At 52.5% G+C, this 230,686-nt stretch carries 215 protein-coding genes, 4 tRNA genes and 3 pseudogenes (2 of these 222 cut by a window edge); 119 read left to right on the top strand and 103 right to left on the bottom strand.

The features are described 5' to 3' along the window. Positions 1-1,306 carry the 5' portion of a RimK family protein gene (locus tag CRO05_RS11410; RefSeq protein WP_097067293.1) on the bottom strand. The gene continues 206 nt to the left of window position 1, outside the view, so 1,306 of the gene's 1,512 nt are visible here — the first part of the coding sequence; it begins with the start codon at positions 1,304-1,306; its stop codon lies off the left edge, out of view. Between the two features lie 99 nt (positions 1,307-1,405). After that, a complete protein-coding gene (locus CRO05_RS11405) occupies positions 1,406-2,881 on the bottom strand; it encodes a hypothetical protein (protein ID WP_097067292.1) in 1,476 nt (491 codons plus the stop codon). A gap of 321 nt (positions 2,882-3,202) precedes the next feature. Between CRO05_RS11405 and CRO05_RS11400 the strand changes: the two genes are divergently transcribed. Next, positions 3,203-3,943 carry a cytochrome c4 gene (locus CRO05_RS11400; RefSeq protein ID WP_235001413.1) on the top strand — a complete coding sequence of 247 codons (741 nt, stop codon included), beginning with the start codon at positions 3,203-3,205 and terminating at the stop codon, positions 3,941-3,943. Then, positions 3,940-5,256, top strand: a complete 1,317-nt coding sequence (locus CRO05_RS11395; protein WP_235001412.1) for a cytochrome c — start codon at positions 3,940-3,942, stop codon at positions 5,254-5,256. The genes CRO05_RS11400 and CRO05_RS11395 overlap by 4 nt, the downstream gene beginning before the upstream one ends. Positions 5,257-5,626: 370 nt before the next feature. Here the strand turns inward: CRO05_RS11395 and CRO05_RS11390 are convergent, their stop codons facing one another. Then, positions 5,627-6,079: a CHRD domain-containing protein gene (locus tag CRO05_RS11390; protein ID WP_097067291.1), complete on the bottom strand. Its 453-nt coding sequence runs from the start codon at positions 6,077-6,079 to the stop codon at positions 5,627-5,629. 617 nt (positions 6,080-6,696) lie between these two features. Continuing rightward, a complete protein-coding gene (locus CRO05_RS11385; protein WP_369831634.1) occupies positions 6,697-7,167 on the bottom strand; it encodes a CreA family protein in 471 nt (156 codons plus the stop codon). A 346-nt stretch (positions 7,168-7,513) separates the two neighbouring features. Here CRO05_RS11385 and CRO05_RS11375 point away from each other — a divergent pair, with 346 nt between their 5' ends. Beyond that, a complete protein-coding gene (locus tag CRO05_RS11375) occupies positions 7,514-7,858 on the top strand; it encodes a DUF488 domain-containing protein (protein WP_097067288.1) in 345 nt (114 codons plus the stop codon). 517 nt (positions 7,859-8,375) lie between these two features. Beyond that, complete coding sequence (locus tag CRO05_RS11370) at positions 8,376-9,014, top strand: SRPBCC family protein (RefSeq protein WP_097067287.1); 639 nt, start codon at positions 8,376-8,378, stop codon at positions 9,012-9,014. Between the two features lie 181 nt (positions 9,015-9,195). Here CRO05_RS11370 and CRO05_RS11365 read toward each other — a convergent pair whose 3' ends face one another. Together CRO05_RS11365 and CRO05_RS11360 are read right to left on the bottom strand one after the other, a co-directional pair. After that, a complete protein-coding gene (locus CRO05_RS11365; RefSeq protein WP_097067286.1) occupies positions 9,196-10,794 on the bottom strand; it encodes a phosphatidylserine/phosphatidylglycerophosphate/cardiolipin synthase family protein in 1,599 nt (532 codons plus the stop codon). Between the two features lie 84 nt (positions 10,795-10,878). Continuing rightward, complete coding sequence (locus tag CRO05_RS11360) at positions 10,879-11,193, bottom strand: phage protein NinX family protein (protein ID WP_097067285.1); 315 nt, start codon at positions 11,191-11,193, stop codon at positions 10,879-10,881. Between the two features lie 369 nt (positions 11,194-11,562). Between CRO05_RS11360 and CRO05_RS11355 the strand changes: the two genes are divergently transcribed. Then, positions 11,563-11,748, top strand: a complete 186-nt coding sequence (locus CRO05_RS11355; protein WP_097067946.1) for a hypothetical protein — start codon at positions 11,563-11,565, stop codon at positions 11,746-11,748. Positions 11,749-11,773: 25 nt separating this feature from the next. Here CRO05_RS11355 and CRO05_RS11350 read toward each other — a convergent pair whose 3' ends face one another. Further along, on the bottom strand, positions 11,774-15,076 hold the full coding sequence (locus CRO05_RS11350) for an EAL domain-containing protein (protein ID WP_235001410.1): 3,303 nt from the start codon (positions 15,074-15,076) through the stop codon (positions 11,774-11,776). 376 nt (positions 15,077-15,452) lie between these two features. Here CRO05_RS11350 and CRO05_RS11345 point away from each other — a divergent pair, with 376 nt between their 5' ends. Then, positions 15,453-16,364: a hypothetical protein gene (locus CRO05_RS11345; protein WP_097067283.1), complete on the top strand. Its 912-nt coding sequence runs from the start codon at positions 15,453-15,455 to the stop codon at positions 16,362-16,364. A gap of 169 nt (positions 16,365-16,533) precedes the next feature. On the opposite strand, the gene CRO05_RS11340 is transcribed toward CRO05_RS11345, so the two are convergent. The 3 genes from CRO05_RS11340 to CRO05_RS11330 form a co-directional block, all read right to left on the bottom strand. Continuing rightward, positions 16,534-17,256: an HAD family hydrolase gene (locus CRO05_RS11340; RefSeq protein ID WP_097067282.1), complete on the bottom strand. Its 723-nt coding sequence runs from the start codon at positions 17,254-17,256 to the stop codon at positions 16,534-16,536. Positions 17,257-17,262: 6 nt separating this feature from the next. Next, positions 17,263-18,261, bottom strand: a complete 999-nt coding sequence (locus CRO05_RS11335) for an aminoglycoside phosphotransferase family protein (RefSeq protein ID WP_097067281.1) — start codon at positions 18,259-18,261, stop codon at positions 17,263-17,265. 137 nt (positions 18,262-18,398) lie between these two features. Beyond that, the gene (locus tag CRO05_RS11330; protein WP_097067280.1) at positions 18,399-19,079 is read right to left on the bottom strand and encodes a protocatechuate 3,4-dioxygenase; all 681 of its coding nucleotides are present in this window, start codon (positions 19,077-19,079) and stop codon (positions 18,399-18,401) included. Between the two features lie 318 nt (positions 19,080-19,397). On the opposite strand from CRO05_RS11330, the gene CRO05_RS11325 reads away from it, so the two are divergent. Further along, on the top strand, positions 19,398-20,522 hold the full coding sequence (locus CRO05_RS11325) for an NAD(P)/FAD-dependent oxidoreductase (protein WP_097067279.1): 1,125 nt from the start codon (positions 19,398-19,400) through the stop codon (positions 20,520-20,522). Positions 20,523-20,687: 165 nt separating this feature from the next. Here CRO05_RS11325 and CRO05_RS11320 read toward each other — a convergent pair whose 3' ends face one another. From CRO05_RS11320 to CRO05_RS11300, 5 genes are all read right to left on the bottom strand, one after another. Then, the gene (locus tag CRO05_RS11320; protein WP_097067278.1) at positions 20,688-22,448 is read right to left on the bottom strand and encodes a hypothetical protein; all 1,761 of its coding nucleotides are present in this window, start codon (positions 22,446-22,448) and stop codon (positions 20,688-20,690) included. A 94-nt stretch (positions 22,449-22,542) separates the two neighbouring features. Then, a complete protein-coding gene (locus tag CRO05_RS11315) occupies positions 22,543-22,785 on the bottom strand; it encodes a DUF4242 domain-containing protein (RefSeq protein ID WP_235001409.1) in 243 nt (80 codons plus the stop codon). Positions 22,786-22,840: 55 nt separating this feature from the next. Beyond that, positions 22,841-23,437 carry a TetR family transcriptional regulator C-terminal domain-containing protein gene (locus CRO05_RS11310; protein WP_097067277.1) on the bottom strand — a complete coding sequence of 199 codons (597 nt, stop codon included), beginning with the start codon at positions 23,435-23,437 and terminating at the stop codon, positions 22,841-22,843. A 103-nt stretch (positions 23,438-23,540) separates the two neighbouring features. Next, positions 23,541-24,197, bottom strand: a complete 657-nt coding sequence (locus CRO05_RS11305; protein WP_097067276.1) for a hypothetical protein — start codon at positions 24,195-24,197, stop codon at positions 23,541-23,543. Between the two features lie 821 nt (positions 24,198-25,018). Then, positions 25,019-25,207 (bottom strand): hypothetical protein, encoded by a 189-nt coding sequence (locus CRO05_RS11300; RefSeq protein ID WP_097067275.1) that lies wholly within the window; start codon positions 25,205-25,207, stop codon positions 25,019-25,021. Between the two features lie 691 nt (positions 25,208-25,898). On the opposite strand from CRO05_RS11300, the gene CRO05_RS11295 reads away from it, so the two are divergent. The 3 genes from CRO05_RS11295 to CRO05_RS11285 all read left to right on the top strand — a co-directional run bounded on the left by CRO05_RS11295 (position 25,899) and on the right by CRO05_RS11285 (position 30,088). Beyond that, positions 25,899-27,782 carry an integrase gene (locus CRO05_RS11295; RefSeq protein ID WP_235001408.1) on the top strand — a complete coding sequence of 628 codons (1,884 nt, stop codon included), beginning with the start codon at positions 25,899-25,901 and terminating at the stop codon, positions 27,780-27,782. A 178-nt stretch (positions 27,783-27,960) separates the two neighbouring features. Next, entirely contained in the window at positions 27,961-28,314 is a 354-nt protein-coding gene (locus CRO05_RS15565; protein WP_159462732.1) for a hypothetical protein, read from the top strand. Positions 28,315-28,651: 337 nt separating this feature from the next. Further along, positions 28,652-30,088 carry a homospermidine synthase gene (locus CRO05_RS11285; RefSeq protein ID WP_097067945.1) on the top strand — a complete coding sequence of 479 codons (1,437 nt, stop codon included), beginning with the start codon at positions 28,652-28,654 and terminating at the stop codon, positions 30,086-30,088. Between the two features lie 212 nt (positions 30,089-30,300). Here CRO05_RS11285 and CRO05_RS11280 read toward each other — a convergent pair whose 3' ends face one another. Both CRO05_RS11280 and CRO05_RS11275 read right to left on the bottom strand, forming a co-directional pair. Further along, a complete protein-coding gene (locus tag CRO05_RS11280) occupies positions 30,301-30,501 on the bottom strand; it encodes a hypothetical protein (protein ID WP_143860924.1) in 201 nt (66 codons plus the stop codon). Positions 30,502-31,082: 581 nt separating this feature from the next. Continuing rightward, positions 31,083-32,348, bottom strand: coding sequence for a vanadium-dependent haloperoxidase (locus CRO05_RS11275; RefSeq protein WP_097067271.1), 1,266 nt, complete (start codon positions 32,346-32,348; stop codon positions 31,083-31,085). A 221-nt stretch (positions 32,349-32,569) separates the two neighbouring features. On the opposite strand from CRO05_RS11275, the gene CRO05_RS11270 reads away from it, so the two are divergent. Together CRO05_RS11270 and CRO05_RS11265 are read left to right on the top strand one after the other, a co-directional pair. Further along, complete coding sequence (locus tag CRO05_RS11270) at positions 32,570-32,797, top strand: hypothetical protein (RefSeq protein WP_097067270.1); 228 nt, start codon at positions 32,570-32,572, stop codon at positions 32,795-32,797. A gap of 1,312 nt (positions 32,798-34,109) precedes the next feature. Next, positions 34,110-34,185, top strand: a tRNA-Asn gene (locus tag CRO05_RS11265). A gap of 120 nt (positions 34,186-34,305) precedes the next feature. On the opposite strand, the gene CRO05_RS11260 is transcribed toward CRO05_RS11265, so the two are convergent. Continuing rightward, the gene (locus CRO05_RS11260; protein WP_255405937.1) at positions 34,306-34,581 is read right to left on the bottom strand and encodes a replication endonuclease; all 276 of its coding nucleotides are present in this window, start codon (positions 34,579-34,581) and stop codon (positions 34,306-34,308) included. 250 nt (positions 34,582-34,831) lie between these two features. Here CRO05_RS11260 and CRO05_RS11255 point away from each other — a divergent pair, with 250 nt between their 5' ends. Then, positions 34,832-36,346, top strand: a complete 1,515-nt coding sequence (locus CRO05_RS11255) for a tyrosinase family protein (RefSeq protein WP_097067268.1) — start codon at positions 34,832-34,834, stop codon at positions 36,344-36,346. A gap of 89 nt (positions 36,347-36,435) precedes the next feature. On the opposite strand, the gene CRO05_RS11250 is transcribed toward CRO05_RS11255, so the two are convergent. From CRO05_RS11250 to CRO05_RS11245, 3 genes are read right to left on the bottom strand one after another with little or no spacing between them, the layout of a single operon-like run. Beyond that, on the bottom strand, positions 36,436-36,654 hold the full coding sequence (locus CRO05_RS11250) for a hypothetical protein (RefSeq protein WP_143860923.1): 219 nt from the start codon (positions 36,652-36,654) through the stop codon (positions 36,436-36,438). Positions 36,655-36,678: 24 nt separating this feature from the next. Continuing rightward, positions 36,679-36,846, bottom strand: a complete 168-nt coding sequence (locus CRO05_RS15560) for a hypothetical protein (protein ID WP_159462731.1) — start codon at positions 36,844-36,846, stop codon at positions 36,679-36,681. Positions 36,847-36,870: 24 nt separating this feature from the next. Beyond that, positions 36,871-37,521, bottom strand: a complete 651-nt coding sequence (locus CRO05_RS11245; RefSeq protein WP_097067266.1) for a glutathione S-transferase family protein — start codon at positions 37,519-37,521, stop codon at positions 36,871-36,873. 365 nt (positions 37,522-37,886) lie between these two features. On the opposite strand from CRO05_RS11245, the gene CRO05_RS11240 reads away from it, so the two are divergent. Further along, a complete protein-coding gene (locus CRO05_RS11240; RefSeq protein ID WP_235001406.1) occupies positions 37,887-38,459 on the top strand; it encodes an SRPBCC family protein in 573 nt (190 codons plus the stop codon). Between the two features lie 399 nt (positions 38,460-38,858). Here CRO05_RS11240 and CRO05_RS11235 read toward each other — a convergent pair whose 3' ends face one another. After that, on the bottom strand, positions 38,859-39,962 hold the full coding sequence (locus CRO05_RS11235; protein WP_235001405.1) for a sensor histidine kinase: 1,104 nt from the start codon (positions 39,960-39,962) through the stop codon (positions 38,859-38,861). Between the two features lie 290 nt (positions 39,963-40,252). On the opposite strand from CRO05_RS11235, the gene CRO05_RS11230 reads away from it, so the two are divergent. Together CRO05_RS11230 and CRO05_RS11225 are read left to right on the top strand one after the other, a co-directional pair. After that, the gene (locus tag CRO05_RS11230) at positions 40,253-41,647 is read left to right on the top strand and encodes a 3'-5' exonuclease family protein (RefSeq protein WP_097067264.1); all 1,395 of its coding nucleotides are present in this window, start codon (positions 40,253-40,255) and stop codon (positions 41,645-41,647) included. A gap of 137 nt (positions 41,648-41,784) precedes the next feature. Next, positions 41,785-42,195, top strand: a complete 411-nt coding sequence (locus tag CRO05_RS11225) for a nitrosocyanin (RefSeq protein ID WP_097067263.1) — start codon at positions 41,785-41,787, stop codon at positions 42,193-42,195. 185 nt (positions 42,196-42,380) lie between these two features. Here the strand turns inward: CRO05_RS11225 and CRO05_RS11220 are convergent, their stop codons facing one another. Then, positions 42,381-42,878 (bottom strand): VOC family protein, encoded by a 498-nt coding sequence (locus CRO05_RS11220; RefSeq protein ID WP_097067262.1) that lies wholly within the window; start codon positions 42,876-42,878, stop codon positions 42,381-42,383. Positions 42,879-43,334: 456 nt separating this feature from the next. Here CRO05_RS11220 and CRO05_RS15555 point away from each other — a divergent pair, with 456 nt between their 5' ends. Both CRO05_RS15555 and CRO05_RS11210 read left to right on the top strand, forming a co-directional pair. Further along, on the top strand, positions 43,335-43,511 hold the full coding sequence (locus CRO05_RS15555; protein ID WP_159462730.1) for a hypothetical protein: 177 nt from the start codon (positions 43,335-43,337) through the stop codon (positions 43,509-43,511). A gap of 84 nt (positions 43,512-43,595) precedes the next feature. Further along, positions 43,596-44,378: an N-acyl homoserine lactonase family protein gene (locus CRO05_RS11210; protein ID WP_097067260.1), complete on the top strand. Its 783-nt coding sequence runs from the start codon at positions 43,596-43,598 to the stop codon at positions 44,376-44,378. Between the two features lie 67 nt (positions 44,379-44,445). Here the strand turns inward: CRO05_RS11210 and CRO05_RS11205 are convergent, their stop codons facing one another. Further along, complete coding sequence (locus tag CRO05_RS11205) at positions 44,446-44,874, bottom strand: hypothetical protein (protein WP_097067259.1); 429 nt, start codon at positions 44,872-44,874, stop codon at positions 44,446-44,448. 274 nt (positions 44,875-45,148) lie between these two features. On the opposite strand from CRO05_RS11205, the gene CRO05_RS11200 reads away from it, so the two are divergent. Continuing rightward, positions 45,149-45,790 (top strand): metalloregulator ArsR/SmtB family transcription factor, encoded by a 642-nt coding sequence (locus CRO05_RS11200; RefSeq protein ID WP_097067943.1) that lies wholly within the window; start codon positions 45,149-45,151, stop codon positions 45,788-45,790. 84 nt (positions 45,791-45,874) lie between these two features. Here the strand turns inward: CRO05_RS11200 and pgl are convergent, their stop codons facing one another. From pgl to gloB, 8 genes are all read right to left on the bottom strand, one after another. Then, a complete protein-coding gene (pgl, locus tag CRO05_RS11195) occupies positions 45,875-46,576 on the bottom strand; it encodes a 6-phosphogluconolactonase (protein ID WP_097067258.1) in 702 nt (233 codons plus the stop codon). Positions 46,577-46,686: 110 nt separating this feature from the next. Continuing rightward, the gene (locus tag CRO05_RS11190) at positions 46,687-47,091 is read right to left on the bottom strand and encodes a DoxX family protein (RefSeq protein WP_097067257.1); all 405 of its coding nucleotides are present in this window, start codon (positions 47,089-47,091) and stop codon (positions 46,687-46,689) included. Between the two features lie 369 nt (positions 47,092-47,460). Further along, positions 47,461-47,982: a hypothetical protein gene (locus tag CRO05_RS11185; protein ID WP_235001404.1), complete on the bottom strand. Its 522-nt coding sequence runs from the start codon at positions 47,980-47,982 to the stop codon at positions 47,461-47,463. A gap of 323 nt (positions 47,983-48,305) precedes the next feature. Continuing rightward, positions 48,306-48,440 carry a hypothetical protein gene (locus tag CRO05_RS16040; RefSeq protein ID WP_255405890.1) on the bottom strand — a complete coding sequence of 45 codons (135 nt, stop codon included), beginning with the start codon at positions 48,438-48,440 and terminating at the stop codon, positions 48,306-48,308. Between the two features lie 573 nt (positions 48,441-49,013). Further along, entirely contained in the window at positions 49,014-49,445 is a 432-nt protein-coding gene (locus tag CRO05_RS11175; RefSeq protein ID WP_339389652.1) for a hypothetical protein, read from the bottom strand. A gap of 552 nt (positions 49,446-49,997) precedes the next feature. Beyond that, on the bottom strand, positions 49,998-50,903 hold the full coding sequence (gene gnd, locus CRO05_RS11170; RefSeq protein WP_097067255.1) for a phosphogluconate dehydrogenase (NAD(+)-dependent, decarboxylating): 906 nt from the start codon (positions 50,901-50,903) through the stop codon (positions 49,998-50,000). 48 nt (positions 50,904-50,951) lie between these two features. Beyond that, a complete protein-coding gene (gene tal, locus CRO05_RS11165; RefSeq protein WP_097067254.1) occupies positions 50,952-52,085 on the bottom strand; it encodes a transaldolase in 1,134 nt (377 codons plus the stop codon). 406 nt (positions 52,086-52,491) lie between these two features. Further along, positions 52,492-53,280 carry a hydroxyacylglutathione hydrolase gene (gloB, locus tag CRO05_RS11160; protein WP_097067253.1) on the bottom strand — a complete coding sequence of 263 codons (789 nt, stop codon included), beginning with the start codon at positions 53,278-53,280 and terminating at the stop codon, positions 52,492-52,494. 163 nt (positions 53,281-53,443) lie between these two features. Here gloB and CRO05_RS11155 point away from each other — a divergent pair, with 163 nt between their 5' ends. The 4 genes and pseudogenes from CRO05_RS11155 to CRO05_RS11140 all read left to right on the top strand — a co-directional run bounded on the left by CRO05_RS11155 (position 53,444) and on the right by CRO05_RS11140 (position 57,317). Next, the gene (locus CRO05_RS11155; protein WP_097067252.1) at positions 53,444-54,220 is read left to right on the top strand and encodes a class I SAM-dependent methyltransferase; all 777 of its coding nucleotides are present in this window, start codon (positions 53,444-53,446) and stop codon (positions 54,218-54,220) included. A gap of 20 nt (positions 54,221-54,240) precedes the next feature. Further along, a pseudogene (rnhA, locus tag CRO05_RS11150) lies at positions 54,241-54,666 on the top strand (ribonuclease HI); the annotation flags it as partial. A gap of 156 nt (positions 54,667-54,822) precedes the next feature. Continuing rightward, positions 54,823-55,572 (top strand): DNA polymerase III subunit epsilon, encoded by a 750-nt coding sequence (gene dnaQ / locus CRO05_RS11145; protein WP_097067251.1) that lies wholly within the window; start codon positions 54,823-54,825, stop codon positions 55,570-55,572. After that, positions 55,569-57,317, top strand: coding sequence for a tetratricopeptide repeat protein (locus CRO05_RS11140; protein ID WP_107758433.1), 1,749 nt, complete (start codon positions 55,569-55,571; stop codon positions 57,315-57,317). The genes dnaQ and CRO05_RS11140 overlap by 4 nt, the downstream gene beginning before the upstream one ends. 230 nt (positions 57,318-57,547) lie before the next feature. Here the strand turns inward: CRO05_RS11140 and CRO05_RS11135 are convergent, their stop codons facing one another. Next, positions 57,548-58,798 carry a PA0069 family radical SAM protein gene (locus tag CRO05_RS11135; protein WP_097067249.1) on the bottom strand — a complete coding sequence of 417 codons (1,251 nt, stop codon included), beginning with the start codon at positions 58,796-58,798 and terminating at the stop codon, positions 57,548-57,550. A 319-nt stretch (positions 58,799-59,117) separates the two neighbouring features. Between CRO05_RS11135 and CRO05_RS11130 the strand changes: the two genes are divergently transcribed. From CRO05_RS11130 to CRO05_RS11115, 4 genes are all read left to right on the top strand, one after another. Continuing rightward, on the top strand, positions 59,118-59,549 hold the full coding sequence (locus tag CRO05_RS11130; RefSeq protein WP_097067248.1) for a hypothetical protein: 432 nt from the start codon (positions 59,118-59,120) through the stop codon (positions 59,547-59,549). A gap of 465 nt (positions 59,550-60,014) precedes the next feature. Further along, positions 60,015-60,836, top strand: a complete 822-nt coding sequence (locus CRO05_RS11125; RefSeq protein ID WP_097067247.1) for a uracil-DNA glycosylase family protein — start codon at positions 60,015-60,017, stop codon at positions 60,834-60,836. 78 nt (positions 60,837-60,914) lie between these two features. Continuing rightward, entirely contained in the window at positions 60,915-62,489 is a 1,575-nt protein-coding gene (locus tag CRO05_RS11120; protein ID WP_097067246.1) for a hypothetical protein, read from the top strand. Next, the gene (locus CRO05_RS11115) at positions 62,482-64,401 is read left to right on the top strand and encodes a S41 family peptidase (protein ID WP_235001403.1); all 1,920 of its coding nucleotides are present in this window, start codon (positions 62,482-62,484) and stop codon (positions 64,399-64,401) included. The genes CRO05_RS11120 and CRO05_RS11115 overlap by 8 nt, the downstream gene beginning before the upstream one ends. A gap of 84 nt (positions 64,402-64,485) precedes the next feature. Here CRO05_RS11115 and CRO05_RS11110 read toward each other — a convergent pair whose 3' ends face one another. Together CRO05_RS11110 and CRO05_RS11105 are read right to left on the bottom strand one after the other, a co-directional pair. Beyond that, positions 64,486-65,400, bottom strand: coding sequence for a cytochrome c (locus CRO05_RS11110; RefSeq protein ID WP_097067245.1), 915 nt, complete (start codon positions 65,398-65,400; stop codon positions 64,486-64,488). 122 nt (positions 65,401-65,522) lie between these two features. Beyond that, positions 65,523-65,882 carry a PEP-CTERM sorting domain-containing protein gene (locus CRO05_RS11105; protein WP_159462729.1) on the bottom strand — a complete coding sequence of 120 codons (360 nt, stop codon included), beginning with the start codon at positions 65,880-65,882 and terminating at the stop codon, positions 65,523-65,525. 217 nt (positions 65,883-66,099) lie between these two features. Here CRO05_RS11105 and CRO05_RS11100 point away from each other — a divergent pair, with 217 nt between their 5' ends. After that, positions 66,100-66,582, top strand: a complete 483-nt coding sequence (locus CRO05_RS11100; protein ID WP_097067243.1) for a hypothetical protein — start codon at positions 66,100-66,102, stop codon at positions 66,580-66,582. Positions 66,583-66,634: 52 nt separating this feature from the next. On the opposite strand, the gene CRO05_RS11095 is transcribed toward CRO05_RS11100, so the two are convergent. Then, positions 66,635-66,709, bottom strand: a tRNA-Val gene (locus CRO05_RS11095). 192 nt (positions 66,710-66,901) lie between these two features. Between CRO05_RS11095 and gltX the strand changes: the two genes are divergently transcribed. The 3 genes from gltX to CRO05_RS11080 all read left to right on the top strand — a co-directional run bounded on the left by gltX (position 66,902) and on the right by CRO05_RS11080 (position 68,626). Continuing rightward, positions 66,902-68,299 (top strand): glutamate--tRNA ligase, encoded by a 1,398-nt coding sequence (gltX, locus tag CRO05_RS11090; RefSeq protein WP_097067939.1) that lies wholly within the window; start codon positions 66,902-66,904, stop codon positions 68,297-68,299. A gap of 125 nt (positions 68,300-68,424) precedes the next feature. Next, positions 68,425-68,500: transfer RNA gene (locus CRO05_RS11085), tRNA-Ala, on the top strand. Between the two features lie 50 nt (positions 68,501-68,550). Next, positions 68,551-68,626: transfer RNA gene (locus CRO05_RS11080), tRNA-Glu, on the top strand. On the opposite strand, the gene CRO05_RS16165 is transcribed toward CRO05_RS11080, so the two are convergent. Further along, positions 68,586-69,974 (bottom strand): recombinase family protein, encoded by a 1,389-nt coding sequence (locus tag CRO05_RS16165; protein ID WP_369831633.1) that lies wholly within the window; start codon positions 69,972-69,974, stop codon positions 68,586-68,588. The genes CRO05_RS11080 and CRO05_RS16165 overlap by 41 nt on opposite strands. 26 nt (positions 69,975-70,000) lie before the next feature. On the opposite strand from CRO05_RS16165, the gene CRO05_RS11070 reads away from it, so the two are divergent. Then, positions 70,001-70,276, top strand: a complete 276-nt coding sequence (locus tag CRO05_RS11070; RefSeq protein WP_097067242.1) for a hypothetical protein — start codon at positions 70,001-70,003, stop codon at positions 70,274-70,276. A gap of 4 nt (positions 70,277-70,280) precedes the next feature. Here the strand turns inward: CRO05_RS11070 and CRO05_RS11065 are convergent, their stop codons facing one another. Beyond that, positions 70,281-70,439, bottom strand: a complete 159-nt coding sequence (locus CRO05_RS11065) for a DUF3309 family protein (protein WP_097067241.1) — start codon at positions 70,437-70,439, stop codon at positions 70,281-70,283. Between the two features lie 340 nt (positions 70,440-70,779). Beyond that, positions 70,780-71,637: a DUF4393 domain-containing protein gene (locus tag CRO05_RS11060; RefSeq protein WP_097067240.1), complete on the bottom strand. Its 858-nt coding sequence runs from the start codon at positions 71,635-71,637 to the stop codon at positions 70,780-70,782. Between the two features lie 256 nt (positions 71,638-71,893). Here CRO05_RS11060 and CRO05_RS11055 point away from each other — a divergent pair, with 256 nt between their 5' ends. The 4 genes from CRO05_RS11055 to CRO05_RS11040 all read left to right on the top strand — a co-directional run bounded on the left by CRO05_RS11055 (position 71,894) and on the right by CRO05_RS11040 (position 74,438). Beyond that, a complete protein-coding gene (locus CRO05_RS11055) occupies positions 71,894-73,132 on the top strand; it encodes a hypothetical protein (protein WP_143860922.1) in 1,239 nt (412 codons plus the stop codon). Between the two features lie 538 nt (positions 73,133-73,670). After that, a complete protein-coding gene (locus tag CRO05_RS16160; RefSeq protein WP_097067238.1) occupies positions 73,671-73,937 on the top strand; it encodes a DUF1902 domain-containing protein in 267 nt (88 codons plus the stop codon). Then, on the top strand, positions 73,934-74,122 hold the full coding sequence (locus tag CRO05_RS16155) for a type II toxin-antitoxin system HicA family toxin (protein WP_097067237.1): 189 nt from the start codon (positions 73,934-73,936) through the stop codon (positions 74,120-74,122). The genes CRO05_RS16160 and CRO05_RS16155 overlap by 4 nt, the downstream gene beginning before the upstream one ends. 94 nt (positions 74,123-74,216) lie before the next feature. Beyond that, positions 74,217-74,438 (top strand): hypothetical protein, encoded by a 222-nt coding sequence (locus CRO05_RS11040; protein WP_097067236.1) that lies wholly within the window; start codon positions 74,217-74,219, stop codon positions 74,436-74,438. Here CRO05_RS11040 and CRO05_RS16035 read toward each other — a convergent pair. After that, complete coding sequence (locus tag CRO05_RS16035) at positions 74,432-74,557, bottom strand: hypothetical protein (protein ID WP_255405943.1); 126 nt, start codon at positions 74,555-74,557, stop codon at positions 74,432-74,434. The two genes, CRO05_RS11040 and CRO05_RS16035, sit on opposite strands and share 7 nt — an antisense overlap. Here CRO05_RS16035 and CRO05_RS11035 point away from each other — a divergent pair. From CRO05_RS11035 to CRO05_RS11010, 4 genes are all read left to right on the top strand, one after another. Beyond that, on the top strand, positions 74,501-75,202 hold the full coding sequence (locus CRO05_RS11035) for an LPD38 domain-containing protein (RefSeq protein ID WP_235001473.1): 702 nt from the start codon (positions 74,501-74,503) through the stop codon (positions 75,200-75,202). The two genes, CRO05_RS16035 and CRO05_RS11035, sit on opposite strands and share 57 nt — an antisense overlap. 1,554 nt (positions 75,203-76,756) lie before the next feature. Next, the gene (locus CRO05_RS11020) at positions 76,757-77,434 is read left to right on the top strand and encodes an HNH endonuclease (protein ID WP_097067232.1); all 678 of its coding nucleotides are present in this window, start codon (positions 76,757-76,759) and stop codon (positions 77,432-77,434) included. A 296-nt stretch (positions 77,435-77,730) separates the two neighbouring features. Then, positions 77,731-79,515 carry an AarF/ABC1/UbiB kinase family protein gene (locus CRO05_RS11015; protein WP_097067231.1) on the top strand — a complete coding sequence of 595 codons (1,785 nt, stop codon included), beginning with the start codon at positions 77,731-77,733 and terminating at the stop codon, positions 79,513-79,515. Between the two features lie 238 nt (positions 79,516-79,753). Next, the gene (locus CRO05_RS11010) at positions 79,754-80,371 is read left to right on the top strand and encodes a PEP-CTERM sorting domain-containing protein (protein WP_097067230.1); all 618 of its coding nucleotides are present in this window, start codon (positions 79,754-79,756) and stop codon (positions 80,369-80,371) included. 216 nt (positions 80,372-80,587) lie between these two features. Here the strand turns inward: CRO05_RS11010 and CRO05_RS11005 are convergent, their stop codons facing one another. Then, entirely contained in the window at positions 80,588-81,316 is a 729-nt protein-coding gene (locus CRO05_RS11005; RefSeq protein WP_097067229.1) for a hypothetical protein, read from the bottom strand. A 388-nt stretch (positions 81,317-81,704) separates the two neighbouring features. Here CRO05_RS11005 and CRO05_RS11000 point away from each other — a divergent pair, with 388 nt between their 5' ends. The 7 genes from CRO05_RS11000 (at position 81,705) to CRO05_RS10965 (ending at position 87,475) form a co-directional block, all read left to right on the top strand. Further along, positions 81,705-82,013 carry a hypothetical protein gene (locus CRO05_RS11000; protein WP_097067228.1) on the top strand — a complete coding sequence of 103 codons (309 nt, stop codon included), beginning with the start codon at positions 81,705-81,707 and terminating at the stop codon, positions 82,011-82,013. Positions 82,014-82,063: 50 nt separating this feature from the next. After that, on the top strand, positions 82,064-83,410 hold the full coding sequence (astB, locus tag CRO05_RS10995; protein ID WP_097067227.1) for an N-succinylarginine dihydrolase: 1,347 nt from the start codon (positions 82,064-82,066) through the stop codon (positions 83,408-83,410). Positions 83,411-83,513: 103 nt separating this feature from the next. Then, positions 83,514-83,891 (top strand): VOC family protein, encoded by a 378-nt coding sequence (locus CRO05_RS10990; protein ID WP_097067937.1) that lies wholly within the window; start codon positions 83,514-83,516, stop codon positions 83,889-83,891. Positions 83,892-84,081: 190 nt separating this feature from the next. Next, positions 84,082-84,582 carry an NlpC/P60 family protein gene (locus CRO05_RS10985; RefSeq protein WP_097067226.1) on the top strand — a complete coding sequence of 167 codons (501 nt, stop codon included), beginning with the start codon at positions 84,082-84,084 and terminating at the stop codon, positions 84,580-84,582. 195 nt (positions 84,583-84,777) lie between these two features. Further along, on the top strand, positions 84,778-85,092 hold the full coding sequence (locus CRO05_RS10980; protein WP_097067225.1) for a hypothetical protein: 315 nt from the start codon (positions 84,778-84,780) through the stop codon (positions 85,090-85,092). Positions 85,093-85,431: 339 nt separating this feature from the next. After that, positions 85,432-86,184 carry a non-homologous end-joining DNA ligase gene (ligD, locus tag CRO05_RS10970; RefSeq protein ID WP_097067224.1) on the top strand — a complete coding sequence of 251 codons (753 nt, stop codon included), beginning with the start codon at positions 85,432-85,434 and terminating at the stop codon, positions 86,182-86,184. A 181-nt stretch (positions 86,185-86,365) separates the two neighbouring features. Beyond that, the gene (locus CRO05_RS10965; protein WP_097067223.1) at positions 86,366-87,475 is read left to right on the top strand and encodes an HAF repeat-containing PEP-CTERM protein; all 1,110 of its coding nucleotides are present in this window, start codon (positions 86,366-86,368) and stop codon (positions 87,473-87,475) included. 259 nt (positions 87,476-87,734) lie between these two features. Here the strand turns inward: CRO05_RS10965 and CRO05_RS10960 are convergent, their stop codons facing one another. Beyond that, positions 87,735-88,367, bottom strand: a complete 633-nt coding sequence (locus CRO05_RS10960; RefSeq protein WP_097067222.1) for an SOS response-associated peptidase family protein — start codon at positions 88,365-88,367, stop codon at positions 87,735-87,737. A gap of 91 nt (positions 88,368-88,458) precedes the next feature. On the opposite strand from CRO05_RS10960, the gene CRO05_RS10955 reads away from it, so the two are divergent. Continuing rightward, entirely contained in the window at positions 88,459-89,595 is a 1,137-nt protein-coding gene (locus CRO05_RS10955) for an HAF repeat-containing PEP-CTERM protein (RefSeq protein WP_097067221.1), read from the top strand. A gap of 67 nt (positions 89,596-89,662) precedes the next feature. Here the strand turns inward: CRO05_RS10955 and CRO05_RS16150 are convergent. Together CRO05_RS16150 and CRO05_RS10950 are read right to left on the bottom strand one after the other, a co-directional pair. Continuing rightward, positions 89,663-89,903: pseudogene (locus tag CRO05_RS16150) on the bottom strand (zincin-like metallopeptidase domain-containing protein). Then, entirely contained in the window at positions 89,854-90,534 is a 681-nt protein-coding gene (locus CRO05_RS10950) for an ArdC family protein (protein WP_200814376.1), read from the bottom strand. The pseudogene CRO05_RS16150 and the gene CRO05_RS10950 overlap by 50 nt, the downstream one beginning before the upstream one ends. Before the next feature lie 314 nt (positions 90,535-90,848). Here CRO05_RS10950 and CRO05_RS16030 point away from each other — a divergent pair, with 314 nt between their 5' ends. The 3 genes from CRO05_RS16030 (at position 90,849) to CRO05_RS15890 (ending at position 92,352) form a co-directional block, all read left to right on the top strand. After that, positions 90,849-90,980: a hypothetical protein gene (locus CRO05_RS16030; RefSeq protein ID WP_255405889.1), complete on the top strand. Its 132-nt coding sequence runs from the start codon at positions 90,849-90,851 to the stop codon at positions 90,978-90,980. Between the two features lie 224 nt (positions 90,981-91,204). Next, on the top strand, positions 91,205-92,167 hold the full coding sequence (locus CRO05_RS10945; protein WP_159462728.1) for an HAF repeat-containing protein: 963 nt from the start codon (positions 91,205-91,207) through the stop codon (positions 92,165-92,167). Further along, the gene (locus tag CRO05_RS15890; RefSeq protein ID WP_235001402.1) at positions 92,164-92,352 is read left to right on the top strand and encodes an FxDxF family PEP-CTERM protein; all 189 of its coding nucleotides are present in this window, start codon (positions 92,164-92,166) and stop codon (positions 92,350-92,352) included. The genes CRO05_RS10945 and CRO05_RS15890 overlap by 4 nt, the downstream gene beginning before the upstream one ends. 211 nt (positions 92,353-92,563) lie before the next feature. Here the strand turns inward: CRO05_RS15890 and CRO05_RS10940 are convergent, their stop codons facing one another. Then, on the bottom strand, positions 92,564-92,743 hold the full coding sequence (locus CRO05_RS10940) for a hypothetical protein (protein ID WP_143860920.1): 180 nt from the start codon (positions 92,741-92,743) through the stop codon (positions 92,564-92,566). Positions 92,744-93,172: 429 nt separating this feature from the next. On the opposite strand from CRO05_RS10940, the gene CRO05_RS10935 reads away from it, so the two are divergent. After that, a complete protein-coding gene (locus tag CRO05_RS10935; RefSeq protein WP_200814375.1) occupies positions 93,173-93,526 on the top strand; it encodes a hypothetical protein in 354 nt (117 codons plus the stop codon). A gap of 15 nt (positions 93,527-93,541) precedes the next feature. Here CRO05_RS10935 and CRO05_RS10930 read toward each other — a convergent pair whose 3' ends face one another. Then, positions 93,542-93,856 (bottom strand): thermonuclease family protein, encoded by a 315-nt coding sequence (locus CRO05_RS10930; protein WP_097067219.1) that lies wholly within the window; start codon positions 93,854-93,856, stop codon positions 93,542-93,544. A 520-nt stretch (positions 93,857-94,376) separates the two neighbouring features. Between CRO05_RS10930 and CRO05_RS10925 the strand changes: the two genes are divergently transcribed. After that, the gene (locus CRO05_RS10925; protein ID WP_097067218.1) at positions 94,377-95,510 is read left to right on the top strand and encodes an HAF repeat-containing PEP-CTERM protein; all 1,134 of its coding nucleotides are present in this window, start codon (positions 94,377-94,379) and stop codon (positions 95,508-95,510) included. A 136-nt stretch (positions 95,511-95,646) separates the two neighbouring features. On the opposite strand, the gene CRO05_RS10920 is transcribed toward CRO05_RS10925, so the two are convergent. Continuing rightward, a complete protein-coding gene (locus CRO05_RS10920; RefSeq protein WP_097067217.1) occupies positions 95,647-96,063 on the bottom strand; it encodes a conjugal transfer protein TraM in 417 nt (138 codons plus the stop codon). Further along, positions 96,060-96,341 carry a hypothetical protein gene (locus CRO05_RS10915; RefSeq protein WP_235001401.1) on the bottom strand — a complete coding sequence of 94 codons (282 nt, stop codon included), beginning with the start codon at positions 96,339-96,341 and terminating at the stop codon, positions 96,060-96,062. The genes CRO05_RS10920 and CRO05_RS10915 overlap by 4 nt, the downstream gene beginning before the upstream one ends. 476 nt (positions 96,342-96,817) lie before the next feature. Between CRO05_RS10915 and CRO05_RS10910 the strand changes: the two genes are divergently transcribed. From CRO05_RS10910 to CRO05_RS10880, 7 genes are all read left to right on the top strand, one after another. Next, on the top strand, positions 96,818-99,847 hold the full coding sequence (locus tag CRO05_RS10910) for a monovalent cation/H+ antiporter subunit A (protein ID WP_097067216.1): 3,030 nt from the start codon (positions 96,818-96,820) through the stop codon (positions 99,845-99,847). Continuing rightward, positions 99,847-100,203 (top strand): Na+/H+ antiporter subunit C, encoded by a 357-nt coding sequence (locus CRO05_RS10905; protein WP_097067215.1) that lies wholly within the window; start codon positions 99,847-99,849, stop codon positions 100,201-100,203. The genes CRO05_RS10910 and CRO05_RS10905 overlap by 1 nt, the downstream gene beginning before the upstream one ends. After that, positions 100,200-101,855, top strand: a complete 1,656-nt coding sequence (locus CRO05_RS10900) for a monovalent cation/H+ antiporter subunit D (RefSeq protein ID WP_097067214.1) — start codon at positions 100,200-100,202, stop codon at positions 101,853-101,855. The genes CRO05_RS10905 and CRO05_RS10900 overlap by 4 nt, the downstream gene beginning before the upstream one ends. Continuing rightward, complete coding sequence (locus CRO05_RS10895; RefSeq protein ID WP_097067213.1) at positions 101,852-102,340, top strand: Na+/H+ antiporter subunit E; 489 nt, start codon at positions 101,852-101,854, stop codon at positions 102,338-102,340. The genes CRO05_RS10900 and CRO05_RS10895 overlap by 4 nt, the downstream gene beginning before the upstream one ends. Beyond that, positions 102,337-102,618 carry a K+/H+ antiporter subunit F gene (locus CRO05_RS10890; RefSeq protein WP_090878187.1) on the top strand — a complete coding sequence of 94 codons (282 nt, stop codon included), beginning with the start codon at positions 102,337-102,339 and terminating at the stop codon, positions 102,616-102,618. Before CRO05_RS10895 ends, CRO05_RS10890 begins: the two co-directional genes overlap by 4 nt. After that, on the top strand, positions 102,615-102,968 hold the full coding sequence (mnhG, locus tag CRO05_RS10885; RefSeq protein WP_097067212.1) for a monovalent cation/H(+) antiporter subunit G: 354 nt from the start codon (positions 102,615-102,617) through the stop codon (positions 102,966-102,968). The genes CRO05_RS10890 and mnhG overlap by 4 nt, the downstream gene beginning before the upstream one ends. Before the next feature lie 70 nt (positions 102,969-103,038). Beyond that, positions 103,039-105,396, top strand: coding sequence for a Tex family protein (locus CRO05_RS10880; RefSeq protein ID WP_097067211.1), 2,358 nt, complete (start codon positions 103,039-103,041; stop codon positions 105,394-105,396). 203 nt (positions 105,397-105,599) lie between these two features. On the opposite strand, the gene CRO05_RS10875 is transcribed toward CRO05_RS10880, so the two are convergent. The 8 genes from CRO05_RS10875 to CRO05_RS10840 form a co-directional block, all read right to left on the bottom strand. Further along, complete coding sequence (locus tag CRO05_RS10875) at positions 105,600-106,217, bottom strand: hypothetical protein (protein WP_097067210.1); 618 nt, start codon at positions 106,215-106,217, stop codon at positions 105,600-105,602. A 475-nt stretch (positions 106,218-106,692) separates the two neighbouring features. After that, positions 106,693-106,950, bottom strand: coding sequence for a hypothetical protein (locus CRO05_RS10870; RefSeq protein WP_097067209.1), 258 nt, complete (start codon positions 106,948-106,950; stop codon positions 106,693-106,695). A gap of 476 nt (positions 106,951-107,426) precedes the next feature. Continuing rightward, complete coding sequence (locus CRO05_RS10865) at positions 107,427-108,533, bottom strand: tetratricopeptide repeat protein (RefSeq protein ID WP_097067208.1); 1,107 nt, start codon at positions 108,531-108,533, stop codon at positions 107,427-107,429. A 365-nt stretch (positions 108,534-108,898) separates the two neighbouring features. Next, complete coding sequence (locus CRO05_RS10860) at positions 108,899-110,548, bottom strand: hypothetical protein (protein WP_097067207.1); 1,650 nt, start codon at positions 110,546-110,548, stop codon at positions 108,899-108,901. 145 nt (positions 110,549-110,693) lie between these two features. Continuing rightward, the gene (locus CRO05_RS15885) at positions 110,694-111,626 is read right to left on the bottom strand and encodes a DNRLRE domain-containing protein (protein ID WP_097067206.1); all 933 of its coding nucleotides are present in this window, start codon (positions 111,624-111,626) and stop codon (positions 110,694-110,696) included. Between the two features lie 279 nt (positions 111,627-111,905). Then, entirely contained in the window at positions 111,906-113,162 is a 1,257-nt protein-coding gene (locus tag CRO05_RS10850; protein WP_181319867.1) for an NADH:flavin oxidoreductase/NADH oxidase, read from the bottom strand. A gap of 291 nt (positions 113,163-113,453) precedes the next feature. Further along, on the bottom strand, positions 113,454-113,864 hold the full coding sequence (locus CRO05_RS10845; RefSeq protein WP_097067205.1) for a hypothetical protein: 411 nt from the start codon (positions 113,862-113,864) through the stop codon (positions 113,454-113,456). Between the two features lie 11 nt (positions 113,865-113,875). Further along, positions 113,876-114,217: a hypothetical protein gene (locus CRO05_RS10840; RefSeq protein WP_097067204.1), complete on the bottom strand. Its 342-nt coding sequence runs from the start codon at positions 114,215-114,217 to the stop codon at positions 113,876-113,878. 670 nt (positions 114,218-114,887) lie between these two features. Here CRO05_RS10840 and CRO05_RS10830 point away from each other — a divergent pair. The 3 genes from CRO05_RS10830 to CRO05_RS10820 all read left to right on the top strand — a co-directional run bounded on the left by CRO05_RS10830 (position 114,888) and on the right by CRO05_RS10820 (position 118,910). Further along, a complete protein-coding gene (locus tag CRO05_RS10830; RefSeq protein WP_097067202.1) occupies positions 114,888-115,325 on the top strand; it encodes an SRPBCC family protein in 438 nt (145 codons plus the stop codon). A 417-nt stretch (positions 115,326-115,742) separates the two neighbouring features. Beyond that, positions 115,743-117,143: an adhesin gene (locus CRO05_RS10825; protein WP_097067201.1), complete on the top strand. Its 1,401-nt coding sequence runs from the start codon at positions 115,743-115,745 to the stop codon at positions 117,141-117,143. 681 nt (positions 117,144-117,824) lie between these two features. Further along, positions 117,825-118,910, top strand: coding sequence for a DegT/DnrJ/EryC1/StrS aminotransferase family protein (locus CRO05_RS10820; protein WP_097067200.1), 1,086 nt, complete (start codon positions 117,825-117,827; stop codon positions 118,908-118,910). A gap of 9 nt (positions 118,911-118,919) precedes the next feature. On the opposite strand, the gene CRO05_RS10815 is transcribed toward CRO05_RS10820, so the two are convergent. The 5 genes from CRO05_RS10815 to CRO05_RS10795 form a co-directional block, all read right to left on the bottom strand. Beyond that, complete coding sequence (locus CRO05_RS10815) at positions 118,920-120,137, bottom strand: ATP-grasp domain-containing protein (protein ID WP_097067199.1); 1,218 nt, start codon at positions 120,135-120,137, stop codon at positions 118,920-118,922. 310 nt (positions 120,138-120,447) lie between these two features. Further along, the gene (locus tag CRO05_RS10810) at positions 120,448-121,137 is read right to left on the bottom strand and encodes a sugar transferase (protein ID WP_097067198.1); all 690 of its coding nucleotides are present in this window, start codon (positions 121,135-121,137) and stop codon (positions 120,448-120,450) included. A gap of 256 nt (positions 121,138-121,393) precedes the next feature. Then, on the bottom strand, positions 121,394-122,497 hold the full coding sequence (locus CRO05_RS10805; RefSeq protein ID WP_339389758.1) for a glycosyltransferase family 4 protein: 1,104 nt from the start codon (positions 122,495-122,497) through the stop codon (positions 121,394-121,396). A gap of 412 nt (positions 122,498-122,909) precedes the next feature. Continuing rightward, positions 122,910-123,326, bottom strand: coding sequence for a PA2169 family four-helix-bundle protein (locus CRO05_RS10800; protein WP_255405936.1), 417 nt, complete (start codon positions 123,324-123,326; stop codon positions 122,910-122,912). 505 nt (positions 123,327-123,831) lie between these two features. Then, positions 123,832-124,140, bottom strand: coding sequence for a hypothetical protein (locus tag CRO05_RS10795; RefSeq protein ID WP_097067196.1), 309 nt, complete (start codon positions 124,138-124,140; stop codon positions 123,832-123,834). Between the two features lie 219 nt (positions 124,141-124,359). Here CRO05_RS10795 and CRO05_RS10790 point away from each other — a divergent pair, with 219 nt between their 5' ends. After that, positions 124,360-125,370 (top strand): NAD(P)-dependent alcohol dehydrogenase, encoded by a 1,011-nt coding sequence (locus CRO05_RS10790; protein ID WP_097067195.1) that lies wholly within the window; start codon positions 124,360-124,362, stop codon positions 125,368-125,370. 252 nt (positions 125,371-125,622) lie between these two features. Here the strand turns inward: CRO05_RS10790 and CRO05_RS10780 are convergent, their stop codons facing one another. From CRO05_RS10780 to CRO05_RS10775, 3 genes are all read right to left on the bottom strand, one after another. Continuing rightward, positions 125,623-126,069: a DUF2267 domain-containing protein gene (locus tag CRO05_RS10780; protein ID WP_097067194.1), complete on the bottom strand. Its 447-nt coding sequence runs from the start codon at positions 126,067-126,069 to the stop codon at positions 125,623-125,625. Positions 126,070-126,304: 235 nt separating this feature from the next. Further along, on the bottom strand, positions 126,305-126,508 hold the full coding sequence (locus CRO05_RS15340) for a hypothetical protein (protein ID WP_143860919.1): 204 nt from the start codon (positions 126,506-126,508) through the stop codon (positions 126,305-126,307). A gap of 100 nt (positions 126,509-126,608) precedes the next feature. Further along, entirely contained in the window at positions 126,609-127,163 is a 555-nt protein-coding gene (locus CRO05_RS10775) for an NADPH-dependent FMN reductase (RefSeq protein ID WP_097067193.1), read from the bottom strand. Between the two features lie 241 nt (positions 127,164-127,404). Here CRO05_RS10775 and CRO05_RS10770 point away from each other — a divergent pair, with 241 nt between their 5' ends. The 8 genes from CRO05_RS10770 (at position 127,405) to CRO05_RS10735 (ending at position 134,635) form a co-directional block, all read left to right on the top strand. After that, a complete protein-coding gene (locus tag CRO05_RS10770) occupies positions 127,405-128,001 on the top strand; it encodes a polysaccharide deacetylase family protein (protein ID WP_097067192.1) in 597 nt (198 codons plus the stop codon). Between the two features lie 6 nt (positions 128,002-128,007). Next, complete coding sequence (locus CRO05_RS10765) at positions 128,008-128,478, top strand: hypothetical protein (RefSeq protein ID WP_107758443.1); 471 nt, start codon at positions 128,008-128,010, stop codon at positions 128,476-128,478. A 316-nt stretch (positions 128,479-128,794) separates the two neighbouring features. Further along, positions 128,795-129,397 (top strand): tetratricopeptide repeat protein, encoded by a 603-nt coding sequence (locus tag CRO05_RS10760; RefSeq protein ID WP_097067190.1) that lies wholly within the window; start codon positions 128,795-128,797, stop codon positions 129,395-129,397. A gap of 875 nt (positions 129,398-130,272) precedes the next feature. Continuing rightward, the gene (locus tag CRO05_RS10755; RefSeq protein ID WP_097067189.1) at positions 130,273-130,875 is read left to right on the top strand and encodes a DUF6338 family protein; all 603 of its coding nucleotides are present in this window, start codon (positions 130,273-130,275) and stop codon (positions 130,873-130,875) included. Positions 130,876-130,896: 21 nt separating this feature from the next. Continuing rightward, entirely contained in the window at positions 130,897-131,274 is a 378-nt protein-coding gene (locus CRO05_RS10750; protein WP_097067188.1) for a hypothetical protein, read from the top strand. 597 nt (positions 131,275-131,871) lie between these two features. After that, the gene (locus tag CRO05_RS15550) at positions 131,872-132,558 is read left to right on the top strand and encodes a hypothetical protein (protein ID WP_097067187.1); all 687 of its coding nucleotides are present in this window, start codon (positions 131,872-131,874) and stop codon (positions 132,556-132,558) included. Positions 132,559-132,861: 303 nt separating this feature from the next. Next, on the top strand, positions 132,862-133,674 hold the full coding sequence (locus CRO05_RS10740; protein WP_143860917.1) for a hypothetical protein: 813 nt from the start codon (positions 132,862-132,864) through the stop codon (positions 133,672-133,674). After that, the gene (locus CRO05_RS10735; RefSeq protein ID WP_097067185.1) at positions 133,658-134,635 is read left to right on the top strand and encodes a pentapeptide repeat-containing protein; all 978 of its coding nucleotides are present in this window, start codon (positions 133,658-133,660) and stop codon (positions 134,633-134,635) included. Before CRO05_RS10740 ends, CRO05_RS10735 begins: the two co-directional genes overlap by 17 nt. 75 nt (positions 134,636-134,710) lie before the next feature. Here the strand turns inward: CRO05_RS10735 and CRO05_RS10730 are convergent, their stop codons facing one another. Next, a complete protein-coding gene (locus tag CRO05_RS10730) occupies positions 134,711-135,712 on the bottom strand; it encodes a tyrosine-type recombinase/integrase (protein WP_235001399.1) in 1,002 nt (333 codons plus the stop codon). Between the two features lie 189 nt (positions 135,713-135,901). Here CRO05_RS10730 and CRO05_RS10725 point away from each other — a divergent pair, with 189 nt between their 5' ends. Next, positions 135,902-137,335, top strand: coding sequence for a hypothetical protein (locus tag CRO05_RS10725; protein ID WP_235001398.1), 1,434 nt, complete (start codon positions 135,902-135,904; stop codon positions 137,333-137,335). A gap of 528 nt (positions 137,336-137,863) precedes the next feature. Here CRO05_RS10725 and CRO05_RS10720 read toward each other — a convergent pair. Beyond that, positions 137,864-139,171: an OmpP1/FadL family transporter gene (locus tag CRO05_RS10720; RefSeq protein WP_235001397.1), complete on the bottom strand. Its 1,308-nt coding sequence runs from the start codon at positions 139,169-139,171 to the stop codon at positions 137,864-137,866. A 170-nt stretch (positions 139,172-139,341) separates the two neighbouring features. Then, positions 139,342-142,518, bottom strand: coding sequence for a hypothetical protein (locus CRO05_RS10715; RefSeq protein ID WP_097067184.1), 3,177 nt, complete (start codon positions 142,516-142,518; stop codon positions 139,342-139,344). A gap of 373 nt (positions 142,519-142,891) precedes the next feature. On the opposite strand from CRO05_RS10715, the gene CRO05_RS16025 reads away from it, so the two are divergent. Together CRO05_RS16025 and CRO05_RS10705 are read left to right on the top strand one after the other, a co-directional pair. Next, on the top strand, positions 142,892-143,023 hold the full coding sequence (locus CRO05_RS16025; protein WP_255405888.1) for a hypothetical protein: 132 nt from the start codon (positions 142,892-142,894) through the stop codon (positions 143,021-143,023). A 278-nt stretch (positions 143,024-143,301) separates the two neighbouring features. Continuing rightward, positions 143,302-143,685 (top strand): VOC family protein, encoded by a 384-nt coding sequence (locus CRO05_RS10705; protein ID WP_097067182.1) that lies wholly within the window; start codon positions 143,302-143,304, stop codon positions 143,683-143,685. Between the two features lie 39 nt (positions 143,686-143,724). Here the strand turns inward: CRO05_RS10705 and CRO05_RS10700 are convergent, their stop codons facing one another. The 5 genes from CRO05_RS10700 to CRO05_RS10680 all read right to left on the bottom strand — a co-directional run bounded on the left by CRO05_RS10700 (position 143,725) and on the right by CRO05_RS10680 (position 150,166). Further along, the gene (locus tag CRO05_RS10700) at positions 143,725-144,096 is read right to left on the bottom strand and encodes a DUF190 domain-containing protein (protein WP_235001396.1); all 372 of its coding nucleotides are present in this window, start codon (positions 144,094-144,096) and stop codon (positions 143,725-143,727) included. Between the two features lie 9 nt (positions 144,097-144,105). Further along, positions 144,106-144,492, bottom strand: coding sequence for a fluoride efflux transporter CrcB (gene crcB / locus CRO05_RS10695; RefSeq protein WP_097067180.1), 387 nt, complete (start codon positions 144,490-144,492; stop codon positions 144,106-144,108). Positions 144,493-144,513: 21 nt separating this feature from the next. Then, complete coding sequence (locus CRO05_RS10690; protein ID WP_097067179.1) at positions 144,514-145,536, bottom strand: class I fructose-bisphosphate aldolase; 1,023 nt, start codon at positions 145,534-145,536, stop codon at positions 144,514-144,516. A gap of 105 nt (positions 145,537-145,641) precedes the next feature. Further along, positions 145,642-147,789, bottom strand: coding sequence for a hypothetical protein (locus tag CRO05_RS10685; RefSeq protein WP_097067178.1), 2,148 nt, complete (start codon positions 147,787-147,789; stop codon positions 145,642-145,644). A 115-nt stretch (positions 147,790-147,904) separates the two neighbouring features. Further along, positions 147,905-150,166, bottom strand: coding sequence for an EAL domain-containing protein (locus CRO05_RS10680; RefSeq protein ID WP_097067177.1), 2,262 nt, complete (start codon positions 150,164-150,166; stop codon positions 147,905-147,907). 31 nt (positions 150,167-150,197) lie between these two features. Here CRO05_RS10680 and CRO05_RS15545 point away from each other — a divergent pair, with 31 nt between their 5' ends. The 5 genes from CRO05_RS15545 (at position 150,198) to CRO05_RS10660 (ending at position 158,441) form a co-directional block, all read left to right on the top strand. Beyond that, complete coding sequence (locus CRO05_RS15545; RefSeq protein ID WP_159462725.1) at positions 150,198-150,371, top strand: hypothetical protein; 174 nt, start codon at positions 150,198-150,200, stop codon at positions 150,369-150,371. A gap of 183 nt (positions 150,372-150,554) precedes the next feature. Beyond that, positions 150,555-151,487, top strand: coding sequence for a histone deacetylase family protein (locus tag CRO05_RS10675; RefSeq protein WP_097067176.1), 933 nt, complete (start codon positions 150,555-150,557; stop codon positions 151,485-151,487). A 76-nt stretch (positions 151,488-151,563) separates the two neighbouring features. Beyond that, a complete protein-coding gene (locus CRO05_RS10670; protein WP_097067175.1) occupies positions 151,564-152,883 on the top strand; it encodes an ABC transporter substrate-binding protein in 1,320 nt (439 codons plus the stop codon). After that, on the top strand, positions 152,883-157,124 hold the full coding sequence (locus CRO05_RS10665; protein WP_097067174.1) for a PAS domain S-box protein: 4,242 nt from the start codon (positions 152,883-152,885) through the stop codon (positions 157,122-157,124). Before CRO05_RS10670 ends, CRO05_RS10665 begins: the two co-directional genes overlap by 1 nt. 90 nt (positions 157,125-157,214) lie before the next feature. Beyond that, a complete protein-coding gene (locus tag CRO05_RS10660) occupies positions 157,215-158,441 on the top strand; it encodes an EAL domain-containing protein (RefSeq protein ID WP_097067173.1) in 1,227 nt (408 codons plus the stop codon). 76 nt (positions 158,442-158,517) lie between these two features. On the opposite strand, the gene CRO05_RS10655 is transcribed toward CRO05_RS10660, so the two are convergent. Together CRO05_RS10655 and CRO05_RS10650 are read right to left on the bottom strand one after the other, a co-directional pair. Beyond that, positions 158,518-158,991, bottom strand: a complete 474-nt coding sequence (locus tag CRO05_RS10655) for an RES family NAD+ phosphorylase (RefSeq protein WP_097067172.1) — start codon at positions 158,989-158,991, stop codon at positions 158,518-158,520. Beyond that, the gene (locus tag CRO05_RS10650) at positions 158,988-159,521 is read right to left on the bottom strand and encodes an antitoxin Xre-like helix-turn-helix domain-containing protein (protein ID WP_181319869.1); all 534 of its coding nucleotides are present in this window, start codon (positions 159,519-159,521) and stop codon (positions 158,988-158,990) included. Before CRO05_RS10650 ends, CRO05_RS10655 begins: the two co-directional genes overlap by 4 nt. A 220-nt stretch (positions 159,522-159,741) precedes the next feature. Between CRO05_RS10650 and chrA the strand changes: the two genes are divergently transcribed. Further along, positions 159,742-160,956 (top strand): chromate efflux transporter, encoded by a 1,215-nt coding sequence (gene chrA, locus CRO05_RS10645; protein ID WP_097067171.1) that lies wholly within the window; start codon positions 159,742-159,744, stop codon positions 160,954-160,956. Between the two features lie 51 nt (positions 160,957-161,007). Here the strand turns inward: chrA and CRO05_RS10640 are convergent, their stop codons facing one another. Both CRO05_RS10640 and CRO05_RS10635 read right to left on the bottom strand, forming a co-directional pair. Further along, a complete protein-coding gene (locus tag CRO05_RS10640; RefSeq protein WP_097067170.1) occupies positions 161,008-161,223 on the bottom strand; it encodes a hypothetical protein in 216 nt (71 codons plus the stop codon). 634 nt (positions 161,224-161,857) lie between these two features. Then, entirely contained in the window at positions 161,858-163,417 is a 1,560-nt protein-coding gene (locus CRO05_RS10635; protein ID WP_097067169.1) for a sigma 54-interacting transcriptional regulator, read from the bottom strand. A gap of 253 nt (positions 163,418-163,670) precedes the next feature. Between CRO05_RS10635 and CRO05_RS10630 the strand changes: the two genes are divergently transcribed. The 17 genes from CRO05_RS10630 (at position 163,671) to CRO05_RS10550 (ending at position 179,794) form a co-directional block, all read left to right on the top strand. Beyond that, positions 163,671-164,324 (top strand): carbonic anhydrase, encoded by a 654-nt coding sequence (locus tag CRO05_RS10630; protein WP_097067168.1) that lies wholly within the window; start codon positions 163,671-163,673, stop codon positions 164,322-164,324. An 87-nt stretch (positions 164,325-164,411) separates the two neighbouring features. Then, entirely contained in the window at positions 164,412-164,654 is a 243-nt protein-coding gene (locus CRO05_RS10625) for an FmdB family zinc ribbon protein (RefSeq protein ID WP_097067167.1), read from the top strand. Between the two features lie 29 nt (positions 164,655-164,683). Continuing rightward, the gene (locus CRO05_RS10620; RefSeq protein ID WP_097067166.1) at positions 164,684-165,544 is read left to right on the top strand and encodes an MBL fold metallo-hydrolase; all 861 of its coding nucleotides are present in this window, start codon (positions 164,684-164,686) and stop codon (positions 165,542-165,544) included. 72 nt (positions 165,545-165,616) lie between these two features. After that, a complete protein-coding gene (locus CRO05_RS10615; protein WP_181319871.1) occupies positions 165,617-166,909 on the top strand; it encodes an FAD/NAD(P)-binding oxidoreductase in 1,293 nt (430 codons plus the stop codon). Further along, positions 166,906-167,736, top strand: coding sequence for a sulfite exporter TauE/SafE family protein (locus tag CRO05_RS10610; protein ID WP_097067165.1), 831 nt, complete (start codon positions 166,906-166,908; stop codon positions 167,734-167,736). The genes CRO05_RS10615 and CRO05_RS10610 overlap by 4 nt, the downstream gene beginning before the upstream one ends. Positions 167,737-167,948: 212 nt before the next feature. Beyond that, positions 167,949-168,500, top strand: coding sequence for an OsmC family protein (locus tag CRO05_RS10605; protein ID WP_235001395.1), 552 nt, complete (start codon positions 167,949-167,951; stop codon positions 168,498-168,500). Positions 168,501-168,522: 22 nt separating this feature from the next. Then, positions 168,523-169,752 carry an NAD(P)/FAD-dependent oxidoreductase gene (locus tag CRO05_RS10600; RefSeq protein WP_235001394.1) on the top strand — a complete coding sequence of 410 codons (1,230 nt, stop codon included), beginning with the start codon at positions 168,523-168,525 and terminating at the stop codon, positions 169,750-169,752. Between the two features lie 4 nt (positions 169,753-169,756). Then, complete coding sequence (locus CRO05_RS10595; RefSeq protein WP_097067162.1) at positions 169,757-170,389, top strand: TetR/AcrR family transcriptional regulator; 633 nt, start codon at positions 169,757-169,759, stop codon at positions 170,387-170,389. Between the two features lie 24 nt (positions 170,390-170,413). Continuing rightward, on the top strand, positions 170,414-171,040 hold the full coding sequence (locus tag CRO05_RS10590; RefSeq protein ID WP_097067161.1) for a hypothetical protein: 627 nt from the start codon (positions 170,414-170,416) through the stop codon (positions 171,038-171,040). A gap of 34 nt (positions 171,041-171,074) precedes the next feature. Beyond that, positions 171,075-171,845, top strand: a complete 771-nt coding sequence (locus CRO05_RS10585) for an MBL fold metallo-hydrolase (RefSeq protein WP_097067160.1) — start codon at positions 171,075-171,077, stop codon at positions 171,843-171,845. A gap of 162 nt (positions 171,846-172,007) precedes the next feature. Beyond that, on the top strand, positions 172,008-172,802 hold the full coding sequence (locus CRO05_RS10580; protein WP_097067159.1) for a class I SAM-dependent methyltransferase: 795 nt from the start codon (positions 172,008-172,010) through the stop codon (positions 172,800-172,802). Positions 172,803-173,724: 922 nt separating this feature from the next. Continuing rightward, entirely contained in the window at positions 173,725-174,279 is a 555-nt protein-coding gene (locus tag CRO05_RS10575; protein ID WP_097067158.1) for a cytochrome c oxidase assembly protein, read from the top strand. Further along, the gene (locus CRO05_RS10570) at positions 174,272-175,408 is read left to right on the top strand and encodes a c-type cytochrome (protein WP_097067157.1); all 1,137 of its coding nucleotides are present in this window, start codon (positions 174,272-174,274) and stop codon (positions 175,406-175,408) included. The genes CRO05_RS10575 and CRO05_RS10570 overlap by 8 nt, the downstream gene beginning before the upstream one ends. Further along, complete coding sequence (gene coxB / locus CRO05_RS10565; RefSeq protein ID WP_097067156.1) at positions 175,405-176,400, top strand: cytochrome c oxidase subunit II; 996 nt, start codon at positions 175,405-175,407, stop codon at positions 176,398-176,400. Before CRO05_RS10570 ends, coxB begins: the two co-directional genes overlap by 4 nt. 2 nt (positions 176,401-176,402) lie before the next feature. After that, positions 176,403-176,846 carry a hypothetical protein gene (locus CRO05_RS10560; protein WP_097067155.1) on the top strand — a complete coding sequence of 148 codons (444 nt, stop codon included), beginning with the start codon at positions 176,403-176,405 and terminating at the stop codon, positions 176,844-176,846. Positions 176,847-176,855: 9 nt separating this feature from the next. After that, on the top strand, positions 176,856-179,405 hold the full coding sequence (ctaD, locus tag CRO05_RS10555) for a cytochrome c oxidase subunit I (protein ID WP_097067154.1): 2,550 nt from the start codon (positions 176,856-176,858) through the stop codon (positions 179,403-179,405). After that, the gene (locus CRO05_RS10550) at positions 179,402-179,794 is read left to right on the top strand and encodes a hypothetical protein (protein WP_143860915.1); all 393 of its coding nucleotides are present in this window, start codon (positions 179,402-179,404) and stop codon (positions 179,792-179,794) included. Before ctaD ends, CRO05_RS10550 begins: the two co-directional genes overlap by 4 nt. A 383-nt stretch (positions 179,795-180,177) precedes the next feature. On the opposite strand, the gene CRO05_RS10545 is transcribed toward CRO05_RS10550, so the two are convergent. The 3 genes from CRO05_RS10545 to CRO05_RS10535 all read right to left on the bottom strand — a co-directional run bounded on the left by CRO05_RS10545 (position 180,178) and on the right by CRO05_RS10535 (position 182,200). After that, positions 180,178-180,507, bottom strand: a complete 330-nt coding sequence (locus CRO05_RS10545; RefSeq protein ID WP_235001393.1) for a hypothetical protein — start codon at positions 180,505-180,507, stop codon at positions 180,178-180,180. Between the two features lie 288 nt (positions 180,508-180,795). Then, positions 180,796-181,671, bottom strand: coding sequence for a TlpA disulfide reductase family protein (locus tag CRO05_RS10540; protein ID WP_097067151.1), 876 nt, complete (start codon positions 181,669-181,671; stop codon positions 180,796-180,798). Between the two features lie 154 nt (positions 181,672-181,825). Beyond that, entirely contained in the window at positions 181,826-182,200 is a 375-nt protein-coding gene (locus CRO05_RS10535) for an Mth938-like domain-containing protein (protein WP_200814372.1), read from the bottom strand. A gap of 230 nt (positions 182,201-182,430) precedes the next feature. Between CRO05_RS10535 and CRO05_RS10530 the strand changes: the two genes are divergently transcribed. The 3 genes from CRO05_RS10530 (at position 182,431) to thrC (ending at position 186,721) form a co-directional block, all read left to right on the top strand. Next, positions 182,431-183,657, top strand: coding sequence for a pyridoxal phosphate-dependent aminotransferase (locus CRO05_RS10530; protein ID WP_097067150.1), 1,227 nt, complete (start codon positions 182,431-182,433; stop codon positions 183,655-183,657). Positions 183,658-183,802: 145 nt separating this feature from the next. Next, positions 183,803-185,119 (top strand): homoserine dehydrogenase, encoded by a 1,317-nt coding sequence (locus CRO05_RS10525; protein WP_097067928.1) that lies wholly within the window; start codon positions 183,803-183,805, stop codon positions 185,117-185,119. Between the two features lie 156 nt (positions 185,120-185,275). Next, on the top strand, positions 185,276-186,721 hold the full coding sequence (gene thrC / locus CRO05_RS10520; protein WP_181319873.1) for a threonine synthase: 1,446 nt from the start codon (positions 185,276-185,278) through the stop codon (positions 186,719-186,721). A 204-nt stretch (positions 186,722-186,925) separates the two neighbouring features. On the opposite strand, the gene CRO05_RS10515 is transcribed toward thrC, so the two are convergent. From CRO05_RS10515 to CRO05_RS15540, 5 genes are all read right to left on the bottom strand, one after another. Then, entirely contained in the window at positions 186,926-187,702 is a 777-nt protein-coding gene (locus CRO05_RS10515) for a gamma-glutamyl-gamma-aminobutyrate hydrolase family protein (protein ID WP_097067148.1), read from the bottom strand. A 40-nt stretch (positions 187,703-187,742) separates the two neighbouring features. Next, positions 187,743-188,102 (bottom strand): recombinase family protein, encoded by a 360-nt coding sequence (locus tag CRO05_RS16145; protein ID WP_369831632.1) that lies wholly within the window; start codon positions 188,100-188,102, stop codon positions 187,743-187,745. Between the two features lie 97 nt (positions 188,103-188,199). Then, entirely contained in the window at positions 188,200-188,478 is a 279-nt protein-coding gene (locus CRO05_RS16140; protein ID WP_369831619.1) for a recombinase family protein, read from the bottom strand. A gap of 220 nt (positions 188,479-188,698) precedes the next feature. Beyond that, positions 188,699-189,514: a methane monooxygenase/ammonia monooxygenase subunit C gene (locus CRO05_RS10505; RefSeq protein WP_097066321.1), complete on the bottom strand. Its 816-nt coding sequence runs from the start codon at positions 189,512-189,514 to the stop codon at positions 188,699-188,701. Positions 189,515-189,637: 123 nt separating this feature from the next. Next, entirely contained in the window at positions 189,638-189,793 is a 156-nt protein-coding gene (locus tag CRO05_RS15540) for a hypothetical protein (protein ID WP_159462702.1), read from the bottom strand. A gap of 185 nt (positions 189,794-189,978) precedes the next feature. Here CRO05_RS15540 and CRO05_RS10500 point away from each other — a divergent pair, with 185 nt between their 5' ends. The 4 genes from CRO05_RS10500 (at position 189,979) to CRO05_RS10485 (ending at position 194,441) form a co-directional block, all read left to right on the top strand. Beyond that, complete coding sequence (locus CRO05_RS10500) at positions 189,979-190,845, top strand: LysR family transcriptional regulator (RefSeq protein WP_235001391.1); 867 nt, start codon at positions 189,979-189,981, stop codon at positions 190,843-190,845. Between the two features lie 210 nt (positions 190,846-191,055). Further along, positions 191,056-192,702 (top strand): glutamate--cysteine ligase, encoded by a 1,647-nt coding sequence (gshA, locus tag CRO05_RS10495; RefSeq protein ID WP_097067147.1) that lies wholly within the window; start codon positions 191,056-191,058, stop codon positions 192,700-192,702. A 63-nt stretch (positions 192,703-192,765) separates the two neighbouring features. Continuing rightward, positions 192,766-193,689, top strand: coding sequence for an ABC transporter ATP-binding protein (locus tag CRO05_RS10490; RefSeq protein WP_097067146.1), 924 nt, complete (start codon positions 192,766-192,768; stop codon positions 193,687-193,689). Continuing rightward, on the top strand, positions 193,686-194,441 hold the full coding sequence (locus tag CRO05_RS10485; protein ID WP_097067145.1) for an ABC transporter permease: 756 nt from the start codon (positions 193,686-193,688) through the stop codon (positions 194,439-194,441). The genes CRO05_RS10490 and CRO05_RS10485 overlap by 4 nt, the downstream gene beginning before the upstream one ends. A gap of 208 nt (positions 194,442-194,649) precedes the next feature. Here CRO05_RS10485 and CRO05_RS10480 read toward each other — a convergent pair whose 3' ends face one another. Further along, positions 194,650-195,765 carry a YbdK family carboxylate-amine ligase gene (locus tag CRO05_RS10480; protein ID WP_097067144.1) on the bottom strand — a complete coding sequence of 372 codons (1,116 nt, stop codon included), beginning with the start codon at positions 195,763-195,765 and terminating at the stop codon, positions 194,650-194,652. Then, positions 195,762-196,970, bottom strand: coding sequence for a cation:proton antiporter (locus CRO05_RS10475; protein ID WP_097067143.1), 1,209 nt, complete (start codon positions 196,968-196,970; stop codon positions 195,762-195,764). Before CRO05_RS10475 ends, CRO05_RS10480 begins: the two co-directional genes overlap by 4 nt. Positions 196,971-197,418: 448 nt before the next feature. Here CRO05_RS10475 and CRO05_RS10465 point away from each other — a divergent pair. Next, positions 197,419-197,861 (top strand): annotated as a pseudogene (locus CRO05_RS10465) (DUF1810 domain-containing protein). A gap of 142 nt (positions 197,862-198,003) precedes the next feature. After that, positions 198,004-198,909: a hypothetical protein gene (locus CRO05_RS10460; RefSeq protein ID WP_097067141.1), complete on the top strand. Its 906-nt coding sequence runs from the start codon at positions 198,004-198,006 to the stop codon at positions 198,907-198,909. A gap of 181 nt (positions 198,910-199,090) precedes the next feature. Here CRO05_RS10460 and nadC read toward each other — a convergent pair whose 3' ends face one another. Continuing rightward, positions 199,091-199,957 (bottom strand): carboxylating nicotinate-nucleotide diphosphorylase, encoded by an 867-nt coding sequence (nadC, locus tag CRO05_RS10455; RefSeq protein ID WP_097067927.1) that lies wholly within the window; start codon positions 199,955-199,957, stop codon positions 199,091-199,093. 78 nt (positions 199,958-200,035) lie between these two features. On the opposite strand from nadC, the gene CRO05_RS10450 reads away from it, so the two are divergent. The 5 genes from CRO05_RS10450 (at position 200,036) to CRO05_RS10430 (ending at position 207,602) form a co-directional block, all read left to right on the top strand. Beyond that, positions 200,036-201,511, top strand: a complete 1,476-nt coding sequence (locus CRO05_RS10450) for an FMN-binding glutamate synthase family protein (protein WP_097067140.1) — start codon at positions 200,036-200,038, stop codon at positions 201,509-201,511. A gap of 220 nt (positions 201,512-201,731) precedes the next feature. Beyond that, positions 201,732-204,341 carry an ATP-dependent chaperone ClpB gene (gene clpB / locus CRO05_RS10445; RefSeq protein ID WP_097067139.1) on the top strand — a complete coding sequence of 870 codons (2,610 nt, stop codon included), beginning with the start codon at positions 201,732-201,734 and terminating at the stop codon, positions 204,339-204,341. A 166-nt stretch (positions 204,342-204,507) separates the two neighbouring features. After that, entirely contained in the window at positions 204,508-205,404 is an 897-nt protein-coding gene (dapA, locus tag CRO05_RS10440; protein WP_097067138.1) for a 4-hydroxy-tetrahydrodipicolinate synthase, read from the top strand. Positions 205,405-205,442: 38 nt separating this feature from the next. Then, positions 205,443-206,564 carry an outer membrane protein assembly factor BamC gene (bamC, locus tag CRO05_RS10435; protein WP_097067926.1) on the top strand — a complete coding sequence of 374 codons (1,122 nt, stop codon included), beginning with the start codon at positions 205,443-205,445 and terminating at the stop codon, positions 206,562-206,564. A gap of 54 nt (positions 206,565-206,618) precedes the next feature. Further along, complete coding sequence (locus tag CRO05_RS10430) at positions 206,619-207,602, top strand: F0F1 ATP synthase subunit gamma (protein WP_097067137.1); 984 nt, start codon at positions 206,619-206,621, stop codon at positions 207,600-207,602. A gap of 137 nt (positions 207,603-207,739) precedes the next feature. Here CRO05_RS10430 and CRO05_RS10425 read toward each other — a convergent pair whose 3' ends face one another. From CRO05_RS10425 to CRO05_RS10405, 5 genes are all read right to left on the bottom strand, one after another. After that, positions 207,740-209,257 carry a CotH kinase family protein gene (locus CRO05_RS10425; protein ID WP_097067136.1) on the bottom strand — a complete coding sequence of 506 codons (1,518 nt, stop codon included), beginning with the start codon at positions 209,255-209,257 and terminating at the stop codon, positions 207,740-207,742. A 355-nt stretch (positions 209,258-209,612) separates the two neighbouring features. Beyond that, complete coding sequence (locus CRO05_RS10420; RefSeq protein ID WP_369831631.1) at positions 209,613-210,041, bottom strand: OsmC family protein; 429 nt, start codon at positions 210,039-210,041, stop codon at positions 209,613-209,615. A gap of 170 nt (positions 210,042-210,211) precedes the next feature. Then, positions 210,212-212,086, bottom strand: a complete 1,875-nt coding sequence (gene nhaA / locus CRO05_RS10415) for a Na+/H+ antiporter NhaA (protein WP_097067134.1) — start codon at positions 212,084-212,086, stop codon at positions 210,212-210,214. A gap of 136 nt (positions 212,087-212,222) precedes the next feature. Further along, positions 212,223-212,489, bottom strand: coding sequence for a hypothetical protein (locus CRO05_RS10410; RefSeq protein WP_097067133.1), 267 nt, complete (start codon positions 212,487-212,489; stop codon positions 212,223-212,225). A gap of 273 nt (positions 212,490-212,762) precedes the next feature. Further along, positions 212,763-213,953, bottom strand: a complete 1,191-nt coding sequence (locus tag CRO05_RS10405; protein ID WP_200814371.1) for a DUF1624 domain-containing protein — start codon at positions 213,951-213,953, stop codon at positions 212,763-212,765. 242 nt (positions 213,954-214,195) lie between these two features. Here CRO05_RS10405 and CRO05_RS10400 point away from each other — a divergent pair, with 242 nt between their 5' ends. Both CRO05_RS10400 and CRO05_RS10395 read left to right on the top strand, forming a co-directional pair. Next, positions 214,196-214,642 carry a VOC family protein gene (locus tag CRO05_RS10400; protein ID WP_097067132.1) on the top strand — a complete coding sequence of 149 codons (447 nt, stop codon included), beginning with the start codon at positions 214,196-214,198 and terminating at the stop codon, positions 214,640-214,642. A gap of 523 nt (positions 214,643-215,165) precedes the next feature. Beyond that, positions 215,166-215,780 carry a recombinase family protein gene (locus CRO05_RS10395; protein WP_097067131.1) on the top strand — a complete coding sequence of 205 codons (615 nt, stop codon included), beginning with the start codon at positions 215,166-215,168 and terminating at the stop codon, positions 215,778-215,780. On the opposite strand, the gene CRO05_RS10390 is transcribed toward CRO05_RS10395, so the two are convergent. From CRO05_RS10390 to CRO05_RS10370, 5 genes are all read right to left on the bottom strand, one after another. Beyond that, positions 215,689-216,279: a peroxiredoxin gene (locus CRO05_RS10390; RefSeq protein ID WP_200814369.1), complete on the bottom strand. Its 591-nt coding sequence runs from the start codon at positions 216,277-216,279 to the stop codon at positions 215,689-215,691. The genes CRO05_RS10395 and CRO05_RS10390 overlap by 92 nt on opposite strands. Positions 216,280-216,477: 198 nt before the next feature. Next, positions 216,478-216,807 (bottom strand): DUF2442 domain-containing protein, encoded by a 330-nt coding sequence (locus CRO05_RS10385; RefSeq protein WP_097067130.1) that lies wholly within the window; start codon positions 216,805-216,807, stop codon positions 216,478-216,480. Further along, entirely contained in the window at positions 216,762-217,022 is a 261-nt protein-coding gene (locus CRO05_RS10380) for a DUF4160 domain-containing protein (protein ID WP_097067129.1), read from the bottom strand. The genes CRO05_RS10385 and CRO05_RS10380 overlap by 46 nt, the downstream gene beginning before the upstream one ends. Positions 217,023-217,038: 16 nt before the next feature. Beyond that, positions 217,039-217,491 (bottom strand): zincin-like metallopeptidase domain-containing protein, encoded by a 453-nt coding sequence (locus tag CRO05_RS10375; RefSeq protein WP_255405935.1) that lies wholly within the window; start codon positions 217,489-217,491, stop codon positions 217,039-217,041. A gap of 83 nt (positions 217,492-217,574) precedes the next feature. Beyond that, complete coding sequence (locus tag CRO05_RS10370) at positions 217,575-217,937, bottom strand: ArdC-like ssDNA-binding domain-containing protein (RefSeq protein ID WP_097067127.1); 363 nt, start codon at positions 217,935-217,937, stop codon at positions 217,575-217,577. Positions 217,938-218,634: 697 nt separating this feature from the next. Between CRO05_RS10370 and CRO05_RS10360 the strand changes: the two genes are divergently transcribed. Further along, a complete protein-coding gene (locus tag CRO05_RS10360; protein WP_097067125.1) occupies positions 218,635-219,564 on the top strand; it encodes a hypothetical protein in 930 nt (309 codons plus the stop codon). A 74-nt stretch (positions 219,565-219,638) separates the two neighbouring features. On the opposite strand, the gene CRO05_RS10355 is transcribed toward CRO05_RS10360, so the two are convergent. Next, positions 219,639-220,334, bottom strand: coding sequence for a hypothetical protein (locus CRO05_RS10355; protein ID WP_097067124.1), 696 nt, complete (start codon positions 220,332-220,334; stop codon positions 219,639-219,641). A 512-nt stretch (positions 220,335-220,846) separates the two neighbouring features. On the opposite strand from CRO05_RS10355, the gene CRO05_RS10350 reads away from it, so the two are divergent. Further along, positions 220,847-222,325: an MBOAT family protein gene (locus CRO05_RS10350; protein WP_097067123.1), complete on the top strand. Its 1,479-nt coding sequence runs from the start codon at positions 220,847-220,849 to the stop codon at positions 222,323-222,325. Between the two features lie 9 nt (positions 222,326-222,334). Then, the gene (locus tag CRO05_RS10345; protein WP_097067122.1) at positions 222,335-223,495 is read left to right on the top strand and encodes a hypothetical protein; all 1,161 of its coding nucleotides are present in this window, start codon (positions 222,335-222,337) and stop codon (positions 223,493-223,495) included. 634 nt (positions 223,496-224,129) lie between these two features. Here the strand turns inward: CRO05_RS10345 and CRO05_RS10340 are convergent. From CRO05_RS10340 to CRO05_RS15330, 4 genes are all read right to left on the bottom strand, one after another. Next, positions 224,130-224,405, bottom strand: coding sequence for a hypothetical protein (locus CRO05_RS10340; RefSeq protein ID WP_097067121.1), 276 nt, complete (start codon positions 224,403-224,405; stop codon positions 224,130-224,132). 373 nt (positions 224,406-224,778) lie between these two features. Then, on the bottom strand, positions 224,779-225,237 hold the full coding sequence (locus CRO05_RS10335) for a polymer-forming cytoskeletal protein (RefSeq protein WP_097067120.1): 459 nt from the start codon (positions 225,235-225,237) through the stop codon (positions 224,779-224,781). An 85-nt stretch (positions 225,238-225,322) separates the two neighbouring features. Next, complete coding sequence (locus CRO05_RS16135) at positions 225,323-225,607, bottom strand: helix-turn-helix domain-containing protein (protein ID WP_097067119.1); 285 nt, start codon at positions 225,605-225,607, stop codon at positions 225,323-225,325. 318 nt (positions 225,608-225,925) lie between these two features. Next, positions 225,926-226,189, bottom strand: a complete 264-nt coding sequence (locus CRO05_RS15330) for a hypothetical protein (RefSeq protein ID WP_143860914.1) — start codon at positions 226,187-226,189, stop codon at positions 225,926-225,928. Between the two features lie 575 nt (positions 226,190-226,764). Here CRO05_RS15330 and CRO05_RS16130 point away from each other — a divergent pair. Beyond that, entirely contained in the window at positions 226,765-226,995 is a 231-nt protein-coding gene (locus CRO05_RS16130; protein ID WP_097067116.1) for a helix-turn-helix transcriptional regulator, read from the top strand. 272 nt (positions 226,996-227,267) lie between these two features. Here CRO05_RS16130 and CRO05_RS15725 read toward each other — a convergent pair whose 3' ends face one another. Beyond that, a complete protein-coding gene (locus tag CRO05_RS15725) occupies positions 227,268-227,489 on the bottom strand; it encodes a type II toxin-antitoxin system RelE/ParE family toxin (RefSeq protein ID WP_200814366.1) in 222 nt (73 codons plus the stop codon). 452 nt (positions 227,490-227,941) lie between these two features. Here CRO05_RS15725 and CRO05_RS10305 point away from each other — a divergent pair, with 452 nt between their 5' ends. Beyond that, on the top strand, positions 227,942-230,686 hold the 5' portion of the coding sequence (locus CRO05_RS10305; RefSeq protein WP_097067115.1) for an EAL domain-containing protein. It continues 405 nt past the right edge of the window; only the first 2,745 of its 3,150 coding nucleotides appear in the window; its start codon is at positions 227,942-227,944; the stop codon falls past the right edge of the window.

Below are 230,686 nucleotides of genomic sequence, written 5' to 3'. Positions count from 1 at the left end.
GGGCAATCCTGATTACTTCTTCAGGCGTCGCATCCACCGGGATAGCCTCTGTGGGGCCTTCACTCAGCTTGCGCCGGCGCTCGTCGCGCTTGATGACCTGCCAGTGCCCTGTGGGAAAGTAATATTTGGCGACGAATAACACTTTCCGATCGAGTATGCCGACCCGCCAGTCGAATTGGGTAGGCAGCCATTCCTGGGCAATAATCAGCACAGAGTTGGCCAGCAGTTCGGTTACCCTGGGTATCAGCTCGGCTTCTGTTTCGACCTTTACCACCCCGCGCGAGAACGAGCTGTCCGGCTGTTTCAGGATGCAGGGAAGACCCAGTTCCGGGACGATTCGGGAAATGTTGTCCCGGTGCACCAATAGCGTTTTTGGGGTCGGTAAATTATGTTGAGCGAGGAGTTCGGCCAGATAGACTTTGTTGTTGCACTTGAGGATGGAGTCCGGGTCATCGATTACCACCAGTCTTTCTGCGGATGCCAATCGCGAGAAACGATATGTATAGTGGTTGACAAAGGTTGTGTCGCGAACGAATAAGGCGTCGAACTGAGGTAGGCGGCGGATGTCGGCGTGTGTGACGAATTCCACACGCATGCTCAGTTCTTCGGCGGCTTTTTTGAACTTTTGCAAGGCTTTTGCGTTGGAAGGGGGCTCGGGATTGTCTGGATCGTGAAGGATGGCAAGGTCGAAGCGCGGCGGATGCTTCTTCGACCATTTCCTGCGTCCCATGAAATATTCGGTAGCCGCAAGCACTGCAAACTCCTGGTGATCAGAAGGTATATCGCCTGCGCCAATGGCTCGTACACCGCGCAGACTCCATTGGTTGCGATGGCGTTCAAAACGAGCCGACAGGAGCGGCACCTGCAATAAGTTGAAAAGTTGATGGCTGAGCGAATCGTAGCCGGCTGTACTGCGGCCAAAGTAGACGCCGAGTTCGAGATCATCCATCTGCCGCGGCGCCAGCTGCCGCTGAATCAGATCTTTCATATCCTCGGTAAGATGGCGCACCAGATTCCAGGACTGTAAATCTTCGATGGCGCCGACCTTTGGCAGCGGTTTATGTCCGCGTGCCTCGGCAAGCAACGAAACGTAATAGCCCGAGCCCTGGTAGCGGTAGGATTTGCAAAGATTGAACAACTTGACAGAGCGGCTCATGACACCCGTGCCACGGTTGGAGTCATGGCCGGTGGCATGGCCAACAGCGAAAGCGGGATCGGTCAGATAAGTTTGTGCTGCGACAATCGTTACATCGGGAACCTGCAGAGGCCAATCTTCGGGCTCATCGACAATAATGAGTATATTCATGAAAGCTCGACTCTCGAATGCGGCAAGTTCGTTATCTGTTTCTCTAAGGTTATGCTACGGATCGGGCCCGGTTTCTTCGCCGGTGCGTTCGAAGATGAGCTATCGGGAATTCCGACCGGCGTTTCGACCGGCACTCTTGCTCGTCTCGCCGGGCCGGGTGCCGGTGCCGCGCAGATTGATGAACTTGCTTAAGGTATCAAACCAGAAGGACGCTCCCATCGAGACGGCGAGTACGGAAATCAGCAGACCGAACGTTTTGTAAAAGGCCCAGCCCGCGAATCCCCACGACAGCTCTGGACTTCGAAAATAGCGGGGGTCATCAGGATTTTTGGAGTCAAACGACCAACCGACCGGCAATTTAAGGTTTTCCGCCGTTTTAAGGACCATCTGCAAATCGGGACTGGTACTCGCTTCCCCGCCTGAGCCAGACTGCGATGGAGAGGATGCAGCTGCCGTTTCTCCGGATGCTGGTTCGGTCGATTTCAAGACAGGCTGGACCTTTACTGCGTTCTGTGCCGCGGCAACGAGGGACGCGCGCAGCGCATTATCCTTTGAAAGCCGCTGGATAAGCATTACTGTATCCGCATTGGAAACGACAACGACCAGCGCCGCCAGGCAAAACAGCACCCTTTGCGTCCAGCGCTTGTACCAGCCGCCAACCCTTTCCATGGCGTTGTTGAACCAGTCCTCAAGGTTTTCCCGAAAGGCTTCCGCCTGGCGGTCCATTGTGGTCACTTCACGGCGGGTTTTATCCACAAGAACGAGAAGCGTTTCTTTAGTGTGTCCTTCGGGAAGGCTGTTCAGCCCTTCCTGAATGTTGCCCAGCGGGTCTGGATGCTGGGCGGCGAGCTCGCGAGCATAGGCAAGCGCCTCTTTCAAGGTGGCCCCTGCCGTCGTGAGCAGCTTGACCTCCTTGGGATTTTTCGCGGAAGCAATCGCGGCGCGGCGCGCATCCAGCATTTTCACCGCAGCGTTTATACTGTCGATGCTATTCCTGGCCTGTGCTGTCTCCCTGGCGAGATCGGCGTCACCAGGCGCTGCGCTCGAAGCTTGCAGGGCATGCTCATATGCCTCCTTTGCCTCGTCAGCGATAGTTTCCAGTGCTGTGCGGGTCTGGTCTCGAGCGGTTTTCGCCTGATTGGCCGCGTTGGCAATCTTGGGATCGTTAGGGGCCGCTGCCGCTGCTTCCCGAGCTTCTTCATATGCGTCTTCCGCCCTTTCGGCATTATCCAGCAGTTCGCCGTATTTCCCTGCAATAGCGCCGCGGGCAGCAAGAATATCCAGCAAAGCGAGCGAAAAATTAGAAGAGGACATGTACGACGGCAAGCGAGTCCGTTTGTCAGGATTGGACGCATACTGTGAAATGCCGCCTATCAGTCCATGATTGTAGACTTGCTGCGCCAACCCGGTAAATTTCGGATCGTTGAGAAGGTTTTTAATGCCCGCCACGAGGTTTTTTCCCCGCTTGTCAATCAGCGATGCGATCCCCTCGTTGAGTGCGGTGCATATCAGGCTGAGCAGCAAGTAGACGAAAATGATGCCGATCGCGACTTCCAATATATTTGAACCGAACATTTACGCCTCCATCCATAGAACCCTGAGCGCGTCATGCATGATTCAGTCTAGCAGAATAACGCTATTCCGCCGCGGAGGCGTGGCTTATGCAAGCACAAGCAGGGTGACTAGGCGTAATTGGAACAGTGACAATGTATCCGAAAGAGCGAGAGAGTAAGCAATAATCGGCCGTATTCCGCAGCGATTCCCCTGCAATGCTCGACATAACTTACGGGCAGCTTATGGGTTTGGAAATGGCCGGCCGGAAAGACACCCTTGCGGCAACTTCGTCAGACTGTCATAGTCTCATCAGTAAAATCCAGTGGATGTAAGCGGTAACTCATGAGACGACTTGTTTTTATAACCTCTTTTTTATTTGCTAGCGGGCTTGCCAATGCCACGGCGTTAGTCACCACTGTCGCCACTGCGGCTCCAGTCGAAGTGCCGGACACCATGGCGGAGCGGGTAAAACCCTGCATTGTTTGCCACGGTCTGGAAGATAAAAAAGGGCGAGGGGACTATTACCCGCGTATCGTGGGCAAACCAGAAGGCTATTTGTTCAATCAGTTGCGCAATTTCCGGGATGGCCGGCGCTATTACCGGCCTATGGCCTTGCTGCTTTCGAACATGACAGACTCATATCTTGTGGAAATGGCTGCCTATTTTTCCGCGCTTAAACAGCCTTACCCGCCACCAGAACGCATGGTTTCATCGCCTGCAGAAATCAGGCTGGCTCAAAAGCTCATCGATCAGGGAGATCCTGCGCGAAAAATTCCGGCATGCACCGAATGCCACGGTAAAGAGTTAATGGGTACGGCACCATTTATTCCCGGTTTGTTGGGCCTTCCGCGCGTCTACATGGTGGCCCAGTTCGGCGCCTGGAAGAACGGTGGATTAATACGAGGGCAAACAGCGGACTGCATGTCGGAAATCGCAAAACAGCTTACTACCGACGAGACGAATGCTGTTGCAGCATGGCTGGCAGCGCAGCCCGTTCCGCAGAACGGTAGCCCTGCCACCGCTCTTTCCATCGAGATGACAAAGCGTTGTGGAAGCCTCGTTCATGAAGGCACAGTTCGGTGAAACTGCACGTTATTGTCGTGACTATTACATGCCTGCTTGGTTTGGCAGCTTTTGCGACTCTATCTGGTTCAGATTTTTCATTTGAATTGATAGGTGCGACGGCCACAGAAAAGGAAGCAAGGCCTGAAACGATTATATCTGCGGAGCAGCAGCGTGCCCGTGGCGCTTATCTTGCGCGAGCAGCTAATTGCGTGGGATGCCATACAGCCCAGAGTGGTCGACCTTATGCCGGTGGGCGAAGCCTATCCACGCCTTTCGGGACATTTATCACGACTAATATCACGCCCGATAAGGCAACCGGTATCGGCGACTGGAATGAGGAAGATTTCTGGAAGGCGATGCACGAGGGCAAATCACGCGATGGTCGTCCCTTGTATCCGGCCTTTCCCTATACCGAATACACAAAAGTCACACGCGAGGACTCCAACGCCATTTTCAGCCATCTTCAATCGCTTGCACCCGTGGCCCAACATAATCCGCCTAATCGGGTCAATTTTCCCTACGATTTTCAGCCACTGTTGAGTCTCTGGCGCGCCGTTTATTTCAAGCCCGGCATTTATCAGCCGGACCTTTCGAAAAGCGACGAATGGAACCGCGGCGCTTACCTGGTGCAGGGACTCGGGCATTGCAGCGCTTGTCACACGGAACGCAATCCCCTTGCCAGCATGAGGAGTGCCGCGGGGGAAACTACTCTGGGGGGAGGGCAGATCATGGGCTCCAACTGGTATGCCCCATCGTTAAGCTCGAGTGCGGAAGCAGGCTCGGCGGACTGGCCGGTGGGAGACATTGTGCAGTTACTCGTCACTGGTGTTTCACCGCGAGCGACTACGTCAGGTCCTATGGCGGAAGTTGTGGGGCAAAGCCTTCAGCACCTGACAAAGGAAGACGCACATGCAATGGCGGTTTATCTGAAATCATTACGCGAGACCAAGGCACGCTCCCGAGCAAGCGCTCCTGCTCCTACCGAGGAAGTGCAGAATTGGTTGCGGCAGGGCGCCAGGATCTACAAACAACATTGTCAGGATTGTCATGGGGCCTCGGGGCAAGGCGCACCCGGCATCTATCCACCTTTGGCGGGTAACCGCGCTGTCACCATGACTCCCCCGATTAACGTGATTCGCAGCGTTCTCAATGGGGGTTATCCGCCAGTTACCGCGGGTAACCCGCATCCTTACGGCATGCCGCCATTCGCACAGGCTCTACATGATGGCGAGGTCGCGCTGGTTTTGTCGTATATCCGCAACGCATGGGGTAATCGTGCCAGCCTGATTACGGCAGCTCAAGTCGACAAGAGCCGGGAAGGCATACATTGATATACGATTCGAATCAACGGCCGTACCTCTGAATTTTATAGTAGAGGCTCATCCGCCGGGTCTATGATCGGATCTCCTGGCGTTGGATCGGGATCATACGGCCGAGGGTCTACAGGCTTCTCCGGATCCCTTCTTGGTTTGTCAGGATCGATGGGGCGAGGAGGGTCTTCTACAGGTTTGTCGGGAGAGCGGTCAGGATGGGGTCGGGGGCCATTGGGCCTCTCCGGCTTACCCGGTCCATTCGGTCCATCCGGTCCATTCGGCCGGTTTTGAGAATAATATTTTGTCATGGTGTACTCGCCCAGTAAAATACACTTGAATCGCCGCCAGCCCTGGGGGACCGGCGGCGCTGAAGGCCTACGTCAAGGTTTCAGTGGAGTACGCGTTTCAGCTGACCGCGTATTTCTCCACTCTTATGCGCATCGCTATGCACATTAATGTACAGGTTTCCTGCCTTGAAGGCATCGTATTGCGCATCAGTCAACTGTGCGTCACTTGGAACCGACCACTCGTTGTCAGCAGTCTTTTTGAGCGTAATGATATCAGGGCCATTTTTGCCTACTGCTCCCTCGTGAATATGCGCCCCGGTGCCTTTTATATCGGACGTGGTGATCTTGCCTTTGACAGATTTATTGTCCTCGACCGTTATGGCGCCGCTGCCGGACGCGGAGGTTTGGACCGGTGGCACTTCCTGGTCCCCACTCAGATTCACCTTGATTTCACCCGCGGTCGCTAGTCCTGCGCCTCCAGTCAGAGTCAGTGCGCCAGCAATCAATGCAGCAATAGCCAGGGAGAATCGGGATTTTTGAACAATTGTGTTCATTTAGTTTGCCTCCTTCAGAATGATAAATTATGGATTATGATGGCTCCTTGACTGGTTCCATTCGCGTCCGCTTCTATTAGTTGCGCTGTCGTGTCTGCGAATGGTGAAGCCAATTCTTGTTATTTTATTTTGCCTTCAAGGATGAGTCCGTACGGTAGCGTACGTAAGTTATCAATTCTCATTCACGTTATACCCGATTTCAGAGATCAGGATTGGGAGCTCGATAAGGCTTAAAATACAAGCTGTGCATATTGAAACTTCGTGCAGGAAAGCTCCGCTTCCCGATAGACGCTGTCCGGCGTGAGCGCTGTTCGGGGGATGACCGTGAAAGGCGCACGGTATGCCTTATTTCTGCTTATACCCAGCTTCGAGTTGGTCGGAGTAGCTTTTCAGGAAAAATGAAGAAAAAGAGGCCATTGATGCAATGGCCTACTTAAATAATAAACTGAGTAGGGGTACGCGGAAATTATATGATGAGTAGTGTCTAAGGCTGCTGGACAGGCATCCCGCTGTTTTTCCAGACCGCTCTTCTCATGTTGGTTTTCGAGATTACGGTGGAGTTCAGCGATGTGCGAACCATAATCAAAGGAATGGCTTTATTGATGACTATCAAGCGTCTATTTAACGGGGATAGGATTTCCGTGCCCCACGGGAACAGCACTAATACTGTTTTGGGGACTTCCTTCTATCAATTTATCGGAATAGGTAAGATAGATAAGCGTGTTGCGCATGGAGTCGATCACTCTGACCACGTGCAGACGCTTGAATAAAATAGACATGCGTTCAGTAAACACGTCTTCTTGCCTGGGGAGTTTTTCCAGAAACCGGACCGATTCAGCCACCTGCCGGCAGGCAATGGATGCCTCCGCTCTATCCTCCGCCAATCCCACGGTGCCTTTGACGCCGCCGGTCCTTGCGCGCGAAACGTAGCAAGTCACTCCCTGTACCTTGGGATCGTCATATGCTTCTATCACCACGCGATCATCCTTTCCCAGCCACCGGAAGGCGGTATCCACTTCACCGATCAGTTCTGCTTTTGCCATCGTGCAGAACGTTGTCATAACCAGTATTCTCGCTGTAAATCTTATTACCGACATTCTTCCTCCATTGTTAAATTCTCGATCAATATGGACGAGTCGAACGGCTGAGCTGGACGACGTAGTGTTCATGTCCTATTTCGAGGTCTTCGCCCATATGCATTTTTCCATTTCTATTATGCGGGCTGCCCGCGCTAAATTCACTTTTTGAAACCCACAGTTCAGCCCCGCAAATCGCGGCAAGCGGTTCATGGTACAACACCGATTGAAATTCCGCGCTTACTTGAAATTCCAAAGCCATTGCGATAGTGCGAAACTCTCGATAAGCTTCAAAGTAAGGATGACTAAATTCGACGAATCCCCGTCATTAAATCTTTGAGAGAAAGCGGCAGACAAAATGAACATCAGGATCAAACGGGTTTATGAGCCATCAGACAAAGAAGATGGAACGCGCATCCTGGTCGACAGGCTCTGGCCTCGAGGTTTGACAAAGGCAAAAGCTGATGTTCACCTCTGGCTGAAGGAAATCGCCCCCAGCACCGAACTCCGAAAGTGGTTCGGTCATGATACCGATAAGTGGGTGGAGTTCAAGAAGCGTTACCGGGCCGAACTCAAGGAGAACGATGAGCAGGTCGCGCTGCTTAAGGAAAAAATAAAGAACGAAGTTGTCACGCTGGTATACGGCGCAAGGGACGAAGCGCATAACGAAGCTATCGTTCTTCAAGAGTTCCTGCGCCGCTAGACTTTCCGATGAGAAAAAGTTGAGACAACCGCCGGTACAGACCCGGCGCTTCCCAAACCAACTACCTCCGAGCGCAGGCTATCAGTTTTCTTCCAGCAATCGGAATCTCCATCCTCGTATTCAATGCTTCGAGGTCCTCAGGTGGCGAGTGGTGGTGAGCAGAGCGAATGGTCGCAATCGAGGCGAGCGGGGGCTGGACCGTTTTTTGGTGCAGAAGCCGTAGAATCCACAAATTCTATATATTGCGCAGGCGAAAGGCCACTTGGGATATCACCCTGAATTAGCAACGTGTTTATGATTATTTTTTTCTAGCCCATCGTTTTTATTATTGTAGACTACGAAGATTGACTCAGCAGAACCGGTGTGGAAGCAGCTCGGGATATGCCGGACAGCAAGATTGACGCAGGGTGAAGCCGGCGCGTGCGATTACGAAATCGACATCATGCGGCATCTGTCTTTTTCAGGATAGAGCGACATGTACAAACAACACTTTAAAACCCGGTTTTGATCGATCTTGATGACTAAACTTCAAATCACGTTCGCCACTGTTCTGTTAAATCTGTTTCTTGGCGGCCCGGTTCTGGCCGAGGAAGATAAACAGGCCAGGAGCGATAAAACGCCAACTTCGCATCCTGTCAGACAAGTCATGGACCCTCTCGACAAAAATATAGCGATCAATATACAGAATGATGGTGAACAAATTATTGTGGATGCGAGCTTTATCGTTCCGGTTGTGCCCCAGGAGGCATGGGCGGTATTGACCGATTTCGACAATATACCCAAGTTCAATTCCAGCGTTCTGTCCAGTAAAGTCATCGACAGAACAGGCAACAATGTCCATGTTTCGCAAAAAGGTGTCACCAAATATGGTTTCTTCACCTTTTCGTTCGAATCTGTACGGGAAATAAATTTGCTTCCTTTCAAGAAAATTGAGGAACGCATGATCAGCGGCAGCATGCGCCAAATGGAGGAGACGACACAGCTATTGCCGGAAGGAAATCAAACTCGCATCAGCTACCATGCTGTATTTGTACCCGGTGTTTGGGTTCCACCCGGGGTAGCGAAGGTTTTCATAAAGCGAGAAGCGCAGGATCAATTTCACGTAATAGTAAATGAGATAATCAGAAGAAAGCAGATGAACGTCGCCAGCCAATAATGCAAGACGTAATGTGTTATATGGTTATGCAATGGGCATACCTGGGTCTCCATTGAAGGAATCAGAGCTGTGATACTCGCAAAACAACTGGCGAGACGGGTTGGGCCGCAGCTAAATGGGAGATGCCGCTACGGCGATTAATTCAAAAACGCCCTTAACGGAGACAGCTTGTTCGCGCGCCTCAAGGCTTGCCTGTGGCGTCGCGCGGCGTTTGAGCCGGTGGTTCGGGGGCCGGTTGCTGTAACAAGCGGGGAACCTCGGCTACCTTCTCCCTTATTTCGTTGGGCGCCTTATTGGATTCTCTATCCGATGCTATATCCTTTTGCCCGGTTTTATGCAACTGGTAGGCCTGGATCAGCAGCGAAACGCCTATCCAGCCGGCGAGCAGGGAGAAAGGGATCACCATCAGTAGTGGCTGCAGCAATGCAAGTGCAGTCAGACCTAATAAGGTAGCGCCGCCAAACAACATGATTTTTGCTTCGGCTGCGCCGAGCACGAGCCGACTGGTAATTGCGGCCCCCACAGTATTGCCCACGCGAATGGCCCCCGCCGTCAAGCGGCTGGCACTTCCAGGCCTGGGGCCCCCCTTATTCCCGTGACGTAAACTGACTACGGAATCGGACTGCGCCACCGGACGAACACGGTTCTTTTCGCTGAGTACGATTTCAGTCGCATTATTCAAATCCTGCAGGTACATTTGTTCCATTTCCTGCGCAAAGTCGTGATTTTCGACCACTACATCGAGTTCCCAATTGCCTAGCCAGCTGGACATGTTGAGGTTGCTTGAACCCACGCGCGCCCACCGGCCATCGGCCACAGCGGTCTTTGCATGTAACATTGACCCGTTCCACTCGAACACGCGCACGCCGGCTTCCAGCAAGGGGCGATAACCGGTACGCGAAATCGGCCGCAGGAATTTGAGGTCACCGCTCGAACCTGGAACCAGTAGTCGGACATCTACGCCATCCATTGCAGCGCCCCTCAGCGCTTGCATATAGCTAGTGGTACCGACAAAATATGCATCGGTGAGCCAGAGCGTTTTCTGGGCTAATACCGTAATCAGCTGTTCGAGCCGGTATAGTCCGGCGGTGGCGGCAACGTTACCCAAAACCCTCAAATCGACTACACCCGTGAGGGGGATCGAGCCCCTGTCCGGAAGATCATCCGCTGGCATCTCGCCCCCGGTCTCGGCCCAGGCGCGGGAAAAAGAATGTACCACATCGGCTACGACTGGACCGCGTATCTCAATACCCGTATCACGCCATGGCGGAATACCTCGTTCGGGATAACCTCTCCACATTTCTCCGACACATAATCCGCTGACAAACGCGACGCGGTTATCCACGCTGAGCGATTTCCGATGAAGCCGGCTCAGCCAGGCCAGCGGACTGTCGAAGCGCAAGGGGTTGAAGCAGCGCACCTCGACGCCGCTACCACTCAATCGCCGCCAGAAGCTGTTGGATGTTTGTGTCAGGCAGCCGAGCCAGTCGTAGAGCACTCTTACCCTGACGCCTTCCTTTGCTTTTGTAATAAGCGCATCGGCAAACTGCTGGCCAATACCATCATCGCGAATAATATAGTTTTCGAAATGAATGTTCTTTTTCGCTGAATGGATCGCTTCAAGCCACGCGGGGTAATTCTCGCTTGCATCCTTTAGAAGGCGGATGCTGTTGCCATGTACGAGAGGGGCGCCTGCCGCGCGGGAAAACGCTTGTGCCGCCAGAATGCGCGTTGCATGGGTTGCTTCACGCGGATACTCTGTCAGCTTGACTTTGGCCATACGATTATCGCTTTACGTTTTCGTGATTACGCAGCAAAATGGATCAAAATATATTCCAACTTCAATGTCAGTCCGGGTTTTTGTTCAGTCCGTTACTTCCTCGCCAAACTTCGAGTCGATATAGCAGCGCATTGCGGCAATCAGTGGGGTAAGTCCCTTTTGCCGGTTTCTGCCCGATCGCATATACGCGGTGCAGTGCTCCGAACCCGCTTCTAGACTATGACTGAGATTTATTCCTTCCCTTTCGATAATAGGCCCTCCCTGAGCCCAATCAACGGATGGTTCCCAGCGGACATGATCGATGACACAGTGCGAATCAATAACGTGCACTTCCGCTGCACCATTGGCTTTCGCCACCCAATAATCGAGCAATTCGTCTTTAAGCTCGGATACTTTCATGATTTTTCTCCTTATGATACTTCCGCCACATGGACGCTTCCGTTGCCTGCGACCGACATGACAAATTGCGGAATAAGGGAAATACGCGGCGCTCCTTCCAGTTTAGAATCGGAGAATTACCTTTAGTTTATCATGGGTATATTTTTTTCAAGCCGACCAGGCTTCAAAACGCTCCAAACGCTGCCCTCGTCACCCTCGCCGCAGCAGCACGTGTACTAAATACTCCGCAGTATAACCCGCGTGCACCATGACGAATGTTTGCGACCGCACAGACCTCAGGTCATATTCACCTAGTATTATGGATATACTTTGGCGGGTGCCCGGCATACAAAAAATCTGGTGTTTTACCAAGTTCTCTGGGGGATGGTTATGAAAGCAAAGACATTGCTCTGTTTAGGAATGCTTGTACTGGTAACTCCAGCCTTGTCTGGGTGTTGGCTGCTCGCAGCGGGAGGTGCGGGGGCGTATGGAGGCTATAAGGCGAAAGAGGAGGGCTACACGCTGCAGAATCCAGTCAAAAAGGAGAGGTCCAGCGAACAGCAGGAGGTGGACTGAAAGAATCATGGAGAGCGCTGGAATTTCACTTCGACCCGTGAGAATGCAGTTCATCGTTTTCGTCGGCGCGATTCCGCCATACCCCCACCCACGCTTCAAAATCGTCTGCGATCATCGGCCAGGCATAGAGGTAGCCCTGACCTTCCTTGCATAAGACGCTTTGCAGAAATTCTGCCTGCGCCTGGGTTTCCACACCTTCGGCGATAATGCGCAAGCCGAGATTGAGCCCCATTGCCACAATGGCTGCAGCGATGGCTTCCGCGTCGGTGTTGCCGGGCAAATCGCGAACGAAGGACCGATCAATCTTCAATCGGTCGACGGTGAATTGCCGGAGATATGACAGACTTGAATAGCCAGTGCCAAAATCATCGATGGCGACCTTTACGCCAAGCCTGTCCAGTTCCCGTAATTTCTCCAGATTGGGTTCCACCCCCTGCATCACCACGCTTTCGGTGAGTTCCAGTTCCAGGCTGGCTGGCAATAAGCCAGATTCCTCGAGCGCATGCGCAACTGTATTCACGAAGTCGGTTTGACGGAACTGCACCGCGGAAACATTGACTGAGATGCAGCCGTCCAGCAATCGACAGTCGCGCCACAACTGCGCTTGCCGGCAGGATTCGCGCAAAGCCCACTCCCCGATCGCGAGAATCAAACCCGTATCCTCGGCGACGGGAATAAATCGAACCGGCGAAATTAGCCCACGCGCCGGATGCCGCCAGCGCATCAGCACTTCAACACCAATAATGCGCTCCGTGGCAAGCTCGATCTGCGGTTGGTACACCAGGAACATTTCACCACGCTCAACCGCACCTCGCAGATCGCGTTCAAGGCTCAGCCGTTCGATGGCGCGCGCCGTCATGTCATCGGAGTAGAATTGATAGCGGTTGCGGCCGGCTTCCTTGGCTGTGTACATAGAGGCGTCAGCATTGCGCAACAGGATATTGGGTTCAGTGCCGTTATCCGGATAGATACAAATACCGATGCTTGCGGTCAGCAGCAGTTCGTGTTCTTCGATGCAGTAAGGATGCGCCAGGCCGGCGATGAGCTTTTCCGCGACGCGTGCGGCGTCCTCTGTTGTTTCGATCTCACTCAAGAGAACAACAAATTCATCGCCTCCTACCCGGCTTACCGTATCGACGCTCCGAACCGAGGTTTGCATGCGTTCCGCAACGGCTTTCAGCAAGTGGTCGCCGATATCATGGCCCAGCGAATCATTGATTGGCTTGAAACGGTCGAGGTCCACGAAAAGGACAGCGAGACGGGTGGACTGCCGTGCGGCACGCTTAATGGCGACTTTCATACGATCCGCCAATAACGCGCGATTGGGAAGCCGGGTAAGGGAATCATAGTGCGCAAGATTCAGGATGCGCTGTTCGGATGCCTTGCGTTCGGTAATGTCACGCGCAAGAACAATGAAACGAGGCTCCAGTCCAGGATCGAGGCGTTTACGCGACACGGAAAGCTCGAACCACAACTTGCCTTCTCCTTCGGAACGCTCCAGTTCCAATTGCCTGCCGGATGAAAGGCCCTTTGCCTGCGCTTCCTGCAGCGCCGACATGATGACATCTGTCGCGCCGGGGGAAAGGACGTCCGAAACTTTTTTACCAACCAGTTCTTCAAGACGCGCAGCCGGTGAATCAGTGCGGCGGGCAGTGTGGCAGGCATGGACGCAACCGTCCGTATCGAGCTCGAACAGCAGATCGGGGATGGCGTCCAGGGTGGCCTGCAATTGGCTCCTCGCAGCCAGAATTTCGGTTTTTTGGCGTTCCTGCTCGGTAATGTCGCGGATCATGGCGACAAAGTAGTCCACTCTACCGTCGTCCCTGCGCACGCATTTGACGTCGATATTGGCCAGGACAATTGATCCGTCCTCGCGGATGAAGCGCTGATTCATTCCATAACCTTCAGAATCGCCACGCATGACTCGTTCGAACTCCGCGGTGTCTTTCTCGATATCCGCAGGATGAATCATTTCAACCCAGGTTTTTTTGGCAAGATCCTCGCGCGAATAGCCGAGCATCTCGCATAGCTGATCATTAAAACGCAGCCAGCGCCTAGGGTCGGGGGAGGTGATTGCCATTCCGATGAATGGCAATTCATAAAAATACTTGAGGAGACGGTCCTGCTCGGCAGTGCGGACAATAAGCGCCAATTGGTGAGCACGGTGCTGCTGGCGCCATAACAACAATAAGGCTATGCTTACCGCAGCCATAGCGATCAGAATAACCACGCTGACCCAGAACACCAGCGTCCACAACTGAGCGAGTACTTCGCGTTGGTCAATTTTGGTGATGAGGCGCCAGTCGGTGCCAGCGACTGGACGGTAAGCAACAAAGACCGGCTCACCGCGATAATCCATTCCGGTCGCTGTCCCGTGCCGTCCTTCATGCGCCGCAATGGCGCCTGGCAGGTCGTTTCTTGCCGCCAACGATTGATGCCGCGTGGCAGGTCCCCCGGAGTGGCGCCACTTGTTAAGGTAAGTAATTACTTCGCCCTCCTTGCGTATTAGCAGAGTTTCGGCGCTTGGGCTGCCGCCTGGCCATTTCTCGATCAACGGGACAAGGAATTGCGCTAGATTCGCGCGTAAAACCACAACTGCCACGGGTTCTTCACCCATCCCCTCAGGCACCAGAGGCACCACGATATCAAGCCATGCTTCTCCATTTTCATCCTTGAACAGATCGCTGCTCTGTATCTGGCGTGTACGCAAAGCAGCAGGCAACAACTCCGCGGTAATGGGCGGCAGTTCATGTTTCTCGCCCAAGGCCAGCAGAGACAGGCCTGCCGTATCCATCAGTAGCACAGACTCATAACTATAGGCTTGCCGAACGGCTTCCAGCCGGTTGCGAACGGGTTCTCGCAGTGTTTCATCTCTGTTACGCACCATGTTCGCTACGCGTCCGATGAATGCCTGACTCACCACTATTGCTTCTGCATCACCCTGGCGCTCGGCCAGCCAAAGTTGGAGCTGCTCCGCTTTAAGATCGACAATAGTTTGAAGATCCGCGTAGGCTCCCCGTTCGATCTCCGGTCCGTATACCTTGACAATGCCGATACTCACCAATGGCGCGACCATTGCCAATGAGAAAAACATCAGCACCAGCCGATTCAGAGGGAAGCGTCCGGAATCGGATCCCGGGACAATCGGTGGGATAAGCGTGTCCCGCCCCAACTTGAGTAGCATATAAAACATGCCACTACTGATTGCGACAAGAATCAGTTCCTTTGCCAGATAGGCACGGCTCCGCAACACCGGATCATCAAAGGTGAGCGAAATAAGATAGCCCGCAACTGTGATCCACAGCGTTGAAAAGGCGGCGTAGAGCAAGACGATGAGCCAAGGGTGGCGACTCATCATATAACGGTGGAGCGCAAAAGAAACTTTATCATCCGGATATAAAAAAAGTGGAGCGTTTTCAAGAGACGATAATGTTCCTGCTTTGGTTATGTTTGCCTATTTGATACCAATCACCAACCGGAAAAATGGCCAGGCTCCAGTGCAGCATAGTTGAGCATAAGAAGGCAGGGCTGTCTGTGTGATCGCTAACAATGCCTGATTTGCTTCGGAAATATTTGAAACACCCCCAAGAGTGCTTGCGGGAACTTGATCATCCATTCAACAGCAGCGGTAGCGCTGTTAAAACACCGCACCTTATGCAAGAGGCGCATCTTTTATATAATGCATGCTTCCGCGGAGGAACACCATGAAAAACCGGATTGTCGCTATTGCCTGCATTTTGCCTATGTCGCTCGTTTTGTCCGCTCTGTCAGAGCGCGCGAGCGCCGATGAAACCTGCCGTGAGATTCTTACAAGCGGCTTTTACGACCAGTATTCCAAAACCAACGCTCGGGTCAGAGACCGCGTGATGTACGCTGAGCTGTGCTCTTTAGACTACCGACAGGCCATGAATGCGATAAAGCAGACGCAGAAGTTCGGCAGCGATCGATCGCTCGGTCTATGGTATGGTCTCGTCAATCTGGACGACGGCGACCCTGAAACTGCGCCAACTCCGTTGGCCAACACCATTAGCGAAGAACGATTCAGTCAGTGGAAAGGCGGTTATTGCTCCAGGAACTCACCGGTTGAGTCTGCGCAGGCGGCAGAATTTCTCATGCATAAGATTGCGGATCGAAAGCCTGAGTTCGGGATATCCGCAGTAGAGGCTCAAGCCGCATGCCTGAAGAAGCGCCAGGGACTGACCTGTTGGGCCGAACCGGCCAAGTCGGATAGATCGGCTACGTCAGCCACGTCGGCCACGTCGCACACGTTGAACACAGCGCAAAGCGATGACATTCTGCTGAATGTCAATTGGAATAAGGCCGGACCCGTGCAATCGCAGGCACATCCCGAGGTTGAGTATTCCTTTTTGACAAGAGGCGCTGTCTCCAAATTTGCAGGTGCTCCACCCAAAAGGGCTTTACCGGTCGGCTATAAGTTAAGGCCGGGAACTTTGCAGATTCCTGTCACAAGGCCAGCGGATACAGGTGTATTCGCAAGTTTCAAGGTTACTCACGAGGGAACGGAACATAGCTGCAAGGTTTTTATCCCCGGGGAACGGGAATTTCAACTGTCAGAACCTTTCGTTAACCGATTGAAGATCAAGTATCCCGGATAAAAAAAGGATCATCGCCATCAAGGAACTGCAATGGAAGGGGCGGCTGCTGCTTCCGGCTGCAGCTCCGACTGCGGCTTCGACCGCAGCTTCCTCATCCGAGGATGAGGGGCGAAAGGAGAAGGTGGGGTGCAATAAGCGGCCGCATCGGTAATATGAAATATTCATATCTTCATGCCAGCGATGCTATCCCCGTCAGAATCTCGTCAAACCGTTGCACTCGGTAGTTTGGCGCAACCTCATCATAAGATTTGGCGCCCTGGTTGGAGTCAATGAAAATCGTCTTTATGCCGAGCAGGTTTGCTCCGTATGTATCCCGGAACATATCGTTACCTACGGAGATCACCTCTGAGGGCTCAAGGCCCATGCGCTCGAGCGCTTTTTTGAAAAGCCTTTGATCAGGCTTTCTGAAACCGTGGTGACTGGAAATGATGATCGGATTGAAATAACCGGTCAGGCCCACGGCGCGGATTTCCGGCAGCGCGTAGCAGGATTGGGCATCCGAGATAAGCGCGAGACGGTAACTTGCCTGCAGTTCATTCAATACTCTCTTTACGTCGGGATACAGCTGAAGGCGATTGCGGGAGACGCCACGGTAAATGTGCGCGACAACCTTGGCCAACTGCCCCCGGATAGCGTCCGAGCGAATTCCTTCCTGTATGAGGAACTCATTCCATATGGCCTCCACGTCAATTTCGGGGTGTTCCTCACCGCTCGCTTCTTTCTGCTGTTTCATGATTCGATAATAGCGTTCCCGTACTTCCCAGCGGTGCAGGTACACGCCATGATAGGTTAGATAGTGTGCAATGGTCCGGTAGATTTCATCCATTGATTCATCGGTCTCAATGTCGATCAGCGTGCCGTAGAGGTCGAACACTATTCCTTTTATCGTCATGATAATTTACCTCAATGTTTTCCTGGCTTCGTCCAGTAACTGGCGGCTATGACTTGCGTCAATCCAGGCGTTGCGCGCGATGCGCAGTAGCGTGAGCGCAGTGTAAAACGGCGTACGCCGGGTGATCGCAGCGAAAGCAGCGCCGCGGTCCGGAAAATGACAGGCATACTCCCACAGGAAGTGCCCGATAAAAGGCTCTGCCAGCCATTTGTCACCGGCTTGTTCCATAAAGAAGTGCTGGAGTTCGCCGACTACACGTCCCAGATCAAACGCCCTGTCTGAAGATTTCATCTGCTCGAGATCGATGACGATCACCCAGAGACCGTCTCCAAAGAGGATATTGGCTGGCGTCACATCACTGTGGACAAGGACTTGCCGGTCTTCCCACATGCAGGCTTTCCCTCGCCACCGATCCTTGTGTTGATGGAACTCCCGAACCTCGCCCCATTCAGCCCTTCCGGCATTTGTTAATTGTTCAAGAATGCGAGCGAAGTATTCACATTCTTTATTGAAGTCCACCTTGCTGTCGTGCGCGGTGCGGTTGTGCAGAGTGGCGAGAAAATATGCCAGTGCGGTCAGTTTTTGGAAAAGAGCGTCCCGTGCGCCTTTTCGGATCGCCTCGACGATGAAATGCATGAGAGGCGCGCCGTAACAGAATTCCTCAACCAGTACCTTGTTAAGGCTTGCGTTTCGTCCGAGTGGCCGCGCAACGTAATGCGGGTAGCCGGTAAAACCCAAATCACGCAGATGGTTTAAATTGTTGAACTCCCGTTCCATGTGGCGCAAGGCTGTCTCAGAGTCGAGGCCTCGGACGCCGCCAAAAAATTTCCCGATAATCCGCGTCTGGCTGTACTTTTCTTCATAGAGGTAGACATTGTTGGAAGCCGGGAGCTGGAAAACCCGAAAGTTGGGGGAATCTACCCTAACATTCAGCTGGGGAATAATATCGTCACGGAGGTATGCATAAAAAGGGTCATCCGTCGATAGATGGCCGAGGTATTCCATGGTTTATTGATAGCAGCAGCCATGAAAATTCTCAAGGTCATGCATTCAGGGAATCTCGTAAAAAAATCCCCTTTCCTTTCCCCTTACGCTGTAGATCGAAGTTCAGGTTCCATAACTGGCGCATAACCCCATAACCCTTAACCTCTGATTACGAGATCGAATACGGCGACCATAAACTCAGGTTCCTCCGGCGCCGGTGAGCGCAGCTTTACAATAAGCGCTTCCGGATTGAGTGCGCTCTGGAGAAACGCATCCTTTTCATTGTACGGATCTCCTTCGAAGTACATCTGCGTTACCAGTTCGTCGTGACGGCCTCTCACATCGAAATGGATGTGTGCTGGCCGGATTCCGATGGTTCCTGCGGGATAATGTAACGGTTTTATTGTTTTGAACCGATAGAGGCCATCGGCACCGGTGGTTATCGCGCCAAAGCCCTGGAAGTTGGGATCCAGCGGTGCCGGGTTTGTATCGTCGGGATGGGCATAACGACCAGCTGCATTGGCTTGCCAAATTTCAATTTCCGCCCCCGCCACCGGCTCTCCGGAAGGATCCCGCAGATGCCCCGTGATAATGAGAGGCTGTCCCTTAGCGCGGCCGGACCCGCCTGGCACCCGGGTCAGGTCTCCACTGCGATCAGGCTTGCTCATGATGGGGTAAAACGGGCCCAGGATCTGGTCTTGGGTCCGATTCAGCGCGGTCTTCGCAAAAACCGCGGCCGGCGGTAACAAGCCTACGGCGAGCAACGCCGCTGATGCCTTTAATACCGTACGGCGGCCCAACGCCGCACGTCGATTTTGCGGTCCATTATCAACGCTCATGGCCGAGATCCATTTTCAGTATGTCCGGGTTTTACTTCCAATCGGCCCATGTGTCACCTTTATAAGTTCTTCCATACTAAATTACATTAGTACAGAATATGCGAATTTACCAGCTAAACTGATGCTGATGCTGATGCTGATGCTGATGCTGATGCTGATGCTGATGCGCTGGGCCCGGTATTCATATTCCCGGCACAGGCAATCAGCTTTTCCCCAGGTCCCGGTATTCATATTTTGACGCTGCTTTTACTTTCAGGGCGGCGAGAGACTCAAGAGCTGGATCCGGGGTTTGTTTTGGAGTGACCCAGGTGGCAGGCGATGTCCACAAGTAGACCCAACGCGGATGTCATTGTCGTAGGCGGCGGACCGGCCGGTGCGATATGCGCCCTCATGCTCGCTCGCGGGGGCGCCCGTGTCAGCCTCCTGCATTGGGGCGGCTACGCCACTGAGGGCATCGAGCTTGTGTCTGGTCGCGCGCGACGCATTATTGAAAAACATTGTTTTGACTTCTTCATCCAGGCAGCGCCTGGAGTAGAAATCCACGAAACCGTATCGCTTTGGAATACGCATAAGCCTGTTACATTTAACGCCATGTTTAATCCTTGGGGTCCGGGCATGGCGGTAGAGCGTCCGCTCTTTGACGGCGCACTGCGCAATCTGGCCTCTGCCGCAGGCGTATCGATCACTGCGGACGCCAAGGTGGTGGGAATTGAACGCACGGGTGATGGATGGCGGCTCCTGATGCGCTCGACGGAAACCTCCTCAGGCGATACGGATGCGGAAAGGAGTTCGATAGGGACGCGTTTTCTAGTTCTTGCTACCGGACGTGTGGCGACACAGTTTCTCGACCGATCGTCAGTGGCCGAATCCTCTCAAATTGCTTTGATGACATCGCTGCCGGCGCGAGGTGCCGAGCCTGCCTGTGCACCAGCGTTGGGACCCCCTGATGCCCTCTATATCGAGGCCACGGGTAACGGTTGGTGGTATGCCTTACCCGCCGCGGATGGCGATTACTTCGCCGGTTTTTGTGTTGACCGTAGTGAGCTCAAGCAGCGGCGGACGCCGTTGAAGGATTTTTTTTTCCAGGAGTTGCAACGCACTTGTCTACTCTCTCCTCTACTGTCAGGCACGGCAAGCATCGCGCCAATATGCGGTCGTACCGCTGGCGCCATAACGTTCAACCGAGCGGCGGGAAACGGTTGGATTGCCGTCGGCGATGCTGCTTTTGCATCAGATCCTCTCAGTGGCATGGGAATCGAATGGGCAATTGAATCGGCCCAGCTTGGCGCTCATGCGCTGCTGGAGGCAATGCAAGGGAAAATGCAACGCGGGTCATCTGCAGTTTTTGCGGAATATGACGATGCAGTGAGCGCGCACGCCACGCGACATGGTAAAGCAGCAGCTCAGCATTATGGGTGGCTGCAGGAGTCGAAGTACAAGTAGGGTATAGCAAAAAAGCGGGCAAAAAAAACACTATTCCCCGGATATCCTGCTTGCCTGGGCGGGGCAGCGGGCCTGGCTTCGAGGCTTGCTTTCAGGCTTTGTCCGGGATGCGAAGTCAATCACAAGCCGTCCATCATTATCCCGCTACCCCCGTAAATACCCGAACTAACGACCAAAGCGAGATGAGTTGAGTTTCACGTCGGCGCGCGCCCAGGATTTCCTGAAACGCGCTTCTATGAGACCTGATTCGTACTCTTTCTTCTGTGCACGCAATGCCTGCAACAGCCCATAAAGCGCCCAGCCGTTATCACGGTTCCGTTGCAGGTCTTCCCAGTAAACCGTCTCTGCTTCGGCCGGACGTCCCGCCTCAAGCAAGATGGCGCCTAGCGCAAGCCTTGGCGGATAGTGCCATTCCAAAGGCTCTGTATATACCAGTGCATCCTCGAGGCGAACCGCACGCTCGAGGTGAGCGATGGCGGAATCGAATTGTCCGTGTGCAGCGGCGATTTCGCCGGCCAGAACCTCAGGCGCGATCTGCAGTACGGTGCGCGGGGTATTTTTCGAAAAGAGCGCACCGTCAAGCGAAGGATCTTTCATGATCTCGCGCAGGGCTTCCAGTTCCTGCTCGGCTTGGCGGATCTTTGCGGTCGCTACGAATGCCAGACCGCGCACGTGATGCCAGCTGCCCCTCAGAAATGCATTCGTGGAGGGTGGCGCCGGCTCTTCGAGAATCCCCTCCCAGTGTCCGAACCGTGCCAGCGCCCAATATGGAACCATACGGAATACTGCGGTCAGCGGCATCTCTTTCAGCACTGCATCATCTATCTTGGCGGCAAGCTCTCGCGCTGATTTGATCGCAATTTTGCTTTGGCCCCCTGCCGTAGCAGCGAACCAGAGAAAGTGGATGTTATGCGGATAGTACGCCATCGGGTACAGCCCCTGGGCGCGGCACTGCGTGATGTAATCCTCGTCAGCCGCGATTGCCAGTTGGTTGCTCCTCATTGCGTCCGCATACCGTCCAACCCGTTGATAGATGTGCGATGACATATGTATCATATGTCCCGCAGCCGGCATCAGAGTCAGCAGGGTATCGGCTGCCTTCTCGGCAAGCTCGGGCGTGGCCGTCGGTTCGATGAGGTGAATGTACATATGCAGCGCGGCAGGATGGGTCGGGTATCGGCGCATCACGTCCTCGGTGAGGGCCACAATTTCAGCCGTTCCCTCATGTGGCCGGCCATCAGGCATCCAGTAGCCCCAGGGACGGAGATCCATCATCGACTCCACATAAAGCATTGCAATGTCGGGATCCTCCGGAAAACGCTGGTGTACGTCCCGCATTGCGTCCGCGTACGCCTTGTTGTTTGCCATACGGTGCTCGGTCTTGCCAGAATAGCGTTTTTCGAGGGCGCGGATAAGCGCCTGCTCTCTCGGCGATGCCTTAGTCATAAGCAACCGGGCCTGCCGCACCATCTCGTAAGCCTGGGGTTCCTCGTTTGGTTCCATCATCGCGTTGATGTTGGGGCCCAGCACGAGCGCCTGTCCCCAATAAGCCATCGCCAGCGTGGGGTCGAGCCTTGCGGCTTCCCGGAATGCGCGTCGTGCTTCAGCATGGTTGAAGCCGTAGGCGAGATTAAGTCCCTGGTTGAAAAATAGCTGTGCTTGTTTGTTCCGGGTGCTGACCGGGAATGTATGAGGACCGAGATCCTGCAGCCTGGGTGCGAGTTGGCCGGCCGGTCCTGGCTGCTCCGCCATATCGGAGGCCTCATAATGTTTGTGGCCGGCTCCGTGTACCGCGGAGCGTTTGGATTCAACGAGCGCCTTTTCTTTGGCGGGTGCTTCTTCGCCAAGCTGAGCGGATGAGCAGGGGACGCTTGCGGCAGCGAGCGCCAGCCCTGCCAACCAGAAATTAAGCGCATGGAATTGCATTACACACCTCCTGTAAAAAGACTTAATTTAACGAGCAGCCGGATATTTCTTCCTGCTCGGATCAATCGTTAATTCTCTGCAGTCGTCGGGTCAATCACGGATTTGAAATACGATTAGCGGGAAATCCGCCCTGTTCAGCATGCGCTCTGACGGCGGCTTCGTCGGGCGCGATATAGATGCAGTAGATTTTGTCGTCTGTCACATAGCTTTCCAGCCATTGGATTCGTTGACCCATATCACTCAGTACGGCGCATGATTTCTGGGAAATGATCTGTAGATCAGGCGTGGTAAATGAACCTGCTCCCGGGATATCGCGTTCGATAATATATTTAGGCATTCAAATTTCCTCATTAATTTAAAAATGACCGGTCGTATTTATACGAGATAAAAAACTATGCTCTGAAAAACTCCCCTAATAACTGATTACAACACTGTTTGACCGGCGCGGAGGATTTTTCTATTTTCATCCTCAGTAACGCGCCCTGCCAACTATTCAACAATAGATCGGCCATGTCTTCGGCTGATTTATCCAACCTCACAGTGCCTTGTTGTTGCGCCTTGGCCAACCCGGACTGAAGCAGATTCCGATACCGGTTGACTGCTGATTGAAGCGATTTTTGGCAAACCTCGCTGGTATCACCTATTTCTCCCATCAGATTGCCCAGCAAGCAACCGCCTTTGAACTGATTCTTTTCAAGCTCGGCAATGAGTTCGGTGAAGTAAAGTTGTATTGCACTAAGCGCATCAGTCTCGGATTGCTGCAAATGAGCGGCCAGTTGCGTAATAAACGGATCGATGTAGTGTTGAATGACTTCCGCGCCAAAATTTTCTTTGCTGCCAAAGTAATTGTAAAAAGAGCCCTTGGGAATATTGACCGCATCCAGAATTTCCTGCAGCCCCGTACCATGGTAACCTTGCCCCATGAGCGTGGTTACCCCCTGATTCAATAGATTTTCTCTATTTATTTCCTTCTTTATCGATTTAGGCATGTGCAAATAATACGACCGGTTGTCTTGTTTTGTCAAATGGAAAAACTGCGAGCATCGGGCGGATATTATCAGCTGGCGGGAGGGGTCGAGCGCCGTTCGGTGTTTAGCTGGATGCACCCGCGCCCGTTGTTGCCGACTTGGGGCGCCAGAAGTGAATCAAGCCCCCGGCAAGTCCCGCAAGGCCTACCACCAGTAGCAGAAAACCCCAGCCGGTTCCGCCATTGCCGGTATGGACATAATCCCCGGCTTTTCTTACATCCAGTGGAATAGTAACCAGATTACCTGTATTCCCCGAGGCGTCGTCGCCAACCAACAGCACACGATACCTGCCCAGCGGCTCCAGGTTGACCACAAGCGGAATGTTTCCGGAAGTGTATTCCACGGCCGGCACCGACAATACCTCGCGTTCTTCCCCGTTTTCTATTTTCATCAGCCTCACTGCCAGCGGCATCTCGCGAAATTCTGATGCCAGTATATCTATTACCAGATTCAGGGCGCCGGCCGGGACAGGAGAGCAAAACGGAGGGTAGGATGGATGATCGCCATCCGGTACAACATATGCATTGAAGCCGACAGGGAATGCGCCCGTCTGGACGATACACGCGCCCCCGGAGATGGACTCTTTTTGTGTCGCGTGATTGTCGGGGCGATGGAGCTGAAGGGCTTCGGTTTGCTGGGCATGGGTGGCCGGCGAAAATGCGAGAGTTATCAGTATCGCGTAGCCGAAGTAGAGCACCGAGCGAAAAAGCTGTTGGGTCATGTGTCTACTCCTGTTTTCTAACAATATGGGGTGAAGCTGCATTACATTCTTGCAAATACAGCGGAAAGCAGATCAGATATGAAAGCAGATTTGATTAGCGGCAAGTTGGACTGCCGTTGTTTTGCCCAAAGGCAGAGAGTATCGTATAACCATACTCTGATTATGGTATTCACGCAACGGCCATACCAGCGCACGGTGCCACAGACTTGCAAGCTTCCAGGCTCTCAAACGCATCATCACGTCAACTGGCGCAAGCGTGTAACATCATCGCGCACTCTACTGTCCTCTTTCGATCCCGCTGCATGGGAAAACGCGCTTGAACTTTCGGCCGCCAATAGCACCTCCGACCCCCTGACACCTCGATTATCTCGTGAAATATTTGAGTAGTCCATTCTTCCTCTTGGAATATTAGACAGAGCCGAGTACGATTCACGCTCGGTGTTTTAATTATTGAATTTGCTTGCCGCAAGTGCTGAAGTTGGCTGTGCCGCGGGCATCCGGCGATACTAAGGGGTGGGATCGCAGGCCGGTGTAGGGATATAATTTATGTGAAAGCGCATTCGTCGGACTGCTACATACGGCAAAGGAGCATGGACGCCCACGCAGGTGGCGTAGCTTTGGAAGTGGGGGAGACAGGAGAGAGCGGGAGACGAACGTTGGATGCGGCAGTTCATCTTAATTCTCTAATCAGGAACCGCCCGATAAGCGAAGATATCAAGCATAATCTTTTCTGCTAGGAATCAGCCCCTCAGCAACATAGCAGCATGACAGAAAAATGAGAAATGCCGGATTGGATTGGGGTTACGAGTCAAGCACGGCAGTCAAGCACTTTCTTTAAAAAATATCGCGGCTTCGTCTCTTTTTCTTACCGGTATTTTTTCAACATTTGTCAAATGCGTTTGGTTGTTCGACTGGAAATGTTTTACCATTTTTTGCCGAAAAGCCGCCGATCTGTGGTCGAACAAGGTAAAAGCAATGCCGAACACATCTTGATCATGATGTTTTTTCATTTTTCAGCCCCTTAAGGGAATAATTAAAAAGCAGACTAAGCCATTGCGCAATCGGCGACTCTCCCGCATACCAATAGGGCTGGTTAAGGGTTCTTTAAGGCAGTTCTTCAAGGTGGTAATGATTTTTCAGTTCTTCCAAAATTTACTACCGCATTCCGGCACTTGCCATGTGGTCAGCGTAAAACAAGACTTTTACAATATTATGAAAAGCTTCATTTCGAATTGCGCACATTGTCACGGGAGGAACCGCCTTTCGTTTGTGCGGAACCGAACGGAAGCTCCATTAGTTACGTGGCATTTACAGTATTGGCGTTTCTACCGAGATTAGCCATTGTCCGGCGGAGCGCGCGGGGAGATGCGTTATATTGCTATCGACATACTGTTTAACCCGCACTCTGCTGGAAAGATGAATAAGAATGCCGGCAGGAAAAATAACAAATCGGCTTTACTTCCCCTCGCAGCTTAATTCGGCGTACCTGAAAATTATGCGTAATTGCCATTCCTGAATGTATCCGGCTAATATTTTCCTATCCATTGAAGTTCCGGATTGCTTTCGCTCTTATCGAACTTTGGGAATTTACCCCGGTTTATGAGAAACAGGATCAGTTCGCGCCTATCCAGCAGTAGTCAGCAATTGGCAGATGGGCATGAGCAGCCATGGTATCGGTCACGCAGATTCAGCATTTTCAGTTTGGCGTTTTTAATCAGCGCCGCTATCAGCCTGGCTTATATCTACAGTCAGCCGGCCGTTTATCGTAGCAGTGCAACCTTGCTGACCTCGGCGATGACGGCCATAGACCGTGAAAGCAGCGATGCGGATATTCAGCACGTGGCTATTCAACGACAGATTTTTTTAGGGCATGAGATCGCTGCCGAGACTGTGTCGCGACTCAAGGCCTCGCCTGCGGGTAAATTTCTATCCCAGTTGACGGCACCGGATATTCAGAATTTATTGAATGTCGAGCCGGTCTCGGAAACCAATCTCGTCGAAATAGTGGCGGAGGGTACCGATCCGAAATTTTTGCCGCTGCTCATCAATACCTGGATCGATGTGTACCTCGATGCAAGGGCTGAAGAAGTCAAAAAATTGACAAGCAATACGAAGCGTATTGTCGAGGACGAGCTGGAAGGACTCGCTGACAAAGTAGATTCCGCCAGGGTAGCCCTGGAGACGTTCAGACGAAATCATGATATCTCTTCTACCCAACGCGAAGAAAATGAAGCAGCCGCCCGGCTTAGAGGCCTGAATGAGTCGCTCAACAAAGCCAGCGAGGAAGAAGTCAAGGCGAAATCGAAGCTGGACTCTATCAGAGTGGCTATTGCCCGAGGAAAAGCGGTGGTGCCTGACGACGAAAAGGGCAGCTTGGTTGATCTCGAAACGCGATTGCAGGATTTGCGCGAGAAACTCGCGGAATTCGACAAAAAATTCACCCGCGAATATTTAAACCTGCAACCCGATTTGAAATCTATTCCGGAGCAGATCAAGGAACTGGAAGCTGCGGTAAATAATAAGCGTCGGTATGGTCAAAACGTGGTATTGGCAGATGCGGAAATGGCTTATGCCGCTGCACAACAAACCGCCAGCGGCATTCGAGCCCAACTGGACTCACACAAAAAGCAGGCGTTCGCTTTCACATCGAAATTTGCCGAACACGACGCCTTAAAAACCGATCTGGAGGGTTTGGAAACACTCTATCGTGACGCGCAGGAGCGATTGGTCCAGGTCAAAACCGGCCGCAAGGATAAATATCCGCAGGTAACCGTCATTAACCGGGCTTACGAATCCATCAAGCCGGTGAGACCTGACTATAACCGTGAAGCTTTGATAGCGATAGCGGGTTCTTTACTGTTGGGGCTCCTCAGCGTGTGGATTTTCGAGTATTTGACTCAGAAGAAAGAACAGCAGCCATCTATTGCGATTTTCGGTGTACAGAATTATCCGGCGCCGGCCGCGAAATTGATCGATCATCCTCATACTGCGCTCGGTACTGCGGCCGGCTCACTGGAACAGAAAACAAACAATACCCTTGCGAGTCCGGCGGCTCCCCCGCATAGAGAACTTTCCAGCCATCAGTTAAGGGCTTTGATCAGCGCTTCGAACCTTAAAGGAAAACAACTGATCGGGTTATTGCTCAGCGGCATGAATATTGATGAGGCGGCCTCTTTAACACCGGATCAAATCAATCTGCCAGCGGGAACCATCAACCTGGGGGGAGTGTCGCCGAGAATCATTCCTCTGAACAATTCGCTTAAATTCCTCTTCATGCAGTCGGATGGTCACCCATTATGGAATGCGGACGATCCTGGAACGCGTATCGATCTATCGGCTGCATTAGTCTGTGCAGCGGTCGACTCGGGCTTGCCTGATTCCCAGGAAATTACTGCTGAAGCGATTCGACATAGCTATATCGCTTATCTTGTACGTCAAGGGCTGCGGTTGTCGGATCTTGAACAAATTGTGGGCTACCTGGAGCCTTCGGCTATTTCCAGCTACAGCGCCTATTCACCGCCACAACAAGGCCGTCATATTCACGAGATCGAGTTAGTTCATCCTGCATTGATTAACACAATCTGATGGCAGGGTGCGCACAATTCGATCTCTTGAGCCAGCGTACCAATTGCCGGCCCGCAGTCGCGTCAAAAGATCGGGCGCAGGCCCCGCACGGCCACAATAGGCCAGCGCTTGTAGAAACTTAAGGACGCGGATCAGGCAAACGGACCGGCCCAGGTCATCCAGCCAAGGTCACCCGGCCATGATCGTCACAGTGATCATCGTGAGGGTAATGGAGGTGTCCATCGACAAGATAGTCGATATGGTTGCCGTGGGGGACTCTTTCATGCCCGCAATCAGGCCCATGCATATGCTCCTGCTGATGTCCAGCGCATTTGTGCGCAGGCGTGCAACTGTCCGGATTAGTCTCCGTTATGTCGAGTACATGTTCATCGATATGGCTGCCGTGCTGGTGATGCAGATGGCCATCGTGCAGATAATCGACATGGCCGTCATGCACAATACCTGTGTGGTCGCACTCCGTCCCATGGGTATGAGTATGATTTTCGTGCTGTGGCAGGATACAATTAGTCATTTTCGCTCTCCTTATCAATAAAACCTGGATTAATGCATAGGCGCCTGCATACAGAGCAATAAGAAAATCCAGTGGTATCGACTCTAACCTTGGTCCCGCGCCGTGTTAAAGCCGGATTGGGCCGAATCAGCCAGATCAATTGGCTCAGCAGTGTCGCCTGCGATATCCAGTATATTAAACTACGGGTTTGACACATTCTGTTACGTCCAGTTCCTTAGCGTCACGAACAGGTCAAAGCAGTTTCAGCCGCAGGCGGGGGCCGAGAGTGGTGATTGAGTTTATCTGCATCCGTCCCGGTATTGAATGGGAGTATGGGGTTGAAGAGAGCCCAGGTTTGGCAAGCAAGGAAAATATCAGCATGGAAATGAAAGCACACAAAAAAGCACATACAAAACAAGCGCACTTGCAGGGGAATTTGATAATAGTCGGGTTTGGCAGCATAGGCCAAGCCATGCTCAGGCTGTTGTTTCAAAACATTGAAGTACGCCCGGATCGGATCAGAATAATTTCCGGCGATGAGAATGGCGAGGATATTGCCAGAGAATTCGGCGTTGCATTCACCCCCCATATGCTGACCGAGGAAAATTACCTTGCCGTGCTCGAGCCATGCCTGAGCAAGGGAGATTTCCTGCTTAATCTCTCAGTGGATGTTTCCAGCTTGGCGCTTATGGAACTGTGCTGGCGGCGTGGTTCTCTCTACCTCGATACTTGCATCGAACCATGGTCGGGTGGATACACCGACAAGTCGATTTCGGTATCATTGCGGTCCAATTACGCCCTTCGCGAAAAAGCCCTCGCTTTTGCTCGCGAAAAGCCAGGAGGGCCAACAGCCCTCCTGGCACACGGCGCCAATCCGGGGCTTGCATCGACGTTTGTCAAGCAGGCACTGCTTAATATTGCTGCCGATAGCGGTTTGAGCGTAAAAAAACCAACAAACTCTGGAGAATGGGCGGAGTTGGCGTCTCGCCTTGAAATAAAAGCTATTCATGTCGCGGAGCGGGATACACAGAATACCGCACGGCGTAAACAGTCTAACGAATTCGTCAATACCTGGTCGGTAGATGGGTTTGTCGGCGAAAGCCTTCAGCCTTCGGAGCTGGGGTGGGGCAGTCATGAGCGTCATTGGCCGGCGGACGGGGCACGTCACGGATTTGGCTGTGATGCAGCAATTTACCTTAACCGGCCTGGGGCAGCTACTCGAGTGCGCAGTTGGGTGCCATTCAGCGGTTCTTACCATGGTTTTCTGATTACGCATGGTGAATCCATTTCCATAGCGGATCATCTTACTTTGAAAGAAAACGGAAAGGTGATCTACCGCCCGACAGTGCATTACGCATATCATCCGTGTGATGATGCTGTGCTTTCCGTCCACGAATTGGCAGGCAGAAACTGGCGTTTGCAGTCCAACAAGCGAATCCTCCGGGATGAGATAGTGGATGGGGTGGATGAGTTGGGTGTGCTGCTCATGGGGAACGCCAAGGGCGCCTACTGGTACGGATCACACTTGTCTATCCAGGAAGCGCGACGACTCGCGCCGTATAACAATGCGACCAGTTTGCAGGTCGTGGCCGGAGTGCTGGCTGGCATGGTATGGGTGCTTCAAAATCCCAATGCGGGCGTGGTCGAGCCCGACGACATAGACCATGAGGTTATTCTGGAAATCGCGCGGCCTTATCTTGGAGAACTGGTGGCCTTATTTACCGATTGGACGCCGCTACGTGATAGAGGATGGCTATTCAGCGAGGACGTGGATTGGGATGACCCCTGGCAGTTCAAGAATATCCGGGTGATGTGAGGGTTGAGGGTCATGGACGTTTTTGGCTGCGGGATTGTGCGCTGGTTCGTGCACGGGCTGCAGAACCCGATCGAAGCCGGAGATTAAAGGATTGCTGGCATTGTGGGATTTATGACATAACGAGGGGAGCTCTGGGATGACCGGAAAGCCTTCCGCAATTGCATGCAGCAACTACAATTAATCGTGTTGACGCATGCCTTGACTGTAGCTCGCTAACCTCGGTTTAGTCCTTCCCTTCGCGACGGTGATCTGCTGGCGGATATTTTGTCCTGCCGGTTTTTTTTCATATCGCCCCAGTGTTCCTGAGTCTTTGATTGAGAATGTTTGAACATTTTTTTCGTAAAGACTTCAGCTCCTTGATCAAGTAAACCGGAAAATGTGGTGAATGCTTCGTGGTGATTACGTTTTTTCACTTTTTCCTCCTTCCCAAAAGAAAAAACCTCCAACAGTAGACCAGCCCCCTGGACGACGCTCTTCCAGGAACGTCCCATCCAATAAATTTAGTCAGCAAGCCGTTGGTATTGGTTCCCCGAATTTGCCCTGAGATCTGTCTTTAATACGTGTGGAGGAACTTACCAGAGCCTGAGCAGCAACTTTCATTGTCCACAATTGCTGTGGATAAGCTTGTTGATAATCCATGAACACGATTCGTAAGTTACCCTTCCGCAATGGTATTTCCCTTTCGGCTATTTTTTGAACTTTAGAAATAATATTCTTTTATCAAAAACATACAGGAAAGCCAGCAATAATGCGGGTTTGCTCTACCCTGGTTTGAATGATGGCGTCAATTGCGTGACATTTTGTTACGGTGTGGATCTGTCGGAGGTGAGTTGGTGCCTCCTATGTAAATTGCTATCCCAGGGTCAACAACAATTTTGTTATTCTGAAAAGTAACGGGCGTGCAGAGTGCAAACGAGCTTGGCACCCGCATACGATCAAGTTTGCTGCCCGGCCAAGGCTCAAATAGTGCGAAGCGCAGTACCCCGGTTGCGTTCTACCTGCTAAGCGGTCCTGGATACTTAGCGGCCGCCAACTCGCCAATCTGTTTTCCCATGGCAGTGCCCACCTCTGCGGAGTTACGATAGTGCACGCCATCGTAAATACGTGCATTGGCAACCTCCTGAACGAAATCATCGATTCCTGTCCAGCTTCGTGCGATGCCGCCAGCAGCAGAACTGGTAGTCGTTAAAAGCGGAACCCGTCCCGCGCCAATCTCCGCTTGCAGCACCGCCCCGACAGCTCCGGAAACAATGCAGTGTGCACATGGATATTCGGGATGCATGGGCGTGTCGACAAAGGACAGCCACGACGGGTCCCGTTCGGTTGCGTCGTTGCCGTCGATGTCGCCGTTACGAATCGCCGTGACCGGTCGCCAGAAGCCATAGTGGTACTTCGCATCAAAGACGGCGATCAGAGCATCGTTGCTGGCCTGAGTCACCATCGCAAAAAGGCGTGCATTCTGCGTAATCTCCCTTCCTGGAACTTCGGCAACGGAGCGCACGATTCCGTGGTAGATGGGCGGCATCACTTCCTCCCAGAAGTGGGCAATAGCGGTCTGTTTCGCACTGCGGCGCGTACTGTGTTTGCTGCCGAGAGTTTTGACCTCGTTATAATCGCGTGCCCATAACTCACTGGTCAGCGATGGAGGAGGGCCGGGGCGGAACTGGGAAGCACTCGTCATCAGCCATGGCTTGATCTGTAACCAGTGCGGGGCCTCCGGTATTACGGTAGGCACGTACACGCCTGGAGACGTATGAGGCCGATACGTCTCCCCCGCCGCAATGCCGTCATTCGCGCGTCGAACCAGGATCGCGGCAGCAGCTTTTTCTCCAATCACGATTCCCTGGGTCTTCGCAGGACCACCCGCTATCGAGGCCAGCGCAGCATGGTAAGCAGCCTCGATAGCCGCCTGTCCTGACGGCGCGAGTTCCAGCAGCGTGGCCCGGGTTGCAGATGCAATGGCGGCATCCACCGAAGCGCCCTGCGCCGCCTTCAGCTTGAGCCCATCCGATGGATCATCCGGATACCGTCTGGTAATTGCGTTTACGGCCTCATATATTGCCGCATGAACAATTGCCAGCACACGGTCGGCCGGTAGCGGTCCCAATTTTGCATTGACAACAATATCCCCGGCCACGCGGTTCCAATCGGTAACTGCATCTGCCCTGGCGATGGCACTGGCAAACAAAGAGGCGGTGGCAATTGCCAAGACAGTGATCAGCAATCCGGTCTTGGGGCGCGTCCTGATGTTTTGAATCATAGATTTTTTCCATTTTGGGATTAAACAACCATATACTTAAAGCGTGACGAGTCATAGGCCCGCCTGTTTATTGCCCGCTTTGGGTGTTTTCTTAAGCCATGCGTCAGGCTTGACCTGTATTGGAGAACTATCCCCGTGGTTCTACCCTGCATTGTCCGGCCTTGGTCGGAGCGGATACCCGGATTCCTTTTGATATTGTAACGTGGCGAGGAGCGTGAACTATGGATATTGAATGGAAAGTAGTTGATGAAAGTCATCAAGAGGTATTTGTAGAGCAACATGTAAGAGGTTTGCTCTGGATTACAACCGCCGGTTTTTCATTTTGGCACAGCTATCCTAATCCGGCGGTAGATCTCTCCCATGCAAAAACCGTCGAGGAAGCGAAAAAAGCAGTAGAAGCTGCTCTTCGTTTGGAGGAGTATGAAAATTTTGGCGAGATTAAGAAATAGATTGTTGTTGCATTAATCGCTACCCGACTCTTGTATTTCCCGAGGGCAAATATTTAATGCCCCTACTCTTTCTCTGATGAGCATGAGCACCCATGCAGTGCAGAAGGTGTAATATCGCGACGGGACGGCGCGTCTGCTGCCGATCGTCGGTCGGGTGTAAACGCTTGCACGATATCCGAAAGCCATGAAAGCTCTTGCACGCGACGTGCCCGAGGTTCAGCCCCCGGCGACTGCAACGCCACACTGCAAGGGTCTGTTTTCCCGAGAGTGGAATGGGTTTTATTGTCCACAATTGCTGTGGATAAGTTTGTTGATAACCTCTGTACACGGTGGGTAAGTCACCCAGTTGTAACAATATTTCCCGTTTGGCTATTTTTTAAACGTTTGTAAAATACATTTATTATCAATAGGTTGAATTGAAAACTACGCTTCATGCGGGTTTATCACTGGTAATCATGGGTGATTATGAAATTTCCGTGACTATGTGGATTACTGTGAAATGTCAAGAAAAATTTCCAACAGATCGACAGGAAAAATGGATAGAACCTCGGCACGAGCGGAGTTAGCCGGAGATGATCCAGCGGCTGCTATTTAGTTGGGATTCTTCGCTGACCTGAATGCAAAGATGTCCTCTCAACCACGGTAAGCAGAAGAGGGCCCCACAACGGGCGAGTGTGCGGCAACGAACAGTTACAGCTACAGCTTTAGGGTATGTTTTAGATGCGTCAGCAACTAAAATCAACCTAAAAAGGTTACTTATGAAAAACTTAAAGCTGCTTACGGTAGTAGTAATGCTTGCAGGAATTACCGGCTGCATATCGATAGGCTCAAGTAAACCTGGCCCTCAAGGTCCCCAAGGCCCGCAAGGAGAACCTGGGGCCAGCGAGAAGGTTATCGTCGTGCCAGAGAAAGAGTATTGAGCGACGATTTAAACGAAATGGTCCGATGTCGGCGCATTCATATTTTTGAAATACGCTGGCGGTGCAGGCATCGGTAATTAAACATAATCCGGCCTCTTTCACTCAGCAGAAAGTCTATCGTTGATTCCCCTCAGATAAACTGCACAAGGGTGCAGATAACCAAGCCGGATTTGCGCAGTGTAGCGTGACGAGGGGGGGCTCCAGTAGCGTGAAATCCGGCTGCTGCCCAGCTTTACCCACTCATATCGACCAGTGGCAGCAGATTAATTCGGAATGGAATGCCTGCGTTTCCGCGTTACCAGCCGACCCACTAATACTTCCGCTATCGTAATTACTTGGGCTACAGCATTGACCAGGTGGGCCCAAGCTATTAGTATATGCACCTCTTCAATTCCCCGATAGCTCAGTCGGTAGAGCGACGGACTGTTAATCCGCAGGTCCCAGGTTCGAGCCCTGGTCGGGGAGCCAAAACCTAAGATAAATCAAGAAGATACTGAATATACCCCTCCAGGGGTACCTTCAACTTGACCAAAATCTTGACCAAAAACCCCTCTAAAACCCACCTATCGCAGGGTGGAATATTTATCTTTAGTTTTCCCTAAAGTATCCCTGACAGCAACCGTTAAGTAGCACCAGCAGTACCCTATATTCCTTGCCCAGCTCATTTGTTGCGATGCAGTGTTCGAGAATGGCTCGGTTACGGCGGTTTTGTTTCCGCCGCCTCTTCAAATTCTCATCGCTGACATACTTGCCCTCGCGGCTATGCACCAGTCCCAGACGAATCGCGCCGTGTTCGAACTGCCGCACGTGATTTTTGCGCAATGCCCTGCGCCACCAATACTCATCGGAAAGGCGAGCTAGAATTCCAGTGTGGGTAACACCTGTATCGGTATGACCCCCTTTTTTCCAGATTTGCCAAGCTGTATGTTTCTACAGCTTGCTAGCTCATCCATTCCCGCGCTTAATGGTGCTTGTTGGTCACAATGCTACAAATGTATGTGACCCTGTTTTAAACGTTGTAGCGGCAACGCAGATAGTTTTTCAACGCGCTTGTTAGATGTTAGCTAGTATCAATACGCAACTATTAGTTAAACAACACTTAAGGGTCATTATCATGGCTGCTAATAATACCGTTCCGAACCCAACGTGGTACGGCGATATTCGAAATATGTTTAATACCACAGACATCGCTCACATGAGATCGCAAGGTCTTGATTTAAGTGATTATAGTGCAGTTAAAAACAATGCACCAGGAATTTACGGCCAGGTTTCATCCGGTAACATGCCCCGGCCTCCAAGTGCACCTTGGTCCGCAGGTTGGGTACAGACATTTTTGAACTGGATGACAAACGATTATCCAAAAGGCACCAATATCTTGTCACAACCCAAACTGACGGGTCTGACGAGCTTGACTTCTAACATAAGCAAAGCAACAAGAATTCGTAAAGAGATTACGACTCTGTCGAGCACAGAACTTAGCAATCTCAAGAAGGCATTTTCTGGAATCATGGCAAAGGATATTGACGATCCGAACAGTTACTTTGCTCAGGCAGGTGTGCACGGTCGCCCGAATCCTTATTGCATGCACCATATACCGGGTTACAATCCTTGGCATCGAGCCTATCTAGTAGGTTTTGAGAATGCACTTCGTTCGGTACCAGGATGTGAAAATGTTACTCTTCCCTACTGGGATATTTCGACTCCATTGCCTGACATTTTTAACCAAGTACCATTCGCCAGTTATACTCTTCCAGTAGATATCGGTGGAGGCTACCGCAAAGGCTATGTTACGACAAGATATAACGCGTCAGATATACAAGCAAATTTTGTATCTTATGGTGTGCTTGATGATTTCACTCGGGCATCTACCAAAACCGACTGGGAAGATTACACTGGCCTTATTGATAATCGACCAAACAATACGACAATAGCTGGGCACGATGGAGGCCATGTGTCTATCGGGGATACCATGAGCCTTCAAGATGTCGCGGCCTTTGATCCTGTTTTCTGGTTCTACCATTGCAATTTGGATCGATTGTTCTGGCAATGGCAAACAGCGATGCAAGCTACCAATTTGAACGGCTTATTGAGCACAGTTGAGTCGGCTCAAAGCCGTCAAATTTTTACAATACCGGCTCTGACAAATTTACCTCCTTTAACTGAAAAACCGCCTAAACTCAATACAGTTGAAATCATTGATTCTATCAATGGTCTGGATGTAGGTTATGAAATTAAACCTCCTTCTATGGCATTGAGTATGCAAGTAAAAACCAAAGGTTCAACACTTGCTTCAGAGAAATTCTTTGTGCATACGGATTTCGTCAATATACGAGTAAAAGGTATAAATCGTTTAAAAATACCGGGCAGTTTTAAAGTGCATCTTTTGAAAGATGGAAAAACCATCGCTTCCAAAGCCTTCTTCCAACCTGTCGAAGTGGAGAAATGCGCCAATTGTGTTGAAAATGCAGTTGTACACTTTGATTTTGAATTGCCCTTAGATTCTGTTTCTAGAGGAAAATTGGGAGTTTGGGTTGAACCACTTGATCAAAGTCTATTTGGAGATCATTTCCCCCATAAAGCGATGGGAAATCCAACGGTCAATGTTCGCTTACTCCTCAGCAACGAATAGGAAAAGATGGAGGAAATTTCTTGCTTCTTTGTGAAGAAAATCCCTGATTAACTTGCTTGTTCCTTTAATACCGCACTGGAACTGTTCCATTAGGTCCCCCAGCTCGTTGAGCGCGCCCGATCGTCGTTTAGCCGTAAGCGCAGCACTTTTCCCGCCTTGCCATCCCTGACAGATTTGCGTTGTTTGACGACCAGCATGCCGTCGCGTATATCTGTCTCACGCATTTTGAGCGTGTCGGCCGGTCGTTGCCCTGTAAGATACGCCAAATCCATTGCATCCCGCACGGCCTGGCTTGCTACTGTTTTCACGGCCGCGAACACATCATCGTTAATTTAGACGTCTCGGCCATTTTCTCTGTATCCCTTTACGCCCTTGCCTGGATTGGCCAGCGCTGTGAAGCCGCGTTCCCTGGCATAATTCCAGATATGAGATAGCAGCGATTTCTCCCGATTCGCCCTAACCTTGGCGGTAGCGCCACGCCAGTCCCAGGTATTGGCCACATGGACTGGCTCGATCTCGTTGAGTTACCGATGCGACGCGGCGGTGAAAGCCGCCAACTGAGCGTCGAAAGCACGCTTGTATGCGGGCCGCGCCTCGCCGCGGACGACATAGGCGGCCAGGTTCAGATATTCGTCCAGAATGCCTGATGATTTCAGCCTGAGCAGCACTGACACCATCATCAGGTCGCCCGCGCTGAACGCACCATCGAGCCAGTCGGCATCACCCAGCCGAGTGGAAAGTTGGTCCAGCCGTTTTCGGACACGCTCCTCGACTAATGGCAGGCGCTCCTTATTCCAAGGCTTGTCGCCCTCCAACAGCCTGGCAGTTCCAAGTTCAAGGATCGACGGCTCCACCGTGTTGAGCGCGGCAAACATCCAGGTGATCGCACGGGCCCGGGCATTCGCATCGACCGGCAACAGGACCGCGTGGCGCTCGGCGATATGGAACACGATCGCCCCTGTCTCGAACAGCGCGAGATCGCCTTCCTCATAAGTTGGAATCTGACCGAAAGGATGAAGCGCCAGATGCGCTGGTTCCTTCATCGCACGGAATGAAATAAGGCGAACTTCGTAAGGTTGGCCCACTTCTTCAAGCGCCCAGCGCACGCGCATGTCACGCGCCAGCCCCTTGCCGCCATCGGGCGACCGTTCAAAGGCGGTAATGGTAATGGTCATCGTGAGGCTCCTCCTGTAAAAATCATCGGCTGTGGGACTGGCAAGCCGCCAAGGCGAATTCTCCCTCATTATTGCTACTGTGCGTGGACGCACTCATGGAGGTCCGACTTGAGGCTAGTAGGTACCCTATGATGGACGTTTTCTCCCCATCGGGGCCCATGGATTTCTTTGGCCCCGATCCGCTCTTCTGCTGCCGCGTGCACTATTACTCCATTCCTATTGAATTATGTAATAGTGTTCAATTTACGACAACTCGAACGATCTGTTTATAATTTAGAGCGAACTCAGATTTCCCTCCTATATTCCACGAGCAAGTAACCCGGTTCCCTCCCTTGTATTTGTGTTGTGACATTGCCTATATGCCGATGAGAAACGCTTCTCTCTTGCTGTTCATTTGGTCCGTGCTATTTACGACAGCGTCACTAGCAGATTCGCCCGAAGGTGGGGATATTGAAGTCAAGGTAAAAATGGTCGGGGAAAGCATTATTGTTGATGTAACTTTTTCCGTTCCAGCAACACAGCAGGAGGTCTGGGCCGTGCTGACTGACTTTGACCATATGGCTGATTTTGTCTCCAACTTAAGGGAGAGCAAGGTTGCCAGTGTTTCTGGAGATACGATTACGATTTTTCAGCGCGGTGCTGCAACTTACGGGCCCATCAGCTATCCGTTCAAGTCAACACGGGAAATCAGGCTGATGCCCTTCGATAAAATTCGGACCCACCTGATCAGTGGCAACATGCGCAAGATGGAAGGTACTACTTATCTGATCCATGAAGGCGCACAAACCCGTGTTATCCATCACACTGATACAATTCCGGAGATCTGGTTTCCTTTGGCAGTGGGACAGGTCTTCATCGAGCATGAAATGCGGGAGCAATTCCATGAAATGCGAAATGAAATAATCAGGAGAAAGAGGGCGTCGTTTCGTCGGCACTAATGGTCTTGGATTTTCGCTCGCTTGCTCTCTTTGCCTTGAATATTGAAGCCTCCACCGACAGGATGGGCACTATAGCCGCTTACTTCGTCCCGATGCAGGGGCACAATGCAATCCAAGGGGAAGAGACTAGCCGCAATCTATTAGGATAGAAATTGCGCGAAAATCGAGAAGGATTTACTTGAAGCTAACACTCCCATGCCGGTGATACCCGTAAAAACAGATATAAGCGCAAAGTGAACAAAAGGGGGTGTTAGCAGGCCGCATTCCCGTTAACACCTTAACTGTCCGGGGGTCAATACTTAACGCTAATTATTTTCTTGGACGCAGAGGTGAGGACCATCTTGAACACCCGAACCACCTTTAATACCTGACTTTCGAGCGCGCGTCTGCCATGCGGAATCAATCCGACTTCCTATTTCCCTCGAGCGTTGGGGTATGCTGATAGGGCCTTGCATCCACTGGAATGTCTATCATGAAAGTCGTTCCGCGATGTACCGAGCTATCGACTCCAATACTCCCGCCATGGCTTTCTGCAACACTACGGACATAGGGCAAGCCTATTCCCCAGCCTTCTTTGTTCCCTTGGCTTGCAGCGCCTGCTCTTTGGAATACCTGGAATATGCTCTCCATTTGTTCCGGTGGTATGGGTTCTCCCTCGTTATGCACGGTCAGCATCACGCGTTCGTGTAACGAATCGATTTTGATCCTTATAGGAGTGTCAGGAGCGCCATATTTCAGCGCGTTGCCAATAAGATTTTCGATGGCCCTTTTGATTGCCTCTCGATCCCAACAGCCTCTGGCTGCCTCGGCAATGAGTTGAACACGTGCTCCGTGCATGACTGAGAATTGTGCGCATACTTCCTTTGCGACCTCTTGCATGTCGAATTCCTCGAGACGAAGCTGTAGCCGTTCTCCAGTCTGGAATCTGGCGGAATCGAGCAAATCCCGAATCATCCCATCCATACGCTTGAGGTTGGCTACAATGTGTCCCGCAAATTCCTTTATCTTGGCTAAATCCGACGACTGCTCGATTAATTGGGCAGCAATGTGCGCATTTGATAATGGATTTCTCAGATCATGCGTAAGAGCTGCGACGAATCTTTCGCGCAGCGCTGCTTGCGCAAGAGCGAAAGCATTTACTGCTTCGCGTATCGATACATCAATAGAAGCATTGATCAGAAAAACTTCGTTATCGTCGAGCTGAACATCATTCGACTTTAAAACATCAAAGATCGACCATCTCAGTATTTGATATTCTGATACAACCGAATGAACGTTGTAGTTGGTCAGTCGCGCGCGTTCGCCGCCATGCTCAGTAGCTACAGTGTTGCTTTCATCCCCTGGCGTCCTGGGGTAGTCCGGCGTAATGGCTTCTGCAAGGTTGTCATATAGGAATGGGAAGGTATTGATCAGGGCTGGGTGAGGCAGTCGTTCGGCTTCTTTGATGGTTTGCCGAACCCTTTTTACCCATTCCGATAGGACCTCATCTCGAAGCTCCAGCATTCTTCTCCCGGTTGGCGAAAGTTTTTCAGGGTTGAGATTTTGATCGGTAGTCAGAGTCACAATAAAGGGCCTCTCTATCTGTAATAATCATTGAAAATGACAAGTTATGTAATTGTAACCATAAATGTTTACACTGCCCTTCAATAATCGGCTCAAGCAGGACCAGAGCCATACCCACTGTTAATGCCTCTCAGCGGTATACATCCTGAGCATAAAACTGCTCGACCATATCCGGGCAAGCCACTGGTGGCCGATTGGTTACTCTTTAACATACGTAAAGACTACAAGTAATGTTTTCAAACCTGCCCAGTTACGTCATCCTGGATCTGGAGACCACCGGGGGTACTCCTCTCCATGACCGCATTACCGAAATTGCCTTGATCCGGTTTGAATACGGCATTGAAACAGAGCGCTGGCAGACACTGGTCAATCCGGGAATCAGTATCCCGCCCTTCATATCCCGCTTGACGGGCATCACCAACGAGATGGTCAAGGATGCCCCGACGTTCGAAGAGGTGGCGCACACACTCTATGGCTACATTGAGGGGACAGTACTGGCAGCGCATAACGTGCGCTTTGACCATGGCTTTCTCAAGAGTGAATTCAGGCGCCTTGATGCCGTCCTAAGGCAAAAGGTCATGTGCACCGTCAAGCTATCGCGCAAGCTCTATCCCCAGCACAGAGGGCATGGGCTGGATGCAATCATGCAGCGGCATGGACTCCGCACGCAAGCACGCCATCGTGCCATGGGTGATGTGGAACTGGTGGTCGCCTATCTGGAGGCAGCCAGGCGCGAACTCGGAGAAGCCCGCATTCTTGAAGCCGTTGCTTCGCTTTTGAGGGAGCCAAGTCTGCCGGCAGGGCTGGATGCGGCGTTCCTGGAAGAGATACCGGATAGTCCCGGTGTCTATCTCTTCTATGGAGAAAACGATCTGCCTCTCTATATCGGCAAGAGTGTCACCTTGCGATCTCGCGTGATGTCTCATTTCAGTGGAGATCATTCCTCCAGCCACGACATGCGTATCGGACGGGAGGTTCGCCGTGTTGAATGGATCGGGACGGCTGGAGAACTGGGTGCGCTGCTGCTGGAATCGCGGCTGATCAAGGAACGCCTGCCCGTTTATAACCGTGTTCTGCGCAGATCCCCCAATCTATTCTCGCTTAGCCTGGCAAACGGCCTCAACCAGATTCCATTGGTAAACATCGTGACCAGGGATGAAATTTACCCGGAGGTTTTCGAGCATCTCTATGGCCTCTTCAGATCGAAAAAGGCCGCCACGGAAGCGCTTTCAGCCATTGCAAGAGACAACAGGCTCTGCCCCAGGGTAATCGGGATTGAAAGTGGCAAAGGCGCCTGTTTCGCTTACCAGCTAAAACGCTGCGATGGCGTATGCGCTGGCAAGGAGAAGCCCGAGTTGCATTATCTGCGCCTCAAGCAGGCGCTGGTCCCCTTCAGGTTAAAGACTTGGCCCTATGGAGGCAGGATCGGGATTCGTGAACACGATGAGGCATCAAATCGCACCGAGGTTCATGTCTTCGAGAGCTGGTGCCATCTCGCAACAGTGGGAGACGAGAGGGGGCTTGAAGATGTACTGGAGACACGCTCAATGTCGGGTTTCGATCCTGATACCTACAAGCTGTTGCAGCGGTGCCTGAAAAAGAACGCTTCGGTAATCCCTTTATAAGAATAGGGATTTTCATCGGCAGCCCTGGAAGAGAAGACAGAAGCGCTGACCATTGACATCCGTCACTATCCAATCTAAAGTATTGACCGCTGGATGCCATTTCATTAAAACGTCAATTTGAATAAAGGAAAGTAACGATGAAAATAACCAAAACGATGTTTGTGAGTCTTGCTTTTGGGTTGCTGTTGGCAGGGACCGCCCAAGCAGCGGAACAGAAATTTACGGTAGTTATTAACGCTTATGACACAACCATTCCGGAGCTTAAGGTCGAAGGCGTGACAGTTAAAAATATTCGCGCTTTTAATGTCCTCAATGAACCCGAGGCGTTGACTGTTAAAAAGGGGACCTCGGTAAAGATTACAATAAACAACAAATCGCCTATCAGCGAGGGATTTTCCATTGACGAGTATAAAATCAAAGAAGTCATCAAGGCGGGAGAAACCAAGGATATCAGCTTCGTAGCCGACAAGGCCGGCGCCTTCACCATTTGGTGCCAGCTCCACCCCAAGAACATCCACCTGCCCGGCTCCCTGAACGTCATCGAGTAAAGAGATCTTACGGAAACCAGGAAGACGTAGCAGGATCGCATGGAAACAGGCAGCTTCATGCCCTGTTAAAACCCGCTGAAAGGCGGGTTTTTCTTTTCCAGTTCAATCTGGCTTGATAGGGAAGAGCGATGACAAGTTATCGGGAGAGCTGCAATCCGGCGAATGCCATACTCTGTCAGCCAAAGTTATCCGCCAGAGGCGCGCTTCAGCTCAGCGATATCGATCTTCTTCATGCGAAGCATTGCTTCCATGGTTCTTTGCGACTTTTCCGGATTAGGGTCATTTAGCATCTTGAGCAAAATACCGGGAACAACCTGCCAGGAAACGCCGTATTTATCCTTGAGCCAACCGCACTGCTGCGCTTTTTCATCTCCGCCTTCAGACAGTTTTTCCCAGTAATAGTCCACTTCTTCCTGCGTCTCACAATCGACTTGAAACGAGATCGCCTCATTAAATTTGAACGCCGGACCGCCATTAAGGGCGGTAAATGCCTGCCCCTGGAGTTCAAATGTCACCGTCATTACTGTTCCTGCTGGTTTCCCGTGTATTTCATGTCCTGCTTCTCCGTAGCGGGAAATATTCAGGATTTTTGAATTTCGAAAAATACCGGTATAAAATTCCACTGCCTCTTCGGCCTGATCATCGAACCACAAACATGGCGTAATCTTTTGAGTGCTTTCCATGACGTTTTCTCCAAGTCGGAACTGATAACGGGTGAGGATGACTCTGCTACCAGTTGATCGTCTGCAACATCCTGATATCCCTTGTCACGGGAACGCGATACCAGATACCTTTGGCAATGCTGATCATTCCATCATTCCTCGAATGAATAGACCAATTTGCGATGGATAGCATAACATGACAATTTTGGCGCTTTCACTCTCAGATCTTCTGTCAGGCTTGATTCATGTTCAAGCCAGCATCAGTATGGAGCCGCATTGACGTCGATAGATAAAGGGACGATGAACCTATTCGCCGCTGCATCCGGAATCGTGACAATTCAACCGCCAGATATTCTGGGATCAACGTGGATGGGGTACCATATTACCGATCCAGTTTGGTGAACCATGGCCGATAACAGTTTAGTAATCATTAGCTCCGTAGTCCTGATTGGATTCCTTTGGCTGGCTATATGGATTTTGAAAAAAATCGCACGTGGCGAAATTGGAATCAGCGCTAACGCGGCCCTGCTGGTAATGCTGGCCGTAATTCTGCTTGTGCCTTTTGCAATGAATTTTTCCGCTCACCTGATATCCGGCATGACGCACAATTCAAGCGCTACGGAAGAGTCGATCTCCCAGCCAGACCATCATTAAGATGAGCGGATGGCGGGATTTTTCCTTGATCGACTCGTGCATCGATAGAAGTTCATTACGGCAGTTACAGCAGGGGAAATTAATATGTCTCGCGGTCTGAGGATCTGGCCGCTGCTCACAGGCACGCTTCGTTATGAAAAGACACTTTCAACACGCAACCGTGGTCATGGCGAGTTAATCGATGCTCCAATCCTCGCCTATCTGATCGAAACGCCAAATGGCCGCATTCTCTATGATGTAGGCTGTGATTACCGCAAGCTGGCGGATCCGGCTTTGCGCGCCAGCTATTTCAGTCCCATGCGTCCCCAGGTTGAGCCGCCCAGTATGCAGGAAGGGCAGCAAATCCCACGCTATCTGATGCAACTGGGGCTCGATCCCTCCGATATAGATGTCGTATTTATCAGTCATCTGCATTTTGACCATGTAGGCGGCGTCTGCGATCTAGGGGGCTGCGAAGTACATATCCAGACCGATGAGTTGGCTGCGGCGCGGACTGGATCGGATGGGAGCGTGTTTGCAGATGAATTGGTAAATGCGGATCGATGGCGGAAAAAAACAGGTGAATATCTGGTTGCACCGGGAGTGCATGCTATCGCCAGTCCTGGACATACCGCCGGGCACATGTCGCTATTCATCGAGTTACAAAGAGGTCGGCCAGTCGTCTTGTGCGGGGATGCGGCCGATCTGAGAGAGAATCTGGTCGAGGAAATTGCTCCCGGATGCTGCTGGCAGGATAACGACGCACTCGCGCTGGCGAGTATCCATAAGCTTAAGGCGCTGGCGCGCGAAGAAAATGCCCAGCTATGGCCCAATCATGATATGGATTTCTTTCTGAGCTTACCGGGATTCCCGGCTTGGAGGGATTGAGGAGTCGAGCGAGTCTCAGCTAAACTGGACTCACCCAACCATGTTTGTCAGTTATGTTGGCGATTGCTCAGTTGGGGTTTGAGCCTTGCTTTGCAGCATCCACAACATGACCCTGATGAGCGGCGAAATCACGCTTCGCCTGTTCCTGCGCCATTTGCCTATGTAATGCGGCTTCTTTTATGTTTTCCTCTGCATTTGCTTCATATTTACGAAGTAACGCCGCAGTATGCGATTTCAAATCCTGAGCCTGCCGGCCATAGAGATAGCCCTTTTCCTCATAATGCTCAAGCAAGTGCTTTTGCTCCTCGGCCTTCGCCTTCATTTCTCTTGCGGCATCTTCAAAATATTTGGTCAGAGCATCATGATCGCTGCGGGTTCTGGCGCTCTGCGCAGCCTTGCGCACATTTGTGTTATGGACAGCCTCATGCGGGCTCACCTGAGCGCACGCAGCCAGTAAACCGAGAGATAAAGCCGCAAAAAATTTCCTTGTTTTCATGCCGTACTTTCCTTTAAAATCGAAGAGGACTTATAGCAAAAAATACCGGAAAATATAAATAAAACAGTGGGGTAGGATGAAAAGAGGTAGAATTAAGGTAAAGCAGATGAAAATCGCAACATCACTCAATTATGGGAAAATTGTAAGGAATAAGCGGTAATTTGTCAACTATTTTATGTTTAAAGTGTCTTAACATGGGGTAACAAGCGACAAATGCTCTATAATCAGGGTGCTTGCGATTTCTAATGTAGCGGGAGGAATGGAGGCATATCAAATGCTTAATACAATAGGTGAACGCCAAAAGCAATTGCTCAAGTTGCTGCGCGGAACCAGGCCGGGGATGAGTGTGGATGAACTCTCGAAAGGGCTTGAAATTACGCGAAACGCGGTGCGACAGCACCTTTCATCTCTGGAGGGCGCCGGGCTGGTAACGGCTGGTGCTACCCGCCCATCGGGTGGAGGTCGCCCACAACAGCTTTATGTTCTTACGGAGCGTGGTCAGGAAAGTTTTCCGCGACAATACTCCTGGCTTGCACAGTTGGTGGTAGCGTCGGTTCAGCGTGAAGAAGGTGCCGAAAATATGGGCAAGCGCCTGGCTGAGATCGGCGCAGGCATAGCACACCAGATACGCGGCCAGTATCCGGGGCTGAATACACAGCAGGAAAAGATCGAGAAGCTTGCCGAAGTCATGGATCAGCTCGGTTACAATGCAAAAAATGCGACTTTACCCGGCGGCGAGGCCGTAATTGAAGCCGATAACTGTGTATTTCATCAGATGGCGGTTAAAGATATTGAAATCTGCCATTTGGACAGGGGTCTGATGGAAACATTTACCGATAGTAAGGTTGAGCATCATGAATGCATGGCCCGCGGAGGAGATCTCTGTCGATTCAGATTCTTGCCAAAAAAGGAGTAGCTTCTACTCCTTTTTTTTTGTCCCTATTTGTCCTGCTTCCTGATTTCCTCGCGTTTGACTGCGTTTAATCTCTCAGCCCTTTGGTTACGCCAATAACGCGGATTCTACCAGCACATCGACACCCGCTTCCCCCACAATTGCTTGCGCAGGGATTTTCTCGCCAGCACGCCATCTTGCCACCGCTTTATGCTTTGATTTTCCGCTGACCAGAAATAGGATCTGCCGCGAGCGGTTCAGTCGCGCAACGCTGAGTGACACCCGTTGTGGTGGACGCTTGGGCGAATTGAAAACCGCCAGTGTGTCAGGTGAGTCAGGCGCAGCTCCCCATTCGTTGCCGGGGAACAGGCTCGCCGTATGACCGTCCTCCCCAAGTCCCAGCAAAGTCAGATCGAATACACCCACTCCACGCAGCGTTTGCGCATATTCGTCAGCCGCTTTATCGGCGCGTATCTCGCCGGGTATTGCGTGTACCTGACTGGCAGGAATCGGCACGTGATCGAGCCAAGCTTCTCCAGCCATTCTAAAGTTCCACTCGGATTCAGTTGGGGGCATGCAGCGCTCGTCACCAAAATAGATGTGCCATGCAGACCAGTCAGTCGGCACGGACCGCAACCGCTCGTAAAGCCCTCGGGGGGACTCGCCCCCGCAAAGGACAAGGGTAAAACGTCCGTGTTCCTCTATCGCCCTGGCCGCGCTATCGAGAACGGCGTTTAGTGCCGCTTCCTGCAATGCTGGCAAATCGGCGAATTCATGCCATCGGCATCGTTCCGGGTGGGTGGGATTCATGGTTGCAGATTACCTGTTCTTGGTTTTTCTTTAAAAAACAATGGCGGGAAAAATCCCAATTTTACGCTAATTTTAACCCGTTTCAGCCCAGCTGTTAAAGCAATGAAACGCTAGTCCGGACGAATTGCCGTCCGGCCACTGCCGAGGAAGAATACCGCGAGGCCGGAAAATAAATAAAAGCCTTGCAATTCAAGTGCCCAACCGCCCGTGGCCGTTAACGTAAATAACTGGCTGCGATGCGCCAGCACAAGCGCGAAGACCATATTACCGAAAATCAGCAAACCGCCGAAGCGTGAAAAAACGCCAAAAATAATCATCAAGGGTGCAATGACTTCGCCAGCATAAACGCCATAAGCAAGACCCTGGGGTAGGCCAATGCTTGTGAGTTGTTTGCTGATAAAGTCGAGAGAGCCAGGATTGAGTATCTTATGTATGCCATGAAACAGTATCAGTATTCCCACTGTAACGCGAAGGATCAATTTGCCTAAATCATCATTGTGGAATAGGCGGTGCATGTGCTCTCCTGGAGTACGACGATCAGGGCAGTAGAATTATCGCCGAGGTTTTAGTCATGGATACGGCCTGTCGTTTCCATTTTCAGACCCGAATCCTGCGTGACTATATTCAGAATAGCACGGGTTGGAATCTAATTTCGGAAGGTGTATGCGTTTGGATGAGCGCGAGCGAGTCCGGCGTTTTGAAATGGGATAATCATCGATCAGGTTTCGACTAATTGGAATTGAACGAGCTGACCATTCTGCGCAGGTTGATTTGTATATTGATTTCAGTAATCAAACGCCGGGATGACGCCGCATAGGCAGCAGATAAGCTATAGCACTGCTACTTCCTGCGCTCTGTCTTCTTGAACCGTCGAGGTCGGACTATTATCTTGGCGAAACGCTATTTTGCCGAAATCCATTAAAAGCACTGAGCCTTCCCGCCGCTGACGCAGTCTGATTTTTTTCCTTGAGTTTCAAGGCAATTTGCCGGTGAGAGGCAGCTTCTGCTACGTCCTTCCTGGCGGCTTTCTCATACTTTCGCACTAACGCCTCGGTATGTGCTTGCAGATCCTGAGCTTTTTTACCGTAGAGATAGCTTTTTTCTTCATAGTGCTCAAGCAATAGCTTTAATTCCCCTGCCTTTGCCTGCATCTTGACGGCCTCGTCTTCGTAGTATCTGGCGACGACCTCATGCCTTTTCCTGGCTTCTTCTTCATAGTATTTTTCGATGGACTCGTGGTTACTACGGCTAGCAACATTGTCCACAGGTTTTTGGGTAGCCGAATTACCGGCAGCGACAGCTGGCGGGCTTAGTATCGCCAACAGGACGAGTATGGGCAGAGCAGCAAAAATATCTCCCATCTTCATCATGCCGCGCTGTAGCGTTCGATTTTCAGTTTCAGCCATATGGAGCATCGGAGCTTTCGGAGAGTTTTGGCTAGAGTATGTCCATGATTGGAAGATATCAGATGAGCAAGACTTCGTCAATATTAATATGTCTAAAGTGATGGGCTGCTCATCCCGGGGAAAAAAGGAGGATGGCAATCTCCCATGGCCCCGCTTGAGCATGGCAGCAAGCTTGATCAGGAAGAAATTTATTGACCGGCCTGGCTCAGGCTGAGCCGTGAGCAATAATGACAGAATCGGTGGAAAGATATGAAAAAATGGCAATGTATAGAGAACCTATACATTGCCTTTGCCGTTATTGCGGAGAAAGCAATATTTGGCTATTATTTCTGGATCGCTTCGGATTGTTGCATTTGAGGTGCTGCCTCAATGTCTGCAGCGGATGCAGACGTGATCATCGCGGCCAACAAACCGACGAGATAAAAAATAGCAACGAATTTTCCGGTTTTCATCATCATACCTCTATATCGTTTAGTTGATGGGACTTACGGAGCTACGCTTTTATTCCGATCTTCAATTGTGAAGAATTTGTGAGTACGGTGTGAAGGATATGTGAAAAACAGGGTCTTTGTCAACAGAATTATATTGACAATAATCATTGAAATGATCGTTGCCACCAACGATAGCATGGCGATTTATCTGATCACCTTGATGTCGCGCCAGCGCCGATCCTATTGCGGTTCGTTTTCTTCACAATTGGTGCCAGCAGGGCGCTAGAAAATTAAATTCGTCTTCGAGCAGGTTTCCGCTGGAAGAGAGAAATTACCTTGAGATGGAACGGGGAGGGCAGGTATATCAGTGAAAATTTACCGGCTGCCCGCATGTAAAGCGGAAATCGATACAGCAGGGCTTACATCGCGAACGGCTCGAGTGATCTGGGAAGGTGGACTGAAAACAGGGCGCTGAACGAACAGTTCAGTTCTCGCGGGTTAAAACACCTCAATCAGGGATAGGACCGACGATGGAGAGAATTGCTGCAGGTATCTAAACAATAAGGACAATATACGGACGTCTGTACATTTCCACAGATTTTATTCCTCGGAAACCGTATTTTTATGAGATGGCCCAACGGCACTCAGCCTGGCGGCGGAATAACTGTTCTCCTCCAGTTTCGAGGCTAACTGACGATGCAAGGCAGCTTCTTTAATATTGGCGGTTGCTTCTTTCTCATACTTGTGTATCAACGCATCCGTATGAGCTTGCAGATCCTGGGCCTGTCTGCCATAGAGATAACTTTTATCCTCATAATGCTCAAGCAACTGCCTTTGTTCCCGAATTTTTTCCTGCGTCTGGGTGGCTAAGTCTTCGTAGTATTTTGCCATAGCCTCGTGATCGCCTGGTGTGGCGGCGCTGTGAGCTAGCGCATGAATACCGAAATCCTCGGCGACCGCTGCGGATGGACTCAACGCAACAAATAAACCCAGCAGGGATAAAGTTGCAACAATATTTTTCGTATTCATCATCACACCTCTCTAGCATTCGTCGGTCGATGGAAATCGCGAAGTTCCCGCATAACTATTTCCAACGTCCTTAATGTGAAGAATATGTGAAGATTGACCCTTTGTCAACTTACTTATGTTTAAAGTATCTTTTTGCTGATATTTATCAACTTTGCGGACGAGCCCTCCAAAGTTAATGGCGCTTGATTGAGGCTTGTTTAATAAAGGTGTCGAGAACTCGGATGGACGCTCATTCGGCGTTCCCGGATCAGTAAAGTGACAAGCAATAATTCAGCTCATGGGAAAAGAGTTAAAGCGCAAGAATTTCCTGCGCACGCTTAGATCCTTGTTTTTTCGCTGAAAGGTGCGCTCCCGCTGCTGAGGCCCAGCATCCTGCATACGGGTATTTATCCCGCTTCTGCCAGCCATAGCCGGCCATGGCCGTAACTGTAGCTAGGCCGTGGGCTCTGCCCGACGATAAGAGATAGTGCCGGGCGAAACCCGACCAGGCTCTGCGAGGATTGGTGATGACCTTGGCGCCAGCCTGACGAGTGGCTGAAGATTACCCGAAGCGCATTATCCCTTCTTCATCTCGTGCCCGCCAAACTGGTTGCGCAGGGCCGACAGCATTTTATTCGAGAACGATTCGGAATCGCGTGATTGCAATCGTTGCAACAATGCCAGCGTAATGACCGGTGCGGCGACGTCGAGATCGATTGCCTCGGCGACGGTCCAGCGTCCCTCGCCGGAATCCGATACATATGGGGCAATGCCTTCCAAGTCAGGATTTTCCGCCAGCGCGGCCGCGGTCAAATCCAGCAGCCATGATTGCACAACGCTGCCGTCGCGCCAGATCTCAGCCACCTGGTGCAAATCCAGGTTGAATTCCTTTTTATGGCGCATGATCGCAAAGCCTTCGCCATATGCCTGCATCAAGCCATACTCGATGCCGTTATGGACCATTTTGGTGAAATGCCCGGCGCCGCTCGGGCCGACGTGACCCCAGCCTTTATCGGACGCTGGCGCCAGGGATTCGAAGATGGGACGCAATCGCGCAACCGCTTCGTCATCGCCCCCCACCATAATGCTGTACCCATTTTTGAGACCCCATACGCCGCCGCTGGTGCCCGAATCCACATAGTGAATCCCGCTCTCCTTCAGCATTCGCGAGCGGCGCTGGGTATCTTTGTAATTCGAGTTGCCGCCATCGATAATAACGTCATCGGAGGCCAGCAACGGTAACAAGATGTCAATCGTCTCGTCTACCGGGTCGCCCGCGGGAATCATCAGCCAGACGATGCGCGGCGTTTTCAGTTTACTGACGAGGTCTTCATGTGATCCCGCCGGCACAATACCTTGTTCCTCCAACTGCTTGAACGCTTCCCTCGTTCGAGCCAAACCGGTTACCCGATGCCCGTCGCGAGCCAGCCTTTGCGCCATGGGGCCGCCCATGCGGCCCATACCGATCATTCCAAGGTCCATTGTTTCTCCTTTAGGTATTCTTGATTGTTAAAGGACAGCCCGGAGTGTTCAGGCCGGGTGATTGCACGTAGCGAGAATATCGTGCCGTTTGTTTTTCAGTTCGGCAAGCAGCTTGTCATAGGATGCGGCAAAAGCCGCCGCACCGTCATTTTGAAGTTTTTCAGTGACGGCTTCGAGATCGATCCCCAGATTTTCCAACTGCGCAATATCTGTCTTCGCTTGCGCTATATTCTCCAGCAACGTTTCACGCACGCGTCCATGCTCGCGGAATGCCGCAAGGGTTTTGGGCGGAACGGTGTTAACAGTATCCGGACCGATCAACTCTTCTACATACAGCACATCGGAATATGCAGGGTTTTTGGTACCCGTGCTCCCCCACAGCGGGCGCTGCACCCGAGCGCCTTTAGCGCGTAAAGCGGCAAACGGTTCGCCATAAAATATATCTCGGAAGCGCTGATAAGCAAGCTTGGCATTGGCGATAGCGATCTTGCCGCGGAGAGCGAGCGCCTCCGGCGTGCCGATTTTCTCCAGCAGGGGATCGATCAGGACATCCACGCGACTGACAAAAAATGATGCGACCGAAACAGGCCAGACGTTCAATCCGCGCGGCGCCGCTGCGGATTGGCGGCTAAGCCCGGCCATATATGCATGTGCGACCGCCTCGTAGTGCCGTAGCGAGAACATTAGCGTGACGTTGACATTGACGCCGTCACTGATCAATTGCTCTATCGCCGGGATACCCTCGGATGTGGCAGGAATCTTGATCATCAGATTGGGGCGTTTCACAGCCTGCCAAAGCCGCCGTGCTTCCGCGATGCTGCCCGCCGTATCGTGAGCGAGATGTGGCGAGACTTCGAAGCTGACATAGCCGTCACCGCCATCCGCTTCATCATACACGGGCCGCAACACATCGGCGGCCATGCGAATATCTTCGACCGCCAAGGCCTCGAACAGCGCCTTGTCGCTTTGTTTGTCGTCCGCACGCAGCAATTGCCGCAGCGCGTCGTCATAGCTGTGACCTCGAGTCATGGCCTGTTCGAAAATAGTGGGATTACTGGTCAGGCCGCGCAGCTTGTCGTCAGTTACCAGACGCTGCAATTCTCCGCTATTGATGAGATCGCGGCTGATCGAATCCAGCCAAATGGATTGGCCGCATTGCAATAACTGTTCCAGTGGATTCATGTAATTTATCCTCCTCTAGCGATGGGCACTGTTGCAAATGACCGCGGTGAATATTTCTATGCAGTGGACAGCACCATACCACTGTTCAGGACTTTAACTACCCGCGGGGGAGTTGACGTGCCTTATTTCGCAATTGGCGGTGCGCTCGCGCGCATCTCCTGAAGTAAAGCATAATGATGGGACAATACAAGTCGCGGATCATTCAACGGATCAGCCGCTTCATCCATGCCAATGCAAAGGGCCATGGTACGCGGATAAGTATCCCCGGGCAAAACAGTCTTAAGACAAGGACATCAAGGGACATCAACTAACTGAAGGCCGCGGGCGCGGAGGCGTCAATCACCTATGGCAAAACAAGTCGCGATAGCGTAACGACAACGAGTGTGGAAGCGGCTAAAAATATTGACTAGAAATGATTCTTCCAATCGCGGATCGCCGCAAATACGCTGACACGGTCCGTTAATGGTTTGCCGGAATACCTGCTGGCATTCCGGATTATTTCCGGCTCGTCACAGCGGAGGAACGGATTGGTGGCCTTCTCCATTTCGATGGTGGAAGGAAGGGTGGGCGTATTCTGCTTGCGCAGTTTCTCAACGTCCCGTTCGCGTTCCATCAACGCCTGGTTGCCTGGCTCGACCATTCTGGCGAAGCGAATATTGTTGAGTGTATACTCATGGCCGCAATAGACTAGCGTTTTATCGGGTAAATCGCCCAGTTTTTCCAATGAATCGACCATTTGCCTGGCCGTACCCTCGAACAATCGGCCGCAGCCGCAGGCAAATAGCGTATCACCACAAAACAGCAGGTTTGCGCCATAATACGCGATATGTCCGGCAGTATGGCCGGGGATGTCAAGCACCCTCAGGCTGAGCGAGAATTCCGGAAGGTAGGCGCAGTCTTCGGCGCTCTCTTTGTCACTGCATTCTTTGAGGCGGTGCGTGAGCGTGGGAATGGATTCGTGCTCAGGGCCATAAACCGGCACTGAAAATTCCCGCAACAGCCCAGCATTTCCACCCACATGATCATTGTGATGATGGGTGTTGAGAATCGCAACGAGTTGCAGCTTTTCCTGCCTCAAGTAATCCAGCACCGGCGAGGCATCGCCCGGATCAATCACAGCGGCGTGAAAATGATCGCGGATGATCCAGATATAATTATCGGCAAATGCGCGAACCGGAACGATATGCGGCGTCATGGCAATTGGCGGCTTATGCTTATTCAGCGTAAAAAAAATCAGGTGCGAAGTCGATGCCGACGGTGATGTTCATCGGTCTAATAAATACTATCAACTCTTGATCTGATCGGCTTGGTTGATTTCGTGGAGCTTGGTTGAATTTCGACTGTCCTAGACATTATATATGCCAGTAAAAAGCAAAAGAAAATGGTTTGAAACCTGCCTGGGCCAGTATCTGCTGGAACGGGAGCAAAACTATTTTGACAAGACCGTGGCGGACGTCTTTGGTTACAATGCCATGCAAATTGGATTTCCGCAATATGATTTTCTGCGGGCCAATCGCATGCCGCTACAGTTCTGCGCGGGGACAGAAAAGGGCGCTTCCGTACTGGCGGCCCCGGATTTTCTGCCGATTGAAACCAACAGCATCGATCTGGTGCTGATGCCCCACATGCTCGAATTCAGCGCGAATCCACACCAGATTCTGCGTGAAGTCCAACGGGTCCTGATGCCTGAGGGCCATGTCATTGTTTCCGGCTTCAACCCGCGCAGCCTGTGGGGTGTGCGAGGGCTATTCGGGTCGCCGCACGACGATTTTCCCTGGCGCGGCAATTTCATTGCGCTACCCCGGCTCAAAGACTGGTTGACGTTACTGGATTTTGAAATTACCGAAGACCGGCTGTGCTGCTATGCGCCACCCTTCAGCCAGGAAAAATGGCTGAAGCGGTTTAGCTTCATGGAGACCGCAGGCAGCCGCTGGTGGCGATTTTCGGGCGGCGTGTATTTTCTGACAGCAGTCAAGCGCGTTCATGGCATGCGCGTCATCAAGCCCGAGTGGAAAGAAGTGCGTGCCAGGAGAAAAAGCATGGCGCCCGTAGCACAAAAAATCAAGGGCGCTGCCGAAACCAGTGAGCCGCGCAGGGCCGCCCGCAGCAGGACCGCCGGGCAGGGAAAGGAGTGAACGCGAAGCGACCCGGAGTAGTGGAGATATATACTGACGGAGCCTGCAAGGGTAATCCTGGTGTCGGCGGCTGGGGCGCGTTGTTGCAATACAATGGGCGAAGGCGCGAAATATTCGGCGGAGAAAAGCTGACAACCAATAACCGCATGGAGCTGCTTGCGGTAATTCGTGCCCTGGAAGCACTGACGAAGCCTTGCGAGGTGCGCCTGCACACGGACTCGTTATACGTGCAGAAGGGCATCAGCGAGTGGATACACGCCTGGAAAAAGCGCAATTGGCGTACTGCCGACAAAAAACCCGTGAAAAATGACGATCTATGGAAGGAGCTCGATCTGCTGGCACAGCGCCATCGAATCGAATGGCTGTGGGTACGTGGTCATTCGGGTCATGATGGCAACGAACAAGCGGATCGGCTTGCCAATTGCGGAGTGCAGTCCGTGCTGGAAAATTCTTCCGTGGAATTGATTCGAGTGGAATCGGTTCGCACGAATTCAACATTGGCGGGTGACAAGAAACATCAGGGAATCGACGAATAAATCAAGAAATACAATAGAAAGCCTTTGCACGCGGAATGGAAATAGAAAGGAACGGGAACCAGAAACATGCGCCAGATTTTTATCGACACTGAAACCACCGGCCTGGAACCCAGGCTCGGCCATCGAATCATCGAAATCGCGGCGGTCGAAATGCTGAGTCGCAGGTTGACTGGCCGCCGTTTTCACTGTTATCTCAATCCCGGGCGCGAGATCGAGGACGGCGCATTGCAGGTGCATGGATTAACCACCGAATTTCTTCAGGACAAACAGAAATTCCATGATGTTGTGCACGAGTTGCTCGAATTCATCGAGGGAGCGGAACTCATCATGCACAACGCGGCGTTTGATGTGGCATTCCTCGACCATGAACTGGGACTGGCTGAGTTGCCACCACTGAATGATTGCTGCCATTCGGTTACCGATACCTTGAAAATAGCGAAGGATTTGCATCCCGGCAAAAGAAATAATCTCGACGCCCTTTGTGAGCGTTATCAGGTCGACAACTCCCGGCGCGCATTACATGGCGCGCTGCTTGATGCGGAGTTGCTGGCGGAAGTTTATCTAGCCATGACGCGCGGACAAGACAGTTTGCTGATGGATCTGGAGCCTCCCTCCGCGCTCGAATTTGCCATCAGCTTGCGTGACTTGCATTTGGTAGTGTTGCCCGCCACTGACGAAGAACTTGAAGCCCACGCGAAGCAGCTGGAAAGCATCGAACGCGAAAGCAAGGGCAAGTGTTTGTGGAGGCGGCTGGAAAATCCGTGTAAACCTGCTCCTTTAAGTCCATTGTCTACTAAAAGTCCTGTTGATATATGAGTGAGATGGTTTCGGCAAAATCTCCGCTTGAGTGGACTGTAGCAGGTGCCCTCGATGAAGTAGCGAGTCTCGACAAATGCATGCCGGACCGTTCCATTGCATTTTTGCTAGGTTCGGGGGCCTCTGTTTCTTCTAGTATTTCTAGCGGAAAAATAATGGCGGAGAACTGGCTAAATGAGTTACATATACGCGAATGTCACGACGGTTCCGATCGTGATACATGGATAGCCTCCGATGCGCTTGGAATTGGCGGTCTTGCATGGGACTGCGCGGCTGAGTTCTATCCCCTAATATTTGAACGTCGTTTTCGTGGCGATCCTGAAGCTGGATTTGCTGCGCTTGAAGCGGCTATGGATGGCAAAGAACCAAGCCTCGGTTATTCATTGCTGGCGGAAATCATGCAACAGACCAGGCACAAGGTCGTTGTCACAACTAATTTCGACAATCTGGTAGCAGATGCTTTAGCCATTCATGCTCACAAACCGCCGCTGATCGTCGGCCACGAATCGCTCACAGGTTATGTTCGGGCAGCGTTGCGCAGACCGCTGGTTGCCAAGATACATCGCGATCTGTTTCTTCACCCCAAAAATGACACGGCGGGCGTGGGTACACTTGAGAAAGGCTGGACAGATGCGCTCACCCGGCTGTTTAAGCATTATATGCCGTTGGTAATTGGTTACGGCGGTAACGATGGGAGCCTGATGGGGTTTTTGAGCAGTTTGAACCCCGGGGATATTGCCGGCCGGATAATCTGGTGCTATCAAACCGACTCTCGTCCGTCAGCGGCGGTGCAGAAATTACTGGCAAAGCATTACGGAGTAATGGTTGCGATACCGGGTTTCGACGAATTCATGTTGCGGTTAGCGGCGAAACTTATTCCCAATTTTGACATGGCAAAAATTTCCCGCCGTATTGAGGAACGAGGCAAGCAAAGGGCCGAAAGCTATCGTGAACAGGCAGAAAATCTTCAAAAAACTAGCACAGCAACCAATATCCCCAATGTTGACCAGCAGGCAACCCGTGAGGTATTGGCAGATGCCTTCAAAGATACGAATAACTGGTGGTCATGGGTGATGCGGGCTCGTGCCGAAGCTGATCTAAAGAGACGCAAGGATATCTATCTTGAAGGGTTTAAAGTGTTGCCCTCAAGTATTGAACTAATGAATAATTACGCCATCTTCCTTGCCAATGATTACAAGGACTTTGACGGTGCAGAGCAAACGTACAAGCGAGCGTTGGAAGCCAATCCGAAGGACGTACGTATATTAGGCAACTACGCTCGCCTTTTGGCAGACGAGCGCGAGGATTTGGACGGAGCCGAGGGAATGTTCAAGCAAGCGTTGGAAGCCGATCCGAAGTACGACCATGTTTTGACTACTTATGCTCATTTCCTGGCAAACAAACGCAATGATATGGCTGCCGCTGACGAAATGTACCAGCGTGCCCTAGACGCCAATCCAAGGAACGCGTTTGCTTTGGGTTTCTATGCAAACTTTTTGGCAGACAAGCGCGAGGATTGGGATTCTGCCGAGGTAATGTATAAGCGCGCGCTGGAAGCTGATCCGAAAGACGCTTATGTTTTGAATAGTTATGCAAATTTTTTGGCAGATAAGCGCACAAAGTGGGACGCTGCCGAGCTGACGTATAAGCATGCCCTGAAAGTTTATCCAAAAGATAGGCTTATTTTGGATAGCTATGCAAATTTTTTGGAAAACAAGGGCAAAGATGGGATGCAGCAGAGTTGATGTAAAGGGGCGCACTGGGTCGATGGCACCTATGATAGACGTAACCTCTATATTGTATTGTAAGAAGCATGGCTCAAATTATGCGTTAGGACTGAACTCAAAGCGTACTACTTAGCTTTCGATACTTTATGCAATGGCACCAGTGCCGTAAGCGGACGCGGGGAGCTGGACGCGGGTTCTGGCAGGTAACCCGGAGCTTCATCGGGCTATCCTATATATAAGCCAGGCTATTAAAACAGCTCGAGCTGACCCGCAGAGCCTCTCGCCTTTTTATTTTTCGCTTTATCAGTGGCCCCTGAAGATCCCGCTGCAGAGGTAATTGAAGGAGCGCGAAACTGCGAAGTATCGAGCCCTTTGAAGCGGCCCGAACGCAAACCTATGCCGAGGCGCGTAACAGCTTTTTCGAAGCGCTGGCGGATCAGGTCAGCCCATATGCCTTCACCATGCATGCGCGTGCCGAAACTGGAGTCATAATCCTTACCCCCTCGCATGTCACGCACCCGGTTCATTACACGCGCTGCCCTGTCGGGAAAGTGGGCTTCCAGCCATTGCCTGAATAGCGGACTGACTTCCCATGGCAGGCGAAGCATGACATAACCGGCATTGATGGCTCCCGCGTCTGCCGCCGCCGCCAGTATTCGCTCGAGATCAGGATCAGTAACGAAGGGAATGACAGGTGCGACGCTGACTCCGACCGGAATCCCGGCGTCGGTCAATGTGCGAATCGTACGCAAGCGACGGGCTGGCGCCGCTGCGCGCGGTTCCAGCGTACGAGCCACCGCCGGGTCGAGTGTGGTTATTGTCACGGCTGCCATCGCCTGCCGTCTCGACGCCATGTCCGCGAGCAGATCGATGTCGCGCTCGATCAACGAGGATTTGGAGATGAGCGCTACAGGGTGCCCGCATTCGTGCAATACCTCCAGCACGCGCCTTGTGAGCCGCAAATCGCGCTCGCAGGGTTGATAAGCATCTGTATTGACACCGAGTGCAATCGGCTCCGGCACGTAGGTTGCTTTTGCCAGTTCCCGCCTCAGCAGTTCGGGCGCATTGACCTTGGCAAAAATCCTGCTTTCGAAATCAAGTCCCGGCGATAAACCAAGATAGCTGTGGGTGGGGCGAGCGAAGCAATAAATACAGCCGTGCTCGCAGCCGCGATAAGGGTTGAGCGAGATGCTGAATGGCACATCGGGAGACTGATTGCGGCTCAGGATGGTCTTGGCCCGTTCCTCGATGACCTCGGTTTTCCATGCAGGCGCATTATCCTGCTCTGCGTCGCTAGTAGCCGGGCTATCGCAACTCGGGTCCGCCTCCACATCCCCTATATCAGTATCGGTATGTAACCATCCGTCATCGATATCTTCCCGTATCAATGTTTCATAACGTCCTTGCAGATTGGATACAGCGCCACGCCCTTTTCGCGCTTTCAGGGGCGATTGAATGAACGGCGGTTCAGCTTCGATATGCGGATCAGAGTCGGACATTGTGGGGCGGTGGATCCTCTATAATAGCCAAGAAGGAATTGGTGGAGCGCGTTTGGAGATACATAATGATCGATAACGAGCGCTCTGTTGCAACAACAGTTAATTTTGGAATCTTGGCCTTTCATTTGGTTCATTGTACGCATTTTCTCATATCAGCAGAAACGAGGATGTCAGCGTAGTACTCCATCGGCATGTGCTGCAACCGGTCGTTACCTTCGTGTTTGCTGTCATGAAACGCTAATGTAGACCACCGATAATTCGCCGATAATTCGTAGTTTGTTGTGGTAGGCAAAGTCCGGCGTTCATAAATACAGAGGAGATGGAAATCAAAATTCTCGCGGTGTTCCTGCTCAGTTCAAGTCTGATGGGCTCTGTTCTGGCTCAGACTTCGGTGAGCATTGGCCCAAAACCCGATCCCCAAGTGGCGCAGCTGGAGATGGCGTTGAATCGCCTGAACCAGGAACAGCAGTCCGTGTACCAGCAGTTCCAGATGATTCAGGACCTTCGGCGTAACGAGATACAGGATGGGCATCCGCTCATCGTCCAGGGGCCTCCTGCCATGGGGGGCGTGAAAGACGCACCCCCGACGAACTATGACGACAACATCAGGCTGCAACGAGAGCGTCAGGAACGTATTCAAAAGTACACCGACGACCTCAACCGACTGTATTCCCGTTATGCGGAACTGGGAGAGCAGAAGAAGACGCTACTCGACCAGATCATGGAGCTTTCTAAAGCGCCGGGGCGTTGATGCCGATGTTGATCAACGACGGGTACGGAGTCTCGCTGTAATTCATATGTTGATGGGGTAGTGGGACTGAAATTATTGCGGTCACATGCGCAGTCCCGCGTCCTTTTATCTATGCAGTCCTCGAATTTCCTCACGCAGTGCCCTGATCTCCGCCCGCATCGATTCGGCTCCCCCAACTCCGCCTCGACGTTTTCGCCTCCCGGCCAATGAAAAAAGTGGCCCGCGCGGTTATATAGCCGAACATGGCAAAGCTGTATAGCGCCAGAGAAGCGTCTGGCGCCCGTTCACGATTTTATCTTGAGAGGGGAGCAGTGGTTCGTCCATGATCATATCACTCCGGAAATAAGCAAAAGCATGGGCAAAAGTGGAGGTAGTCTCCTACACTTATTGATATGGTGTTTCTTTGTTTTAAGCATAAACAGATAGAGGCAACGCCAGTTCAAAGGTTAATCGAGGGGCAAGTCCATGGCTATTCCGTTTGATCGTGGTTATTACAAGCCGCCGTTTGTGAAGCTTGTATCGGAGTATCCGGGCGACGACATCTATCCTGTAGCCGATTTTCGGGTGGAATGGGGCCCTGTCTTTCATCGGGGCCGATTGGATGGGAGTGCCCGCGTACTCATCATTGGCCAGGACCCGGCGCAGCATGAAGCAATCGTGCGGCGGGTTCTTGTCGGCACGGCGGGGAAGCGCGCGCAAGGCTTCTTGAAGCGCCTCGGTTTCACTCGAAATTACGTCTTCATCAACACTTTTCTCTACAGCGTATATGGACAAGGCGGAGGGAACAGGCATATCGAAAACACCGCGATAACGGCCTACCGCAATCGGTGGATCAAGGCGATTCTGGACCGTAGCCCTATTGATGCGGTAGTGGCCTTCGGTGGACTCGCCAATATGGCGTGGCGGGGTTGGCTCACCTCTTCCGCCGGCGCGTCGACTGGCTCGCTGCCGTTCCAGCACTTGACGCATCCGACTTGGCCGGAGAGTTCCGCCCGCAGCCGGGCGGAGCGGGAAGTAGCGGTGGAGAAACTGCTCAAGAACTGGAACGATGGATTGCAGGCGCTCAAGCCAGTCATCCAGAATCCGGATGTGCCAGGTGAGCTTGAATTGTATGGAACCGCTTTCGGCCCTGATGATCTCCCGGATATCCCGCCGGATGATCTCCCGCCAGGCCTGCCGGCGTGGATGCGCACTGAGGAAGGCTGGGCCGACCGAAAGGGCGAGACCGTACTGGAGAAACGCAGAACCATTGTGATGCGTGTGCCCAAGGGTGTGTTGCCGCCCTAGGCGTGCCACAGCCATAGGCGGGCCATCGCCATAGACGTGTGAGCTCCCCTCACAGGTGAATACAAACCTCTATAACATATGAGCCTGATCATCGCCGGCCGAATTGTTCCCATAAGCGGAGACCGAAAGGTTGCGCCGAGTGAGGCGGCGAGCTTCCAGGGCAGGGTATGGATCGGCAACGACGGACGCATTGCAGCGGTAACAAAAGGCACAGCGTCCATAGCCGGCTCGCAGATGCACCTTGCCGACTTCGATAATGCTCCTGTGGTTGATGCCGGTACTGATCTTGTCGTTCCTGGATTTATCGACTTGCACAGTCATCTCGCCTACGCCACGCTACCCCTGTGGGTTGAGCCCAATCGAATCGTACCCTTCCAGCACCATGATATCTGGCCCACGCGGCCGACCTATCCGGAGAGCGTGACCTGGCCTGCTTATGCGTTTATCGAGGCAGCGCCGGCAGAACTGCTTGCCTACGCCGAGATCCGCGCGCTGATCGGCGGCACCACCAGCATTCAGGGCTCACCCCCAAGCAATCGTCCCTTGGATGGTTGGCTTGTGCGAAATATCGAGGACGAAACCCTGGGTGGAGAGATAGGGCGTCACAAGGTACTCGCATCGACTCTCACACTCAAACCCGAGCAGCTAGGGGAGAAGGCTATCAGCATGCGGCAGGGGGCTACCTTTATCTATCATTGTGCAGAGGGAAGTCCCGGTTCAATCGTCCAGCGCGAATATCGCGCGGCCCGCACCGCTGGGTGCCTGCAGCGCAGGCTGGTCGCTATCCATACCAACGCCATCGACTCCGCGTCATACGGTACTTGGGGCGAACCGGGCGCGATTGTCTGGTCCCCATTCTCCAACCTGTGGTTGTATGGCGCCACCACCGATGTTCCGGCCGCGCTGGCACGAAAGATTAACCTCTGCGCAGGATCGGACTGGGGGCCATCCGGTACACGAAACGTGCTGGGTGAATTGAAGGTGGCGTCTCTAGTCAGCGAGGCAAAGGGATGGGGGCTTGCAGCCTTCGACCTGGTCAAAATGATTACCGCCAATCCAGGTGATGTACTGGCCGAGGCATGGGGGCGGCAGGCGGGCCGCCTGGAGCCTGACGCGTTGGGGGACGTTGCCGTAATCGCTGCTCACGCAAAAGCCGGTTCTCGACCCGATCCCTTCAAAACAATTCTTCGCGCCACGGAAGTGGACGTGCAGCTCGTGGTGGTGGATGGGCGGCCGCTGTACGGAACTGAACGGCTTATGCAGGAGGCAGGTGTCACACAAACGAACAGGATCGCCATCAATGGTGAAACGCGCCGTCTTGCCCTGACCAGGTTCGAAGGCGACGGCGAGCCGTGGTCTTACAAGGAAATTCTCGCACGACTGGAAGAAGTCCGTGACGACCCCAAGGCAGCGATCGAGAGCGCGCGGCGCCTTGCCTTTGCGGCCATTCGCTCAGGTGACCCACCGCCATTGCGTCTGGCGCTGGATATGCCCACCGGCCGCGTGCCGGTCGGCGGGCTCCCGAAAGATCTGTCGAAGATCAGCGTCCCGCCAATTCAACCGCTCGCGCATGACAAAGAATTCTTTGCTTCGATTCCCGGTCGCGGCTTTCATGATGGATTGCTCGAAGGACTGGCCGATTTTTATGATTGATCAGGATTTGAATGTCACGCTTCTTCAAGCCCAGACAGGACGCCTTCTGAGCGAATTCCTGCTTGGCGAACCGCCATCCGGGCGAAGGGCGAAAAGAGGAATCCGGCCCGACTTTCGGATCCCCAGGGCACGCCTGCTGGACGGTGGAGAACGTTTACAAATTATTGACACCCTGATTGCCGTAATAGGCGGGGTCTACTGCCATCTTCCCCAAAAGCGCGCTGCCTACGCGCTTGATCCTGTGCAGGCATTGCAACTGCTGCGTGCTCATGTGGCTGCGTTATCAGAGGGGGAGTTTCACCTGGCGCTCACTTCAATAGTCTCGGGCTTGCGTGATGCGCATACGCGCTACTCGGGTCCAGGGGCCAAGCAGGGAGCGGTTGCAGCACTGCCTTTCCTGGTCGAGCAGTATGGCCCTTACGATAACCCCATCTTTGTCGTGTCGAAAGTGTCAGCGCCCGAATTGATACGCGACGCTAAATTTACATCGGGAGTAATCCTCGAAAGCTGGAACAGCATACCCTTTGCCCGCGCCGTCGATTTGCACGCCGACCGTGAAACGGGCGGACGCCCGGATGCGCGTCGCGCCAGAGCGCTGGAATCGCTGACATTCCGCGCCCTGGAATGCGGGCCGCCACCGGATGAGATGATTGTGGATATCGGGTACCGAATCCCACTGAGGCGGACGCTGCGAGAGGTACGCATTCCCTGGCGTGTCGTCCAGCCTGATCGTGCTCGAACCAGCCATCAGCCGGGCTCGCGTGCGTCAAGTTACATTGCCGCAGACCCGGCGGCGGAAGCCGTGCGGCGCACGAAGAAACTGATGTTTTCTGGAAACGTATGGCAGGCCGATCGCAGCGGAACCCCTGTTGCGCGGGGCGAAAGGTGGATCGAGACCCGGTTTCAGGATGCGCTCGCAGCCCGAGTCGTGAAAAATGATTCATCCGGGAATCTGGGATATCTGCGCATCTGGAGTTTCGATGTCAATGACGATGACGCCTTCATCGCCGAGGTGGTACGCCTGCTGGAGCTGTTGCCTGATAACGGCCTGATCCTCGATCTGCGCGGCAATCCTGGCGGATTGATATGGGCGGCGGAGCGATTATTGCAGCTTTTCGCCCCGAACACGATAATGCCGGCGCGCTTCAGCCTGCTCGCATCGCCCATGACTCGCGCCATGGCTTCCAGTCCCTTCAACCGGATGGAGTTTGAAGCCTGGCTGCCTTCGCTCGAGGCGGCTATTTCTACAGGCGAGCCTTATTCACAGCCACTGCCATTGACTGACCCGGCCTGGTGCAATGATATTGGCCAGAGATACAGCGGACCTGTCGTGTGCGTTGTGGATCCCAATACGTACTCGTCAGGTGATCTGTTTGCTGCGGGTTTTGTGGATAACGAGATAGGCACACTAGTGTGTGTGGGAGAGGCTACCGGTGCGGGCGGCGCTAATGTTTGGACGCACTATGACCTTCGAGAGGCATTGCGAGGTACATCCTTTGAGCTTGAAGCGTTGCCTGCGGATGTTGGCTACACGATGGCAATACGCCGCGCGATCCGGTGCGGGACTTGTGACGGGATGCCTATCGAAGACTTGGGTATCCCAGGGATTGCGTACGAGATGACCCTTGACGATCTGCTCCACGAAAACCGGAATTTGATCGCTTTTTGTGCGAGCCTCCTCAAAGGTATCCCGCGCACCGCGATGATAGTGGAGATTAACGAGAGTAGTGTGACCGTTACCACCCGCGGATTGGAGGAACTGGAAACGTACGTAAATGGACGGCCGTTTGAAGCAGTGCGTCGTATCAGTGATGGAACACAGCAACTGGCGCGACCAGACGCGGAAACAATTGAATTTGTGGGACGCTGCAATGGCGAAATCTGCCAGCGACGGAAATTGTCGCTCAAGTGAAAGGGGCGGAGCCTGGTAGTGCAGGTTCCACCCGCCGCACAGAAGATCATCCATATCGCGAAAGATACGGTGCAATACGCTACGCTATTGGTTCTCTACAGGTTTTACACTTTCTGGCACCCGCTTGATGGTACTCATCGCCTTGAGATAAACGATAATTTCTTCTGTAACCTTTTCCCGGTTGGAAATCTCTTCCCCAAGCCCCGGCATCGTCGTGTTGTACCGGATACTTTGGGGCGCCATGATCCAGCGCTTGAGGTACTCCGGCTTGATGTATTCCACGACGCTTGCCGGATAATTCAGTTCCGGCGCCTTGGCGCCTCCATCGCCATTTATCGTATGGCAGGCCGCACAATGCTGGCGGAAATGACTGAAGCCGCGTTGTACTTCTGACGCCGCACCTGATTGTGGAACTATGTTCGGGAATGGCGCCTTGAACTTGAGTTCGACGGCCCTGATTTGGTACGGCATGTCGGACGCCCCAGCCTCAAGCAGTACGTTCGAACCGATATTATCCCAAACGAGGTAAAGCGGCCCGAGGGGTACGACCTCGTTATTCTGAAGCCTGTTCGTTAATGTAAACGGTGTGTCATCCGCGTTTGCGAAGGCAAAATAGGCATTGTGGGCGAGAAATTTTTTCACGGGAACACTGGGTTGATACCCATCGATAGAGATGAATACGACCTCCTGCGCCTGTTCCCAATCCTTGCCGAAAACTTTGTCGAACACCGCTCGCGCCGGAAGCACGCGATAAACCCGATTTTGCTTCTCGTGGACCTCGAATACCTTTAGCGACACCTCGGGTGCAAGACGGCGGAGTTCGTCCACCGAGAGTTCGTTGACAGCGTTGCCCTCTCTCTTGAACTCGACATTGGGGAAATTTTCTGCAAATACTGAAGTTAGCGGCAGTGCGAGGGCGAAAACGCCGGTAAGCAGGAGCAGGAAAGACTGGAAAGCCCGCGTTCTGCTCTTTCGTAACACTGATATTCTCTGTTGCATGTTTTCGGCTATATTAGCTCAGTGAGTCACAGTGAACAGGATCAGAAACGGCCGTCGCGGGCTATTGAGCCACTTGTGTGAAGAATTTTATCTTTCAGGTTTAGTCTCGCGGATTATCACTTTCATAAGTTTTCTCTGTTGATAGCCACTTGTCTCTTTCGGGTCTTTTGCCTGATTGTTGTGATCAGTACAGCAAGGCCAATGCCGACAAGAAGGATTGTGCCAGGCTCCGAAACGCGATTTACGGTTGATCCGATATTTAAATCCGCATTAATATCTACCGTGGCAATTGCGGTGTCTGCGCTAAGTCCGGCGCTTATCGACGCAATCGTTTCGTCCGAGAGCAACCCTGGGGGTGGGACCCAAACGGCAGCTGTACTGTCGGATGTAACCTCCTCGTTACTATCCGGAGTTGTTCCCGCGCTTGCCTCGGCGTTAACTTCCGTCGTCGCGTCTATGACAGTATTTAAGGTTGTCGCCACAGTGGTTTCCGAGTTAACCACGGAGGATCGTAATCCCGCCTGCGCTGGCCCCGCTGCCATCACGATAATAAATGCTGCAATCAGGACTAGGGAGATTAATTTATTTATCAATAGTCGCATTCAGGGAATTGAACCGGATTTTCTCCTCAATTGTCGCGACTAGCTATACTAAACATATGTAGCATTTCAATTTATTTTCTACAGTGCGAGCGAACCCATGGGATTAATTAAAATTCATCTCGGCAAAAATAGCTTCCGTCCATTTCTGGCGCTGCTCAATAAGCACAGCTTGCATTACACATTAGGTGAACTGAAGGCAAGCGTGCAAACGGACAGGTTGTTCGTAAGCATCCTTCAGTCAGCGGAAACCTGGGATAAGCTTCCAACGGTAATTATTGAGTTCCTGGACCGACCCAACCGAAAAGTCTCGATTACCGCTAAAGATGGTCGAAGGATTAATGCCAGAGGCCTTACTCATGATGAACTTGGATGGCTTGTTGCAAACTCCAAACAAATCGATCCGTTGGAGGAAGCGTTAGAACAAACAAAGTTCTTGGCACCAGAGCATCTGGTTTTACCTGGATTTTCACCGACACCCTTAAAAAGGCTGACAATGAGTCAGGAGTTGTGCCACGGTGATACGAAAAAAATACGCCATGGAGTTCAAGCAGGAAGCGATACAGCTAGTTCTGCCAGGTAACGTCGGCGAGCCATATTGCAGTAGCGCTCTTCGCTTTATTTGGACTATCTTTTGGTGGGCGGTACTGGGATCGAACCAGTGGCTTCCACCGTGTGAAGGTGGCACTCTACCGCTGAGTTAACCGCCCGCTGGGTTTTTTGGGACAACCGCTGGGGAGGCGCAATTAGAGCATAAATCGCGGATTCTGGTCAACGATGCGCTTCCCCCAAAGTTGCTGCAGAGTGGTGATAAGTCACTAATGACTCAACACTGGGCGGCAGGCGCGCGTAAAATAGCGTACTTTCGCACCGCGCTTTCCAACCGCAATCGGTATTTCCTCATGATACGTACCCGTTTCGCTCCCAGTCCCACCGGTTATCTCCACATTGGCGGCGCGCGCACCGCGCTGTTTTCCTGGGCTTATGCCCGTCGGCACGGCGGCAAATTTGTTCTCCGGATCGAAGACACCGATCTCGAACGCTCCACTGTGCAGTCCACCCAGGCAATACTTGACGGCATGGCCTGGCTGGGGCTGGATTACGACGAAGGGCCGTTTTACCAGATGCAGCGTTTGGCTCGCTATCATGAAGTTGCAGAACAGCTGTTGCGTTCAGATAAGGCGTATTACTGCTACGCCAGCAAGGAAGAGCTGGATACGATGCGTGAGCAGCAACGCGCGGCGGGACTGAAGCCCCGATATGACGGTCGCTGGCGCGATTCAAAGCAAACGCCCCCTGCCGGGGTGAAGCCGGTGGTGCGGCTGAAGAATCCGCTGGACGGGGAGGTGACATTCAACGATCTGGTCAAGGGTGAGATTACCGTAGCCAACAGCGAACTGGATGACCTTGTGCTATTGCGTGCGGATGGCGTGCCAACTTACAACTTCGGTGTGATGATTGATGATCTGGACATGAATATCACCCATGTGATCCGTGGCGATGATCACGTCAACAATACGCCGCGCCAGATCAATATTTTGAAAGCCTTGGGCGCGCCACTGCCGCAGTACGCCCACGTGCCCATGATACTGGGACCCGATGGCGAACGGCTATCCAAGCGGCATGGCGCGGTTTCAGTAATGCAGTACCGCGAAGACGGCTATCTGCCCGAAGCGCTGATAAATTATCTGGCGCGGCTGGGCTGGTCGCACGGTGACGAAGAAATATTCAGCCGCGAACAACTGGTGGAGTGGTTCGATCTTTCATCCATTAACCGTTCGCCGGGAAAATTCAATCCCGAAAAACTGCAATGGCTCAACCAGCAATATCTCAAGACAGCAGACAATGCCCGGCTGGCCGAATTGGTAACGCCCTTTCTTGAGGCGGACGGTTGTAACACTTCAGGGCCAGGCTTGCCAAAGTTGCCGAATGTGGTAAATCTGCTCAAGGAACGAGTCAGTACTGTCGCGGAATTGGCGGATGCAGCGGTATATTTCTTCCGGCCACTGGAGCCCGCCGATGAGTTCAAGGCGCAGCATTTCACTGCGGAAGCAAGGCTGCCGATCCTCGATCTGAGGGAGAAACTGGCTACAGTCGAATGGGATAGTCATGCAATTCACGACGCAATCAAGAATGCTGCGACGGCACATGGCATGAAGCTGCCCAAGGTAGCCATGCCGCTGCGGGGAATGGTGACAGGTACGGCGCAAACGCCTTCAATAAACGCCGTGCTGGAGTTGCTTGGCAGAGAAGAGACGCTGAAACGCATGGATGCCCAGCTGGCGGGTTTTCCCGCCTGACTTCGCCCACGTCCCGCCTGTTAGCGCCCGCGATCTGCTTTTAGGGTTTTAGAGCCTTGCGCCATTACTGCTGCTTTACGTTGACTGGGGTGGGACGGCTCAGTATAATTCGCGTTCATTTTGTCGGGGGTATAGCTCAGCTGGGAGAGCGCTTGCATGGCATGCAAGAGGTCAGCGGTTCGATCCCGCTTACCTCCACCAGTATCTTGTAATTTCGCAAGTCGCTGCAACCGGTTTCAAAAAGTTCTTTAGTCCCCATCGTCTAGTGGCCTAGGACATCACCCTTTCACGGTGAGTACAGGGGTTCGAATCCCCTTGGGGACGCCACCAATTCCCCTGTTGGTAGCCTTATTTTATAATGGATACAACAGGATAGAGTGGAAACGTCTAAAGTGACCTGTTCCACAAGTCCGCACAGCAGGTCTTTCAGTGCACTTCTATCAAGATTTGGCAGATTATCAGCCATAGTCACGAGCATTGCTCGGGCATCTGATTCTTTGATCTCGCTCATGGCCTTCGATTGCCGCCTCGAAATTTCAACTTTTTCTAGTTGATCCTCAAGCGATTCTCTCTGTCCCGCGAATTCTTCAATCTTCTGTATTAATGCATCGGCTGCGGTTGTTTCCGAAAGCAGGTCAGACAATCTGTTTATTTTTGCATTTAGTTTCTTGATCTCGCTTCGGATAGATTCTTCCTCTGCGTCATCGTCTGTGACCTTTGCTGACTTTCTCGCGCTTTCCGTGAGGGATTTGATGAAGGCGTCAGATTGTAGGTCTGCAGCTACGTGCTCGAGCACAGCAGAGTCAACTCGTTCAGCTTTTATGCTCTGCTTCCCAGACCGATAGAAGTCTCCATTGCCGTGCCACATCGATTCGTCCTTTGTGGACAATATGCCGGTTAGCAGGTGAGTGGCCTTGGTTTTGTAATTCAATGCGCGTCCAGCATTCAGTCTTTCCAGAATAGCCTCGGCTTGCGCTTCCGTAATCAGCGCCTGGTGCGTATCGCGCTGAATAATCCAATCTTCTCGGGGGCGCCGCTTCCTTCCCCCGACATAACCATCTTTGGTTGTTTCGTTGTGAACATTCCAGACAGTATGGCCAGCGTAGGTTAGCGCATTCCATTCAATCCCGTTTATCGTGCTGCTGGAAAGATCAAATCCGAGTTCTCGAGCCAAGCTCAATCTACGAGAACCAGTCGCACGGCCTTGCAGATACGCGGCTATTTTTGGCGCAACCTCAGATGGGATTAATTTTGATTTGGTTACTGGAGCTGTCCCGAATTGCACCTGTCGGGGTGTATTCGAGTTATAACCTAACGGGGCGCAGCCTCCCGCCCTGAATCCTTGGCGCACGTTCTCAGCCATTCCAGCCAAGCCTTTCTCACGAGACATGAAGCTATGCACTTCATCCATCGCGTGAAGCACCGCCGGCAGGATAATGCCTGATACGCCATCAAGTTCTGTTGTTTTGGAAAATATTACGGTTACACCGCGCTTGGCGCACTCATGCTTGAATGCGTGGGCAATATACTGGTTTCGCGCAAGGCGGGAAGTGTCAAGCATTAGAACGACAGACCATAGCCGTTCTTTGGATTTTATTTCTCTTAGAAGATTCTGAAAACCTGGGCGGTTATCGTTTTTTCCGCTCTCTACCGTGTCAACAAACTCTGCGCTAATCAGGTAAACCAGAAGACGTCACTGTGATGATGAATAGGATATTCCAGGCGCTGGGTACCGGGATTCATGGCCGGCTAGGGGCGTATAAGTTGCTGCTGTGCTATTTTGGCGCGAACATTGGGTACCGGGCGATTCGGTATGATTTGAAGTGCCGGGATGCGGTAGTGATTGAGATTCGCGGCACGGTCTATAGAACCCTTGATGGGATCCATGACTGTGCCATAGCAGAGATGACCGATGAGATGGAAAAACATACATTAATCAGGTCGGCTGAAACGCAATATGCATCGCGTTCAACTTAGCAAGCTAGATGTACCCCAACAAAATTAAAATAAGCACTATTATCAGCACCAGTCCGATACCGCCACTCGGTCCATAGCCCCAGCCGCTGCTGTAACCCCATCTTGGAATCGCACCCAGCAGGGCAAGTATCAGCACAATTATAAGAATCGTTCCGAGAGTCATTTTAATTCTCCTCGTTTTGATTTGACGGTTTTATTATGCTCTTTTGACGAGTTTTATCTGTTCGGTGGCAGACGAAATACGATCGAGGCGATAATGAAGGGTCGGAGTATGGGCGTGATAGGGAAGGGGTTGGCGTTTATTCAGAGGAGGTTAAGGACGAGGCACAAAGCAGTGGGATGAGCAAGTAAGGGGGAATTTGAGGTGAAAGTCGGGACGCCGTAGTGAGTGAGATTAGGAGGAAGGTTTATGACACTTTAGATCAGATCGAAGTCCGAGCGATGAGCGAGATGGTGAAAGAACTAGAGGGGCATTATTTAATTGGGCTAGAGGGATGTTATGTCTAATCAGCTTGATTTATAGTCATAGGAAGAGTGGATAACCCTGCCGCTTGTGAAAATTGCAAACCCCAAGCTGTTTTTTTCATAACTCCTTTATGAAAGGTCACTATACCTTCGGCAGTAATTTTGCTACGTTGCAAAATAAACTCAGGCCTACTTTCTACCCAATCGTAATCATGGTCTACTAGAGATAGTCCATAATCAACGTTAACTAACCCAAGTCGTATCCAATTGTCTACCATCGCTGGTAAAAAAGCGTCCTCAGCAGGGTCATCAGAGTTGTCATTCTGCAAATTAAGCAAATGGCGGTATAGCGTGATCGTAGTAGGCTTAAATTTCCCCTTGTCAGCAGTAAAGAAGACTTCCGCTATAGGGAACGGGTGGTCAGTTGCAAGTACGCTTTGGAGGAGTTTTGCTTCCTCTGCATCAATCTGTTTGATTATCTCAACGAAGGCGGGATGTGCCAACCTGGCCACCCGGCCATCCATTGCTGATGCAAGCAAATTTAAATACATTTCTTTTAAATTTTGCTCCTCGTGACAGAATGCAAGGCCTTGAAGCGCTGGTCCCGCAACAGAAGATTTGGGTTCAATGACTGCCTCTTGTGGTATGTTTTTCGCTTTCCTTGCCATATCATCAGGGAATTGCTCTGCAAAGTATATTCGCGCTTTCTCAACGGCGAAGTTGAACGCCGCTAATGGCAGAAGAACGTTATTGATCGTTCTCGTAATCGTGACAGCTGTTTTCCCAAGTTCGAGCCCCGCTTCTCTAACCTGGGGATTGTCGCCTGCGGCCTTAATAACCTCTCCGATCAGAGCGATCCCGCCTTTTGCATTTTTAAGAACGTCTTCCGTTGTCATTATTATGTTCCTTGCGCCTTAAGGTTGGTGAACCCAGGGTTCTTCTTAACTTATCCGTAGATTGTATAGGAAAGACCGGGTGCATCAATTTAATAATGAGATTAGAAACCACTTGCTTTTCTCGGGAAGCACTGATAGAAGTATTCTATAGAGTGCGAAATACTCACTCCGAAACCTAACCCAGCCCTAACCCGCTGGGTTTTTTTGCATTTCTGGCCTGCCAATTTTGGCGGGCTTTTTTATGGGCGAAAACAAAATGAGTTCCAAAGTTGGAATGATAGGTTTGGCGCAAGGGATTAGCGCCGGCGTTGGATTGTCGAAACAATTAGGGCAGATGGATCTTGATAAGCAGTACGCCGGAAGATTACAGAATGCGGACGCCACGGCAGAGGAACAGCATGCCTGGAAGAAAGAGGACCGGGAAAATGCGCTTAAATCCCTAGGTGGGTTTGCTGATATGGTCGATGGCATGAGTACACCGTCTTTCAGAACCGACGGAAGCGGGCAGCCAATGAATATTTCAGCGCCACAACAGTCCATGGCGCTCAAGCCTTTAACCGAGCGACCAAACTACGGCATGCAAAGAATGCGGGGATTTGCTGAAGGCGGTCTTGTGCAGGCCACTGATAATGTTTTCGCCGGTAGGCGCGCCCCTTCTAATGTTGGCGGCTTATCCGATCTTCAACAAGTACAGTCCCAAGCCCAGCCGGAACAGCCGCAGCAAGCCCAAGAAAACCTAAGCCCCACCGAGCGAATTACGCGGGCCATGATGGAAACCGACTTGCTCAGCAATCCGGATAAGCTCAGCAAGATGCATGCATATGCAGAAATGAACGGCTTTGGAGACAAGATCAAGCCATTTCTTGAGCGCGCCTACATAGCTAAGAAAAACGGCTTGATAGAGGGCGGGATGTTTCTAGCTCGCGGCCAGGTTGACGAGGCTATCCAGGCGCTGGCAAAAGGTGGCATCAAGCTACAGGACAGGCCGGAGCAGGTTGATCCTAGCGACCGAACCAAATGGAAGATCAATATCAACGGAGCGGGGGAACAGGTTCACGATATTCGGGAACTGCTCAGCACTACCCTGGACGTTGAGAAATACCTGAAATATGGAATGGACAAGAACGAATCGGAAGGGAAGCGGAATGTGTCGGATTCTTCCGTTCGTGATAACGATGCAAGCGTGAGAGTCAGAAACGCGCAGGTTGGCAAGTTGGGCGAAGAGATGAAGAGCATCAGGGAAGAGCGTAATTCTGGTGCGCTTGATGGTTCAACAGGCCGCATAAGCAAGCTCCCGGCTCCTGTTGCTACTGCTGAATGGCTGGTGGAAAATGGTGTTTACGACAACCACAAAGATGAGTTCAACGCGGTCAAGACGCTCCATGACGAGTCGCCAGCGGCACAAAGAATGGCACTTATAGAGGCCGGAATGAAATCAGGGATGTCACCCGCAGAAGCGGCAAAGGATGTGGACGCATTCCTTGCGCAGTCATAGCCAGCCGCGAGCCAGCGCATTTCAGGTTTGCCGGAAGGCGCTAAGCAGGTTGGAACCTCTAAAGGGAAGCCGGTTTATGAGGTCAACGGCAGGCGTTTCATTTCAGAGTAGATCAGAGCGTCGATCAAATGAAATAGCCAATAGCTATGCTAAACAGTATGGGAGGGGTGGGTAATACAGTAAGTTAATGGCTATGCTAAGCTGTGTTAGCCGCTTGCCAGGTATAAGCACTTGTGGTACTAGCAGTTTTACATGTTCTAGCTTATACTTTACCTGTAAGTAAAGTTTAAAAGTCAAGAGGGGTAGCTAGCGCTGAGTTAAAGTAAAAACAGTCGCTTACCTAGCTCTCTTGAGACAGACAGGTTTTGGTGAAAATTGATTGAGGACGGAACTCGTCCATCATAAATGTAAGCTAACGATCATATAAGAATAACAACAACACATGCGGTAGCTGAGTTAAAGATTCAACTAAGGCGCCTTGAGCGCCATTGCTGTTTCCGAAGCATAGGTAATAAATTTATTTATTTGGAGGGTAATCATGTATAGAGTTGGCTACCCATTTTGGAGAGTACTCGGGGGGGTTGGCGTACCTCTTACTTTGCGCGTTAATGTTATACGGGATGGAGAGGTAGGTGTCTTTATCGCAACCAGCGATGATCTTAGAGGACTGGTTTGTGAAGCGGACACTATCGATGAGTTGATGAAGGAAGTGTCTTTTGCTGTTGATGACTTGATTGAAGCTCAAATACGAAATAATTCTCGCATGCATAAGCCCGTAAAGGATGTACGACTGTCCCTTGCATGAACGGATTTTATTCGAGCGTTATAGAACAACTCAAAAAACATGGCTTTTACTATGATCGACAGGGCAAGGGATCTCATGAAATCTGGTCAAATGGTTCGATTGAAGTAACCGTACCGTTTAATTGCAAATCAAGATTTACTGCAAATGGAATTATGAAAACAACTAGGATTAAGCATCACTTTTAACCACATAAAAACCCGCTTCGGCGGGTTTTTTATTGCCCGAATGAGAACCACAACCAACCGCCTCCGGGCGGTTTTTTCATTTTAAAGGAAGCAAATGGCATTTACTGAATTTGATGGCGAGTTGGATGATGATCTGCCGGGTTATGTCGAGTTCAACGGGGAGTTAGACAAACCCAAAGAGGAAGGTGGCTTCATCGCCTCCGCAAAACGCGCAGCCGGAGCAGGCATTAAAGGTGCCGGCCAAGTTGCCGCAGACTTTCATTCCCGGAGTAGATCGAGACAACGCACTAAAGCGTGCTGGCCAAGGAATCATTGACGCCAATCCCACAGCGGTAAATAACTGTCCCGTTGCCACTGGGCTTTCACGCTATCCCGAATATCGGCCGCATCAGCACCGAGTTCGCCATGGGCGGATTCAAGAAGCCAGCCGATCATACTATGCGACTCGCCGCGGTATTCGCTGAAGCATTCAATCCGATCGGCAGCGCTGGTTTCTCAATTCAGACAATAGCGCCTACCGCGATTGATCCTCTCGTTGCCTTATCGGAAAACAGGGACTGGACCGGCAAGCCGATAGCCAAGGAGGATTTCAATAAGCTATCTCCGACTCCCGGCTTCTCTCGCAACAAAGACACGGCGAGCGGTCCTGCGAAATGGATAGCGGAAGCGATCAATACCATCTCCGGCGGGAATAAGTATGTGCCGGGTGTATTCAGTCCAACTGCAGATCAGATCGATTATCTTGCCGGGCAGGTAACCGGTGGAGTGGGGCGCGAATCAGGGAAGGCGCAGCAATCGGTTTCTGCTGTGCTTACCGGGGAAGATTTGCCGCCCCACAAGATCCCGCTTCTCGGGCGGTTTTTCGGTGACTCCGAGAATTCATCCAGTCAGGGCAATGCGTTTTATTCGAACCTGAAACGCATCAATGAAATAGAATCGGAATTAAAGGGGCGCCGGAAAGACCGTTTGCCGATAGATGAATTTAAAGTGGAGAATCCGGAGTATAGATTGGTAGAGCGTGCTAAGTTGATTCAACGGTTGGTATCGAAACAACGGAAGATGAAATCGGAACTTGATTGAGAAAGATGCTCCGCGGGAACAGGTAAAGGCCCGTCGAGGAACGCATCACGAAGCTCATGACGGGGTTTAATGTTCGGGTGAAGGAATTAAGAGAAGAGGCCAGATAAAAGCGTGTAGATGACTGATAGCCCCATGCGAAGCCATGTGAACGCTAAAAGTATTTGCATGAACTGGTGCGGGGCGATCGCTACCAGGGCGAGGAAGGCGATAAAGAAGAGGATGAGCAGGGCCATCACGCCACTATAGCACGGGATTTTAGGCGCGGAATCGTGACAAATCTTCTCTTTTTGACACAGGGGATTTGGTCGAATCCCCTTGGGGTTGCCACGAAATCTCCACTTTCATCCGGTTTAAAATTTGATCGGATGAGTGGCGGGATTGAAATGCGTCAGCCTGTCAGTCTTGTATCGCATTCCGTAGCAGTTCTGCATTCCCAAATAATCGGATCAAGGGACCTTGTGGCGGCCAGGAAGCCGGAAGGGACCAATCACAGCAGACTCCTCCCTTCTGCCTCACGGGCACCCAGCGTTCTAGCAACGGTCAAACAGCGCCAATGATGGAAATTGTTATGGGCGAGTCACGCATAGACCTTTGCAATCAAGTCCATCCTTGGTGGGATCGCAGTTATCGGCGGGATCGTCTACGCATACCATGCCGCCGATACACGAGATTCTGGTGGGTCCGCCGCAGGGTTGCTTGACTTTACTCTCCCCGGACCCTGCCACGCATTTCCCGGGACAGTTTAAGCCCTCCTTGGTGGGATCGCACTTGTCCGCAGGATCATCAACACACGACATGCCGACAGGGCATTTTATGACACTAGGCCCGCCGCAAGGCGCCTGTTTCGACTTGCCAGATTTTGCAGGCGAGTCTGAGCTTGAAGTATACGGATCAGGCATACTTTCCTGTGCGTGAACGGCTCCGACTGAACCGACGGTGAAGCCAACAGTAAAGGCAAGCACTGCTATCGATCTGGCCGCGATGCTAAAAGTCGAATAATGTTTCATAGATAACTCCAATCGAAGTAAAAAGAAAGTGATGGGCGGTAAGAAATTTCCTTCCTCTTGTTGGAACTGATCTCTATTTTTTTACTTGATGCGGGATAAAAATTGGAGTAGCTCCAAAGCAATTTTAGGAATGAGAAGCTGAACGATTCTGTGCGATGGCGCACCGACCACGCGTTCCAAGAGAGGTTTGAGGGTTATATTAGTGAATGCGAGAAGCTGGAAGCCCATTTCAAATGAACAACTGAAAATCTTGCGGCTGAAATCGTCCCGAAAAGTAAGGAAATCAAGGACGAGGGATGCGTAGCGGCTTTCTCCCACGTAAAGGCACGGGAGCGGTGTAAGAGCATGATATCTTTGGCTGGCCGGTTGACTTTGGTGGATTCGACTTTGCGGATGCTGGAGAATTCGAAACTTCTACGGTATTAACGTTATAGTCGTAGAACTTAGAGGTATCGACGTGGTCGGGTATATTTACGACGGCGCAACCCCGCATAGCCCGCCGAAGTTAGAATTGCTTGACAGGCTATTATGTTGGCAGCATTACCGCATGAATGACGACTGGAATAACAAGGAACTGAAAGCTTCGGTTGAAGCTTATGTCGAGATGCAGCGCAACGAGCGCGCTGGTCAGCTCATCGTAAAGAAGCAGTACTACAACAAGCTGGCGCAGAGGTTCGGCCGAAGCGAAAAGGCATTCGAGCGCCGGATGCAAAACATTTCCTACGTGCTCTCGCTTATGGGGCGCAGCTGGCTGACAGGTGTTAGACCGGCAAAAAACGTTGATGCTGACGTGGCGGAGCAGATCGAAAAATTACTTGCGAAACTCGAGGGCCAAAAGGTGGTGACGCCGACTGCCTTCGGGATCGCTGTTCGAGAGGAAGCGCGGCAAAAGAACCTTTCCAAGCCAAACGGCAATCCCAGCCCGAAATTCAGGCGTGTAATGATTACTCAATTTCAGCGGGAGGCGGCAGTTGAAGCCTGGGTTTTACAACAAGCAGCGGGAATTTGTGAATGCTGCGAGAAACCCGCGCCGTTTAATGGCGCTGACGGCCTCCCTTATCTGGAACTGCATTATGTTCGGCAATTGGCGGAAGGTGGACCGGACACGGTGTCCAATGCGGTTGCACTTTGTCCCAATTGTCATCGCGAAATACATTACGGTATCAATGCTCAGGCATTGTCAGCCTGGTTATACGATAATGTTGCGAGGTTGATTCGAGATTAGCCAAAATGAGATTGTGTTTCACTCGACCATCTGCTGAATTCCATATAGAGGAAAGCGGCTTGTGAAGGACAGCTAAAAGCGTAGCGAAACGCTCACTAAAGCGTAGCGAAGCCGTCAAGATCCTTATCAACGATACTAATCAGAGGGAACACCAGGCGCAATTTCGGAGCAAAGGTGGTTGAAAGGGATGATGCAGGGGAATAAGCCAACTGATGGTTGCATTCATTCACGCATCATGCTGAAAACTGCATAAAAGTCTTAGTGTTCATGAAGCTAACAGATTCGAAGGACAATTGATGCTCTGGCAAGCACTGACGGCAGCACGCGATCTCGGACGTCTGCACGAGATTGCCTCGATCCTGATCCGTCACGGTTTTGGTGACATGGTACGCCGAATGGGGCTTGCCAATGTGCTGGAGACGGCTGGCCGTGCATTGCACTGGAGTGAGCCGGGAGAATTGGCTCAGCTCGAAACGCATGCCCGAGTCCGGCGAGCGCTGGAGGAAATGGGACCCACTTTCGTCAAGCTGGGCCAGATACTCGCCACGCGAGTCGATCTCTTCGATCCCGAGTGGATTGTCGAATTCAGCAAGCTCCAGGACAGCACGCCGCCTTCTCCTTATCCCGAGATCCATCGGCAGCTTACCGAAGACCTCGGTGCTCCGCCCGAAGAGGTATTTACCGCGTTCGATCCCGAGCCCCTGGCGGCGGGTTCCATAGCCCAAGTGCACCGAGCGCGCCTCGAAGATGGCAGTGAGGTCGTGGTCAAGGTGCGGCGGCCGGGCGTTCGAACAGTCGTCGAAGCTGACCTGCGTTGGCTTTCAAAGCTGGCGGAAGTCCTTGAAACGGGAAACTCCGAATTGAGCCATTTTCACTGGCAGGAAGTGGTCGGGCAGTTTACGCAGTCATTGCGACGCGAGCTTGATTTTGGAGCCGAGTGCCGGAACGCGGAACGGATCGCCGCCAATTTTGAGGCGTATTCAGATTCGGCTTTTTCACCTCGATCGCCCCATCAGTCTCATGATCATGCCACTGAAGCACTTGCGACTGGCCAGTCTTTCGCGTCTTCGGTCATTATTATTCCCAAAGTCTATTGGCGATGGACATCCGAGCGTGTGTGTGTGCAGGAATATATCGATGGTATCCCCGGTCGTGACCTTGTTGCTGTTGATCGGGCTGGCCTTGATCGCAAGGTTCTTGCCCGCCGCGGCGTGGCCGCAGTCATTAAGATGATCACTATCGATGGATTCTTCCACGCTGATCCCCATCCCGGAAACGTATTTTATCTCTCCGACAACCGCATCGCTTTTATCGATTTTGGAATGGTCGGGAGACTTACCGAGGATCGGCGCCACCAGTTGATCCTGCTTTTATTGGGGCTCGTGGAGCAGGAAGCCCCGCGTGTAACAGATGTGCTACTCGGCTGGACTGGCGATGCGGAAGTAAACGAAAGGAGGCTGACGGCGGAAATCCAGACGTTCGTCGATCAGTATGTAGGCGTACCGCTAAAACAAATCAAGCTTGGCGACATGCTCGCCGATCTTGTGGGCATCCTGCGCGGACATCGGCTTCATTTGCCCTCCGATCTTGCGCTCTTCTTCAAAGCCTTTATTTCGCTCGAAGGCATGGGGCGGGAGCTCGATCCAAATCTTGATATTGCCGGGGAGGCGCTGCCCCTGCTGGGCGATGCTCTGCGCGCCCATTATGCGCCGTCCGTTGTTACCAAACGAGGCTTGCGAGTCGCGTCTGATCTGACGAGTCTGGTTGCGGACTTGCCTCGCGACCTTTCCAAATTGGTGCGAGCTGCGCGGCAAGGCAAGCTGGATCTTCACATTGAACTTGCGCAACTCAAATATTTGGGCGATCAACTGGGTGGCGCGGCCAATCGGCTGGTGATTGGCATTGTCGTCGCGGCCATTATCGTCGGCTCATCCATTATCATGACCGTGTCGGGTGGACCCACTTTGTTGGGACTGCCGTTGTTCGGGCTGATCGGCTATTTATGCGCAACGGTCGGAGGGGTATGGCTGATGCTTTCCATTTCGCGCAGCAATAAAGCTGATCGGCAAAAAAAGCCTTGAACAGGGCTTCCCGGGCCCCGTTTCGTGGAGTTGGTCATCCTGAACGGCTGAGCCGGTCCCTGTGATGATTCCATTGAGTCTGCACATTTTTATTGCGAGAATATACGATATGATTTACCCTCGAATTTGATTTGTAGCGGTGTAGTAGTAACGTGGTAGTGCGGGCTGAGCCAGAGGACCTGTCAATGTAATTTTCATTCGCCTCATTTTGCTGATTTCTCTTACCTAAGGATATCCAATGACAAAAAAAATTAACTTGTTGATAGCGGGGGTTTTGAGTTCCATAGCATCGGTTTCTGCATACGCAGCCCCAGTCGCTGCACCGGGAACAGAAGGTTTGCCGATTTTTGCAAGTGCAACTGATCCAGTAGTGGCGACCTACCAGGGAAATTCCGATGGCACCGTCTATAGTAATGATCTCTATCTCATGCTGAACGCATCGGGACAAGCGGGTAATGATGGAGATCTGTCCAACGACCTGCTGCTATTTAATAGTCTTGCTTCTTCGGTGGGCGAAACTAAAAGCCTGGGGCCTTTCGCCAGCGGAACGGATCTGATGTTTCGTTTACATGTCACCAATACCGGCCATGATTTTTTTACCGGGCCCGCCTCAAGCAACCCGGATGGGCAATTTCATGCAAGGGTTGAGCAGAATTGGCTTCCGAATACAACCCTGATCAGCTTCGAAGATTTGCACGATACAGTGGGGAATTCCAGTGTTTTCAATGACCTGAGTTTTTCCTTGACCAACACTACCACCATTGCAGCCGCGGTCCCGGAACCTGAGGCTTATGCGATGATGTTAGCGGGCCTTGGGTTGGTAAGTGTCGTAATCAGGCGCCGTAAAAAGGCGTGATGTTTTGACAAATCGCGGCGCCGTGGCGACGGGGGCGTAGCAGTCCCTCGGGTTCAGGAAAACCGGCGCCGCGTTGCTTGCTTACCTTGGCAAACTTTTCCTTGGGTAAGCAGGCTACGCCACGCGCGCCTGTCTGTTAACCTTGTACCCCTTGTGAAAACTTGCGATCAACGCAGATTTTGCGGCGCGTGTGTGCGATGGCCTTTTGTGGAAGATCTATTCAGGGCCTTTAAGCTCACGCGCGATATCTTGCAGCGCCTTTCGAAAGTCCGGGTCCAGCAAATGACGGATTTTTAACTCGACAATGAGTTGATTGTCATTCCTCGTCCTGCTCCAGGACTCCATCTGCAAGCTTTTCTCTATTGCTTCCGCACGCTTGGTATCGGAAAGATAGAAAAAATCACAGCAACACTTCCGCCCGGAATCTGAAGCAGGAGGAGTTCGACAGGATACGCAAGCGGCGAAGATCGCGGGCGAGGGGGTGGCGAAGGGCTTGAATCCAAGGTTCACCGTATTTATAGCCGAGTATTCATTGGCCGGTTTTACGCCGGTAATCAATGTTGCATAGCTTTTGTTCGCGCTGTTATTCTCGCTTTTATCGGGAACCTGGCCGAGCGTCGCGGCGCAAATCCTTATTTGCAGAAGGAGCGTTTGCAATCCATAGCCGCGCCACTCTTTCTTGACATAACACATCCCCAGTTCTTTCTCGGTCGGGTCTGCGAGATCAAAAGCGCCTGCACCGGCCATGAAATTCCCGACAGCGTTTTCGACAATAAAAAAGAGCCCATTCTCGACGGCTGCCTTGAACTGGTCATAAGGCCGCGATAGGAGATTCGCTGATTCTTCCAGCGGCAAATTCCGGATTGCTTCGCTGTATTCAGCCAAAATGCGCTCCACATCGGCAAGGCCAGCCGCTCGGACAGTTGCACGGGTTATCGTCAGCATGTTCTCCCTCCTATCTCGCTCCTGTTCAGACTGTTTTACGGTGTTAAGTTCCATCTCTGTTTTTTTGCATCTGATTTGAATGCTTGCTGCATATCTCTGGCACCACCCACGGCCACCTGCCATTTGTATCTGTCCCGCACGTATTTGTCCCCCCACGGTCGCTCCATCTGATGCGAAGAGGTTTGTTCGTCGTAGATGGATAGCGCTATATAGGGACGGCTTGCCGAAAATCAATCCACGATACAGCGAGCGATTCGGTGACTTAATGAATAATCAATTCCAGTTATTGATATAACGAGTTGACACACTGAATAAACTCGACTATAAATAATTCCATTATGCAAATAATATTGCTTGTAGAGATATCACAACTGGAGGAAGTTGAGTAATGGTTACCATAGAGCAGTATCGGCAGATTTGCGCGGAATGGAATGGCGATTCAGCGGAATTCTCATGGCTTGTCGAGCACGGCGACATTGCAGGCGTCTCTCAACGGGCTATCGCGGATGAATTCGAATTTGCTCCGTCAACGGTTTCCCGATGGGCGGCAGGCGAAGCGCTTCCTCACAAGCGCATCCAGAAACTGGTGATTGGGGTTCTGGAGAAAAAGGCCCGGCGGCTCGAAAATGCTGCCGCCAATGCGATTCCATTACCCCGGAAAATTGCAGGTCATGAACAGTCTCTTCCGCAGAGCTAAAATCACTGAATTATGGGAAAGGTAATTAAGCGAGTTGCTTGCACGCATACATGAATGCACACGAAATCAACTTCGATGGGTTGGTCGGACCGACCCATAACTACAGCGGATTAGCGGTGGGAAACATCGCCGCGGCGGAAAATGCACTGACTGACTCCAACCCTCGGGAAGCGGCGCTTCAGGGCTTGGCGAAAATGAAGCATCTTTTCGATCTGGGCATCAGACAAGGCGTATTGCCACCGCAGGACCGCCCGGCGGTTGGCATACTCAGGAAGCTGGGATTTTCCGGTAATGATGCTTCCGTCATCGGTCAGTGCGCCAAGGCCGCGCCTGGGCTGCTTCGGGCATGCTGCTCGGCCTCCAGCATGTGGGTCGCAAATGCTGCTACGGTTTCACCGGGCGCGGATACAGAGAACGGCAAGGTGCACATTACCCCTGCCAATCTACCCTCGCAAGTTCATCGAAGCATCGAGCCGCCCGCCACCGCCGCGATTTTGAAGCGGGTTTTCTGCGATGAGCGATACTTCGAACACCATGATCCTCTGCCGCCGAATCTGTATTTTGCCGATGAGGGGGCAGCCAATCATATGCGCTTATGTTCAGATCATGGCGAAACCGGTTTGGAGATTTTCGTATTCGGTCGTTCCGCGAATGTAGCCAACGATGCGAAACCGCTGAAGTTTCCCGCGCGCCAATCGCTGGAAGCGAGTGAGGCGATTTCCAGACTCCACCGGATCAGACAGGGAAAAACGCTTTTCGTACAACAAAATCCGGCTGCCATTGATGCCGGCGCATTTCACAATGACGTGCTTGCGGTGGCGAATTGCAACGTGCTGCTCTATCACGAGGCGGCATTCCGCGATTGGCGGGAGATGGAAGAAAGAATAACAAGGAGTTGCGATTATCCGATTCATTTCATAAGGGCCGGGGAATCGGATATCGCCCTTGCCGAGGCAGTAAGCACTTATTTGTTTAACAGTCAGTTAATCAGTCTTTCCTATGGGGGAATGATGATCCTGGCGCCTTCCGAATGTCAGGAATCGGACTTGGCAAGGGCCTTTCTTGAACGCATCATTCAGGACACGGCCAATCCCATTACCTCGGTGGAATACGTGAATCTGCGCCAAAGCATGAAAAACGGCGGCGGACCGGCTTGCCTGCGGTTGCGCGTCGTACTTACCGAACCGGAATTCCAATCAGTAAGAGAGGGTAGCAGGGTTATTCTCGATCAGGATCTCTACAATGCGCTTAAAGGGTGGATTGAGAAACATTATCGTGAACGTATCTCGCCATCGGATTTGGCCGATCCGTTACTCCTGCGGGAGAGCCGCGCTGCACTGGAGGAGCTCACGAACATACTGGCGATGGGGTCCGTATATGACTTTCAGAAGCAATAATCTGATGTCGTAACCTGGAGTTGTACTTTACGGAAGGTTAGGGGCTGTTTTTTCGCCCAACTGACGCAGTTCAACAATGAATGGTTCATCCGGAGAGGAATTTATGGCAATTACACTTAATCACACTATTGTGCCTTCCCATGACAAGGTTGAATCCGCAAAATTCTATTCCAGAATATTCGGTTTCGAGTACGTCGGCGAGTTTTCCCATTTCACGGTGGTAAAGGTAAACGATACGCTTTCTCTTGATTTCGATAACAGAGAAAAATTCGACTCCCTTCACTATGCATTCAAAGTAACGGAACAGGAATTCGACGAGGTATTCGAGCGGCTGAAAGTGGAAAATATCAAATACGGCAGCGGTCCCTTCAACCCTGATAACATGAGCATCAACCATAACGACGGCGGGCGAGGCGTCTATTTTCGCGATCCCAGCGGGCACCTTCTGGAAATGCTGACCGTGGATTATAAAATGCCATAACGGGCATAAGTAGATGGGGAAGCTTTACCCGGTGGCATCTTGCAAAAGCATAGATGGGATCGTGATAGTGTGAACGACTAGGCCAATTGCCGATGTATTGGGTAGCCACAACCGTGACGATTTATGCTTTCATATGATATCTGGATAATTGTTATGTTTCAGGAAAACAATTTATTCCAACGGCAAGCTCATGAAAAATAGCCGATGGATTGCGGCCGTGTTCACGATCACGGCGCTCATTGGCTGCAGCAGCGTGCCGGAAAGGGGTGCGCCAAAGATCGTGTATCTGCCTGGCGCAAAGGTGGACCTGGATAATACCGAGCTCGTGAAGGAAACCCTGTATCAGCAATATAACCAATGGAAAAATACGAAATACCGGATGGGCGGATTAAGCAGAAATGGTATTGATTGTTCCGGTTTTGTTCACGTCACATTCAAAACCAGGCTCGGCATGGTACTGCCGCGATCGACCGAGTTCCAGGCGCAGCTGGGCGAGACCATAGCGAAAGATCAGTTACGGGCAGGCGATCTGGTTTTTTTCAAGACCGGCATGACGGGGAGGCATGTAGGCGTATATCTGGAGGATGGCAGATTTCTCCATGCCTCAACCAGACAAGGCGTTACCATTTCCGGATTGAATGAAAGCTACTGGAAGTCCGCCTATTGGAAGGCCAAGCGGCTCGATATGTGATGTTTTACCTCTTCTGAAATATCCATAGTCGGGTTGTGCTGGGCAAACCCGAGCCTTTTCTTTTTTCTCTAATTACGAAGGGACTTGATGTACCGATCGGGATTTCGCTTGGTCGAGTAGCTCTTTATCCTTATCGGCGCCAACACCGGCCAAATCCTCTGCTACAGATTTTTGTTTAAATTCTGAATCGGGTTTTTGTTCCAGAGATTCTATAGAGGAAATTGCATACTTGCCCTGAATAAGTGCCTTGAAGGAGCTGAGAATGCCAATGAGAATGCACGAGTCATTATAGGTAAAAGAGATGAGTTCAAAGGATCGTTGAGCGATTTTGATTATTTACTTAACGGCAATATCGAAAATTTAAAAAACAAAATTAAAAAGAAAGAGCCCAATGATTCTTTGTTTAGTGAAATTAAAATAATAAATAAGATATGGGATGAGGAAAAAGTTAGGATATTTAACAACGTGGTAGATAAAATTCTCATCGATCTCGGAAGGCGAAAAAGCTAATTGGGAATGTCAATAAAAAATCTTAAACGTTGGACTATCCTCCGGCCGGGTCTTGCGATGATCGTAAATCCGGGTCGTGGCAATATTCGCATGCCCCAGCCACTCCTCCACCGGCCATTGTCGGCCCCGTGCTCGAGTGCAGGGGTTGCACTAGATCATCTTTTTTCAATTCCCGTTTATGAATGATAAAGGACGTTATCAACTGTAAATGGAGCAAGAAAATCCTACCTTTCCCCTAGCTTGTTTTCTCCTTAAGTGAAATATGAATATACAGTTCCACGACATGGTCGAGAGTAGTAGGAATGTGATCGAGGAGCAGAATTCGCAGCCAGCTGCCGCATGCATCTGGAAATAAACAGCTACGAAAGAGACAAAAACTTGTTTTTTCAGAAGCATCTGGAAAACGCCAAGATGCCGGGTGTTATTCAGATCGATCCGGCGCTGCATCCTGATCATCCGCCGTATCTGGAAATCTCAACGACTGAGGGAATCCTGTCAGCGGCACAAATGAACGTGATCGAATTTCACACCTGGAACGCCACCAAAAACGCTATCGGCAAACCCGACAGAATGACGTTCGACCTCGATCCAGGAGAAGGGCTTGAATGGGAGCATATGCAGCAAGCAGCGCAGCTCGTGCGCGTGTTTCTCAATGAATTGGGGTTGAAGTCCTTCCTCAAGACCAGCGGAGGAAAGGGTTTGCATGTCGTTGTTCCGCTCAAGAGATTGCGGGACTGGGATACGGTAAAGGACTTCTCCCAGGCTATCGTCGTGCACCTGGCCAAGACGATACCCCAACGTTTTGTCGCGAAGAGCGGACCGAGCAACCGGAGGGGAAAAATCTTTATCGATTACCTGCGCAACGGCTTTGGCGCCACGACCATATGCGCCTGGTCAGCTCGTGCTCGCCCTGGCCTGGGGGTATCTGTGCCGCTGGCATGGGAAGAGCTGCCCGGCCTGACAAGTGCAGCTCGCTGGAACGCCTCCAACGTTCAAGACCGGCTGGAGAAAGGAAATACTCCCTGGTCAGACTATGAAGCATCAAGGCAGTCGATAGTGCCGGCCATGAGAACGTTGGGGTTCAGGCCGTAAGTCCTGATCTTTAAGGTCTGACCGTAATCCTAATAACCGCATTTCACGTCAGAATGCATGACGTCTTCGGGGGTTGCTCGAATCGTCCGCACATAAATAGAAATTTGTCTTTGACAGCTTGAGTTCCATCACCTAATTTGAAGCAATGGATGCTAAACGAACCTTTGCCAAAGGAGATACGATGATACTTAACCATTGCTTCAAAGTCCGCAGCTTTATCCTCGCCGCAGCCTTGGTTACTAGTCTTGGCCCAGTTAATCATGCAAATGCCCAATTTCGTCCATATCTCGTGGACCTCAACATCAGGACCATAACTCCCTTTGATGCTCTAGGCGGTGATTACAACGTGGCTTATGACATAAACAATCTGGGGCAGGTGGTGCTAATATCTCTCACGGATGGAGGGGACACCCATGCTTTCATCACTGGCCCCGATGGGGAAGGCATAAGGGAACTTGACGCTTTAGCTTATGCTCTCGGCATCAACGATGCCGGGCAAGTGGTAGGGGGCTCTAGTCCGGCTGGAGGCTTTCACTACCATGCGTTCATCACCGGTCCCGATGGGATGGGCATGAGGGACCTTGGTACTTTAGGGGGGGAATTCAGCATGGCTCACGCCATCAACGATGCTGGCCAGGTGATGGGAATTTCGCAAATTTCAACGGGGGGTCAGCACATGTTTGTCACCGGTCCCAATGGGATGGGTATGAGGGACCTTGGCATTTTTGGTGATAGGGGGGACATCAACGACGCGGGGCAGGTGGTGGGAAGGTCTTATACAGCGGAAGGCGGGCACCGTGCATTTATCACTGGTCCTGATGCAATGGGCATGAGGGACCCTGGCACGTTAGGCGGCGATGACAGCGGCGCTTTCGGCATCAACGATGCCGGGCAGGTGGTGGGCTATTCTGACACGGCAACAGGAGAGAGCCATGCTTTCATCACCGGCCCTGATGGGTTGGGCATGAGGGACCTTGGCACTTTAGGCGGGGATGACAGTTGGGCCTTGGGCATCAACGATGCTGGGCAGGTGGTGGGCCATTCTGACACGGCAACAGGAGAGAGCCATGCCTTCATCACCGGTCCCGATGGGGAAGGCATGATGGACCTCAATTCACTGGTTGATCTGCCGGACGGGGTTTTCCTAAGTAACGCAACGGACATTAATAACGCCGGGCAGGCCCTCGTTATCGCAGTCCCGGAGCCGGAGATCCCTGCGCTCCTTCTTGCGGGCCTGGCCCTGATCGGGTTTATGGGGCGACGCAAGAAGACCATTAGTACTGATGTTTGAGGTCTGCCATTAAGATGAGGCCGACTCATGGCCTTATCTTAATAAACGACATTTCACTTCAGGCCGCCTGTTGCTCTCGCTCAATTCCACATTTGCTGATAGGACCTACCTATTACCGGTAGCTTTTTTCGTTGGGTTTTGCCATTTTGGGATTTCCAATAGATCCGTCTATTCATCCTGATGATCTATGTAGGACTCGCTCGCTATGGGTTTTAACAATTCCCTGCTGTTGTTAGAAGGATCGGCCCGGTTCACGGCTCTATCCACCCTCCACCCAAGTGAAGGCGTCGCTAGGCAAAGAACGTGATTGCGCTATATGCGCCGCTTCCTCAACTGGTGTATCTACATCCAGCCAGCGCCACGCATCCTCCGGTGCTAGCACCACGGGCCTTCGATCGTGAATATCGACCATGCCGCCGCCGCTGTCCTCCGTGACGATCACAAATCCGACTTCAACGTTTTGCTGAATATATGGCTTGAAGTTCGTTATCCCTGCCATGAAAATCGGCTCGACATCCTTCCGTTTTATATACCGAGGCTGTTTTTGGCCGTTTTCAAGCGTCCATTCGAACCATCCACCTCCGGGAATAATTACTCGCCCTTCGCGAAACATGTGCCGGAAGTAGCGCCCGGTTAAAGCCTTCTCGATCCGAGCGTTTATCCACGGTTTTTTCTTTGCAGCAGCTTCTTCGGGAGTCCGATAGCCCCAGGTATGGCCGATAAAATCCAGTCTACGATCGTGTAGCATTATCATCCAGGGGCACAGGCCAGGCGCGATGTTATACATAGCAATATGGTCGCCACCGGTCCAGTCCAGATCATTGCTCATGTCTGCGCCTAACGCACGCGCGTAATGCTTACGAGTCCCAGATTGCTCAAATCGTCCGCACATAAATAGAAATAGAGGTCAGCTTTGACAGCCTGAATTCCATCACCTACTTTGAAGCAATGGATTGCTAAACCCACTCTTGCTGGAGGATACCATGACACTCAGCCATTGCTTCAAAGTCCGCAACCTCATTCTGAGCACATTCCTGATTAGCTTCCTAGGTCTCGGTACTAATGCCAGTGCCCAAGTTGACTTCTTTTTCATCGACCTCAACAGCAGGACAGCAACCTCCCTTGATTATTTCATCTTCCCGGAGGACATCAACGATGCGGGGCAGGTGGTAGGAGAGTTTGAAACGGCTGAAGGCACTGACCATGCTTTCATCACCGGCCCTGATGGCATGGGGATGAGAAGCCTTGGCACGTTAGGTGGTCATTGGAGCGGGGCTGCTGGCATCAACGATGTGGGGCAGATAGCGGGTACTTCTACCACTGCTGAAGGGTATCAATATGCCTTCATCACCGGCCCTGATGGCATGGAGATGAGAAGCGTTGGCACGTTAGGTGGTCGTTGGATCAGGGCTGCTGGCATCAACGATGTGGGGCAGATAGCGGGTATTTCTACCACTGCTGAAGGGTATCAACATGCCTTCATCACCGGCCCTGATGGCATGGGGATGAGAAGCCTTGGCACGTTGGGCGTTCACGGCGCTATTGAGGGTATTAACAATGCCGGGCAGGTAGCGGGTACTTCTATCACTGCTGAAGGGTATCAACATGCCTTCATCACCGGCGCTGATGGCATGGGGATGAGAGACCTTGGCACCTTAGGCGGAGATTATAGCTACGCCTGGGGCATCAACGATGCCGGGCAGGTGGTGGGAGAGTCTTCTACGGCCTCTGGAGAGGGACACGCTTTCATCACCGGTCCTGATGGTATGGGGATGAGGAATCTGGACAGCTTAGTTGATAATTACGACGGCTCCCGGGCTCTTGGCATCAATGATGCCGGGCAGGTTGTGGGAGCAGCCTACCTCCCATCAGGTCACAGTAGAGCGTTTATCACCGGCCCGAATGGGGAAGGCATGACAGACCTTAATTCGCTAGTTGACCTGTGGGAGTGGACGAGGATGGTTCTAGTTGATGCCAGACACATCAATAACAATGGACAAGTCATTGCTTTAGGAGTTTTAGCTGTTCCCGAACCCAAAACCTATGCCTTGATGCTCGCTGGGTTGGGTTTGATCGGGTTCATCGGGTGGCGCAAGAAGGCCATGAGTGCTGATATTTGAGGTCTGCCCTTAAGATAAGGCCGGCTCGTGGCCTTATCTTAATAAACGACATTTCACGTTGGGCCGCCTATTGCTCTCGCTTCCCTTCTACTAGGCCCATGATGTAATGGTGCGCCTTGCTCGCCTGACTTGCGGCGGTGAATATGGCCCGCTTGTCGTTCTTTAGCACTCTCAACCATGCTTCGATGTAACCTGCGTGCTGCGGAAAAGCCCAAGTCCGCGTTTAGAAAAGCACTTCCCAGCTCGGCAATCAATTCCTCAAAAGCATAAGCTTCCGTCCCGAAGCGCCCGGAAAAATCCCGTGCCAGCCGGTGACTTGCGCCAGTCCCAATGCGTTAACTCATGCAGGGCCACGCTGTAGAACTCTATCTCAGATGAAAAACATTTGCGCTCCGGCATGTGGATTTGGTCGGTCGAAGGGCGATAAAACGCCTTGTCGCCCTCTTCCCGAATAACCGCGCCAGATTGCGTCAGAACATTTTCCGCAGCCTCTATCTGCTGGAATTCGTCGAGCTTCGCATCTGCCTGTGGCGCCTCGATGCCGTCTATCTGGTCAAGATTGAACAGCCGGAAGGGACGAATGACGCGCACTGTTTCAGTCGTCTCGTTGCCCTCGTCCTTTTTCTTCGACTCGCGCTCGACTGTCCCAAAAAAGATGCACTCCACGCTCTTTTCGCCCTTGCGGACTTGGCCACCCATTTCCGCGGCTTGTTTGTAGGTCAGCCATCTGTCGCTTGCATAGCCGTTTTTCATTGCATCAGCCCAGAGCAAAAGCACATTCACGCCCTGATAGGCTATGCCAGTCTTATGGTTGCAGGGTACGCCGTGACCTGTTCGAGTCCACGCTATCCGGCTTGTCATGCCTGCTTCCATGGTGGCAATGATCGAATCCGTGACTTGGGCATATAAATCCTTTTTCTTTGAAGCGGCGGAATTCATGGTTTCTCCTCGCGGTTGGGTTAAAAACTGATCCTCTCGCTCGGACTCTCCTCGCCTCGCCCTGGGGGCGACGGGAGTGGGGATAGCCCTTGCCCTCACGGGCAAGGGTTGGGAATGGGCGGGGTTGGATGACGGGCAAATGCAGGGCCGATGTATCTGGCCCCGCATGAAATGTTTATCCCCCCACAAGTCCCCCTCGCAGAGATTGGGGGCGCTTGTGGGGAGATTCAATGTGGGGATGAGCAGGGCCTGGGCCGTCAGGGATGGCATTCAAGTGAGCTGCGGCCGCAAGCAACGCTTGAGGATCAGAGGCCATGACAGGCAAAGCGCACCGCGTAGCGGCTGGCGTGGCCTGTGACAGCAGGAAGCGAGATACAGGGGAAATTTTCGCGGACCAGGCTGTGAAAAAACTCGCCTTACACATTCTCGGCGACAGGAAAGCTTGAAGGGATTTGGAAAGAATGCTGGTTATGAGAAGAATGGCCGCAAGGTGTTGAGCAGCATGTGTACACCTGGATATTGGTGTCGCGTCAGTGTAATAACTGCAAAAGCTTTTTCAAAGCCTGATATGCGAAAAGGACTACAGATATGGAATTTGTCTTTGACAGCTTGAGTTCCATCACCTAATTTTAAACAATAGATGCTGAACGCTACTTTGCCGGGGGATACCATGACACTCAGCCTTTGCTTCAAAGTCCGCGGCCTGATCCTTGCCGCGGCCCTGATTAGCGGTTTCGGCCTCGTTACCCATGCTACCGCACAAGAAGGACGTCCATACCTTGTTGATCTTAACACCAGGACAGTAACTGACCTCGGGTTAGGCAGGGGTATCAGTGAAACTTATGGCATCAACGATGCCGGGCAGGTGGTAGGAGGGTTTGAAACGGCTGAAGGCACTGACCATGCTTTCATCACCGGCCCTGACGGAATGGGGGTGAGGGATCTTGGCACTTTAGGGGGACATGAGAGCCATGCGCTTGACGTAAATGATGCGGGTCAGGTGGTGGGATGGTCTACCACGGGTGGTAGACCTTTCCATGCTTTCATTACTGGCCCAGATGGAGTGGGGATGAGAGATCTTGGCACGCTCGCCGGTCACGGGGGTGACAGCAGTGCTCGTGGCATCAACGATGTGGGGCAGGTGGTGGGATGGTCTACCACGACTGAAACACCTCCACATGCCTTCATCACCGGCCTTGATGGGAGGGGGATGAGGGACCTTGGTCATTTGGGCGGGGGGGTTAGCGATGCTTATGACATCAACGATGCCGGGCAGGTGGTGGGATGGTCTACCACGGGTGAAGGGGAAAGGGATTCACATGCCTTCATTACTGGGCCAGATGGAATGGAGATGAGGGACCTGGGCACGTTAGGCGGGGAAGTTAGTTTTGCTCATGGCATCAACGATGCCGGACAGGTGGTGGGATCGTCTGAGACTGGTATAGGCTCTACTACCCATGCTTTCATTACTGGGCCAGATGGAATGGAGATGAGGGACCTGGGCACGTTAGGCGGGGGGTTTAGCTTTGCTTATGACATCAACGATGCCGGTCGGGTGGTAGGGTTATCTGACACGTTTGAGGGCGGCTCCCAAGCCTTTATCACCGGTCCGGATGGGATGGGATGGGCATGATCGATCTCAATTCGCTGGTGGATCTCCCGCAGGGGCTTTCCCTTAGCGCGGCTTACGGAATTAACAATGCGGGGCAGGTCATCGCTATCGCGGTCCCGGAGCCTGAAACCTATGCCATGCTGCTTGCTGGGTTGGCGTTGGTTGGGTTCACGGCGCGGCGGAAGAAGGCAGAAGTCCGAATTTAGCGTCAATCAAAAGTTCAAGCGCTACTAGCGCTTTCGGGTCATGACTCGCGTCCTGTTTTTTCACAGCCTGGGACGCGAAATCTTTATGAGGAGGTTTGCAAAAGGGATCGTAACCGGATGGCCGGGACTAACGGCCCGGTGTGCGAAGCACATAGAGCCCGCCCCGCGGACAGCATGGAGGCGGGTTTGCCAAAGAGCTAATGGAAGGGAATCAGGTCAACAAGAGATATCCACCGAGACTCATAAGGACCACCACCACTGGCCACATCATCAAACCGTCTTCGGTGAAGAAGACCGCATGTATCACTCCAATTATGAGTATCAACAGCATCATCGAGCTTACGAAAGCTGTGCCATCATTATCCATCCCCAGCCGAAGAAGTCGAGCCATGGCGTCGTCAGTCATCGTTTTGAGGTCCACCGGAGGCATCCATACCTATTCTCGCCAAATGTATCGATTATTATACTTTCAGTTAGCTTAATGCACTTTCCAAGGTTTCATCATCTATGGGATTTTAGAAACCCGCCGGTACTTCCCCGACAGGCGCAATTTTCCCCCCTCCCGCATCCACACGGCAATATCAATCCCTCCCCCTTGATCCGTATCTGGCAACAGACGGTCGCACTGTTCCGCTACCAGGTGCAAGCAAAACGGGGAATCGGAATCAATCCTCAAAAAGCAATTCAAGGGCCGCGGACACAATCACATGTTCTCCGGTTACTCACCTCAGGCAGCATCGTACTTAAGTCCAATTGCTTGTTCAGCTATAGACCTTAGAATTGAAGCCATGAATAGACCCATGTGCTCCAATTGCTCCTCATGAAAAGACTGCTATTTGTATTGATGGCGGCGCTTGTCAGTATTTTTGCAGCATCCATTGCATATGCGCAAAGCGAAACACCGATACCTCGAAGCGTGCAGGGCGATAAGGGAAAGTACTATCTGCTGGAATCAAAGAAGTCGGGGAATATTGTTCGGGTCCTGCATAAACGAATCGGCCTTGAATCAGTGGGCTTCACGAGAACCGAGACAAACTGCAAGACTCGCCAGATGCGCGAGATTGGCTACGGCGAAGGTACAGCACAAAACATAAAGATAAGGCCAACCGAATGGTTTGAACTTGTTCCTGGCTCCAGCAGAAGCGATCTCGCGCACTTTATCTGCGAGTGGTAGGACACATTTAACCCTTCACTTGCGCCGAAAATCCCAGGGAGGGATAAGCGCCGGATCGCGCCACAGCCCAACCCCGCTATGACTCGCGGCTTCTTCCGCCTCGGCATATAGAATACGGTCGGTCGGCTGCTGATCCCTGGCATAGTGCTTGTAATGCCACGCCAGCCCTGCCCTGATCTGCTCAAGGTTTGCATCCACCCTGTCCACCAGCACTTTTCCCAGGATACGCTGATAGCGGTCGCGCTTATCCCACTGCACTGTCACGTCCCGGCCAAAGGCCAGCTCTGCCAGATGCTGTTTTGACACAGTGCCGAACGCCTGTTTTCTCAGACAAGGCCAAAACCTCCATCGGAGTCATATTGCACACCGATAAAGACTACGTGTATCAGCAAGACAGGGACGGCAAGCGAGTGATCCGGCATGCACTTGACGCTTTCGACGTCGCACCCCCTACGGAGCGATGAAAAGCATATCGTATGAGGACGATAGGGCAATAGCAGTTACAGCTTCTGAAAAGCTCAGCCGCGGAATAAAACGCTAGGCTGATTAATTGTAGTAGTTGAGATTTGATCCGACCCTGGTTGTCAGATTCAAGCTGCTGCTTTCGATACAAAACAGTCCGTCGTCGCTACTGCTCAGTGTTTGTGAAACCAGGAGTAGATGCCTTCCGCTGGATAGGCCGTTCGGTTCATATGTTTTTCCCTAATTTGATCTAAACTAAGTTGTGAGAAATGGTGGCTGGGGGGCCGGGCAGTTATCTTTGACCCAGGGGACCGCCCTGTCGGCGCGCTTTTGAAAAATCAGCAAAAGCCCCGAATCTTTAAAAACCCTCTGTCAACGGAGAGAAATCATGAAAATTACCCATAGCTCTACAATCCATGGCTTGATTCTGACCGCAGCCCTGAGTACCGGGCTTGGTTTTGTTTCCCCTGTCTCCGCACAACAGCACCATGCATTCATCGTGGACTCCAATGGCAAAGGACTGACCGATCTCGGGTCGCTGGGTGGAGGTTCCAGTTTCGCCATTGGCATCAACGACGCCGGGCAGGTGGTGGGGGCGTACCTCACGGCCGGAGGTTATTTCCATGCCTTTATCACCGGCCCCAATGGCGTTGGCATGACCGATCTCGGGACGCTAGATGGAGTTGGAGTAGCTGGCGGTAACAGTGAAGCCACTGGCATCAACGACGCCGGGCAGGTGGTGGGGTCGTCCACCACGGATTTTGCTCAGCACGCTTTTATCACCGGCCCCAATGGCGTGGGCATGACCGATCTCGGCACACTGGGGCGAGATTTCAGTTTCGCCACTGGCATCAACGACGCCGGGCAGGTGGTGGGGTACTCCGACACGGCCACAGGTGCTCGGCACGCTTTTATCACCGGCCCCAATGGCGTGGGCATGACCGATCTCGGCACACTGGGTGGAGGTTTCAGTTTCGCCATTGGCATCAACGACGCCGGGCAGGTCGTGGGGTCCTCCGGCACGGGTCCAGATAACCATGCTTTTATCACCGGCCCCAATGGCGTGGGCATGACCGATCTCGGCACACTGGGGGGAGATCCCAGTTTAGCCTTTGGCATCAACGACGCCGGGCAGGTGGTGGGGATCTCCTACACGGCCACAGGTGATCAGCACGCTTTTATCACCGGCCCCAATGGCGTGGGCATGACCGACCTCGGCACACTGGGGGGAGATTTCAGTCAGGCCTATGGCATCAATGACGCCGGGCAGGTGGTGGGGTGGTCCACCACGGCCACAGGTGATCAGTACGCTTTTATCACCGGCCCCAATGGCGTGGGCATGACCGACTTAAACTCGTTGGTGAGTCTGCCAGATGGAGTTGTTCTAACGGGTGCCCGAGGAATCAATAACCTGGGGCAAGTCGCAGTCACGGGCCTTATCCCCGAACCCGAAACCTATGCCATGCTGTTGGCCGGTCTGGGCCTGCTAGGCTTTATCGTGCGCCGCCGCCAGACTGCTTAAGCAGAGTTTGAGCCACAAAGGGACAGACGCGCCCCTTGTGGCGTATTCGTTTTTCGCGCCTGAGGGCCGCTTCCCGGCACTTGGCAGCAGTTCGAATCAGACATTGTTTGTCCAATCAAATCCGAACTGATACAGATTAATTCCCCGCCGCCACCCAAAGTACAATGGCGGCGGCGGCAAGCGTCAGAACCGACGCGAGCAGGTTAAGGTTATTTAGACGCTGCCATCTTTGACCCCCCGCTGCTAACCGGTCCATTGCCGCATCGGTTTCCTCCCTAATCGTGGTAGTGATCATATCTCGCATCGAGGCCACGGTGCTGTTGAGGGTCTTGTTCGCCTGATTGCTGGCTTCATTTCCCCACCGCTGCGCGATGGTTTCCAGCTCTTTGCGGAACTCCTGGAGCATGCCTTCCTGGGCCTGCTTGCTCGTAGTCATGAGCTGTTTGTTGATCGTGTATAGCATCAGTATGGGATCATCGCGGCTAAGCATGATGTTGTGCTTGACCGCAACCTCTTTGATGATCTCATCGATGCCCTCAAGATCTGTTGTCATAGCAACACTTCGGCCTCGTCAAGCTCACTGTAGAGTTTATCGCGTACTATCTTCAGCCGCTGGCGCGTCATGATGGTGAGTGATTCCATGGCCAGCGCTTCATCGAATGTCATCCGTTTTTGCAGCATATCGCTCAGATCGCGGCCATACGTTTGCTCTTTGAGTGCCGGTATCTGAACAATGGCGGACACCCGCTCCTTGTAAAGCACGTCTGGCACCACATTCCGCAATGCTCCCAAGGTAAGTGAAGTCCTGCGTCGTTGCTCAAACGCAGACACAAAAGCGGACGTCTCGCAGTGCTCTAATAGCGACAAGTAATCAAAAAATATCGTGGGATGATATTATTCGGACAGGAAGTATAAAGAGTATAAAGAATTTCTGAATAACCTTCTCTGGAGCTAGTGCGACAGACTCCGGACTTTCAGAGGTTTCCATTCCGCCTGAAATTCTGCCTGATCTTCGAAGCCGTCATCTATCGGAATTGGGAAGATAGAACCCAGGCTACGGTAGTTGACTGCGTCAGTCCGGAAATTCCCGACGCACCGTTATTACAAACGCCCGCCGGGAAGTCGAGGAATGGCGTCAAGTTTTAAACATTAACTGCTTGAATTCGGGTTATGCGTGTCGCTCATGCCCGATCTGCCCGGCCTCTCCATAACCGACGCATTTTTCCGTCCGTGACCTTGCCTGCCGGATCGTTCGGCTGGGCCGAGCAGCGTCCCCTGGTTCTGGAGGGAAATAATATCAACAGGTCATGTCGCTAGTCTGGATTGTCGTCCTGCCGTTTGCGGGTAGTCTCTGTGCCGCCTTTGTGCCTTCCCACGCCCGCAATGCGGCAGCGTGGCTTGCCGGTGCAGTTGCCGTTGCCTGCGTCGTCCTCACATTGCAGCACTATACGCAAATAGCCGAAGGGGGCGTAGCGCGAGAGGAATTGCGATGGGCGCCGGGACTGGGCCTCGATTTCACGTTTCGCATGGATGGCTTCGCCTGGTTGTTTGCGATGCTGGTGACGGTGATGGGGGCGCTGGTCGTACTGTATGCGCGGTACTATATGGCGCCGCAGGATCCGGTACCGCGTTTTTTTTCGTTCTTTCTGGCTTTCATGGGCGCCATGCTCGGGGTGGTGCTATCGGGCAACCTGATTCAGCTGGTAGTGTTCTGGGAGTTGACCAGCCTGACATCGTTCATGCTAATAGCATACTGGTACCACCGTGCGGATGCTCGCCGCGGCGCTCGCATGGCGTTGACCGTTACGGCGGCGGGGGGCCTGTGCCTGCTTGCGGGCGTGCTGATCCTGGGGCGCATCGTGGGTAGTTACGACCTGGATATTGTGCTGGCTTCTGGCGATCTGGTCCGAGCGCATTCGTGGTATCTCACGGCGCTGATCCTGATTGCGCTAGGCGCACTGACCAAGAGTGCGCAATTTCCGTTTCATTTCTGGTTGCCGCACGCGATGGCGGCGCCCACCCCGGTATCTGTTTATCTGCATTCCGCGACGATGGTCAAAGCGGGGGTATTCCTGCTGGTGCGGCTCTGGCCTGTGCTTGCGGGTACCGATGCCTGGTTCTGGATCATCGGCACCGCGGGCCTTCTCTCCCTGGTGCTGGGGGCCTACGCGGCAATTTTCCAACGGGACATGAAGGGTGTGCTGGCGTATTCGACCATAAGTCATCTGGGCCTGATTACACTGCTGCTCGGGCTTAACAGCTCGCTTGCGTTGATAGCCGCCATTTTTCACATTATGAATCATGCAACGTTCAAAGCCTCATTGTTCATGGCGGCCGGTATGGTGGACCACGAGAGCGGTACGCGTGATCTGTCGCGGCTGAGCGGTCTGTATCGCGCGATGCCCATTACGGCGACGCTGGCGGTGGTTGGGGCGGCATCAATGGCGGGTGTGCCGCTGTTCAATGGATTCCTTTCAAAAGAGATGTTTTTTGCTGAAACGGTATTCGTGAGCGGTCATCTGATCACACGCGTCGGTTTGCCGATAATGGCGGTGATTTGGGGGACGTTCAGCGTTGCCTATTCCCTGCGTCTTATCCTCCAGGTATTTTTCGGGCCACAAGCCGCCGATCTGCCAAAGAAACCGCATGAGCCACCCATCTGGATGCTGTTTCCCAGCGGACTGCTGGTAACGGCCTGTCTGGTGGTTGGCGTAATTCCCGGAAGAACGATTGGGCCCTACCTGGATATGGCATCACGATCGGTGCTGGGACCGGACATGCCTTTTCACAGCCTCGCGGTATGGCATGGCTTGAATTTGCCACTGATCATGAGTCTCATGGCGATGGCTGGAGGCGTTATATTGTACCGGGCACTCGGAAAATATCAGCAGGGCACAGCGGTAGTGCCGTTGATCAATCATTTCGATGGCCAGCGCATTTTTGAATTCCTGCTCGAAAAGCTTGATTCAGTGGCCAAGGGTCTGAACCGATGGCTATCCACGTCACGCCTGCAAGTGCAGTTGCTGCTTCTGATCTCTGCGGCATTCGCAAGCGCGCTGATACCGTTAATGCACGGGGGATTGCCTTCGGGCGATAGAATGGTGACCGCCGTCAATCCCGCGTTTGGGCTGATGTGGCTGGTAGGCGCGGCCTGCGCGATCGGCGCCGCCGCGCAGGCCAAGTATCACCGTCTCGCGGCACTGAGCCTGACGGGCGCAGCGGGGTTGGCCACATGTATGACCTTTGTCTGGTTTTCGGCACCCGATCTGGCGCTGACGCAACTCATCGTGGAGGTAGTAACACTTGTTCTGCTCTTGCTTGGCTTGCGCTGGCTTCCACCCCGTTATAAATCGATCGACGATAAATTGGTCCCGCTCCAGGTGCGTCTGCGTGCCCGAACCCGACGGCTGAGGGATCTCGGTCTGGCCGTGGTTGCGGGTGGCGGCCTTGCGACGTTGAGCTATGCGGTGCTGACGCGGCAGGCAGGGGAAGGCATCTCGCCGTTCTTCATCGAGAATTCCCTGCTGCTGGCGGGCGGCGCCAACGTAGTCAATGTGATCCTGGTCGATTTTCGTGGTTTTGACACAATGGGCGAGATCACGGTGGTGGGCATTGTGGCGCTGACCGTATTTGCGCTGCTGAGGCGGTTTCGCCCCGCTCCGGAAAGCATGGGTTTGCCTGTCCAGCAGCAGGAGCAGGATGCGCAAGCCGGGGGGGTGCCGCCGGACCCTCACGCATTGTTGCCCGAAGGGTCGATGATGCTGCCGGGCGTTATCGTGCAGCTGCTGCTGCCGGTTGCCGGCATGGTGGCGGTTTTTTTTCTGCTGCGTGGACACAATGAGCCTGGAGGCGGATTCGTGGCCGGACTGATCGTGGCGACCGCGGTTATCCTCCAGTACATGGTAGGTGGGACGGCGTGGGCAGAATCGCGTACTCGTATTTATCCGCAGTACTGGATTGCGCTGGGTCTGTTGTGCGCAGCGGGCGCGGGTTCGGCTGCGTGGGCGGTATCGCGTCCATTTCTGTCGGCCCTCGTTTGGCAGCCGACCTTGCCGCTGATCGGCGAGTTGCATCTTTCCACTGTATTGCTGTTTGATCTGGGCGTCTTTCTTTTGGTGATTGGCGCTACTGTGCTTATCCTGGTGGCACTGGCCCACCAGTCCCGGCGGGGGCACCGCAAGCCGGTCACTGCTCATGTGGAAACAAGTGCGACGGAGCCGCTTGCAGAGCCCTCAGCCGCGCATCACGCAACAATGCACGCCCCAGAACCCGCACGGCTCGCGCAATCCGTGCAAACCGAAGCCCGCGCAGCGCTGGACGCCAACAAGGAGGATTGATGGAAATTGTCTATGCGTTGGCGATTGGCGTATTGACTGGATCAGGTGTATGGCTGGTGCTGCGTCCGCGCACCTTCCAGGTCATCATGGGGCTTTCTCTGCTGTCGTACGCGGTGAACCTGTTCATTTTCGGTATGGGACGATTGGCAGTCGGGGGCGCGCCTATCATCGATGCTCTCAAGCAAGCCGACCCCTCTCTATACGACGACCCTGTACCGCAGGCGCTGGTGCTGACAGCAATCGTGATCGGCTTTGCCACGACAGCACTGTTCCTGGTCGTATTACTTGCCTCACGCGGCTTGACCGGCAACGATCACGTGGATGGCGACCGTGACAGTGACGAAGCGGAATCATGAGCATCTGGCTACAGCATCTTCCTGTATTCCCGGTAGTCATCCCGCTGGTTGCCGGTGCGGCGATGTTGCTGTTCGCGGAAGCGCGGCGCACGACACGCACGGTTATTGCCCTTATTGCCACCTTGGCGAATCTGGCGACGGCAGTTGCGCTGGCCTATGTCGCAAGCGGAGCGATGCCGGAGATGTGGCCTGAGGGAATCGCGGTCTACCTGCTGGGCGGCTGGAAGGCGCCATTTGGCATCGTGCTGGTGCTGGATCGATTGTCCGCCGTAATGCTGATGCTGAATGCAGTGCTGGCACTGACATCCCTGGTGTATGCACTCGCGCGCTGGAAGAAAATGGGTCCACATTTTCAATCGCTGTTCCAGTTTCTGATCATGGGAGTAAATGGCGCATTCCTGACTGGCGATCTATTCAATCTGTTCGTATTCGTGGAAGTGCTGCTGGCCGCCTCCTATGGCCTGGTGCTGCATGGCCTGGGCGAGCGCCGGGTTAAGGCTGGCTTGCATTATATTGCCATCAATCTCGCGGGATCCTTTGTCTTCCTGATCGGGGTTTCATTGATCTACGGCGCAACCGGAACGCTGAATATGGCCGATCTTGCCGCCCGCGTGCCGGCGCTGGCCCAAGGAGACCGCGTTCTGTTCGAAACCGGCGCGGCGATACTCGGCATCGCGTTTCTGCTCAAGGCAGGCGCCTGGCCCCTGAATTTCTGGCTGCCAGCGGCTTATGGGGCGGCGGCGCCGCCGGTCGCGGCGGTATTCTCCATCATGACCAAGGTGGGAGTTTATGCACTGCTGCGCGTGGGGTCGCTCTTGTCTGCCTCATCCGTTTCAGGCGCGCCGGCTCCATTCAATGACGGCTGGTTGTTCTGTATCGGCCTGGCTACGCTCGCGCTGGGTACGGCGGGCATGCTGACCGCGCAACAATCGCAACGCCTGGTCGCCTATTGTGTCGTTGCGTCGGCCGGCACGTTGCTGATGGCGTTGGGTCTGGGCGGCGCCGGGATGAAGAGTGCGGCATTGTTTTATCTGGTCAGCTCCGTTCTGGCCACGGGTGCTTTTTTCATGCTGAGCGAAATGATCGAGCGTACCCAGCAATTCGGCGAGGACATCGCAGCCGAACCGTTTGAGCCGTCCGTTCTTGAAGACCCGCCCGACCTCACCCTTCCCGATGAGGTCGTCGGAATCGCCATACCAGCCGCCATGGCGTTTCTGGGTATGAGTTTTATCGCGTGTGCGCTTCTTATTACCGGGCTGCCGCCGTTGTCCGGCTTCGTCGCCAAGTTCCTGATTCTTTCGGCAGCACTGACCACCGGGCCACTCGAGACACTTCCCGGATCGGTGTGGGTTCTGTGGGCGGCAGTGCTGGGGTCCAGCCTGGCCGGCATCATCGCGCTGTGCAGAATGGGCGTGCGGCTATTCTGGAGTTCGGACGATATTGTTACCCCCCGGTTGCGTGTGATCGAAGCGGCGCCTGTCGCCGTGTTGCTGCTCCTGACCGTGGGACTGGCTGTCGAGGCCGGGCCGGCAACGGATTATCTGGGTCTTGCCGGCATTTCCCTTTCCTCGCCGCAGATATACATCGATGCGGTATTGGCCAGCAATCCCCTGCAGGTTTCTTCACACGAAATAGAGGGGATCGGGCAATGAAGCGTTGGCCATCCCTGACACTATTTACAGTTACGCTGTTTGCGCTATGGCTCCTGCTTAACGATACGCTGGCGCCCGGCCAGCTGGCGCTGGGCCTGATACTTACGATTGCCATTACGCTTGGAACAGCGGTAATGCGGCCTCTGAGCGCGCGCCCCCACCACCTGCTGGCCGCGGTCCGGTTATTTTTTGTTGTGCTGCTTGACATCGCCCGTTCCAATATCGCCGTGGCGGGCGTTATTCTCGGGCCGGCAGAACGGCGCACCAACTCCGGTTTCATGAAAATTCCGATCGACCTGCGCGACCCGTACGGTCTTGCAACGCTGGCCTGTATAATCACCGCGACACCCGGCACCGTTTGGGCCGGCCTCTCCCCGGATGGCGCCGCGCTGACGATTCACGTGCTGGACCTGCAGGATGAGGAAGCCTGGGTCCGCACGATAAAATACCGTTATGAACGTCCACTGATGGAGATTTTCGAATGACTACCTTACTGCCATTCGCCGTGTCCTTTGCCCTGATCGCGTTCGCGCTCGCGATGATCTTTGCGGGAATCCGTCTGTTGCGAGGACCGGCGGCCGAGGACCGTGTGCTCGCGCTCGATACGTTATATGTGAACAGCATGATAACCGCGCTGACGCTGGGTATCCAGTTCGGGGACAGATTGTATTTCGATATTGCCCTGCTGATTGCCTTGTTTGGTTTCGTCGGTTCAGCTGCAATGGCGAAGTTCCTGTTGCGCGGAGAGGTGATCGAACCATGATTCCGGTGAATATCCCCTTGTGGGCGGACCTGCTCGCGTCATTGCTTATGATAACGGGAGGCGCGCTGACACTGATCGGTTCGTTGGGTTTGCTGAGACTGCCCGATCTATTTGCACGAATCCACGGTCCCACCTTGAACAACTCGCTGGGTCTGGGCTCCGTGTTGCTGGCATCGATATTGATGGCTTCCATACAGGCTGACCGGCTCGTATTTCAGGAGGTGCTGATCACGCTGTTCGTGGTCGCAACTGCACCTGTAACTGCGATGCTGCTTATGCGGGCGGGGATGTACCGCAGGCGCGCGGATGGCGGTAAAAAAGAGGCCCCGCAGCCGGACGAAAGTACTTGATTCACATCCCCCTGCTTCAAGCATTCCACCCCCAATACCTTTATCTTCACAAAATATTATTTTTCTAAATATGCTGCCATCCATTGAACAACGCCTGTCCCTTGAACTCGCCGCTAAACCCGCACAGGTTGCCGCCGCCGTTGCCTTGCTCGATGAAGGTGCAACGGTGCCGTTTATTGCCCGTTATCGGAAGGAGGCGACCGGAGGGCTGGACGACATTCAGCTGCGCCTGCTGGAAGAGCGCCTGCGCTACCTGCGCGAGCTCGAAGACAGGCGCGCAGCCATCATCGCGTCCATCGAAGAGCAGGGCAAAATGACACCGTCGCTGCTGGCTTCGCTCACGCAAGTGGAAGACAAGACGCGTCTGGAAGACCTGTATCTCCCCTTCAAGAAAAAGCGCCGCACCAAGGCGCAAATTGCGCTGGAGGCCGGGTTGCAGCCGCTGTCGGATGCATTGCTCATCAATCCTATGCTGCAACCCGAGGAAGAGGCCGCGAAATACCTGAGGCCGCCGTTCACCACCGATCAGGGCAAAAATCCCGGCGTGGAAGATACCAAGGCTGCACTTGAGGGCGCGCGTCAAATCCTGATGGAACGCTTTGCCGAAGACGCGACATTGCTTCAATGGCTGCGCGAATTTTTGCTGGGGCACGAGGTAGTGGAATCAAAGATCGTGAAGGGTAAGGAAGAGGCGGGCGCCAAGTATGCCGATTATTTCGAGTATGCCGAAAAGATCAATACCATTCCTTCGCATCGGGCCCTGGCGATGTTTCGAGGCCGGCGTGAAGAAATCTTGAATGTGGGCTTGCGCCTGGACTCGGAAGCGGAAAAGCCCAAATGGGACGCGCCTCACAACCCTTGTGAAGCGCGTATTGCAGCTCACTTTGGCATCCGGAATCAGAACCGGCCGGCTGATGCATGGCTGAGTGACACCGTACGCTGGACCTGGCGCGTGAAAAGTTTTGTGCATCTGGAAACCGAGTTGATGGGTGCGCTGCGCAAGCGCGCCGAAACCGAGGCTATCAATGTCTTTGCGCGCAACTTGAAAGCACTGCTATTGGCTGCTCCCGCCGGACCGCGTGCAACGATGGGGCTCGACCCAGGTTTGCGTACCGGCGTGAAAGTCGCGGTGGTGGATGCAACCGGTAAGGTCATGGAAACCGCCGTAATTTATCCCCACCAGCCAAAGAACGATTGGAACGGATCGCTTCATGTACTGGAAAAACTTGCCGAAAAATATCAGGTATCCCTGATTTCAATCGGCAATGGCACCGCATCGCGCGAGACCGACAAGCTGGCGAGAGAACTGATCAAACGATGCCCGGAACTGAAGCTGACTTCCATCGTGGTGTCGGAAGCGGGCGCATCCGTCTACTCCGCCTCCGAGTTCGCTTCGCGTGAACTGCCCGGCATGGATGTATCGCTGCGCGGCGCGGTATCCATTGCCCGGCGCCTGCAAGACCCACTGGCGGAGCTGGTAAAGGTCGATCCCAAGTCCATCGGAGTCGGGCAATACCAGCACGACGTCGGACAAACCCAGTTGGCACGCTCGCTCGACGCGGTGGTGGAAGATTGCGTCAATGCGGTAGGCGTGGATGTGAATACGGCCTCGCAACTTCTGCTGGAACGGGTTTCAGGACTTAACAGTGCGGTCGCCCAGAGCATCGTTGCTTACCGCGATGTGAGAGGCATGTTCACATCACGCGCGGCTTTGCGCGGTGTGCCGCGCCTCGGTGAAAAGACTTTTGAGCAGGCGGCAGGCTTCCTGCGCATCATGAATGGCGATAATCCACTGGATGCCTCCGCAGTGCACCCCGAGTCCTATCCCGTGGTGGAAAAAATCCTTGCCGACCTCAAGCAGGACATCAAGGCGCTGGTTGGTAACAGCAAACTGTTGAAGTCGCTGAACCCGGCCAAGTATGTAGACGAAAAAAACGGCATACCGACAATCAGCGACATTCTGGGCGAACTGGAAAAACCAGGTCGCGACCCACGCCCCGAATTCACCACCGCAGTCTTCAAGGAAGGCGTGAACGAGATGAAGGACTTACGCCCGGATATGATTCTGGAAGGCGTAGTGACCAACGTCGCTGCGTTCGGCGCATTCGTAGACATCGGCGTGCATCAGGATGGGCTGGTGCACATCTCCGCGCTTGCAGATACATATGTGAAAGACCCGCATACCATGGTCAAGGTGGGGCAGGTTGTTAAGGTCAAAGTGGTGGAAATCGATGAGAAGCGAAAACGGATTGCGCTTACGATGCGGCTGACGGATGCCCCGGGGCAACAGGGGCACCGTAGCGGTAAATCTGAGCAACGCGGCGGTGGGAAGGACCACTCATCCCGGCCTCAACTGAAACAAAAAGAAAAACGGGAACCCGAGAATAATGGTGCAATGGCTGCGGCTTTTGCGAGGTTGAAGGGGTAGTGGGTCAATCGAATCTGGCTATTTTTTCTAGGGGCTCTGTATTCCACTTATAGGCGTAGTGGAAAACGGCAGGAACGGCAATTCCATTCCTGCCTGACCCCGAAAGAACCATCCTTGTAGATTCTACCGGGTAATGCTACAGCACGTCGGATGAGCTATGCCGTGGTGTCAAATCATGGCTCTGGCTGATCCTTTGTTCATGCTCACGGTATACGGGATTTCAATTGGGCTAATCCCTCACGAATGAATCGTTCATTGCTAGCTTCCTGGTTGGATGCCTGAGCGACGTCCAGCCAGGACCGCCGTCCAACAATCGCCGCTTCCAGTATAAAATCGTTCATATCTCGATCTGCGCCCGTATCATCATAATGAATCGTGCTCAAAGTACCGTTTTCATAGATATCGTAGGTATGTCCTACTAGCGCATCTGCCGTCCATGAGCCGACTGAAGGATTGCGGTACTGGCCGATGAACCAGTAGAACCGCTGTCCAGATTGCGTTGGGTATTTCTGCCAATCGGAGGGATGCGGAGTGTACTCTCCGCCAAGTATCCAATCTGGTGGAAATGCTATCAAGTTGGGTGGTGGAATGGATAGATCCGTCCTCATATAAACAAGGCATCGTTGAAAGAATGCTGCCTCACCGCACGTTACCCGAAAGTACAGCTGATGATAACGAGGATTGAAATCAATAGACGGGTTGAGTTCCACATGAATATTTTGAAAAGGTTCTTCAATTTCAAGTTCGTGCTTTCGTCTTACAAAGCAGCCCAGGTCGGGTGTATTGGGGTTCGGGAAAAGAGATATGGATTCAAGTGGCATTTGAGTTTCCTCCTGTCTGTTTCGGTTACCCAAGGACTGTGGAACAAGCATGATTCGATTTCGGCAGCCATTTTATAATTCTGGGAGATGGCACCACGAGCAATTGCGAAGAGCAATTCACGGACCGATTTTTCGACAGCCTTTTCCCGATATGAGCAGTATTAAATAATGGTGGAAAGCGTCTGCACCATTGCTCCTCTCAACGCCGAAGGCGGTCAACCAAGGTCGCAAGTGCATCTCCTAATTTAATGTAGCATATGTACGGAAAATATTTTGGCAGGGAGCAGGGCGGGAATAGTACGATCAGCGCGTAACTATCCACTCCGCAACGATGAGCCTCCGAAGAATAGGGGAGATGGAGCTAGTCTGTCTTTCCAGGAGGTTCGACATGAAACCTTCGCTCGTCCATTCTAGTGGCCATTCTTAAGAGCGATGTAGCACGGGGCCCATCTGTCCGGATGTTTGCTGATCCCGCTTACACCCGGCTCTGGCTGGCCAATAAAGAATGAACCGCGGTTGCCATGTTTTCCAGCCCAACGGAGACATATTCTGAAACATCCGAATTCAACCATTCGATACGGGCCGATTCCAGTTCTCGTTCGAATGCATCTGGAAACGCTTTACGCTCGTATGGCGACGAAGCTTTCACCAAACAAGCAAGCAAAGCCAATAATGCTAGATTCTCGCCCTTGAGTTCGCATATTTTCACGGTGGCTTCTTGCAAATCTTTCATTGGAGATTCCTGGTGATTGAGGGAGGGGAATGTGGACATCACAGCTTATCACGTTGGAATCTCCGCCTTTCTCTAGTTGGGCGTATTTGTGAAATCGCATGATCAAATCACTGTCTGGAAGAGGATAATGAAGGAGAATAGGGGACAGGCAATTCGGTGCGGACGGGCATGGTAGCGCAGCTGACGGCTACCATCCGTCAGCTGCCGAGAAGACGAGGGGGATATCACCTGCCTCGGTGACGCCATATGCACGTGACGAAACATTGGGTCTGGATGCGGCAACGAGACAGGCGATATCGTGGGTTATTTGCCAGGAGTCGGAACTGACATTGGTAGATGAAATCCGTCGGCTACGAATGGCAATTTTGCCCTTGGCAACGCACGCTTTTCTGCGCGGATGCCATCAGCCCTAGGAAACGGGTGGTGACTGGAAAGTCAGGGCGGCCCGCAAGATATTGGAACAGGAATCAGGCGAATTATTTTGAGATTGACGAAAAACTGGGGTCTTTCGCTATTTTTACCGAATGCGCTTGGAAACCGGCTACCCGTTGACCCAGTTCCTTTGCCGCATCGAGCTGATCCGTTGCGCGGTAAAGTTTCGCAAGGTTATCCAGGCTTATCTTCGCGTTAGGGTGATCAGGCCCGAGAGATTTTTCGAAGACTGCCAGTGCTCGCTTGTAGAGCGCCTCGGCTTGCCCATACTGCCCTTGAATGTGATAGGCAAATGCGAGGTTGGTGAGGCTTGTTGCCATGTTGAGATGGTATGGACCCTCGGCTTGTTCGAAGATAGCCAGAGAACGTTCATAGAATGGCTTGGCTTCAGCATAATTACCCTGTGTGCGATAGAGTTCTGCAAGGTTGCTCAATTCCTGCGCCACATCCGGATGGTTCAATCCGAAGGCTTTCTCCCGGATCGCCAGTACGCGCTTGTAGAGTGTCTCTGCTTGCCCATACCGGCTTTCGCTTTGATAGATTAATCCCAGGTTGTGCAGGCCTGTCGCCATGTCGGGATGCTCGGGACCGAGCTCTTTTTCCCGTATTGCCAGCGAACGCTCGTAGAGCGGCTTGGCCGATGCATACTGGCCCTGCACACAATAGAGTTCTGCAAGATTGTTCAGCGTCTGCGCCACATCGGGATGGTCAGGGCGAAGAGCCTTCTCCCGGATAATCAGCGCCCGTTTGTAGAGCGGTTCTGCCTCCGCGAATCGGTTTTGTACGCGATAGAGTTCCGCCTGCCCGTTCAGGCTCCTTGCGACAAGGGAATGGTTGGGGCCAAAGTGTTTCTCCCGGATCGTCGCTGCCCGCTTATAGAGCGGCTCCGCTTGTGCAAATTTGTTGTGGTCCCGGTAGAGCTCCGCCAGATTATTCAGGCTTGTCGCAGTATCGGGATGGTTGGGACCATATTCTTTTTCCGCCACTGCAAGCGACTTCTTGATGGCGGAGACCGCCCTGTCGTACTCGCCTTTCTGGTAAAGTGATATTGCCTCCACACTGATCGTCCGCCATTTTGTCTCCTGTGCATAAGCAGGTTGTGCCATACCGAACACGAGAGATAAAAAGAAAGCGATCGAGAGTGTTTTCATGGATTCCTTATGGCCAGATCTCAGGTGGTGAAGACGGAAAAGCACGTTAAGCCCTGTACCGCTCACCCGAATTGGCGATTTTCTCACAAACGGCATCAGGTGTATCTATACAGCAGCATCTGCACATGGTATTGCAAAAGGGCAAGTAGCAGGGCACATTTCGGCCGATCGGAGGACTGCGTTTTCCCGCCCGCAGTTCCCCGCGTAAAATATTCAAACGGTAGGATCATTATCAGGAGTCACGTTCGAATCCAGCTTTCAGCATTTTGACTATCCTTGCGATCCACGCTGAATTCCTGATTTGAGATTCGATTTTCTTCACATCGGGCTATCTGTGTCGGATTGGTATGAACGGTTCGCTGCGATCACTTTTTTCCGAGAAAGACATTGGCCTGTACGAGTTCAGCACGCTTCGTATCATGATCAGCCGCCAAAAGCCGAAGTCTCGTGTAATAGTCGCGGGCCTGCTTTCGATTGCCCGACGCCTCCGCAGCGCGGGCCGCACCGTAAACGCTGCGAAAGCGGTTGGGATCGCGTTTCAGCGAACGCTCGAACTCCTCAAATGCGGGGGCAGGGCGGTCTAGCTCAAGCAGCATCTCTCCCAGCAGTTCGCGAGAAGCGGCGACATTTCCAGGAGTCACAGGATGCTTGTCACTTGCCTCGTCGGTTTCCGCAGCCTCACGCATCAACCGCAACGCCTCATCATTGCGATTCTCGGCGAGAGCAAGCCAGGCATCGACCGTCTTGATTTGAAAGTCCGCCTGACCCGCCCAGTAGTCGAGTTTGGCGGCTGTCATCGCTTCCTTGAGTGCCTGCAGCCGTTCTAGCGCCTTGCGTGCCGTCGCAATATCTCCCCCCCGTGCGGCGCCCAACCCACGCGAGAAGACGAGAACCGCTTCCGCATGTGGAAATTTGCTCCAATCCAGTTCGGCGGGCGACAGTTCGAGCGCAGCCGCGCCTTTCCAGTCGCCGCGCTCCAGCGCAAAGCGGGACGGAATTGCGGCGAAGGCGTAGGCGGCTGGGAAATTTTCCACATTGACTTTGTGAATGGACGCCGCTTCGTCCACGAGCCGCCTGGCTGCCTTATCCTGCGCCTGTTGGAGATGCGCGAAAACCAGATAGTCCATGGCGTGCAGCGCGTCATACGCACCAATGCCGAAGGTCTCTTCCTTGAGTTCGCTCTTGGCTGCAAGATAAGAAGCACGGTTGCTCTCCACCATTTCGGGCCAGAGGCCAACCCGGCTAAAGATGTGCGACGGCATGTGCAGCGCATGGGGCACTGAGGGCGCAATGCTGGCATAGGCTCTTGCAGCGGGAAGTCCCCTTTCCGCCAGCTTGGCATAATCGTAAGTATGGATCAGATAGTGAGGGATTCCCGGATGATTCGGATATTTTTTGAATAATGGTTCCAGGATATCTGCCGCCCTGAGCTGATTGGCGAAAGTCTTGTCAGTGGGCAGCGCCGTAGCGTTGAGCAGGAGAGCGTAGAGAATTTGTGCTTCAATATCGCGCGGGTAACGCGCTACCACGCCTTCCATTGCTTTTTGGAAGGCCAATGCCCGTGACCGGTAATCGGTAGTTTCCCAATCCTTGAAAAACGGAGCCAACGCGACAATATAATCCCGTTCGCGCTCGCTCTCTGCGCCCACGCGCTGGGCATCGGCTATGGCGGATGCACCTGCCTTCCATGCCTTTGGACTGGCCGGCCACGTGAAGGGATTGCCCATGGACATGATAGCAATGCCCCAGTAGGCCATCCCACATGCGGGATCGTGGTCGAGCACTTTCCCAAACGACTTGATCGCGGGATCGAACCAGAAGGAATGAAATAGCGCCATAGCGCGGTTGAATTCCTTCTGTGCCTCGGTGCTACAGCTTACCGGAAAGGTCACTCGGCCCAGTTTTTCATGCGAAACATTCCCAGAGGAGCCGTGTTCGTCATGTCCCCAAACTCCGGGTGCTCCTATCCAGAGCATTATCGTCAGTATCCATGACGCAGTTTTTACCCCGGCCATATCATCTCCCAAGTCGGTTATTCAGAAGATACTCATCCGATACCGCTAAATCAACCGCAAATTGCCAAGAATGGGGTCAGACACGATTATGCTCATAGTCCAATGTAATGGGGAGCCAGCGCCAAGCTAATCATAATGCTAAACTTTAGCCCAACTCACTTTTTACCCTGTGCATCCGCCACCCCAGCAGACCGAGCCCTGCGAAGAGCATTGCATAGGTTTCGGGCTCGGGTATAGGAGAGTAGATGATTTCAAGTTTTGGTGCGAGAGCGGTATCGCCTGCCGCCATCGCACCATCCTGGGACCAGAAGCCCAAGAGCGATTGCCGGACGCCTTCCTCGTCACTTTTCAAAAGCCAGCCGTTATTCTGAGAGGGGTTGTCAAGCCAGTCCTGCACATCCGCAGCCATTGCTGCCGAGCTCCAGGTGTGAACTGATCCGGGGGTAAACGTGGTAAAAGCTGCGGATGCACTTTCAATAGGCGAAAAATTTCCGCCGGGAAGGTCGCTGCCACCGTTCTGCCACTTGATGGCACTTGCAGGATCGCTGTTGTAATTGGCGTAGTCCCACGTTGAATCTCCATTGCCTCTGGGATAACCTTGACCGGAGCCAGGAAGACTGCTGCTGGTCGGGCTACCGCTGCTGCCTTCACTCCAAGTCTGGGCGATATCAAACAGCTGAACAGTCTGCGGCACTCCGGCCCCTCCGCCAACTAGCCCCAAAGACAGGCTCATGGTTACATTATCGATTTGTGAACCGGCAGGAATATTTGCCGCTGCCAGATCGAATTGCACCAGGGAGCGCTTGTCGTTGAGCTGGCCATCGGTTCCGGTAAATAGACCGGGTCCCATACCACTGGCATTTCCGGTATCAGCACCGTCTGAGGTCCCGAAAATGGTGGCATCTTTAAAGGCATTGATGCTGACGGTATCCGCATGGACTGAAGCGGCGCCAGTCATCAGGCTGAGCATGATCGTTCCGTGACGCAGAAAGCGCAGCGTATCCCCCACCGGCCGAAAATTTGAGCCGGCCGTGACGGAAGGGGATCGAACCGAGGCGATGGCAGTTTTAGAGAACATAGATACCTCCGAACGGTGTTTAAGGAAGGATGAGATGCAATCTCGTCAGATAAGGGATCGCTGTTGTTAAATATAGCTTCGATTCCAGAAACTACAAGAAATACTGAGGTGGCAGCTCGCTCTATACGCTACGCCTGTGCAATCAATTACTTACTACTCTGGGAGCAGTCGGGAAAGTTTGCGCACGATTACGATATCCGGGGCGCTGGAAGTAGCCGTGTGATCAGATAATCTGAACTATGGATGTGAGCCTGTGTTGCGGCCTGCTTTTCGTCCCGCTTATTTCGCCCGCCGCTTTACGGCATAGCCATATTGGGTTGGCCATGTTGGCTCCACCCCCATAAAGTGTTGCGCTTTAAGCGCCCAGTAGGGTTCCCGCAGCAATTCCCGTCCAATAAAAACCAGATCGGCCTGCCCGCTTGTAATGATCTCATCCGCATACTGCGGATCGGTAATCAGGCCCACGCCGCCGGTCCGGATTTCCACCTCGTCACGGATGCGCCGGGCAAGCGGGACCTGGAAGCCTCTGGCGACAGGAATCTTCGCATCAGGCGTTGCGCCGCCTGAGGAGACATCGATCAGGTCCGCGCCAAGTGCCTTCAGTTCTCTGCAAAGATCGATCGATTGCTCGATGTCCCAGCCTCCATCCACCCAATCAGTTGCCGAGATTCGCACGAAAAAAGGTAGCTCCGGAGGAATAATGCTGCGCATCCGTCCGGCAACACCCAGCAAAAACCGCATGCGGTTTTCCAGGCTGCCCCCGTAGTCGTCGGTGCGATGATTGCTGATAGGCGAGAGAAACTCGTGCAGCAGGTAGCCATGCGCGGCATGGAGCTCGATCACCTTGAAGCCGGCTGCGAGCGCGCGCCGCGTAGCCGTTTCCCAGGCGTAGATGCAATGCTCGATATCCGCTTCGGACATGGCCGCCGGGACCGGGTCGGCCGGGTAAAAGGGCAGGGGGCTGGGCCCGATAACGGGCCAGCCGCCTTCCGCGGCGGTTTTCAGGCTGCTCCCACCGGTCCAAGGGGCATCGCAGCTTGCTTTGCGCCCGGCATGAGCGAGTTGAATGGCAGGAACCGCGCCCTGTGTTTCCAGGAACTGCGCGATACGCGCCAACGGCTGTATATGCTCATCTTTCCATATCCCCATGTCTCCGGGTGAGATGCGTCCCTCGGCGGCGACTGCCGTGGCTTCGACGAATACAAGGCCTACGCCGCCGATCGCCCGGCTGCCAACGTGAACAAAGTGGAAATCATTGGCAAAACCGTCCTGAGCCGAATACATGCACATGGGCGACATTACGATCCGGTTGCGGAAAGTAACGCCGCGTATGGTCAGCGGGGACATGAGATCCACTTCCGGGATTTCACGGTCGTGCTCACTCTGGCAATGGGTTTGAATATCTCCCTGAAGAGCGCCGGTAGATAAAGCGGCGGTTTTGCCCGCGGCAATAGCTGTAGCGGTAAGAGTGTTTGTCTCGCTGGTGGATGGAGAGCTTTCGCCCTGATCGTGCTTGTTTGGGTCGTAGTGGGACATTGGTCTCTCCTTTACAAAAAAGGTCTGTTGACTTGCCAGATTTCCGATATTCAACCAGTTGATGCAGATTTGCCAGCCATTAAAATCCGCTTGCTTGGATTATCCGGCTTGATCGAAAAATAAACAGTGGAAATTGTTTTTTTGTATGCGCGTTTCCCGCACGTGCCTTGAATGACTCGGTACGGACACAACCAACGCAAGGATGAGGAACATCAGAAACAGCGGCGCGGCTGATAAAAGCCAATCTGTCGACTTATGCACACCCCTGAACGGGTTGAGCCGAAATCAAATTCAGGCAAACCAGCGTAAGAATGCGGCGGCAGCGAGTGCTGTTATGCCCAGTGAACCAAGAAGTTTCCAGGCGGCGCGCCGTCGTTTGGCAGTCCAGTCGGCAGCGCGCCGCACATATAATATTGCAATGCCCAGGCCGCCTGCCGCGCACAGGATCTTGATCAACAGCGCGGCAAAGGCTATGCCGTGCAAGTCGGGCAGCTTTTCATAATAATAATAACTGACCGCGCCAAACCCCGTGCCGCTGACGACCTGAACCGCCCAGCCCAATCCTGCCAGCCATGCAAACCTGTGCTGGATCGGACCGGCTTGCTCCGCGGTGTACAACGCAAGGATGGGAAGGACTACCACTGCAGCGGCACCGAAGTTGTGTGCCAGCTGCACTATGGCGTAGTTCAGGTTTTCGAACACTTTTTATGAATCTATCCTACGTCGACATTGACGCATTTTTGCGGGCCGATCGGCGTATGCGCCTTGTTCACAACTTTGATGCATATATCGTGTTTCCCCGCTGGGAGTGTACCTAGCGCGTGACTTCCTTTTAAATTGCGTAATGTCAAAATTTCCTTGTCATCAATGTAGAGATGAGTATGGTCGCCTTTATCTCCGAGTGCGATGTCGTAAACAAGTTCTATATCCGTCTTCGGGGTGAATTTGGCACCATCCTGAGGCGAGGAAATAGCAACTGAACCATCGGCGGCAAGCGCAACCGGGACAGAGCAACTAAAAGCAAGTAAAGCTGCAAGAGCGTAAAATTTGCGCATCGTCATTCTCCTTGAGTTTTGTTGTATTGATCTTCATGAATAACACATACGGGAGTAACTGATTCAGCTTATATTGAACCAGAAATCTGTAAAATCCCAAGGTAGTCCTCCATCCTTTGGGTTTTACCGCTCGAATTATACACAGCCTTGCTTCATCCTAGCTCATCGGAGGTTCCTGACATGCTTCCGGTATGGCGGAAAAAATAGGGTGAGACAGGGGTATGCCCGGCACTGGCTCCACGAGAGTGGATCAAAGGATGGCCGTGTTTGGGCTAATCCAGCTTTTCCCGTGCACATTGAAGATAGATATGTGAACGGAGGTGGTCAAATGGAGAAGAATATTGGCAACAGAATCCCGAGTGCAAGCGAGCAGATTCAGCAAGGATTCAGGCTGGAGACTGTCATATCCAGAGCGATCATTATTAAAATCTGCCTCATTGCCTTTTCGTCGGCTGTTTACTGTGTGCCAAAGACTCCCGATCCAGCCAGCAATATAAGAATAAAGGTGGCCCAATAGATGACGTTGTTCATGGCGTTTCCTTCCTATGGGTTAGGGGTTGAGATACCGCTTGTATCATTTTCCCCTTCAAATATGACACCTGTTCGTGCGGGCGCGCTATTACAGGCTCCGATATCGGCAAGGAGCTTGTTCATTCTTGTGGAGTAAAGTATGCCAAAAGTCTACAACTCAATCATTGTCCCTGCTTCGATCGAGCAAGTATGGTTGCGAATCAATAACTTCCATGACTTCTCCTGGGCGCCGTCCGTAATCACTACATGTAAGAAGGTCGGTGAAGGCGATGGACATACCATAGGCGCGAAGCGATTACTGAACGGCGTATTTCTGGATACCTTGATCGCTTACAGCATTATCGAGAAGCGGATTATGTATTCCATGGATGAAGGACCAACTCCGATGTCATCCAGGGAGATCCACGATTATGTCGGCAATCTGCATTTGTTACCGGTTACGGCCGATAACACTACGTTCGCAGAATGGTCGGGATCGTGGGAATCCGGAAATGCCGATGCGGTAAAATTTATGAATGGCGTATACCGCTGTCTCCTCAGTGACCTTGCGGCAGAGTTTGGCGCGGAAAATACTTGAGGTATCGTCCAAATTCCATAAGAGGTTAATAAGATTGTTTCATCGCATTATTCCGAGCTTCAGGGCTATCGGGTCTTTTCTAAAACCTTGTACCGGCTAGCCTGGTGTCGGGCTTGGCTGGTGACCGTAAGTAGAACATTGAATTTCGCGACTGAAGGATGGAGCTGTAGAAATTGCGCCACTTCTTGAACATTCTTGCATGGAAGCGGAGGGAGAACCTGGCAGCCGATTCGATGCAGGGCAGCCGAGGCTGGTTTTTGTCACTTTTATCGCTAGAGGCTTGGAAGCCTCAATCTACCGGACATCAAGTCCATCCATTTGTTCGGATGGAACAGGAAAAGGGCTGATGTTCTCAGTATTGTAGCGCTATAGTTTGATATGATAACGCGTCGTTAAAATACGGAATGGATCACCTGAATGAAATTCAATCAGAACGTAAGAAAACCGGCCTGGAGTTGCATGATTCCGTTGGCATTTGCCCTGACCCTTGCGGCTTGTGGAGACGGAAGCGGGCCCTCTTCGAGCAAAGACAGCGGTAGCAGCGACGGTGGAAAAACGGAAAAAGGCCCGGCTACCGGAAGATTGCTTGATACCGCGGTGAGCGGCGTGGCTTACGCTGCATCTTCCGGCGATAAGGGTAATACGGACGAGAATGGAACCTTCAAGTACAACCACGGTGACACGATTGAGTTCAAGCTAGGCGCCCTGGTTCTGGGGAAAGTAAAAGGCGCGGCTATCGTAACGCCGATGGAACTCGCAGGGGATAGTGCAAACAAGCTGCAAAACCTGCTTATCCTGTTGCAGTCACTGGATGTGGATGGTAATCCTGATAATGGTATTTCCATTCCTGCGGATGCCGCAACTGCTGTTACTGCCTCAATTAATCTGGATAGCGATCCCGCTGCCTTCGCGGCATCGGCCGAATTGCAGAAGGCACGAGAGGCAGGCAGCGTTGCGGGTGCAGTGAAAACGGCGCAACAGGCCAACGCCCATTTTCTTTCGCAGGGCCTGAGCTTGCTCAGTACCAACATCTGGGTTAAACACGATGACGCAACTGCTTCGATTATCCGTATTTCAGCGGATGGCACAGGTGAGTACCTCGAAGGGGAAGCTACGCCTGACGATTCCTGCGATGCCAACCGGGTGTGCGGCGGGAACCTGGTCAGCAAGGCCGGCGTGGAATACGGCGCGGCGAAGGTATCCGAATTCGATACGAGAGGATTCAAGTTCGCGGGCAAACCAGTAATCGATACGAATCTTCATGCCGGGTTGTCCCACCCACGGGCAACTTGGCGAATTCGTACGGATGGCTCCGATTTGATTACTTCGGACATCGTGACGGTGCCAAGGGAAAGAAAACAGGCCAGCCTATTCGGTGAACTCTTTCATATTGCCGGCACGCTGGAAATCAGCTCTTCGAAGGAGCCTATCAAGACCGAGGTCAAGGAGATTCGTTTTTCGAAGATGGAGAATGATCCCAAAGGCATCGTTGGAGCCTGGGCGGTCGATACGGCAGCCATCAAGACACCAACTTATTTTTTCTTTTCCAACGGAAAATTCATGGTGGTTGACCCCCTCGGAGATCCGGAACGTCCCGGCCACACAAGCTGCGGCGATCCTGGCGTCGAATTCGCTTCCTATAGCTATGATGCTGGCAGTGGCGCTTTCAGTGTCAAGTCGTTCACATACGACACGAATGGCTGTGCAGGTTTTTCGGGGAACGATCCGAGTTCATTCAAGCTGGGTGCAGACGGCAATATCGCAACGATGGAATCAAAAAGTGGTACTGCGTTGACGTTGCACCGGATCTCGAAATAGAAGTGCTGATAGCGAGGCCGACTGCGGGGTCGGCGCTGATACGATAATTCATTGTCCTTTCGATCCTATTTAACAGGGGTTCGAAATCGAGGTGGGTTGGAACGAGTCCCGTGTCCTTATACGGGCTACACCTGCCGTCTTCGAAATCTAGCTGCAAAGTTTAGATTCCTGTAACGGGATGACGCCCCTATTGCCTGGAGGGTATACAAACGTAGAGGAACTCAGGTGGCTCAAATATGGACGCAGCCCGAACCCATCATTACAGAAGAAAAGCAGCAGAACAAAGTGAATCAAAGGTTCAAATGCAAAACGTTCCTTCTAATGCATTTTGCTAAACATCAGACCTTGTCATACAACCCGTCAAGCTTATTACCGCTTATTTAACTCACAAAAGGTATATTATTGGACCGAGCACACCTCATTACTATAACTTTGCAAAAATCCAGAATATGAGCAAGAAGCGTGCCACTCTTGGAGGCCGGCACAAAAATTGATAGCAGCCGATTCTCTTAGAGAGCCGCGGGATTTTGCAACGTCAATACCGCAACCGGACGTAATCGATGATTCGAACAGGCTTAACCGAAGGAAGGCTATGAGGTTCGAATACTAAATCTAGCAGATAACGCGACCATTCATTAAATACAAAAATAAGCTGCTCAAAAATAATGATTAATGTTGCTAATGATTAATGTGGCAAAACCTTATCTTCCGCCTTTTGAAGAATACAGTCGATACTTGGCAGGGATTTGGAGCCGGGGTTGGTTAACTAATCATGGTCCTTTGGTTATAGAACTTGAAAATCAACTAAAGGAATATCTAGGAGTAAACTATGTTTGCTACGTATCTAGCGGGAGCGTAGCGTTACAAATTGCCTTAAGATCTTTAGATGCATATGGCGAGATAATTACTACCCCGTTTTCATACGTATCCGCGGTGAACGTAATATTATGGGCAAGTTGCAAACCTGTATTTGTGGATATCGAGGAAAAAAATTTTGGCCTTGACGCTTCCAGAATTGAAGCTGCGATTACGAACAAGACAAGTGCAATTTTGGCAACTCACATTTATGGCCATCCGTGCAACGTCAGTCGAATACAGTATATCGCCCAAAAGTATGGATTAAAGGTCATTTATGATGGCGCGCAAGCTTTCGGAGTCAATCTGCGGAATCAATCTGTTTTCAACTATGGTGATATTTCGACCGTGAGTTTTCATGCGACGAAAATTTTTCATACTGTTGAAGGAGGTGCTATTTTTACCAATGATGCGAGATTGGCACAAAAGTGTGTACTGCTCCGAGCTTTTGGACTTGATGATGACCGACCTCATGAGGCGGGAATCAATGGAAAAAATTCGGAGTTTCATGCCGCAATGGGTTTGTGCAATCTGCCTAAAGTTGCTGACTTTATTCAAAAACGAAAAGAAATTGATTTTATATACCGATCCCTACTGCAGAATTTGTCCGTGCAATTTCTCAATCTTTCTCCCGAGGTAGCCTATAACTATGCTTATTTCCCCTTGGTATTTGCCTCGGAAGAAAGAATGCTTTCTGTTAAAGATGCTTTATTGGACGAAGGAATACATGCCCGGCGTTATTTTTACCCATCTCTTAATAAATTGCCTTATTATTCCAGCGCGCATTGTCCAGTAGCCGAAGATATTTCCAAAAGAGTATTGTGCTTACCCTTTTACTATGAACTTTCAACGGAGGATGCACAGAGAATAGCCGGGATCGTTGTTAAAACTATTAATTCCCGACATAACTGACGATTAAAGTTAAGCAGATAAAGTGGGTTCTTTTGTGACCTTAACCCGGACTCTTTCGGTCATGGATTCCATCTTCTCAAGCATTTCTTCTGGGGAATCAAATTTAAGAATAAGGCATCCCAGTGCGTGATTTGCACTTTCAAACGATTGGACAAACGTTCCTTTTTTTACAAAAAGTATCTTTTCTATTATGTTGGTCCTGATAGACGGGTCAAATTCTATTCCCTTTAAAAAGCCATTTTCTTGTGTATGTAGCATATAGCAGGAACAGCACATTGCTACCGGATAAGGAGCAAGTTGACTGTAATCTAAATTCAAGGCGGCATCCACAGCGAATTTGGCTATATCTATTCCGGTACTATATTTAATTACTTCTGAAATAAGGTTACCCCCGCTTCGGGGTCCAATTTCTAGCAAATATATTTCCTCCTTCTGGTCAAGTACGATATCAAAGTTAAAAGCGCCCACCTGCATCTCTAGTAAAGATAAAAGTCGCTGAATTTCCTTATGTATTTTATCGTGCGTAGCTTGGGGCAACTGCAGGGGAAAACTTTCCCCGACGGGCACAAATAGGTTTCGGCTGCGATTAAAGTGCTCCTGGGCAAAACATCTAAACACAAGCCGTCCATCCAGCACGAAGCCATCTCCCGCAATCTGATATCCTTTTCTTTCTATATATTCTTCAAGGATAACTTTTCCTATGCGCGAAAACGACAACGCGTGTTCATAAGCTGCAGGCAGTTCTTTCGCATCAGTAACTCTCGATACGCCTTTACTTCCAGATGAGTCTACCGGCTTTACCATTACTGGCCGGTTAATTGATTTAAAGTAATCCTGGGTTTCTGTAAGCGAAGAAGTGCTAGCCCATAAGGGAACATTAAATCGATTTTGCCCTAAAAATTCCCTGAAACGATCTTTGCGTGTTAACAGAAGTGTAGATTGGTAAGCGTTTCCTGGAAGATGTAGCCTATTCGCAACATACGCAGCAGTAGGCGCTGAAGGATCGGATGCATAAGCTATTATGCCGTTTATAGATAAACGACGCGCTAATTGTAGGACTGCTTCCTGATCTGTTGTACTGACATTGTGATACTCGTCTGAGTACCGGTGGCCAGGATTATCAGGCAAATAATCGCAGGTAATTACATAATGGCCTTGTTGCTTGGCATATAAAATCGGTGAAAGTTGAAAATAAGAGCCGCCGAGAAAAAGTATTCTTTTTTGCATGTTTATTGGAAATAAAACGTATTTCCCCCATATTTAGCTGCGCCCTAAATGTCCAGAAATGGCCCCAGTTGTTTGAACAGCGACTTGGATATTTTAAGTGGAATCTCTACCGATTCTCATGCGTGAGTTCAACTCTCGGCAGTATCACGCCACAAGCCTCATCAAATATTTTCTTGCTCAGGCTCAAATGCGGCCTGGATAGGTTGTCCCAATCCATGTATTGCATCATTGACCGCTTTGCTTCAGTGACTGAGTCGTAGACATGCCACACGCAACGTTCGACTATTTCTCAACTCGGCGTGTGGGTTACCTAGTCGGTAGTTCGCTCAACTGAAACAGTTTTATTTTTGTCGGCTAGCTGCGAGTGCAGACCAAAGGGATCAGCATTAAGGGATTCTCCTTTAATGATGGCGAGCAAGGTAAATAGTATGATCTTGAAATCAAGCAGACACGACCAATTTTTGATATACCAGATATCGAGCGCGATACGGTCGGGCCAGGATAATAACGTGTTTCCGCTGATCTGGGCGACGCCTGTTAATCCTGGTTTAATCAATAAGCGCTGACGCTGAAAAGGGGTATAGCTACATGCTTGCTCTGGTATATCAGGACGTGGCCCGACAAGAGACATGTGGCCAAATATTACGTTTAAGAGTTGCGGAAGTTCATCCAGCTTCGACAAGCGAAGATATTTGCCTAGTCTCGTAATCCGATAGTCGCAGGGACCTTCCTCATCTGGAACAATTCCAAAATGTTCTCTATATAGTGTCCGCATTTTGAAGATAATAAAATGCTTGCCATTTTTACCTACGCGTACCTGAGTAAAAAAAGGATTGCCAGGTGAATCTAGCCTTACAAGGAGCGCCATTAGTAATATAAATGGACTACAAATGAGAAGACCAAGTAATCCGCTGAATAAGTCTATTGAACGCTTCAAGGTAAGAGAGCCCTTAAAAAAAAGAGTGCTTTTCGTCAGGCACTTATCTTTATCCTCAATCATTTACTGACAAGAACGAAATCGGACGACTCACGTCGGTGAGTAAATCCTTCTCGTGCGTGAGTCGCCTGCCCAAATTGCTCCCATGCTGCCTGAATGTTAGAAACCGATACCTGCATGCCCTCCGCAAGGAAGCGTTCAGCTCAAAAATCGAGGGGGAGCTCTGTATTTGAATGTATGCTCTGCTCGAAGCATGGGAAACTATCGCGTGTCTATGTCCAAAACAAGTTAACACTGATAACTCTCCCCCGCATACTCGTCAGACACAAGCCTGTCGTCGCCGGGCGACCGACTCGGGCTCAAGCACACCCGAGTAGATCCACAATTGTTCGAGCTGAGGTCGCAGGACCTCCATTGAATATTCAAGCTCGATCTTATGCCTACCTTTTTGTCCCAGCATCCGGCGCAGGGATGGCGCGCCGAGCAAACGCTCCAAAGCACGAATGAGTCCCGGGATGTCACCCGGGTTCACAAGTAGTCCCTCTTGCCCTTCCGTTACCACTTCGGGTATACCGCCCACGGGTGTCGTGACAACGGGAACCGACCATGACATCGCTTCGAGAAGTGCCATTGGCATCGCCTCGTCGTATGATGGAAGTACAAAGATCGCTGCTCGCGCAAGTAACTCATCTTTTTCTGCTCTCTCGAGCCACCCTGTAAATTGAATCTTTTCGCTGACCCCCAGTTCTTCTGACAGCGCCCGCGCCAGCTTCAGTTCACCATCACCCGCGATAACCATTTTGAAGTTAACGGTCAGCAAAGAAACAGCCCGGATCAGGTCAAACGCTCCTTTCCGCTTCCCCACTTGACCAAGAAAGAGTATCAGCGGGGGTTTGCACGAGTCGTGTTTAGATGCACGCTCTTCCGTGTTGACAAAGTCCATCGCGGGCAAGGGTACGGAGTTGAACAACGTCACGGTGCGCGTAGTAGGCACGATCTCTCTAATGGCGTTGGCTATGCTTGGGGACAAGGTAATTACGAAAGTCGCGTGGGTAAAGACAAATCTCATAATGAACTTTCCCCACTTTCCATTCTCATGCTCAAAAAACTCAACCAGGTCGGAACAGTGTAAGTGAACAAGATAAGGAACACGAAAGATCATTCCTGTCAGTATAAAAAAAACTTTCCGCCATATACTTACTCTGGAGGCCATATGCACGTGAAGCAATCTAACCTGACCAATGAGAATCATGCGGAGCAGCCGTGACAGTGCGACTAAGGCTGCGCGCGCCTTCGCAAATCTCGATCCCTGCACATGCGTTACCAAGTACGCAACCTTCCATTCCGCGAGAATGCCGAAATCTCGATAGTTGCGAACGACGGTTGCGATACCGTTATACGCGTCAGGCGATGTTCCTAGCATTACAATCATTTGTATGTTCACGACTGTTAGTGAATACTGTAGCCCATCTGGAATTGAGCTCCAGCCACTCAAGTATTCAAACTCTCGCTAAAAGTTGCTCCCCACGTAAGTCTTGGTCGGGTTTGGAAGTGCGAAGTGCGGAAACTCGGTGCTATAAAACTGCGGCCATTCTGCGGCGCATATCCTCGCGTCACATTTGGTGAACCATGCCGAATTGAGACACTTCATTGCGAAATTTGCCCGAATGTTTTCACACGGCCATCCTGCAAGCAGCCGCCAGGCTTAGCTTTTTTTGAAGCTCGGTCAAATGTCCCGCGACTCTGCGTTTCACATCAACCCTGCCCTTCAAGGGAAAGTTTTAATCAGGGTACCAAGTGGAATTGAACGGTCTACATCGCATTATCTCAGTCGTTCAAATCGCCTTAACACCATGCCTGGCTTGATCGCGCAACTGCCGGACACGGTCATGATTTCTTTTTGCGCCTTCATATTGCTGGTCCAGAAGAGCGCGTAGATCACCCGGCATTTCTTCCCTCAGCGCATTCTCATAAGCCACTACGGCCGCGGCTTCGCCGCGTTCGCATTCTTCCAATACCGCAAGGTTATCCTGGCTGGTCAGCGCGGTTTTAAGGTCAACCCAGGTGCGGTGCAATGCTCCCGCGGCGCTGCCGCTTGTCTCTGGGTCACCTCCATATCGTCTTACCTCGGCACTCAATATTCGCACCGCTTCTTCGCAGCTTTGCGCGCGGTTCTGAAAATACGTCTTCAGTGCTTCGTCGTCAGCATCATCCATACAAGTCCTGAAGCCGTTTGCACCATCGCGTGAGATCTAGATCAGGTTATTGAGCATGTTTACAATTCGTTCATTATCCATTTTGTTCTCCGAAATAAAAAATAAGGGCTAGCAGCCTGCCGGACTTAAAGGAAATCGGCTTTTTCGCTTCGATTCTTCAAGCCCGACAGGCTGCCAGGCCACAAGGCAATTCTTGACCTAAACATCGCCTATGGAAGAATGCAAAGATAGAAAGGGGGGCGCGGCTGGTCTGTGCGATGAAGCACATTGCATGGGTAATGCAGAGAGCGCCTTATTTGGTTATGCTATTTTTACGCAGTTGGAATAAGACAGTGCGTGTGTCCGCCGGCGCTATGTCAGTCACCCGGTGCGCTCGCAGCCACGTTACTCGTCCGGCTTTTTCTCCTTCACAAGCCTGATTACAAGAAAAGATCGAACTGGTGCGGAGGCTTTACCTCCCGATATTTCATTTGGGCTCACAACAAGCTCTGCGCGTTATCGAGGAATTTCAACCAACTCCAGCGCGGCTATCGGTTCGGCCTTAGTGTCGTAGCCAGTAAACCACACCGCCGAAATCGGCGGGATTGAATCGAGCATTTCCTTTGTCTGGTTCTGCCATCGACTTGTACTCTTCCAGATAACTGTCGCGAACAAGGTCCGAGCCGGGTTCGTATGTTGAAGCCGTGGCAATAGCTTCAACGTTCTCCATAAGCGATTTCAGCGCCTTTAGCTCCTCGGAATATTCATCGGAACACCGGTAGTTCAATTGCTGCTCTAACCACTTAATGCGAGCGAACAAATCTTTAGAATTAATTATATTGGCCGTATTGGTGATGGGTTTGGATTCCATGAATCTATTTCCTTATTCATCGAAAAAGATGGCTTAGCCTATTGTTGACTGGATAGGCGAGAATTGCTTCATTCTCGCGAGTAACGACATGCCTCCGCCGGAGTGGTAGTATTTATTGGCGACCGGATTAAGTATATACATTAAATATTCTTCCTGGCTCCAACCAGCCAGCCAGCCAAACAGTCATCCAGTCCGCATTTCAGAGAGAAGAGGAAAATCATGACCATTAAGGCAATCTATGTGGCGCCAGGCGGCGGCTTTGATCGCGTAACACTGGGCGCTTGCGAAACATCACAACCGAAAGCAGGCGAGATTACTGTCAGAATCCGGGCGAGCTCGCTTAACTATCACGATTATGCGGTAGTCAGCGGAATGTGGGCGCCGACAGTACCTCGTATTCCCATGTCGGATGGAGCGGGAGAGATCGTGGCTGTGGGTGAAGGAGTTACCGAATTCGCAATAGGCGATCCTGTTGTCAGTACTTTCTTTCCCGCCTGGCTGGAAGGAGAACCCAAGGTGGACGACATGGGCACGGTACCAGGCGACGGCATCGACGGCTTCGCGAGGGAGCAGGTAACAATGCCGGCGACCGCATTTACTCCCGCGCCAAAGAGTTTTAGCCATGCGGAAGCAGCTACGCTTACCTGCGCCGGATTGACAGCCTGGCGGGCATTAATGGTGGATGGCGCATTGAAGCCGGGTGAAACCGTACTGGTTCAGGGAACCGGCGGAGTTTCGGTATTCGCTTTGCAATTCGCAAAGATGGCGGGAGCAACGGTGGTGGCTACCTCTTCCAGCGACGAGAAACTTGCGCGGCTGGAAACGCTGGGCGCAGACCACTTGATCAATTACCGAAAACATGAAAACTGGGGCGATCTGGTGCGCCGCTTGACAGCAGGACGCGGCGTCGATCATGTCATCGAAGTGGGAGGACCTGCCACACTGGCACAATCCATGGTGGCGGCGCGCATCGGCGGGCACATCGCAGTAATCGGTATCCTTTCCGGTATGACAGGAACGCTGCCGTTGCTCTCCGTGCTGACACGGCAGTTGCGCCTTCAGGGGTTGGTGGTCGGCAGCCGCCGCCACCAGATGGAAATGATTCGGGCGATCGATGCCAACGGATTACGGCCGATAATTGACCGTCATTTTTCGCTGGAGGAAATCGTCGAGGCTTTTCGCCATCAGGAAACCAACCGGCATTTCGGCAAGATATGCCTCGATATTTGAGCATCATGGGGGCATTTTTTATTGCATAAAAAATGAAAAAAGAAATTGTCATAATCGGCGGCGGCTTTGCAGGGCTGAATCTGGTGAAGCATTTAGCCGATTAGGCGGACTTCCATATCACGCTTGTCGATATGAATAACTTCTTTCCTCCACTTCTATATCAGTTGGCGACTGGTTTTCTGGACGTATCCTCGTGATTTACCAGAGGGATGCATGTGAATAGGTATGAGACTATTAAAAGATAATTTCTCTTTACTTATCGTTTTCCTGAGCTGCACTTTCAAAAAGCTCCTGTAAATGCCTGGGGAAAACATCCTTTGTTTGTTCCACCTGGCCCTCAGAGAAATGACGTGTCAGTACATTGATCACTTCCTTTATGGTTCTCTTTGCTTCCTGGTCGTTGCCAAAATCTCTAGCTGCTGCTTTACCGGAGCCTTTCCGCGCCTCTTCCAGAAATTCCTGCATACTCCTCACCTTCTTTTTCTGCTGAAGATCCCATCCGTCAACAAACACTCCCTTTAGTACTAGAGGTAGTTGTCCCATGAACTGAACCGCCTCTTCGGGTACCATTACATTCCTTAACGCATGCAAAACTGATCTCAATACACTTTCTGCTCTCTCAGTGTCAGGATCTCCCAATGCCTGCGCAATCTGCTTAACGATCTCGTTTCCTTTAGCAGCATACTTTTCAAAAGTCATATTCCCCCCTTTTTGCCCCGCACGATGAACCCAGGTTCAGGAGCATGGCTAGCATAAGTAAAAACCTTATCATTGTGTTCTCTGATAAGATGGCGTTTAAAGTAATGAAGAGTCCATTACTTAAAACTAGGTGATGGAGTTTAAGCTGTCAAAGTAGATTTCTAGGCAGACTTGCCTGTCGGTGTCAGCAGTTCCCTGCTGTTGTTATCTGGATTGGCGCAGTTGACCACCCGGCTCACGCGCCGCCACATGAATTCGTCGGTAGGCAGTGACCTGCTTTGGGCAATGTGCGAGCTTCCTCAACCGTGTATCCGCGTTCATCCAGCGCAAGGCGTCCTCCGGTTCCAACACAGCGGCCTGCGGTTGTGGAAGTCCACCTCCGCCGCCCACTGTCTTCCGTCACAATCACATGGCCCACTTCCACGGTTGCTGCAGCCATAGAACCATAAGCCTTCGCTTCGTATACCTTTGGAATACCGAGTGCGTCTGCTGCTCAGGTTGGAAATAATGCACGAGTTCGTCAGTGAACCGTCGCTTTGTCAGTCAGCGTGCTTTTTCACCCATGCGACATAGTGGTCCATCCAGTTCTGCAGGAATTTCCTGCTGTCTTCATTGCCGATGCCTCCGGCTTCATCGAACAAGCCCTCTTTGACATGAATGAATGCTTCCGGTTGGCCAAGGGTTGGGACGTCCAGGTAAGCAAGGGAGTTGCGCAGATGTTGTTGCGCTATTGCCGTGCCGATGGAACCAATGGAAGCACCGATCACGCCCCCGGGTTTCCCCGCCCAGGCGTTTTGACCGTAAGGACGCGAAGCGTGATCGAGTGCGTTCTTGAGCACGCCAGGCATGGATCGATTGTATTCGGGTGTAACGAACAGAAGGCCCTGCGCCCCCGTGATTTCACCCTTCAGCCGTTTGACAGACTCGGCCTGGTTCCCATCGTCGTCCTGATTATAGAGTGGCAGGTCGCTGATTTGTGCTTGCTTGAAGGAAAACTCCGCCGGGGCCAATTTTATGAGCGCGTTAGCCAGCTTCTGGTTGAATGAATCACGGCGAAGGCTGCCAACTACTACAGCAATTCGATATTTGCTCATGTCAGATTTCCTTATAAAAAGCCCGGGTGAATGTGAACATTTCGAGTACGCACTGTTTTCAGCGATTTCCTTGGAATACAACCAGGCTTGACTACCGGTTAGTGTTGGTCTAATAGTTAAAGGAAGGCGCCTTCTTTCCTTACAACATAGTAGCAAAAAGCTGAGACTTATCGGGTGAAAAATGAAAATGGGCGCGAGTCCAGGGTTGCCGGTAATCGTCCAATTTTTCTAGGAGCCTGAGATGCTAGGCGATGGAAAATCGGTAGTCCTATCGTTTGACGATGGTCCGGCGCCCGTGAGTGCGCTTGAGAGCATCCTGCGGACGCTCCGGGAAAATGAAATCCTGGCGGAGTTTTATGTTCTCGGCGATGAGGTCAGGCGATATCCGGGAGCAGCAAGCATGATCGTCAGTCAGGGGCATGACATACAGAACCATTCCTGGAGCCATCCTAACCTGGCCAGGGAGACAGAGCAGAACGTGCGATGGGAGCTTGAGCAAACCCAGAACATTATCCGTGAAACGACAGGGGTAACGCCGACCAGGATACGCCCGCCCTATGGCGCCGGCGGTTTTCGTGGCCATCTCGATCCGGAGCTTGCCGATGTGGCCAGGGAGCTGTCGCTAACCATCGTGACATGGGACATCGATACCGAGGACTGGAAAGCTCCTCAAGGATTAGGGCCGGGCAAGATAGCATATATCGAGACCCAGTTTATGCAACAACCGCGGAAGGTCTCATTCAATGTGCTCATGCACGTGCAGTCCGCGACGGCGAGAGATCTGCCTGCTTTGATCTCCCAGCTAAGGGAATGGGGATTCGCCATTGCAGAGCCGTGACGGGTCGTGAAAGCGAGGCATGTCGTCGCGTGCGGCTTGGGGCCAATATTAACGTTGTTATTAAACCCGGCGACAGGTCTCGCGCACGAAAACCGGGAATATGATTGCAGGCCGGATACCAAATATGAGTGTACGGCAGACCAGTGCCAAAAGATAACCAGTGATTTTCAGCATGCGGAGTCGTTCGCCTACAATGAGGAAACGGGTGAAATCTCCGCATGCCTGTGGACGAATTGCTATGCGGACAAGGCGACCGTATTCAGAGATCCAACTGCTCGCACCCTTACTGTTATTGGCAGGTTAATCCCAACCGCTCACTCCGGTAATGAGCCGATAATCGTATCTTTGACGATCGAAAACAGTAAGACCGACGATACCCGCAACTTCACGGCTATCTGGGGCTATCGCAGCGAAGGGCTGACGTTCGATATGGGCAAGTGCGTGATCCAAGAATACGATAAAGGAAGCAAACGATAACAAAACTGCGATTGCCTGATTTTGTTCCTCAAATCCCGCCACTCGGTCATACAGGCAACGCGGTCAAGCAACAATCGCAACCCGCTTCGGCGGGTTTTCTAATTTCTGTTTTAAAGAGCCTTCGGAGCCCGAGTAAAAATCATCGTACAGATACTTAAAACCCCATAGAAACATTAACTGAAGCCGGGCAATTCATATGCTACAAATCCGACAAGTTGCGAAGTCTTTTAACGCGTGCGAAACTTCCAGGATTTGCAGTTCAGGTATCCCATGACAAATAAATGGATTATTCATGCAGTATTCATATGGAGAATATATGGAACGATTAATTTCGGGCGCAGTTATCTTGCTCAGCCTGACAGGCTATGCCTTTGCCGATGAAAAACCGGCGGGTGAATACATGCGGGATGGAACGGTAGCCCAGGAAGGAGGGGATTGGGATGAAGCGCGTCGCATTTATGCTCGCGCATTCACCGAGGCCAATCTTGCCCAGGCCGATCCCCGTTTTAAAGCGGTTCTCCACTATGAATATGGCCGCTCCCTCGGCGTGACGTGCTTCTTTGAGGAAGCGGAACGCCAGCTCAATCTCGCGAACGACCTGGACAAGCACACTGGAGGCGTATTCTATCTTTCCCTGACAGAATTGGCGCGCCTAAACCTGGACCAACGAAAGTTCATTGAAGCGGCGTCTTATCTTGAACGTGTTCTGGCTGAATTGGATCCCCTGATCACTGCCAGGAGAGTACCCGTGTTCTATGCTAACGTTCTTGACGATTACGCCATGGCCCTTTCCGGAGTCGGGCGCGAGCAGGATGCTGAAGCAGCAGCGAAGCGGGCCGCGGAGACCAGAGGAGCCATACTGAAGGAGCATTCCATCTCGGATCGAACGCCCTATGGCAAACACTGCGTCAAATCCTGAATTCTTCGATTGCCGTGGCATGTCCAGAAGCCGGATTTCGACCTGATAACTGCAAATTTTCGGCCTGAACCGAATCCACGCGTGCGACCGTCGCCACGCCGCACGGCTGGATCAGCAGGGGAGAATAATCATGACCTTTGGACAGCTTGACAGGAAGTCAATCGCATATTACTTGTTAAACTCATTATCGAAAGCTATCACTCCCCCGCCGTCTTCTTGCCCAGATAGGCGGCCTGCCCAAGACCAAATATGGAAAGCAGCGTGGCATCGACATCCGGCATCGTAACTACTCGGCGGAACTCGATCTGCTCCATGAACTCGACCGCGGATATTGCGTAAATGATGACTGCCGGGATTGTGATATCCTCTGGCCGGCTGAGTGGGAAGTTGAGATCGAAATTGCTAAGGAAGATTACTCAGTGGATGTCGGTCAAGGAGATGTGGATTTTAGCCACTGAGAATTATCCGGTTCCCACATCCACAAATTCGAGAATTACCATACGTTGCTGTCCCGCTTACACCGAAATCCACGGGGTAACTGGGCGCTGGATTATCCATAATAAAAAATGCTTTAAGTCCCCTTATTACGCAGTATGTAGTATCATAACCTCCTTTATGGCACTATATATAGACTTTAATAACAATCGCCTCACTACTTCAACAAGGTCCAGATGACGTCCTCCAAAAAATCTAATGAGCATACATCAGCTCGTGTGGCTTCCAAAGCCAGCAAAATTCTGTCAAATCCCAAGTCAACGTCAGCGCAGAAAAGTGTTGCCGCATCTGCTCTTACGCAAGCTACGGATAGGAAAAAAAAATAGCTTAACTAGCTGCCCTATCGATAGGAATCTCCTCGTCCTCAAAACGAAAAATTCATGGATATTTGGGACGCAAACAAGCTGGTGCTTTTTTTGGTATTTGTGATTCCTGGCTTCGTAAGCCTTAAAGCGTACGAAATTTTGTTCTTATCTCCACCGAAAGGAACAACAGATCGGATTATTGACGCGATTGCATATACCTGCCTGAACTATGCGATCCTATTTCCCCTCATCTACTACATCAATGAAGCAGGGATAAGGGAATCACATCCAATTTTATTTGTGATGTTGTGGTCATGCGTTCTTTTCGTCGCACCTATCATCTGGGTGGCGATCCTCAAATTTTTTAGGACATCAAAGTGTTTACAGCGATGGCTACCACACCCTATAGAGCGATCGTGGGATTATGTTTTTGGTGAGCGAATACCTTATTGGATCATTATCGTGATGAAGGATGGAACGAAAATTGCCGGTAAATATGGCTATAAATCATTTGCCTCATCAGGTTCATGTAAAGAGCAAATCTATATCGAGGAAACTTGGCTTCTGAATGCGGACGGTGGTTTTGAACGACCTAAAGTAGATACAGCAGGCACGTTATTAATCAGTCACGAGATAGAGTCAGTTGAATTTTTTCACTATAAGGAGAGTAGTCAATGAGCGATAAAAAGCAAACAATTAATGATGGCTATCAACCCCATAAAAAAGGTTACCAACCGGTTCCTGGAAGTGTCACAGGCGGACATCAACCCACAACAAATGAGCAGAAACCTTCAATACCTCAGCCACCACCAAAAAAGATTTAATATGGCAATTGAGGCAATGCAGGGATCAACATTTCGTGACAGCACCTCGATAGTGCTCGAACTCATCTTAGGTGGAGACAATATGGCAGCGTCCTTCGTATTAAGTCGCGGAGGAGAGATGCCTTTAGATGACGCCGTTGATGGCTTGATAGCGGTCGAGAAGATCATTGGAGAAGTCATTCGCAACGGGCGGGAACGGATTGCCACCGAAAAAACGGCGAAGAGCGCCAATGAAAAGGCGCGAGATGCCTAACAAAGCCATGAGTGTTACATGTTCCATCCCACCCTGGTTTACTGCGACCCATAGCAGTTGTCAATGCAGGTAATCGTTTGCTTTCGTTGTACGATCAGCTAAGCTGAGTTAGGAAGCAGGTGTTTGAGTTGGGGGCATAAAAATCTCCCCGATAACAAAAAGGGTCGTCAGAAACAAAACCATAGGGAGGATTGCATGAGAGCACGGACAGGCGTTCCAGTCGCCATGCTGCTGTTTCTCTCTGCATGCGTCACCCGTCCCCATTCGCCCATCGTATCTATCGTTGACATTCCATCTGGTTCTGTCAACGCAACCTATCACATTCCTCGGACGCTAGAGCGCTTTGGTGACAAGTTGGAACAGATTGACAAGTCGGTACAGAGGATTGGAGGGGATAATGGCCCTCCCCAACCATTCATAGATCTTCGGCTGCAACTAACGAAAGTTGCTGCTTCCGTTGAGGCGCTCTCAACCGCGGTTCATGCTCTAGAGGATCGTCAGGCTACGACCCAACCGTCTAGTACTGTATGTTGCTGCTGTTCTGTTGAATCAACAAAATATCTAGACTTGTCACCGGTTTGGCAGGAGCTGTTACGTATGCAGGACCGCGTGACGCACCTGCAGGCCCAAAAGCAAGAAGACGACTATGCGTTCTTTAGGCTATTGATTTCTCTGATTCAGTTACTCATTTGGCCATCCGTTGTCATAGTGCTAGCGCTGCTGTTTCACAATCCGATATCACAGTGGATTAGAACCTTAGAGGTGAAATTGAGCACGATCTTGGGAGAATTAAAGGCCAAGCCACAAACGCTGAAGGAGCTTAATGCCCGTGTGGAAGAAGAGGCTGATACGTATCAAGTTACTGAGCAAGATGTGCGCACTGCACACCTACTCGCGCTGGAACGAATTGAACGCGAGTTTGGCGGGAACATGCGGCCTAATGTTCTGATTCATGGCACGCCTTTCGATGCTGTTACGTGGGGTTCATGGCGTGGTCGTGTAATTGCCATCGAAGTAGAGTTTGTTGGCAATGAGCATGCCAAAGTATCTTCGCAGATTCCGCAGTTGGTTTCGGGTGCCAACGCGGTAGCGCAGAAGTACAATCGAAACGTATTTTCGCTTGTGCTCGCATTCGTCACCATTGACATTAATGAGAAGGCTCTCCGCGAGAAGCAAGCAGAGTGGCAGCAAGAAGCAAATGACTCATCAGACATCAGGGTGTTCGTTCGCGTCTATGACTACCAAACTTTGCGCGCTGAAGGTTCAGGCAGCAGCAGCAAATAGCCAGGCGTAATGAGGGCGCTTGCTGCCGTTATGTCTCTACAAGGGCAGGAAGCCGGCTCTGAGCACAGAGAGAATCGCTCAGCTAGGGGCCGTCACAGAATTCGGAAAAAATCTTACGCCAGTAAAGCGTAAAGTAAATGATTACAGTGGCTTACATAGACTCAGTAAATACTATTTTTTGATTAATTTTATAGCCAGTGACAACCAGAAAAAATTATAGTAATCAATCTATTATAAAACGCTAACGTGCTTTAAATTCCGAATTCTGACGTGATCCCTCTTTGAAATCCCACGGTTACTTGTATGGAATCCATTATTGAAAATAGTACTTTGACTAATGATCGTCCCATGCCTTTGGTTGAATGTTCATGTAAAGAAGAAAGAAAGTGCGAGCAACGCGGCGTAGAATTTGAAATTACCGGGAACAAGGATGGGGAAATCTTCCTTTACTTCAATTTCGCGCCATATAGACCACTCCTCCCCTGGGGCGAGGTATCGATCACATTCCGGAAGTGCAGGATTATTTTGGACATTGAGGATGGTGAGATTCCCTTGAAAGACCTAGACTTGAAAAAAAGCTTCAAAATTAAGATACCAAAGGCAATAAAAAAAACAACTGGTACAAAGAATTCCAAGTCAAAGGGCTTCGGCATGGGGCTAGAAGCTGGATTAGTTAGCAAGATGGAGGCTAACAAGAGCACGGATCAAGCTTCAGAAGAAAGTATCTCAAACGATGAATCATATGAGACCGAGGAATATCAAATTCTTGCGGGAGGTACGGTCTCAAGTCGTATTTGGGAGCTTGAAGAAAAAGAAAGCGAACTTGGTCTCCGTGGAGCACCGGATGAAAATTTGCGCTTGGGGGTTTTGAGGAAAAGCGGCGAGAAGTGCACGATCTGGGCAAAAATAGTTGCGGATGAGAAAGATGTATTAATGGAAGGGGTTAGAGTGTTCAAGCCTGGCATAAACAAAAGTAATCGGTTTGTCAGAAGCAAATTAATTCAGAAATACTGTTATAAGGATGCACCAGAACAGAAATATCGTTCCAGGCAAGACTTTCATTTATTGTTTCTTAACTGCAAATGTTTCAAGGTAGAGGATGAACAGCGAGCCTGAACAAGAGGCTTTCATCAAGGCCTTTGAGTATTTGGACAATACAGATTCCGACAATTTGTCGGAGCTTATGCAAGCGGTTGGTCTTGATCCTAAGCAAGACCTTGCATTCACAGATGCTTCCGGAGCAAACCTGGGTTTCCAGGATTTCTCAGGTGCGAATCTGGAGGAGTGTGTGTTAGTCTCGGCAAATCTGAAAGAGGCTGGTTTTTCGAGGTCTAATCTCCGAGGCGCCAATTTATCGAAGGTCTCATCGATGGGAGCTGATCTCTCAGCAGCGAACCTAACAAAGACAAACCTGTCAGGGGCTGACCTAACAGAGACAAACCTATCAAGGGCTGACCTAACAGGGGCAATCCTATGGTGGACACACCTGTCAGGGGCAATTATGTCAGGGGCTGACCTAACAGGGGCTTACCTAACAGGGGTTGACCTAACAGCGGCTGACCTAACAGGGGCTGTCCTAACAAAGACAAACCTACTAGGGGCAAAGCTATCAGGGGCAAAGCTATCTGATGCTGATCTATCTGATGCTGATCTATCAAGGGCTGACCTAACTGGGACTGACCTGTCAGGAGCTGACCTGTCAAGGGCAAACCTATCATGGGCAAAGCTAACAAGGGCTGACCTAACAAAGACCAACCTAACATGCGCTAACCTATCAGGGGCTGACTTAACAGGGGCTGACCTAACAGGGACTTATCTAACAGGGACTAATCTCTCAGGAGCTGACCTGTCAAGGGCAAACCTGTCAGGGGCTGACCTAACAGGGACTAATCTTTCAGGAGTTGGCCTGTCAAGGGCAAACTTGTCAGGGGCTGACCTAACAGGGACTGAGCTAACAGGGGTTGACCTAACAGGGGCTGACCTAACAGGGGCAAACTTAATAGGGGTTGACCTAACAGGGGCTGACCTAACAGGGGCAAGCTTGTCAAAGATAGATTCTAAGCTTATAAAACAATAGCTGATACGTTAATCGTAAGTTATATCCGCTTGAGTAGGCTTTGTTTTATTGTTTGCCTGAAATTCCGACCAAACTTTAATATGCGACCTTAAACGTCGGACTATCCTCCGGCCGGGTCTTGCGGTGATCGTAGATTCGGGTGGTGGCAATATTCGCATGCCCCAGCCACTCCTGCACCTTGGCGATATCTGCGCCGTTATCCAGTGCATTAGTCGCGGCCGTGGCCCGCATCACATGCGGCCCCATGTTCCTGCCCGATATACCCAGCTTCTTTAAATATTTCAGCACCACTTGCTCGTAAACATTGCCGGGGGTCATCGCAGTATAGGTATGACCATGCACATTGTTTTTAACGGGACGAAAGAGCGGTGCATCCAGATCCTGTCCGTGGCCAGCGGCTTCCAGATATTCTTCTATTAAGGTTAACGTACCAGGATGGGTGGGCACGAAGCGCATCTTGCCGCCTTTGCCCTGTACCTGCAGATGAGCCACTCCCCGGCGTGACTGGCAGTAGTCTCTCACCTTCAGCTTGGTAAGTTCTTCCCGGCGCAAGCCATGATAGAGCAGGGCCGAGAGAATGGCGCGGTCGCGTTTGCCTTTGAGCGTACTCGCGTCCGGCGTGCTCAACAAGGCACGCGCCTGGGCATCACCCAATGCCGGGGTTTTTCCCTGTTGCGATTCCACTACCGGGCGCTTCACGCCTTTGACCGGATTGTGGGTCACTGCATTGGATTCACATAAATGTTCGAACAAGGAAGCCAGCGCGGCCAGCTTCCTGCGGATGGTGCTGCCGCCGAGCTGGCGCACTTCCAGCGTTTTGCGCCAGGCCAAAACGTGGGATCGGGTGACGGTGCGAAAATCCTCCGGCTGATGGATGCCGACAAACTGCATGAAGTCGCGCAAGTCGTTTTCGTAAGCGCGCCGCGTTTGCGGATTATCAATATTGGCGAACCATTCGATGGCGGACGGCACTTCGCTCAATTGGCGGTATTGGGCGGAAGTCAGCATCGGGACTTCCGCGGCGGTTGCCAGTTCGGAAATACCCGGGTTTTGCGGTTTTGGGATGAGCGAATTCATGAGCTTAGTTTACAGTATGTTATCAACTGTAACGGGGAAGAGAAAAGGCAAAGATCCTTATCACCGTCTATATTTAGGTTGGAAGTCTTAGCTCTCCTTCCCGAACATCGTTGCGCAGTTGTTCTAGCATGGTGGGCCACTGCCCGGGCGATGGCCGGCAGAAGATAGAATAAATGACGAGAGAATCGTATGGATCAGAACAAATATAAAAAAAGGTACATATCCTACTGGCATGTCTATCTGATGATTGTGGCCGACTGGCTGGTATTTGTAGTGCCAGTGAGCCTCATAGGTATTCTTTGGATGGAATCCGTCGTCGGTCCTGGAAATGTCAAATACCGCGATTTCCGAATTCTTGCACACTGGATTGACCCGGTGTTGTTTCAATATAACCTGATCATGTCGCTGCTCGCGATGCTTGTCATACCAACGCTCGCTCTGAGCTATACACTTACCATGGCGAACCGAAAGGAACGACGGTTGCAGAACGAGGTTCCAGTCGAGCGTCGCGCCGAACTGGTCGGACGGATGAGACACCGCACTTCCTTCAGCGCCTATCGAGGTGGTGTCTGGATGGCCACGACTGTCGTGCTGCTCGGCATGACGAGCCTGCTACTATTTAATCCTTCGTGTGGATTAATAGGATCTCTTGGCGCCAACTCGTTGCTTATGGGGCCTTTTGCAGAATTATACGAGCAAAATCAGCATGCATTTAATTCCCATTTGCTTCGTACCACGTCTGCTTTTCAGTTCGGTTTCCTCGGTGCCTACGTTTATTTCATCGGCTCCGTTGTTCGTGCATATTTCACGTACGATCTGACTTCTCACACTTTTGTCGAAGGGGCAATGCGCATGATTGCCGCAAGCCTACTTGCTCTGGTGCTCTCCTTCGCTTTCATCTTTTTTCTCTCTATCGATGAAGCAGCTCCTGCCTCGACTGTTGGGCATGGCGCTGAGTGTCCCAAGCCCTGGTCGACTACCGAATCTTTGCTGCCAACTGCAGCTTCAACTACTGATAAGCGTCCGGAGGGCAATTCTGATGATGGAGGCACTGCAATTCCGGTCTCTGTGAGTCTGATTCCCATTGTGGCTTATTTCTTTGGTTTTTATCCGAAACGGGCCTCGCTCGCGGTTGAGCGCATCGCATTACGGATATTTAGAAATATCATTTCAGGTGATAGCTATCGCGCTCTACCGCTCTCCATGCTGGCGGGAATGAGCTATGCCCATGAACTGAGACTGGAACGAGAGGGCTATGACAATATTGAAAACCTGAGTAATGCCGATGCTGTCGATCTGGCGATTCGCACCTGTTTCAGCTATGGTCAGTCGAAGCGATGGATAGACCAAGCATGGCTTGCGACTCACCTGCGGGAAGATTATCCGGCATTCGTTTTTCGCACCGCGATAACGAGCAGCGATGAATTGCAGCGCTTTTTAATCACCTGCGATTCCGCTCAAGTCGATGGAGTGGAACAGTTGGTAAACGGGTTATCGACGGATCCCGCGGTAATCTCGTCGTGGAAGGTAAGACTCACCACTCTGAAGATATTGCTCAATGCAGACTCTGCTCCGCTGGAGAATTCCGGCAATCCAGACACAAATAAGCATGGATCGGACTAACATATGGTTCTTCCACTTCCCTATGGAAAATCCTGTAATTAAATCAAAGACATATCAGCAAACTCGTTTCCAATTTGCCAAGTAGCCTCCATATATTTACTTATTAGCTTGGTACTTCATTGCAAGAAAATACCGCACGTACATTGCTCAGAAGGCGCTAGACCAAGGGCGTTCATTCTTAGCAACCATGCAGCTAGCCGTTTGGCTATTGGTTGAAGCGCGGATGAAATACAACTTATAGTTTCGTGGTCGAAAATAACTGGCGAGTCAAGCGATCGCAAATGGATGAAACTATAATGAGTGTCCGTTGAAAGGGATAATTTGCGATGGGAAAAACGGAGGTCATCAGTCTTCTGTGATCAATCAGGATCGGTTCGGTTGACCTAAATAAACAGCTTAAAGAAAAAGCAGCAGCGACGAGCTCAGTTTTTCGGCAACTGCTGTTATAAACTATCAGTGGCACAACAAGCAACACGGTGTTATTCATAGCTACCGTCGGGAGCTGAAGGGGGTGTGCTTGCCAACAGGTCAGAATTGATGATTAAGTTGAATTGAAACAATATCTACCGAGCTGCTGAAGGAGCCGCGGACGACGCCTGGAGGCAAGCGAGGATTATTTGTTGGCCTATCGATCTCGGCCTTTTCACTAAATATATGAATATACCCGACATCGACGGACATACGTTTACCGATCCTCTGGTTAAATCCTACGGCCAACAGCGTCCTATCCGAATCAGGAAGTCTGACCGTGCGATCCATCGCATTGCGAATGGGAGACTGATCATAAGCCACGCCCATTTTTAGTCGCAGGGAATCATTGTATTGATACTGCGTTCCGAAGCCTAAGCGGTAACTATCCCTGAAACCCAGCCTCTCGCTTGGCAGGCTAACTCTATCAGTTAGATCTGTAACCACTAATGCAGGAATACTGCTCCAGCCCGTCCAAGTAAAATCAGCCAGAAGCTGTAACCGATCGTTGAACATATGAGATATCGCGACTGATACCGTATCGGGCAATCTAATAGAAGTTGATGTAGGAATATTGATGCCACCGCCTTTGAAATGTCCATCAGCCGTAAGGTTTACCGCCGATCGGTAGGTGAGACCTAAGCGCGTGGCAGGATTAAGTTGCAGCGTTGCCCCGAGATTATAACCAAAGCCGATGTCCCTGCCAGTTTGCTTTGTTCCGACATCCATAGAACTATCAGCTAGCCGCGCCATGCTACGCAAGTCTGCATCAAGTCTTACAATATTAAAACCTGCGCCAAGAGAAATGATATTGTTTATGCGCCAAGCGATACTGGGATTGGCATTAACAACAATTATTTCTGATGAGGTCCCCTGATAACGTCCAACAAAAGATTTGCTCCAGTCAGTGATGCTGCCAAATGTTGGCGACAGTCCTAGTCCAACGCGTAGTGCAGGCGTGATCGACATGCTCCAGTAGCCTGTTGGAATAAATGCTATGCCACCGGCCTGTCCTCCATTATCTCCGAGAGGGCTACCGGGAAGAATGCTGCTACCAGTATCCTTAAACCTTAGGGAGCTCACCGGTATGCTCAAGACTCCGGAGACGTGATGCCCAAGTGCGAGATTTGTCATCCCTGCTGGATTAAAGAAGATCGTTGAAGCATCTTGCGCGACTGCCGCTGTTCCTGCAAACGCGTAACCTGCTCCGGCCCCATTCTGATCTTGCAATGCGAATCCCGCAGCATCAGCGTAGTTGACGACAAATATCTTGCTGAGCACTAGAAGCAAGATGATTAATACGGGGTGATACATAGTTGCTCTTACTTGAATGATAAGGATGCCTCTTAAAAATGAGTGATCATTCATCCAGCGTTTCCCTCATTTTCCCGTTAACGCCGGTTGGCGCGGGCTTCCTGCTCGAAAATTGAGGGCAGAATAAGAAGAGTAAGGGTAGCAAGAGACTTCTATTATTCATATTAATCGGCTCCTGAAGAAAACAGGAATATCCGGGTTCTCTATGCCGCAGGTTACAGGTGTCAGAAACTCGTCGCCAGATACTCGAGCAAGAGCACAATGCCATATGCTCCGGATGGCAGAGCTATCGCGGCGCCGAATACCGGATGCTGGGTAAAGGGAAGGAAGGCGCCCCTATGATTGTTTTTGATTGCGGCAATTGTCCACTCGATCTGCCGCTTCTCTTTTCGCTCATCCGGGGTTTGATCAGACAATCCGATGAGCTTCATTTCAAGGCGCTCAATGGCCCGTCGTTTGGCTGTCTCGGCGGACCGTCGTAATAACATGCTATTGAAGAAAATTAGTGTCGCACTGAGGGTGAAGATAATGATGAGTGCGGCCGAAAAATCCCAATTGTCGAGGTAGGCGTGGCGCGCAAAGGCCAGCAGCAGCATGATAATGAAGGGAAAGTAAATAAATTTACCGAGGAGGGCCGTGCGTTCGGCAATCAATTCGATGCCCAGCCATTCATCCAGATTCTTCTCGCTCACGCCTCGCTCTTTGGCTATTGTCCGCCGAGTGTCATCCGACCATCGGACTTTCCCCATGCCAATACAGTCGACCCACTTAAGGCAAATTCTGGTGGCATCGATCACATAGAATATCAGGACCAGCGTCGCGATCGAACTCAACACAGTACTCGCATAATTGATTTTGGCGCAGGCTTCGCCCCGGCAAGGAACATAGGGAAAGCCGAACAGTTCCAGCAACAACCATGCGATAGCGAAAGCAACGATAACCTGTGGCACAATCCGCGCGGCAACCATTTTGATTTCGCTGTGTATTGCGCTTCCCCACCACAGAAGAGCAGCGTCAATCTGCCCGCCGGCTTGCGGACGCCATTTATGCAGCCCTACACAGCAGTCAAGGAACTTGGCGGAAAATAATAGAGGAATGGGATCGAGTTGATCCGCGAGCTTATCTCGTTCTTCGAATCCGAAGTCACAGGCCAAAGCTTTCTCGTTATCTTTCAACTTTTGCCAGGAATACCGAAGAAATACAAGAGTCATGGCAAGAGCGAACAGACGAATTGCCACCGTTGGCCAGGCACTGATTCCTTCGGTCAGCACAAATGGCTCATTCTCCGCCACATTCGGTATCGTCCATCTTACCCACCCCACCAGGCTGTAACAGATTGCTCCAATGGCAATGGCCAGTCCGAACAGTTTCCAGGCCAGCCTGGTAAAGACATTTGCCGCGACGCTACTGATCAGCATAGCGGCCAGAATGAGGGAGATGACCGTGATGAACCCCAACGCCATCTGTTTCAGGTTCTGCCAAGGGTCGAAATCCAGATCTGGCCGCGGCGGATGGATGCTTAAATAATCTCCAAATCCGGAGTCCGGGCCGATACTGATATCAAAAGCGCCATGTTTGCCGACTTCATACAATCGCGGTGCGGCGTTCCTGGAAAATTTTTTATTCGCATCGTCACCCATCCTCAATTGGAAATAATCCGGGCGGTGAGGCGATCTGAAGTGGTCCAGAGCCCACAAAGCGGAATAAAACAACGAGGTCTGGTAACTATCCCGGAATGGAGGAATCGGGGTTTGAAGATCCTCCTGAAGTTCCAGCCCGAAGTGCGACGCAACGATGAGATTGCGCGTCCATTGCCATTGCGACGGATGGGTCAGTTTGGCATTCAGGTCGGTGGTAAAGAAGATGGCTCGCGGAAATGTCGGACGCAATGCCTGTAGTATCAGTAACTTGTCATATACATCGCCGCCCAGCACGCCGATTGCCTTGAATTCTTCACCGCGCTGCTCTTGCTCTTGCTTCAGGGATACCGCAAGCCTGCGAACGTAATCGAGTTGGCTACGGCCTTCAGGTCTCTCAGCCGACCCTTGATCGGCATGCTGGTTCTGGCGCTCCAGCATGTTTGTTGGTTGAGTCGCCCCTGATTCCTTATCATTTGTCTTGGCTGGCAGTTCCCCATCCAATCCCATAAGGTACGAGTATCGGGAAACCCAGTCGGGCCATTCGTCTTCGCGTAGTTTGTTGATTTCGGCTTCAAATTGCAGGCTCTTGCTGAGCCCGTTGTTCTGGGCGACGGCGGCAAAGATACGCGGCAAAGCGCGTCCATAAAGGGTGTCCCATTCCGAAATCAATGCGATTCTATGTTTACAGGTATTGGCTGGACAGTCCTGTAAATCCACCTTGCGACGTTTTAATTCCTCAAAAAGCTGCTCTGCCAGCACGGCATCCGTCTTGATCGTCCTGGACAAGTCGATACCTGCGCAGTCGAATATTTCTTTGACCGTCCTGCCTGATTCCTTGATATTGTGAATCTGATCCGAATCAGGCGGATTGAGCGAATAATCCAGTAAAAAGGTATCGTCTGCCGTTGCCCAGGGGGAATAGAATTTGGCATCATTTAATGGTCTGAAGGGAGGAATACAGCCCCCGGTTTGGACGGCCTGCAGTTCCTTAACCATGGCGCTCAGCCCGGTGGAGAATCTGGGTCCCAGTACGCGATACGTTGGTTTTATTTCATGCGGAGTTTTGCTGAACGCTCTATCAAGCTCTTCCAGAAGTACATTCAGGGACCCGAGCGGCTTTTCGCTGAAATCCTCGTCTTTGAGCCATAAAACGAGAACGTGTTTGCCGTACGGCTCATCCCGGATTTTTGCCTTCGGGTGAAACAGCTCGGCGGGGATTAGTATGCTGGATTCATCTGTCTGCGCAAGTCGTGCTGTCGTCTTTTTCTCTTCCTCCCGATCCCATTTGAAAACGCGGATATGGTCCCCCGATTCCGGTACGTAACCCGCTGCGCCCAAAGCCGATATCAGGGCGTAACGGTCATTGAGCCTTGACTCGGCGCCGCTGGAATACGGACTCCCGTCCACAAATACCGGCAAGATACGAAGTCCCGGCGAGGCGCTTACTGATTTCTTGAGGCCGGTAATGAAATCATTGGTGCTTAAATCATCAATAGTGGCGGGGTTGACTGTTTTACCTGACTCCCTGAACCGTTTTTGCTCATTGATCCGATGTGTCGCGACAGCCTCGAACGGGTCTTGCCAAAGGCGCGCCTGTACTCGTTCCTTGTCCAGAGATAAATAGCTTGCCTTTTCCTTGTCGACTGGCCGGGAGGTTTTAAGCGCGAAGTCCTGATAGACGAGTAAGCCTCCTATCATCGTCACTAAGATAGCGAGCCCCGCTAGCGGGAGTCTGGGTTTCTCGTCTTGTTGTTCCGCCATATGGTTAGCCTTTTGTTCCGGCGGGCCACACGCTTGACCGGTTTCGGGCCGTGCGGAATGGTAAAGCTGCATTTATGTATAGCATAAATATCTGTAGAAGCTAACGCGGGTATCACTATTGGAAAGTCGACTTCGTAATGACTCAACTGGTTGGGGCGGTGGTCAGGAAAATGGTTCGGCCATCCTGAGGGTGTACTTCAGTCCAATAGGCAACAAGCCCAGAAGGGGTAAGATGCTGCTGGGGCATAGCTAACGAGAGAAATAGCTAACCCGGTTGCAACAAACGCCACCGCCCGGCTCAGCGATCCTGCGCCGGGCTTTTTTTTCTCGATCCACTGCCGTTATAGTCATAATGTTATTCAGGAATAGCGACATGCGCGTGAAAATCATTATCGTGGCATTGGTAATCGGGATGGTATGGAGCAACGAACGAGCGTCGAGCAAGCCGGATAGCGTCGCCTCAGTTCCGACCACCCTCGCATCCGGGCAAGGGGAAAAGAAGTAGATTGGATTGGCGCAGCGTGATTCCGCAGCAACCTCGGCTATCTCGGCTAGAATGCCGAGTCCTTTATTTCCCGCAGGCAGTTATTACGATGGACTTGTTGAAACGGGGCCGCTAATGGAACGGGATTGTGAAATGTTGGCGGGTGATCCCATTAACTGCTGTAATGAATCTTTATATGCAAAAGAAGGGCATGGCGAGGTTCATATGATTTATGATATGGACCAGTAACGAACTGTCGCATATACATTAAGATCAGCTTTATTGTCGTCGTTATTATTATGAAAATTAAACTGAATAGCGTACTTGTTGACGATCAGGACAAGGCCCTGAAGTTTTATACGGAAGTTTTGGGATTTATTAAAAAAAACGATATGCCCGCGGGGGAAGCAAGGTGGTTGACCGTTGTATCGCCCGATGCGCCGGACGATGTCGAGTTGCTTCTTGAACCGATCGGTTTCCCCGCTGCCAGGACATACCAGAAAGCGCTCTTTGAGGCAGGCATCCCGCTAACGGCATTTGCCGTTGAGGATATTCAAAAAGAGTATGAAAGAATGACAGGGCTGGGCGTGGTGTTCGGTATGAAGCCGACAAAAGCGGGACCGGCAACCCTCGCTGTATTTGACGATACCTGCGGTAATCTTATACAGCTCTATCAGGTTTGAAATGGCGCCAGCGATAGCGACAACTCATGGTCCATGCCGTCACTCCGGCAAAAACCCGTACTCCACCGGGAACTTGACATAAAACAGGTCTACTCCTTCCGTCTGCAATAAGTCCAGAAACAGTGCAGCCTCGTCCTCGCTCAGGACAAAACTGACTTCCACCGGCAGGTCCGCCGCAAGCTCAAGGAAAGTCTCTTCGTGCAATATCCCATGACGCCCGAAACCGGCTATCGCTCGCATTGCCGTGCCGCCGTTAAACCCATATCTTTTTGCGCGTTCCAGCAGCCACTCGAACAAAAGAATGCCATGGTGCTCGCGGTATTCGCCCACGTAGAATTTGAGAAAGATACCCTGCATGTCGTCCTCCCCTTCCTCTTGCCTCCATTCACTTTCGGGGTTGAATTCAGCCAAAAATAAGTGTCAATGCTGCGCCAACCATTTGATGGTCATTATTCCGAGCACTGTCATCACCAGCGAACCAGCGAGATGCGAGAAAATGACAATGCAAGCCCAGCCATATTGCGCTCTCAACAGCAGGGTGACCGTTTCAGCGGAAAAAGTGGAGAAGGTGGTCAACCCGCCGAGAAAGCCGGTGATCGCAAATAGTCGTGCTTCAGGTGGAAGCACCGTGTTGTGATGAAAATACTCGACCGCGACGCCGACGAGATAACCACCGGTCAGGTTTGCCGCCAGCGTGCCAAGGGGGAAGGTGGGAAATATCGGGTTAATGATCATGCCGAACCACCAGCGCAGCCATGCGCCAAGCGCTGCACCCGCGCCCACCGCCGCTATCGCGTAGACGCCCATCTTTTCGTCGGTACACGCAAATCAGCTATTTTCCATTTTCTGGCTATATATTCCCTCGCGAGCCAAACCGTTTAACTGGCAGCGTTTAAAGAACGCTCGCTGTGCTTCGGCCACATTGCTTTCCCGTCCCTTCCAGGCAGCCAGAACCGGTGCCTGCAGCGCTCGACCGTATGAAAAACTGAGTTGCCACGGATGATGCACGTCCATCCCGTTCATGGCGTTCAGATTATCGGTCGCGTCTTCCGCGCTTTGACCGCCAGAGAGGAATACAATACCCGGGATTGCCGCCGGTACATAGCGGCGCAGACAGCGGACAGAGGCTTCGGCAATTTGCTTCGCACTGGCCTGATGCGGGCACTTCATTCCGGGAATCACCATATTCGGTTTGAGTAACGTTCCCTCAAGCAGTACGCCATGAGCGTTAAGCTCCGTGAATAAAGCCTCAAGCATTTGCGAGGTGACCTTTTCGCACCGGTCAATATCGTGCGCCCCATCCATGAGCACTTCAGGCTCTACGATCGGCACAATGTCAGCTTCCTGGCAAAGGGCGGCATAACGTGCCAATGCATGGGCGTTTGCGCGAATAGCGCAGGCAGACGGCACATCATGTTCATCAATTTCGATCACGGCCCGCCACTTTGCGAATTTCGCACCTAACTGCTTATATTCAGCAAGCCGGTCGCGCAGCCCATCAAGGCCTTCAGTGACCTTGTTACCGGGATATAGCGCCAGCGCCTTTGCGCCTTTATCCACCTTGATGCCGGGTATGATACCCCGGCCCGTCAGCAGCTCGGCAAAAGGCGTGCCGTCGCGTGAACTCTGCCGCAATGTTTCATCAAAAAGAATGACGCCGCTGATATAGCGTTCTATACCATCGGTGGTGAAAAGTATTTCACGGTACCGCCGGCGATTTTCTTCGGTCGACTCAATCTCGATGGAATCAAAACGCTTCTTGATCGTTGGGTTGCTTTCATCCGCCGCCAGAATACCTTTCTGCTTCGCAACAATGGCTTCGGCTACTGACTTGAGTTCATCAATATTCATGGATTTGTATCTCCTCTAAAGATGAAAATTTATGCCCTAAAGCCAGAAAAAAGACCAAAAAATCAGCCTGAAGCCAGGTAGACGGACTTTCTATTCTAACGCCAGTTATTGAGTTTGGGGTGCATCGAAGAAGCCCATCTGCCACAAGACGATCAAAGCAACGACGGCTCCCGCAATCAATACAAAGAAAGGCCACACCGTTTTTTTATCCGCGTACGGATCCGCAAGCGACCGGCGCGCGCCTGCCGGCAAATAAGCAAGCTTGGTCAATGATGTGCCGAACGTAATATTGATGCGCGCTCGCGCATTAATCGCCCAGCCATTCGCATCCAGTACCGGCCCGAGGTTGCGTTTCTTCAACTTGAACCAGGCGACCACCATGGCCGGTCCGGAAATCAATAATATCAGTCCGATTATCGCCAGAGGTATTTGCCAGAACTGTAATCCCAGAATGCCGCTGACAAGGGAAGCAAGAATGCCGCCGATGGCACCGAGCGCCAGCCCTATCGCCGCAAAAATCCCGGCAAATTTGCCCACATCGAAAGGCGCCTTCGGGGGTGGGGGAGGGGTTCCAGCCGCTACAGGCGTTGCGGTTTCCACCGCTGCCTTGATCAGTTTATCATGTGCGGCGGCGGCCTTCGATGCGGCCAGTTTCTCCAACTGCTCGTTGATGAATTTGATCAGTTTTTTATACGGTGACCAGAATGCCTGGCGGATGCTGATCGGGTGGTCCAGTATTCGCACAATGGTGGCGTCCCAGTCCTGGCCTCTTCGATCGTAGAAAATGCCATTCCGGCCGACCATGAGAAAATCCGAGTCACCGGCGGTAAAGGCAGCAGCGATACTCATCTTTTCGGCGCCTCCCTTCCGCACGCAATCGCAATACGCAAGATAAAGCCCGCTCATATTGGCAAACTCCGCATGTTTGCCTATATCGTCCACCCTTACGCACAGGTCGCAGCTGCGTCCATCCAGGTACAACGTGCCCAACTGGAAAAGGGCTTTATCTCTTCCCGTGTAAAAGCTGCGAAAGGATACGAAATTATTTACCAGTTTGAATAAGTCACGGTTGTACCGCAGCAGTTTTTCCACCGAATGGATGACCTTTACCACGCTTGCGACCGCTTTATCCTGACGGATCAGATTATCGATCGCTTCCTTATGCTGGCTGCCTGCGATCTCACGCAAGCGCGTTACGCCCAGTTGCTCGGCGCAGCAGGCTGGTTTAGCGGTTTGCCATGCTTCAAAGGCGGCAAATTTAGAACAAAGTTCTGCCCACTCCGACGCAAGCAGATTCTGTTTTTCGCCGAATAGCGGCACAATGGCTTGCTCACGCAACGCACCTATCTCTTTTTGCCAGGCGGGATTGATGCCGGAAATCAATGGCAGGGGCTTGTCCGGCTCTACTGTCGCCAGCGGAAAGCTTGCTATATCGGTGTTTTGAGCTGATAACATTTGTGCGGCAATGCCCTTGTAGTCCTCGGCGGAACGGCTTAATGGCACGGCTGCGCGCGCATCATATGCGGCCATATGGCAGCGGGTGAAGTAGTCGCTGACTTTTTCCTTGACGGCATGGAACGCGTCTGCGGCTGCTTGCGTTTTTTCTGCAAGAAACCGGATATTCGCATCGCTATCACCCTTCGCCTGCCATTCCGCATAAGCGGCCACTTCCGCGAAAAACGCGTCGCTGATTTCCTGGTTGACTCCTGCTTTTCCGCTTACATCCGGCACAGACCCGCGACACTTGATGATGTCTTCAGTGGTTGTGCGCAATGCCGCGTCTGCAATCTGGCTGGCAGGAATGACGCCGTCACCATTGAATTCCAGACCTGAAACAAATTTCCCGATGTCGGCCATATCCGCCAGGGAAATTTCCCCCGCATCCGCTTTGCCCAGGGTTTTGAGAATATACTGTGCTGAAGCAAGCACCTGCTGCCCCTCTTCGCCGCTATCGTCTATATCTGCCAATGTCACGCGATCCGAACCTTCGATCAGCAGATCGGGATTCCTCAGCAAATTGCCGGCCCAGGCGATAGCTGCGAGCACTTCATTCGCATGTACGCGAGCATCGTCGTCATGGTCGATCAAGTCGAGCGTTTTGGTGTCGAATTCTATGCCGCGCGTCGGGCAACTCAGTGCCACCCACAACTTTTGGTCCAGGTCTTTTAATGCCAGCAAGTCTGCGCCGTTGTCGATCTGCACCTGATCGAAACCCCCCGCGCGGAAAAACTTCCATGTATGTGAGGTAGCCATCCTGTCTCCTTGGTATTATTAAAATCGTAAGGCTCTAGGGAGTTATAGACGCAACAACTGAGCAATGCAAACAACGAAGGGTATTTGGCAAGACTAAGCAAGTGAAACAGGAAAATTATTGTATGCCAGGTCCGGCAACGCCATCAAAGCCGAGTTTTATCAATGCCTTCCGCTCCGCTTCAGTTTGTACGCCCAGTGCAATCACGATAATGCCAATGTTATGAGCCAGCTTGCATAAGTCTTTCAGGAACCGCTGGTTATTTTTGTTTTGATGGATGCCGTGAACAAAGGCAGCGTCTACTTTAAGATAATCGAGGCCGAAACCGGTGAGTTGCTGGAGTTTATCGGCTTGCGGGCCAAAGTGCTCGATGCCGGTTCGGCAGCCAAGTGCCTTCAGGGTGTCGCAAAAATCACGAAGGGCTTCGAACTTGCGAAAAGCCCCATACTCGGGTACTTCAACCCAGAGCCGCGGACAAAAATCGGGATATTGGCCCAGCAATTCTACAAGTTTATTACGAAAATCCCAATCCGCCAGAGTTTCAACGGACAGATTCACCGCCAGTTCACCGGGGGACGATTTCAAGGATTCGAGCGCGTGGCGGATGACAGCCAGATCAAGGGGTCCGGTGAGATTGAGGCGGACCGCGATATTGACGAAATCGCTTGCGTCCAGCCAGCCTCCATCGTGCTGGGCTTGCATGCGGACGAAGGCCTCCTGATGCAACGGCTCCCCGGTGCGTCCTGCCACGGGGTAGAGAGCCAGCTTGAAGCGGTCTTCGGCGAATGCATCGCTGAAGATCTGGCGCCAATCGCCGATATTGATGGTTGGGGCAGGGGAGTGATCAGGTCGCGCTGCAATGGCGTGCCAGGCATTGATGCCTGCGCGTTCGGCGGTGCTCAGCGCGGCGTCAGCTTTCGCGAAAAGTTCACCCAACTGGTCCCCCCGCTGGTAGCGAACGACGCCAATGTGACATAAATCCGTAATCTGCCCTCCGATTTGCGATGACAGGGCAGCGAGCTCTTTCGTCAGCTCATTTGCGATTTGGCGCGCATCCTCGATATCGGGGACAAGAAGCGCGAAATCGGATCCATTCAAGCGGGCGGCGAGAGGAGCGGACGTTTCGCCACGCGCAGCCTCGGCGCCGACGTGGCCCATGAGAGTCCCTACCTGACGGAGCAGGTTGTTTGTTTCGATGCGGCCAAGCTTCTGGTTTATCTCTTGCAGGTTATTGAGCCGCAGCAGAAAAAGAATACCGCTTTGTGGTGGTTTGCGTGCCACGATATCTTCTGGAGCAGCTTCGGTGCCCTCATGCAGTGCGGCATCTTTGTCGCCCCCGCTGGAAGTGACAGCTTCGCCGATCTCGCCTGAGACGGCAGCTTCTCCGTTTTCGCCAGGCGCGGCGCCTTCGCCTGGGCTTGAGATGGCGACTTCACTCTCTTTATCCTCTGTGTCCGTTGGGGCGGTGTCCCCATCCTCGATCCGGGCGGCAACTTCCTCATCTCCGCCCGAGGCGGCAATTTCAGCGTCTTTGTTCGAAGGAGCTTCTTCTCCACCTCCGGCCGAAGCGCTCTCGCTAACGGCCATGCCAGGAACGGTATCTCCGTCCCGGAGGATTTCGGCAAGGCGGTTCATGAAATACTCGCGATTGGCCAGGCCGGTGACTGGATCGTAATTCAGCCGCTTTTGCAGCGCCTCGAGCCGCGAGGTTTCCTCGATAGCCCTGTTATGCAAGCGTCTTATCATGTCATTTGCGGCGCGTGCGATGCTGCGCAATTCCGGTATGCGAGGTTCGGAAATAGTCAGAAAACGCCGTTCCGTGATAGCTTCGGCCTGTCCGACCATCGCGGCCAGCGGCTTCTTGATACGGTACAGTATCAGCACACCGATGAGTCCGCAGAAGAGGCCCGCGGCCAGAAACCAGATCAGCAGGCTTGCTGTTTGATCCCAAAGCGCCTGATGGGCGAGTTGAGCGCGGCTTGCCACCTTGATAACGCCAAAATGCATCCAGCTATCCGAGATTTGAGCGCGGCCTGCCTCGGCGCTGATAGGGAAGAGATCGATAAACCATTCGGGAACAGTAGTGTCTGTCCGATCCTGCACCCGCTCAGCGATCACTCTGCCATCGGGCGAAGTGATCGAGATCGTCTCATATTGGCCGGTATCGAAAACCGCGGCGATCTGCAGACCGATCGTAATGGGATCTTTGCTCAGTTGCGAGATGGAATGGGCGAGGGAATTGGCGCTATCGATATTTTTTCGATGAAGCTGCTGCTCAAGATAGCTTTGGGTGCTGATCAGACTGATGGCAAGGCTGCCTGTGAAACTTATCAGAGTAACGAGTATGACGGTCAGCCAGAGTTGTCGGGAAAGGGACATTGAATGCCTTATTGTTTTAGGAAAACTCTGGATGACCCTGAATAAGTTCCCGATTTTGCCATCGTACGCGCAAGGGCGCCGTTATTTAGAAATTTCATTGGGTCATGAGATTATCACGGACTGGACGATCGTTTCAATTTTGGGGGAAATCAAGGCAGTGAAGGATGCGACAGGCGCAACAAGGAGCAAAGCAAACGCAGGTTGAGATGAGGCGCCTGCCAGCATGTATTCGTATGTACCGCATGTATCGAATGTACCGCATGTATCAATGGCATTGAAAATAAACTTGGGATTCCTTTGTTATCGCGATCTACTATTATTCTTGTGATGCTCCTTGCGAGCATCCCGATTGCGCCCGGCCCAGAAAGGATTTATCGGAGGTTGCTGAATGCATACGGCTTTTATTTCTCATCCTGACTGCCTGCTGCATGACATGGGCTCATTTCATCCCGAAAGCCCGGCGCGGCTCAAGGCAATCGAGGATGCACTGGCTGCTTCCGGCTTGATGGATAAACTGGAACGCCATGCTGCGCCCATGGCTACGCCTGCGCAGGTGAAGCGCGTGCATACCTCGGAACATATTGCCCTACTGGATGCCATCGCGTCCCGGGCGCTTTCAACGGGTCTCGCATATCTCGATCCGGACACGGCGATGAACCGGCATAGCCTGAAGGCAGCCTACCGTGCGGCAGGGGCGGTGATACTGGCGACCGATCTGGTGATCGGGAAGAAGGTGAAGAACGCTTTCTGCAGTGTTCGCCCGCCAGGCCATCATGCGGAACGTGATAGGGCGATGGGTTTTTGTCTTTTAAACAACGTCGCGGTTGGCATTGCCCACGCTATCGAAGCACACGCTTTACAGCGTATCGCGGTGGTGGACTTCGATGTGCATCATGGCAACGGCACAGAGGATATTTTTAGCGATGACCCGCGAGTCATGATGGTTTCCACGTTTCAGCATCCGTTCTACCCATATAGCGGTGTTGAGGGACGTTCGGAACGCATGGTGAATATCCCGCTAGCCGCCGGCAGTAATAGCCAGGTATTCCGGAAAGTGGTGAACGAATTCTGGCTGCCGTCTCTTGAAAAATTCAAACCGCAGATGCTATTCATTTCGGCCGGGTTCGACGCTCACAGAGATGACGATCTTGCTTCACTGAATCTGACGGAGGACGATTACGCCTGGGTAACCGAAAGAATTACGGATGTCGCGCGCAGATACGCGGACGACCGGATCGTATCGTCGCTGGAAGGAGGATACGCGTTATCTGCGCTGGGACGGAGCGTCGCCGCCCATGTGAAAGTTCTCATTGACTCCTGATGGGAGTTGCTGTGGCTGCGAATATTTTCTCCCCGCATTTGTTTCGTCAGGCGGCTATTGTGTCTATGATAAGAATATGAGGGAATCCCTGAACAAGTCCTCCGTGGCAGCGCGCTCCGGAAACCAGGTATTGACGGGCAGCAACAAGTCGCGTGTTTCCGTTATCTTGCTGATCGTTCTGCTGGTTGCCGGCGTCATGATATGGCAACACTATGCGGGCACGAAGGAGAAGATCAGGATTGGCGTGCTTCACTCGTTGTCCGGGCCCTTGGCAACGAGTGAAAAGCCGTTGGTGGATGCGATCCGCTTTGCGGTCGAGGAGGCCAATGCCGCGGGTGGTATCAACGATCGGAAGATCGAGGCCGTTGTGGTCGATTGCAGGTCCAACTCAGCTTATTGCGCCGAGCAGGCCGAGCGGCTGATCGTCGAAGAGCAGGTACAGGCCTTGTTCGGTTGCTGGACGTCGGAATGTCGAAAAGCGGTGAGACCGATAGTCGAAGAACATCGCCACTTGCTCTTTTACGCGCTGCGGTACGAGGGCATGGAAGAATCCCCGAACATCCTCTACGGCGGCACAGTACCCAATCAGTTAGTCATGCCTGCTGTGCATTGGGCGCTGGAGAATCTCGGCAAGCCGGGTAGCCCCAATACACGCGGCAAGCGGATTTATCTGGCGGGATCGGATTACATATACTCGCGCATTGCGAATATTCTCATCAAGGATTTGCTGAGCGGGCACGGGGCGGTGGTGGCGGGGGAACGCTACCTCCCCCTGGGTTCCGTCGTAATGGACGATCTTGTGGCGGACATCGTCAGGCAGCAGCCGGATATCGTGTTGAACACCATTAGCGGCACAGACAATGCCGTGTTTTTTCGAACGCTCGAGAAGAACGGAATCACTCCGGACAAGATGCCGGTGTTATCGTTTAGCGTGACAGAAGTGGGGCTGACAACCCAGGATACCGTGCAGATGGCAGGTCACTATGCCGCACGCAATTATTTTCAGACTATTCCGACTCCTGAGAATCAGGCTTTCGTGCAACGATTCCGCGACCGTTTCGGTCAGCAAGCCGTGCTCGACAGTCCGATGGAAGCTTCTTACGTCAACATGCAAATGTGGATTCAAGCGGCGCTCGAAGCCGGTTCGGGCGATCTGGGCAAGGTGCAGCGCACAATCCTGCGTCAGAGCCTGCCGGCGCCCGAAGGAATCGTCTCGCTCGATCCGAATACGCGCCATGTGTGGAAGGTAGCCCGCATTGGCAAAGCCCGCAAGGACGGCCAGTTCGATATTGTCTGGGATTCCGGACGCCCGCTCGAGCCGGCGCCATTTCCCACATACCGCTCCCGCGAAGAGTGGGATGAGCTTCTCGAAACCACCGCCGGATTGAAGCCGTGATGAGATTCACATCGCTTACGCAGCGCTTCGCGGTCTGGTTCGTGGCAGTTTCCCTGCTGCCTATCCTGATCATCGGATACAGTCTCTTGCGTACCTTCGAGACCGAGACGCAGAACACCGCGATCCGGCAGGTCGCGGCCATTGCCGATATGAAAGCGGAGCAAATAGACAGCTATCTGCGAGAGCGGCTCCTTGACGCGCGGGTTATCCAGGCAGCCAGTACTACGCGCGCCGCCATGCAGGAATTTGCTCGTGTATATAAAAGGAGTGGCGTTAAATCGGCTGCGTATCGTGAGTTGGACGCATATTATCGCGAGCACTTCATGCGCTTCGTTGAGGATGCGGGTTATTACGATCTGTTCCTGATTTCTCCTGAGGGCGAAATTGTCTACAGTCAGGCGCATGAAGTCGATTTTGCCACCAGCCTTATCACCGGACCATTCCGAAACAGCGGTTTGGGCCGTATTACGCGCAATGCACTGAATACATTGCAGAACAGCGTCTCGGATTTTGAGTATTATCCGCCGTCGCATGGCGCGATTGCTGCGTTCATGGCATTTCCTGTTGTGCTTGACGGAAAACTTGAAGGGGTGGTTGCGCTGCAGATCTACAGTGAACGTGTGTTCGAGGTGGTGACCGACAACGTAGGTCTGGGAGCAAGCGGTGAAACGGTGGTTACACGGCTTCAGAACGACCGCACCGCTCTGGTGATGGCGCCACTGAAACATGAGCCCAATGCGGCGCTGGAATTCAAGATACCCCTCAATAATCCGCCATTTTCGATAGCCATTCAAAGCGGTCTGCACGGCGAACGCGGCGGCGGTTTAAAAACGGATTATCGCGGCAAGGAAGTCGTCGCGGCTTGGCGCTACCTGCCTCGCATGAACTGGGGCATCGAAGTCAAAATGGATGCGGACGAGGTATTTGCTTCCGTGAAACGCGTGCGCGCTTTGGGTTTGCTGATTCTCGGCCTCACGCTTCTTGCCGCTATCCTGGGCGCACTTCTATTCAGCCGGCGTGTAGTCACCACCTTGAAAAACCTGAGTCATGGCGCCCACCACATCGCCGCCGGTAATCTGCAGCAGCGCGTGCCGGTGGAGGGATGGAACGAAATAGGGGAACTCGCAAGTACCTTCAATACCATGACGGAACGCCTGACTGTCAGCAACCGTGAACGAGACGTAGCTGAAGACGATCTGCGGCAGCTCAACCAGGATCTGGAAAACAGGGTTGCTGCGCGCACTGATGACCTGAAGCGCGCCAATGCGGCGCTGACCAGCAAGGAAGAGGAAACACGCTCAATAGTCGAACACATGGTGGATTGCATCATCACCATTGATGATAAAGGCATTATCCGGTCGGTCAACCCGGTGATAGAAAAACTCTTTGGTTACACACGGGAAGAGGTGATTGGCCGGAACGTTTCGATGCTCATGCCCGAACCGCATCACAGGGCTCACCAGGATTATATCGACAGGTATTACCGGACCGGGCGGGGTCGGTGCGAGTTCGATCACATTCTCGCGCTGGAAGTGGAAGGAGTGCATAACATTGGCATGGGGCGCGAAGTCGAGGGGCGACACAAGAATGGTGAATTGATCGATCTGTATGTGGCTGTAAGCGAGTATTTCGTAGGAGGGAAAAGGTACTTTACCGGCGTTTTGCGCGATATCCGCGAACGCAAGCGGGTTGAGCAGGCTTTGCGCAATAGTGAACAGCGCTTTAGAGCCATCGTGGATAACCTGGCCGCGCTTGTTGGCGAGATGACCCCTGATGGTGTCCTGGTGGAAATCAACCGTACCGCGCTGGAGGTAGGCGGCCTGCGCAGCGAGGATGTTATAGGCAAGTGCTTGTCGGACACCGGGTGGTTCTCCTACAAACCGGAAGTGCAGCAACAACTCCGGGCAGATATCAAGCGGGCGCAAGCCGGGGAAATCGTCCGCCGCGACTTTGAGATACGCATTGCCAATGGCGGTCTCATGACAGCTGATTGCATGCTGGTGCCGGTCCGGGATGCCAAAGGCCAGATCGTTAAAATAATTCCTTCTGCAATCGACATCAGCGAAAGGATTCGAATTCTGAAGGATCTTGAACAGGCACGCCATGATGCCGAGCAGGCCAATCAGGCAAAATCAATTTTTTTGGCAGCCATGAGCCATGAGATTCGTACTCCAATGAACGGGGTGATCGGAATGGCCGACGTATTGCAGCAAACCAGCCTCAACGGTTATCAGGTGGAGATGGTAGACCTCATCCGCGAATCGGCATTTGCCCTGCTGGAGATCATCGAGGATATTCTCGATTTCTCAAAGATAGAGGCCGGCCGGCTGGAAATCGAAAAGGCGCCCATGTCGCTGGTTAACGTGGTGGAAAAGGCTTGTGCGATGCTAGAGAGCCTGGCTGTCAGAAAAGGGGTGGAACTTACCATGTTTCTCGACCCCACAATTCCCGAGGAGGTCCTGGGCGATGCCCTGCGCCTGCGCCAGGTGCTGGTCAATCTTACCAATAACGCCATCAAGTTTTCCAGTGGTCAGAAGGAACCGGGGCGGGTATCGGTACGCACAGTGCTGGCGGACCGCAGTGAGGATCAGGTGACGGTGGAGTTTCAGATATCCGACAATGGCATAGGCATGAGTGAAGAAACTCAGGCGCGGCTTTTCACACCCTTTACTCAAGGCGATGCATCCACTACCCGCCGATTTGGCGGAACCGGACTCGGATTGGCCATCTCCCATTATCTGGTTGAATTGATGGGAGGTGAGATCAGGGTGCAAAGCGCCTTGGCCGAGGGCTCCGTTTTTACCGTACGCGTAGCCTTCGCGCTACCACCTGCCGTGCCAGCGCTGAGCAAGATTGTGGACTTGACCGGCGTTTCCTGTCTGGTATTGGGTGACGAGGAGGGGTTGGGCGACGATCTGGCCGTATATCTGAAATACAGCGGTGCTACGGTGGAGCGTGAAACAGATCTGGGGGCTTGCCGGAAGCGTATCGAAACACTGCCGCCCGGCTTGTGGCTACTGATCATCGATGCGGGGCATGATGCTCCCCCGCTTGAGGAATTGCGCGCGGCCTGTTATACGCGCCCCGACCTGGACCCGCATTTCGTGGTTCTTGAGCATGGGCATCATCAGCCCGACATTGAACCCCGCTTTGTCATAATCAGGCGGGGACGCCGCCGTCACGAGCGCTCTGAAACGGTGGATACCGTTACGCTGGATGGGGATGTCATGCACCGCGACGCTTTTCTGCGGGCCGTGGCCATTGCGGCAGGACGAGCACAGGAAGAAGTTGAAATACCGGAATCTGCCCCGCCCGAGGCAGCAGTTGCGCCATCACGCGAGCAGGCGTTGAAGGAGAATAGGCTCATCCTTGTTGCTGAAGACAGCGAAATCAACCAAAAGGTCATCCGTCAACAGCTCACTTTACTGGGCTATGCGGGAGATATTGCCCCTGACGGCCGGGAAGCGCTGAAACGCTGGGAAAGCGGCAACTATGCGCTGCTGCTCACCGACCTGCACATGCCGGAAATGGACGGCTACCAGTTGACTGCGGCCATCCGCCTCGCCGAGCAAGGCAAGGCGCGAGCCCCCATTATTGCTTTTACTGCCAACGCCCTCAAGGGCGAGGCCGAGCATTGCCGCGCGGTCGGCATGGATGACTATCTGAGCAAACCTGTGCAGCTTGCGCACCTGAAAGCGATATTGCATAAATGGCTGCCACCCGCCGCCAGTACCGAGTTGCTTGCTCTTGCCGCGCCCGGCACCCCGGCCACCCCCGCGCCATCAGCCCCCTCCGCGCCATCAGCCCCTTCAGCCCCTTCAGCCCCTTCAGCCCCGGCCGCGCCGCCTACATCGGCTACCCCGGCTCCTCCAGCGGCGCCTGCAACCCCGGCCACGGTTCCCGCTGCTGATAAACCGGTGGACGTGAATGTTCTCAAAGGGCTAGTGGGTGACGATCCGGCGGTGATCAGCGAATTTTTACGGGATTTTCGTACCAGTTCGGGCAAAGCAGCAGCGGATCTCCGGGCGGCGTGTCAGACGGGGCAGACGGAAACGGCCGGGGCCGCGGCACATAAGCTCAAGTCAGCGGCTCGCTCCGTCGGCGCATTGGCGCTGGGCGAGCTGTGCGCCGAAATGGAACAGGCGGGAAAGGCGGGCGACGCTCAGAAGTTAAACGAACTATTGCCGCGTTTTGAGTCGGAATCGGCAGCTGTAGATAAATACATTGCTTCCTTGGCATAATGCGGTATGGTACGTTTACCGTTCTTGTGCGGCCGTCATCGCAACCGCCGTAAGGCCCATCTATTGATCAATAACTGAAAGACAAATGACATGACCGAACGATCCGCAGTCAGGATTCTGGTGCTGGACGATGAATCCTTCATGCTCAAACTGCTGAATCGCATTCTGACGAATCTGGGATTTACCTCGGTCACGCTTTGCGACAACGGGCGCGCTGCTCTCGAGCGTGTCGCCAAGGCGGATGCGCCGAATGTGATCCTGCTGGATCTCAATATGCCGGAAATGGATGGGATTGAGTTCGTGCGGCATCTGGTCGACCAGCACTATGCGGGCAGCCTCATTCTGGTCAGCGGCGAGGATGAGCGTATACTGCAAACCACCGAAAAGCTGGTGCGGGCGCATAAAATCCCCATACTCGGGTATCTGCATAAGCCAGTCAAGCCGGACGCGTTATCCGCGCTGCTCGAGAAATGGGCCCCTCCTTCAGCCGAAGCTGCCGGGTCAGCGAAGAAAGTATACGTTGCGGATGATTTGCGGGCTGCCATGGCCAAGAGCGAGCTGGTCAATTATTACCAGCCCAAGGTGTCGGTCGCCACTGGCGAGGTGGTTGGCGTCGAGACGCTCGTGCGATGGCAACATCCGGTGGATGGCGTCATCTTTCCTGATCAATTCATTAGCGTGGCCGAGGCGTCGGGACTGATCAATGCCCTGACTCAAGTTGTATTCACTGCAGCTGTGACACAGGCCAAGGTGTGGCAGCAAGCGCACCTGGACTTGCGAATCGCCGTTAATGTCTCAATGGACAACCTGGCGTCGCTGGATTTTCTGAATTTTGTTGCCGAGCTTGCAGCTAAAGTGGGCATAGCCCCCCAGAACGTGGTGCTGGAGGTAACGGAAAGCCGGTTGATGCAGGATACACGCGCCCCGCTCGAAATTTTGACCCGGTTGCGCTTGAAGCGCTTCCGCCTTTCCATCGATGATTTCGGCACGGGACACTCTTCGCTCGCCCAGTTGCGCGATATTCCCTTTGACGAACTCAAGATCGACCAGGGCTTTGTGCATCGTGCGTGGAAGGACGAGACGTTGCGTGCGATGTATGACGCGAGCTTGTCTTTGGCAAGACAATTAGGCATGGAGGTGGTGGCGGAAGGGGTCGAGGACCGCGATGATTGGGATCTTCTGCGCCGCACAGGATGCGATCTCGCCCAAGGCGCTTTCGTCTCCCGGCCCATGCTGGCTGAAAATCTGCCCGGCTGGATAGAGAGTTGGCGGGAACGGGTTCAAAAGGAGTCTTTGACTACTGGCGAGCTGAAGTGAAAGCCCGGCAGGAAACTCAACACTTTCTCCTGCTTTCTCCTCAAGTCGCTTGGGGCGGGACGTCCCTGGTCTGCTGTTATCTCAGCCGAGCATCGTATGTCCAGCGCCGCAGCTTTTTCGCCTTGATCCGAGCAGCGGCAGGATGAGCCGGATTGATGAGGACGTTGTTTTCTTCCGGCACAATTACGGATGGCGCTAGCAAGAGTGCCGATATCCTGGCCGTGGCCCACTTATTTCCTGCCTGCAAACTTGTCAGGCCTGCCGGAACTGCATCCCAGCCCACATGATCCTTCGGCTTGAGGATCGTTGCGGTTTTCCAGACGTCGTCAGGTATCTCGACAGAGACCAGATACCGGTTGAGAGGCAAATCGCCTGCAGCCAGATGTACAATCGTCTCCAGGCAGGCCAGCGCAATGGAACTGCTCGCATAGATCATCGGCGTTCCAGGGCGGTTCCACCTTCCCCCTGTGCGGCGAGCGCCTTCTCCACTCATGTCGTCCGCACCATAATCCGGGGTATCGGTTCCGATACGCCAGAGCAGAACCGTCAAGCGTAAGCACCGCTTTGGATCTTGGCGATCAGGCCGGACACAAGCTCCTGACCCTCCGCGGTATCCATATACTCGGCGGGGCACCGGCCGCCAAGGGCTGGCGCCGGCCTGTCCAGCCAGTCGGCAACCCATCTGGCGGCGTCGAAGCCGCTTGGATCTCCAGATTGCTCGATCATCACCTGGACTTGTCCGACCAGCTTTGAAAACCCAAGCACCCGTTCACCCTGGTCGGGCGACAGCTGCTGCTTTGACCGTGCCCGGCGGTCAACCGTGGCTCGAGGCAGGCCCAGCACTTTGAAAAGGCGTTCCTTGGGTCTCCCGATGGTCTTGGCAATCTTCGCGACTTCACCGGCTGGTACGCCCTTTTTGATGATCTCGATGCGCTCCATAGGTCCCAGTTGGTATACGCCGGAAAAGTTGGTCACGCTCACGGGTTTTTTCGTTTCAACAACATTCGTGACGGTAACCCCGGTGTGGGGACGTTTCAGCACCTTTACCCGTGCCTGTGGTTTCTCAATATTGGTAGTCATATCATCACTCCATTTGAGCATCCATCATAGCTCATTTGAGTAATCTATGCCAGCCAAAGGCGTATGACCATTTTCCTGATCCTGGACGTTTTCGTCCTGTTATTGTTTGCGCCGCATTGCAGATATGCGATGTTTCCTCCTATGCTGCCAGGATTCCATGATCCGGATTGTAAGGTAGCTTATGCCGGGCCTCCTTATATGGAAATAAAAAGGTTCCAGTATGCAAGAAACTTCTGACACGGGCGCCCCTGAGCACCAGCATTGGGGCGAGATCCTGCACGCCTTTCTAAAACTGGGGCTCACCTCTTTCGGAGGACCGATAGCCCACCTGGGATATTTTCGGGATGAGCTGGTCACTCGGCGCCGTTGGATAAGTGAATCGGGCTATGCCGATCTCATTGCGTTATGCCAGTTTCTGCCGGGGCCTGCCAGTAGCCAGGTAGGCTTTGCGCTAGGGCTGTCAAGGGGCGGGTTTGTGGGCGCCCTGATCGCCTGGACTGCCTTTACACTGCCTTCCGCGTTGCTGTTGCTGGTCTTTGCCTGCAGCGCCTCTGCCTTTGAAGGGTTGCTCGGCCACGGCTTGATTCATGGCCTGAAGCTTGTTGCCGTGGCCGTCGTTGCACAGGCTGTCTGGGGCATGGCGCGCAATCTTTGCCCGGATCGAGCGCGCGCCAGCATTGCTGCCGGCGCAGTACTGGTAGTGGTCTTTTTACCCGGAGCGGTCGGGCAAATGAGTGCAATCATCTCCGGCGCCATTGCTGGACTGTGGCTTTGTAAAAACTTGCCGATAACAGATGCCGGTCACCTAAATATACGGCTTTCCAAATCGAAGGCATTGCTTGTATCGTTGATCTTTTTCGTTCTGCTCATCGCCTTGCCGCTTATTGCCCTGACATCTTCCTCGCAAGCCATTGCATTGTTCGAGGCATTCTATCGGGCGGGTGCTCTGGTATTTGGCGGCGGTCACGTGGTTCTGCCACTATTGGAAGCAAGCGTGGTCGAGACTGGCTGGATCGATGCGGATAGTTTCCTGGCAGGGTATGGTGCGGCACAGGCCGTGCCGGGGCCTCTGTTTACCTTTGCTGCCTATCTCGGTGCTGTTGTCTCACCCGAGCCTAACGGAATCCTGGGGGCAGCCATCTGCCTGATCGCGATATTTTTGCCCGGAATGTTGCTGCTGGCAGGTGTCCTGCCATTTTGGGATGACCTCCGTAAAAGAAGCGGAGTTCAGGCAGCGATGGCAGGCGCCAATTCGGCAGTCGTTGGCATCCTGGCGGCTGCACTCTATGACCCGGTGTGGATCAGCGCCGTACTTATTCCTCCGGACTTTGCGGTGGCGCTCGTGGCATTCATCCTGCTGACTGTCTGCAAAGTTTCACCATGGAAGGTTGTTTTGTTAAGCGCGATGACCGGTGCGGGCCTGTCTCTATTCTAGTGACAGAACCTTCAGGAAATATGAAGCTCTGGCCAAACCGGAAAACAACCGCTATTGCCGCATTCCCGGTTCCTTGCCTTCCTCGTAATGGGAGAAGGCTGTTTGAAGGCCTTTCAGGACTTCGGCAGTTGTTTCGAATAGCACTTGCGCCTTCGGTTCGCTGATCTGGCAGGTATCTTCGCGCAAATGCTCAATCAGTTCACCTAGCATTTTCTTGATGTTCTCCGTGTGGAACCGGGGATCGGGATTGGGGATGGAGGGTTGCATAGTAGGTACTCCTTGGTTTGCGTTTCGCTCCCGGGTGCAGAAAGAGATGTACCTGCGTATCGTGCACAAAAGATACTCTTTATTTGTGAGTTATTCCGTGCGCTACCCAACTATCGGTATCTCGATAAGTCAAGGAATCAGGCAAATACCCCGATGAATGAGCAGTTGCATTTATTCCTGATTCGCGAAGATCAGGTGCAGCTCAGCGGTAATAAATGCAGGTTCATTTGCGGTTAATTTCGGTTTGTGGGGATGAATAGGTTGCAGTTATTCCTGGCCCAAGTTTGAGCTAAAGCTGGTCGGGCAGTTTCGAACTCAGGCTCTTACAGTTATCTGGCTTGCGGGGACCTAACTGGAAACTTCAATGCGGCTACCCCGCAGAAGGCGTAATTTGCTGCCGTTACAGGCTCTGGAAAGGACCTGTAATTCCAGTTCGGGAACAGGATTCCGCATTTTCTCAGTTGAAACAAAAGAGATTTTCTCAAGTGCGAAAATCTCTTTTGTTAGGAACGCCAGGAGTTCTGTTCAAGCGCGAAAAACAGGGGTGTTTGAAGCTAAAAGGCGGGCTTACGAACAGGAAAGCCGGCTTGCAGTGCCTAGTGCTAACTAACTGTTTGTATATTCAGGTTTTCGATCAAGAGACCCGAAAATCTGCCAGATTGATTTTGTGTTTTTTTAGCTTGGAATAAACCGCACGTGATGTGATTCCCATGTTTTCAGAGACTCTCTTTACATTTCCGTAATGTTGTTTCAGAGCTGTCTCAAGGAATGATTTTTCTATTTTGGTAAGAGCGTGTTCTTTTTCGTCTTTCCATTCACCCATACTTTTGGTTTTAGCTGGGAACTCTAAATCCAATTCAGTCATTTCCTTGCCACTGACAAACAAGATGTTGCGTTCAAGGATGTTTTCCAATTCGCGAACATTGCCGGGCCAATGATAACCCCGGATTTTATTCATGACTTCACGGCTTACTGATTCGACCTGTTTGTTATACCGTTTATTCAAGCGCTGAATGATCAAATGGACAAGGTAAGGCAAATCTTCTGGCCGTTCGGCCAAGGGAGGAATACTTAAACGAACTACATTGATGCGATAGTAGAGGTCATTGCGGAACCGGTCCTGTTTAACAAGATCTTCCAGGTTTTGATTTGTTGCTGAGATGATTCTTACATCAACCGCTAAAGTTTGTTTACCGCCAACTCTCTCCAATTCTCCTTCCTGGATCACACGAAGCAATCTGGTTTGTGCTGCCGGCGACAATGAATCGACTTCATCCAGAAACAAAGTACCGCCTTCGGCTCGCTCGAAATAGCCTTGGTGTACTTCTATGGCTCCTGTAAAAGCGCCTTTTTCATGCCCAAACAAGCTGCTTTCGATCAGGCTTTCTGGAATCGCGCCGCAATTAATGGCGATGAATGGTTTATGGGAGCGATCACTCATCGCATGTATGGCACGTGCTATCAGCTCTTTACCTGCACCTGTTTGACCCTGAATCAGAACCGTTGCCAAAGTGGGTGCAATAACCTCGATTGATTGCAGTATTTTCTGCATCATTGGCGATTTTGCGATGATGGCAGGGGGCTGATGTTTTTCTGATATTTTTTTATTCTGTTTCTGCCACAGCCTTTGCATGCTTGTTTCAATTCGACACTGCAATTCCCTGGTATCGTTAATTTCCTTGACTGGCGTTGTATCGGTATATTCCATTCCACGCTGCCCTTTTGCTGCCTGTGGATTGGTGTAAATACATACATCACATTTGCCATCCTTGCGAGCTATGCTTTTTTTGATGTCAACTTTGGCATAGCCAAAGTTTCTGGCGGCGATACCCCCAAATACGCTGGAAGTCATCCTGCATAATTCGGGAAAGTTGGTGACTTGTTCGCCAAAAGGACAGCGGGAATTGGTAACTGTAATACAGTCCTGATTACTGGAAACCAGTGAAAATTTACCACCGATATTGTTTTTTATGCCGAGTATGAGTTCGGTATAGCTTTCATTATCGAGCTGTTCATTTTTATGAGTATTTTCTCGATAAGTTTCTTCAAAAAAGCATCCTGCAGTTTTGGCTATATGCTCAATCAACTGTTCGCAATGTTTTTGTCCCTGTTGTTCGCTGGCATGCATTAGCTCAAGAATAAAGGTTTGCAGAAAAAAATCCGGTGTTAACTCAGAAAGAGGATTGTTGTTCATGGAATGTGGAGTGAATGTGAAGTTGAGCTTCACTGATTGAAGCACGGTTTCACTAATATGGCAAGAAATAAAAAACTAATTTATTGAAATTGCGAGGAAATATTTATTTCCCCTTCTGGCATGGTATTTGCATTTAATTTTATTGCACGGAGATTTGCGGGTTAAATACCTGTTGCGAAACCCCTCTAGTACTTTAAAAAGTAGATCACTTTAGGGATTTTAAATTGCAGCCTGTTAACGAGGAGATTCAAAGTTGAAAACTCTTAAAGAGGAACTGGACACACGCGCCGCAGCATATGATTTTTGGGCCCAACGTCGCCGTCATGGACCGGATGGACATAATAATCGGAAATTGTGGGTGCTTGCCTGCATGGACGAACGTCTGCCGGTAGATGAAGCGCTCGGTATCCATGTAGATACCCCTGCAGGCGGTGGAGATGCACATTGCTTCCGTAATGCCGGGGGAATTGTCACAGACGATGCAATTCGCTCGGCAATGCTGACTTGCCATTTTTTTGGCACCAGGGAAATTGTCATTGTGCAGCATACGCAATGCGGCATGCTGTCTGCAAATGCAACTGAGCTGGAGAAAATGTTACGGGATAAAGGGATCGATACCGACAAGATTCCAATGGATCCCACATTGCCCGAATTGAAGCTGGAGAAGGGTGCTTTTGCAAAGTGGATCGGAATGATGGATGACGTGGATGAAACCTGCATGAGGACAATAGAAGCATTTAAAAATCATCCTCTCATCCCCAAGGATGTGGTCATCAGCGGTTGGGTTTGGGAAGTCGAGACACGTCGGTTGAGAGCGCCGACCCGGGACGCTGAAAAACGAGCCCGGACCGATGTGACCTCAGCTCAATTCGGGATCCAAGGGAAGCAACCACTTCGCTGGAGCTAAGTTCAAGAGAAAAAACTGGAAACGTGACCACTTGTCATGCCAAGTGGTCACGTCTTAACGTGGTTTTAATGGATATAGGGATTCTAAATGCCAACTTATGACTACATGTGTACAGAGTGCAAACTTCAATTTGAAGTACGCCATTCGATTCATGCGCCTAACCCGGATTGTTTGGCATGCGGAAGCTCGACAGAAAAATTGATTCTTTCTGTTCCTGCCATGCATGGGGAAATGGCGCGAGGCCGGGATCACGCAATGCGTTCGCTTCAGCCAAAAGCCGAACTGGCAAAACATCTGCACGGACCAGGCTGCGGATGTGGGAACCTTTAACTCGCGCCTGGCTAGAAGGTAGACCGCAGATGAAACCCAATATTGAGGCATTCTTCGACCCGGCCACATGGACGCTGAGCTACGTTATTTGCGACGAGGCTGGAGGCAGTTGCGCGATTATCGATCCCGTGCTGGATTACGACCCGAAATCAGGCAGGATATATATGGCATCAGCAGACAGGATAATCGCCTTCATCAGCGAAAAACGACTGAAGACGGAATGGATCCTCGAAACGCATGCGCACGCCGATCATCTGACCTCCGCCGACTATCTCAAGAAGAAGTTGGGCGGCAAAACAGCTATCGGGAAAGAAATTCCTGCCGTGCAGGAGACTTTCAAGAAGATTTTCAATCTGGGATCGGACTTTACGCCGGATGGCGATCACTTCGATCATCTGTTCGCCGACGGTGAAACATTCGGCATAGGGAAGCTGACAGCAACCGCGATCTTGACACCCGGCCACACCCCGGCGGACCTGTCCTATCAGATCGACGATGCAATCTTTGTGGGCGATACGCTGTTCATGCCCGATCTCGGTACTGCGCGTGCTGACTTTCCCGGAGGGGACGCCCGGCGTCTGTTCGGGTCGATACGCAGGCTTCTTGCCTACCCAGCGGAAACGCGTCTCTTCATTTGCCATGATTATGCTTCGATAGGTCGCCCTATCCGGTGGGAGACTACAGTGGCCGAGCAGCGCGCTCATAACATCCATGTACACGATGGTATCGACGAAGACCAGTACGTGGCCATGCGGCAAGCGCGGGACGCCACGCTCGACATGCCCAATCTCCTGCTTCCGTCCGTTCAGGTAAACGTGCGCGCCGGGCAAATGCCTCCTCCCGAAGATAACGGGATTTCGTACCTGAAAATACCACTGAACGTGATCTGAGACGCTGAATACAATGAGCGCGGGCGCCGGGCGGAGCAAAAGCAATTGAATTGAAAGAAGGAGGACGAAACGATGAACGAGCGGACCTGGAACAACGACACATCCGCGGCTCCGATGGACGCAGCACTCAGCAGGGGCGGAGACTTTGATGTCGTCGTGATCGGAGGAGGCACGGCAGGCATAGGCATCACCGCCAGCCTGCTTCGACGTCAGCCTTCTCTGCGTACAGCGATCGTCGAACCCAGTGACAGGCACTATTATCAACCAGCCTGGACACTCGTGGGAGGAGGTGCGTATGACATTTCAAAAACCGTGCAGCCCATGGCCAGTGTCATTCCCCCAGGGTCCACCTGGATCCGGACTGCCGCGAGCGGTTTTGATCCGGACTCCAATCTTGTTCACCTGACGGACGGCCGTTCTATTGGCTACAGGCAACTGGTGGTGTGTCCGGGCCTGCGCCTCGCATGGGAGCAGATCGAGGGGTTGGAAGACACCTTGGGAAAGAACGGAGTTACATCAAATTATCGATTCGATCTGGCCTCCTATACATGGGCGTTGACCCAGGACCTCAAACGCGGGAAGGCGCTTTTCACTCAGCCTCCCCTCCCCATCAAATGCGCCGGTGCGCCGCAAAAAGCGATGTATCTTTCCTGCGACCATTGGCTGGGCAAAGGGAGCCCGGATGATATTGAAGTCGAATTCAACGCTGCCGGATCCGTGCTTTTCGGCGTGGCCGCTTTCGTGCCGCCACTGATGGAATATGTGAGACGTTACAACATAAACCTCATGTTTGACTCGAATCTGGTAAGGGTTGATGGCGTCAACAGGACAGCGTATTTTGATATCAAGGATGAGAAAGGCAACGTAGAGCGTGTGGCAAAGCCTTTTGACATGCTACACGTTACGCCACCTCAAATGGCGCCCGATTTTATTCGCCGCAGTCCGCTCGCGGATTCGGCGGGATGGTGCGAAGTCAACCCGGAAACGCTTCAACATTCTCGCTATCCCAATATATTCTCCTTGGGAGACGTGTGCTCTTCACCTAACGCAAAGACCGCCGCAGCGGTAAGGAAGCAAATAGTTGTGGTAGCGGAGAATCTACTCGCTGCAAAGGAAGAAAGGGAATTGCCGACCCGCTACGATGGATACGGCTCCTGTCCACTTATTGTGGAAAAGGGCAAGGTCATTCTTGCCGAGTTCGGGTTTGGTGGCAAGCTGCTTCCAACTTTCCCGCTCGATCCGACGGTTCCGCGTTACCTGGCCTGGCTGCTCAAGGCGAAGTTCCTGCCGTGGTTTTACTGGCACGGTTTCCTGAAGGGCCGTGAGTGGTTTGCGCGCCCTGACAGCACCACCCGAGTACCGTGACAGTTTCAATAGTCGCCGCATTTTTTGGCGCCTTGGTCGGCGTGATACTCGGGCTGACAGGGGCGGGGGGCGCCATAATCGCTGTTCCGCTGCTCGTTTTTGGCTTGCAATTGCTGGTGACGGAGGCGGCGCCCATTGCGCTGCTCGCCGTCAGTGTTTCGGCTGCCATCGGCGCGCTGCTAGCATTGAAGGAGGGAAAGGTAAGGTACCGGGCGGCTGGCTTCATCGCTTTTACTGGCACGTTGGCCTCTCCGCTGGGAATATACATCGCCCGCCAGATACCCGACGCAGCCTTGAGACTCCTATTTGCGGCAGTGCTCGGTTATATCGCCATCAGAATGTTCAGACCGCCTGGAAATCATCCTGTGAAGGCAGCAAATGCATCCTTGCCAGCCACGCCATGCCAACTCGACGATTTCAGCGGGCGTCTTGTCTGGGATGCTCACTGCGCGAGATCGCTTGCCTTATCCGGGATTGCTGCCGGCTTTCTCTCCGGCCTGCTTGGAGTGGGAGGTGGCTTCATCATTGTGCCCGCACTCCAGAAGGCCACCCTTCTTCACATGCGGGCCATCGTGCCCACGTCCCTCGCGGTCGTGGCCCTGGTGTCCGCCGCTGGTGCTTTTTCAGCGGTACTGGCCGGGAGCATGAACTGGACGATAGCGCTGCCCTTCGCAGCGGGCGCGGTGACGGCCATGCTGGTCGCGGGCAGATTCACCGACCACTTCACAGGTCCAGGATTGCAAAAAGGCTTTGCCATTCTTGCGGCGGCCGTGGCGACTGGAATGGGGGTCAAGGCCATAGCGGTTGTAACAGGGATCAGCAGCTGAACCGAAACCCTGGGTAAGGGACGCTCTATTTGACAGCTCTCTCCTCATAGGGGACTCCCCTCTTCAAAAATTCATATCCATTCCTCTTGTAATGTCTTTTTTCCGGGCGTAGAATAAAAATAGACTGATCGGTCTATTGTTGATACCCTCTTTAACAATGTACTGGAATATAAGTGGCATCACCATTTTCTTGTGATGATATGGAGGTAACGATGACGATGAAATGCGTGAATGGAATTGACGTCGACAAATTGCGGGCAACGAAGGATCTTATTGAGGCGGACGCAGACGGGCCTTTCGCCAACCCCCGGTACGAGTCGACCATTGTCTGGAAAAACGGGTATCGCACAATATCCTGTGCTATGGATGGTCAGGAAGTCATCGGCGATGAACCCGAGCAATACGGCGGCAGCGGAGACGGCGTCACACCGGAGGCCATGCTGCTCAGCGCAATCGGCGGTTGCCTTGTCGCCACCTATATTGGCGGATTATCGGCTGCCGGCATCACGGTGAAATCGCTGCGGCTCGATGTTTCCGGCCGCGTGAATTTCCGCGCCGCCTTTGGCCTTGAAGCCGCCAATCCGGGGTTTGAGAGCATCAGGATAGCAGTGGATATCCAGACCGACTCCTCGCCAGACAAAGTAAAGGGAATTCTGGACAGACTCCTGAAGACCGCACCCATTCCGGACACGATCATCCGTCCCGTTCCGCTCGATGTCGAGATCAGTTGCAAGCAGGCTGAACTGGCGGCTGAGCTTTCATAACCACATAAGAGGGGGCATGGAGATGACGGGCATACATGATGTCTCAGTAATCGGTGCTGGTCCGGCGGGATTGTCGGCAGCATATGAACTGAAAAGAATTGGCCTCGATCCACTGGTATTGGAGAAAACAGCCGCGGTGGGAGACGTCTGGCGCAATCATTATGACGGCGTCCGCCTGAATACGGGGCGCTTCTTTTCACAACTCCCGGGAAATCCGTTTCCCCGCTCGGCCGGCGGCTGGCCTTCGCGTGATGAAGTGGTGCGTGTCCTCGAAACATTTCCCGAGCGAGGAGGATTCAAGGTCCGAACCGGAATTAACATCGAGAAAGTCGAGTATGACCGTCAGCGCGACACCTGGGCCATCTCCAGTCAGGACGGGGAAACGTTCGAATCACGCGCCGTGGTTGTCGCAACGGGGTGCGCGTGTACTCCCGTCATTCCGAAATGGGAAGGCATGGAAACCTTTCCTGGAGAAATTATCCATTCCTCGAAATTCAAGAATGCCCAAACCTATGCGGGAAAGAATGTGCTGGTTGTCGGCAGCGGCAATTCCGCTGCTGAAATTGCAAGCAGGCTCGCTGAATACGCAAAAACGGTGACCCTCTCTGTCAGGACGCTGCCTCATATTCTTCCCAAAAGTGTATTCGGCATTCCGCTGGCCGGAATTGGCGTTGCGATTCGCCCCCTGCCGGTAGCCTGGGTGGATGGCCTCCTGCATGGCCTGCGTCGGCTGTTCATCGGTGACCTGACACCCTACGGCCTTCCTTTTCCCGCATCCCCGGTATCGCAGCAGTTTGCCAGGAGCCAGGTCGTGCCGATTGTCTATGACCCCTTTGCGGAGGATATCCGCGCGGGGCGTATCCGGGTGGTTGGGCAGATCAAAAAAATCGAAGGACAGACCGTGCATGCCTTCAATTCCATCGAAGGGAAACCGAACGAATACTCGGAGGAAGCCGCGTTGAACGTGGATGCGATTGTTGCCGGGACAGGTTTTCGCACCGGTCTCACCAAACTGATCCAGGTTCCCGGTATTACCACCGGGGATGACAGGCCCGTAGCCCAGGGGGACCATGACTTCCCGAACGCCCCGCGGCTTTACATCATCGGGCACTTCGTTCCCTTGAGCGGCTATCTGCGTGAAATTCGCCTGGACGCGGGCAGGATCGCAACAAAAATCGGGAAACAATTGGCGGCGCGTGGCGCCGCCGGCCAAGCAAACCCGCATCAATCACTGCAGATCGCGGAGGAATAGGTTGATGAAAGCAACTCGCAAATCGACCGAGGAAAAACTGCTTTTGGCCGCCCGCCGCTTGTTCTGCCGGGCGGGGATCCATGCGACCGGCATTACACGGATTCTTGAGGAAGCAGGCGTGGCGCGCGGCAGTCTCTACACGCACTACGGCTCGAAAGAAAATCTGCTCAAGGCGGTTTTCGATACGGAAGCGAACATGTGGTTTCACTGGTTCGACCTGGATCTGCCGGGTCTGAAGTGTTCCGCCAGGGAACGCATCCTGGCGCTGTTCGATCTGCTGGAGAAATGGTTCGAGAAAGAAGACTTCTTCGGCTGTGTATTCATCAACGCCGTGGCAGAACATGAAAAGGATAGCGCCTGGGTAAAGGATGTGGCCGTTACGTATCGGGACCAGATAATTGGCCGGCTCGGGGCACTGGTTGCGGAAAGCGGGGCCAAGGATCCGGATATCGTCACCCAGAAACTGGGCCTGATCATCGAGGGCGCGATCGTGACTGCCATGGTCACCCAAAACAGCCAGGCCGCCCATATTGCACGGCTTACTGCCGAGGATATTTTGCGATGCATGGAATGCTCCCCCTCACTCCCGGAAGGCTCTGCATCATCCGCCACGGCTGCCGCCGTGGAATCGGCTTAGTCAGAATTTTTACAGGAGAAGTCTATGGACAGCATCTGGGCAAATTTATCGACAGGCATGCGGCGTTTCCTGGTCGTGGCCGGGTCCCTCGCCGTTATCGCCGCGATTGGCCTGCAATTTCACGTGAGCTCCCAGGGGGATCTGTCAAACACCTATCCGAAGGGCTTTCGCGGCGGCACGTGCACCATAGAGTCCGAATCCGTGGTGGTTGGCTATTCGGGTTATTTCATCCCGGGAGATTATGCAATCCCCGAGAATGCAACCAGCGCGATGTCCGTTCCTGTCTTGTGCGGAAAAATACCCGGTCCCGGAACACTTGACGTCACGATTGATCTTCTTTACCCCGAATCCGCGCGTGAATGGCCGCTGGCCATGACGCTGGCAAAAATGGATGGCGGCGCGCCATCGAAAACACTGCTGGCGGTTCCTCCAAAAACCTACGAATCCGGCATCATTACGCAGGTTTTGAGTATCGGCGAAACCGGAGAATACAGGCTTTATCTATCGGGGAAAGATGAGAAGCAGGCCGATTTCACGCTGGAAATCCCCATCATGGTGGGAACGCAATGGTACGAAGGCATCGCTCAACTCTGGCCCATGCTCCTTCTGATTTTGGGTGCAGTTTTTTTTCATATCTTTAGAAAGCTTTGATTATCCAATTTACTTAATAAAGGAGCTATTTCTCATGAAATTTCAACAACTACGAAATGCAACCATCATTATCGAGTATGCCGGAAAAAGATTTCTGGTTGATCCCATGCTGGCAGAGAAAGGCGGATTTCCGGGATTCGACGGAACCATCAATAGCCACATACCCAATCCCCTGGTCGATCTGCCTGTTCCCATGGACGAGATTCTTGATGTTGATGCTGTCATCGTTACCCATACTCATGCGGATCACTGGGACGATGCCGCCATAAAGCTGGTGCCCAAGGACATGCTGATCTTTACCCAGAATGAGAAAGATGCGGCGGAAATACAGGCGCAAGGATTCCGCAATGTTCGAGCTCTTGGGGAGAGCACTGTTTTTGATGACATCACGTTCATCAAAACCCCTGGTCGGCATGGCGGAGAAAAAACTGTTGAAGAATTTGCGGAGCTATTAGGGCATGTATCCGGCGTAGTATTCAAGCATCCTGATGAAAAAACTTTCTATATCGCCGGGGATACGGTCTGGTATGAGGGAGTCGAAGAAAATCTGAAGAAATACGAGCCCGATGTCGTTGTCCTGAACAGCGGAGACGCCCAGGTCCTGGGCTATGAACCAATCATCATGGATAAAGAGGATGTTTACGAGGTTTATAAGGCGGCTCCCGGGGCAACCATTATTGCGAGCCACATGGAATCCGTGAACCACGCCATGCTGTCGAGGAAAGAACTGCGAGAGTTCATCAGCGAAAAAGGTATGACGCAACGGGTATTGGTACCCGAGGATGGGGAATCCTGCGTTTTTTAATGGGATTCCCAATTTGATGACTGCGGATCCCAGGCAGAAGCAGGCGTGCGGCGCCGCCTGCAACTGATTCACAGCTGGCGGAACGTTCACAATCGCTGAAATGCGCGATTAAGGCCGTTTCATTTTTGTCCTTTATCGGTTGCATTTACTGGAGATTATCAAATGGCAGGTTATGTCGGCGATGTCGCCATCGCTTATGATCGTGATCTTGGACCTGTGCTTTTCGAACACTATGCCGCCGACATCGCACGACGCGCAACGAAAGGACTTGTCCGCCACGTGCTTGAAATCGCGGCAGGCACGGGAATCGTCAGCCGGCAATTGCGCAATGTACTCCCCAAGGACGCACTGCTGACTGCGATCGACATCAGCGATTCCATGATGGACGTCGCGCGCACAAAGTTTCTTCCCCACGAGCAGGTCACGTTCCAGATCGCCGACGCTACGACGCTGCCTTTCGACAATGAGGCGTTCGATGCGGTGGTTTGCCAGTTCGGAGTGATGTTCTTCGATAAAGATGCTGCGTTTCGCCAGGTGCACCGGACGCTTAAGCGTGGAGGGCGATACTTGTTCAGCGTTTGGGACTCGCGGCGCTACAACCCCTTCGCCAGCCTGACTTTCGAGGTGATGAAGCAGTTCTTTCCGTCGAACCCGCCCAGGTTCCTTGAGGACCCCGTTTCCTGTTTCGAAATCGACCCTATCAAAGAAACGCTTATTCGCTCGGGCTTTGAGCGGATTGCCATCTCGGTACAGCCACGGGAATACGATATTCTGGATGTGTCGGCCTTCGCGCGCGGGTTGGTGTTCAGTCCGCTCATCGAGGAAATAAGAGAGCGTGGTGGAGTGGATCCCGAGAGGATAGTCGAGGCGCTGGCGGAAACGCTGACAAGAGAATATGGCTCAAATCCCACGCGCTATCCGATGCAAGCCATACTGTTCGAAGCGGAAAAGCCTTGAAATTGCAATCCTGGGGTGTGTTGCTCCCATACTTTCCTCAAAATCATCCTTTTAGATAGGGGAATCAGTATCTTCTTTCCTGAAAAATGGATGCCTATCCCTTAACTTAAACCCTGAATCCGGGGTCGAGCGAATCGTGATCTGAGGCCCGCTTTCTCCTGAATTCATGGGAATAGCGGCTTTCCTGCCGTCTTGGCATTTGCCACGAAATGCCCGTATATCGTCCCTCGGATTACACCTGAGTCTGTGTCGTCGGCCTTGCCGCCTCGGGGGATTCAAACTCCGCACCGGATTTTCCGCGTAGCACCATCTGCTGTTCCACCTCTCACGTTCCCTTCTGCTCAACAAGCTTCAAAGGAGTATACGTGAACCGGGTAAGCCAAATCTCCTTGTTTATTTCTTGTCTTAAGCTAGGCTGAATCAAGGGGTTTTTGACAGAGAAAGATTAAAGGAAGTCACGCGCAATGGTTACCACTGTTCATTCATGCCGGGTAATCGCTTCTTTTCTCCTTCGCTCGCTCCTCTTACGGTTTAGCGGCTTAGCTTCTGGCAATTGTTACATTTGCGCAACTGTTCAACCGCTTTAACGGCGGACGCGCAGAACGTGAACTGGATGATGTAGCCGTTGCTCATCCCCTGTCATTAGCCTTTTATAGTGTGACAGCCCACAGACGAACTTTTTCGCTCAAGATAAAATTCTTATTAGCGGGTCTGACAGCGAGTGGGGCGGCATAAAGCGAAATCAGGAAATCCGGAAACGAGAAATGGAAAAAATGCGAGTAAGGCCAGGCGCGTTTTGTCGCGAGCTTCCGCAATACTCTGGAACTCGCATGGCGCTGGATAGCGGTACGCGGTATGCGGTACGGGTTCCGCAGTCTCAAAATCGAATAATGCCGCTCAATCCAGGGATTGGGAGCGATAGTTGAACACGTCGATCGGACAATTGAGCGAACTCATGCTCCAGCATATGGTGCTTATGAATCTGGTCGCGCCCGGCCTAATCTATATGCTGGGTTCCACAGTGCCCTCGACACTTTCCCGGCATTGGCCCCTGGCCACGGCAACCCAATTGGCCCTGCTCTGGAGTTGGCATTCGCCGCCAGCACTAGCGGCGGCGATGTCGAACCCGACCATCATGCTTGCCATGGACGCAAGCTTGACTGCGGCGGCGGCATGGTTCTGGCTGGCGATTTATGCAACGCCGGCGACCGGGCGCTGGCGCGCAATTTTTGCCCTGCTGGTCACAGGAAAGCTCTTCTGCTTGCTCGGCGCCCTGCTGGTCTTCGCGCCGCGCCCATTGTTCGGCGTCATGATGCGCGGACATGATACCGTCCCCATGTCCGAAAGCCTCGCCGACCAGCAACTGGCGGGACTGGTGATGCTGGTGGTGTGTCCCCTGATCTATATCACAGCCGGCGTCGTGCTGGCGTCACGCTGGTTTCTGACGATGGAAGCCGAGAGTCGTGCCGATGGTTGAGGACAAAACCGTCTGGGCCCGCCCGTGGGCGCGCCTGCGGCGGCTAGGTCCGGCGCTGCTTATAGTTGTAGGGACACTGAGCGCCGGCGGCGCAATTTTCATCGTCTCAGGAGTCTACAACGTTGCCGCCAGACGCGAGCATTTGTCCATAACCAATTGGCTGCTCACCGTGGTGCGGGACCGCTCTATTGCGGCTGCGGCCAGCGGTATATCCGTTCCCGACCTGGTGGACGACAATCTGGCCGACCTCGGCGACGAGCACTATCGGGGTGCTTGTGCCGCATGCCATGGGGTGCCGGGGCAGGGCCCGCGTGCTGTCTATCAAAACATGCTGCCTGCCCCGCCCGACCTGATCTCAGCGTACGAAGACTACAATTCCAGAGAACTGTTCTGGATTATCTATAACGGACTCAAATTCACCGGCATGCCGGCATGGCCGGGCGACGGGCGAAGTGATGAGGTCTGGGCCTTGGTCGCCTTTCTCGACCGGCTTCGCCGGGAAGGCGCGGATAGCTATACCCAGGGCGAACGATCAAGAGTTTTGCCCATGAAGCTGGAAGTCGCCGGTGTGGCGATTCAACCGCTCGAAAACTGCGTGCGCTGCCATGGCGATGCACAATCCCCACCTGTCAGCGACCGCGTACCGCGCCTTCACGGTCAATCTGAAGCCTACCTGACACGCGCTATTGAAAACTATTCGGATGGAATCCGTGAGAGCGGCATCATGGAGCCAATCGCCTTGGAAATGTCCACAGAGGAAACCGCGGCCTTGGCCCGTTATTATGCGTCCTTGCCATCGCTCAGCATAGTGGCATCGGAAGACCCTGAAGCAGTGGTGCGCGGACGGCGGATTGCAACTGAGGGATTGGCCGAAGGCGGCATCCCGCCGTGTTCGAGCTGTCACAAGGGGGACAATCCGCAGTTTCCCAGACTTGCTGGGCAATCCGCTACCTATCTCCGTGGACAACTGGAGCTTTGGCGCAGGGGGCTGCGGGACCGGTCGGGCTACGGCGCCATCATGGCCGTGGTCGCTAACCGTCTGAACGACGCGCAAATCCACGACGTCACGGCCTTCTATGCAAGCCAGCCCGCAGAGCTGGGCCGGGGGTCCGGGGTGCCTGTCCGATGAGTAAAGGCCGGCTTCGGACGACCGTTAGCGCGGGCCTCCTGGTGCTGCTGGCGGGATGCAATCAGGAGCAATCGACCTTCGCCCCCACCGGTGCAGAGGCGGAGAGAATCAACGTCCTGTTCTGGGTCATGACTATCGCGGGCGGCTTGATTCTCGTTGGTGTGATTGTGCTGAGCGCCGTGGCCATCCGTGGGCGCGAGGCGTTGCGCGCGCCGCTTTCCGGCGAGCGCTTCATCAGGGGTGCCGGCATAGCTTTTCCAGCAGTCGTTCTAAGCATGCTGCTGGTTTACGGGTTTGTCATCCTGGGTGCCGGCGCCAGCGCGCCCCCGTCGGATAATGGAATACGCTTCGCCATCAGAGGTGAGCAGTGGTGGTGGCGTGTCACCTACTTCGACGCAGATGGCAACAGTTTCGAGAGCGCAAACGAGCTGCATGTCCCCGTCGGCCAACCGGTGCGCCTGGAGCTGACCACCGCAGATGTTATCCATTCGTTTTGGGCTCCGCGCCTTGCAGGCAAGCTTGACATGATCCCGGGACGAACCAATATTCTCACCCTAACCGCGACTGAAGAGGGGGTTAGCCGCGGTCAGTGCGCCGAATATTGCGGCGGTGCCCACGCCTTTATGTCGTTCCATGTCGTGGCGCACACTTCTGAAGATTTCGAGGAGTGGATGGCAAAGGAATCCGGACCCGCAGTCAAAAACGAGAATGAGCGCGCCGAGCGGGGCGGAGAGTTGTTTCTTGATGCCGGTTGCGGAGGCTGCCACACGATCCGCGGAACGGCGGCGACTGGCGCCATCGGCCCCGATCTCACCCATGTTGGAGGCCGCCGCTCCCTCGCTGCGGCGACCCTTCCCAACAGCGCCGGAGCCTTTGCAGACTGGATCAGCAATAATCAGCACATCAAGCCGGAAAACAAGATGCCGCCATACAACATCTTCACTCAGTCCCAACTTGAAGACCTTGCCCTCTATCTGGAGAGCCTGAAGTAGCCATGTTCGACTTCGCCGAAGCCAATATACTCGTTAACCTCTCCATCTTCGCAGTTGCTGCGGTCATCGTCTGGTTTGCAGGCGCCCGGATCACCGGATATGCCAATGCGATCAGTTCCAAAACTGGAATCGGACAGTCAACCATAGGCCTGTTGCTGCTTGGGGGCATCACCTCTTTGCCTGAGATCGGCGTGACGGTGACATCAACTGCAACCGGAGCGGCGGATATGGCGGTCAACAATCTCTTTGGTTCACTCGCCGCGCAGATCGCCATTCTGGCAATTGTCGACCAGTTTATCGGACGCAGCGCACTGACCTCGGCTCTTCCCGATCCCATCGTCATGCTTCAAGGCGGATTGAGCATCCTGCTGCTTTCCATCGTCGCGGCCGGGATGGTTGCGGGCGACACTTCTGTCCCGGGCGTCAGCGCCCGGGCCTTGCGCTGATCGAGACCCATGACCCAACAGTATCCAGCAGAGCTGCCGAACAAGGGCCCGCGTCCCAAAGAGGAACTCGAGGAGCTCGAGCGGATCTGGGCAACTCCAAAAGGCTTCAAACTGCTGACGGTGGTGAACAACACTGTCGTCGGCACGATTTATATCGGCGCGGCATTCCTGTTTTTTGTTCTGGCGGGAATTCTGGCGCTGCTGATGCGTACGCAACTGGCGGTTGCGGACAACAATTTTCTCAGCCAGGACCTTTATAACCAGATCTTCACCGTCCATGGCACGACGATGATGTTTCTTTTCGCGGTCCCCATAGTCGAGGCCCTGGGGGTGATGCTGCTTCCCCAGATGCTGGCTGCCCGTGACCTGCCCTTCCCCCGTCTCAGTGCCTTTGCAATGTGGGCCTATATCATCGGCGGCCTGGTGTTCTTCTCCACGATCTTTTACGACATGGCGCCCAAGGGCGGCTGGTTCATGTATCCGCCGCTGACCCTCACCGAGTATTCGCCGGGCAATAATGCCGATTTCTGGCTGCTCGGAATCGGCTTTATTGAAATATCGGCTATTGCGGGGGCCATAGAAATCATCGTTGGCGTTCTGCGCACACGCCCACCCGGCATGACGCTGGCAAAGATGCCCGTTTTTGCCTGGGCCATGCTGATCTTCGCCGCGATGATCGTGTTTGCCTTTCCCGCGGTCATTCTCGCCACCATGCTGCTGGAACTCGAACGCTCCTTCGGCTGGCCCTTCTTTACCGCCGCGCTTGGCGGTGATGCCTTGCTCTGGCAGCATCTGTTCTGGTTCTTTGGCCACCCAGAGGTCTACATCATTTTCCTGCCCGCGGCAGGCCTGGTTTCAATGATGGTCCCGACCATGGCGCAGACGCCGTTGATTGGCTACCGCCTGATTGTCGTCGCGCTGATCGCCACAGGCTTTTTCAGCTTCGGGCTGTGGGTGCACCACATGTTCACCACCGGTATTCCGGGGCTGAGCCTGGCATTTTTTTCAGCCGCAAGCATGGCGGTGGCCATTCCGTCCGGTATTCAGGTATTTTCGTGGATCGCCACTATCGCTGCTGGCAAAAGGCCGTTTCGCATTAATGTCCCGTCCCTGTTTATCCTGGGTTTCCTGTTTATCTTTGTACTTGGCGGATTGACCGGGGTGATGGTTGCGGTTGTGCCGTTCGATTTTCAGGCTCATGACACCTATTTCATTGTCGCCCACCTGCATTACGTGCTCGTGGGGGGCATGGTGTTCCCGCTGTTTGCCACCTTTTACTATTGGGCGCCTATGGTCAGCCGCAAGATGTTATCGGAACGGTTGGGCCGCTGGGCGTTCTGGCTCATGTTCATCGGCTTCAACACTGCATTTTTTCCCATGCATATAACCGGCCTTGCCGGAATGCCCCGCCGCGTCTGGACCTATTCGGGCTATCTCGGCTGGGATCTGCTTAACTCGATTTCGACTGCCGGCGCTTTCATCATGGCCACCGGGGTTCTGGTTTTCATCATCGACCTCATACGCAATTTCCGCTTAGGCGGGGGTGGACCGGAAAATCCATGGAATGCGGGGACGCTTGAGTTTCTTCCCACCGATGTTTATTCGACCCGCTCGGTCCCCCACGTGACCAGTCGCGAGCCACTATGGGATCAGCCGGACCTGGCCCAGCAGGTGCGCGAAGGGCTGCACTATCTTCCCAATGCGCCCACCGGAAGGCGTGAAACCATCATCACCTCGGTCATAGAGGCCAAGCCGCAATACTTGATGCAGATGGCTGGTTCGAGCTGGACCCATGTGGCTGCCGCTGTCTTCACTGCAGGGTGCTTTTTACTGCTGACCATCAAGGCGGTTGCCATTGCCCTCATCAGTGGGGTACTAGCCATCGTCTCCTTCATTGTATGGGGGTGGCAGTTGGACAGACCGGATCAAGGAGAGGTTGATATTGGCAGTGGGATCAGGCTGCCAACCTACATGGCGGGCCCATCATCTCATAGCTGGTGGGCCATGGTGATCGTGATGCTGGTCGCGGCATCACTCTTTATTTCTTACATCTTCTCCTATCTCTATCTCTGGATAGTTTCACCGGAGGTCTGGGCGCCAGCCGGTTCTCCGGCGTTACCTCCACTGACCTACCCGGTCAACTCCGCGATTCTTATGGTTTTTGGCAGTGTACTGGTCTACTGGGCAGGAAAGCGGCTTCCCGCAGCGGGCCGGTTGGACTTGCCCCTGCCCCTGCTGACGCCTGCCATGCTGATACTGGCCGCCGCGTTTCTCGCTGGCTCGGTCGGCGTGGAGGTGCTTGGGCATTTGCGGATGGGACTCGACCCGTCCGCAAATTCGTACAGCGCCATGGTATACATGGGCTCATTTCTTACAGGACAGGCTGCTTTCGCCACGATTATACTTTGCGCCTTCGCCTGTGGCAGGCTTGTCTCCAAGCGACTGGACCAGAAGCGCAGCGTCACGTTCGACAATGCGGCCCTTCTCTACTGGTACACTGCGGGACAAGGCCTGTGCGGCCTCGTCCTCATCCATGGTTTTCCGAGGGTGATCGGGTGAGGCGCACGGGATCCAGATCCAATCTCCAGGGCATGGGCACGCTGGTCTTCATGCTGGTCGGTCCCATTGTCTGGACCGTGCATCTGACCCTGATCTATGGCAGCCAATCCCTGCTATGCGCCTTAAACCTGGGTGAAGACAGATCGGCGGGAAATGCCGCCATCATCGCCATCATTCTGGTCGCGACCGCCGTGTGCATTGCGGCCGTTGGTTTCAGTGCCGCCCGTCCCGGTTTCGTCCATGCCTTGATCGCCCGAGCCGACCTCCCTGCGGACCAGGCTGGATTTATCGTGACGATCATGCGCGTTCTGGCCTGGCTTTCGATTTTGGCAATGCTCTACGCAGGTCTGGGCGCTGTCATTCTGCCTGCGTGTGGCCAATTGCGCTAATGCCGCATCCCAGGAGAAGCGCCTCGCAATCTGGGCTTCACCCGAATATTGAATCCGAAGTGCCAGTGTGCGAAGTTATGCAAAAAGGTTTTCAAGGATGTGGTCACGGAATATCTGCCGTTCCGGGGAAAGTCCTCTGTGCTGCTTTGGAGAATCAGGGGAAACGTTTGCATCTCGGCATATGGACGTCAGGCGCAGGCCGGGGGAACCAGCATCAGCCGCTTCTCTCGACTCCTTCCAGCATAGGTCGTTTTTCAGCTGGCTACGTCCGCGCAAGTATTGGCATACTTCCCGGGCTGGTTTCCTGGCTTAGTCTGAACGCGATGATGTCAGCTATTTTTATGCTGAAGTGCACAACAGGGGCCAGGCGGGAAAGCAGCAGCTTACTGTGTAATACCTTTTATTTGTCGGTGCACGGTCTGGTCGAGCTCGGCCGAAGTGGTTTCAGCTGTACAGTTCCCTATCCCGCTTTTATGCCTGTCCGCTAAAACATTTTCCGCCACGTTACATACTTCGGCAGCCACACCCACGCGTACCTGAACCGTCGCTGGAATCTGGCTGACGTCGACATTAATGTTCCTGGCAATGTTGTTGGCGACGTTGCTGAGATGAACGTTCATCAGGCCTGGGCTCTGCTCCGCGATAGCTGCTGGTGCAATAGTGAACATTGCGGCTGAGCCGATCACTGCCAATACTGTTTTCACATTTTCCATTTTCATCCTCATCTAATCAGTGGAAGGCGGTCGAGATCTCCTTATCGTTGATATTAACGTCTCTTCAACTCTGGCCTTTCTCCCTGGGTCCGCAATATCAAAATATCCTTTGCTGTACTGCCGAATATTTAGCTTGCGAGTATTGACAGCAACTTCATCGAGTATGGCGTTTTCATAAACAAGCTGTGCACCCTCATCTGCAGCATCGGGATGACGGAGACATGGGACACTACGCAACGTACTCGCACGCATCAGTACAATACCGCATTGTCTGAGGCGCTGAATGTGCTACACCGTACAAATATCGGGGAAAGGACCGGAACTCATCCAATCCTGCAAACTGCCACGGCCGGTATCGCGCCGTGTGATTCCCCTGATTCTTTGTGCCAGCGTAGCGGCCGATAACTCGCCAATTCGGCGGTCAACCAGCGCACCCCTTGCATCAAAGAACAAGGTTGTCGGCAGTCCTTGAGACTCGGTCTGTCTGCCGAGTTCGAGGCGGGGATCGAGCAGCACGTTATCAAGGCTGAGTCCCTCCCGATCCAGAAACTTCTGAATCGTATCGGCCGACTCACCCTGGTTGGCAAAGACGAAGACTACATCCGGATTGTTCTTTTGCGCATCCTGCAGTACCGGCATTTCCCGTATGCAAGGCGGACACCATGTCGCCCACAGATTGACCACCATCGGTTTGCCGGTCAGTGAACTGAACTCGACAGAGCTACCGTCAAGGCGAACCAACTCAACTTCCGGCATTTGCACTGGAACAGCAAAGACGGCGGTTGCGGCCACTGCGCCAACCGCCCAGGTGGTTCCCCCGGCCAATGCCGATAGCAGCAGAGGGCCGCGTCCCCCGGGCGTGCGCCACGCATACCAGGCGATGCCGGCTGCTGCAGCCAGCATTCCCGCTGCCGATGAAAACCCGCCGTCGCGAATATCGAGCATGCCCCATGGCGCATTTTTGTACATATCGAAATACGCAATCACGAAGATAACTCTCGCCACTATCAGGGAGGCAATCAAAACTCTCAAGAGAAGCGGCTCGACATCAATGTTTTTCCGCCGTCTTATCCTTTTGGCGACGGAGAAACCGGCCAGCATTGCACTCAACAATAGTAAAAAATCGATGGGAAACACAGCAGGTCCGATGCTGACTTGACCCATTACCCGACCAGGCTAACGAAGATTGGTCTCGAAGAGGCAGGCGCCCGATCTGCTGAGCCCGTTCCGGCCAGAAAAAAGCTTGGCATGATCTGTGTCAGTATGGCCTGGGGTACATGGATACCGCTTTATAGCACCTGCGTGATACGGGATTTATTCAGTCCTGGATAAGCAGCGCTGCCGCTACACGCCGCCCTTCATCTGTCAGGATATTGTAGGTCCGGCAGGCGGCACTGGTATCCATTACTTCAACACCGATACCTGATCTGATGAGTGCCTGGGTCAGCTTGGGATGCGGAAAGCGTAGCCTGGCTCCAGTGCCAAACAATACCATTTCGGGTTGCAGCGGGAGCAGAAAATCGAAATGTTCAGCGGTAAGTTGCTCGAACGTTGTCGTCCCCCAATTTTCAATAATGCGATCAGGCAGTACGATCAGATTTTGCTCATGGCGTATCCGGTTGACCAGAACATATCCGGCTCCGTAGCCGGTGAACATATTTTGTTCGGTTAATGAGGAAAGATGCAGCTTCACGTAAGGCTCCATTTGCGGCGGGTTGGAGGGTCGGGTAACATTACATCTTTTTTGCGTCGCAATAAAGGTTTTGTGCCGAATAAAGCGGAAAATGATGAGATAGAGGCAAACGAATACTTCAGGACCACCGCTTGAAACGGTAGGCTCTGAATCACCTAAGCCCCTGCCATAGGGGTTATTTTTTACCGGCACTTATCGGAACGCTTTTTGCGGATCAGGTTTTTCCATTCATGCAGCCCATTCTAAAATCCAGCAAGCTGGCGAACGTATGTTATGACATTCGCGGACCGGTGCTTGATCGCGCCCGGCAAATGGAAGAGGACGGGCATCACATCATCAAGCTCAATATCGGCAATCCCGCGTCATTTGGTTTTGATGCGCCGGAGGAGATATTGCAGGATGTTATCCATAACCTCTCCGCGGCTTCCGGTTATTGCGATTCAAAGGGACTGTTTGCGGCACGGAAGGCGATCATGCACTACACCCAGGAAAAGCATATTCCGGATGTGCGGCTTGAGGACATCTATATCGGCAACGGGGTTTCCGAACTGATCGTAATGGCCATGCAGGCGCTTCTGAACAGTGGCGATGAGGTGCTGATTCCTTCACCCGACTATCCGTTGTGGACTGCGGCAGTTGTGTTGGCGGGAGGCACGGCGCGGCATTATGTGTGCGACGAGCAGGCAGGATGGCTACCCGACCTGGACGATATTCGCTCCAGGGTTACGCCGAACACTCGGGCCATCGTCGTCATTAATCCCAATAACCCCACCGGCGCGCTCTATCCTGACGATGTGCTGCACGAAATCATCGAGATTGCCCGTCAGCATCAGCTCATCATTTATGCGGACGAAATTTACGATAAGGTTTTGTACGATGATACCACCCACACTTCGATTGCCTCGCTGGCGGACGACGTGCTGTTTGTCACGCTGAACGGCTTATCCAAGAACTATCGCGCCGCCGGGTTTCGCTCCGGTTGGGCGGTGGTTTCGGGGACAAAGCAATCTGCCCGCGATTATATTGCGGGGCTTACCATGCTGGCTTCGATGCGGCTGTGCGCGAACGTTCCCTCTCAATTCGGTATCCAGACCGCGCTTGGCGGCTACCAGAGCATTAACGACCTGGTAATGCCGACAGGGCGCCTGATGCGGCAGCGTGATCTCGCCTGGAAATTGCTGACTGATATTCCAGGCGTAACGTGCTATAAGCCGAAGGCTGCGATGTATTTATTCCCGCGTCTGGATCCGCGAATGTATCCGATCGAGGACGACGAGCAGTTTGTGCTGGATCTGCTGCTGGAAGAGAAGGTGCTGGTGGTGCAGGGCAGCGGGTTCAACTGGCCGCATCCGGACCACTTCCGCGTAGTATTTTTGCCCAATAGCGATGACCTTACAGAAGCGATAGGCCGCATTGCGGATTTTCTCGGGCGATATCGCAAGCGCCACCGTACCTGACCGAATCTGGGTCCCGAACCTGCCCGAACCTACCCGAACTGCCTGAGGCGAACTGAGAATGGATAAGATCGAACAGAACGAGAAGAAAAACGCTGGCCTGCCCGCCGAAACCGATTTATCCGGACCATTTATCATTACACTAGATATGAAACCCATCAATGTAGGCCTGTTAGGCATTGGCACAGTCGGGGGCGGCACTTTTGCGGTCCTCAAACGCAATCAGGAGGAAATCACACGACGTGCAGGACGCGGGATCGTTATCCGAATGATCGCGGATCGCGACGTGGAGAAAGCCCGCAAAATCGCGGGAAACGACGTCATCGTCACCGACGATGCAAACGCGGTTGTAACCAATCCGGATATCGATATCGTAATCGAGCTGATCGGGGGTTATACCGTTGCAAAAGAGCTGACGCTGAAGGCCATCGAGAATGGTAAGCATGTCATTACCGCGAACAAGGCATTGCTGGCCTCGCACGGCACAGAAATTTTCGCCGCAGCGCAGAAAAAAGGCGTAATGGTCGCGTTTGAAGCGGCCGTAGCAGGCGGAATACCCATTATCAAGGCCTTGCGCGAGGGTCTGACCGCCAACCGGATCGAATGGATTGCCGGGATTATCAACGGCACGAGTAATTTCATCCTGTCGGAAATGCGCGACAAGGGACTGACGTTCGATACCGTGCTGAAGCAGGCGCAGAAGCTGGGTTACGCCGAAGCGGACCCCGCATTCGACATCGAGGGGATAGACGCCGCGCACAAGCTCACCATCATGGCGTCTATCGCGTTCGGGATTCCCATGCAGTTCGACAAGGTTTATACCGAGGGCATCACAAAATTAACCCGCGAGGATATCCGTTATGCGGAGGAGTTGGGCTACCGCATCAAACTGCTGGGTATTACCAAGCGAACCCCAAGAGGCATCGAGCTGCGCGTGCATCCCACGCTGATACCTACCCGGCGGTTGATAGCCAATGTGGAAGGTGTCATGAATGCGATCGTGGTGAAAGGCGACGCAGTAGGCGCTACCTTGTATTATGGCGCAGGGGCGGGCGCCGAACCTACGGCGAGTTCGGTAGTGGCGGACCTGGTGGACGTGACGCGCATGCACACCGCCGACCCTAAGCACCGTGTTCCACATCTTGCTTTCCAGCCAGACCTGCTGTCGGATACGCCCATCCTGACCATGGAGGAAGTGGAAACGTCATATTATCTTCGATTGCGGGTAATGGATAAGCCAGGGGCGCTGGCTGATATTGCCGGTGTACTTGCCGACTTGGGAATTTCCATCGAAGCAATGGTACAGAAAGAGCCCAGCGAAGGAGAAGATCAGGTCGATATCATCATGCTCACCCATTCCGCAATGGAAAAAAATATTAATGCCGCTATCGCCAAAATCAAAAAACTGCCTTTGACAACCGGAAGAGTGACGCGCATCCGGTTGGAACACTTGAGTAGTAAATAGTCCCAAATAGGCCCCGATGATCCCGAAGGCGCCTTAAAAATTTACGGATACAGGCAATTTTTTGACGCCTAGGCAAGCCGGTGGCTCCACTGGAGTCTAGTTGGCCGCTCAGGTGTTTTATAAGAGAACGTTCTGAATTCTTTTCTGGTAAATACAATGCGTTATATTTCTACTCGCGGCGGCATGCCGCCAAAAAGGTTTTCCAGGATTCTTCTGGGTGGGCTCGCGCCGGACGGCGGGTTGGCAATGCCCGAAACCTATCCGCAGATTGATTTTGCCGAACTGGAAAAACTGCGTGGCCTGAGCTATCAGGAACTCGCGTTCGAGATCATTTCGCGATTCGCAGACGACATTCCTGTCGCGGACCTGCGCGGCATCATTGTGCGGACCTATACGACGGAATCATTCCAAAGCGAGGAGATAACGCCGCTTAAAACTTTGGAACCTGGACTGCATATTCTGGGATTGTCGAATGGCCCGACGCTGGCGTTCAAGGATATCGCCATGCAATTACTGGGCAATTTGTTCGAGTATGTCCTGGAGAAATCAGGGGAGTATCTGAACATTCTGGGAGCGACTTCTGGCGATACCGGGCCCAGCGCGGAATATGCCATGCGCGGCAAGCGCAGCATTCGCGTGTTCATGCTTTCACCGCAAGGAAAGATGAGCCGATTCCAGACAGCGCAAATGTATTCCCTGCAAGACCCGAACATTTTCAATATTGCCGTCCGCGGCGTGTTCGATGATTGCCAGGACATTGTAAAGGCAGTCAGCAACGATTATGCCTTTAAGCAAAAATACCGCATAGGTACGGTCAATTCAATAAACTGGGCACGGATCGTTGCGCAAATCGTCTATTATTTCAAAGGCTATTTTGCCGCTACCGGTTCTAGTAGCGAGCAGGTGTCCTTCGCCGTGCCATCGGGGAATTTTGGCAATATTTGCGCGGGCCACGTTGCTCGCATGATGGGGTTGCCCATCAGAAAATTGATACTGGCGACCAACGAAAATGATGTTCTGGATGAGTTTTTCAGGACAGGTTGCTATCGGCCTCGCGCTACTGCGGAAACGCTGCATACCAGCAGTCCGTCGATGGACATTTCCAAAGCATCCAACTTCGAGCGTTTCATTTTTGATTTGACGGGACGGGATGCGGCCAAGGTGAAAGAATTGTGGCGGGCGGTGGAAAGAGGTGGGGGCGGGGGAGCGGAAGCGGATCGCGCTCACGACGGTGCTTTCGATCTTGCCGGTACGCCTTTGTGGGAAAGAGTAAAGGAGTTCGGACTTGTGTCGGGAACCAGCAGCCACGCCGAACGCATCGCCACCATACGCCAGATTCATGAACAATACGGCATTCTGGTGGACCCGCATACTGCCGACGGTTTGAAGGTGGGACTTGAATATCGCGAAACAGACGTACCGCTAATTTGTCTGGAAACCGCGTTGCCCGTCAAGTTTTCCGAGAGCATTATCGAGGCCATAGGCCATGCGCCGGCGCGTCCCGCCGGGTATGAGAATATTGAAAACATGCCGCAGCGGTATGTGGTCATGAATGCGGATGCCGATGCGGTCAAGGCATTCATTGCCGAGCAGGCCGAATAGCGGAATCTTTGAACAAACGCTCTGGAGAGTATCATTTGCTGCGCTTCACCTTCTCTTGCCATCGTCCCCATGAAACTGCCATTCCCGCGAAAGCGGGAATCTGACAGCTTCAAAAAACCCTGGATTCCCGCGTTCGCGGGAACGACGATTTGGAGCCTGGCCTGAGATAAAAACACCGCGGTTAAAGTGGTACTGTCGGCTTGGTCACATGCGCTGCTTTTCAGCGGCGGCAAGGAAATCGTCCAGTATGGGCCCTGAATCGAGCAGGTCGGTGGCGCCTCCATGAAACTCGGGATGCCATTGAAACGCGGTCACATAGCATTCCCCTCGCATACGTATTGCCTCGATAATGCCATCAACGTCGGAAACCGCCTCGACGACCGAATCACGCCCCAATCGCTTGATTGCCTGATGATGAATGCTGTTGACCAGGCGTTGATAATTCTCACCGTACAGCTTCGCCAGCCGCGAATTTTCCTCAATTAGAACGGTATGCCGGTGCTGATCGTACAGGATATCGTCTACATGCAGGATTGCGTGCGGGTGTTCGGTAGCAATGTCCTGATAAAGGGTGCCGCCCAACGCCACATTGATAAGTTGTAATCCACGGCAAATGCCCAGTACGGGTTTTCCCTGTACGACACATTCCCAAAAGAGTTCCATTTCGTACAGGTCACGCACCCGGTCCCCGGACCATTCCGGCCGCGTTGGGGTTTCACCGTAAGAAATGGGGCTGACATCCGCGCCACCTTGCAGTACGAGCCCATCGATTTCCCTGACATAGTCGCTTATACGCACATGAGAACGCTCGACCCCACCGGTTTCTATGGCCGGCAGCATGAAAGCCAGAGCCCGGCGGCGCATGATCCAGTGGGCGACCGTCTGCTCAAGGTACTGTAACGTCTTTTTCGGGAAGCCCAATCCCGCTGGAGGAGTATGCAGTATGCGTGGCGACAATCCGATGCGTAGCGGGCGCGTCATTTCGAGTCTGAATAGAGTCCATAACGAATATCAAGAATAATTAGATTATCGCCGCTCGGCTGTGTTCTACGTTACATATAAATAAATATACCTCCTCAAGTCCCTGCTTCAGGGGTTTAGGGCGCAATGGAACGCAAAATCCGGTTAAGGCACCTTGGCACCTTGCAGGAGACGCGTGTGACACGGTAGCGGGATGGACGTTGAATAGTCTGGCGGCATCCGCTGCGGTCTTCTGTCCAGAGTTAACCAGGTGCATAATCTCTTGCTGCTGGTGCGTCTTAAGTTTTGGGCGCCGACCTCCGACACGCCCTTCCTGACGTGAGGCATCAAGGCCATTGCGAGTGCGTTCGCGTAGCATGGCTCGCTCGAATTCGGCAAAGGCCCCGACAATCTGCATCATCATACGGCCACCGGGCGAGGTGGTGTCAATCGCTTCAGTCAAACTCTGGAACCCCGCGCCGCCTGCTGGACTTTTTCCATCAAGCTCAGCGCGCCTTTTAAAGAGCGTGAAAGGCGATCCAGCTCCAGACTACCAATACATCGCTCTTGCGCAGCTGCCCGAGCAGACGATGAAATTCAGGCCGCTCCCAGCGGCCGCCGGTGGCTTTCTCCTGAAAAATAAGTTCACACCCGGCAGACTTGAGCGCGGCAATTTGCGCCGCGTTATCCCGATCATCGCCAAGATCACCGCGATCAGTCGCCTGCCACCGGTGCGCCGCTTGGCTATCCTGGTCGCCTTCGAGTGCATGTATCTTCCTCCATCGACACCTTACCATGCGCTCCAGCCATGCCACAGTAAAGCGCTGCAACGGCAATAATAGTGGACCGCATCACTTGCTTGATCATTTGATTGCTCCTCGATGTATGGTTCAACTGATCTTCGTTATCCTCTGCATGCTGTTTTACTATGGCTTATTGCAAATCGCCCCGTCCTCTGTAATGCGGGAGCGGGGCGATTCAGGCTTCAGGCCACTGCTCGGATTCCTCAGTTAGCCCTTACGGTACGATCCGGTTGTTGAGGATGGTTTTGCTCTGGCCGTTCCACACGACGTCGGTCAGGTTGGAGTAGCGGGTAACGATCTGTGCCACAACACCGCCGGCAAACAACCCCGACCAGCCCAGTACCACAAAGCCCCAGTGCAGCGGAGCGCTGAAGAGTTCTTCCATGAACCAGAAAGCATGGCCCCATTCGTTCAAGCCTACGTTCGGCAGAATCATGAGCGGACCGGCAATGGCCATGACGAGCGGGAACGAGGTGCCCCGGGCGTACAGCGGCAGACGGGTCATGGCATACAGATAGGTGGCCACGCCGCAGACGATGTACATCGGGAAGGAGCCATAGAACACCACCACGTGACTCGGGGTGAAGCTCGTGTCACGGATGATGACCTGGTGCCAGGAGGCATCCTGCTCGGTAAAGAAGCTGCCGCCCCAGTAAACGCCGAACAGATAGACGCCCAGCCACATCATAAAATAGAAGTAGCGCTTGATCTCAAGCTTGGGATCGAGATTGTCCAACTGCTCCTTCGTATCCCGGGTCTTCCAGATCCAGCCCCAGGTGATCAGGGCAAAGATCGGCATCACGATCATGTGTACACGCCACAATCCCATCCATACCTTCTCAAACTCGGGCTCCATCGAGTCCATCCCGTGCGAGTAGGCAAACGTGCGCTGATACCAGATCCAGAATATCGCCACCGCCAGCATGGTGATGAGACCGAATTTGTACCACTTCGAGTCGTACCACAGCGACATGTCGTAGTCCCGACCTTCCGACTTCGCCGGGCTCGACGTTTTAAGTGCTGTTGCCATATTTCAATACTCCTTTAGATTAATTACCCGCAACTGCCTGAGCGGATTTGACTTGGTTCTCCATAAATATCAAAATGGTGAATAAGTCGTTACATCATTCATCCTTGCAAAATACTTTGCCTGTCAGGCAAAGGTTTGAAGCCCATTCCAGAGTAGTGCTATTCCCAGAAGACCCAGCACGCCAAACTTGTACATCTTTGATTCGTGTAATGATGGCATGCTGGAAGCACCAACACCTGCTTGCGGATAGCTCCGCAACCTTCGATGTCTTGTTGCCATTTCAGTACTCCTTTTAGTTAACTGACTACCACTTCTTCCTGTAGGGAGCCTCTTGCTAACGCAATTACCAGGTATTATGCTTGCAATAAGCAAGTGGTCAGAGTATAGACCTGGAGCCGGATAGGCGTGTAGTCTGCTAAATCAGTTATCAGAGTTCTATTTTTGAAACGATGGATGGCCCCCTTATGCAAGACCTGAATGACCTCTATTACTACGTCCAGGCCGTGGATCATGGCGGCTTTGCTCCGGCAGGCCGGGCCCTGGGCATGCCGAAATCGAAGCTTAGCCGCCGCATCGCCAAGCTGGAAGAGCGCTTGGGTGTGCGGCTGATCCAGCGCTCGACACGTCACTTTGCAGTTACCGACGCCGGCGAGACTTATTACACGCATTGCAAGGCGATGCTGGTGGAAGCTGAGGGGGCCCAGGAAGCAATAGACACCTTAAAGGCCGAACCCCGGGGTGTAATCCGGATGACATGCCCCATACCGCTGGTGAATGCTTATGTGGGAGTGATGCTGGCTGATTTCATGGTGCGCTATCCGTGCGTCACAGTGCAGATGGAGGCGACCAACCGACGTGTCGATCTGATCAGCGAGTCACTGGACATCGCCCTTCGTGTGCGGCCACCGCCCCTGCAGGACAGTGATCTGGTCATGCGCATCCTGGCTGATCGAAGCCAATGTTTGGTGGCCAGCCCCGCGCTTGTCCAGCAACTCGGCTTTCCTGCCGCACCAGCCGCTTTGGGCAATTGGCCGAGCCTGGGCCTGGGGACTGCACAACAAATCCATAGCTGGGCGCTGCATGGGCCGAATGGCGCACAAGCCACACTTCATCACACGCCGCGCTTCGTGACGACGGACATGATCGCGCTAAGAGATGCCGCCGAGGCCGGTGTCGGTGTAGTGCAGCTGCCGATGGTCATGGCACGGGACCAGCTGACGGCTGGTTCATTGGTTAGACTGGTGCCAGACTGGGCGCCGTGTCGGGAAATCATTCATGCGGTGTTTCCGTCCCGGCGCGGTCTTCTGCCATTCTGTGCGGGCATTAATTGATTTTCTCGCGCAGCGTTTCGAGATGCTGCATGAGGACTAGGCCAGCTTAAAAGCGCTGTCGGAACTTGCGCAACGAATCCATCTCTGCCACTGCGCCACTCATAGTTTCAAAAACAGGACTCTGATAACTGATTTTGCAGACTACACACCTGTCCGTCTCCAGGTCTATACTTTGACCACTTGCTAATTGCAAGCAATATCGGAGGATAAATGTCAAGACAATTATCTTGTAGCGAGCACGCAACACCCATCGACAAATCTCTTCAGCCGTTATTAATTCATGGCTTGAAAGGCATCGAAAAAGAAAGCCTCCGAATTAACCGGGAGGGATCAATATCATTGTCACCTCATCCGGTTCAGCTTGGAGCCGCGTTGACTCATCCGAATATCACAACTGATTATTCTGAAGCCTTACTTGAGTTGATCACGCCAGCATTATCGGATGGAACGGAAGTGCTGCATTCCTTGACGGACTTGCATAAATATGTCTGCGCAAATATCAATGACGAATTATTGCTGGCGGCAAGTATGCCTGTCGGCGATTTGCGGGACCCGGCAATTCCCATCGCCGAATATGGTTCATCCAATGTCGGGAAGATGAAGCACATCTACCGGCAGGGTTTAAGCTATCGCTACGGCCGCTGCATGCAAGTCATCGCCGGAATCCATTTCAACTACTCGCTTCCTGAACAATTCTGGCCCGAATACCAACAGTTCGTGAAACATACGGGTGATCTGCAATCCTTCACCACCAGCGCTTATATGGGAATGATCAGAAATCTGCAGCGTTATGGCTGGCTTATCCTGTATTTATTCGGCTCGTCCCCGGCAGTGGGCAAAAGCTTCGTCGATAGCCGCAATTCTGTTTATTCCGATACCTTGCAGAAATTCGATGAGACTTCCTACTACAAGCCCTTTGCCACCTCTTTGAGGATGAGCGAGATAGGCTATTTGAATCCCGTTCAATCGATGTTTCATATTTCCTTTAACAGCATCGAAGAATATATACGGCATTTGGGCAGAGCAACAACGATACCTTATCTCGGATATGAAAGGATCGGGGCAAAGGTAGGCATCCAGTACCGGCAGTTGAATACCCATTTCCTGCAGATAGAGAACGAATATTACACTTCGGTGCGGCCAAAACAGCCCACGAGGCCCGCTGAGAGGCCGCTGCAGGCACTGGGAAGCCGGGGGATTCAATATATTGAAATACGATCCGTGGATGTCGATGTGTTTGAACCTGCGGGCATTGCGATCGAAACTACGCGCTTTCTTGAAGCGCTGAGTCTTTTCTGTCTATTCCAACCCAATGTGGGGCATGACTCGAAGCAGCTTGACGAGATCAGCAATAACGTATTGTCGGTGGCCAATCGCGGCAGGGATCCGAAGCTTAAGCTGCTGGACAATGGGTGTGAAGTTCCGTTGCGGCAATGGGCGCTGACGCTGTGTGAGCAGATGCGGGAGATCTGTGAGATCCTGGACAACGGCAATGCCGATATCCCCTACACCCGCGCATTGCACCAGCAGATCGAAACAATTCACCATCCTGAGTTGACGGCTTCAGCAAGAGTGCTGACGGCCATGCGCGCGCAAAAGATGTCAATTACCGAACTGGTATTGCAGAAGTCCCGTGAATACACTCGTTATTTCCAGAAGGCCACACTGGATGCGGCGGTAAAGAGGAATTTTGATCTCCAGGTCAAGACATCGCTGGCGCAACAGAAACAGCTCGATGCCACGGATGAGATCCCTTTCGATAAATACCTGAGCAACTATTTCTCGCAAGACGCCTCAGCCAGCATCATTCAATCCCCAAACCTGCCTGTCTCCATGGTCGAAACTGCTGCTCGATGAATTCCGTACGCTCATGCAAACATTAAAGCGTGCTATTCCTACGCTTGAAACAGAGCTTTCTTCATGACTCCGGCAATCGAAGTCAGGCAGGTGCACAAGCGTTTCGGTGCATTGCATGCCTTGTGCGGCATTGATCTCGAAATCGATACAGGCGAATTCTTCGCATTGCTTGGCCCCAATGGAGCGGGAAAGACGACGCTGATCAATATTATCGCGGGCCTTACCCTTGCCAGCAGCGGGAGTGTCAGGGTAAAGGGGCATGATGTCGTTGCCGAGTACCGTAAAGCACGCCGCATGTTAGGCGTGGTGCCCCAGGAGTTGGTATTTGATCCGTTCTTTACCGTTCGGGAAACGCTTGTGTTCCAATCCGGCTATTACGGCATAAAGAAGAATAACAGCTGGATAGACGAGATAATCCACCATCTCGACCTTGCCGATAAGGCCGATACCAACATGCGTTCGTTGTCCGGCGGCATGAAGCGGCGCGTACTGGTAGCGCAGGCATTGGTCCACAAACCCCCGGTAATCGTTTTGGATGAACCCACCGCAGGCGTAGATGTGGAATTGCGCCAGGCCCTGTGGCGCTTCATCAAGCAGTTAAACCGCAGCGGTCATACCATTGTGCTCACTACGCATTATCTGGAAGAAGCAGAGGCTTTATGCAACCGCGTGGCAATGCTCAAAAATGGCAGTATCGTTGTGCTTGATAGCGTCAGAAATCTCATCAGCAACATTTCCGGACACCGGATACGATTGCGGTTATCTCCCGATACGCTGCCGGCGGCGTTACAGCTACTGATAATCGGCCACGACCAAGGCTACTACGTTCTGGCAATCGAGGAATACTCCCAGCTTGAAAATGTGATGACAGCATTACGCGCAACCCAGACCCAAGTCCTGGAACTGCAGATATTGCAACCTGATCTGGAAGAAGTGTTCGTAAAGATCATGCACGGTGCAGAGAGTCTGGAACCTGCATCGGTATGAATGGATTTCTTACGCTGCTCTACAAGGAACTGCTACGATTCTGGAAAGTCGGGTTCCAGACCGTATTTGCACCCATGCTGTCTACCTTGCTCTATCTATTGATTTTTTCTCACGCACTGGAAGAACGCGTGCAGGCATACCCCGGTGTAACCTACACAGTTTTTCTGATTCCGGGGCTGGTGATAATGGCCATGTTGCAGAACGCTTTCGCTAACTCCTCATCAAGCCTGATTCAATCGACGGTCTCGGGCAATCACATCTTCATGCTGTTATCGCCGCTTTCTTACCAGGAAATATTCATTGCTTATGTACTGGCATCGGTAGTTCGCGGTCTCGTGGTAGGACTGGGTATCTACGTGGTGACGCTGGGGTTTTTTGAACTTCCCCTGTACTCGTTCGCATGGGTATTCGCATTTGCCTTAATGGGCACCGCGTTGCTGGGCGCCTTAGGCATCATTGCGGGAATCTGGGCGGAAAAATTTGAGCAGCTTGCTGCGTTGCAAAACTTTATCGTCCTGCCACTGACGTTTTTATCGGGGGTTTTCTATACGATCCCCTCGTTGCCTCCACTTTGGCAAGGATTATCGTATCTGAATCCGTTTTTCTACATGGTAGACGGGTTTCGCTACGGCTTCTTTCGCGCCTCGGATGTTTCACCCTACCTCAGCCTTGGGACTCTGATGACATGTTTCCTGGCAGTATCGTGGTGGACATTGCAAATGCTGAAAACAGGGTACAAAATCCGAAAATGATCCGATCCACGACTTCCCCTTCAGCCCCGCAACATTTTGTCGAGTAGTTCCGCTGTCGCGTCTCCTGCGGGGTAACAGGGCCTTAACCGGGTTTTACGTTCCATTACTCCCTAAACCCCCTTCAGGCCAATGGAGCTATTTGAAGTTTTTGCTCCGTCCCGGTTTCCACGGGTAACAATAGAACCATGTCAACATCGCCTGAAAACCCTCATTTCCCCATCCACAACTCGGCCTGCAGTTGCATCACATCGGCAAGATTGTGCTCACGCGCATAAGTCTGGCGCAACCAGCTTGTGCCGTTACCCGCGATAAGAATGTCGCGGATGCGCTCCATTGCTTCGACCGCATGCAACTCTCGGGCGTGGTCGGCAATGCGCCCCAGCATATCGGTTATATCCTCGCGGATGCTGCGCTGCTCGTGCGTGCGGGGATCGATGAAAACCCCTTCAAGCCCAAAACGGCAGGCCTGGAAACGGTTGAATGTATAAACCAGATAATCGTCCTCTTCCGGCGCCACACGCTGCTCCACCATGATGTAACGAGACATTGCCTGGATATAGCAGGCAATGGAAGCGGCAATTTCAACAGTAAGAGGCGTATCGCATACCCTGACCTCGATAGTGCCGAATTCGGGCTTGGGGCGAATATCCCAGTAGAAATCTTTCATTGACTCGACCACCCCGGTGCCGGTCATTTTGCCGAAAAACCGTTCGAAGTCGTCCCAGCACAGCACGAACGGCGCCCTTCCGCTCAGCGGGAAGGAAAATACGGAATTCAGGCGCGCTGAAGCGAATCCCGTATCATGTCCTTGAACGAACGGCGAACTGGCCGATAAGGCAATAAAGTGGGGGACGTAGCGTGACAGCATATGCATCAGGTGAAGCGCCTCATCCGGTCCGGGGCAGCCGATGTGGACATGCTGGCCAAATATGGTGAACTGCTTCGCAAGGTAGCCGTACAGCTCGGATAGGTGATGAAAGCGCGGCGCGTCGAAAATTTTCTGCTCGCTCCAATGCTGGAATGGATGAGTGCCGCCGCCTGCTACCGCGACATTGAGAAAGCGTCCCGCATCGCAAACAACATCACGCAATGCATGCAATTCCTCGACCAGCCCGCTGTATTCCTGCTTCACCGAAGTGTTGATTTCGATCATGCTGCGTGTCATTTCCGGTTTTATTTCGCCCGGATGGGCGCGTTTTTCAACGCGGCGCAGCATATCTGGGGCAGAGGAAGACAGGTTATAGTCATTGCAACTGAGCAGCTGCAACTCAAGCTCTACCCCAATACTTAAGGGGCGGGACGGGGCGAAGGGCATCAGGCTCATGTTTTTTTGTCCGGGGTTTCTCCGGCTATCTGTAAGGCCTTTTGCACGACAATCGGTCCCGCAAGCTCAAGAATTACGATACAGCTCATCAGTACCAGCCCCAGTCCCGAGCCGAAGTCGGGAAAAGTCGCCGCAGTGTCCAACGTCAGCAAGAGTGCCACACTCGACATGGGTACAAGCGCAAGGCCCAGTGCCATGGCCTGCCGCACGCCGATCCCGCTGTAATGCGCCAACGCCAGCACGGAAAGCAGTTTGGCTATAGTGCGTACTGCGATGAGCAGCAACACCAGCAGCAGACTATAACGTAACCCATTGAGGTCCCCCGCCAGGCCATTGGCGATGAACATCAGTACTACCAGGACGGCGCCGGCAGAACCAAAATGTGGCGGAAAAGTCCGCGTACGCTTTCGCTGGTAACGTGTAACAAGGCCGGCCACCAGAAGTACCAGGATAGGGCTGAGCTTAAGCGTTGAAGCCATGATAGTCGCAAATGCGATCATGCCAAACAGAACAAAAGAAAAAGTTTCCTCGTGGTGTCCCAGATAATGGTGAATTCGCTCGAAGGTAATACCGAACAGCCATGCCAGTAACGCCGAACCACCGAGGAGGTAGATCGGCTGCAACGCCGTATGGACGAAGCTGACGCCGGTTTGCCCGTGCATCGCCGCCACAGCAAGCTTGTGAAAGATGACGGCATAGATACAATTGAGTGCGGTCATGAGCAGGAGCCGGTCCGTAACCTGCCCCTGAGCACGTGACTCGGTTACTGTGCGCACTACGATGGCGGGCGAGGTGGCGATCGCAATTGCCGCGACAACCGCGGCGGTGACAGCCGCGACCTCAAACCACGTCAACAGTAAAAATACGACTACAAAGGTTGCAACAGTCTCGAGCAAGCTCGTGCCCGCGATCCAGGGATTGGCTTTAAGCCAGCGCAGATTCACCTTGCTTCCCAATTCGAACAAAAGAATGCCGAGCGCCAGATCGATGACCAGCCGCCATTCGGTGGCAGGCAGTTGGGGAATCAGGCCCAGCCCGCCAGGGCCCAGCAATACGCCTATACCGATATAGCCGACAATGCGCGGCAGCCTCAGCTGGCGCACCAGTACTTCACCCACCAGTACGGCGACTACGAGTGTGAGCGCAAGCCAGAGCGCCGGGCTGATCTCAAGCGGCCAGACAGGAAGATAGGCGGACCAGGTCATGGGAGATCGCGGAGGAACAGTGAAAATGAACCTGTTCCGATAGCTGTCGACGTTATTTTCAGATGCATCCGGTCTCCTTCAGGATGAAATACGGATGTTCAGGTCTGTAACTGGAAGTTTACGGACCCCAACTGGACTACAGAAAGTACTCGCCAGTTCGGTGGGGTTACTGGATTAATCCGGAAGAGATGCCGCGATTATAAACCATGAATGGAAAGTGGGAAGCGCTGACAGCGATTGCTGTACTACAAGCAGTACCCGGGAAGATCAATGAGCCGAACGATTGCGCCGGCGCGCCGGCGGCGCACGCCACCCGAGCGAGTAAACATGCGGCGTGGCCCTGTTCGCTTGCCTTCCCTTCCCTCAGGATTTCGATCCCTGATAATACTGGCGGCATCTGGCATGATTGCATTCTAAACTTAAATCACTCAACGATTTCGAGAAAGATATGAACGATCCGTGTAATCTGCAACGCTTCGTGGCTGCTCAGCAACCGGTCTACGAAAACGTATGCCGGGAACTACGCCTGGGCAGTAAACAAAGCCATTGGATGTGGTTCATTTTCCCGCAGGCCAAAGGCTTGGGCAGGAGCGCTATGGCACAAAAATTTGCCATTTCTTCTCGTGAAGAAGCAAAAGCATATCTGGAACACCCATCCTCGGACCCCGGCTGCGGGAATGCAGCCGGTTCGTGGCAGCCGTCCATGGCCGCTCAATCGAAGATATTTTTGGCTATCCGGACTACATGAAGTTTCACTCGTCAATGACTCTATTTACGGAGGTCGCAGCTGACAACGAGGTTTTCAACGAATGCCTGGGCAAATATTTTGATGGAATACCCGATCCTGCGACGCTTCTCCAGCTTTCATCATCTAAATCACATAAGGGATAGAGGCAGGACGCCAATAAGCGAAGTGCCTATCTCTGATTGTTTCTTGCCAAACATTCTTGCGGCGTCTAAAAATGAAGTGATGCTTTCTGTAAAACGAATATTTATGTTTTTCAAGGGCGCAAACAAAAGCGAGGAGTAAATCATGGCAGATCTCAAAACCGTATGGTTCGGAATGCTTACTGATGATTCGGATGATTCAGGTACGGATAGTCCTATCGTATTAATTTTCAATGTAACGGGGGGCAGATTCGACGTTTTACACCGCACTTTTCCGGATACGGTCCAGGAGGATCAGGAACAAGGACAAGCCAATCTGTATGAGATAACAGAGGATGATTTTGAGCCACAGGCTTTTGTCGGCGCTACAGTCGATCCTCAGGACCTGAACGTTTCCTCAATCCGTATCGGTATCCGGGGCAACGATTCATGGCGCCCCAAAAGTGTCTTTATTTGGGGAGAGCAAAAAGATGGACTGATTGTCCCGCTTGCTCTCGATACCGAATTGCAGGGCCGGATCGGTATCGGGGGTCAGTTGGTAGGTGTGCGCCTCAGCACGGATGCGAGTGAAGGCAAGCTCTCCTTTGCGCCCTCGCGTGTTCAATCAGGGAATGCCGATACGGTAATCAGACGGTTGCTCGTGGTCATGACTACTGCGGATGCAGACGATGCGGGTACCGATGATGATATTCAGATCCGGATCGCAACCAGGGATGGCAGCCAGGTTGTGAATCACATTTTTCCAGACACATCGCAGGATGATCTGGAAAGAGCACAAGCGAATCTTTATTACGTACCGGTCAACATACCGTTCCGAAAGATTGACCTGAATGACGATGCTATTCGTTTAAGTATTCTGGGCAGGGATGCGTGGTTGCCTGCGCGCTTCTTTCTTTTCGGCCTCAGCGAGGATGAAGGCGGACAGCCGCCTGAATTTGTTGTGCCCTTAGTGCATCTTCCCACCTGGCCCCTTAGTACGTTGAGCGCTGATCCCGAGGAAGGTCAAGGGACAGTGATATTGCCCTTGCAGGGTAATATTATTATTCTTTAAAAATACTGTATTCCTTCTTCCGTTACGGTCAAACGGCTAATTCCATATCCGGCGCTATTGAATGCTCATTTGCAGTTTTGCCTCATGACGATAATGACATTTTGAGTCACTTCGACCTTCTTTTTGATCAGGCAATAGTGTATTGAATGGTTTTTTCATGCGGCGCAATGCGCTGCATTTATTAGCGCGCTACCTCTGTTGTGTTGGAGGTAAACCGCATCGATAAATCTATCGCCTTTATATCTTTCGTGAGGCTGCCGATGGAAATCCGGTCCACGCCGGTTTTCGCTATCGCACGGACGTTCTCCAGCGTGATTCCTCCGGATGCTTCAAGTTTCGCGTCTTTGTTGGTCAATCGCGCATTCAGTATGACCGCTTCGCATAATGAATTGAAATCGAAATTATCCAACAGAATGAGTTTCGCTCCAGCGTCCAGCGCGATGCGCAAATCATCCAGGGTTTCCACTTCGATCTGAACGAATACGCCAGGGGGGGCAATCTTCTTTGCGGCGTTCAACGCCGGCCTGATGCCGCCGGCGGCGATAATATGATTCTCCTTGATGAGTATGCCGTCGTATAAGCCGAAACGATGGTTTACGCCACCCCCGCATTTGACCGCGTATTTTTGAGCTATCCGTAACCCCGGCAGCGTCTTGCGGGTATCGACGATCACCGCGCCGGTTCCCGCCACCGCGTTCACATAGCGCCGGGTTTGCGTTGCAACCGCCGACAGCAACTGCAGGAAGTTCAGCGCGGTACGTTCCCCGGTGAGAAGCGCACGGGCGTTTCCGGTTATTTCGCAGAGCTGCTGTCCAGCGGTTATGGCTTCGCCATCTTTCGCAAGCCAGCGCACGTCGGTGTGCGGTGACAATTGCCAAAAACAGATGTCAAACCACTGAGTTCCACATAAGACCATATCCTGGCGGCTGACGACACTGGCTGTGGCGGTCCCATCAGCAGGAATCAGAAGCGCGGTGAGATCGCCCGTGCCGGTGTCTTCGGCCAGCGCCTGGTTGACGTTATTTTTGATCTCCGTTTCCAGATTCATGAACTTATCGTAAAACATTCTTATTATGTTTACTGGAATGAATGGAGTATTTTAGCTGAATGCGATAGTGGAGGCGGCATGTCTGATGCACTGAAGGTTATTTCCTACGGTTTTGGCACGATACTTGGCTTGATCCTGCTCGGGATCATCGTGTTCTGGTTCATCCAGGATGTAACCCAGAAGAAGCATTCTATCCTGCGTAATTATCCGGTCGTTGGACGTCTGCGATTTTTCCTGGAGAAACAGGGAGAATATTTTCGCCAATACTTCTTTTCCAGCGACCGGGACGAAATGCCTTTTAATCGCGCTACCCGGTCCTGGGTATACAGGAATGCAAAAAACGAGGGCGGCATGGTCGGTTTCGGCTCGACCAATGATCTGCGTGAGCCCGGCTCGATCATTTTCGTCAATGTCGCTTTTCCGGTATTGGAGAGCGGCCGGCTGCCGACCCCATCGCTGATAATCGGCGACGGCTACTGCGAGCATCCGTTCCATGCGAGATCCATAATCAATATCAGCGGCATGAGCTACGGGGCAATCTCGGCGCCCGCTGTGCGTGCGCTGTCGCTCGGTGCGGCGGAGGCGGGATGCTGGTTGAATACGGGGGAGGGCGGACTTTCGCCTTATCATCTGGAGGGTAGCTGCGACATCGTTATGCAAATCGGTACGGCCAAGTATGGTATTCGGGACCAGGACGGCAATTTTTCACCGGATCGGGCGAAGGAACTTGCCAAGGTAGTCAAGGCATTTGAAATAAAGCTCTCCCAGGGTGCGAAACCGGGCAAGGGCGGATTGCTGCTCGGCGTCAAGGTGACCAATGAAATTGCAGCTATCCGGGGTATTCCCGCTCACCATGATTCAATCAGCCCCAATCGCCATCACGACATCGGCAATGTGGATGAGTTGCTCGACAAGATTGCCTATGTCCGGGAATTGACAGGGCGCCCGGTGGGAGTGAAGGCTGCCATTGGCGGCTGGCGCTTTGTCAACGACTTATGCGACGCAGTGAACCGCCGGGGTTTTGAATATGCCCCGGATTTTCTCACTATTGATGGGGGCGAAGGCGGCAGCGGGGCTGCGCCCCAGACCCTGCTCGACCACATGAGCCTGCCTATTGCCGAAGCATTGCCGCGAGTGGTGGATTCGTTGCTTCAATCCGGCTTGAAAGACCGGATACGCGTGGTTGCAGCGGGTAAGCTGGTGACGTCGGCAAGGGCGGCATGGGCGCTTTGCGCGGGTGCGGATTTCGTCAATACGGCACGCGGTTTTATGTTCTCGCTCGGCTGCATCCAGGCCATGCGCTGCCACGCCAACACATGTCCTACCGGCATTACCACCCACAATAAACGCTTGCAGCGCGGCCTCGTGGTGAGGGAAAAATACCTGCGAGTTGCAAATTACGCGAGAAACATGGACAAGGAGATCGACATGATTGCTTACTCGTGCGGGTTGCACCATGCGCGGCAATTGAGGCGTGAGCACGTCCGCATCGTTGAAACCGCTGGCAAAAGCGTAGCGCTCAATATGTTGTACCCCTATCCGGAGGTGTCTTGAAGGGTGAATCCGGAGTGAATTCGACGAGAGGGTATGGGCTGCTCCACCGTGCCCCGACTTGAAATCTTTGCACCTCAAAAATGACGCAATATGCTTCGCTTATTGCAGTCTGCCTCTGTCCCGCGTCCCAGTGGGGAATTGACACACCTGGGAGTGTCACCTTGAAAATCCACTCGTCTCCCACATATAAGAGTCATTCAGAACCCACCGAGGAGTTCCCATGCGTTTCGACAAGTTAACCACTAAATTCCAGCAGGCGCTGGCCGATGCGCAGAGCATTGCCGTGGGCCAGGACCATCCCTACGTTGAACCACAGCATCTGCTGCTTGCGCTATTGCAGCAGGAGGACAGTGGCACGATTTCGCTGTTGCAACGCGCTGGCGCGAATGTTCCCCCTTTGCGCGATGCATTGAAGAAAGCGATAGAGCGCTTCCCCAAGGTGGAAGGTACCGGCGGCGAAATCAACGCCTCACGCGAGTTGGGAAATTTGCTCAATGTCGCGGATAAGGAAGCGCAGAAACGGGGCGACCAGTTCATTGCATCGGAAATGTTCCTGGTGGCGGCCCTTCAGGATAAAGGTGAAACCGGCAATCTGCTCAGGCAGCACGGCGCGAATCGCGCTGCGCTGGAACAGGCTATCAGTGAGGTGCGGGGAGGAGAAAACGTTGGCAGCGCGGAAGCGGAGGGCAGCCGTGAAGCCCTCAAAAAATATACGCTTGATCTTACCGAACGCGCACGAATGGGTAAGCTCGACCCCGTCATCGGGCGTGATGACGAGATCCGCCGGACCATCCAGGTATTGCAGCGGCGCACCAAGAATAATCCGGTTCTGATCGGCGAGCCAGGCGTGGGCAAGACCGCTATCGTTGAAGGTCTGGCGCAGCGGATTGTCAAGGGTGAAGTGCCGGAAACCCTGAAGGACAAGAAAGTGCTTTCGCTTGATATGGCTTCGTTACTGGCAGGGGCTAAATATCGCGGCGAATTCGAGGAGCGCCTGAAATCCGTTTTGAAAGAGATCGCGCAGAACGAAGGACGTATTATTGTTTTTATTGACGAGCTTCATACCATGGTGGGCGCGGGCAAGGCGGAAGGCGCCATTGATGCGGGAAACATGCTCAAACCTGCGCTGGCCCGCGGGGAGTTGCATTGCGTAGGCGCGACCACGCTGAATGAATATCGCAAGTATGTCGAGAAGGATGCGGCGCTCGAGCGGCGTTTCCAGAAGGTGCTGGTGGACGAGCCCACCATGGAAGCCACCATCGCCATTCTGCGTGGATTACAGGAAAAGTACGAGCTGCATCACGGTGTCGATATCACTGACCCGGCCATTGTAGCCGCTGCCGAACTGTCTCATCGTTATATAACCGACCGTTTCCTGCCTGACAAGGCCATTGATCTGATCGATGAAGCAGCAGCGCGAATTCGCATGGAAATCGACTCCAAGCCGGAGGTGATGGACCGGCTCGACCGGCGTCTCATCCAACTTAAGATCGAACGCGAGGCGGTCAGGAAGGAAAAGGACGAAGCCTCACAGAAGCGCTTGGGCTTGCTGGAAGATGAAATAGCGAAGCTCGAGCGTGAATACGCCGACCTGGAAGAAATCTGGAAAACCGAGAAATCGCAGGTGCAGGGTTCGCAGCACATCAAGGAGGAGATGGAGAAGGTCAAGCTGGAAATGGAAGCAGCGACACGCAAGGGAGACTGGCAGAAAGTTTCGGAACTGCAATACGGCCGTATTCCCCAACTGGAAGCGCAATTGCAGACACAACTCAGCGACCAGGACCGGCAGAGCGAAATGGCCGGGCAAGGCGCCGGCGAGAACAGGCCGAAGCTGCTCCGCACACAGGTGGGTGCGGAAGAAATTGCCGAGGTGGTTTCCCGAGCGACCGGCATTCCCGTATCGAAAATGATGCAGGGTGAGCGCGAGAAACTCCTGCAGATGGAACAGAAGCTGCACGAGCGGGTGGTGGGACAGGATGAGGCGGTGCGCCTGGTGTCCGATGCGATACGCCGTTCGAGAGCAGGACTGGCCGATCCCAACCGTCCTTATGGCTCGTTTTTATTCCTGGGGCCCACCGGTGTGGGCAAAACGGAGCTATGCAAGGCGTTGGCCGGCTTTCTGTTTGATTCGGAAGAACATCTGATCCGCATTGATATGTCGGAGTTCATGGAAAAACATTCCGTTGCGCGATTGATCGGAGCGCCGCCGGGTTATGTCGGCTACGAGGAAGGCGGCTACCTGACTGAAGCGGTGCGCAGAAAGCCTTATTCCGTAATTCTGCTGGATGAAGTCGAAAAGGCCCATCCAGACGTGTTCAACGTTCTGCTGCAGGTGCTGGACGACGGCCGCATGACCGATGGGCAGGGACGCACGGTGGATTTCAAGAATACTGTCGTTGTCATGACCTCAAATCTCGGTTCGCAAATGATCCAGCAAATGGCAGGCGATGATTATCAGGTAATCAAGCTGGCGGTGATGGGCGAAGTAAAAGCCTATTTCCGCCCTGAGTTCATCAATCGCATTGATGAGGTCGTGGTATTCCATGCACTGTCCGACAAGCACATCCAGTCCATAGCCCGGATACAGTTGCAATACCTGGAAGCGCGGCTGGCGAAACTGCAGATGAATCTGGAAGTGACAGACACGGCCCTCGCGGAACTTGCCGAGGCTGGTTTCGATCCGGTTTTTGGGGCGCGGCCGTTGAAGCGTGCAATTCAGGCGCAAATCGAGAACCCCCTCGCAAAGGAGATACTCGAAGGCCGCTTCGGCGCCAAAGACACGATCAGCGTCGATTACAGAAATGGCGCGATGGTATTTTCGAAATCATGATCACGCGAGGAGGATAGCTGTGGAACCGGGAAGCACTGCAATGGTCTGAGAACGCGATGCGATGGATTTTGTGTGCGTAAACTGCTTTCACTCGGGTGCAGGGTGGGGAATATGCTGGCAGAGGCGAGATTCGGGTAAAATATGATTTTTCGCTGGATCGACCGCCATGGATAATGTTGCAATTCCAATAAGAGGCAGCCTCGTCGCAATCGTCACGCCCATGCAAGAAAACGGCGAGCTGGACCTGGAGCGTTTTCATGCCCTGATCGACTTTCATGTAGCGGAGGGAACAGACGGCCTCGTGGTGGTGGGTACCACTGGCGAGTCTCCGACGGTCGATTTCGACGAGCACCATCTGGTAATCAAAACCGCGGTAGATTGCGCGGCCGGGCGCGTGCCGGTCATCGCCGGTACGGGCGCGAATTCCACCCGGGAGGCCATCGATCTCTCTGTCTATGCCAAGAACGCCGGTGCGGACGCGAGCCTTTCAGTGGTTCCCTATTACAACAAGCCGACTCAGGAAGGTTTGTATCAGCACTTCAGGGCAATAGCGGAAGCAGTTGATATACCGCAGATTTTATACAACGTACCCGGCAGGACCGTGGCCGATATTGGCAATGACACGGTGCTGCGCCTGGCAGAGATTCCCAATATTGTCGGTATCAAGGACGCGACGGGGGATATGGGGCGTGGTTTCGACCTGCTGTGCCGGGTGCCGCAAGACTTTGCGGTTTATAGTGGAGACGATGCGAGCGCTCTGGCAATGTTGTTGCTGGGCGCCCATGGGGTGATTTCGGTCACGGCCAATGCAGCGCCCAGGCTGATGCATGAAATGTGTGTTGCGGCCTTCGCCGGGGATCTCGCCGCTGCGCGAACCGCCAACAGTAAACTACGAAGTCTGCACCAGGATTTATTCATCGAGGCCAATCCCATTCCCGTAAAGTGGGCGGTGGCGCAAATGGGGCTGATAGGCGCCGGGCTGCGTCTGCCTTTGACGCCGCTGTCGGATCAATATCATCAAATTGTCAGAGAAGCAATGAGCAAGGCCGGGATCGCCGTATAAATGGCTGGCCGGAATTTAAGAGGGATTGAATGTTGCACATGAGATGGCGGATATTGGTCGCGCTATGTTTAGCAGTGACGGTGGCGGGGTGCAACCTGCTTCCGGAAGCCAAGAAAATAAATTACAAATCGGCAGGCAAGCTTCCACCGCTGGAAGTGCCGCCTGATCTGACGGCGCCAGGTTCAGACGAGCGTTATATTGTCCCGGATATCAGCACGGCAGGAAGTGCCACTTTTTCCACCTATAATAAAGAGCGCAATAAGGAGACCGGCACCAGCACCGGCGGTGGCTCTGTTCTGCCCTCGCTGGAGGAGGGTGGCGTGCGCATGGAACGATCCGGCACCCAGCGCTGGCTGGTCGTGAGGGGTGAACCGGATGAGATATGGCCGGTAGTAAAAGGGTTTTGGCAGGAATTAGGGTTTCTCATCAAGGTGGAGATGCCGGAAGCCGGCGTAATGGAAACCGATTGGGCCGAGAACCGCGCCAAAATTCCGGAGGATCTGATTCGAAATACGCTCGGAAAAATTCTGGATACCTTGTATTCGACAGCTGAACGTGACAAGTTTCGCACCCGTCTCGAACGTGGAGAAGACGGCACCACCGAGATTTATATCAGCCATCGCGGTATGGATGAAGTAATGCAGGGCGATGTGCGCACCGTATGGCAGCCTCGCCCTGCTGATCCCGATCTTGAAGCTGAAATGCTTTCGCGCCTGATGATGCGTTTTGGCGTAGCGGAAGAACGTGCACGATCAGCAGTTGCCAGTACAGGCATCGCCGTGGAGCGGGCGCGCCTCGACCGGGAAAAGGGCGGTGTACTTACTGTAAACGAGGCGTTTGACCGCTCGTGGCGCCGTGTCGGATTGGCGCTCGATCGTATTGGCTTCACCGTCGAGGACCGCAACCGTTCCCAGGGGATTTATTTCGTGCGCTATATCAACCCCGATGTGGATAGCGGTGCAGGACCCGGCATGCTTTCGAAACTTATCTTCTGGCGCGACGGTGAAGACGACAAGCCGGAGCAATTCCGTATCCAGCTAAGTGAAGCGGGAGAAGCAGGAGAGAGTACCGATGTCAAGGTGCTCAATAAGGATGGTGAGCCCGAGAAATCCGGTAACGGGAGCAGGATATTGCAATTGCTGCATGAACAGTTGAAGTAGGCAGGATCCGGAAATTCCGGCAACCTGCCATGCCAGGACAATCAGAGGGAAGTCATGAGCGATACCCTCGCGAATCTGCGCCGGAAGATAGAAAGAGCCCGAGACCTGCGTTCGGTGGTCAGCACCATGAAGGCTCTGGCTGCGGCGAGTATCGGGCAATACGAAAAATCCGTACGCTCGCTGGATGATTATTATCGGGCCGTACAGCTTGGCTTGAGTGTCTGCCTGAGTGCGAGGATGTCCTCGACAGGCGTGGCCATGCCGCATGAATACGAGCAGAAAGCAAAAAAAGGCAGTGGTGTCACTGGCGCCATCGTATTTGGCTCGGATCAGGGACTTGTGGGTCAGTTCAACGATGTGGTAGTGGATTACGCCCTTCATACGCTGGCGGCCCTGCCGGGTAAAAAGAAAGTCTGGGCGGTAGGCGAACGCGTGCATGACCGCTTGGCTGATGCGGGCGTGTCGCTGGCGGGGCTTTTAACCGTTCCGCTTTCGATCAACGCCATCACGCCGCTGGTGGGGCAGATCCTGATGCGGATCATGGCGCCGAGTCTGGCAGAGGGCGAAGCGCATCGGGAACAAAACAACGATCAGCTGGAACAGAAAGTACATCGGGATAAGAACAAGGTCACCCAGCTTTATCTCTTCTATAATAATTCCAGATCAGGCGAGATATACGAGCCGGTCAATCAGCAACTCCTGCCGCTGGACGAAACCTGGCAGCGCAAACTGGCTGAACTGCCCTGGCCCACAAGGAATCTGCCGGAGGTGGTGGGCGGCAATGCCGCGACGCTACGGGCGCTGGTTCGGGAGTATCTGTTCGTCTCGCTCTTCCGCGCATGTGCCGAATCCCTCGCGAGCGAAAACGCAAGCCGCCTGGCCGCGATGGAGCGAGCCGAAAGAAATATCGATCAACTGCGCGAAGACCTTCAAAAGACGTTCTACCGTTTGCGCCAGAGTAAAATCGACGAAGAATTGTTTGATGTCATAGCTGGTGTTGAAGCGCTGGCAGGCACTAAGCAGCGAAACCACCGGTAATCAAGAGTTGGTCCGGAAGACGATTTTCGGCCGGCTATGGCCCCATAATGTTCCTTCGGTGCTCTCTGACCTATCCATGCAAATTGGACCATCGCCCGCATCATGGCCTGCGAATGCCTTGATGTTACCCACATTTCTTATCTAGTTTGTCCTTCTGCCTCGGTTAGTCCTATCGCCTCGGGGGGTCGTGGCTGATTTCTCAGGATCCGCAAGCGCTGCGTTGCATAGTCGAGCATCTTCTGTACAGTCTGAGTATTCCGGCGCTCGCCACTGGGCAATTCCTCGCCGGTTTTTCTGATGTAGCGGTCGCGCACCTCCGTAATCTTGCTTTTGAGCGGACTATCCGAACCATGCCGACCATAGAGCGCGGTCAGGTAATCACCCAGGTGCTTTCTGAACTGCGCATCAAGCTTTGGGATACCGAACAATTTATCAAACAGGATGCGGGGCGCTCGGGCAATCTCGGCATACGAATAGCTGCACGGCGGGCCGCCACGGCTATCGGCGTCGAATGTGTCGTTTACATCCCGTGCGATAAGTTTCCATTTGCCGCTGGGCGCGTGAAAATACAGCACATCGTTGTTGAAATTTCCGTAGGCGCTATCCCAATGACCTGTGGTGGTGGCGAATGCCGCATAATTCATGATCGAGTCGAGGTCGAGAACCTCGCCAAGCTCCGGTGCCGTTGCGGTCGCATCCATTCGCGTTTTGAAGCTTCCGGCCCCGGTAATAAGAGCCAGAGCCTTTAATTGCGCCGCCGCGTCTGCTTCATCGATCTTTTTTCCATCCAGGTATTCGGGCTCCAGGCAGGGGTAGGTAAAACCCTTGCTGCCTCTGTCGACCCTCAGGGCGCAACCATGATCCATCGAGAAGACGGTGGGTTTGTCGTCGTCGTAGCGCATCTTGAAGAACCCCTTGTCGAGGGGTTCGGCAATCAGGTAAGCGTGCGCAAAACGGTTATTGCAAACATTGTCGGCATCGCCGGTGCAAAATTGAAACTCGACTAGTGCGTAGGCGGTGCGATAGACCGGCGGGCCGCGAAGCGTGGTTTTGACAACGTCTTCCGCCTTTGTGGCAGCCCACGTGGCTATGAATTCTTGCGCGAGCGTGTCATTGCCATTGTCATGCTCCGGGCTTGAGTCGCTGAAGTTGCCGCTCAGGTTCAGTTCTTCGAGACCGTGCAATGTACGGTCCTCAATTGCCTCCCTGGCAGGCTCGCTGTATTCGACTGCTATCCAGTTCCCGGTGCCTTGCCTGGTGTAGACGTCTTTTGTTCTGTCGAAGGAAATGCCGAGTTTCAGTTGCGGCAAGCAACGTGAGCTGTTACCGCGAACCCTGATGGCAACATCCTTCATGGTAATGTCATTGAAGGTGAAATCCCGCACATGCGCCCACTTCGCAGTGCCCGGATTGCGGCATCCATTGTTCTTTTCGTCCTCGTGGAGCCGGTTCCACACCGCCTGGTTGATGCGAATGGAAATCTTGTGCACCTGCCCGTCGAATAGTTTACTTTCGGTAAGGTTCCATAATTCCGAACCCGACATTTGTGCGTTTGAGCGAGCTACATCGATGGGCGGCTGGGCGGATGACCGGGTCGGGGAAAAACCGAGGAAGACAGAGATGCAACAGACAGGCAGTACCCACTGTTTATTCATGATAGCTATTGCTCCTCGAGAACTTTACCCCGGCCCCGTGGTTGTACTTCAGTCCGATAGGCAGCGCGCCTGAAGCCGGTAAAATAATACTAGAAGAAGAGGAATATCATAAATGCTCCTCCACGGTAGCGGGACAATTCAGCCCGGCAGCAGTGATCCTGCTCCGGGTTTTTTCTTCATTCGTAATGTGCTGATATGACACAGATCCGTCGGCGGTATTTTCATCCGTGCGGACCAGGCTGTAAAACCGGTTGCGAACTGACGATAAGCGCGTTGCATGAAAGACCGCTTGGAATGAGAAAATGAGCCGGGTTAGCGGAGGTGCTCCGGCATTTGGCGGACGAGAGGCTATAATTTATTCCAGTCGGGCATCCATCGTAATCTTTGCTTTCATCAGCTTCGACACGGGACATCCCGCTTTTGCCTTATTTGCAATCTCCTCGAACTTTGCTTTATCCGCCCCCGGAATTTTCGCCGCTACGGTAAGGTGGCTTGCCGTAATCTCGAAACCCTCGCCAATCTTGTCGAGCGTAACGTCGGCGTGTGTCTCGATCTTCTCCGCCGTCAGTCCCGCTTCGCCGAGCATCAAGGACAGCGCCATCGAAAAACAGCCCGCATGCGCAGCGCCGATCAACTCCTCGGGGTTGGTACCCTTGCCGTCCTCGAATCTCGCTTTGAATCCATAAGGCGCTTCCTTGAGTACGCCGGTTTCGGTGGAAATAGTGCCGCCGCCATCCTTGATGCCGCCCTTCCACACTGCCCATGCTTTCTTTGTCGTCATGATCTCTCCTCCGGAAAAAGGTTATTGTTGCCAGAATCGGCCGTGCATTGAACCGGCGCTGATAAAAAATTGCCAGAGTGTGCGCAAAATCACGGCGGGTCTGTGCGCTTTCTAACGGATACCGCTACTTGGACGCTTGTTCCTGCAATTTTCGCATGCTGCTTGAGATACTTTCATCCAATGCTGTTGGAGGACGGGTGATATCGCCGCTCCATTGAACCCGCATTCCACAATATTGCAACGCCGATCATCGCGGACAGAATCGACCCCGTGAAAATCGCAATTTTCACAGCCGCATAATCGCTTTCTACGGGAAAAGTCTGGCTTGCGATGAAGAGCGACATAGTAAAGCCGATGCCGGCCAACGCCCCTGCTCCGGCCAATTGACGCCAGGAATAGGCATACGGCTTGTTCGCAATGTTCAGCCATACCGCCATGGCGGCAGCGGCGATAAATCCGAGCGGTTTCCCGATTACCAACGCTGCAGCGGTACTCGCCATTAGCGGTGCATGGTTGCTGAATAGGCTTGTATCCATTACCACGCCTGCATTGGCCAGGGCGAATACCGGCAATACCAGAAAGCTCGATCTCGGCGCAACATGGCGAAGCATGCGGTCGGCAGGGGATTCAAGGCGATCATGGATGGCGTCCAGCGCCTCCAGCGCGGGCTCGGATGGGCCATAACGCAACACTTCCTTGCCGCGCTGCGTTTCCGCAGTCAGGATGGCGTCGGCTTGCAGCATCAGCGCCCTGAGATTGGGTGGCGGACGGGTTGGAATAAAAAGGGCGAGAATGACGCCCGCCAGGGTAGCGTGTATTCCGCTGGCATGTACGCAAGTCCAGAGAGCAATACCGAGGACCACGTAGGGGGACGCGCGATAGACGCCTCCCTCATTAAGCAGCGCCAGTAATCCCACGATAAGGACAGCGCTGGCCAGATACTCGATATGCAGATCCGCGGTGTAGAAGATCGCCACGACAATGATTGCGCCGATATCGTCGACAATAGCAGCCGCGGTAAGAAAAACACGTAACTCGATCGGAACGCGCCTGCCCATCATTGCGATCAACGCAATCGCAAATGCCGTATCGGTAGCCATCGGTACCCCCCAACCGAGGGGCCATGTGCCGTCCGGACCACCGGGCACCAGTATCAGATAGAGTATTGCCGGTACAGCCATTCCACCAATGGCCGCGGCAACCGGCAGCATGGCGGACTGGGGGTTTGCAAGATGGCCGATGGTGAATTCCCGCTTGATTTCCAGCCCGACAACCAGGAAGAAAATTACAAGCAGTCCGTCATTAATCCAGTTCTGCAAAGAAAGACCGAATTCCGCGCCGGCAAAGGTAAACCCCAGGCGCAGATTCCACAACTCGCGAAAATCGGGACCAATGATGGAATTGCTCAGCACGACTGCAAGTCCCGTGGCCACCAGCAGCATGATGCCCGTCGACGGCGCCCATTTGGCAAAATCCAGTGCAGCCGAGTGGACCACGTGACCTAGCGAGCCAAGCATAGCCTCGGAAAGGGAGTTCACATCCCACGGGCCATCGTAACGGCGATCATTGATGAAAAAGGTCGGCGTCATGATGACGCCGCTGGCGGTCGCGCTGTCGATATCCGCATCCACGCGAGCTTTGGCTTGCGCGGCGCTGTCATTTCCCCGAGGACCGCCATTGTCCGAACCGAGACTCAAGTCGGCGGCAAGCTTGCGCAGATCGTCGTCACTCAGCTTATCGGACCGGGTCATCAGCGCCACGTGCACATTCCAGAAGCGCGTGGGGTCGCTGCTATATGATTCCACCAACTCGGCTGCACGACGCGCGAGATCGCTTCCTTTCAGCGGCCGGTGACGAAACACATAGCGTAATCGGTTGCCAAACCGGTTGCGCAATTCTGCGACGCGCTCGTGGGCTGCGCGGGAGGAAGCGTCGGCATAGCTGCCGTATTCGACCAGTGTGATCTCGGCATCGGGAGGACCCAGAACATGGTCGTGCTTTTCGTCGACGGGCCGGTCGAGCCGGTTGGGCGGAGTCTCCGGTGTCACGGTCGATCGGGGTAGAAGGGATGTCGAGGGCGCTGCTTCACGCTGGGTAAATACGGCTGGATTCGAGCCCACGTATTTACTATGTGCTTACGTCCTGTTTACGTACGTCGGCAAGCGTGCAAAGATGGCTGCCCGATCAGTAGCTGAACTGTTCTCCCGGCACTTCCGCAAGTAACGGGGAAGCCAATCCCTGGTTTTCGATACGTTCGATGGCCCTCGACAGCGCGTCCCGGAATTCGCGAGCCTGCTCTGCCTGCATTATGTATGGCCTGCCTGGGTCAGCTTCGGCCAGTTTCTGCTGCTCATGAGCTAAAAAAGGAAAGCGAATAGAGAGCAAACCATCAATTGGCTCTGTTTTTACTTCCCATCCCGTGATAGGAAATTGAAAAAGATCGTCACCCATAAAAACTCCCGCCGGCAAATATAAAGCGCCAGTGTAGCAAAGCAAATGTTTCTTTTTTGTGGCCTAACGCACATAAGCGGGAGAACCGGCAGTGCTATCGGTGCCCCAATAGAAAGCGCGGTTATCAGGAATCCGTTCGGATAAATGAGGAGTCATGATGGTTGTCGTTTTCGCCGTTCTGCTCGAGCATGAGGTACAGTCTGCCAGCTAGCGTCCCGGCAATTTGATTTGCGATTGCAATCACTTCGCGATGAGCAGTGCCAGTCGTCCAGGCTAGATATAAGGCGTCCACGGGCGGCCTTTGTGGCGCGACTTCACCGCCGAAAACCATGTGCAGACCGGATAGAGCAGCATAACCACCCCTATCCAGATCAGGTAGACGATGGGAAGGCCGAATCCCCACCAGGAAGGAAATTGGGAAGACGAGGAATAGATATCTCCACTCATCCCATACGCAATGATAAGGGCCAGCCCGTGTATGACATATAGATGAAGAAGGTAAAAAAACAGGGGCACGCGTCCAAAAGTGATAAAAAAACGTCCGATTGCGCGTTGAGCGCCATACGCCTGCTCAAATGCTGAAAGCAGAATGAACATCAATCCCAGGGTCATCAGCAGATACAGCAGCGAAGGAGGATATTTCGTAGTGTTGACAAACGAAAGCAGTGTAAACAGAATAGTGTCCTGCCGTGACCAGGGCGCGGGGTCGCCATAGCCATTGTAAACGCGCAGGATGACGAAGGCTGCGATGAGAAGTATTCCGCATCCAAGTGCTGTTTTTCTTCTTGCAGTTAATGGCCATTGCATGACGGGGCCAAAGGCATAGCCCGCCGCCATTACCCCGATCCAGGGAATGAGGGGATAGATTACCGGGTAGTGCGGAATATGAAGCACGCTGAGCAGCCATCCCTGCCATTCGAGCCTGCCTTCCGCCGTCTGGAACTCCTCGAGCCATATGCCATCCAGGCCATCCAGCAGGTTGTGGCCAAAAATCATGACAGCACCGACGCTGGCTATCGCCCATAAAGGGAGATAGCTCAGTGCGGAAAGTACGACCATTGACCAGCCCAGCGCCCAGATGACCTGCAAGCTCATTTGGCTATAATCGAGGTTGAAATACCAGGAAAAACGCACAACAGTAACTTCGAGAATAACGAGCCAGAGTCCGCGGGTAAATAATCGGCTGGCAAGCTGACGGCGGTCCATACCGCGAGCAGCCGACAGAAAAGCACTGGTGCCTGCGAGGAAGACAAAAGTCGGTGCGCAAAGATGCGTGATCCAGCGGGTAAGAAAAAGCGCCCAATCTGTGCGGGAAAGGTCGGTAGCGCTGAAATCGGCCTCAGTGAAGAATCCACGCACGTGGTCAAGCGCCATGAGTACGATTACCAGCCCGCGCATGAGATCCACCGACGCGATGTAGGACGTGGCGGGTGAAGAAGTCATTGGGGAAGCTTTGTTCAGCATGAAACCTTTCACATCCTCCTTGAGGTTGAATTATCTCCGCACACGGGCCTTGCAGGTGGTTCCCGAAGATTCACCCCGAAAATTTGGTCTTCAGGGTGAGGGTAGGGCAGCGGATATCATAAACAGCTGTAGTTGTTACACCACAGCCATAGAGTACAAAGAGTAAAATGGCAGACCTGAAATAGACAAGGAAAGATTCTCCGCAATCAAACCAGTGTATGCCACCCCGGGGGGAAACAAACATGGACGAGCAAACGAAACCGCATATTGTGGGTATCAACCACGTCGCGCTTGAGGTCGGAAATATCGAGGAGGCGCTGGACTTTTATGGTCGCATTTTCACGTTCAAATTAAGAGGCCGCGGTCAAGGCTCCGCTTTCATCGATATGGGCGATCAGTTCATCGCGCTCATGGAAGGGCGCTCACAGAGCGCAGACGACCACAGGCATTTCGGTCTGGTCGTCGATGACCGTTCCCGCGTACGAGAACTCGCGGAAATAGCGGGCGCAACGATGCTGGAAGGCGCCAGGCTCGACTTCCTCGATCCGTGGGGCAACCGCATCCAGGTGGTCGAGTACCGCGACCTGCAGTTTACCAAGACTGACGCAGTGCTGAAGTCCATGGGACTGGACCTGGACAAGAGCGAAGAGGCGCAAGCGGAACTGCGCAAGAAAGGAATCGAGCCTTGAGCTGGAGGACCGAGCCACATGCCTCGCCTCCAGCGGCTGCCTACGTTCCTTCAAGTCTTATGCGGATAGACAAAAAAAAGAGCAGGTGACAATCCCCGTTGCAGATGTTGACGGTCAAACATTCTGCCTTGAATTCGCGTACGATTACAGCCCGCTATCTTAGCAATGCTCTTGCTCCTGCTTTAAATAACCCAGTCTATCAAGGAGCTCTTTATACCTTTGATGAGCTTGAGGCTATATTCGGGGACTTTTAACACATGCCCGACTTTGCTCGGGCTAATTACGAGGTCCAAAAAGAGATAATTTCAGATGCATTAGCAAAGATTACCAAATGATCCTATTGCAGAATCTAATCAGCGCTTAGATCAGTTGGTTGAGTACTGTGAAAAGATGATGGAGAAGAACTCACTGTAGCATAAGGCTTCCCTTTTGCTACACTAAAAAAAACAATGCTAATGCATTGTTTTTTTTAGGTTCGTGGTGTGGCGAAAGGCTGTGGCGAAAAGAATGGAGGAAATCAGGCATGAAAATCGGCTATGCGCGGGTATCGACTGACGATCAGAATCTTGACTTGCAGATGGACGCTTTGAACAAGGCAGGATGTGAACGGATATTCACCGACCAGGGCGTCAGCGGGGCTACTATCGAGCGTGAGGGACTATCCCAGGCGATTGCAGCAGTCGGGAAGGGTGATGTGCTGGTGGTGTGGAAACTCGACCGGCTGGGCCGGTCACTGAGTTTCCTAATAGAGTTGATCGATAAGTTACGAAAAGACCGGGCGGGATTTGAAAGCCTATCGGATGGCATCAACACCACGACCGCAGGCGGGAAACTGGTGTTTCATATCATGGGTGCACTGGCCGAGTTCGAACGTGTGCTGATTTCTGAAAGATCAAAGGCCGGGATGCAAGCTGCAAGAAAACGGGGGAAGCATTTAGGTCGGCCAGTTAAATTAAGTCAGGAGCAAATTAATCACGCGGCGGGGATGGTCAAGGAAGAGCGGGAAACAGTTTCCGGCATGGCCGAATTGTTGAAGGTGGATCGCACTACCCTGCATCGAGCGTTAAAGCGGAAAGCCAAACGATCACCTCATCAGCATTTTTATCTGGCGGAAATACCGGATAAAAGCACTTCCTGACTACGCCATCTTTGATAATGAGCGTCAGTCTCTTGATCAGTCTTAGACCGTCAACCTCAAGCATAGGCAATTCCATCGCCGAGGAAAACGAGTACATTGAATCGCTTAACAGTGGATAGGGTAACTTTAGGCGAATAGCAGCTTCTTTTTGTGCTTCCGGTGTTTGAGAGCTTAGCCCATAAACGCTTATACAATTGCGTTTGAATTCAGCGTGATTCTCACGATAAGAACAAACTTGTGGCGTACACCCTGCGGCACCGGGAATTTGCACCCAACCTTTAGGAATGGCAAATCCGGGGCGACCGGTCATGGGGTAACAGAAGATAACATTCCAACCTGCTAATTGGGACAGATTGATTCTTTTATCATCTGTGGAGGGGAGAGAAACATCGGGCAGCAGCATGTTTTCCAGATGCTGACACGCACCATCATCCATCGGGATTGGTAGATCTGCAGGAATAGAGTTCAGTACATCTGGTAATGACTGGGTTTTTTGCATATTGATTTCCCAGGAATAAAACTTGCTGGTATTAATTATTTCCCACTTTTAATCAAAAAATGGATCTGCCGGCAGCTGCTATTTTGAAACGCGGCTAAAGAAATGGATCTGTTTTTGAAATGATTTTCCCACTTCTCTTTTTTGTTGGGCCGCTGCTGAAAGCAGGCGGCTAGGCGCGGCCAGGGGCCCCGCGGCGTTTCACAACTTCCACACCCCGTTTTTCTCGATCTCGTCATGCATGGCGTCCGGGGCCAGGTCAAGCTCACCCGGCCATGTGACCGCACCAAGCTCTACGTGCGCCTGGGCGAATATTTCGGGGTCGGCCAAAGCCGCAAAAACTCCGGCATTGGGTGCGTGTACAAACTCGGCCATTTCGACCTCGCCTTCCAGCCCATCAGCGAAGCGAACGCGCAGCCGGTAGCCGTCCAACGCTTCGACGGCCATCACATCCCAACACACCCCGCCAGTCTGTATAGGTGGGACTACAGAAGCGGCGAGATTTTCTTTGGTGACTGCATGGCTTGACATAATTCCCAATCCTCCATAAGTTCGTCGCGGTGTTCCTGCGCCCATTCAAGCACCAGCACTAGCGCACGCCGTGACATTTTACCTTGCAGTATCTTCAAGGTGTGTATGTCGATTGCTACCTGTTCACCTGCATATCTTGCATGAAAATGCGGCGGTGAATGATCGCGCCAATACATCTGAATTATAATCCCATAAAACGTGCTTATGATTGGCATGGCTCTATCTCCTTAGTTAAGCGGCTTTCTGCCCGCTTTGTTGGCCTTCCACCAAATCCATGATATAACGGTGCGCCTTGGCGGCTTGGCTGGTTGCGGTGAATATTGCGCGTTTGTCGCTTTTCAGCACCTTCAGCCATGAATCGATATACCCGGCATGGTTCGGGATCATAGACGCGGCAAAGCCAAGTTCCGCATTCAGGAAAGCGCTGCCAAGCTCGGTAATCAATTCCTCGAAAGCGTAGGATTCTGTACCAAAGCGGCTGGCGAAGTCACGCGCTAAACGGTGCTTGGCTCTGGTCCAATGCGTCAGCTCGTGCAGGGCCACGCTGTAGAACTCGACCTCCGAAGCAAAGCGGTTTCGTTCCGGCAAATAAATTTCATCGGTCGAAGGGCGATAAAACGCCTTGTCGCCCTGTTCGCGGATAACTGCGCCGGAACGGATCAAAACGTTTTCGGCCGCATCGATCTGCTGAAAACTCGTTAAGCTGCGCGGTGGTCTGTGGCTTGTCTATGCTGTCTATCTGGTCAAGATTGAATAACCAGAATGGCTTAATCACGCGTATGGAGTCGGTTTTTTTCGGTGCTGTCGCCTTCGTTCTCCGACTCGCGCTCAAGCGTCTTGAAAAAAACGCACGTAACGCTCTTCTCACCTCTACGGACTTGGCCGCCCATCTCTGCCGCTTGTGTGTAGGTCAGCCAGCGGTCGCTTGAATAGCCGTGAGTCATGGCCGAGGCCCACAACAAAAGCACGTTTACGCCCTGATAGGTCGCGCCGGTCCTATGGTTGCGGGGCAAGCCGTTGCCGGTTCGTGCCCAGGTAATATTGCTTTTTTTCCCGCTTTCCAACATGGCGATAATTTCTTCCGTGATCTGTGCATACATATCTTTCTTAGGGCTGCTGGTGGTTTTCATGCTCTGGATTCCTCGCGGTTCGGGTTAATAAATACATCCTTTCGCTTGGCCTTCCTCGGGCCGCCCTTGGGGCGGCGGTGGTGGGGATAGTCCTTGCCTTCATGGGCAAGGGTTGGGAATGGGTGGGGTAGATGGACGGGAAGCAACAGGCCGCTGTTTCCTGCCCGTTGCGTTCTGGTTATCCCCCCTCAAGTCCCCCTCGCAGAGGGTCGGGGGCTTGAGGGGGATAATCTCTAAAACAGCTTTGGTTTAATCCTGCAATTGAGATTTTGACAGCGTGGTCGAATGGACGAGACTGCTAGATGGATCTGCGAGTTATTGTCAAATGTCGAGTATGGCTTGCTATTAAGCGGCGATTTTCTTGCTGTTTTCCGGCACTCCGTTTTTGAACTGAACGCCGGCGATCAATCTGCCAAACATCCCGCTCCTTTCAATTTGCGCCAATCGCGTTCAGCACTTTTGGCCAGCATGTTTCGTCGTGACACCATACGCCGCCTCACTCCTCCTTGACATACGCAAGTTTTTGAGCATAGCTTCTCTAATAGGCCTGTCGGACTATTGCAATTATTATTATGTCATAACATGATCTACTCGGCTACGGGGCAACTGGCGTTGAATTAAGCTGGATTAAAGGCTGAGCTGGGATTGGTTGCTGCCACCAAGGAAACTGCTACTTAACCTATAAGAGAGAAAAATAATGAATATAATGAATAAGTGGTGTTCTGGGATTTTGATCGCACTAGCTATACCGCTTTCGACCAATGCTGCACCTGTCGCAGTTTCTTATTCCGCAACTATTGGGTTCAACCCATCAGCAACCGTCGGGGTGGGGGGCCAGAATGCGGGCACATTGATCAATGAGTTGTTCGGCTCCGGAATTGGCTCCACGGGAACTGCGAAAGTGACGGGAGTGTTTACATATGAAAGCACCGCGCCTGCCCTAAACAGTAACAGTCGGAGTGCTGGCTACATAAATGCGATCACAGGGGCAACCGCCACCATTGGCGCCTCAACGGTAACCGCAGACATTCAAGATATTGCAGCCAATGCAGCGACGAGTCAAATTGGTTACAACAAGGACCCCTCGTCGTCGATATGGTGCGTCAGCCCCGGTACTTGCTTACAAAATAATCTGACGTTCGCTCCCACCGGAAACCTGATACAAGTTGTCAACAATAGCGATTTCTATCTCAACCCAAATGGGACTCCGGCCTACTATTATGACCGCGATGCGATTGCTCTAGCAATTGGTTTCACGCCCGGTCATAGCGCCTTATTTCCCCGCCTTTCGACGCCGAGCTTTGGCGACGTGAATGTACAGGCGCTGTCTTTTATCCTTATTTCCACTGCGGACAAAAGTCTCGTTGATAGCGTATTGCTGCCAGATTCAGCTTCATTCGTTACCTCAAGTGAGGTGGAATCGTCACTTTTAACACTCGTATTTTCCGGTCCCGGTTTGGAAAATGATTTCACCCTAACCGGTCAATTGAACAACTTTACGACAAGCCCCATTCCTGAACCAGCGAGTTGGGCAATGTTCATCAGCGGTCTCATTTTTGTTATAAGTTTGATCGGACGGAATCGCCGATATTCGTCACCGAATGGCAGGGACTTGCGTAGCACGTAAAGCCCGGTCCCGCTGACAGTATGTGAGTGGGTTGCCCCGCCCCTAAGGAATTATCCTAATACCTGGTCTATAGGCTACAGTAAGCGCCCCATGCCACGTCCAAAACCACGTTCCAATGCTTTCAGCCGTTGTAGCATCGCGGCTTTCTGTGCATGGGGCGTAGCGGATTTAACAATATCCGTACGCGCCTGGTTGACGTTAGCCAGGGCGCGTTCTCGCAAATTCTCGATTGCGCGCTTGCGCTGTAGCTGTTGCCGGTAAGAGAGTTTTGGCGCATCCGCAGCTGGCTTCCCAAGGTCCTGAACAAACGCTCGCATCTGGCCGTGATCCTTCTGAAGTTTTTTGAATGTTGCCTCTACCGCCTGGCTTATATCAACTTTGGGATCAATTAATGCCTTGTCCAAGACGCATACTGTCGCTATCGCTTCTTTGCGCAGTGGGCTAAACGGCAAAGTTGCCGCCTTTATCTCGGCTTTTAGGATTCGGCTCTGCTTTGCAGCGGCGCGGCGAAGATTCAGAGCGTCCACTGTTGGCGCTGCCTGGTTCATTTTCGCTTTGTACCATTCCTGCTTTTGCCTCAACCGTTCGATTCCCTTTTCAACTCGGTCCAGCGTCTGCAGTCGGTCGCGGCGCAAGGTCGCGCCCTGCTCGATGCCTAGCGCGTTCAGTTTCTCCGCGAAAGCCGAGCGCAGTGCAAACAACTCGGGCGGGTTCAAGCGCAGCTTTTGTTTCTTTTCGAGCTGGTTATAGTTATTGATGACTACATGCACATGCGGTTTGTGTGCTGAAGAACTCCCACTGTGTGCGGAAGAACTCCCTCAATCGCCCTTAAAACCGGCTCTAATGCCGTGTTCATAAGGCTATTGTTATGTTAGCAGGGATACTTCAGCCCAACAGGCAAAAATGGACTTTCATAGTGGCCGAAGTCTGCGGGGCAGCCGTCGCACCCACATAAGACTTCTTTGAAATTTCCTGAGCATTGCGAGCTCAATTTGCGTACAATCCCAAACAGCCCTGTATCAGCAAAATGGGCAAGCGCAACAATGCAATGACAACATCTTAATTCGGCGCGTGTGCCGCGAACGTGCGGATGCGCCCGAGGTCTGGACTGCATTCATTTGAACCCGTGAAGCTATAGTCTGGCTTCGTCCATGAAGAACCAGCGTGCGGAAGCCTTTGTCATCCGCGAATTCTCGTTAATACAACCGGAAATTCGGCCGTAAATATTGACTCTGGCCACGGTAACGCACCTGGTTAATTTATAGAGATAAGTTACGGACAGATGATTTTTAGCTCTCCGAAGTTCATTCTGCTATTTCTACCGCTAGCGTTCTTCGGCTACTTCTTCCTGAATCGACTTCGACTTGTCCTCGCAGGCAAGGCGTGGCTCGTGGCTGTAAGCCTGTTCTTTTACGCCTACTGGAACATTGCTTACCTGCCGCTTCTTCTGGGTTCCATATTTTTCAACTTTGCCGTTGGCACAAGTCTTTCCCGAAATCCGGCATCGAGTCGCCCGTGGTTTTCACCCCGTTTTGTTCTGGGCGCCGGCATTGTTGCGAATCTTGGTTTGCTTGGCTATTTCAAGTACGCCGACTTTCTGATCGAAAATATTAATACTGCATTCGACGTTGGTTTGAATTTGCCTCAGATCCTGCTGCCATTGGGTATCAGTTTCTTTACATTCACGCAAATCGCCTACCTGGTGGATAGTTACCGGGGGGAAGCCAAGGAATACGATTTTCTCAACTACGCGCTGTTTGTTACCTTCTTTCCTCACCTGATAGCGGGTCCAATTTTGCATCACCGCGAAATGATGTCGCAATTCGCATCCCGCTGGACGCTGGCTGTGCGTTATCGGAATATCGCCCTGGGTCTGTTCATTTTCAGTATTGGTCTGTTCAAGAAGGTGGTCATCGCGGATACCTTTGCGGTCTGGGCAGATGCCGGATTCGATGGCGGAAAGACGCTTGATTTTTTCAGTGCCTGGGCAACCAGTCTCTCGTACACGTTCCAGCTCTATTTCGATTTCAGCGGATACTGCGATATGGCGATCGGCGCTGCGCTGCTGTTCAATATATGGCTGCCCATCAATTTCAATTCTCCCTATCAGGCATTGGACATACAGGATTTCTGGAGAAGATGGCACATGACGCTTAGCCGCTACCTGCGCGATTATCTCTACATTCCATTGGGCGGCAGCCGTTGCTCCACGCCACGCGTTTACTTCAATCTCATGGCGACCTTTATATTGGGCGGCCTCTGGCATGGCGCAAGCTGGATGTTTGTCATATGGGGTGCGCTTCACGGTGCTGCGCTGGTTGTTCATCGGGCGTGGAGCGGGCTGGGTTTGAGCATGCCTAAAGCGGCGGCATGGCTGCTGACGTTCAACTTCATCAACATCACCTGGATTTTCTTTCGGGCAAACACTCCTGATGATGCGCTCAGGGTGATACGCGGAATGGCGGACATCGACTCGGTTCTGAATTTTCCGGTAATAGACATACCGGCCAATAGCCTGGTGTGGGGCGGCTGGTTTTCGGATTATCTTCTGAGATGGCTGCCTGCCGGTCTTGCTGCGAACGTACTCTGCTTCGGCGCGATCATGCTCACGCTGGGAATTATCAGCCAGAAGAATTCATTTGAGTTGATGGTAGACGGCCATGGCGCGGTAAAACTGTCGGGCGCGCTTCTGTTGTTTTGCATCGCGATGCATTTCACGATGGCAACGACAAGCTCGGTATTTCTTTACTTCAATTTTTAAGCCATCGCCATGAAAAAACGGGTTTTCATGTTTGTCTGGGTTGCCTTGCTTGCGCTGGCGGTTGTTCCGGCAATTAACCTGAACCTGGGAAATGGACAAAAAAAGGGGGAGCAGGAATGGTGGAGAGCGTCTGTACTCTACAACTTCGATTTCGCCTCAGCCTTCCTGAGCCGCTTCTTTTATCCACATGGAATTTCCACTAACCCGGATCAGGTATTGATAGGAAAAGACGACTGGCTCTACCTTGGGGAGAAATACGGAAATACGATCACTGCCGGACGCCGTGGTGCGACTGTCGAGGATGCGGAAGTCGCCAGGATAATCGGGCACGCAACGGAATCGTGGAGCCAGTGGTTGAATCTCAAAGGCGTCAGTACGTTCCGGGTCATGCTGGGACCCGACAAGGGAAGCATCTATCCCGAGTTTCTTCCTGACTGGGCACAGCCTGCCTCGGCGTCCGCGACGGATACGTTGTTGGCTAATGTCAGCCAGGGCCTTTATGTTGATACCAGAACCGCGTTGAGAACGGCAAAATCCCGGTTTTCAGAGTCCCTCTACTACAAAACGGATACCCATTGGAACAGCCTGGGAGCCTGGGTGGCATTTCATGCTTTCCAGGCGGAGATTGCCCGCACTGAAGCAGGGTTGAACTGGCTTACCGAGCAGGATGTGCGTATTTCGGGCATCGGCGATCGCCAGGGGGGGGATTTGGCTAAATTCCTGAGGTTGAAGGAAACATTGCGAGATAATGAGGTGGTCGTCGATATCATCAGCAAGCTGCCCATCGAAACCGAGCAGTACGATTTCGAGACGGGCCGCCTCAAGCATTCCGGCGGAAATCCCGAAATTCATACCGCGCAGCGCCCATTACTTGTCAAGTCGAAAAATGCCTTGAATCAGAAGAGAATATTGTGGCTGCGCGACTCTTTTGGAACGGCGATGGCTCCTTTTATGGCTGCCACCTTTAGTGAAACGCTCCAACTCCATTACGACGCGGCGCATCCCGAGACATTTGCCCGTCTGGTGGATATTTACAAGCCGGATTACGTTTTCATAACGGTGGTCGAACGGGGGGCCAGAAGGAAGAGGTTCGGAAGTCTTCCGCCGCTGATGTTTTCCTCAGGGAAAACGGAAACTTCCGAGGCGATAAGCCGTAGCGTTTCCTTCTGAAACCGGCATCATAACGCTCGCAAACCATATAGGTATGGGTCGGGCTAGCGCAGCGTAAACGGACGAGGATTAATCAATGCGATAGAGGCGAGCACCGTTCCGTATACCTGCTCTTCTTCACGTCATGACTCCTTTCCATTGAGGGTGAAAATCATGCCGGAAATTCTACTTTTAAATGGTACGGTTTACTGGGGTAGGGTCACCATTATCTCATCCCAAACCCAAGATAACTTCAGCTTACTCCTAGAACTCCAAGCCCTGCTATAAGCACAAGAGCAAACGTACTCCAAAACATTACCCTGTTGTTCATGGCGTACCTCCTTAATTGAGATGTCTTATCTCGTAGCTATAGTATATTTCTCGCAGTTAAGGGCTTCTTACATGCTAACCGCCCTAATTACGTCAGTAAAAAATAATTAACCAACGCTGGAATCTGGCTGCCTTCTGGTGCGTCCCTTGTATGTATACCTGAGAGGTCAATTATGTAATTGCGGCTCTGATAGCTTTTAATGGGCCAGGAATTTATGCACAGAAAAAGAAATCAATGGCTACGATAAGAGAAAAGTGCGGGCAACACACCAAGCTGTCCAACGGCCGATCTCATAACTTCGCCAATCTCTCGGGGCTTTCGATATTATCGAAAGCAAGTAAGAACGTGCGCTTCTTCAAACGCTACTTCATCGTGGATTTTCATTCCGTTAAACGCTCGCGCACAGCTCAGCTGAAAGCCATGTATTCGTCCACGAAAACGGGAACCGCCCATGACTTGCACAATTTCTACCAACACTAATTCTGTACCGAGGAGCAAAGCAACATTGTCACCATTGGCTACAGTATCGTTATAACGAACTCCATAAAGACGCTCTCCGGCATAAATGATGGATGAATGCGCAACACGCTTGGTGAACATAGTAGCTTTTCGCTTGAAAGCTCAAGTAGAGAGGGGAATAGGGCAAGCGGTTCTATCCCAACTTGATGATCATTGAGATTATCTCCATTGATCATAGCCATCCATACTTCATTTCACATAATGGCAACATCATGGCAAGAATCTCTGCGAACTGACCGCCACCTAGCACCAAATTTTTTCGATCACGAACAAGCTAATGTTGTTTTGCACATCCAGCGGCTCACCATTAAACAGAAGACCCGCAACATTAACTATTCGATTGAAATGCAAAACAACCTGAGTTAAAAGAATGGAAAGACGAATTACTGGAAGCGAAAGTCATACTGGTTTGACACGATGAATGGCCGGGCAAGACAGGCTTCCTGTTTTATTTTTATTGTTCGTCCAAGTCGACTGTAAGGTGCAGCCGCGAAGGTGAGGCGACTTCTGTAGGTGGTATTAACGTAACTACCTTATTGCCGGGTTGCGCTTTATCCAGATGGCGGCACACACCATTGACTGTTGCCCCAATATGCGTTGCCATGTTTTTGTAAGAAACTGCTCCAGAGACTTTGGCTTCGGCTTGCAGTTCAAGATATTCGTATGAGTGGATAGGCCCAACGACAGTACCGTTGATAATCGCGTATGAAACTTCGATTTGGCCTTGAACAAAGGCCTCCTTACTCATGATCAGTGTGCTGGACCTGTCGCCTGAGGCGGTAATATTTCCAGTTACACGGCCATCTATTCGCAATCCTCCCTGAAAGTTGATATCGCCGCGAATTTCGGTATCTGTGCCGATAAGTGAATCTATATGGTTTGGCGATTCATTAGTCTTCTTTTTTCCAAACATGTTTTTTTAAGTCCTCTCGTAAAAGAAAGGCATGGCACTGCAGCACTCAATCATGAGTCACCATAAGCGCCGCAATTGAAGTTTTCTAGAGGGCATTGTTGAGCCTATCGCTCAGACGTCGGTTCAGCTGACGTCTTTCCGCTTCCCGTCGCTCTTTGATTGGTGATGGCGCAACCTCTTCCTCTCCGGCAATTAACCAGTCCAGGGAAAAGACAAGATTCGAACGTAGTTTAATCAGCTTACTTATTTCCGGCGTGGAGAACCCTTTCTCCCATTGGGAAACCGCTGCTCTAGTGACCCCGCATAACTCACCCAATTGAGTCTGATTGAGGTTATGTCTGCGACGCAGCTGGACGAGCCTTGATCCCATATTCGTTTGATTCAGTTTAGAGGTATTCAATATTTTATTTTTTCAATTACAAAAATTGGATATGAAATTTATGATAGTAACGCTTTACTCGTATGTCAAGTATTATTTAACTTTCATGAAAGGGGCAAAGGGTATCCTGGAGTTACCCGGCCATGTTTTTTTCCAATCTGATCTACCGATACCTCCGTTGGACAGGCGTGTTATCTTTTTCCTGAATAACTTCAGTTCAGGCTTATCGCCCGCCTTTAACAGGGGGAAGATTGCGCAATAAAAACCCGCTTAACGCGGGTTGGCGCAATAGTCAGCGCAATGGGAGGACTACTCGATTGATGGCAGAGGGATATTCATCTCTTTGGCCTTGGCCTCGACAGCTCCGGAAGTTCTGCCAAGCTTCAATGCGATTCGCCTGATGGGTACATTCTGGCTGACCATGGCCTCCAGAATGTGAATGTGCTCTGCTGTCCAGGGGCCATATGAATTATATGCTCGCTGCCGTCTTTCGCCCTGCCGCCTCTCGTTGGTTCTGCGCTCCGGTTCACGCCTGGTAACTCCAGGGCGCGCGCTATCATCTCTGCATATCATGGCTATGATTTGCTCCGCTGTCGATGCTAGAGAGGATTGCGATTTCCGAGATACACAATTTTCAGCAATAATTTGCACCAACTCAACAAGCTCTGCTCGGCGCTCGGGCGGGAGGGTGTTCAAAACATTCTTCAATATTTGATATGACTGCTGAAGCTCTTCGTTCCACAGATCTAATACATCTTCATCTGGATTTTCTCTATTTGAGAGGCCAACATTCTTGCCGGGTTTCGCCTCATCTTCCATAGGAATCCTCCTTTTTTAATCAGACTTTTTTAGGTGATGGCGATAAGAGGGTTGGAGTGATTTTCGCACGTGCGAAAATACAGCCGATCCCTCATTTTGGGTTGCACACCTGCTCGGCGGCCACATCTATTCGTGTGCCCGGGGCCACCATCTTTTTTCTTCCCTTTTCCACCGTGATGTAGCAATGCGCCTTGCTGACCGCCAGGGACCAGCTGATCAGTTCAATGCGCCTGCTGGCGTGAACTGCTGTGTTAAAGGTGCCTTGACATAAATGTAAAGTATAACTAGTCTTTCAATAAGAAAGCGAGCGTTTATATTTATATCAGCATGTGTATTCAGGGATAGGTACGCGTCTTATACAGTTACAGCTCAGATATAAGCTTAACCAGGGCCAGTTGGGGGAGCTATGTGATGTTACTAGAGCCGCGATTTCTCAATGGGAGAAGGAAATCTCCACGACGGGAATAAGCAAGCTGATTAAACTAAGTTCAAATCTTGTTTTTTCCCTGGACTGGTTGATTACGGGTGAGGAAGAAGTAATATTGCGACCAGTGATCTAACGAAGACCGTATAACAGGCGTCAATGGAAGCGGCGCTCTAGAAATAGATTCAACGTTCTCTGAAACTGCCCAATTACCATGATGATGTTGCCTGGATGGGGGTTTAAACACCACATTTCTGAGAGAAGGGTTCTGAAGATCCCTCTATCTGCTCAAGTGGAAGTTGGAATGCTTGGCAGGGCTGAGCTGAGTTTCATCGATCTTGGCCTTTGCTCAGTTTTCTGGATTGAATCTTTCCCACGAAGTTTTTGTCATCGGTTTAATAGAACATCTCACGCAACCTCGTCGAACTCGACGGCGAGAGTCTCCAGAAACCTGGCTGTCATCATATAGGAGGGTCGCGTCAGCAACGGCGCTCTCCTGTCGCGCAACTCTTGGCCAAAGCTGCGCGCCCCGTTCGGATTGTCCTTGCCGATGTAGGCCACAATGGCGCGCAAATCCTCGCGGGCCCTCAGCCGCCACTCGATGCAGCAAGGTGTCTTTGTCTTCGCCACGGATCGGCCGGCCAGCGCGGGATGCCAGTGCGCACAATGGCCTGAAATCGGCCTCGTAGCCCAAGCTGTCGGTGCAGCTATTCACATGGGCGATAAGGGCGAATATCCGCTGGTCCTACACTTGATGCTCATGTGGCTTGCATCCACGTCAAATTAATCCAACGGAGTTTTTTCCCTTTACCCGGGATAGATCGGGGATAGGATTGCGAGCAAGATCAACTAAGTCAGCCAGAGCATCTCAAGTTTGAGGCGCAACTGACGTAATCAGGGTATTGCAAACCGGAAAACTGGCATGGTTCAACGTTCCGCCTCCTAAATCTGCTTCTCGCTGGCTCGGCTGGTTACGCGAGCAAGTTGTTGCATATTGTAGTAGAGGCGATCGCTATCTCAGAGGTTTCGCATAGCTGAAGTAGACAGGCCGCGATACGATAGAGATTCGCGGCGTTTCGGAGATGGAGACAGAAATCTACAAACATACTCTCCCTGCCGAACACACCCTATCTCGGCGGGCTGTCGCCACTCTAACGTTTACGATTTTTATATCACTTACCCTGGTGAGCTGGTTTGTCGTCCACAATTTACAGGAGCGGAACGAAAATACCCGATTCGATAAGGTGGTAGCAGAGGTTATCCAAAAGATCGAGCACCACTTTTCGGCATATGAACAGGTATTGAAAGCAGGGCGGGGACACCTGCTTGCCTCCAATTTCGTTTCACGGGATGGATGGCGCACATACGTAAATGCCCTGCGGATAAATGAGAGATATCCGGGTATTCACGGTGTCGGTTTCGCCAAATATATCTCACCTTCAGAGCTCGCGGCCCACGTAGAGGAAATACGTGCGGAGGGATTCCCTGATTATAAAGTCTGGCCGGAGAATTCGCGGCAAGAGTACACCTCAATCGTCTATCTTGAACCCTTTTCGGGAAGCAACCTGCGCGCGCTAGGATACGACATGTTCTCGGACGCTGTCCGACGCACCGCCATGTCCCGCGCGCGCGATACGGGAGAAGCCGCGCTCTCGATCAAGGTAGAGCTCGTCCAGGAAACCGGCGAAGATATCCAGGCGGGCGTTCTTATGTACGTCCCGTATTACGGGATTGAAAACCTGCCGGAAACACTGGGAGAAAGGCACAAATCGCTTGCAGGCTATGTATATGCGCCGATCAGAATGGATGACTTCGTACGAGCCACCCTTCGCACCGAGCTTGATGTTCTGGATTTGAGAATATTTGATGGCGGGGTAATGGAAGAAAGTTCTCTTCTTTTCGACAGCGCAAAACATCGGCTTGGACCGCTGCCCGATCCTAAATTTAAACGAATCATACCTCTATCCTTATCCGAGTATGGACAGACATGGGCGATCGAAGTGTCTTCACGTCCCGTATTTGAAAAAGCGACAAAAAGTTACCAGGCGTTTCTCGTTCTGTTAGGCGGAATTCTGGTCAGTATTTTGACGGCCATGGTTGCCTTTGTACTTTCTGGAAACAAAGAGAGAGTTGCGGCGCTAGGCCGGATAAATAAAAAACTGCTGTTGGCAATGGAGGAGCAGGAGTCAACAACACTGGAGCTTCTGAACTCGAAGATTCGAACAGAGAGGATCCTGGAAAGTATTGCCGATGCTTTTTACACCTTGAATCGGGAATGGCGCTTCACCTATATAAATAAGGAAGCGGAAAACCTGCTACGGCGCGACCGCGGTGACCTTCTGGGCAAAGTGATCTGGGAAGAATTTGAGGAGACAAAAGGAACAGTCTTTGATCGTGAATACCATCAAGCGCTCATGGAAAACGCCGCAGCGACATTTGAAGAGTTCTATGTCCCCCTTGGCAAATGGTTCGAGGTACACGCATATCCGACGGAAGAAGGCCTGACTATTTATTTTCGCGATATTACCACTCGCAAAGAAGCCGACGCGCGCATTCGCCAACAGGCTTCTCTTCTCGACAAGGCAACGAATGCGATCATTGTTCGTGGAATCGATGACTGTATTCAGTTCTGGAACCAGGGAGCCTGGCGGCTTTATGGGTGGATATCCGAAGAGGTAATGGGCAGACCGGTTGGCATGTTATATGACAGTATGACAGCCTTTAATGAAGCAACCAGGTTGCTGCTCAATGCTGGCGAATGGCGGGGCGAAATAAGGCAGCGGCGCAAGGACCAAAGCATGCTGATCATTGAAGCCCATTGGACTTTGGTTAGAGATGACGAGGGGCGACCATGGTCGATTTTGGAGATCAACACAGATATTACCCGGCGCAAGAGCGCTGAGAACGAAATCCAGTACTTGGCATTCTATGATTCTTTGACTGGATTACCCAACAGGCAACTTCTGCTGGATCGCCTGCGGCAAGCCCTCGCTTCTGGCGCCCGGCACCGGCACACCGGCGCATTGCTGTTCATAGACCTGGATAATTTTAAATTGCTCAATGACACGCTGGGCCACGACTTGGGTGACAGATTGCTGCAGCAGGTCGCTCCTCGCCTGATCTCCAGCGTACGCGACAGCGACACCGTAGCCCGCCTGGGCGGCGACGAGTTTGTGGTAATCCTGGCGGCTAACTTTAGCGAAGATCATGACGAAGCCGTTGCTCAGGTAAGAACCATTTGCGAGAGGATTCGCAGCGCGTTCAATCAGCCTTTTACCTTGGATGTATACAAACATCACACCACGCCAAGTATCGGCATCGCGCTATTTAACGTTCAGTCACACACGGCCGACGAACTGCTGAAGCGGGCAGATCTCGCGATGTACCAGGCAAAAGCATCAGGTCGCAATGCCATGTGCTTTTTCGATCCGGATATGCAAGCAGAAATGAATGCTCGCGCTATTCTGGAATCGGATTTACACAAAAGCTGGGAGAGAAACGAGTTTGTTCTCCACTATCAGCCCCAGGTGAGTAATGATGGAATCATAGGCGCCGAAGCGCTGGTACGATGGCAGCACCCGCGCCGAGGCCTCTTGTCTCCATCCGAATTCATTCCTCAGGCTGAGGAAATCGGCCTGATTCTGCCTTTGGGCGCCTTGGTTCTGGAAACGGCATGCAATCAGCTGGCAAGGTGGTCGCTTCAACCGGAGACGGCCCAGCTCCATCTCTCCGTAAATGTCAGTCCGCGCCAGTTTTGCCAACCCGATTTTGTCGAGCAGATGATCTCGACGCTCGAGCGGACCGGCGCCAATCCACAAAGGCTCACG

The organism is Nitrosovibrio sp. Nv4, assembly GCF_900215485.1.
Lineage (GTDB): Bacteria > Pseudomonadota > Gammaproteobacteria > Burkholderiales > Nitrosomonadaceae > Nitrosospira.
Note: the sequence above shows the minus strand (reverse complement) of the source record. Positions and strands in the feature narration are given on the sequence as shown.

Coding starts and splice junctions, on each gene's coding strand:
- CRO05_RS11070 (WP_097067242.1), top strand. CDS start 70,001: ATGATGAATAGGATATTCCAGGCGCTGGGTACCGGGATTCATGGCCGG.
- dnaQ (WP_097067251.1), top strand. CDS start 54,823: ATGCGCCAGATTTTTATCGACACTGAAACCACCGGCCTGGAACCCAGG.
- CRO05_RS10825 (WP_097067201.1), top strand. CDS start 115,743: ATGAAATTCAATCAGAACGTAAGAAAACCGGCCTGGAGTTGCATGATT.
- CRO05_RS11110 (WP_097067245.1), bottom strand. CDS start 65,400: ATGCAACAGAGAATATCAGTGTTACGAAAGAGCAGAACGCGGGCTTTC.
- CRO05_RS10705 (WP_097067182.1), top strand. CDS start 143,302: ATGAAAATTAAACTGAATAGCGTACTTGTTGACGATCAGGACAAGGCC.
- CRO05_RS10850 (WP_181319867.1), bottom strand. CDS start 113,162: ATGTCCCACTACGACCCAAACAAGCACGATCAGGGCGAAAGCTCTCCA.
- CRO05_RS10735 (WP_097067185.1), top strand. CDS start 133,658: ATGAACAGCGAGCCTGAACAAGAGGCTTTCATCAAGGCCTTTGAGTAT.
- CRO05_RS11340 (WP_097067282.1), bottom strand. CDS start 17,256: ATGACGATAAAAGGAATAGTGTTCGACCTCTACGGCACGCTGATCGAC.
- CRO05_RS10780 (WP_097067194.1), bottom strand. CDS start 126,069: ATGACTTTTGAAAAGTATGCTGCTAAAGGAAACGAGATCGTTAAGCAG.
- CRO05_RS10560 (WP_097067155.1), top strand. CDS start 176,403: ATGTTCGACTTCGCCGAAGCCAATATACTCGTTAACCTCTCCATCTTC.
- CRO05_RS11135 (WP_097067249.1), bottom strand. CDS start 58,798: ATGTCCGACTCTGATCCGCATATCGAAGCTGAACCGCCGTTCATTCAA.
- CRO05_RS11175 (WP_339389652.1), bottom strand. CDS start 49,445: ATGATGAATACGAAAAATATTGTTGCAACTTTATCCCTGCTGGGTTTA.
- CRO05_RS11140 (WP_107758433.1), top strand. CDS start 55,569: ATGAGTGAGATGGTTTCGGCAAAATCTCCGCTTGAGTGGACTGTAGCA.
- CRO05_RS10450 (WP_097067140.1), top strand. CDS start 200,036: ATGTCTGATGCACTGAAGGTTATTTCCTACGGTTTTGGCACGATACTT.
- CRO05_RS10685 (WP_097067178.1), bottom strand. CDS start 147,789: ATGGCTACCTCACATACATGGAAGTTTTTCCGCGCGGGGGGTTTCGAT.
- CRO05_RS11245 (WP_097067266.1), bottom strand. CDS start 37,521: ATGACCATTACCATTACCGCCTTTGAACGGTCGCCCGATGGCGGCAAG.
- CRO05_RS15330 (WP_143860914.1), bottom strand. CDS start 226,189: ATGATATGCAGAGATGATAGCGCGCGCCCTGGAGTTACCAGGCGTGAA.
- CRO05_RS16030 (WP_255405889.1), top strand. CDS start 90,849: ATGACAGGCAAAGCGCACCGCGTAGCGGCTGGCGTGGCCTGTGACAGC.
- CRO05_RS10675 (WP_097067176.1), top strand. CDS start 150,555: ATGCATACGGCTTTTATTTCTCATCCTGACTGCCTGCTGCATGACATG.
- CRO05_RS10890 (WP_090878187.1), top strand. CDS start 102,337: ATGACTACCTTACTGCCATTCGCCGTGTCCTTTGCCCTGATCGCGTTC.
- CRO05_RS15540 (WP_159462702.1), bottom strand. CDS start 189,793: ATGGCAACAAGACATCGAAGGTTGCGGAGCTATCCGCAAGCAGGTGTT.
- CRO05_RS11345 (WP_097067283.1), top strand. CDS start 15,453: ATGAAAAACCGGATTGTCGCTATTGCCTGCATTTTGCCTATGTCGCTC.
- CRO05_RS10730 (WP_235001399.1), bottom strand. CDS start 135,712: ATGAATTCGCTCATCCCAAAACCGCAAAACCCGGGTATTTCCGAACTG.
- CRO05_RS11235 (WP_235001405.1), bottom strand. CDS start 39,962: ATGCTGGAGCTTCGAGATGAGGTCCTATCGGAATGGGTAAAAAGGGTT.
- CRO05_RS11040 (WP_097067236.1), top strand. CDS start 74,217: ATGGCATTTACTGAATTTGATGGCGAGTTGGATGATGATCTGCCGGGT.
- gloB (WP_097067253.1), bottom strand. CDS start 53,280: ATGACGCCGCATATCGTTCCGGTTCGCGCATTTGCCGATAATTATATC.
- CRO05_RS10605 (WP_235001395.1), top strand. CDS start 167,949: ATGACGATGAAATGCGTGAATGGAATTGACGTCGACAAATTGCGGGCA.
- CRO05_RS10485 (WP_097067145.1), top strand. CDS start 193,686: ATGAATGGATTTCTTACGCTGCTCTACAAGGAACTGCTACGATTCTGG.
- CRO05_RS11275 (WP_097067271.1), bottom strand. CDS start 32,348: ATGATTCAAAACATCAGGACGCGCCCCAAGACCGGATTGCTGATCACT.
- CRO05_RS16145 (WP_369831632.1), bottom strand. CDS start 188,102: ATGATGCAGATTGTCGGGGCCTTTGCCGAATTCGAGCGAGCCATGCTA.
- CRO05_RS11210 (WP_097067260.1), top strand. CDS start 43,596: ATGTCTCGCGGTCTGAGGATCTGGCCGCTGCTCACAGGCACGCTTCGT.
- CRO05_RS10530 (WP_097067150.1), top strand. CDS start 182,431: ATGCAGCCCATTCTAAAATCCAGCAAGCTGGCGAACGTATGTTATGAC.
- CRO05_RS10380 (WP_097067129.1), bottom strand. CDS start 217,022: ATGCCAATCATAAGCACGTTTTATGGGATTATAATTCAGATGTATTGG.
- CRO05_RS10690 (WP_097067179.1), bottom strand. CDS start 145,536: ATGAATATTGATGAACTCAAGTCAGTAGCCGAAGCCATTGTTGCGAAG.
- CRO05_RS10895 (WP_097067213.1), top strand. CDS start 101,852: ATGAAGCGTTGGCCATCCCTGACACTATTTACAGTTACGCTGTTTGCG.
- CRO05_RS11225 (WP_097067263.1), top strand. CDS start 41,785: ATGAAAATAACCAAAACGATGTTTGTGAGTCTTGCTTTTGGGTTGCTG.
- CRO05_RS10720 (WP_235001397.1), bottom strand. CDS start 139,171: ATGAATGATCACTCATTTTTAAGAGGCATCCTTATCATTCAAGTAAGA.
- CRO05_RS10490 (WP_097067146.1), top strand. CDS start 192,766: ATGACTCCGGCAATCGAAGTCAGGCAGGTGCACAAGCGTTTCGGTGCA.
- CRO05_RS10660 (WP_097067173.1), top strand. CDS start 157,215: ATGACCGAACGATCCGCAGTCAGGATTCTGGTGCTGGACGATGAATCC.
- CRO05_RS10545 (WP_235001393.1), bottom strand. CDS start 180,507: ATGGAAAATGTGAAAACAGTATTGGCAGTGATCGGCTCAGCCGCAATG.
- CRO05_RS11330 (WP_097067280.1), bottom strand. CDS start 19,079: ATGAGCGTTGATAATGGACCGCAAAATCGACGTGCGGCGTTGGGCCGC.
- CRO05_RS11300 (WP_097067275.1), bottom strand. CDS start 25,207: ATGAAAAAACATCATGATCAAGATGTGTTCGGCATTGCTTTTACCTTG.
- CRO05_RS15550 (WP_097067187.1), top strand. CDS start 131,872: ATGCAGGACCGCGTGACGCACCTGCAGGCCCAAAAGCAAGAAGACGAC.
- CRO05_RS11270 (WP_097067270.1), top strand. CDS start 32,570: ATGGATATTGAATGGAAAGTAGTTGATGAAAGTCATCAAGAGGTATTT.
- CRO05_RS10905 (WP_097067215.1), top strand. CDS start 99,847: ATGGAAATTGTCTATGCGTTGGCGATTGGCGTATTGACTGGATCAGGT.
- CRO05_RS10775 (WP_097067193.1), bottom strand. CDS start 127,163: ATGAGCAAATATCGAATTGCTGTAGTAGTTGGCAGCCTTCGCCGTGAT.
- CRO05_RS10370 (WP_097067127.1), bottom strand. CDS start 217,937: ATGAAAACCACCAGCAGCCCTAAGAAAGATATGTATGCACAGATCACG.
- CRO05_RS11125 (WP_097067247.1), top strand. CDS start 60,015: ATGGCTATTCCGTTTGATCGTGGTTATTACAAGCCGCCGTTTGTGAAG.
- CRO05_RS11190 (WP_097067257.1), bottom strand. CDS start 47,091: ATGCACCGCCTATTCCACAATGATGATTTAGGCAAATTGATCCTTCGC.
- mnhG (WP_097067212.1), top strand. CDS start 102,615: ATGATTCCGGTGAATATCCCCTTGTGGGCGGACCTGCTCGCGTCATTG.
- coxB (WP_097067156.1), top strand. CDS start 175,405: ATGAGTAAAGGCCGGCTTCGGACGACCGTTAGCGCGGGCCTCCTGGTG.
- CRO05_RS11360 (WP_097067285.1), bottom strand. CDS start 11,193: ATGAAAGTATCCGAGCTTAAAGACGAATTGCTCGATTATTGGGTGGCG.
- CRO05_RS10460 (WP_097067141.1), top strand. CDS start 198,004: ATGGCAGATCTCAAAACCGTATGGTTCGGAATGCTTACTGATGATTCG.
- CRO05_RS10410 (WP_097067133.1), bottom strand. CDS start 212,489: ATGGGTGACGATCTTTTTCAATTTCCTATCACGGGATGGGAAGTAAAA.
- nadC (WP_097067927.1), bottom strand. CDS start 199,957: ATGAATCTGGAAACGGAGATCAAAAATAACGTCAACCAGGCGCTGGCC.
- clpB (WP_097067139.1), top strand. CDS start 201,732: ATGCGTTTCGACAAGTTAACCACTAAATTCCAGCAGGCGCTGGCCGAT.
- CRO05_RS16155 (WP_097067237.1), top strand. CDS start 73,934: ATGAACGGATTTTATTCGAGCGTTATAGAACAACTCAAAAAACATGGC.
- CRO05_RS10990 (WP_097067937.1), top strand. CDS start 83,514: ATGGCAATTACACTTAATCACACTATTGTGCCTTCCCATGACAAGGTT.
- CRO05_RS10985 (WP_097067226.1), top strand. CDS start 84,082: ATGAAAAATAGCCGATGGATTGCGGCCGTGTTCACGATCACGGCGCTC.
- CRO05_RS10725 (WP_235001398.1), top strand. CDS start 135,902: ATGGATCAGAACAAATATAAAAAAAGGTACATATCCTACTGGCATGTC.
- CRO05_RS10920 (WP_097067217.1), bottom strand. CDS start 96,063: ATGACAACAGATCTTGAGGGCATCGATGAGATCATCAAAGAGGTTGCG.
- CRO05_RS10650 (WP_181319869.1), bottom strand. CDS start 159,521: ATGACTACCAATATTGAGAAACCACAGGCACGGGTAAAGGTGCTGAAA.
- CRO05_RS16140 (WP_369831619.1), bottom strand. CDS start 188,478: ATGGTAAGGTGTCGATGGAGGAAGATACATGCACTCGAAGGCGACCAG.
- CRO05_RS11130 (WP_097067248.1), top strand. CDS start 59,118: ATGGAAATCAAAATTCTCGCGGTGTTCCTGCTCAGTTCAAGTCTGATG.
- CRO05_RS11405 (WP_097067292.1), bottom strand. CDS start 2,881: ATGTTCGGTTCAAATATATTGGAAGTCGCGATCGGCATCATTTTCGTC.
- CRO05_RS15565 (WP_159462732.1), top strand. CDS start 27,961: ATGATCGTCACAGTGATCATCGTGAGGGTAATGGAGGTGTCCATCGAC.
- CRO05_RS11230 (WP_097067264.1), top strand. CDS start 40,253: ATGTTTTCAAACCTGCCCAGTTACGTCATCCTGGATCTGGAGACCACC.
- CRO05_RS10945 (WP_159462728.1), top strand. CDS start 91,205: ATGACACTCAGCCTTTGCTTCAAAGTCCGCGGCCTGATCCTTGCCGCG.
- CRO05_RS10880 (WP_097067211.1), top strand. CDS start 103,039: ATGCTGCCATCCATTGAACAACGCCTGTCCCTTGAACTCGCCGCTAAA.
- CRO05_RS10585 (WP_097067160.1), top strand. CDS start 171,075: ATGAAATTTCAACAACTACGAAATGCAACCATCATTATCGAGTATGCC.
- CRO05_RS10595 (WP_097067162.1), top strand. CDS start 169,757: ATGAAAGCAACTCGCAAATCGACCGAGGAAAAACTGCTTTTGGCCGCC.
- CRO05_RS10875 (WP_097067210.1), bottom strand. CDS start 106,217: ATGCCACTTGAATCCATATCTCTTTTCCCGAACCCCAATACACCCGAC.
- CRO05_RS10865 (WP_097067208.1), bottom strand. CDS start 108,533: ATGAAAACACTCTCGATCGCTTTCTTTTTATCTCTCGTGTTCGGTATG.
- CRO05_RS11065 (WP_097067241.1), bottom strand. CDS start 70,439: ATGACTCTCGGAACGATTCTTATAATTGTGCTGATACTTGCCCTGCTG.
- astB (WP_097067227.1), top strand. CDS start 82,064: ATGAATGCACACGAAATCAACTTCGATGGGTTGGTCGGACCGACCCAT.
- CRO05_RS10870 (WP_097067209.1), bottom strand. CDS start 106,950: ATGAAAGATTTGCAAGAAGCCACCGTGAAAATATGCGAACTCAAGGGC.
- CRO05_RS10345 (WP_097067122.1), top strand. CDS start 222,335: ATGAAAAAACGGGTTTTCATGTTTGTCTGGGTTGCCTTGCTTGCGCTG.
- CRO05_RS10940 (WP_143860920.1), bottom strand. CDS start 92,743: ATGGCTCGACTTCTTCGGCTGGGGATGGATAATGATGGCACAGCTTTC.
- bamC (WP_097067926.1), top strand. CDS start 205,443: ATGAGATGGCGGATATTGGTCGCGCTATGTTTAGCAGTGACGGTGGCG.
- CRO05_RS10830 (WP_097067202.1), top strand. CDS start 114,888: ATGCCAAAAGTCTACAACTCAATCATTGTCCCTGCTTCGATCGAGCAA.
- CRO05_RS10965 (WP_097067223.1), top strand. CDS start 86,366: ATGATACTTAACCATTGCTTCAAAGTCCGCAGCTTTATCCTCGCCGCA.
- gshA (WP_097067147.1), top strand. CDS start 191,056: ATGTCAAGACAATTATCTTGTAGCGAGCACGCAACACCCATCGACAAA.
- CRO05_RS10670 (WP_097067175.1), top strand. CDS start 151,564: ATGAGGGAATCCCTGAACAAGTCCTCCGTGGCAGCGCGCTCCGGAAAC.
- CRO05_RS10625 (WP_097067167.1), top strand. CDS start 164,412: ATGCCAACTTATGACTACATGTGTACAGAGTGCAAACTTCAATTTGAA.
- CRO05_RS10950 (WP_200814376.1), bottom strand. CDS start 90,534: ATGAATTCCGCCGCTTCAAAGAAAAAGGATTTATATGCCCAAGTCACG.
- CRO05_RS10740 (WP_143860917.1), top strand. CDS start 132,862: ATGGAATCCATTATTGAAAATAGTACTTTGACTAATGATCGTCCCATG.
- CRO05_RS16025 (WP_255405888.1), top strand. CDS start 142,892: ATGCGCGTGAAAATCATTATCGTGGCATTGGTAATCGGGATGGTATGG.
- CRO05_RS10795 (WP_097067196.1), bottom strand. CDS start 124,140: ATGGAATCCAAACCCATCACCAATACGGCCAATATAATTAATTCTAAA.
- CRO05_RS15545 (WP_159462725.1), top strand. CDS start 150,198: ATGACCCTGAATAAGTTCCCGATTTTGCCATCGTACGCGCAAGGGCGC.
- CRO05_RS10620 (WP_097067166.1), top strand. CDS start 164,684: ATGAAACCCAATATTGAGGCATTCTTCGACCCGGCCACATGGACGCTG.
- CRO05_RS10360 (WP_097067125.1), top strand. CDS start 218,635: ATGAATATAATGAATAAGTGGTGTTCTGGGATTTTGATCGCACTAGCT.
- CRO05_RS11355 (WP_097067946.1), top strand. CDS start 11,563: ATGAAAGCAAAGACATTGCTCTGTTTAGGAATGCTTGTACTGGTAACT.
- CRO05_RS10340 (WP_097067121.1), bottom strand. CDS start 224,405: ATGTTCACCAAGCGTGTTGCGCATTCATCCATCATTTATGCCGGAGAG.
- CRO05_RS15885 (WP_097067206.1), bottom strand. CDS start 111,626: ATGTTCTCTAAAACTGCCATCGCCTCGGTTCGATCCCCTTCCGTCACG.
- CRO05_RS11325 (WP_097067279.1), top strand. CDS start 19,398: ATGTCCACAAGTAGACCCAACGCGGATGTCATTGTCGTAGGCGGCGGA.
- CRO05_RS10805 (WP_339389758.1), bottom strand. CDS start 122,497: ATGCTAGGAACATCGCCTGACGCGTATAACGGTATCGCAACCGTCGTT.
- CRO05_RS10580 (WP_097067159.1), top strand. CDS start 172,008: ATGGCAGGTTATGTCGGCGATGTCGCCATCGCTTATGATCGTGATCTT.
- CRO05_RS11060 (WP_097067240.1), bottom strand. CDS start 71,637: ATGACAACGGAAGACGTTCTTAAAAATGCAAAAGGCGGGATCGCTCTG.
- CRO05_RS11100 (WP_097067243.1), top strand. CDS start 66,100: ATGGGATTAATTAAAATTCATCTCGGCAAAAATAGCTTCCGTCCATTT.
- CRO05_RS10570 (WP_097067157.1), top strand. CDS start 174,272: ATGGTTGAGGACAAAACCGTCTGGGCCCGCCCGTGGGCGCGCCTGCGG.
- CRO05_RS10925 (WP_097067218.1), top strand. CDS start 94,377: ATGAAAATTACCCATAGCTCTACAATCCATGGCTTGATTCTGACCGCA.
- CRO05_RS11055 (WP_143860922.1), top strand. CDS start 71,894: ATGAGTTCCAAAGTTGGAATGATAGGTTTGGCGCAAGGGATTAGCGCC.
- CRO05_RS10635 (WP_097067169.1), bottom strand. CDS start 163,417: ATGAACAACAATCCTCTTTCTGAGTTAACACCGGATTTTTTTCTGCAA.
- CRO05_RS10815 (WP_097067199.1), bottom strand. CDS start 120,137: ATGCAAAAAAGAATACTTTTTCTCGGCGGCTCTTATTTTCAACTTTCA.
- ctaD (WP_097067154.1), top strand. CDS start 176,856: ATGACCCAACAGTATCCAGCAGAGCTGCCGAACAAGGGCCCGCGTCCC.
- CRO05_RS10935 (WP_200814375.1), top strand. CDS start 93,173: ATGAAAAGACTGCTATTTGTATTGATGGCGGCGCTTGTCAGTATTTTT.
- CRO05_RS10715 (WP_097067184.1), bottom strand. CDS start 142,518: ATGGCGGAACAACAAGACGAGAAACCCAGACTCCCGCTAGCGGGGCTC.
- CRO05_RS10640 (WP_097067170.1), bottom strand. CDS start 161,223: ATGCAACCCTCCATCCCCAATCCCGATCCCCGGTTCCACACGGAGAAC.
- CRO05_RS10390 (WP_200814369.1), bottom strand. CDS start 216,279: ATGCAAAAAACCCAGTCATTACCAGATGTACTGAACTCTATTCCTGCA.
- CRO05_RS10475 (WP_097067143.1), bottom strand. CDS start 196,970: ATGACCTGGTCCGCCTATCTTCCTGTCTGGCCGCTTGAGATCAGCCCG.
- dapA (WP_097067138.1), top strand. CDS start 204,508: ATGGATAATGTTGCAATTCCAATAAGAGGCAGCCTCGTCGCAATCGTC.
- CRO05_RS11000 (WP_097067228.1), top strand. CDS start 81,705: ATGGTTACCATAGAGCAGTATCGGCAGATTTGCGCGGAATGGAATGGC.
- CRO05_RS10430 (WP_097067137.1), top strand. CDS start 206,619: ATGAGCGATACCCTCGCGAATCTGCGCCGGAAGATAGAAAGAGCCCGA.
- CRO05_RS10770 (WP_097067192.1), top strand. CDS start 127,405: ATGCTAGGCGATGGAAAATCGGTAGTCCTATCGTTTGACGATGGTCCG.
- CRO05_RS10500 (WP_235001391.1), top strand. CDS start 189,979: ATGCAAGACCTGAATGACCTCTATTACTACGTCCAGGCCGTGGATCAT.
- CRO05_RS10750 (WP_097067188.1), top strand. CDS start 130,897: ATGATGGCTATCAACCCCATAAAAAAGGTTACCAACCGGTTCCTGGAA.
- CRO05_RS11320 (WP_097067278.1), bottom strand. CDS start 22,448: ATGCAATTCCATGCGCTTAATTTCTGGTTGGCAGGGCTGGCGCTCGCT.
- CRO05_RS11005 (WP_097067229.1), bottom strand. CDS start 81,316: ATGCTGACGATAACCCGTGCAACTGTCCGAGCGGCTGGCCTTGCCGAT.
- CRO05_RS10755 (WP_097067189.1), top strand. CDS start 130,273: ATGGATATTTGGGACGCAAACAAGCTGGTGCTTTTTTTGGTATTTGTG.
- CRO05_RS16035 (WP_255405943.1), bottom strand. CDS start 74,557: ATGATCGGCTGGCTTCTTGAATCCGCCCATGGCGAACTCGGTGCTGAT.
- CRO05_RS11185 (WP_235001404.1), bottom strand. CDS start 47,982: ATGGCTGAAACTGAAAATCGAACGCTACAGCGCGGCATGATGAAGATG.
- CRO05_RS10385 (WP_097067130.1), bottom strand. CDS start 216,807: ATGTCAAGCCATGCAGTCACCAAAGAAAATCTCGCCGCTTCTGTAGTC.
- CRO05_RS10515 (WP_097067148.1), bottom strand. CDS start 187,702: ATGACGCGCCCGCTACGCATCGGATTGTCGCCACGCATACTGCATACT.
- CRO05_RS11020 (WP_097067232.1), top strand. CDS start 76,757: ATGAATGACGACTGGAATAACAAGGAACTGAAAGCTTCGGTTGAAGCT.
- CRO05_RS10405 (WP_200814371.1), bottom strand. CDS start 213,953: ATGCTGAACAAAGCTTCCCCAATGACTTCTTCACCCGCCACGTCCTAC.
- CRO05_RS10590 (WP_097067161.1), top strand. CDS start 170,414: ATGGACAGCATCTGGGCAAATTTATCGACAGGCATGCGGCGTTTCCTG.
- CRO05_RS10600 (WP_235001394.1), top strand. CDS start 168,523: ATGACGGGCATACATGATGTCTCAGTAATCGGTGCTGGTCCGGCGGGA.
- CRO05_RS11120 (WP_097067246.1), top strand. CDS start 60,915: ATGAGCCTGATCATCGCCGGCCGAATTGTTCCCATAAGCGGAGACCGA.
- CRO05_RS15340 (WP_143860919.1), bottom strand. CDS start 126,508: ATGGCTGCAGCAACCGTGGAAGTGGGCCATGTGATTGTGACGGAAGAC.
- ligD (WP_097067224.1), top strand. CDS start 85,432: ATGCATCTGGAAATAAACAGCTACGAAAGAGACAAAAACTTGTTTTTT.
- chrA (WP_097067171.1), top strand. CDS start 159,742: ATGCAAGAAACTTCTGACACGGGCGCCCCTGAGCACCAGCATTGGGGC.
- CRO05_RS11305 (WP_097067276.1), bottom strand. CDS start 24,197: ATGACCCAACAGCTTTTTCGCTCGGTGCTCTACTTCGGCTACGCGATA.
- CRO05_RS10810 (WP_097067198.1), bottom strand. CDS start 121,137: ATGATTGAGGATAAAGATAAGTGCCTGACGAAAAGCACTCTTTTTTTT.
- CRO05_RS10505 (WP_097066321.1), bottom strand. CDS start 189,514: ATGGCAACAGCACTTAAAACGTCGAGCCCGGCGAAGTCGGAAGGTCGG.
- CRO05_RS10760 (WP_097067190.1), top strand. CDS start 128,795: ATGGAACGATTAATTTCGGGCGCAGTTATCTTGCTCAGCCTGACAGGC.
- CRO05_RS10840 (WP_097067204.1), bottom strand. CDS start 114,217: ATGCGCAAATTTTACGCTCTTGCAGCTTTACTTGCTTTTAGTTGCTCT.
- CRO05_RS10400 (WP_097067132.1), top strand. CDS start 214,196: ATGGACGAGCAAACGAAACCGCATATTGTGGGTATCAACCACGTCGCG.
- CRO05_RS11115 (WP_235001403.1), top strand. CDS start 62,482: ATGATTGATCAGGATTTGAATGTCACGCTTCTTCAAGCCCAGACAGGA.
- CRO05_RS11155 (WP_097067252.1), top strand. CDS start 53,444: ATGCCAGTAAAAAGCAAAAGAAAATGGTTTGAAACCTGCCTGGGCCAG.
- CRO05_RS11390 (WP_097067291.1), bottom strand. CDS start 6,079: ATGAACACAATTGTTCAAAAATCCCGATTCTCCCTGGCTATTGCTGCA.
- CRO05_RS10960 (WP_097067222.1), bottom strand. CDS start 88,367: ATGTGCGGACGATTTGAGCAATCTGGGACTCGTAAGCATTACGCGCGT.
- CRO05_RS10790 (WP_097067195.1), top strand. CDS start 124,360: ATGACCATTAAGGCAATCTATGTGGCGCCAGGCGGCGGCTTTGATCGC.
- gltX (WP_097067939.1), top strand. CDS start 66,902: ATGATACGTACCCGTTTCGCTCCCAGTCCCACCGGTTATCTCCACATT.
- CRO05_RS10860 (WP_097067207.1), bottom strand. CDS start 110,548: ATGGCCGGGGTAAAAACTGCGTCATGGATACTGACGATAATGCTCTGG.
- gnd (WP_097067255.1), bottom strand. CDS start 50,903: ATGGACCTTGGAATGATCGGTATGGGCCGCATGGGCGGCCCCATGGCG.
- CRO05_RS10910 (WP_097067216.1), top strand. CDS start 96,818: ATGTCGCTAGTCTGGATTGTCGTCCTGCCGTTTGCGGGTAGTCTCTGT.
- CRO05_RS16040 (WP_255405890.1), bottom strand. CDS start 48,440: ATGATGATGAAAACCGGAAAATTCGTTGCTATTTTTTATCTCGTCGGT.
- CRO05_RS11375 (WP_097067288.1), top strand. CDS start 7,514: ATGAACATCAGGATCAAACGGGTTTATGAGCCATCAGACAAAGAAGAT.
- CRO05_RS11365 (WP_097067286.1), bottom strand. CDS start 10,794: ATGGCCAAAGTCAAGCTGACAGAGTATCCGCGTGAAGCAACCCATGCA.
- CRO05_RS11010 (WP_097067230.1), top strand. CDS start 79,754: ATGACAAAAAAAATTAACTTGTTGATAGCGGGGGTTTTGAGTTCCATA.
- CRO05_RS10665 (WP_097067174.1), top strand. CDS start 152,883: ATGAGATTCACATCGCTTACGCAGCGCTTCGCGGTCTGGTTCGTGGCA.
- CRO05_RS10540 (WP_097067151.1), bottom strand. CDS start 181,671: ATGGGTCAAGTCAGCATCGGACCTGCTGTGTTTCCCATCGATTTTTTA.
- CRO05_RS11370 (WP_097067287.1), top strand. CDS start 8,376: ATGACTAAACTTCAAATCACGTTCGCCACTGTTCTGTTAAATCTGTTT.
- CRO05_RS16160 (WP_097067238.1), top strand. CDS start 73,671: ATGTATAGAGTTGGCTACCCATTTTGGAGAGTACTCGGGGGGGTTGGC.
- pgl (WP_097067258.1), bottom strand. CDS start 46,576: ATGAATCCCACCCACCCGGAACGATGCCGATGGCATGAATTCGCCGAT.
- CRO05_RS10335 (WP_097067120.1), bottom strand. CDS start 225,237: ATGTTTGGAAAAAAGAAGACTAATGAATCGCCAAACCATATAGATTCA.
- CRO05_RS11335 (WP_097067281.1), bottom strand. CDS start 18,261: ATGGAATACCTCGGCCATCTATCGACGGATGACCCTTTTTATGCATAC.
- thrC (WP_181319873.1), top strand. CDS start 185,276: ATGCGTTATATTTCTACTCGCGGCGGCATGCCGCCAAAAAGGTTTTCC.
- CRO05_RS10350 (WP_097067123.1), top strand. CDS start 220,847: ATGATTTTTAGCTCTCCGAAGTTCATTCTGCTATTTCTACCGCTAGCG.
- crcB (WP_097067180.1), bottom strand. CDS start 144,492: ATGGGCGTCTACGCGATAGCGGCGGTGGGCGCGGGTGCAGCGCTTGGC.
- CRO05_RS10680 (WP_097067177.1), bottom strand. CDS start 150,166: ATGTCCCTTTCCCGACAACTCTGGCTGACCGTCATACTCGTTACTCTG.
- CRO05_RS16135 (WP_097067119.1), bottom strand. CDS start 225,607: ATGGGATCAAGGCTCGTCCAGCTGCGTCGCAGACATAACCTCAATCAG.
- CRO05_RS10480 (WP_097067144.1), bottom strand. CDS start 195,765: ATGAGCCTGATGCCCTTCGCCCCGTCCCGCCCCTTAAGTATTGGGGTA.
- tal (WP_097067254.1), bottom strand. CDS start 52,085: ATGAATCCACTGGAACAGTTATTGCAATGCGGCCAATCCATTTGGCTG.
- CRO05_RS11015 (WP_097067231.1), top strand. CDS start 77,731: ATGCTCTGGCAAGCACTGACGGCAGCACGCGATCTCGGACGTCTGCAC.
- CRO05_RS10900 (WP_097067214.1), top strand. CDS start 100,200: ATGAGCATCTGGCTACAGCATCTTCCTGTATTCCCGGTAGTCATCCCG.
- CRO05_RS10395 (WP_097067131.1), top strand. CDS start 215,166: ATGAAAATCGGCTATGCGCGGGTATCGACTGACGATCAGAATCTTGAC.
- CRO05_RS11200 (WP_097067943.1), top strand. CDS start 45,149: ATGCTTAATACAATAGGTGAACGCCAAAAGCAATTGCTCAAGTTGCTG.
- CRO05_RS15890 (WP_235001402.1), top strand. CDS start 92,164: ATGATCGATCTCAATTCGCTGGTGGATCTCCCGCAGGGGCTTTCCCTT.
- CRO05_RS11310 (WP_097067277.1), bottom strand. CDS start 23,437: ATGCCTAAATCGATAAAGAAGGAAATAAATAGAGAAAATCTATTGAAT.
- CRO05_RS11220 (WP_097067262.1), bottom strand. CDS start 42,878: ATGGAAAGCACTCAAAAGATTACGCCATGTTTGTGGTTCGATGATCAG.
- CRO05_RS11285 (WP_097067945.1), top strand. CDS start 28,652: ATGGAAATGAAAGCACACAAAAAAGCACATACAAAACAAGCGCACTTG.
- CRO05_RS10820 (WP_097067200.1), top strand. CDS start 117,825: ATGATTAATGTGGCAAAACCTTATCTTCCGCCTTTTGAAGAATACAGT.
- CRO05_RS10525 (WP_097067928.1), top strand. CDS start 183,803: ATGAAACCCATCAATGTAGGCCTGTTAGGCATTGGCACAGTCGGGGGC.
- CRO05_RS10615 (WP_181319871.1), top strand. CDS start 165,617: ATGAACGAGCGGACCTGGAACAACGACACATCCGCGGCTCCGATGGAC.
- CRO05_RS11315 (WP_235001409.1), bottom strand. CDS start 22,785: ATGCCTAAATATATTATCGAACGCGATATCCCGGGAGCAGGTTCATTT.
- CRO05_RS10425 (WP_097067136.1), bottom strand. CDS start 209,257: ATGAATAAACAGTGGGTACTGCCTGTCTGTTGCATCTCTGTCTTCCTC.
- CRO05_RS11255 (WP_097067268.1), top strand. CDS start 34,832: ATGGCTGCTAATAATACCGTTCCGAACCCAACGTGGTACGGCGATATT.
- CRO05_RS11240 (WP_235001406.1), top strand. CDS start 37,887: ATGAGAAACGCTTCTCTCTTGCTGTTCATTTGGTCCGTGCTATTTACG.
- CRO05_RS11205 (WP_097067259.1), bottom strand. CDS start 44,874: ATGAAAACAAGGAAATTTTTTGCGGCTTTATCTCTCGGTTTACTGGCT.
- CRO05_RS10955 (WP_097067221.1), top strand. CDS start 88,459: ATGACACTCAGCCATTGCTTCAAAGTCCGCAACCTCATTCTGAGCACA.
- CRO05_RS11400 (WP_235001413.1), top strand. CDS start 3,203: ATGAGACGACTTGTTTTTATAACCTCTTTTTTATTTGCTAGCGGGCTT.